The organism is Microbacterium sp. Y355 (assembly GCF_059445345.1).
This window is the reverse complement of the sequence record NZ_JCAIUD010000001.1, coordinates 1,191,557-1,419,531: the sequence shown is the minus strand read 5'-3', so window position 1 is coordinate 1,419,531 and position 227,975 is coordinate 1,191,557. Positions and strand designations below refer to the sequence as shown.

The window sequence follows — 227,975 nt, the reverse complement described above, 5'->3', positions numbered from 1 at the left end:
TGGGCTCGATCGCGAAGCGGATGTCGTAACCCTTGTCGGTGACATAGTCGCCGAGCAGGTCGACGGCCTCGCGGTAGCGCTCGAGTGCCTGACGGACGTCCTTGGCGGAGTCGTACTCTGCGCCCTCGCGGCCACCCCACATCACGAACGTCTTTGCACCCAGCTCGGCGCCGAGGTCGAGCTGACGGAACACCTTGCGCAGTGCAAAGCGGCGGACATCGCGGTCATTCGAGGTGAAGCCGCCGTCTTTGAAGACCGGTGCGCTGAAGAGGTTGGTAGTAACCATCGGGACGATGAGGCCGGTGTCGGCCAGGGCGCCCTTGAGACGGTCGATCTGGGTCTGACGCTCAGCATCGGTCGAACCGAATGCGAACAGATCGTCATCGTGGAACGTGAGACCGTAGGCGCCGAGTTCAGCGAGCTTCTCGACCGCGTGCACGACATCGAGTGCCGGGCGCGTCGGTCCGCCGAACGGGTCGGTGCCGTTGTAACCGACGGTCCAGAGACCGAAGGAGAACTTGTCTTCGCGGGTGGGGGTGACCATGACGGCTCCTTCTTGCGACGCGGCGTCGCGTAGGTAAATTGTTGTTGTTCACAACCTATAGCAAATCAGGCCCCTAAGTCCAGCGCTCCCGGCGCTCGGATGCTGCTCTATGGCGTCCGTCGAGGTTTCGAAACTTTCGCTAGAGTGCTTCGGAGTGAGACAATCGGTCCTGTCGCTGGGCGAGTGTCATGTGCCTCGTGCGGTGGCCGAACGGGATGGGATCGAACGCAATGACCGACACTCCTCGCATCACCCTGGCTGAGATTGCGGCCGAGGCGGGTGTCTCGCTCGCCACGATGTCCAAGGTGCTCAATGGGCGCACCGATGTCGCGCCGGCCACCCGTGTGCGTCTTGAGGGGCTTCTAAAGCGCCACGGCTACACGCGGCGTGCCTCGCCCCACCGTGCCGAGACGATCGAGTTGGTCTTCCACGAGCTCGAGTCGAGTTGGTCGATTGAAGTGATCAAGGGCGTCGAGGAAGTCGCCCACGCCGCCGGGCTGACTGTGATGCTCACGGTGAGCGGTGACAGGCATGCTCCCTCAGCTGACTGGATCGACGGCGTCCTTCGTCGCAGGCCAGCCGGAGTCGTGCTCGTCTTCTCTGATCTGGCGCGTCAGCACCGCGAGAAGCTCCGCTCGCGCGGCGTGCCGTTTGCGATCGTCGACCCCGCAGGGGATCCGGCGCCTGACGTGCCTTCGGTAGGTTCAGCGAACTGGTCGGGGGGCCTGATGGCCACGCGCCATCTGATCGAGCTCGGGCACACTCGGATCGCGGCGATCACTGGGCCGGGGGACATGATGTGCTCCCTTGCCAGAGTGGACGGCTACCGGTCGGCGATGAATGCGGCAAATCTGCCGATCGAGCCAGACTGGATCCGCTTCGGTGACTTCCATCCCACCGGCGGCGAACGTGAAGCGCGTGAACTGCTGGCGGGGCCGAAACGCCCGACGGCAATTTTCGCCGGCAGTGACTTGCAGGCGCTCGGTGTGATCGCCGCGGCGACAGAGGCAGGGCTGGCAGTACCCACTGACCTGTCAGTGGTCGGCTACGACGACATCGCTCTCGCGCGCTGGGTGAGTCCGCAACTGACCACGATTCATCAGCCGCTGCGTCGGATGGGGGAGGAAGCGACTCGGATCGTCCTGCGGTTGGCGGAGGGGGAGACCGTGGAGACGCTGCGGATGGACCTCGCCACGCACCTCGTTGTGCGTGGAAGTACGGCGCCGCTGGCATCCTAAATCGCCTTCGAAACTTCCGACAGACCTTTCGTAACGTTTCGGTCACGGGTTTACGCGCATGACTGTTTTGCTCCATATGTTTGGGGCAACGACAAATCATCTGCGCAAAGGAGCGCCCCGTGCGACGTCGATCTACCCTGCTGGCATTGTCAGCCGCCGCTACTCTCATCGCGGCCCCACTCATCCCCATATCCGCTGCTGCGGCCGATCCCGAGCTCATCTCGAGCGTCAATTTCGAGGACGGCACGACCGGCGATTGGTTCGCCAGCGGCGCCCCAACCCTCACCGTCACCGCCGACCCGACCGGAGGCTCAGGTCAGGTGCTGAGCGTGGCCGACCGCACCGAGACCTGGCACACCCTGCAGAGCCCTGAGGGCCTGTTCACCGAGGGCGTGACATACACGCTTTCAGCGCGAGTGCTGGTACCGGATGCCGCCGCGCAGGCTCGCTTCCTTGTCAAAGACGGCTATCACTGGGTCGGCGACACGGCGATCCCCGCGGGGGAATGGACCACGATCTCCGGCACGTTGACGGCAGACGCGGATGACACGCAGGTCTACATCGAGGTGGACCCGGCCACGTCATCGTTCTATCTTGACGATGTGCTCATCACCAGTGCCCCCGCCGCAGGTGGGGGAGATTCCGCGCTGATCGACGCGAACTTCGACGACGGTGAGCTGAACGGCTGGTTCGCGCGCTCCGGATCGGGCGAATCAGCACCGACCGTCTCAGTCGTGCCAGGCGGCGCCGACGATTCTGCCTTCGCCGCGCAGGTCTCGGGGCGCACGCACGAGGGTGACGGCATCCAGTTCGACGTCGTCGACGTGCTGCTGCCTGGGAGCACCTACCGGATCGAGGCCGCTGTGCGTTTCGCAAAGGGCGCAGACGTCGGACAGGGACTGAGCATTTCGATGCGTACCGTCACTGGCGACTCCACGGCGTACGCGAATCTGCTCCAGATCGAGGATGCCAGCGCCGAGGGGTGGACCAACGTGTCTGCTGAGTTCACGGTGCCCGCATACGACACGGCTGCCGAACTCTATGTCGAGGCTCGCTACAACAGCGGCAACACCTCGGCCTTCCTGGTCGATCAGTTGCGCGTGAGCGTGCCGGAGCCGAACCCGGTCGACACCAGCCTGGTGCCGATCAAGGACACCGTGGACTTCCCGGTCGGCGTCGCGATCGATTCTCGCGAGACGAGCGGAGCCGCAGCCGACCTGCTGCTGCACCACTTCGACCAGATCTCGCCTGAGAATCATATGAAGGTGGAGGCCTGGTACGACGAGAACGGTGACTTCCAGCGCAACGCCGAGGCGACGGCTCTGCTCGACTTCTCGCAGCAGAACGACCTGCGGATGTATGGACACGTGTTGCTGTGGCACTCGCAGACGCCGGACTGGTTCTTCCAGGACGACGCCGGGCGCGAGTTGACCGACTCTGCTGCGGACAAGCAGATCCTCCGAGACCGACTTGCGATCCACATCGACAACGTGGCCCGATCGATCTCTGATGACTACGGTCTGTATGGCTCATCGACCAATCCGATCGTCGCTTGGGACGTCGTCAACGAGGTGGTAGCGGATCAGAGTACTGACGATGGGCTGCGCACGAGCCGCTGGTATCAAGTGCTCGGCGAGGAGTACATCCATCTCGCTTTCGAACTCGCAGACGAGGCCTTCAACAACACCTACGCGGCATCAGACACCGCCCGCCCGGTGAAGCTCTTCATCAACGACTACAACACCGAGCAAGACCGTAAAGGCGCGCAATACGAGGCTCTCGTGAAGAGGCTGCTGGCCGCCGGAGTGCCGGTGGACGGCGTCGGCCACCAGTTCCACGTCTCGATCAACACCACGATCGCGTCACTGAAGGGCGCGCTCGACCGATTCGCCGGCCTCGGCCTGCTGCAGGAAGTCACCGAGCTCGACGTCACGATCAACCCGGCCACCGAGGCCAACCGGATCAGACAGGGGTACTTCTACCGCGATGTGTTCCGGCTGCTGCGCTCATATGACGCGGCGGCACCGGATGCGGAGAAGATGTTCGCCGCCACCATCTGGGGCCTTACAGACAACCGCTCATGGCGATCTGAGCAGGAGCCTCTGGCGTTCGGTGCCGATCTGCAGGCCAAGCCCGCCTACTACGGAATCGTCGATGATCCGGATGGCCTGCCGGCGCTGATCACCACCGCTAATGTGTTCGCCGGTGACATCGCGCTGACCGATGGATTCGCGGACGCGATCGAATGGCAGAACCTGCCAGAGAACGTGCTGACCGGAGACGTGGGCGGGTTCCAATCGCGCTGGAGCGATGACCATCTGACGGTTCTGATTCGCAGCGCGGTTGCCCCTGATCGCGTCGAGTTCACCTATGGCGACCGAGAGTTCGTCTACCAGAAGGACGCCTCGGACTCCGTCCCCGGTATCGAGACAGTCGTCGCGGGTGAGCATCTCATTGCGGTGCAGCTGCCGCACAGCGACGTCGTCGAGGGTTTCTCGACGAAATTCGACGTGCGTATCGTCGTCGGCGACTCGGTCGTCGGCGCATGGAACACGCCCGGTGAGACGGGGCGGCTCACATTCCTTGAGCCGCTGTCCTACCTGGAGATCCCGGAGCTACCAGCCCCGGCGGTCGACGGCATCGTCGACGAGGTGTGGGCGGAGGCCGCCGTGGCGCAGACGGCGAGGACGGTCGAGGGCGATGCGAGCGGCGCCAAGGCGCAGGTGCGCACACTCTGGCAGGGGAATCAGCTCTACGTGCTGTACGAGGTGACGGATCCGGTCGTCGACAACACCAACAGCGACGCGTGGAACCGTGACTCCATCGAGGTGTTCCTCGATCTGGGTAACACGAAGGCCGGGACGTTCGGCCCGAACGACACGCAGATCCGGGTCACGACCGACGGGGACCTGTCGTTCGGCACGGGCGATGCCGCGCTGCAGCAGGCACGCGTGGCCAGTAGCGCGACGGCGCTGACAGAGACCGGCTATGTCGTGGAGGTCGCGATCGACCTCGTCGGCGAGTCCGGCGGTCAGAGCGACGTTCCGCTCGGCGGCCTCGACACCTTCCATGGCGTCGACTTCCAGATCAATGACGGACGAGACGGGGCCCGCTTCGCCGTGCACACCTGGGCGGACCCGACAGGCACCGGATACCAGAACACGGCCCGCTGGGGTGTCGCGCGCCTGGTGGCGGCGGAAGATCCGTCGGAGCCAACTGAACCGGGGACGCCGACGGAGCCAGAGGAGCCGGGGACGCCGACCGAGCCGACGGAGCCGGGGACGCCGACCGAGCCGACGGAGCCGGGGACGCCAACCGAGCCGACCGAGCCAGGGGATCCGGGTGAGGACGGAGTGGTCGTATGGGCGACGGTTGACGTCGGCGACGCTCGCGTGGAGCAGGGCGGCGCCCTGCCAGTGACCGTGTCGGGTCTGGCACCCGGTCAGCAGGTCACGGCGACGCTGTTCAGCGACCCGATCGAGGTCACCGGCATCCCCGCGGCTGATGCCTCAGGCCGGGTGAGCTTCGAAGTGTCGATCCCCACGGATCTGTCGCTCGGTGCACACACCCTGGTCATCGCGTCCGGAGAACTCGACCCGATCAGTGTGGAGATCACGGTCGTTGCGTCCGGGCAGCTGGCCGTCACCGGTGCGAAGCTGCCGTGGGGCATCGCATTGGCGGCCGCCCTGCTGCTCGTCATCGGTGGGATGCTGCTGGTCATGCGCCCGGCTCGGCTGGGGCGTTAATGACGCCCCCACCTCCGCCTGAGGCGTCGATGACGCCCCAGGCGGAGGTGGGGAATCAGTAGTACACGCTCGGGGGTGCGGCGACGCTCTCTCTCACGGTGAGCGTCGCCGGCAAGCGAAGGTGCTGCTCTTCGACAGGTTCGTCCGCGAGCAGCGAGATCAAGATGCGCAGCGCTTCGGCGCCCATCTGCTGCAGCGGCTGCGTCACAGTCGTCAGTGGGGGAGAGCTGATGGATGACTCGGGAATATCGTCGAAGCCGACGATGGACAGGTCCTGAGGCACCCGTAGCCCCAGTTCGCGTGCGACTTCCATGACGTGCAAGGCAGAAAGGTCGTTCGCCGCGAAGATTGCGGTGGGGCGTTCATCCGCGGGCAGTCGGAGCAGCTCGTGGGCAGGGGCATCGGTGAGGTCTGCACGGTAACCGCCGATGCGGTCAAGGGCGGGGTCGACCTCGATGCCGGCACACTTGAGCGCCTCTGTATAGCCTTCTCGTCGCAGCCGAGATGACTCGAGCCCCGGCCGCCCCCCGAGGTGCGCGATGCGGCGGTGGCCCAATCCGATCAGGAGATCGGTAGCGGCACGTGCGCCCGCGACATTGTCACCGTCCACAGTGGGCACGCTTTCGATGCCGGTGTGCGGATCGATTGCCACGACGGGGATGCTGGTGCCCTCGGTCATCGACATCGTCGGTGCGACCACAACCGCGCCATCGATGAGCGTTCCGCCGAGTCGAGAAAGCGAGCGTCGCTCCCAGTTCGAACGTTTCCCATCGTCGTTGCCTCCGGCATAGGCGAGGAGCTCGTAGCTGGTTCCCTCGGCTGCGCGCGAGATCCCTTTGAGGAGCTCAGTCGAATACGGCTCGAAGTCGGCGACCAGCACTCCGATCACGCCCGTGTGGCTGCGGCGCAGACTGCTCGCAACGATGGATGATTCGTAGCCAAGATCCTCAACGACGGAGAGCACGCGCTCGGCCGTTGCGGCTGCAATGCCGTCGCGTCCGTTGACCACTTTCGACACGGTCGATACGGAGACGCCGGCGATTCGCGCTACGTCGGTGATGGTCGCGCGGCTGGGTCGTGTGGTGAGGGTCACACGGTGATCGTAGCCTTCATCGAGGCAAAGACGCGTCATTTCGAAGTTGTTTGGAAAACGTTATCGATATCGTTTGACTAAACGCTCTGCGATCTGCCATTCTCAGTAATCGAACCGCTGGGAGCGGTCGCATGATCTGTCAAGGACGACGAAAGGGTTGATGATGACACGCAAGATGCGAGGCGCGACATGGGTCGCACTGGGGGCCGGCATGGCATTGCTGCTGTCCGGCTGTACAGGCAGTAGCGGTGGCGGCGGGGAAGACGCGAATGGCGCGTCCACACTCACGATGTGGCACAACTCGACGACCGGTGACGGCAAGCAGTACTGGGAAGACGCCGCGGCTGCCTTCAACGAAGAGAACCCTGATGTCACGGTCAAGGTCACCTCGATCCAGAACGAAGACATGGACGGCAAGCTGCAGACCGCCGTGAACTCGGGCGATATGCCCGACATCTTCATGGCGCGCGGTGGCGGCAAGCTTGCCGACATCGTCGAGGCAGGCAAGGTCAAGGACCTCACCGGCCTGATCTCCGACGACGTGAAGACGGCGTTCGGCGACGCTCCGTTCAGCGCATTCACGGTCGACGGCAAGATTTACGGTGTGCCGAGCGCTGTGCTGCCTGGTGGCATTTTCTACAGCAAGGACCTCTTCGAGCAGGCCGGCATCACAGCAGAGCCGACGTCGGTCGCAGAGCTCGAGGACGCCGTGGACAAGCTCAAGGATGCGGGAATCGCTCCGATCGCGCTCGGCGCGAAGGATGCGTGGCCCGCTGCGCACTGGTACTACTTCTTCGCGGTGCGCGCCTGTGGACAGGACGTCATCGAGAACCTGGCCACGAGCCCCGACTTCACCGATCAGTGCTGGCTGGATGCTGCCGCGAACCTCAGCGAGTTCGCAGCGACCGAGCCCTTTAACGATGGCTTCCTGACGACGTCGGCCCAGCAGGGCGCGAACTCGTCTGCCGGACTCGTCGCCAACCACAAGGCGGCCATGGAGCTCATGGGCGCGTGGAACGTCGGCGTCATCGCCGGACTCACCCCCGACGAGCAGCCGCTGCCCGACCTCGGCTGGTTCCCGTTCCCCGAGGTCGACGGCGGTGACGGTACGCCAGGCGCCATGATGGGCGGTGTCGACGGGTACTCGTGCTCGATCGACTCTCCGGCATCGTGCGAGGACTTCCTGAACTTCGTCGCGTCGAAGGAATGGCAGGAGAAGTACGCCGTCGCGTTCCAGACAATCCCGGCCAACCAGGACGCCACAGGAGCCGTGACTGACCCGTCCCTGCTTCCGCTGATGGAGGCGTACAGCAAGGCGCCGTACGTGTCGCTCTGGCTGGACACCGCGCTCGGACAGAGCGTCGGAAACGCACTGAACACCGGTGTTGTCGAGATGCTCGCAGGTCAGGGTGACCCGCAGAAGCTCGTCGACGGCATCGCGAACGCCGCAGCAAGGGGCTGAGAGCAGCGATATGACTGAATCACAGGCGCCGCTGGCATCAACTGCGCCTGCGAGGAGCAACCGTGTCGGGACCGATCATGCATCGGTCCCGACACGGGCGCCGCGGCGGCCGGACTGGCGCAAGCGCGGCGAGATCTTGTTCCTTGCAGGTCCGGCTCTGCTGGTCTTTATTTTCTTCGTCATCTTTCCGGTGATGATGGCCGCGTACTACGGCTTCTTCAAATGGAACGGCTACGGCTGGCCCACCGAGTTCGTCGGACTCGACAACTACGTCCTCATGCTGCAGGACGACACATTCCGTGAGGCAGTAGGACACAACTTCGCGATCGTGGTGCTCTCGCTGCTGATGCAGGGTCCCATCGCGATCCTGTTCGCACTGCTGCTGAATCAAAAGATCCGCGGTCGCTCGGTGATCCGCGTGCTGATCTTCGCACCGTACGTCATCGCTGAAGTGGTCGTCGGCACAGGCTGGAGCCTGATGCTGCAGGATGCCGGTGCGCTGAACTCCCTGCTTGAGAAGATGGGCCTTGGCGCTCTGCAGAACTCGTGGCTCGCTGATCCGGCGATCGCATTGTGGTCGCTGATGGTCATCATCACGTGGAAGTACATCGGCTTCGCAGTGATTCTCATGCTCGCCGGGATGCAGTCGATTCCTGAAGAACTCTACGAGGCGGCGGCTATCGATGGCGCCGGCTTCTGGAAATCGCAGTGGAGCATCACCCTCCCGCTGCTCGGACCGACAATCCGCATCTGGGCGTTCCTGTCGATCATCGGCTCGCTGCAGCTGTTCGACCTGGTCAACATCATCTGGGGACAGTACATTGCGGCCACCGCAGGTACCTCGACGATGGCCACCTACATGTATCAGAACGGGCATCTGGCCGGGAACTACGGCTTCGGCAACGCGGTTGCCGTGATGCTCTTCCTCATCTCCCTCGTCGTCGCACTCGTGTACCAGCGGTTCGTTCTTCGCCGCGACACAGAGGGTGCGTTGACAGGCGACAGTCGAAAGGGGCGCCGGCGATGACCGACACTCTGAAGACCTCGGTAGCCATCCAGGCGATCGGGCCACGCGGACGTCGACGCGCGCCATCCGGCGTGCGCTGGGGGAGCCCGGGCGTCTATCTGCTCGCGGTGATCCTGATCACAATCTGCATCACGCCGCTGCTCTACATCATTGTCGGTGGGTTCCGCACGAACTCGCAGATCACCAACGATCCGTCTGGGTGGCCTGCGCCCTGGAAAGTCGGCAACTACATCGATGTCCTCGGCAGCAGCGAGTTCTGGACGGCGATGGTCAACTCGACGATCTCCGCGGCCGGAACGACGCTGGGCGCCGTCGCCCTCGGTGTGATGGCCAGTTACGTGATTGCCCGCTACGACTTCGGCGGCAAGGCCATCATGTACTCGTTCTTCGCCGCGGGACTGATGTTCCCGATCACCGTCGCGATCACGCCGCTGTATCTACTGATCCGCAACCTCGGCCTGGTGAACAGCCTCGGCGGCATCATCCTGCCGCAGATCGCGTTCGCCCTGCCGACGACGATTATCATCCTGGTGCCGTTCCTACGGGCGATCCCGAAAGAACTCGAGGAGGCAGCATCGATCGACGGTGCATCACGTCTCGGCTTCTTCTGGCGCATGGTGGTCCCGCTCAGCCTGCCCGGTGTGATCACCGTCGGCATCCTCGCCTTCATCGGATCGTGGAACGGCTACATGCTGCCGCTGTTCATCCTTAACGACCCCAGCCTGTTCACGCTTCCGCTCGGGGTGCAGAACTTCTCATCGCAGTATTCGGTCGACACCGCGAGAGTGCTCGCGTACACCTCGCTGTCGATGCTGCCCGCGTTGATCTTCTTCTCCATGTTTGAGCGCCGCATCGTCGGTGGCCTCACCGGAGCGGTCAAGGGCTGAGCACAATGAAAGAGAGATCCGTGTCGAAATCGACCGCGGGAGTTCCCGCCATGCCCGCAGTGTCCGATCGAGTGCGAGCGCTGCACGCGCAGATGACTCTGGACGAGAAGCTCGCCCAGATCGTCGGGTACTGGCTTGACCAGAACGGCGTCGTCGCTCCCATGCAGTCGGAGATGGCCTCCGGACAGCAGGATGCCGGACACCTGGTTGATGTGACCAAGAACGGCCTGGGTCAGTACACCCGCGTATATGGCACCAGGCCCGTCGACCCTGTGGAGCGTGCCGCCTGGCTGTGGGATGAGCAGCGCCGCCTGAAGCGTGAGACCCGATTGGGGATTCCCGCGCTCGTGCACGAGGAGTGCCTGACGGGACTTGCGGCCTGGAAGGCCGCAACGTTCCCGACGCCGCTCGCGTGGGGAGCATCCTTCAACCCCGAGCTCGTGCACGACATGGCCGCGGTGATCGGTGAATCGATGCGGGAGCTCGGCATCCATCAGGGACTCGCGCCGGTGCTCGATGTGATCCGAGACCCGCGCTGGGGACGCGTGGACGAGTGCATCGCCGAGGATCCCTACGTCGTCGGAGTGCTGGCCACCTCGTATGTCACCGGTTTGCAGTCGACCGGCGTGCACGCCACGCTCAAGCACTTCGTCGGATACTCGGCATCACGTGCCGGGCGCAACCATGCTCCGGTCTCTGCCGGGCCGCGTGAGATCGCCGATGTCTTCCTGCCGCCGTTCGAGATGGCGTTGCTCGATGGTGGCGCGCGTTCTGTCATGAACTCCTACGCCGAGATCGACGGTGTGCCACTCGGCTCCAGCGAGGAGTATCTGACCGAGCTTCTTCGTGAGCGCTGGGGATTCGACGGTGTAGTCGTCGCGGACTACTTCGCTGTGGCATTCCTCCAGGTGATGCATTCGATCGCTGCAGACAGAGGCGAGGCGGCCGCGGCCGCTCTCACCGCGGGTATCGACATCGAACTGCCAACGGGCGATGCCTATCTGGCTCCGCTGGCGGCGCGGATTCGTGCCGGTGAGTTCGATGAGGCCTTCGTAGACCGGGCGGTTCTGCGCGCGCTCGCGCAGAAGGAAGAGCTCGGCCTGCTCGAGCCTGATGTGTTCGAGGACGAGGCGCCAACGAACATCGATCTGGATTCTCCGCGGCATCGTGAGCTTGCGCGACGTCTCGCGGAGGAGTCGGTGGTGCTGCTCTCCAACGACGGCATCCTTCCGCTGTCGATCTCGGATGACCGGCCCTCGCGGATCGCGGTCATCGGCCCGAACGCGCATAGGGCGGAAGCACTCATGGGGTGCTACTCGTTCGCCAACCACGTGCTCGCGCATCACCCCGAGTTCCCGATCGGCATCGAGATCCCGACGTTCCTGGAGGGGCTGACCACTGAACTCGGCACCGCAGCGGAACTGGTCTATGCCCAGGGCGCTGAGGTGGAGGGCGAGGACCGCTCTGGTTTCGACGAGGCTGTCAAAGCAGCGAGCGCCGCGGACGTTGCGGTGGTCGTGGTCGGTGACCAGGCCGGTCTGTTCGGACGCGGCACCGTCGGCGAGGGCAACGATTCTGAGAGCCTGGAGCTGCCGGGAGTTCAGCGCGAGCTTGTGGATGCTGTCATTGCGACGGGGACCCCAGTGGTGATGATCATGCTGACCGGCCGCCCCTACGCGATCAGCTGGGCGCTGGACGGCGAGACGCGACCTGCGGCAGTGCTCCAGGCGTTCTTCCCTGGTGAGGAAGGTGCATCCGCGCTCGCCGGAGTGGTCTCGGGTCGGGTCAATCCCTCCGGCCGGCTGCCGGTCTCGCTGCCCCGATCAGCGGGGGCACAGCCCTTCACCTACTTGCATCCGCCCCTGGGCGGAGCCTCGGAAGTCACCGCCACTGACCCGACGCCGGTGCGTCCGTTCGGCTTCGGGCTTTCCTACTCGCAGGTCGAGTACAGCGGGTTGGCCGTCGACAGCGAGGTGGCGGCGGGCGATGCGTTCGCCGCTTCGGTGACCGTCACGAACACGGGCTCACGTGCAACGGATGATGTGGTGCAGTTGTATGGCCACGACCTCGCCGCGTCAGTGACGCGTCCTGTCGTGCAACTGCTCGGCTTCCAGCGGGTGACCGTGGAGCCGGGGCAGTCCGTGACGGTGTCGTTCTCGGTGCCGACACAGCGATTCGCATTCAGCGACCGTTCGATGTCGCGCGTTGTTGAGCCTGGAGCCGTGCAGATCTGGGTCGGTGCACATTCATCGGCGACAGCAGAATCGGCATCCGCGACTGAACGAGAGTCGATGATGATCACCGGGGAAGCGCACGTGGTCGTGCCGAGCGATCGACGCCTGGTCACCGCCGAGGCTCATCACCTGGCCACTGCAGCGGTATCGAGCTGATGACGGCGGTCGCCAACCCGATCCTGCCCGGATGCTTTCCCGATCCGACCATCTGCCGTGTGGGCGATGATTACTTCCTGGTCACCTCGACGTTTGAATATCAGCCAGGGTTGCCGGTGCAGCGCAGCCGCGACCTGATCAACTGGGAGCCGATCGGGCACGTGTTCGATCGGCCATGGATGCTCGACCTGGAGGGTGTCGCATCCTCGGGTGGGCTCTACGCGCCCACGATCCGCCACCACGACGGCATGTTCTGGGTGACGTGCACGATGGTCCCTCGAGACGGCAGCGCACGCGGTGGCAATTTCATCGTGACAGCGAAGGAAGCGGCTGGGCCATGGTCTGACCCGATCTGGCTGGATGTGGACGGCATCGACCCGTCGATCTTCTTCGATGACGATGACGATGGCAGAGCATGGCTGCACGGTACGCGCCTGGCGGCAGATCCCGAATGGCACCATCAGACCGAGGTGTGGCTGCGTGAGTTCGACCTCCAGACGATGCGTCTGATCGGCGAGGAGCACATTCTCTGGCACGGAGCGGTCAAAGGCGCCGTTTGGGCAGAGGGCGCCCACCTCTACAAGGTTGACGGTGCGTATTATCTGCTTGCCGCTGAGGGAGGCACCGATCTTCACCACGCAATTTCGGTGGCTAAGGCGGATGCTGTCACCGGTCCCTATGTAGGCAACAAGGGCAACCCGGTTCTCACCCACCGCCATTTCGGCCAGGGTATGGACGTCGTCGCCGCCGGTCACGCCGACATGGTGCAGGCGGCCGATGGAAGCTGGTGGGCAGTGTTGCTTGCGATGCGTCCGTACGGCGGCAACTTCTGCAATCTCGGGCGCGAGACGTTCCTCGTCCCCATCAGCTGGGAAGACGGATGGCCGGTCTTCGCACCTGGCGAAGGACGCGTTCCGCGCGAAGTCGAGGTGCCTTTTGCGCACGCATCCGCGCCTGGAATCATGCAGGGAACGGTCTCGGGCGTTGTGCGCGCGGACGATCCGCGCTGGACATCAACGCGGGCTCTCCCCACAGAAATCGGGATGCCTGTCGGCGACGGGTGGACGTTGCCATTGCGCGCTGCGTCACCATCGGCGTCGACGCGCTCTGCGTTCATCGGCGTGCGTCAGCAGCACATGGATGTCGACGTGGTGGCCCGCATCGCCGTTGATCTGCGTGTGGGAGAAGAAGCGGGTCTCATCATCCGCCAGTCCGAGCAGGATCATGTGCGGCTCGCGCTGCGCTGTGGTGTCGACGGTGCTTCCCGATTTATCGCCGTCCACATACAGGACGGCGTAGAGAAAGTGCTGGGCGAGGCCGCGCGAAACGGAGCGGACGAGATCGAACTCACGCTTCGTGCGCGGGGGCAGAACTATGAACTACTTGCTGGCGGCCCTGGGGCTGAGCCGATGCTCATCGGCGTCGCTGACGGCCGATTGCTCGACGCCAGAGCGGTCGGTGGCTTCCTCGGGCTCTGGATCGGCGTGTACGGCACGAGCAATGGCATGCCCACTGACACCGAGCTACACCTGCGGACGTTCGAGTATTCGCCGCGCTGACCGACCGGCATCCGACTTTCGCGTCTCGGGATATCGTGATCGGAACAACAAATATCGCGTGACGAGGGAGCAGCATGGCGGATCGGTCATCCGGAGTGGAAGGCGTACGCAGAACCAACCTCGGTGAGGTGTTGCGTCTCGTCCACCAGGAAGGCTCCCGCTCCCGCGCCCGCATTACGGCGGAGACCGGCCTCAACCGTTCGACAGTTGCCGATCTCGTCACCGGTCTGGTCACTGCAGGTCTCGTGCTTGAGCAGAGCCCCGATCCCACGAGGCGGGTCGGGCGCCCCAGCCCTGTGGTTTCCGCGAATCCGGATGTCGTCGCCATCGGTGTCAACCCGGAGGTCGACGCGATCGAGATCGGCGCGGTCAGTTTCGGGGGAGGACTGCGCGAGCGCACCAGGGTTGCTCTGGACAGTGTCCCGAGCGCTGCGGATGCCGTGGCCACGGTGGTACGCGTCGTGCAGCAGTGGCATCAGGATGCATTGAAAGATTGTCGTATCGTCGGCATTGGCGTCGCCGTGCCTGGCCTCGTGCGCGCAGCAGACGGCGTCGTTCGGCTCGCCCCGCACCTCGGCTGGCGTGATGAAGACATCGCCACGCCGCTCGCTGACGCACTGGGTGTGCCCGTCGCTGTCGACAACGACGCGTCGCTCGGTGCGCGCGCCGAGAGACTGTTCGGTGCGGCACGGGAGCACCGCGATGTGGTCTATCTCAACGGTGGTGCCAGCGGTATCGGTGGCGGGCTCATCCTCGACGGAAATCTGATCGGAGGAGCGGGAGGATACGCCGGTGAATGGGGCCAGACTCGTCCTGGCATCGCGGCGAACTCGGACCGGGTAAGCATCGACGGCGTGCTCGAGGACGAGGTCAACCGTGCTCGACTGTTGCGGGCCGCAGGCCTCGGTGCGGCTGACGACGCGGTTCTCGCCGCCGCGCTGGTCGGCTCCGAAGACATCGATGTGCGTGCCGAGGTTGGCCGGCAACGCCGCATCCTCACTGCGTCGCTCGGCAATGCTGTGAACGTGCTCAACCCATCGGCCGTCGTGCTCGGAGGGTTCCTCTCCATTCTGCGTGAGTACGACGCTCAGTCCTTCGACGCCGAGGTGCGTGAGCGTTCTCTGGCCGCTGCTGCCGAGCAGGTCGAGATCCAGTCGGCCGCACTAGCTCGTGACCGACTGTTGATCGGCGCGGCGGAAATGGCATTTTCCGCGCTGCTTGCTGATCCGCTCAACTGACGCGTCGTATCAACCGAGTACCAGCTGCCCGTCGACGCGGCGGGGGATGCCCAGTGGGTTCTCTTCGCGCAGCGCGAGCGGCAGCAGATCGGCCGGTGCATTCTGGAATGCGATCGGTCGTTGAAAACGTCGAACTGCGGTCGCACCCACCGACGTGAACTGCGTGTTCGTCGACGGCCATGGCCCGCCGTGGTGTTGAGCCCAGCTCACTGCGACACCGGTGGGCCAGCCGCCGAAGAGCACGCGGCCAGCGAAGCCAGACATCGTGGCGACGAGATTCTTGACGTTCTCACCGGGCTCGTGGTGCAGCGTGGCAGTGAGCGCGCCCGGCAGTGAGCGCAGGGCGGTCGTGAGTGTCTCTGGGGCATCGACGCGCACCAGCAGAGTGAAGGGGCCGAACACCTCCTCGAGCAGCACGTCGGCGTGCGCGAGCAGCGTCGCGACATCGACCACGGCGACCGTTGGACCGGTGGCCTCGGACGCCAAGACCTCTACGCCAGGCACGGCCGTGACGCGCTGCACGCCACGGGCGAAGCCATCGGCGATCGTGGGGGTGAGCATCCGTGGCTGCGCGCGAAGCAACGCAGGCAGCTGCCTCTCGACCGTGGAATCGAACGGTATGAAGACCAGCCCAGGCTTCGTGCAGAACTGTCCCACACCCAACTGGAACGAGGCGGCAAGACCCACGGCGTGCTCATCACCCCGGGCCGCGTCTGAGGCTGGCGTGATGACGACAGGGTTGACCGCGCCCAGCTCGCCGTAAAACGGGATCGGATCCGGACGCGCGGTGACGCGGTCGAGCAGTGCCCGCCCTCCGTTCACCGAGCCGGTGAAGGCAACAGCCTGGACTTCGGGATGATCCGCTAGAGCGAGCCCGGCATCGAACCCGGAGACGAGCGCGAATACGCCCTCAGGAGCGTCCGCGTCGATGAGCGCGTTGATCACGACGCGGGCGGTGGCGGTCGAGGTCAGCGGATGCCCCGGATGCGCCTTCACGATCACGGGGCAGCCCACGGCGAGCGCGGAGGCGGTGTCTCCTCCGGCGACCGAGAAGGCGAAGGGAAAGTTGGATGCCGCGAACACCGCCACAGGGCCGATCGGACGCAGAATGCGGCGGAGATCGGGGATGGGCGGTGTCGCATCCGGATTGGGATGGTCGATCGTCGCCTCGAGGTACGAGCCGTCCTCGACCACGGAAGCGAACAGCCGCAGTTGCGCGGTGGTGCGTGCGAACTCGCCAGTCAACCGGGGGAGCCCGAGCGCAGTCTCGGCGTCGGCGATCGCGATGAGTTCTCCTGCTCGTGCGTCGAGGTGATCAGCGACTGCCCTGAGCCATGCGGCCCGAGTCGGTTCGTCGGTGCGCGAAGTGGTTTCGAAAGCCTCAGCAGCCGTCCTGACGGCACGATCAACCTGTTCGGTGGTGCTGTCAGCAGCAGGGGCCAGCGTGGTCATCATCATGTTTGTCTCAATTCTTGAAGAGTATTCCGAGGCCGATGGATGGGCCGCCGGTGGCCCATCCATCGGCCACCTGTAAACCGGTCGGTTCTGTCAGCGCGCCGAGAGTGGCGAATCCGGCATCCTCGACGTCCTCCAGCCAGCACGTCTGGGGCAGCGAGAATGCGAGTTGGGCTGACAGTTCCGGCAGCAGGTGTGGGGCGAGTTGCGCACCGCGTTCGTGCACCAGTTCGGCGATGCGCAGGAACGGAGTCACGCCTCCCACCCGAATGATGTTCGGCTGCGCGATGTCAATGACCCCGGCGTCCAAGAAGTCGCGAAACCTGTACACGGTGTGCAGATTCTCGCCCACGGCGATGGGTATATCGATCCGCTGGCGCAGCTCGATGTACCCGGCCAGATCGTCGGCGCGAAGTGGCTCTTCGATCCAGCCGATGTTGTATGCGCTCAGGGCAGTGATCGCCCGGCTGGCGGTATCGAGGTCCCAGCGTTGATTGGCGTCGATGAACAGCCGGCGCTCGGGCCCGAGCGTGTCACGTACGGCAGCGACGCGGTCGAGATCCTCGGCCAGATCGGGCCCCCCGACCTTGATCTTCACCGCCGGATACCCGGCATCCACCCATCGCTGCACCTGTGCCACCAGGTCGTCGATGCAGTAGTGCAGGTTGACCCCGCTGGCATAGACGGCCAGCCGACTATGCCGGCGCCCGAGCACATCGGTGAGTGACGCGCCGAGGCGACGGGCATGCAGGTCCCACAGCGCCAGATCGATCCCGGCCAGGGCGATCGTCGTGATGCCGCCGCCACCGGCTTCGTGCAGATGTGTCCACGCCTCGTCCCACACCGATGGCGTGGCGGGCTTGCCCAGAAGGAACGGCACCAGGTCATCATCGATCAATGCCTGGACGGCGGTGCTGCCGATGGACGGGGTCCAGGAGAACCCGCGGCCCACGAGTCCGTCGCTGGCCTGCACAGTGACGACGACCACGCAGATCTCGGTGACATCTGCGCCCCACGGCCGCCGCAGTGGAATCCTCAGCAGGCGCGTGTCGACTCGTTGGATCGACGCCTGATCTGTCACGCGATCAGCTCACGTCCGGCCTCGAGGAGACGCTCCAAACGGCCAGTCTGCTCTGCGGTCGGGTCCATCAACGGTGCGCGCACGCCGCCCACTGGCAGCCCGCCTAGGCGGACGCCGGCCTTGACGAGAGCGACAGCGAAGCCGGGAGTTTCATCGCGAAGCTCGATCAGCGGCGCGAAGAAAATGTCGAGCAGGAGGTGCTGCTTCGCGGTGTCGCCGCTGCGCAACGCCTGGAAGAAAGCGACCGAGATGTCCGGTGCCATCGCGAACACGGCTGATGAATACAGGGGCACGCCGATAGCGCTGTACGCGGCCTGCGTCATCTCGGCGGTGAGTAGACCATTGAAGAAGAGCGATTCGCCGGGAAGCGCGGCAGCATCACGGACGAAACGCTGCGCTAGAGCGAGGTCGCCGACACCGTCCTTGACACCGATGACCCGGTCGTGACGCAGCAACGCCTGGATTGATGCCGGCGTGAACTGCGAGGCGCCGCGGTGATACACGATCAGTGGCAGCTCCGTGGATGCAGCAATCCGCTCCACATAGGCGACGAGCCCGGCCTGTGGGCCCTGCACCAGATACGGAGGCATGACCAGCAGTCCATCGGCCCCGGCCTCCTGCGCACTGCGCGCACAGTCGATCGCGTGACCCAGCGGGCCGCCGGTGCCGGCGAGCACGGGAACACGCCCAGCCGCGCCTCGAACGCCCGCGGCGACGGTGACCGCGTACTCGGCGGCAGAAAGCGCGTGGAATTCGCCGGTGCCGCACGCCGAGAACACCGCCCCTGGCCGATGCTCGACCCGCTCGGAGACGTGTTGTTCGATCAGGTCGACATCGACACGGTCTGCGGCATCGAACGCGGTGACAGGGAAGAACAATACGCGGTCGGGAATTGTCAGCTCAGGCACGAGAGGCCTCCTGGTTATCAATGGCGGAAGCGGTGGTTAGAACAGGGGAAGCGGTATTGAGTTCTGTACGCCAGCTGCGCGTCGCGGTCCAGCCCAATAGCTGTTCGGCGCGGCGACCAGAGAACACCCCGTTGTTGTCGGGGATTGATGCCGCCGCATCCGCTGTGGAGGGCACCAGTCGCGCCAGCGACGGGGCCGTCGCCTCCCGCGCGAGGGCATCGGAAGCGGTCACGAAGAACACTTCACCGTTCGGGATCTCTGCGGAGCGGTGCAGCCAGGCCCGCACGAAGTCGCCGGCATCTCGCGCGTCGACGTAGTTGAAGAGGGCGACTGCGGACAACCGAGGATCGGCGAGCCGTTCGGCGACGGTATGCCCCTGTTGGGTGCGCGCGCCGTGCCATTCCTCTGGTGCGATGACGAAGCAGGGTCGGAAGATCCCGAAACGCACGCGGTCGCCGTATTGTCGTACCGCCATCTGCACGATCTCCTCGACCGCGACCTTCGATACGGCATACCCGTTCCACGGCGCGATCGGGTGGTCCTCATCGAGCGGAAGATACGTCGGCCGCCACCCGGCTGGGGCACCATATCCGATCACTGTCGGACTCGAGGCGACCAGTAGGGCGCTGGCCTCGGCCGCAATGGTGGCTTCGAGCACGTTCCACGCCAGCCGCGTGTTGATCTGGAATACCTCAGGGTCAGGGAGAGCGCCGGGCACGGCGATCGCGGCGAGATGCACGACAGCATCCGGGGCGATATCGATGAACGCCGCGCGTGTGGCATCTGCGTCGAGAAGATCGAGGTCGACGCTGTGTGAATCACGCACGGTGGGGTGGGCGCGGTCGATGGACATGACCTCGTATCCCGCGTTCCTCAGCTCACCGACGACGCTGCGCCCAAGTCGCCCCGCGCCACCGGTGACCAGCACCCTGGAACCGGGGAGCACGCCGATGTTATTGACCGCACTCATACCTTCACACCTGCGGCGATCGCACCAGCGCGGCCGAGCTCGAGATCGGAGATGCGCACGGCGCGGTCCTCCGCGAGTGAGCGATTTCCAGCCAGGCCCACCACCATGCTGCGCACTCCGTCGGTCCAATCCGCGGTGCGGCCGAGCGGGTCAGACTGAGCGCCGATGAATACATCGCGCAGCAGCATTGCATCGCCACCGCCGTGACCGCCTGCTGCTTCGGGAATAGTGATCTCGCGCGCTGACTCGAAGTGACGCTGCACGAGCAGGCGCTCCGAGGCCGGACGTGCGGGCTCTGAGCCCACCAGATCAGGACGTGCGCTGGGGTCGACTACTGTGCGACCCTGCTCGTCGATGAGGACGGCGCCTCGTTCGACCACGTTCAACTCAGCCCGCCCGAGCGTGCCGTTGATCGCAACCGTGTACCCCTCCCACGGTGCATGGGCGTTCAGAGAGTACGACATCGTGCTGCCTGCGGCGTAGTCAACGATGAGAGCCAGGTTGTCCTCGATGGTGATGCCGGCATCGAAGACATCTCGGTCGCGCAGATAGCCGTCGTGCTGTTCCTGATCGAGGTAAAGCCCGGTCCATGTCGGGTCCGTCCGCAGATCGAGGCTGAAGCGATCCCGCAGTGGTGAGTCGGTCGTGCCTCGTTCCGGCCGCGGGCCCAGACCGCGCCGCGCGGCGTTGTCGGCACCGTAGAAGCGCAGGCCACCCGAAGCGAAGACGCGGGTCGGGACGTCGCTGATCCACCAGTTCACGAGGTCGAAGTGATGGCTCGCCTTGTGAATGAGCAGCCCGCCCGAGCGGTCCTTATCGCGGTGCCAGCGGCGGAAGTAGTCAGCGCCGTGAGCGGTGTCGAGCACCCATTCGAAGTGCACACTGGTGACCTCTCCGATTTCACCGGAGTCGATCAGCTGTTTCAACGCGCTGTTGCGCGGCGAGTACCGGTAGTTGAACGTGATCGTCACGTTGTGTCCGGTGCGCTCGGTAGCCTCCGAAATGCGACGGACTCCCTCTTCGCTGATCGTGAGCGGCTTCTCGACCACGACATCGGCACCGGCATCCAGTGCGGTGACGATGTGATCGGCGTGCGTGAAATCGGGCGAGGTGATGATCACGCGATCGACGTGATGCTCGCGCACGGCTTCTGCCAGAGAGTCCGGTACGAACGACGCGGGGGTGCCAAGGCCTGGGTGCTGTGTGAGAGACCATTCCTGACGGCCGGGGTTTGTATCGGTCCAGGCGACGAGCTCGGCGACGTCGGCATGTGTCGTCGCGATTGCGTCGAGATACATCTGGGCGCGGGCGCCGGTGCCCACGAGGGCGTAGCGAAGGCGGGTCATCTGATGATCCTTCCGATCACTTGATGCCTGAGGTTGCGGCGCCCTTGATGAGGAACCGCTGACCGAACAGGAAGACGAGGAATAGGGGAATGAGGGAGACGACGCTCATGGCGAACATGGAGCCGTAGTCCGAACTGGATTGCGCGTCCAAGAAGCCCTTCAACGCCAGGGAAGCAGGGAACAGCTCGGGGAGTCGCACGTAAATGAGCGGGCCGAAGAAGTCGCCCCACGTCCAGATGAACGTGAAGATCGCTGTCGTGGCAAGGGAGGGGACGATCATCGGCAACGTGATCTGAAAATAGCTGCGGAAGTGTCCGGCGCCATCCATACGCGCGGCCTCGAAGAGCTCCTTTGGCAACCCGCGGATGAACTGCACCATCAGGAACACGAAGAACGCCTCGGTGGCGAGGAACTTCGGTGCGATCAGCGGCAGGAAGGTGTTCAGCCAGCCGAGCTCCTTGAAGATCAGGAACTGCGGCACCATGAGCACCTGGAACGGCAGCATGATCGACCCGAGCATGACCGTGAATGCCAGCGTGCGCCCACGGAACTTCAGACGGGCGAACGCATAGGCCGCCATTGAGCACGACACCAAGTTTCCGACGATCGCGCCGAGGGCGATGATCGAGGAGTTGATCAGGAACACGCCGAACGGCGCCTGGAGGTCGTTCCAGCCGTTGGAGTAGTTCTCCAGCGTCAGATCGGTGGTGAAGACGCTGAGGTCGCGGAAGATCTGATCATTCGGCTTCAGGCTCGACACGACAAGCCAGATCAGGGGATAGATCATCAGCACGGAGAAGCCGATGAGCATCACGTGCTTGCCGACCGAGCGAAGGCTGCGCAGCGTGGGTGCGCGTCTGGTGACGACGCGGTGCCGCTGGACGGCGCGCTTCGGACGGAGGAGGGTCTCAGTTTCAGTCGTCATAGAACACCCAATACTTCGAGAACCAGAAGTTGAACGCGGTGAAGGCCGCGATCACGAGGAGCAGGAACCAGGACATCGCCGAGGCGTACCCCATGTCGAGCTCGTTGAAGGCCTCCTTGTAGAGCAGGAGGGTGAAGAACATCGTCGAATCGCTGGGCCCACCTGTTCCCCCGGAGACTACATAGGCCTGAGTGAAGGATTGGAAGGCGAAGATGATTTGCAAGACGAGATTGAAGAAGATCACCGGAGTGAGCAATGGGAACGTGACGGAGAAGAACTGGCGGAGCTTGCCGGCGCCATCCATCGACGCCGCTTCGTAGTACATCTCCGGGATCTGGCGGAGCCCGGCGAGGAAGATGACCATCGGGGAGCCGAAGGTCCACACATGAAGGATGATGAGCGTGCCCAGCGCGAAGTCCGGGTGTCCGATCCACCCTGGCCCGTCGATGCCGAACCAGGCGAGGAAGCCGTTGACGATGCCCTCTTTGCCGAAGACCTGACGCCACAGGATCGCGATCGCGACCGAACCGCCCAGTAGCGAGGGCAGGTAGAAGATCGACCGATAGAACGAGAGCCCGCGCATGCCCTTGTCGAGCAGAACGGCCAACGCCAGCGCGAGAGCGAGTTGCAGGGGAACTCCGACGAAGACATAGATCATCGTGACGCGCATCGAGTTCCAGAACCGGGCATCGCCGAACATCGTGACGATGTTGTCGAGGCCGGACCAGACGGCGGGCTGTAGAAGGTTGTAGTCGGTGAATGAGAGATACAGCGAGGCGATGATCGGCCCGACTGTCAGACCGAGCAAGCCGATGAGCCAGGGAAGCAGGAACACCACCGCGGCCTTGTTATCGGGGTATTTCACCTTGACGCGTGTTCCTGGGGCGCGTCGAGAACGCGTTATGGTGCGAAGTTCGCCGAGACTGCTCACGTGACCTCCTTGTCATCTCTGGGCTATCGAAGTTCCGTATCGCGGACACTTCGAGAAAGCGGTTTCACGAGTGATCCGATTATTTACGTGTCAGAGGCGATTCGTCAAGCCGGCGCCGGTACAGTGGCACTGTTCGGGCGTCTGCCTGACGTGAGGGGATCAGCATGACCGCACATCGCGCGAGCGTCACGATCGCTGATGTGGCGCGGCATGCCGGCGTCTCGCCTGCGACAGTCTCCCGCGTGATGAATGGCCGATTCGGCGGCGAACCCGAGGTTGCCGAACGGGTGCAGGATGCGGCACGAGAGCTGGCCTACGCGCCGAGTCCGCTGGCGCGAAGCCTCGCACTCGGTCGGACGCATGCGATCGCCTTCGTCGTCCCCGATCTCGCCAACCCGGCGTTCCAATCGGTGCTGGCCGGGCTCAGTAAGACCGCCGCGCTCGACGGCTACCGCGTCCTCATCGCAGATTCGGGGGAGTCGCCAGGTGAAGAAGGGCCGCTCGCGTCAGAGATTCGCCGGCGAACGGATGCGATCGTGCTGTGCGCTCCTCGGATGCCGGAGGCCGAGCTGACGGCGCTTGCCGCCCAGCTGCATCCGCTGGTTCTCATCAACCGCAGCGTGCCGGAGATCGCCGCGCCGTCGTTGTCTATCGACTACCGCTCTGGCATCGCGGCCCTCGCGCAGCATCTGCATACGTTGGGTCACCGCTCGCTCGCCTACGTGTTCGGGCCGGAGCGCAGCGCATCCAACGCGCACCGTGAGCGCGGCCTCGACGACTTCCTCCGCGATCATTCTGATGTGCACCTGGCGCGTATCCCCGCCGGCGCGGGATCCGAGGACGGGCGGGCCGCCGCTGCAGCCGTGCGGGACAGCGGCGCCACGGCCGCTCTGGCCTTCAACGACCTCGTTGCGATCGGATTGATCGGCGGGCTGCGGGAGCTCGGTCTCGACGTGCCGGCGAACATCTCCGTCACCGGATTCGACGACATCCCGCTCGCGCAGTACGTCGCGCCGGCGCTCACCACAGCATCCGTATCGCACTCCGATCTGGGTGTGCTCGCGTGGCAGCGCATGCGCGCGCTCATTGACGGCGAGCAACCGGGGCACAACGTGGTCTTCCAGCCGCGCCTTGAAATACGCGATTCCACTGGTGCCGCGCGGCGAGCCCTGGGCGCCTGAGCCACTGCTCGATATCGATTTGTTGTCGACGCCGCACAACTCGTTGACACGTTCTCCGCGGAGTGCTAGCTTCACGTGAAAGCGGTTTCTCCGCCCCTTGCATCCAATGGTCGTCACCCGGGCGACCCCAACTCGAAAGAGGCGCAATGACGCGTACCACACGCTCGCGCATGGCCGTCGGCTCCGTGGCCATCACCGCAGCACTTCTACTGACCAGCTGCTCCGCCAGCGCCGGCACCGGCGCCGCCGGTGGTGGCGAAGTCGATCCCGACGAGGAGATCGAACTCGAGATCTCCTGGTGGGGTGACGACGCTCGCGCCACGCTCTTTGGCGAGGTCATCGACCTCTTCGAGGACGAGCACCCGCACATCAACGTCGTCCAGACGCCAGTTGGCTCACCGGACGACCTGTTCAACCGGTTGGCGACCGACTTCGCCGGTGGCGGCGACACCGCGCCCGACGTGTTCGCACTGGGCGGTGCCAAGCCGCAGGAATACGGTGAGCTCGGGGCGCTGTTGGATCTGTCCACTGTGAGCGATCAGCTCGACTACAGCAACTATCCGGACTTCTCTCTGACGAATGCCCTCGTCGACGACACGCTGTACGGCTTGCCCACCGGCGGAAACGCGACTGCAGCCTTCATCAACGCGGACATCTTCAAGCAGGCCGGTGTCGACGTTCCTGAAGCGGGCTGGACATGGGATGACCTGATCGATGCGGCCAACGAGATCGGCAGTGCAGGTCTCACCAACGCCGGCGGTCAGCCGATCTACGGTCTCGATCTACGCATCGGCGACGTCATCGGCACCTACGCCGGTCAGGTCAGCGAGGTCGGAATGTATGACTGGGATGGCGCGCTCGGCGTCGACGCCGACGACATCGCCGGATGGTACGAGATCGAAGAGCAGCTGCTCGCCGGCGGCGGACTCCCCGACCCGTCGGTGGTCACCGCGAACTGGCAGCTTCCGCCGGACCAGCAGCCCTTCACGCTCGGGCAGGCCGCCGTCACGTTCGGGTACAGCAACCTCATTGGCGCCTACTCGACCGGAGGAGGCGACGTACAGATGATGCTGCCGCCCACTTCGACGAAGATCTCCGGTGTCGCACTCCTGCCGTCGGCCTTCTGGTCGATCAGCGCAGGATCTAAGAACCCCGCGGCCGCAGCGATGCTCGTCGACTGGTTCCTCAATGAGCCTGCCGCCGCCGAGCTCATCCTCGACACTCGTGGTGTGCCGTTCAACCCAGACACCCTCGAGGTCGTCGCTCCACTGTTGAGCCCTGAGAGCCAGGTTGCTGCCGACTACGTCGATGTGGTCCTCGATGAGGGCGTCGTCGCACCGCCGCAGCCGGCGGGCGGCTCGATCATGAACGAGCTCTCCCAGCGGATGGAATCAGAGGTCCTCTTCGGACGCATCACGCCGAAGGAAGCCGGTCAGGGCTGGGTCGATGAGCTCGGAGCTGCGCTGCAGTAGTCTCCAACGAATCGGGAGGGTGCGGATGGAGCAGTGCTCCGTCCGCACCCTTCACCGCTGTCACAGCGGGGAAGGAACCAGAAGCCATGACCGAGACTCTGAGAAACGACGCGCTTCGGCGTCTGCGCACAGCGAATCCCGTCGAACGAGCTGGTGTCGCCGGCTCGCCGCTTGCCGCTGAGCTTGTCACCGCAGGTGTGCGCTTCGTCGCCGTTGGAGGCCCGCTGGAGAAGCGATGGCACACCGCGATCGCTGAGCTCGACCGTTGCATCCGCTCGCTCGACGGTGGTGCACCCGTGCTCAACGAGGGCGGCGTCTATCACGGATGCTGGTTGGAGAGCACCGGAACGATCAACGTCGAAGTGCTCGCGCGCTTCGCGCCGCAGATCGTCGCCGACACCCTGCGGCTCTTCGCCGCACACCAGCGCGACGACGGGATGATCCCGTACAAGGTCACCGCTGACGGCCCCGGTTACAGTCAGATCCAGATCGTCACGCCGCTGGCGCGAGTCGTATGGCGGCACTTTCAGCGCACCGGCGACCGTGCGCTACTGCGGAACATGTACGACGCTATGGTCCGCTACGACGCCTGGCTGGAGCGTTATCGAGACACGCGGGGCACCGGCGGTGTTGAGGCATTCTGCGCCTTCGACACCGGACACGACCTTTCGCCGCGCTTCTGGTTTGCGCCAGATCGTGCCTACCGCGGTGATGCCAGGTTGAGTGACCCTGGGGCGAGCGGGATTCCTTATGTGGCGCCGGATCTCACTGCGAACATCGCATGTCAGCGGTCGTATCTCGCGCTCATCGCGGAAGCGCTGGGCGAGGATGCTCAACCATGGCACGATGCGTCGCGTCGGTCTCTGGCCGCTCTGTATGAGCAGTGTTTCGATGAGGAGGACGGGTTCTTCTACGATCGCGATCGCTCAGGAGATCGGGTGCGGATCCAGTCCGACGTGCTGGCGCGGGTACTCGCCTGCGAGGTCGGGGACGAGGAATTCTTCGTTCAGAGCCTTCGCCGCTACCTGATGAACACTAGGAAGTTCCTCGCGCACTACGGCTTCACCTCGATCGCCATGGATGATCCTCGGTTCGACCACGATGCTTCCCGCAACTCGTGGGGTGGGCCGGTGAACTTCCTCGCCCTACTGCGTGCGCCCGAGGCGTTCGAACTGCACGGACATGTGGCCGAGCTGGGACTGACGGCAGCCCCCGTGCTGTCAGCGCTCGCCATCGCGGACCGATTCCCGCAGTGCCTGGACCCCTGGTCTGGCCAGGCGGGATTCACCGAGGTGTACTCGCCGTCGATCCTCTGGTTCCTGGACGCGCTGGAGCGGCACTGCGGGATTCTTGCCCGGCCCGACGGCGAACTCTGGTTCTCCGGCCTCGCGCCCACGCGGCTCGAGCATGGTGCTGCGGCCGAGGCCGTCGGGTACTTCCGAACGGTTGACGGTGTGGACTGGGAACTCGTCGCCGACGACGACCTCGTCCAGGTCTACCGGGGCGGAGAGTTTGCGTTCTCCTTCCCCCGTGGCTGGCGCATCATCACGGATCGCGCGGGGGTCATCCGGGAGGTCGTGGGCCTCGCCGTGCAACCGGTATCGGGTGATTTGACAACAGCGAGCACGGTCATCGCTCTCGAGCTGGTACCCAACGAGCGCATCCTTCTCAAGGACGGCCGGAGCGTCCGCAGCGACAGAGTCGAGTTCGTCGCGCCCGTGTTCGGCTGAGAGCGGACCAGCTCGCAGCTCGGGAGTCGATCAACGACGGACGCGCAACCCGTCCGGTGTCTCCTCCAACGGGAAGAAGCGCGCGCGCTCGTCCGGCGTGCGGTTCGGGGTGTGCAGGGTGAGGAACAGTGCGCCTGAGGCATCCCTGAAGATCATCCCGTGCCCGCCGTCGGCGGGCCAGAGTGCACTCTCGGACTGGGTCCACGGGCCGCGCACCGTGCCGGACGTCGAAGTTGCGACCCCCATCGCGTACCCGGAGTCTCCGAAACTGGACCACAGCATCAGCAGACTGCCATCTGCGGTGCGGTGCATCGAGGGGCCGTCGGTGACGAAGACCTGCGGGAACTCCGGGCGCGGGATGCTGCGCGCCCACGGCGCCTCGGAGGCGCGGAACAACAGCCGAGGCTCGCCGATCGTGGTGCGGAGATCTTCGGTGAGGCGCACAGATAGGATCTCCCCGTCACCGACGTCCTTCCACTCGTGGCAGAAGACCAGATAGGGGATGCCATCTTCCACGTGCAGGGTGCCGTCAAGGCATTCCCACTCGTGCGGGGTCACCGGACCGTCCGACCAAGGTTCATACGGACCCTCTGGGTGATCGGCACGCAGAATCTGGGTGCCGCGGCGGTGCTCTTCCGCAGTGAAGGTCGCGAACAGGTAGAACCCGCCTTCGTACGGGTGCACCTCGGGGGCCCAGTACTGAGTGTGCGACCAGAAGTCTTCGGCGGGACGGAACGCCGGGATCGGTCCGTGCCAGGTTTCCAGGTCGCTGCTGCGATAGGTGTCAAAACCCGTCGCCGGCCCGCTCCAGATGTTCGTGTCGGTGCTGCCGAACAGCCAGTAGTCGCCGAACGCCTGATCGTGCAAGACGAACGGATCTCGGATCTGGATGTCTTCGAGGCGCATGGTGATCTCCGGCGGTCTGGGCGGTCTGGGTGGTTCAGGTGAGGTCGAGTGCGACCGGGCGGGGGACACCGCGCACATCGACGGTCGGCCACGCAGGGTCGGCGGTCAGCACGGTAGGACCGGCATCGTCGATGATCACGGTGTCCTCGAGCTTGGCATGCGGCACCCAGGGGTTCCAGGCGAAGGCCGCGCCTGAGACCACGCACCCGGCGCCCGTCGGGGAGACTTTCGGGTCGCGGCCCAGGTAGCCGGTCGGTCCACCCTGGTGGTGAGCGCGCCATGCCGGATTCTGCGCGCTCCCGAAGCCATGGGCTTGGTATGCGGATGCGATGCCGGTCAGCACATCGGCGAACTCGCGGCCGGGCCTGGTCGCGGCGAAGATGTCTGCTTCGACTAGGCGGAGGGTGCGCTCGTCGTCGCTCTCTTCACCGCGAAACCGCACCCAGCGACTGAAGCTGGCATGCAGCCCATGGCGAACGGCAGTGACGACAGCGAGGGCGTGATCTCCGAGCGGCGCGTGGGTGGGAAGCGGATGCTGCACACCACCGCGCGCGGAACCAGCGACGAGGATGACGGCTGGTGTCGCTCCGATCGAAAGGACGGCGCGGCCGAGTTCTGCGGCGAGTTCGTGCTCCGTGATGTCAGCTGTGCTCGCTCGAAGCACCGTTGTGACAGCTACCGCGGCATCCTGCCCTAACCGTGCGTAGCGCTCGCGTTCAGCGGGAAGCAGCGTTGCACGCGCCTGACGCAGCTCTTCGGCAACGTCGCTGTCTGTCACAGTTCCCTGCGGGGCCTCTGCAAGCGATCCGAACCAGGGGATGCTTCGAAACTCGGCCCCGGCGATCTCCTCGGCTTGCAGCCGCTCGGCCTCGTTCTCGAGCGCGGTGACGACTGCGGTGCCGTCGCGATGGATGATCGCCGAGCACACTGCTGCCCCTCCGAACGGCACCTGCACGCGTGCACCGTCGAAATACCAGGCGAGGTTCTCCGGTCTCGTGAGAAGCATCCGATCGACGCCTCGTGCATCGAGAAGCGAGGCGATCCGGGCATGCTTGTGCGGGCGATCGGCGGTGACGGAAGGCATGTTGGCATGCTAGCGGAGAAAGCGCTTTCACGGAGACGTAGCGCCGCCGGAAGTCGCGCGCTGCGAGGTCAGAGCGTCAGCGTCCAGGCGATGCTCGCGCCCAACTCCTCAGCGCGCGCCACGTGCTCATCATCGACATGGCCGGTGAACACCACCGGCTCGGCGGCAATCCGGAGGCCGTACCCGGTCGTGATCGACTGCATCGCTCTCTCAGCACCCGTGGTGTCATGGCTGCCATGGATCCAGTATGAGAAGGGCCGGCCCTTCGTATGCTCGTGCGTTGCGTTGAACGTTGTATCGAAGAAGTGTTTGAGGGCTCCGGAGATGTACCCGAAGTTCGCCGTCGTGCCGAAAACGACGGCATCCGCGTCGAGCAGATCCTGTGCACTTGCGTCGAGGGCGGCGCGTTCGACGATCTCCACACCTTCGCTCTCGGCAGTGCGCGCGCCGCGCAGCACGGCCTCGGCGATCGCGGCGAGCCGCGGCGTCGGCGAGTGATGGACAACCAGCAGACGAGGCATGCAACCACCCTAGTTCGCTCCCGTCCGGGGCAGGATGTCGTTGCTAGGGTGAAGGCGCATTCAGCAATTGAACGAAGGAGTTCAACGTGTCTCACACGAAGGAAGAACGCCGCACTCGGGGCGTCATGCGGCCGATCAACCGTTTTCTGGAGCGGTGGATCCCCTCCGCCCTGACATTCGCGATCGTGCTGACGCTGATCGTGGCGATCTTGGCGATGACGCTCACACAGACCAGTCCCGTCGACGTTGTGAAGGGCTGGGGCGATGGGCTTGCCGGACTGCTGGCCTTCATGACCCAGATGTGTCTGATTCTGTTGCTGGGGTACATGCTCGCCAATACGCGGCCGGTGCAGAAGTTGCTGCGCTGGCTCGCACGGGTGCCGAGCAATGCCGGCTTCGCATACGTCTTCGTGTTCGTCATCGCTGCGATCGCGAGTCTCATCACCTGGGGTCTTGGGCTCATTGTCGGGACTTTGCTCGCCCGTGAAATTGCGGTCGAGGCGCGCAGGCGTGGAATGAAGGTGCATTTCCCGCTGCTGGTTGCCGCCGGTTACTCGGGCTTCGTCGTCTGGCACATGGGGTACTCCGGTTCTGGTCCACTGACGGCCGCGACGCCGGACTCCTTCCTCGCGCCGAGTCTTGGCGGTGAGGTGCTGCCGATCACCGAGACGACCTTCTCGACATGGAACATGCTCGCGGCCCTGGGCGTCATCGTCGTCGTCGGCTTCTTGATGTTCCTCATCCGACCCAAGAAGAACGATCCGATCTTCGAGCTGCCCGATAATGTCGGATCAGAAGAGACGGATGAGTCTGACGACGAAGTCGTGACTCCGGCCGACCGCATCGATGCGTCGCGCATTCTGACGACGATCGTCGGTGTCGCGCTGGTGATCTACCTCATCGTGCACTTCGTCGGGGGAGGAACACTCACCCTCGACATCGTGAACTGGTCGTTCCTGGCACTGATCCTGCTACTGGTGCGCAACCCGTTCGAGCTCATCCACCTCACCAAGAAGGCCGCATCGAACGTCGGTGAGATCCTCGTGCAGTTCCCGCTATACGCGGGCATTCTCGGCATCATGTCGTCGTCTGGCCTCATCGCGTTGTTCTCCGACGCGTTCGTGTCGATCGCCACGCCGACCACGTTCGGTGTGCTGGCGCTACTTTCGGCCGGCATCGTGAACTTCTTCGTGCCGTCGGGTGGTGGACAGTTCGCGGTGCAGGGGCCGATCATGCTGGATGCCGCCAACCAACTCGGTGTCGATCCGTCGATCGCTGTGATGGCGGTGGCGTACGGCGATCAGTGGACGAACATGATCCAGCCGTTCTGGGCGCTGCCGGTGCTGGCGATTGCCGGGCTGAAGATGCGCGACATCCTCGGATACACGTTCATCACGATGCTCGGCTCCGGAGTTGTGATGGCACTCGCGCTGTTCCTCGTCAGCCTGTGAGGCGACTCGCCGACGGCCCTCGGGTCGTCGGCGAGTGTTGCAGTGGGTCAGTAGCTGGCCCGCGGGCTACTGTCGGCGTCGGGGATCCAGTCGGCCGCGAGCTTTTCGGTCGCACGCGCAAGGATCGACACGTCGGCGGCCACGAGCACGAAGGATGCTCCGGCATCGAGGTAGCGGCGGGCCGTCGCAGGAGAGAAGGCGTTCACGCCGACCGGTTTGCCTGCATCCTGCACCGTCGCGATCGTGCGCTCCACGGCCGCGATGACATCGGGGTGCTCTTGTTGCCCGAGCAGACCCATGGATGCGGCCAGATCGCTCGGTCCGATGAACACCGCATCGATGCCGTCAACCTCGGCGATCGCGCGGGCGTTCTGCACCGCGGCATCCGTTTCGATCTGCACCGTGAGTGACGTGAACTCATGCGCACGCTGCAGATAATTCTCGATGCGGTTGAACTGCCCGGCACGCGCCAGCGCGCTGCCGACGCCGCGGATGCCACGGGGTGGGTAGCGGGTGGCGGCGACCGCAGCCGACGCCTCATCGGCCGTGTTGATCATCGGCACCAGCAGGTTTTGAGCGCCGAGGTCGAGGAACTGCTTGATCAGTACGGGGTCGCCGGTCGGTACTCGCACCACCGGCGTGATCGGGTATGGCGCGACGGCCTGCAGCAGGGCGAGCGTCGATTCCAGGCCGATCGGGCTGTGCTCGCCGTCGATCAGTGTCCAGTCGAGGCCCGATCCGGCGACGATCTCCGCAGCGATCGGGCTGCCGGAGCAGATCCATGCGCCCACCAGCGGGCGTGTGCCCGCCGCGAGTCGATCGCGAAACGACGGCGCAGGTTCTAGATGAATCGACATGTGATCTTTCCCATCGGTCCGTAGTCGCACAGCACCTCATCGCCCTTGGACACCCACATGGGCCGGGTGAACGAACCGGCAAGGATGATCTCGCCGGCCTCGAGACGTGCGCCGTGTTGGTGGAACTTGTTCGCCAGCCACGCGACGCCGGTGGCGGGGTGCCCGAGAACGCCGGCCGCCACTCCGGTCTCTTCGATCTCGCCGTTGCGAGACAGCACGCCTGGCACCCAGCGAAGATCGATCTCGTCTGGCCGCTTGTGCACATCGCCGAGCACCATCGCGCCGTACGCGGCGTTGTCGCTGATCGTGTCGACGATCGTGCGCCCCTCAAGTTCGATGTGCGAGTTCAGCACCTCGAGCGCAGGGACGGCATAGTCGATCGAGGCGAGGGCGTCATCGAGCGTGCAGTCCGGGCCTTCGAGCGGATGCTTGAGCACGAAGGCAAGTTCGACCTCGATGCGCACATTCGAGAAGTCGTCGAAGCGGATCTCTGCACCCGAGGGATACACGGTGTCGTCGAACATGACGCCGTAGTCGGGTTCGGTGATTCCGGTCGCTTGTTGCATCGCTTTGGATGTGAGCCCGATCTTGCGACCGACGAGCGTGCGCCCGGCCGCGACGTTCTTGTCACGCCATATGCCCTGAATGGCATAGGAGTCCTCGATCGTGGCATCCGGGAACCTGGCGGTGATCCGAGGGATCACCGCCTTGTTGTGCTCCGCGTCAGCAAGCTCATCTGCGATCTGCTCGATCACGTCAGGTGACAGCATCCTCTTCGCCTCTCGGTTAGAGCTGGTGGCCCAGTTTGTACTCGCCCTGTTTGTACTCTGGCATCTCTTCGCCCTTGCGCGTGTACGAGAATCCGTCGGCGCCGATCGTCACCGCCATCTCGCTCGTATCGGTGCGCGCCACGACGGGCTGCGGTTTGCCGTCGAGGTCGAGCACGAGGGAGGCCTCGGTGTACCAGCTCGGAACGACGGGGTTGCCCCACCAGTCGCGGCGCTGGTTGTCGTGTACGTCCCAGGTGACGACAGGGTTATCCGGATCGCCCGTGTAATAGTCCTGAGTGTAGACCTCGACGCGGTGACCGTCCGGGTCACGCAGGTAGAGATAGAAAGCGTTGCTCACACCGTGGCGGCCGGGCCCACGCTCGATCGCATCCGAGCGGCGCAGGGCGCCGAGCTTGTCGCAGATCGCAAGGATGTTGTGCTTCTCGTGCGTGGCGAAGCACACGTGATGCATGCGGGGGCCATCGCCGCCCGTCATCGCCGTGTCGTGGACAGTGGGCTTGCGGCGCATCCACGCGGCGTACACCGTGCCCTCCTCATCCTGAATGTCTTCAGTCACTCGGAAGCCGAGGTTCTGCATGAACGCCACGGCACGGGGAACGTCGGGTGTGACCTGGTTGAAGTGGTCTAGGCGCACCAGCTCGCCGGGGATGTGCAGGTCATAGCGCCATGACATCCGCTCGACGTGGTCGGCCTGGTGGAAGAACTCGTAGGGGAAACCGAGTGGGTCCTCCACGCGCACCGAATCGCCGATGCCCTTGACGAATCCATCCGGGCGTCGCTCGACGCGGCATCCGAGTTCGGTGTAGAACTCGACGGCACGGTCGAGATCTTCGGCCGCGCGAACCCGGTACGAGAATGCGGCGACGGCGGCGATCGGACCCCTGCGCAGCACGAGGTTGTGGTGGATGAACTCCTCAGTCGATCGGAGGTAGATCGCCTCTTCGTCCTCGGCCGTCACATACAGGCCGAGGATATCGACATAGAACTGGCGGGATGCCGCGAGGTCGGTGACCACGAGCTCCATGTATGCGCAGCGCAGGATGTCGGGGGGAGTGCTCGTCGGGGTGGCGACGGGGTTGTCGGAGTGGATCGGTGCCTCCTGCGATACGTAGTATCCGGAGGAGGTGAGAGTCATATCGTCACGGTTGGTCATGTCAGCGTCCTTGCTCATGATTCGCGAGACTTCGCGAGTGTCATCCAAACCGTCCGATTCGGTGACACAGGCGAAGTTTCGCGGCTTGGGGGAAGGGTCAGTTTTTGCCGAAAGTTGGGTTGTGGGACTCGCCCAGCGTTATGTGCACGGCCTGCTGGTCGGTGTAGAAGTCGATCGAGCGATAGCCGCCCTCGTGGCCGAGACCGGAGGCCTTCACTCCGCCGAACGGGGTGCGGAGATCGCGCACGTTGTTGCTGTTCAGCCACACCATGCCGGCCTCGACGTTGCCTGCGAAGTTGTGTGCGCGCTTGAGATCATTCGTCCAGATGTAGGCGGCGAGACCGTACCTGGTGTTGTTCGCCAGCGCCAGCGCCTCCGCATCGGACGAGAACGGTGTGATCGCGACCACCGGGCCGAAGATCTCCTCCTGGAAGATCCGTGCGTCGGGGGACACATCGGCGAACACGGTAGGGGAGACGTAGTTGCCCGTTTCGAAGCCGTCAGGGCGCCCGCCGCCGGCGACGAGGCGCGCTTCGGTCTTACCGATCTCGACGTAGCTCATGACTTTGTCGTAGTGCTCAGGGTGTACGAGTGCGCCGACTTCGGTGGTGGGGTCGTTCGGTAGACCGACCTTGACGCGCTTCGCCTGAGCCGCGTACTTCTCGACGAACTCGTCGTAGATCGACTGCTCGACGAGGATGCGGGATCCAGCGGTGCAGCGCTCGCCGTTGAGCGAGAATACCCCGAAGATAGTCGCATCGATCGCGGCATCCAGGTCGGCATCGGCGAAGACGATGGCGGGTGACTTGCCGCCGAGTTCCATCGAGAGGCCCTTCAGGAACGGCGCCGCGTTGGCAAAGATCAACTGCCCAGTGCTGCTCTCGCCGGTGAACGAGATCAGCGGCACATCCGGATGCTTCACCAGGGCGTCGCCGGCATCCTCGCCGAGTCCGTTGACGAGGTTGAAGACGCCCTTGGGGAGACCTGCCTCCTCGAAGATCCCGGCCCACAGGGATGCCGACAGCGGAGTGAACTCGGCGGGCTTGAGCACCACGGTGTTTCCCGTCGCGAGTGCGGGGCCGAGCTTCCAGGACTCGAGCATGAACGGCGTGTTCCACGGGGTGATGAGACCTGCGACACCGATCGGTTTGCGGTTGACGTAGTTGATCTGGCGACCAGGAACCTTGAACGTGTCATCCGCCTGCGCGACGATCAGGTCGGCGAAGAAGCGGAAGTTCTCGGCGGCGCGGCGGGCCTGACCGAGCGCCTGCGTGATCGGCAGCCCGGAGTCGAAGCTCTCCAGTTCGGCGAGGCGCTGATCACGCGATTCGACGATGTCGGCGACGCGGTGCAGCACGCGTGAGCGCTCGCGTGGCAGCATCCGGGGCCATGGCCCGTCAGCGAACGCGCGAGAGGCGGCGGCGACGGCGAGGTCGATATCGGCCTTCTTGCCAGCGGCGGCCGTGGTGTAGTTCTCGTTCGTCACTGGGTCGAGCACATCAAAGGTGTCGCCATCGACCGAGTCGACGAACGCACCATCGATGTAGTGCTGGATGTGATCGGGGAGATCAGCGGGGATGCGTGAATCAGTCATGTTTCCTCCGGTGTCAATGGACGTGCATGCCGACGGCTTCGTCGGGGTGCTCTTGGGTGAGATAGGCGTCGAGCGTGGCGGAGTGGTGTTCGCGGGCCGCCCGCTCGATCTCGATGATGGGGGCGCTCGCCTCGATCAGGGCGACGATGTGCTCGTGCTCGCGCACCGACTCGTGTGCACGCCCAGGTACGAAGCTGAACGTCGAATCACGCAGCCGATTCAGGCGCGCCATCTCGAGTGTGACGAGCTCCTGCAGGCGCGGGTTCGGACACGGGGCGATGAGTGCCGCATGGAACTGCTGGTTGAGCTGTGTGAACGCCGACGGATTGAAGTCGCTGAGGGTCTCGATCAACTTCGCGTTGATCGCACGCGCGAGCCGCAAATCGGAGGCGGTGAGGTGGCGTGCGGAAAGGGCGGTCGCACTGCCCTCCAGGATGCTGAGGGCCTCCATGCTGTGCCGGTATTGGGTGTCATCGACCATGGCCACTCGGGCGCCGACGTTATGCTCGAAGTGCACGAGTCCCTCGGCCTCGAGCTGCCGGATCGCCTCGCGTACCGGCACCACGCTCATGTCGAGCTCGCCGGCGATCGACCCCAATACCAGCCGGTAGCCCGGAGTGTAGGTCTGTCCCGCGATGCGCTCCTTTATCCAGTGATAGGCGCGCTGCGATTTACTGAGGATCTTCGTCATGCGCGGTCCGCCTCATACTTGGCTCGCCACTCGGCGTTCATCGGGAAGAGACCGTCCAGGCCGTGGCCTTCGGCGACGCGCTCGGCGATCCAGGCATCTTCGTCCTCCTGGGCGAGTGCGGCGTCGGCGATCTGATCCGCCAGTGCGGGCGGGATGACGATCACGCCATCACCATCCCCGACGATGATGTCGCCCGGCTCGACAGTTGTTCCTCCGCAGGCGACTGCCACGTCGTACTCCCACGGCACGTGCTTGCGTCCGAGGACAGCAGGATGCGCACCGCGCGAGAACACGGGGAGCCCGATCTCGACCACAGTGTCGTAGTCGCGTACGCCGCCGTCAGTGACGACGCCGGCCGCGCCTCTGGCCTGCGCACGCAGCGCCATGATGTCGCCCAGTGTGCCGGAGCCAGACTCACCGCGGGCCTCGATCACGATGACTTCACCCTCGCGAACGGTGTCGAACGCGCGCTTCTGCGCGTTGTATCCGCCGCCGTGGGTCTTGAAAAGATCTTCACGGCCGGGCACGAAGCGCAGCGTCTTCGCGGTGCCGACGAGTTTGACGCCGGGCTGGGCAGCGTGCACGCCGTCGATGACACAGGCGTTGATGCCGAGCTTGCGCAGCTGGGCGGACAAGCCTGCGGTGGGCGCTGCTTCTAGCTTGGCGCGGAGCTCGGGGGAGAGACTGCCGGTGGCTGCAATGGCTGGCTCCAGCCCTGCTTCCTCAGCGGAACCCCACGCCTCAGTGCGCTGCACATTGTCGACGGTGGGAAGTGAACCGAGCGCCTCATCGAACGACATATCGCCCTGCGTGACGGTGGTGATCAGCCGACCGGATGTCAGGGCACCCGGTGCATTCGGAGCATCGACCTCGACCTCCACGACGTCGCCGGGCACGATCACGGACGATCCTGCCGGGGTACCGGTGAGGATGACATCTCCGGTCTCTAGCGTGAAGTGCTGGGAGAGGTCAGCCACGAACTGTGCCAGGGGGAAGATGAGCCCGGACGAGTTGTCGTCCTGTCGAAGTTCGCCGTTGACCCAGGTGCGGACGCGGATGTCGGTAGGGTCGATGGCTCGCGCGTCGATGAGGTTCGGGCCGAGAGGCGTATAGCCGTCGCCGCCCTTCGATCGCACATTCGAGCCCTTGTCGTTCGCGCGCAGGTCGTAGAGCCCGAGGTCGTTGGCTGCGGTGACGGATGCGACGTGCGACCAGGCATCCTCGATGCGTACATGGCGGGCAGGAGTGCCGATCACCAGCGCGATCTCGCCCTCGAATGCGAGCAACTCGGTGCCGGCCGGGCGTTCGACGGTGTCGCCGGAAGCCGCGACCGAGCTTGCGACCTTGAAGAAATAGGAAGGATGCGCGGGGCGCCGACCGCGCTGATCAGCACGAGAGGCGTAGCTGAGGTGGATCGCGATGATCTTGCCGGGGCGGGCGATAAGGTCCGTCACGTTGGGCGCCTCCTTGCGTCTGGTGCATCGCTCTTGTGCGATGTATTCGAAATCGTATATCATCCTGGCATCGGGTTGCAAGCATCCATCTGCACCCGAGACAACGACGTCACCCAAGGAGCATCAATGACTGATCAGCCCGGCTTCACGCCGACAGGCACCATCGCCAGCGCGGCGGATCGCCGCCGCGTCGTCTTCGCCACAGTCGTCGGAACCACCGTCGAGTGGTACGACTTCTTCATCTACGCCACCGCCGTCGGCCTCGTTTTCGGCCAGCTATTCTTCTCTGTGCTCGATGCGAACTCGGTGATCTTCGGGTTCGCCACAGTGGGAATCAGCTTCCTGTTCCGCCCGCTCGGCGCCTTCCTCGCCGGGCACTTCGGCGACAAGGTCGGGCGCAAGCGCGTGCTGATGTGGACACTCATCCTGATGGGCGCCGCCACGGCATTGATCGGTGTGCTGCCCACCGCCGACGTCATCGGCGTCGGAGCCCCCATCCTGCTCGTGCTGCTGCGCATCCTGCAGGGCATATCTGCCGGCGGGGAATGGGGCGGCGCGGTCCTGATGGCCGTCGAGCATGCCCCAAAGAAGCGCCGCGGGATTTTCGGAGCATCGCCGCAGGTCGGAGTCCCTCTCGGCCTGCTTCTCGCATCCGGCGTGATGGCGATCATGACGGCCATCGCACCGGGCGAGCAGTTCCTCATCTGGGGCTGGCGCGTACCGTTCCTGCTCAGCGTCGTGCTGATCCTGGTGGGCTACTACGTGCGACGCAACGTCGAGGAAAGCCCGGTGTTCACCGAGCTCGCCGCACGCAAGGAGAAGGCGAACATGCCGATCGTGCAGCTGTTCCGCAAGCACGCGCTGCTCGTCCTCATCGCCGCCCTCGTCTTCGCCGGCAACAACGCCATCGGCTACATGACCACTGGCGGGTACATCCAGGGGTATGCGACCGATCCGGAGGGGCCGATCGGACTCGAGCGCGGCCCGGTGCTGTGGGCAGTGACCGGTTCTGCAGTGACCTGGTTGCTCGCCACGTTGCTTGCCGGGTGGATCTGTGACCGGATCGGTCGTCGCAACACGTACATCATCGGCTGGATCCTTCAGCTGGGTGGTGTGTTCCTGCTGTTCCCGCTCGTCAACGCGGGGGATATCTGGCTGCTGTTCGCCGGGCTCGCGATCCTCACGCTGGGTCTCGGCTTCACCTACGGACCGCAAGCGGCGCTGTACACCGAGCTGTTCCCGGCATCCATTCGCTTCTCCGGGGTATCGATCTCGTACGCGATCGGCGCGATCCTCGGCGGTGCGTTCGCCCCGGCGATCGCCGCGGCCATCGTGCAGGCGACTGGTTCGACCGAGGGCGTTACCTGGTATCTGGCGGGCATGACGATGATCGGGCTCATTGCGACGCTGCTGCTGCGCGACCGCAGCGGTATCCCGCTCGGCCCTGACCATGAGGCAGAGCAGTCCGTGAGTCCGATTTACGGCCTCGCCAAGGCCTGATTCCATTCCAGGGGTGGACGCCAACGCATCCGCCCCTGCCCCGATTATCTGAAGGAGTTTCGATGCAGTTCCACCATCACGGCTACGTCTCACAAAACCCGCGCATCGTCTCGGCCTCCGGCACCGGGGTCGATCGGCCCGCCGAGCTGCCGGATGAGACGGACGTGCTCATCGTCGGCTCCGGACCGGCCGGAATGCTGCTGGCAGCCCAGATGTCGCAGTTCCCCGACATCACCACGCGGGTCATCGAGAAGCGCGAAGGGCGCCTGGTGCTCGGTCAGGCTGACGGCATCCAACCGCGCAGCGTCGAGACGTTTCAAGCCTTCGGCTTCGCCGAGCGGATCACCGCCGAGGCGTACAACATCGCGTACATGAACTTCTGGGGACCTGACCCAGAGAACCCGGGCGACATCATCCGCACCACGCGTACCGAGGACTATGGGCTCAAGATCAGCGAGTTCCCGCACCTCATCGTCAATCAGGCGCGTGTTCTCGACTACTTCGCAGAGGCTGCGGCAGGCGGTCCAGGACGCATTGTGCCCGACTACGGCGTGGAGTTTCTCGGGCTGACGGTGCATGACGAAGGTGAGTATCCCGTCGAAGTTCGGGTGCGGGAGGCCACGCGTTCAGATAAACGGGGCGAGCGCACCATTCGAGCCAAGTATGTCGTCGGCAGCGATGGTGCCCGCAGCGGCGTGCGCGAGGCGATCGGTCGCACCCACGTCGGCGAGTTCTCTGCGCACGCATGGGGCGTGATGGACGTGCTGGTGAACACCGACTTCCCTGATTGGCGCACCAAGTGCGCGATCAACGCCCAGGCCGGAAATATCTTGCATATCCCGCGCGAGGGCGGCTATCTCAGCCGGGTCTACGTCGACCTGGGTGAGGTCGCCGAGGGCGATAACCACCAGGTGCGTCAGACACCGATCGAGGCGGTCATCGCCAAGGCGAACGAGATCCTGCATCCGTACTCGTTGGATGTGAAAGAAGTCGCCTGGTCGAGCGTGTACGAGGTCGGGCACCGCGTTACCGATGGCTTCGACGATGTCGCGGGCGCTGCCGATCGTCACCCGCGTGTGTTCCTCACCGGCGACGCCTGCCACACGCACAGCGCGAAGGCAGGGCAGGGGATGAACGTGTCGATGCAGGACGGATTCAACCTGGGCTGGAAACTCGGATCGGTGCTCGCCGGACGCAGCCCCGAGTCGCTGCTGTCGACATATTCTGCCGAACGGCAGCCGGTTGCGCAGCAGTTGATCGACTTCGACCGGGAATGGTCGTCGCTGATGGCGCGCAAGCCTGAGGAGATCTCCGACCCGCAGGAGCTGTCGAACTACTATCTGGCCACGGCCGAGTTCCCGTCCGGATTCATGACGCACTACACGCAGTCGGCGATCACCGGCTCCGACGAACACCAGGCGCTCGCCGCCGGGTTCCCGCTTGGCCGTCGATTCAAGTCCGTGGAGGTGGTTCGGGTCTGCGACGGCAATGTCGTGCATCTCGGGCATCATGCGAAGGCAGACGGTCGTTGGCGGATCTATGCATTCGCGGATGCCGCTGGCGCTCGCCTCGGCGCGTGGGCCTCGGCTGTCGCGCCTGTTGTCGCGCAGTTCACGCCGGCGGATGCTGACGTGGATGCCGTGCTCGATGTGAAAGCGGTCTACCAGCAGGCTTTCGAGGACATCGACATTATGTCGGTGCCGCCACTGTTCCTGCCGAAGAGCGGCCCGCTGGAGCTGACTGATTGGGAGAAGGTCTACACCGCGGCCCCTAACGCCTGGACGGCGGCCGACATCTTCGCGGAGCGTGAGCTTTCCCGCGATGGTGTGGTTGTCGTGGTGCGTCCTGACCAGTACGTCGCGGCGGTGCTGCCACTGGCTGCCACGGATGAACTCGAGGAGTTCCTCCAGGGCGTCTTCCTCCCGGCCTGAGTTCGAGAGCGAACCGGATGGTGATCGTCGCCGGCACGGTCTTGCTGATTGTCGGCGTCGCAGAGTCTCATCGTGGCTCAGCTGAGGAGCTGTTCTGAGCGCTCCCAGAGTCGGCGGGCCAGGTCGGTGTCGACGGCCAGTGGGTTTAGGCCCTTCCCTGCGATCTTCTTCGCGTAGAACTCCCCGGAAGCCCAGTCGCTCCCGGGCTTTCCCTCGGCGAGCCACACCAGCTGCTCCGCCCCCTTGTCTGGGGTTGTGAGGAGCACGGCCCGGGAGACCCGGCTGGTCGTGAGGAACCGCATCAGGGCGCTGGTGGTGTCAGAACCGAAACTCGTGGCGATGTTGCCGGGGTAGAACACTGCCGCGGAGATGCCCAGCGAGTGATATCGGCGGTGGAGTTCCTTGGTGAACAACACGTTCTCCAGCTTCGCAGCGTTGTAGGCGCGCACCACGCCATAGTCCTTGTCCAAATCAAGGTCGTCGATATCGAGTTCACGGACCATGCCGCCGTGCAGAGTTGAAGTCTGGATCACTGACGAGCCAGACGCGACGAGCTTGTCCATCAGTAGCATCGTGAGCAGGAACGGCGCGAGGTGATTGATCTGAAAGGTCTTCTCGAACCCGTCGACCGTCTTGACCCGATCGCCGAAGACGCCGCCGGCGTTGTTGGCGAGGACATCGATCTGCGGGTATGCGGCGTCCAGCTCTGCGGCAAGTCGCCGCACATCGTCCAGGCGGGTGTAGTCCGCAACGAAATGGTCGGCGCCGATGTCGGCGGCCACCGCCGCAGTTTTCTGAGCAGATCTGCCCACCACCGCCACAGTATGCCCACTCTTCGCGAGACGCCGTGCGGCCGCCGCGCCGATCCCATCGCTCGCCCCTGTCACCACGATGACTTTCTTCTCGACCACAGTTCATCCACCTTCCTAGATTTCTGGGACATGTTCCCGAAGATGAGACACTGTATCACTTTCAGAATGAGATACCATGTGTCGATGATGATGCGAGACCAGCGCTCGGGAGGATCGCGCGCGGTGGCCCGGCAAGCGGTGAAGGAGCATGTCTCGACGACCGCACGCAGGCTCGTCCTCGAACACGGTTACGAGACGATCACTGTCGAGGCCATATGCTCGGCCGCTGAGATATCTCGGAGCACGTTCTTCCGCTACTTCACGTCGAAAGACGACGCCGTCCTCACTGATGTGGACGAGGCGTCCGGCCTTCTGCGCGACGCATTGCGTGTGCGCCCGGACGAGGAACCCGTTTGGACTGCCCTGCGACATGCCCTCGAGTCGCTGATCGACCGTTACGACGCCGACCAGGGGCCCGGTAGACAGTTGGCCGCGCTGATCGCTGCGACCCCTGGACTCGCTGCTTTTCAGCATGAGAAGCATGCCCAGTGGGCTGCGGCGCTGCACCCGGAGGTCTCCCGCCGTATCGGGGCCGACCCCGCGGACAGCACCGACCCACGCGCGACTGCAGCCATCGCCGCAGCTCTCGGCTGCTTCGATGCGGCCGTCAAAATATGGTCGACCACGAAGCCGACGCCTCCGATCGTCTCGATCCTGCGCAGAGCCATGGACGCCACACGTCTCTGAGCACGCGCGTGCGACGCCCACTGGTTCTGAGACCTTCGCCGGTCTGCGCAATGTCATACCCCGCGCGTAGCGTTGCCACTGGTCGGGCGCCGATGCCCGCCAGGAAGAGTGCGACATGACTTGGAAGATCGAACTCATCTTCGTACCGGTGACTGACGTCGATCGTGCGAAGGACTTCTACGTGAAGATCGGCTTCAACGCCGACCACGACCACACCCCGTCTGAAGGTCTGCGATTCGTGCAGATGACCCCGCCTGGTTCGGCCTGCTCCATCGCTTTCGGAACCAACCTCGGCAGCGACCTCGCACCGGGATCGCAGGACACGATCCAGGTTGTGGTGCCCGATGCTGACGAAGCACTCGCGCAACTGCAGGGGGTCGGAGTGGAGGCGCGGGGCGTCGACGAGCAAGCATGGGGACGCTTCGTCACATTCGACGACCCGGACGGAAACACCTGGACGCTTCAGGAGCTGCCCGACTACAGCGCATCTAGCTGACCTTCATCGCACCGGCAACAGATGCCCTTCCGTCGACGGCGAGTCGGGAATACCGTGGGCATGACGGGCGCTATGTCGTGAGCACGTTCGCGCCCAGACTCGCGACGGTGGATGGGAAGATCGCATGGAAGGTCTCGAGGTTACGGTCCTACTCGGTCTGACAATCTTGGTAGGAACGATGCTCGCGCCACGCGTCAGGCTTGCGTTGCCCCTGGTGCTGGTCGTGTTCGGTTTGCTGCTCGGATTCGTGCCAGCGCTGCGTGAGGTGCAGTTGCCGCCGGAGACCGTGCTGCTGTTGTTCCTGCCGGTGATGCTGTTCTGGGAGAGTCTCACGACGTCGCTGCGCTCCATCCGGCGGGACTTCCGATACATCCTGCCGATGAGTACGCTTCTCGTCGTCGCTTCGGCCTTTGCCGTGGCCGCCGTGGCCGTGCTGTTTGGCCTGCCATGGGAAATCGCACTCATCCTCGGTGCCGCCGTCGCTCCGCCCGACGCCACCGCAGTGGCCGCTCTCGGGCGTCTGCTGCCGCGACGCGCATTCATGAAACTGAAGGCGGAGAGCCTCACGAACGACGGCACTGCGCTCGTGCTGTACGCGATTGCGGTATCACTGGCGGTCGGCGGCACGATCACGCCTCTCTCCGTCACGTGGAGCGTCATCGTTTCGTATCTCGGCGGGATCGCCGTCGGGACTCTCGTGGCGGCGGCGGCCTGGGCGCTGCTGCGCCGGGTGCGCACGACGATCACGATCAACGTCGCCATGCTGTTGACCCCGTTCACGGCGTTCCTGCTCGCCGAGCTGATCCACGCCTCCGGCGTGCTCGCGGTCGTGGTCGCCGGGCTCATCGCGGCCTACCTCGGGCCACGGATCAGTACGGCGGCCTCTCGACGGCAGGCAGATGCGGTCTGGCCGTTCGGCGTCTTCATGCTCAACGGCGCACTCTTCGTGTTGATCGGGCTCGAGCTGCAGTGGGTTGCACACCAGACGTCCCTGCGGATGATCGGATGGCTCGTGCTCGTCACGCTCGCGGTCTGGGTGACACTGCTCGTGGTGCGCTTCGGATTCCAACTGCTTTCGGTGCCGTTCCAGCGGATCGGAGGCGGTGTCGCGCGTCCTCGACGGCTTCGCACTAGAGCACAAATCGTAAGCACCGTCGCCGGCATGCGCGGTGCGATCTCGCTGGCGATCGCGCTGTCTGTGCCGCTGACCACGTCTGATGGCTCTCCGCTGGCAGGGCGCGATGAGATCGTGTTCGTCACTGCCGGTGTGATCCTGCTCAGCCTGCTGGTGCAGGGGCCGGTATTGCCCGCCGTGGTGCGCTGGGCAGGATTCCCTGTCGATCACGATGCCGACGAGGAGCACGAACTCGCCGAGCGCGCGATCTCAGGTGCGGCGATGGCCGCGCTGGATACGCTCGCATCCGAGCATGACATCAGTGAGGAGGTTCGTGATCGCGTCCGCCGTGACGGCTACGAGATGCTCGAACTGGCGAACGCGCGCGCACTGGCGAGGGAGCGCGCGCTCATAGACGATGAGGTGGGTGCGATGGAGAATCTGCTGGATGCACCGGATCCTCTCGCCACAGAGGCCGAGACGACTGCGGACCTTGATTCGTTTGGCGCAGTTAGTACCACCGCCGATCTCTCCGACGGCACGACTCTGCAGATGGTCGCGACATCGGCAGACGTCGACCTGATGCAGCGCTCACCCATCGTGCGCCACGAGGAATACTCCAGGCTCAAGCTTGCAGTGCTCGAGCATAAGCGTGAGGTGCTGTTGGATCTTCGCCGTGCAGGCACGGTGGACGATCTTGTGGTGCGCAGGATCTCGGCGCGGCTCGACCTTGAGCAGGTGCGGGTGCAGGGGATCGAAGACCTCGATTGACGACGCACGCCTGCAACCACGTTGCACCTGGGCTGTGCAGGCGTGTCAAGAGTTCACGCGGATGATCTCCTGCTGGTACGGAGCGATGACATCTCCGGAGATGCGCAGATCGAGCAGCAGGAATGGGCGGGTTGGCGCGTCCTCTGCAGCCCAGGTGCTGAGCCGATCGAGGTCGGCGAGAGTGCGTACGACAACTCCCTCGCCTCCCGCCGCCGTCGCGAACGCGGCGAAGTCGACTTCGGGGATGCGCATCGGCGCTTCGGAGAGCCCCTTGAGTCCGTAGAGGTGGATCTCCGCGCCGTAGGCGGCGTCGTTCCAGATAACGGCGCAGCCGTGACCGCCGGCGGCGCGGACGGCGGACTCCAGATCGGCGATGGCCATCAGCCCGCCGCCGTCGCCGGAGGTGAGGACGACAGTGGACTCCGGGCGAGCACGGATGGCGCCGACAACACTCGGCCAGCCCTGCCCAATCGCCTGGAATGCGGTGCCGATCATCATCATTCGATCGGGGGATGCGACCGGCCAGTACATGTTCGCCCAGCCGATGAAGTGCCCGCCGTCAGACACTACGACGCGGTCTTCCGGCAGCAGCTCGGCGATCCTCCGCGCGGCCGACCGAGGGTCGAGGCGACCGTCGGGGGCGAGGTCATCCCCGGTTTCATAGGCCTTTGCCGCCTCGACCTCGGCGGTGCTGCGCCAGCGGTCTCGCACAACTCCGGAAGAACCATCGCCATTCCCGGGGGCGCTCAGCCGAGACACCAGTGCCTCTGCCACGACCCGGGCGTCACCGCGGACGAAGCCTCCGACGTGCGCGTGTGTCGCCGCGGGCGCAACGTCGACCTGGAACACCCGCGTCCCCGGTGCGAACAGTTCGCCGAAGCGCATCGTGAACTGGTTCAGCGAGGCACCGAAGATGACCGCGACGTCAGCCTCGCGGACCAGCGCCATCGCACCCTCGGCGCCGAAACCACCGGTCACACCCAGGTCATACTCGCCCGCGGGAAAGATGCCACGACCGAGAGCGGTGGAGGCCGTCAGTGCTCCGGTCGCCGCAGCCAAGTTGCCCAGAGCTTCGTCGGCACCGGCTAGCCACGCGCCGCGACCAGCCAGGAGGAAGGGCCGCTCGGCGTTATGAAGCGCAGCGACGATCTCATCCAGCATCCCCTCGACGAACTCCCCTTTAGGTGCGAGGGGTGCGGGGACGCGCGGCTCGGGGGCGGCAGGCGCCGGCCCGGCTTCGAGCGCAGCCACGTCGTACGGGATCGCCAACACGACGGGAACGCGATAGGTGAGGGCGTGTTCGATGGCGATGATCGTGGTCGCTGCGGCATCCGCGCGTCCGACGGTATAGGTGCGGGCGCCGACGGCGGAGGCCAGCGCGATCTGGTCGACATCCCAGGGTCGAGGGCCAGAGGTGGGCTCATCTCCGACGACGAGCACGAGCGGGATGTGCGCCTGCACCGACTCGGCCAGAGCAGTGAGCGTGTTCGTGAACCCGGCGCCGTAGGTGGTGGTCGCAGCGGCGATTCTGCCGGAAGCGCGGTGGTGCGCGTCTGCGGCGACCACGGCACCTTGTTCATGGCGCACCGCGGTGAATGCGGCATCCGTCTGGCGTTCGAGCGCATCGAGGAAATAAGCATTCCCGTTGCCCATCACACCGAAGACGGCGTCGATGTGCTGGGCGAGAGTGAGTGCCACATGGGCGGAGACAGTGGGCATGGGAGTGCCTTTCGAGACGGTATCTGTGGGATTCCGTATGTGTCTCGCGCGGCGCATCCATGCGTCGACGGCTTCGTGCCCTTTTTTCGAGCACCGGCAGCAAACCGGACGCGTCGATCGTACCGCGTGAAAGGGGAGAGAATGGAGGCATGACAGCTATCGAGCGGGAGACGCTCACCTGGGACGGATTCGGATCGGCAACGCGAGACCTCGCTCGGAGGATCCTCGACAGTGGCTTCGAGACAGAGGTGGTCGTCGCGATCGCTCGTGGCGGGCTGCTGCCTGCGGGAGCGATCGCCTACGGGCTGGGCGCCAAGAACTGCGGCGCGATCAACGTCGAGTTCTACACCGGCATCGGAACAGTGCTGGATGCTCCTGAGGTGCTTCCTCCCGAGCTCGACATGGCGTATCTCGACGGTCGACGGGTGCTGCTCGTCGACGACGTCGCCGACTCTGGCCGGACGCTCGCGCTCGCCGTTCAGCTGCTCCAAGACAAGGGCGCCGATGTGCGCTCAGTGACGATCTACACCAAGCCGTCGACGATCATCCAGCCAGATTTCGCCTGGAAAGACACCGATCTTTGGATCGACTTCCCCTGGTCGTTCCAGGGCACCGTTCGTGAAGAGGACCTCGGGCTGTCACCCAGCGCATGATCTGCAACGCGATCGTCGCACTCAGCTGATCTGAATCTCGAACCCGTCGGTTGTCGGCGTGATTGCAACCTGCGTGAGGTCATCGACGTGATGTGTCGGCGCGAATCGTGGCGCATGCGCTCCGACGCCGATCACCGTCATGCCTGCCGCCAGGCCGGCCTGGATTCCGGCTCCTGAATCCTCGAAGACCACGCAGTCGACGGGGGCGATTCCTAGAACGGATGCCGCCAGCAGGAAGCCCTCCGGATCCGGCTTGCTCTTCGAGACGCTTTCTGCGGTTATCCGCTGCTCGGGAATGTTCAGCCCGGCAGCGGTCATCCGCGCGGTCATGAGCGCGAGGTCGGCAGAGGTGACGATCGCGTGCGGGAGCCCCTCGAGTGAACGCAGCAGCGGGGCGGCACCGGGAATTGCAAGGACGCCGTCAACCTCGACGCTCTCACGCGCGAGCATCTGCGCGTTCTCCTCGAGATTGACCGCGTGATCGCGTTCGGGCAGCAGGATCGCCATGCTCTGATGTCCCTGCCGGCCGTGGACCGTCTCCAACACTGTGTCGCGGTCGAGCCTGTGCGGGGCCGCCCACTCCCACCACAGTCGCTCGACGACCGCCGTGGAATCGACGAGCGTTCCGTCCATGTCGAGAAGCGCGGCGCGCGCGGTGATCGAAGTCATGGCACCAGGCTATCCCGGCGGGAGTCGAGCCTTCAGCCGACCATGGACGCTCGGCGGTCGCTGGCGAACCCGGTCGTCAAGGAGGAGATCAACATCGCCGGAATGTCGGTGGCACCGGGCAGGATGGGGTGATGGATCCGCATACCCTGCGCGCCGAACGCCTGCGCGCGCATCGCCTGACGGCGCCGGCCCGTTCGGTGGCGGATGCTGGGCACCACATGCTCGCGGTGCAGGCTCAGGATTTCTGGGCCGGGCGCTGGGCACTGGGTGCGCGCACGACGGGTGCGCCGACTATTCGCACGGTCGACCGACTCTTCAACCTCGGTGCTCTTGTGCGCGCGTGGACACAGCGGGGCACGCTGCACATCATCCCCGCCGAAGATCTGGCCTGGGTGCTGAGCGTCACGGGGGAGCGGCAGTTGCGCATGGCCGCGCCTCGCTATCGCGAACTCGGTCTCGGAGTCGAAGAACTCTCGAAGGTCGAGCGGGTGATCCGCGCGGCGTTGAGTGGAGATAATGAGCTGCTTCGTAGTGAGCTGTTCACCGTGCTGGAGCGAGCGGAGATCGACACGGCGAACCAGCGCGGTGCGCATGCCGTGCAGAATCTTGCTCTGCGGGGCATCATCTGCCAGGGCCCGGTCGTCGCCAGACAGGGCGCAGTTTCTCGTGAGCAACGATTCGTCCTCACCGAGGAGCACATCACGCACTCGGACATCCCCGACGACCCGGCAACCGAGTTCTTCGTTCGCTACGTCATCGGCCATGGTCCCGCTACTGCCGAAGACTTCGCGTGGTGGGCAGGGCTTACGCTCGGCGCCGCGCGGGCGGCATCCGCAGCATCCGCCGATGATGATCGAATCCACGAGATTGACGATGGGCTGTTCACAGCGACCGCGCGTCCGCGGCGCAGCGCTGCTGCGGCATCCGTTCTCGCGCTCGGCTCATTCGAGGAGTTCTACATCTCTTATATCGACCGCACGATCGCCTGCCCGCCGGAGCGCCTCGCGGCCATCGGGCCGGGCAAGAACGGCATGGTGCGCCCGATTATCCTCGCCGACGGCGTCGTGGTCGGCACCTGGCGGCACTCCACGGCGGTAGGTCGTCACACCGACGACCCGGTGCCGGAAATGCTCGCCGACGGCGTCGCGGCCGAGCACGAGATCGCTGCGTCGCTCGACCGCTACGCTGCGTTCATCACTGGTTGATCAGCATCGATCAGCCACGTGTGGCTGTGTTTCCGACGCCGAACGAGCCACAGTTGGCCGTTCGCCAGGGGGGTGGGCTACTCCGCGGCGTGCTTGGCCAAGAACGTGTAGACCTCGTTCTCGTCGACGCCGGGGAAGGCGCCTCGGGGGAGCGGCGAGAACATGTGCGTGTGCACGCGTGCGCTCGGCCATGCCTTGCTCGACCACTTGTCGGAGAGATCCGGCGCTGGCCTGCGGCAGCATGCCTCGTCTGGGCAGGTCGAGACCGCGCGGTCTGAGGTCTCCCGACCTCGCCACCAGCGAGCGTCATCGAACGGCACACCCACGGTGATGGAGTACTCTCCGTCGCTCGCGGTTCCGGTTTGCGTCGCGCACCAGAACGTCCCCGAGGGCGTATCGGTGTACTGGTATCGCTCGGTGGTGCGGTTCTGCTGGGTGAACGCAGCCCGCGCTTGAAACTTCCTGCACACCGGCTGGCCTTCGACCGCTCCGGTGACATCCATCGGCAGGTGCAGGCCGTCGTTCTCGTAGACGCGTGTGATGGCGCCGGAGTCGTCGACGCGTAGGAAGTGCAGCGACATGCCGAGGTGCTCGGTCATCAGGTTCGTCATTCGCATTCCGGCGGCCTCGTGGGTGACGCCGAATGCATCGCGGAAGTCCTCGACGGCGAGGTTGCGATCCTTCTTCGCCTGCTGCAGGAAGGCGACACCGGCCGTCTCAGGGATCAGGCAGCAGGCCGCGAAGTAGTTGATCTCCAGGCGCTGCTGCAGGAAGTCGGCGTAATCGGTCGGTGGTGTGTGACCGAGCAGGCGGTGCGCCATTGCCTGCAACGCCATAGATCGCAGACCGTGGCCACCCGGAATGGATGCCGGCGGAAGATAGATCCGACTGTTCTCCAGGTCGGTCACCGAGCGCGTCGAGTGCGGCAGGTCGTTGGCATAGATGAGCTCGAAGCCGAGCTTCTCGGCCATGATGATCACGGTGCGGTGAGTGAGTGCGCCGCTGACGTGTCCAGCCGACTTCAGCTGCTTCTCGGCAAGCTTCTCGATGTCGCCGATGTAGTTGTTCTGCGCGCGCATGCGCAGTCGCAGCTCAGTGTTCGCTCGGCGCGCCTCTTCGGGCGTCGCGATGGCCTCGCGCTCGCGGCGCTGCAGTTCGCGGTGCAGGCCGAGCACCGATTCGATCGTCTCGTCTGGCATGCCCTTCGACACTCGCACCGGCGTGATTCCCAGCTGACGGAACACCGGGCTCGCCTGTGCGCGCTCCAACTCGATCTCAAGCGCAGCACGACGATTCGGCGGTTCGCCGGAAATGAGGTCGGAGACATCGGTGTTCGTGGCCTGTGCGATCGCCTGCAACAGCGAGAGCTTGGGCTCGCGCTTGCCGTTCTCGACGAGGCTGAGCTGGGAACCAGCGACCCCGACCATCGCGCCGAGTTCGTCGAGCGTGAAGCCCTGTGCAACACGGTGGTGACGGATGCGATGGCCAAGAGTCGTGAGATGAATATCAGAGCCGCTCATTCCTTGAGCATAGCGAAAGAATTGCGTTTCTTTAGACCCAGTTTCACCGAAAGTATGCGTGTTGCCCCCTCAGACTGGACATAGTCATCAACTCTTCAAGGGAGCAGACATGGTTATGGTCGAGACTTTCACCCCCCGCGTTCCAGCCGTCATGCCGGCGCGCACTCTGGGCACGGCTCCCGCGTATGACACACTCGCGATGGCAGAGCTGTCCGCCTGGGTCGAGGAAGTGCGCGCGCTCACTCAGCCTGACTCGGTGCACTGGGTCGACGGCTCACCAGCCGAGAACGACGCGCTCCTGCGAGGACTCGTCTCCGAGGGCAAGCTCATCAAGCTGAACCCCGAGTGGCGGCCAGGGTCGTACCTGGCACGTTCGCACCCCAGCGACGTCGCCCGCACTGAGGCGCGCACCTTCATCTCTTCGGAGCGCGAATCCGATGCCGGACCCACAAACAACTGGGCGCCTCCGGCCGAGATGCACGAGAAAATGACCGAGATCTTCGAAGGATCGATGCGCGGTCGCACCATGTACGTCGTGCCGTTCTCAATGGGCGCCATCGGTGGCCCGCTCTCGCACATCGGCGTGCAGATCACTGACAGCGCCTACGCCGTGACATCCATGAGCATCATGACCCGAGTCGGCGACGCCGTCACCCGTCAGATCGCCGAGGGTGCGCCGTGGGTCAAGACTGTCCACTCCGTCGGTGCGCCGCTCGCTCCTGGCGAGCAGGATGTCGAGTGGCCCTGCAACGACGAGAAGTACATTGTGCACTTCCCCGACACGCTTGAGGTCTACTCCTACGGCTCTGGATACGGCGGCAACGCCATCCTCGCCAAGAAGTGCTTCGCGTTGCGTATCGCATCGGTGATCGCACGTGACGAGGGTTGGCTCGCCGAGCACATGCTGCTCATTCGCGTCATCGACCCGAAGGGTAAGGCCTACCACGTGGCTGCGGCTTTCCCCTCGGCGTGCGGAAAGACGAACCTCGCCATGCTGCGTCCGACAATTCCCGGCTGGAAGGTCGAGACCCTTGGCGATGACATTGCATGGATTCGTCCTGGCGAAGACGGTCGCATGTGGGCCATCAACCCTGAGGCTGGGTTCTTCGGGGTCGCACCCGGCACCGGCGAGTCGACCAATGTCACGGCCGTTGAAACGCTGTGGGGCAACACGATCTTCACCAACGTCGCACTTCGCCCGGACGGCGATGTGTGGTGGGAAGGTCTGACCGACACTCCGCCGGCGCACCTGACCGACTGGGAGGGTAACGACTGGACACCCGACTCCGGGCGCCCGGCCGCGCACCCCAACTCCCGCTTCACGGTTTCTGCAGCGCAGTGTCCGCAGATCTCGGACGACTGGGAAGAGGCAGTCCCGCTCGACGTCATCCTGTTCGGTGGCCGTCGCGCAACGAACGTCCCCCTCGTCGTCGAAGCGACCGACTGGACGCACGGGGTCTTCCTCGGATCGACGATCTCCTCCGAGCGCACGGCCGCGGCGGAAGGCACGCTCGGCGAACTGCGCCGCGATCCCTTCGCGATGCTCCCGTTCTGCGGTTACAACATGGGCGACTACTTCGCTCACTGGCTCAAGGTCGGCCGCAAGTTGCGCTTCGATCGCGCACCGCGCATCTTCCAGGTCAACTGGTTCCGCCGCGGTGATGACGGCCGCTTCCTGTGGCCGGGGTTCGGTGACAATTCGCGTGTCGTCGACTGGATCATCCGCCGCATCAGCGGTGAGGTGGGAGCAGTCGACAGCCCAATTGGTCGCCTGCCGATCATCGAGGACCTCAACCTCGATGGCCTCGACGTCTCGCAGCAGGATCTCGACGAGCTGTTCGCCATCGACCCCGATGCATGGCTACGTGAGGCGGATTCCACGGAGGAGTTCTTTAACACCTTCGGAGACACCCTGCCCGTTGCGCTGCGCACAGAGCTCGCGTCGCTGCGGTACCGGCTCGCGCACGCGCAGTAGCGCGCACATAGACCCGCGACGGCGGGATGGCAGGGACATACCCATGGCTGAGTGGTCCCGTCATCCTTCCGTCGCGTATATCCGGGCACTCACGTGTCCCAATAGCCGGGCCTGTCCCGTTCTGTTGACGTTTCGGGGGAATCAGTCAGCAGATCGGGACAGAGTCCGCATTTCATAACGGCCGATGCCGGATGCTACGCGAGCAACTGGTGCCGGGCGAGGTCGCGATACAGCGGTGTGGACTCAATGAGCTCGGAGTGCGTGCCCTGCCCGACCACTTCACCGTCTTGCAGCACGATGATCAGATCGCTGTCGACGACTGTGGACAGTCGGTGCGCGATCACGATGAGCGTGCGGTCGGTGGCGACCGCGTCAATGGCCTCGCGCATGCGCTGTTCGTTCACTCCGTCGAGCGAGGACGTCGACTCATCCAGCAGCAGGATCGGTGCCTCGGTGAGCAGGGTCCGAGCGATCGCCAGGCGCTGACGCTCACCGCCGGAGAGCATCACGCCGTCTTCGCCGACGGGAGTCTGCAGACCCAAGGTGCCGCGCTCCAGCACATCGCCGAGGTTCACCGCGCGTAGCACGCGCTCGCAGTCCTCATCTGTGGCATCGGGGGAGGCAAGCCGCAGATTGTCGGCGAGCGTGCCGGCGAGAGTCGGGGCATCCTGTTCCACATAGCCGAAGCGGGCGCGCAGTTCGGCGCGCGGGTAGGTGCGGATGTCGTGACCGTCCAGGCGAATGGAACCGCCGATCGGGTCGTAGAACCGCTCGATCAGTGACAGGATCGTGCTCTTGCCAGCACCGCTAGGACCGACCAGCGCAATACGTGAGCCGCGGGGTACCTCGAAGGAGACGCCTCGGAGAACATCCCGATCGGCGGGCTTGTCGGTGTCCGGCCCGCTCGTCTTGCGCTCGAGATGCGCATCGACGAGAACGGTGTGCGCCTCTGTCTCGGCCGCTTCACGTGCGGCGACAACGACGTCGGGATAGCGGAAGCGGACGTCATGGAAGACGAGGGCGGGCCCTTCGACGGGCTCAGGGGCCGGCTCAGAGGCCGACAGGGACGCGGCGATCGAGGCATCCTCCTGGTCTTCGGTGGGAAGATCCAGCACCTCTTGAATGCGACCGAGCGCGCCCAGAGCCTGGTTCACCGAGGTGATGGCGCCGAAGGTAGTAGCCAAAGGCATGAGCATCATGAAGAGGAACATGACGAAGGTGATCAGTGAGGGTACCGAGATGGCGCCTGCGGCCACTCGGAATCCACCCACGCCCAGCACCGCCAGCAGCGACAGTTGGAGGGCGACACCAGAGATCGGCACCACGAGAGCGGAGACCTTCGCGATCTGCACGCCGAGTCCGTAGGCCTCACCTGCAAGCTTCGAGACTGACGCCGTCTCTCGTTCGGTGGCGCCAGAAGCACGCACGGTACGGATCGATCCGATTGCGCGTTCTACAGCAGACGCCAGCTCTCCGACCTTGACCTGTTGTGCACTGGAGGCCGAGCGGATGCGTCCACTCAGCAGCACCACGACGCCCAAGGACACCCCGACCACCACAACGATGATGAGCAGCAGGATCGGGTCGATGATGAGCATCGCGATCAGTGCGCCGAGGAACAGGACGACGCTGCCGACGGCATCCGCAAGCCCCTGTGTGAGTACGGCGTAGAGCAGCGTCGTGTCTGTGCCCACACGCGAGACGAGATCGCCCGTACGGCGGGCGTCGAATTCACGGATCGGCAGGTGCAAGATGCGGGCGATGAGCTGGCGGCGGCTGGAGTACACCACCGCGGTGCCGGTGCGCTGCAGCAGATAGTGCTGATAGCCCGAGATCACGGATGACACGATCACGAAACCGGCCAACAGCCACACCAGCATCCCCAGAGCATCGCCTGCCTGAACGGAGAGGATGACCTGTCCGACCAGCAGCGGCTGCACGAGTGAAGTCGCGGCTCCGATGAGGCTGAGAATCGCGACGATGATTAGCGTGCGCTTGTGCTCGAAGAGGAACGGAAGAAGCTGGCGGAACGTGGCGCGCGGACCATCTTGTGGTGCGCCGCGCCCGCGCCGGCGGCTGGTCGCCGTGCGAGACATACGAGACCTCGATCTGAGAAGGGGAGTACTACGACCGTACTTCCTGATCGGCACAGCTCTTGTCAGGTTCCGCGATGAGCGAAGTCTGTGATCGGGAGCACAGGTAACGGCCTCATGATCGGGGCATGGCTGTTTCTGGATAGGCACAGTCAGAGGGCGCCGCTAATGTGTGGAGGACTGTCTAAATGGCACAGCCCGAGCCGGTGTGAGGGGGAAGAAGAGATGACGTCAGCTGCACGTGCGGTGACGCAGCGACCGGCGGTGACACGCGCCGGCCGCGCTAGCGCCGTGCCGCTCATCGTTGGACTCTCCGCCGCGGCACTCAGCCTCGTCCTCGCAGCGCTGGTCATCGCGCTCGAGAGTGCGCCAGTGAAGGTGATCTTCGAGATCCCGCTGCCTTTGGTCGTGGCAGAGTCATGGTGGCTCAGCCTGCTCGGTTATCTGTTGACGCCTGTGGTCGTGATCGCCTGCTACGGATGGGATGCCATCGCACAACGGACAGGTATGCGCCGTAACGTGAACTTCTCGCAGCGCACCGGCTACGGCACGGTACTTCGCTGGACCGTCGCGGTATCCATCCTCATCGGCATCTGGCACATCCTGAACCTCAGCGTTCCGCTCGCGGAAGCGTGGGGGCTGTCATGAGGCGCTCCTTCCGCACTGCAGCGATCACACTGGCGACGCTGCTGCTGACCTCGATGGGGTTGACGTCGTTGAGTTCCGCAGCGATGGCGGCCGACGTACCCGCAACACCAGGCGTGGTCGCCGCCGTCTCCGGCAGCGGTCTCTCCGACAACGGTCAGGCGGCGATCGCCGACCTGCGCGTGTGCCTCGCATCGCAGAACACGCTAAACGTCTACTACCTCGTCGACTCCTCTTACTCGCTCGAGGTCGCCGACAGCGGCGGCCCTGGTTCTGACCCTGACATCGTCCGGGCCTCGATCCTCGGCAACAGCCTCGAGCAGCTCGGCGCGATCCGTGATGACATCTCGGTGAACTGGGCCGCCGGTTTCTTCTCCAGCGACTATTCCGCAGCGGTCGGCTGGCAGCCGTGGAATGATGCGAGCCCGGGCCAACTAGCCGACACCATCAGGGCCAAGACGCCGGGCGGATACACGAACTGGCCCGCCGCGCTGTCCGGTGCCCAGCGCTCACTTGCGTCGCAGCAGGACACAGCTCCCGGCTGTCAGCTACTCATCTGGCTCACCGACGGGCAACTCGACATCCAAGCCCCAGATGGTCAGCAGCAGGAAGACTTCGACGCCCTCGCGCAGATGTGCAGCGCAAGCGGGGTGTTCAACTCGTTTCGCCAGTCCGGTGTCGTTGTGATCGGGGCCCTACTCGCGGTGGACTCCGCGTCGCAGAGCGCCGCCGCTGACATGCAGTCGCTGGTCGAGGGGACCGCGACCGGCTCGGAGGCGCAGTGCGGGCAGCAGCCGCTGCCGGCATCTCACGTGCACGGAGCGTTCGTCGAGGCATCGGCGCCAGACTCCCTCGCGCAGGTCTTCCTGCAGCTGAGCGCTCAGGTCGAAGGCGGAAACCCACAGCCGCTCGACGCAGACGGCTCGTTCTGGATCGATGAGGGCGTGGCACGTTTCCGCATCATCCTCGCGGGGGACTGGACGCTCACCCCGCCCGAGGGATCGCCCTTGAATTCGGCATCCTCCGGCGCGGAACAGGACTGGGCGACGGTCACGGTGACCGACGGGGCGAGCGTCATCGACGTGCGCACGGACGCCGATTCTCCCGGCAAATGGCAGCTCAAGGCAAGCGATGCTCGTTCGCTCTTCCTGTTCAGCGATCTGCGGATCGTGTTCGAAGACAGCAACAGCATCGAGCTGTCGGCCGACGGATCGGCGTCGTCATCTCTGGATGCGACGGTTGTGGATGCCGAAGGCGACGCGACCGATCTGAGTGTGTTCGGCGACAACACCTTCTCTGCGTGGTACCTCGATGCGAACGGTGCCCGCGCCGAACTCAGCGGCGCGCGTATCGACGCTGCGACGGGGAAAATATCCATACCGCTGCCTGCTGATCTCACCCTCGCGCAGCTCGTCGTCACCGCATCGATTGACCCGCTCGTGACGCGGACGCACCAGTTGGCGCTCGCACCGGTGACGGTGGAGCAGACGATCACGACGGCGCTGCCCAAGCAGTTCCCACGGGTAGCGACGGTGCCAGTGGCGCTCTCCGATCTCGAGTGGGCAAACGGCGAAGCGACAGGCATCATCACGCTGACCGGTCCGACCGAGGGCGGCGACGGCGTCGTGTGCCTGCCGAACGACCCGACCGTGGTCAGCGATGCGGGCAACCGTGATGGCTGGCGGTGGAACATCGGTGGTCTTGACGGCGAGCAATGCATCACGGTGCCGATGAACGGTGAGGTCACCGTGGCCATCTCCGCAGCCAACGACACCCCAGCCGACAGCTTCGTTCAGGCGACGGTCCCGGTCGAATTCCGCTCGGCATCCGGTGACGTCCTCACACAGGACATCCCGCTGCAGTTCCGCTCCACGTACCCGGTGAATACCGCAGCTGTGCTGCTGCTGACGCTGGGATTGCTGCTGCTGGGGCTTCTGATCCCCCTCATCATCCTGTGGCTCGTGAACCGGGCAACCACACGCATCGACGTGCCTAAGGACACCCAGCGTGCTGCATTCCCGGTGCGCATCACGGCCGGAGGCGCGCAGGTCACGGCACCTCGGGAGGGTAGCGCGCTCTCGGATGCGTTCCGATTCGGGAAGCCATCGGAGGGTATGCGCACGATTGCGGATGCCGATCTTGGTGTCCTGCGCTCGCGGGTGCCATGGTTCCCGCTGCGCGCGCCATGGTACGAAGTAGTTGCTCCTGCGGGAAGCGCTCTGATCACGGCAAGGGCGGGGCGGACGGCATCCGCGGCCAAGGACTCGAAGGGGCGGCTGCGATTCGCGAAGCTTCCGCTTGATCGATTCTGGGCAGTCGTCGTCAGCGACGCAGAACTGCGCCGGACCGAGCGCGGCGACGACGTGAATGGCACGCTCGTGATCTATCACCGCGCGTCTTCGAGCGACCAGGGCCAGCACGCTCAGCGCATCGGAGAGGTCGAGGCTGACATCAAACTGGCCGAGGCAGTGAACAGGGCACGCGCCGAGCTGCAGGAGCGCACAGCGTCTGCCGGCGCGGCATCCTCTCGTCCAGACCGCCCAGACCATCCAGACCGTCCAGACCGTCCAGACCGCCCAGATCGTCCTGGTCGGGCTGACGGCGAGGCATCCACTCCGCCACGTCGGAACAACACGGGCAGCGCTCCACCCTCGCGCGGCGATACTGCGCCGCCGGTGGGTACGGGCGTTCCACCACCTCCGCGACCGAGCACTCCTCCGCCACCGCGACCCTGACTGCACACCCGACCGCACGGAACATTGAAAAACAGGAGTCACCATGCTTCGTCCCTTCCTCATCATCGGCGTCGGCGGTTCCGGCGGCAAGACGCTGCGCGGGCTCAAGTACCAGCTCGAACTGAAGCTTCAGCAAGCTGGATGGAGTGGTGGGATCCCGGCTGCGTGGCAGTTCCTGCACTTCGACACGCCCACCGTGCAGGACGGCGTCGACTACCCCGCACCGTTCCTGCCCCCGCAGGAGTACAAGGGCCTAGTGAGCGCCGGCGCAAACTACGACACGGTCTACAAGACGATCGAAGGTGCGCACGCGACGAACCAGGCGGTGCACGCCGACGTTGAGCGTCAACTGCCCGACCCGCGTCGGGTGCGGGTGGATGTCACCAAGGGTGCGGGGCAATTCCGTGCGGTCGGCCGTGCTGTGGCGCTATCGGCAACGAAGGACATCGCGGTCGCGGCCCGCAACGCCATCGCGCGCCTCGGAGATGCGTCTGCGCTCGCGGAGCTGCAGACGCTCGGTCGGGCGCTTCGGGCACGTGATGAGTCGACGAACAACAGTCCGACCGTCATCGTGATCTCCTCTGTCGCAGGTGGTTCGGGGGCGGGGCAGTTCCTTGACATCGTCGAGATCGTGAAGTCGACCGCGCGGCAGTACCCGTGGTCGAACGAGGTGTTCAGCATCCTCTACGCGCCAGACGTCTTTGACCAGCTCGGGGTCACCGCAGGAACTCCGGGGAACGCGCTGGCCGCGATCGCCGAGACCATGAACGGATTCTGGACCGACACCCCGTCGAACTCGACGATCGAGTTGCTGCAGACGCAGGGCGTCACGCCGTCGTACGGTGGCGCGCGGGATCGGGTCGGCGCCGCATATCCGTTCATCGTGGGGCGCAGCAACTCCAAAGTCACCTTCGCCGATCAGAGCGAGGTTTACAGCGCCGTCGCGACGAGCCTGTCCGCCTGGATCACCGATGACCGTGTGCAAGACAGCATCACGGCCTATGCTTCCGGCAACTGGCAGGCGCGGGTCTCGGCGAACGTGCTACCGGACAACACGGGACTCATCAACCCCGGCCAGCACTCACCGGCATTCTCATCGATGGGGTTCGGTCGGGTCACCCTCGGCCGTGACAAGTTCTTCGAGTATTCCGCCGAGCGCCTCGCCCGCTCGGTGATCGACCGGATGCTTTACGCACACACCGAGTCCGACCCGCTGTTCGCGCAGCGCACTGAGGCAGAGTGGATCTCCGTTCGCGCCGATCAGGACTATCAGCTGTTCGTGCGCGAACTGCGTCTGAACGAAGACACCGAAGAGCACAACGACGTCGTCGACAGGCTGCGCGACACGGCACAGCTCGAGTCGCTGAAGAACCGGCTCGCGCACAACATCCTCAACAAGCTCGGCGATCCATCGCAACTCGACAAGAATGGTGGTCTCGACCTCACCACCTGGAGCCAGCGACTTCTGGCCGAGTGGACGGCGCGCGCGCCTGAGCTTCTGCGCGAAGATCACGGTCACCGCCAGGCGCTTATGGAGGATTGGGCCCGCGAGGTGCCGGATGAACTGCTGCACGTGATCGCGCAGCATGTTGCGACGAACGGCCTCCCCGTCGTGACCGAGCTGCTCACGCGTCTCGATCGCACGCTCAAGAGTGCGGCAGACGGCCTCGAGGCCGAAGCACAGCAGCGCGATGAGTGGGTGCAGTCCCTGCCGTCGCTCGTCAGCGAACAGTTGCAGAGCGCGCCGAACCAGCAGTCGATCAGGCCGGATCAGGATGCCGTGATCGGCGCAGTCGAGCGCATCCAACAGGGCTTGGAGTGGGCCTCGGAGTCGCCATTGCGGCGCAGTGCGGCCCAGCTGCTGAACGAGTTGCGTCGAGATTTTCTCGCACCGCTCAGGGTGCATCTGGAGGGTTCGTACGAAGAGCTCTCTCTGCGCGTTAGGGCACGTAAGACCAGCGATGATCGCGACAACGACTACGATTTCTGGCCGAAGCGCGAAGACTCCACTGTGCCGCGGAAGTACACTCCTGCGCCGAACGAACGTCTGCTCATCGAGCAGGATGAGTACCCTAGCGAGTTCGAGCGTCTGGTGCGTGCGACCGTCAGTGAGGGTGCTGGGCGCTTCTCAGATGCGGTGCTCGATGTCATGCGTGAGCTCATCGTGGGCGTAGAGGCGCGCTCGCGCAAGGAAGACGATGCCACGAAGTGGTCACTCGTCGATCAGGCGCGCACCTGGAAGCCGTCTGTCACTGCTGACCCAGAAGCCGCGCGCTCGCCGCAGAGCCCTCGGTTCACGATGGCCACGAGTCCGGAGCGCTATGTCGCCCGTGCTCGACTCTGGATGCGCCGCGAAGGTACGGCATTCAACTCCTATGTCACCGAGGATTTGCGCAGCTTCTTCGATGAGGCCGAGCTTGCCCCTGATGTGTTCGGCCAGCGTCGTGAGAAGTTCCGTGAGCAGCTGCAGGCCGCGCTCGGAGCAAGTGAACCGTTGGTCAAGCTCAACCCGACGCTGCTGCGACTTGTGCACGACAAATCGATCAACGAGGCGACCAGCCTGGTGTTCAGCTCGATCCCGTTCAAGACGGGCACCGAGATGTACGCCGTGACGAAGCAGGTGCTGGGGGCCATGGGCTTCTGGAACGATGCGATCTCCGACTCGTGGTTCCAGGATGCTCGGGTGGAGGGCATCGAAGTCTTCGCGATGAGCGGGTTCCCCTACCAGCCGATCGTCATGGACTCGGTCATGGAGCCGATCGCGCGCGACTGGCTGCGGCAGTCGAACACGCAGGAGAGCCGTGAGGCATTCTGGCGGTTCAAGCGGTCTCGCCTGCTCGGTGAGGCGATCCCCGCCGACCCGACCGTGATCTCGGCGATGATCCGCGGTTGGTACGTCGCCAAGGCGCTGGGTTGGCTCAAAGTCGATCCTGACGGCGGCGAGCGTGGCCCGGGGCTGTCACTGTGGGACCCGGCAGCTCGCCGGTACACCGACTTCCCTCGTCCGCTGCTCGACACGCGTCGCACGCAGCCGTATGACTATCCGGGTGTGGTGATGCAGTCTCTGACGATCGCACTCGCACTGTGCAGCTCGCAGGAGTCACTGGAGCCGCTGCGCCCATATCAAGTCTTGGCGCTGCTCGGCGGAGACGATCTGGAGATGTCGAACACCCTGATGCGCTGGGTGCAGGAGGGCAAGCTCGATCCGGACGCTCCGGTGCCAGATGCCGCACGCGCCGGTGACGTCGCAGCTGGGCTCAACGGTCGCCAGCAGGCGCTGCGGGACTACTTCGCGAGCGAGTACTCCGCTTTCCGCTCGCAGGTAGCCGAGCACGATTTCTCGGTGTCGGTGTACGACTACCCGGTCAGCTGGGAGATCCGTCACCAGGTGACGGCCGCACTGCAGAGCCTGTCGTCTTCTGTGATGGCGACGCGGGCCGCGGACAGCGGGGTCTGATCATGCTGCGTTCGTCCTGGCCGGCCGGGAAGGCCAGTGTCATCCTGCTTCCCAGCGGCCGGCAGGGAGAGTCAGTGCTGGAAGTCGCTCGCGAATGGACGCGGATGGGACTTCTTGGCCCTGCACTGTGGGTGCGTCCAGAACAAGTGCGCCGCGCGCGCACCGGGCCGCCGCGGATTGGCGCGACCATCCTCGTGCTCGACCGTGAGCACCGATTGCAGGATGTCGAGGTCGACCTGTTCGAAACGCTGGCGCGCGAGAGTCTCGCGCTCGTGCGATTGGTCAAGTTGCGTTCGGCGGTGCCCTCGCGTGAGATCGATGAGGAACAGGATGAGATCGCAGGCCTACTCGAGGCCTACCTCACCAAGGCGATGCCGATGGCGGTACCGACGGCGAACATCGCGGATCAGTCCACCGATCTCTCGCGTATCACGCTGATCTGCGCACCGACGGAGTTCCAGCTGCAGCAGCGGGTGGATTGGGTTGCGTCCGAGTACGGCACAGTCGTTGTGGCAGCTCCGGAGGATCGCTCATCTCCGTGGTCGGGAGATGCCTTCGTTCGCGACAACGATCGCTTCGTCGGCTTTGCGCTGATGCATCTGGCGAGTGTCGCCGGCCTGTGGAGTGGAGCTGGCGTCGGCACATTCGAGCTCATCTCTCGGGAGGCGTCGAGCCAGCAGAGTGTGTGGGTGTCACGTGTATTCCTCAACGCGATCATCACCGAGGCGCTCGGCCGGCGGACCGCGGCTCACGTGCTCGAGCTCGCCAGCCAGGCGGACTCGCTGATCATCGACCCGAGCGTCGGGTCACCGCCATCCGGCACCGCGTTCATCGACGACGAGGCGGTTCCGGCATATGTCGAGCAGATGGTCGAGGCATCCATGGCTCTCGATCAGGGTGCGTTGAGTTTTCACCCGACTGCCCCCGAGGAATCACCCGATCGCGAACGAATCGGCATCGGTGCGCAGATGAAGAGTTTCGGCGCGTTCTGCGTCGACAAGATCAGCGCGATGCCGAAATGGGCGTGGCGCTGGTTGACGTCGCGCACGGCGCGGGCGCTCACCAAACAGCTGCAGTCCGATGATGGTACGCACATCGTCGGGGAGGACTACGACGCGATTCTCGACGCGCGTGACGCGCAACTGATTGCTCGACGCGACGAGATCTTCGAGTCCGAGCGCGTTGCGCGCGCCGCGATGGCTGCACCAGTCGGCATCAGCAGGCTCCGTACGACGCCTCGGCTGTGGGCGCGACTGCGTGAGCTAGTGTTCGGTTCTCTCGACGGCAGCTCCGATCTCTCCGACCTTGGGTTCGCTTCCGTGGAGGAGAAGGTGCCGGTGTTCGGACGCGTGTCTGACGTGTTCCCCTCGCCGGATGAGACGTGGACTGTCGAGGACGGGCCATCGAACCTGTCGCTGCCGATCGATTGGTACGTGCTCGCCCAGGGAGACCCGCGCGGTCACCTGATCAGATGGATGCAGAACGGGCAAGAGTTGGCGGCGCGTGCCGCGGTGGACGCCGCCGGTGCTGATCACGCGTTCCGGCTACTGCCCGATCCCGTTGACGAACAGGACGGTGATCAGGAAGTCGACAGTGCTGTCGCCGTGCAATCGGATGCCATCGATGCTCCGGGTGGTCATGCATTCATCACGACCGGCACGGGCGAGACGGTGTCGATCACCGTGGAGCTGCCCGGTGATACCCCTGAAGATGAGTCTGAAGACGACGAAGCTGATGTCGCATCCGCATCCGCCGCCGTGTCTCCGGTCGAGGCTGTGGCGCAGCGCGAGTACCGGGAGCGGATGCAGCGCGAGATGCGCGGGCACTGGGAAGACAGGCGTCGTCGGCGCGACGAGGCTGCGGCCGAAGCGGAAGCCGCGGCAGCTGAGCAGCAGCGACGAGAGTCGGGCGTTGGTGACTACGACACCTGGGCCGTCAGCCGTGATCGCTCGTTCGCGTGGCGTCTCTTGGCCCGGCTTGCGGCCGACCGTGCGTCGGCGGGCGAGGCCGTCGCACGGTTCGCACGAGAGATCGAGCAGTTGCGCGTCCCGGTTCCGGGCGAGCTGGTTCGACTGCGCAAGGCGTTCCACCGACGCATGCTCATCGGGTGGTTGGTGACCGCCGTCGTCGCGGCGCTGTTGATTCTGGTGCCGATCTGGATACCTCAGCTGCGCCCGCGCCTGCTCCTCGTCGGTCTCTGGTATCCAGAGGACTGGCTTACGATCGTGGTCGCTGCCGCCGTGGTTGTGCTGCTGACCAGCATTTCCTTGGCGGCTTACCACCGTGGCTGGTCGTCGTTCCAACGTCGGGTGAATCTCACCCATGCGCACCTGCGGCATATCTCGGATGCCTCGCGCAGCGCGCGCCGCGAGCTGGCGCGCCTGTCCTCGCTGCACCGCCAGACAGTCGACTGGCTTGATCTGCTGGCGCGTGCGATCCATCACCCGTGGCAGATCCGTCCTGAGTGGCAGGCGAAGCCCGACTACGAGCTAGCGCGCGTGTCGTTGCCCTTCGCGATGAGCGTTGGCACAGTCGTGGAGAGCGACCATGCGGCATCCACGAGGCTCCGACGCATGACGACTGAGCACCTGGTCAGGCGGGGATGGCGTGCGGATGCGTTCCACGATCTTGTGCGCGAGGTCGGGTCGGAGCTCGGTCAGGATGGCACCGCCTTCGGAGTGGGTGCGCTGGACGATGACCTGCCGCACTCTTCGAACAACACGCGAAAGATGCTTCGCGACACGATGCGCCGAGAGTCGGTGCTCACTCGTGTTGCCGCCCCGCGCCTGCGCGCACTGATGACCGAGATTCAGCGCCATGCACTGCACAGCAGCACTCCGCATGTCACGTCGATCGATGACAACCCGCTCGACGCGCTTGCTGCGACGGCAGACCCCGCCGGCATTGATGAGGGCATCGCCTGGGATGATTTCCTGCTTGGGGCACTCGCAGGGCGGCGTCAGCCGGTCACACCGCTGAGCACGAGTTGGCTTGCACAGCGTCAGGTGCAGGAGGGGCATCACGAGCAGGTGACCAGTTACCTGGTGCTGCCGGACCGTCTGGAGGCGCAGCTCGGCTTCCAGGACGATGCCGCAGTCATCACTTCCACGTTCGAGGGCATCGGCAGATCGAGCATCGATCTCGTATGGCGTGCGGATGTCGTCGGTCCGCTTCCGATCGGTGCGATTGGCCTGTGGGATGCGGGGCAGAACCCCGTCATCGTCGAGGCGGATCCAGAGAACTACGGAAGTGGGATCTGATCCGCTGTCGCGACTAGGTGGCTCCGATTCGGCGGGTGACTACGGTGTCTCCATGGGTGGACTGTCATGATGCCGGTGTGGCGACCCCGATACGGACGATATGGTCATCGCCTGGTCGCGGATCGGCTCCTCCCCATGTGGCGCGGTCGGTGTTGGACGTCATGATCCACAGCGCACCGTCGGGAGCGACCTCGACCGTGCGAATGCGGCCGAATTCGCCGACGAGGTGCTCAATCGGCTCGGCCGTTGCAGACGCGCCGTCAACGGGGAGTTGCCAGAGCCTCTGGCCACCCAGGGCACCGATCCACAGCGACCCGGCCGCGTAGGCCACGCCGGAAGGGCTGGCATCATCGGGATGGATGACAGCGATCGGCTGCTCTCCGGAAGACCCTGAGGTGCCTTCGGAGTCGGGCCATCCGTAGTCCGCGCCCGCGCGAAGGACGTTGATTTCATCCCAGGTGCGGTGGCCGAGCTCAGTCGCGTAAGCCGTGCCATCCGGACCGAATGCAATGCCCTGTACGTTGCGATGGCCGCTGGAATAGACGGGTGAGTCATCGGGGTTTTCGTCGGGGATGGAGCCGTCCAGGGCGATACGGAGGATCTTCCCGTTGAGCGAATCGGCAGTGGCCGCGTTCTCCGGTTCGAACGCGTCGCCCGTGCCGATCCAAAGATGCCCATCGGGACCGATGGCGAGGCGCCCGCCGTGATGTCGATCCGCGGTCTGGATGCCGTCGAGCAGTACGCGATCGACAGCGAGCGAGCCAAAGTCTTCGGCGATCGTGAGCGACACGATGCGGTTCTGATCTGCCCCGGAGACCGAGGCGAAGACCGTGCGGTCATCAGCGAAGTCGGGCGAGGCGACGATCCCGAGCAGTCCACCCTCTGATGACACGCTCACGTCGGGCACGACGCCAACCGTCTGCGGGTCGCCGCCGTCGGCGGAAATGCGCACGATCTCTCCGGTAATGCGTTCTGACACGAGCGCCGACCCGTCCGGGAGGAACGTCAGCCCCCACGGAGCGTTCAGCCCTGTGGTCAACACCTCGGGCTGCCCGAGAACAGCGATCTCTCCCGCCTCGCCCGAGGGCGTTGACGTCGCGGGAGGAATCATCGGGTCCGGGGAGGTCGACTGCTCCGAATCGACGGTGCAGCCAGCGAGAACCATGGTGACGGTCGCGGTCGCGAGCATCGCTCGGAACCGGGTGCCTCGCGTCGACCTCCGGTTGTAGGACGGGGGCGCGCGATGATCTAGCCGACCCATCTCAGGCCGCTCCACCGTTGACGTAAAGCACTTGCCCGTTCACCCAGCGGGCCGGGCCAGCGAGGAATGCCACCATCTCGGTGATGTCCTCAGGTGTTCCGAGTCGCTCCATGGGGTTCATCGAAGCGATCCGATCGATGGCCTCCTGGGTCTTGCCCTCGAAGAACAGCGGCGTCGCGGTGGGGCCGGGCGCGATGGCGTTGACAGTGATGTCGCGGCCGCGCAGCTCACGCGCCAGAATCAGCGTCAATGCTTCGACTGCTCCTTTAGACGCGGCATAGGCACCATACGTCGGGATCTGCAGGCGTGTCACCGAAGTGGAGAGGTTAATGATCGCGCCGCCAGTACGCACGCGCTGCGCCGCCTGCTGGTCGACCACGAATGTCCCGCGCACGTTGGTGCGCTGGATCTGATCGAAGGTCTGCAGGTCCATTTTGGCGATGGGTGCCAGCGGCATGATGCCCGCTGTGTGCACGACGACGTCGACGCCTCCGAACGCAGATTCTGCGGCGCTGAACACCGCAGCCATCGCGGTTTCGTCAGCCACATCGCCGCCGGCGCTGATTGCGCGTCCACCGGCATCGACGATTTCTTTCACGACGCTCTCGGCGCGGTTCTCGTTGCTCGCGTAGTGCACGAGGACGGCGAATCCGTCGGCTGCCAAACGCAGGGCGGCGGCGCGTCCGATGCCGCCGGAGCCGCCGGTAACGATGGCGACGCGATCAATGTTGCCTGCCATGAGGGAACCTTCCGTTAGGATATGTACGAGTAATCCATTTACTAGGATACGGAATAATGTACACCTTGTCCACAAGGGGATGCTGATGCCTGAAACCACTCTTGCCGCCGAGCGTCGAGGCCGGGGGCGCCGTCCGGCGGCGGAAGTGCGAGCTGGCGTGCTCATTGCGGCCGGGCGGATTCTGTTGCGCGACGGAATCCAGGCCGTGACATTCGAGCGAGTCGCCGCCGAAGCAGGGTCGAGCAAGATGACCCTCTACAAGTGGTGGCCGTCGCCGGGTGCGCTGGCGGCCGAGGCCTATTTTGAGCAGAGCGAGCAGATTCTGGAGTTCACCGACACAGGGGATGTGCGAGCGGACGTCCTTGCGCAGCTCACGTCGTTTATTCGTCTGCTGACCGTTGAGGGAGCGGGAAAACCGGTATCAGAGCTCGTCGGCATGGCCCAGTTGGATTCGGATCTCGCACACGCGTGGTCCGAGCATTATTCTCTTCCTCGACGTGAGCGCGCTCGTGTACGCCTGCGCGCTGCACAAGAAGCAGGCCAGCTACGCGGGGACGCGGACCTCGATATCGTCGTCGATCAGCTGTGGGGGGCGTGCTACCACCGACTCCTCGTACTCAAAGTACCGCTCGACGACGCTCTGGCGGAGCGCCTCGTAGACCACGCGCTCCAAGGATCGGCGCCACGCGTCTAGGCAGGATTGCGGCCCGATGCTTGCGAGGCGCGCTGTGATCAAGGAGGCTCGATGCATGCAGTTCGCCGGCGTATTGCCTCCAGATGCTCCTGACCCGCGCGTCGCGGCCGAAGAGCGGCTGCGCGATCTTGACTACTCAGTGATGGGACTGGTGCCACAACGTGCCGCCGAAGATCACGGGTCAGTGGGCATCAGCGAGGGGTGCGACGCGGCGGGACGGTCGAGTCTTTCGGTGAGTATCAACTACACGCTCTGGCGGAACCCTGGTGATCACGGTGATCCCGTCAACCTCGCCGAACTTGATGGACAGACTCTCGCTGCCCTCGAGAACGAGCCGCCCTGGCCTCGTCCGGTCTGGCTCATCGAGCAAGTCCAGCGAATGCGCTACCCGCTGCTCTGGGAAGCGGTTCGGACGTCCTGGCATCGCGACCCGTCCGAATGCACGACGCTCTCGCGGCAACTCGTCGACCACACGAACTACATTCTCGTGAACCAATTCCGTGAGGAACTCGGACTCCTGCCGGGACCGCAAACCGAAACCTCGTGGAAAGTGTCCGAATCGTCAGTGAACTCCACTGTGACTCTCGAAGTCGACGGTGTCGACGTTCCCGCATCCGAGGTCGATACCGACCCATTTGTCTACGCTATCGGTGCGCAGCTCGCCCCGGCCGTCGTTGTGACCGTGGTCCTCGCTCGAGATCACCTTTCCCATCTGCGGATCGCAATTGCCACGCGCAGCGTCGCGGATGCGGCCGGGCACGAGGGCTGACGCAGCGATGGGGTGTGGTGTACGCCACACCCCATTCGTATGCTCGTGGAGTCAGTACCAGCCGTAGTCGACGGCGTATGGTTCCAGATACTGCACGCCAGAGTGCTCATCCATTCCGTTCGAGCTGGCGCCTGAGGAAGCGGTGGTCAAGAGCGCGATGCTGGTGACAAGTGCCACGATCGCCAGGGCTGTCCCGGCCAAGATGGCGACGGGATGCATGTCCTCGGCGAGTTCCCCGAAAAGTCGCTTCATCCACCCGCTCCGACTCAGTTCTGGTGTATTGGCGGGCCGTGCGGGTTGGGCGGCTTGCGTGACGACGGGGTTCGTTGCGGGACTCGCCGCCGCTGCGCCCTCGTCGATGACCGACGCGGCGAGCACATCCACCTGGCGGGGAGTGAGGCGCTCGAATGCGTCGATAAGACGTATGTTCAGAGCTCCGTCCGAGTCGCGCAGCGTCACCAGGTATCGGGCGATGGCTGCCCGGTCGATATCGGTAAGATCCTGATCGCTGTGGGCAGTGATCGACGGTCCTGTCGGTGCATCGTCATCGCGGCGCATCATGCGACCTGCGTGATCGCGTAGCCGGCGTCAGCGAAGGTATTCGCCATGTGCTCGGCATACCAGTGCGCCCATTCCTCATGGTGCACACCGCCGAGCACTTCTGCTTCATACACTCCGTGCGCTGTCGCGGCCCTCGTCAAGAGGTCCAGAAACAGGAGCTGGCGTGTCTCGTGATCGATGTTCATCGTTATCTCCCTCGGTCTCGAGTGGCGGGCTCAGCGGCCAGGGGCGCGAGCTACGATCTGCTGCAAGATCCACTCATTGCCGTCGGGGTCATCGAACGACGCGAAAGTCGCATAGCTGTCGCCGGCTGTGCTCGCACCAGGCAGGCGGTGCGCGTCATCGGCCCAGTGGAAAATGCCGTCTTCGTCGTGCCAGAGCTCGCTGATTGGTGCTCCCGATGCCAGCAATTCGCGCCGCGCCTCGGCGATATCGGAAGTGATCAGATGAAGTCCACGGGCTGACCCGGGCTGGGCAGTAGTGAGGTTGTCTCCGAAGATGATCGACGCTTCAGAGTCGGGGGGAGTCACCTGTACGACCCGCAGGCCGCGGTCTGTGGCGAAGTCTGCGTCGAGCCTGAATCCGAGTCCTTCGTAGAACGCTTTCGAGCGATCAACGTCAGCGACGGGCAGTACGATGATTTCAAACTTGAGCTCCATGATTTCCTCCGTTGAGTTGGCGTTACCTGTTTGGGTGGTAACGACACTGACAGAGGTTCCGTTACCCGTCAAGGGGGTAACCAGAATTTGGTGGAAAAACTGTCACCGCTTAGAGTGGTGACATGATCCATTCGTTCCCCTGCGGCGACCCGGCCCTCGACTTCGTCGGGACCTGGCAGGCGCGCCGCAATGAGTCGCCGACGGAAATGCTGGGTACGCCCGCCGATCTCGATGCATGGTTCGTTGAATCCACGCTCGTGCCCAACGGTGTGAGTCCCAATTCTGACGATCTGGCCGCCGCGATCGAGCTGCGAGAAGCGATCTATGCGCTCGTTCTGGCACGGATCGAACGCCAGGATCTGCCCGCAGATGGCATCACCACCGTGAACGCGTACGCCTCGCACGCACCCCTGCTGCGGGTTCTTCATCAGGGTGGTCGTTCCCAGGAGGGCACCAGCACAGCCGCGCTGTCTGAGATCGCTCGAGGCGCGATTGACCTGGTCGGCGGATCGGAAGCAGGGCTGCTTCGAGAATGCGCTCGCCCTGAATGCACTCAGGTCTACATTGATCGCTCCAGAGGGCAGCGCCGCGAATGGTGCTCCATGAAGACCTGCGGAAGTCGAGTGAAAGTCGCCGCGTACCGCTCCCGACTGAAGGCTGCCAGCGGGTGAAAGGGCTGGAGGACTGCTAGCTCCGGCCGAACCGGCGATGAGCCGCTTGTTTGCTTACGCCGAGGGCGCTGGCGACGGCCTGCCACGAGTAGCCCGCGTTGCGGGCGCGACGCACCTGGGCTTCCTCGGCGCGAGAGATTTCGCGGCGAAGCTCAGTGAGGCGATGCAACTCGGCGAGTGGTTCGCCCTCCGGGTCGGTGGCGAGTGCGGTGTGTGTGCTCATAAAGTCAATCTACATTGACGCGAACTCGTCGTCAAGCAATGTTGACGCGGGCATAGGACCACCCATCGAACTCGTGATCACTCCGTGAGCGGAGCCCGCGGCCGACCGACGTTATCCGGCAGAATGGTTCGATGCCGTCAAAGCTCGTTCCCGGCGACCGCGTCGCCATCCTGTCGCCCGCATTCGCTGCCCCCGCCGTTGCGCCTGAGTTGCATGAGCAGGCGATGCGCCGGCTCACTGAACTCACCGAATTGATTCCGGTGGAGTATCCGACCACTCGCCAACTCGACGCGAGCCCGGAAGCGCGTGCGGCGGACGTCAATGCCGCCTTCGCTGATCCCACGATTCGGGCGATTCTCGCCACGATCGGCGGCGACGATCAGATCCTCGTCGTGCCACACCTGGATGCTGCCCTCGCACAGGCCGACCCGAAGCCGTTCGTCGGATACAGCGACAACACGAACATCCTGAATTGGCTGTGGCAGCACGACATCTCAGGCTTCTACGGTGGCTCGACGGCCGTACACCTGGGCCCCGGCCCTGCCGTCGACGACATTCACCTGCGCTCGCTGCGCGCTGCGTTGATGGACGGCGGCCAGCTGGAGTTGACGGAACCTGGCGAATCAGAGGACGTCGGAAGGCGCTGGGAAGACCCGAAGGCACTCACCGAGTACGGCGACCGAGTGCAGACCGAGCCATGGACGTGGTCGGGGCCTGCGACACGAGTCGAAGGACGCACCTGGGGTGGGTGTCTGGAAGGGCTGGATGGTCTGGCGTTCGCGGATCGGCTGCCAGCGGCATCCGAACTTGAGGGCGCGATCCTGATCCTCGAGACGAGCGAGGAACGTCCGCCTGCCGGCTGGGTGGCCCGCTGGCTCCGCGGGCTGGGGGAGCGCGGCATCCTTGCTGCTGCCGCCGGCGTGATCGTCGCGCGTCCGCCGGTGAGCGACTTCGAGTTCCACCCTTCGGCGGATGAGGCGCAGGCGCTGCGTGACGCGCAACGTGATGCCGTCATCGAAACGGTCACGCGGTACAACCCGGATGCCATGATCTGCATTGGCGTGCCGTTCGGGCACACTCGTCCGCAGTGGATCATCCCGTACGGCGGACGCATCACGTTGGACGGAGCCGCGCGAACAGTCGTCGCCGACTACAGCTGACCGCTGACGCGCTTACTCCTCCAGGTCGCCGAGCAAGAGCCCCGAGACGGTCGTCACGCGTGGCACGAGCAGCTGCTCGAGCTCCAGGACGACGACACGGTTCGCTCCCGCATGCGTCACCGGCGCGGGGACGTACAGCGTCTTCTGCGGACCGTTTCGCCAGTACCGCCCGAGGAAGAAGCCATTCACGAACGCGTAGCCCTTGCCCCAGTCCGACGTGTCGAGGAAGAGATCGGTGCTGCCGGCGAGGAGAAGGTCGGCGACCCACGCCGATGGGGCGGACCCGGCATCCCTTTCGGTCGTGCGCTCAGACACTTCAGTGGCGATCGCGGCGACGTCCAGCGGTGTGCAGCGCCACCCGATCAGCGGCTCACCGTTCAACGTGGGCGTGCCTACAAGCCCCTTTTCCTCGCCCAATCGGTGATCGTAGTTCACGCGGCCCTGATCCTCGACAAGGATGCTGAGGGCACCGCCGGCCGGGATCGCGATGGCGCGGTCGTGTCGGGTACGGGCGAGAGTACCGACACGCTGGTCGTCCACGCGAACCCAGGCGAGATCCCGGACAGCGTCGACAGCCAGCAGGCTCCCGTCTGAAGGTGAAGGCAGATCGATGTCGTAGCGGACGAGGGCGCTCAGATGTCCGAGAGCATCGAAGGTCACAGGCTGATCGGATGCCACGGCGCTGCCGCCGTCCGTCCACGGGCCAACAGATCGGAGCGGGGCAGTGAGTTCCACGCCGGGTGATGGCACTGTCGGCACCTCAGCCGGTACCGGAGCGTACTTGGCGATCACGTCGCGCAGGGCGAAGTACTTCTCGGTCGGGTTGCCGGCCTCATCCAGCGGGGCGTCGTAGTCGTACGACGTTACCAGCGGCAGATAGCGACCCTTGTGGTTCGCGCCGTTGGTGAGGCCGAAGTTCGTGCCGCCGTGGAACATGTAGATGTTGACGGATGCCCCGGCGGCCAGCAGTGCGTCGAGCTCGGCGGCGGTCGCTGCGACACCGGTGGTGTGGTGGACCCCGCCCCACCAGTCGAACCAGCCGTCCCAGAACTCCGAGCACATCAGCGGGCCGGTCTTCTGGTGCTGCCGGAGTGTTTCGAGGCGCTCTGGCACGCGGGAGCCGAAGGAGCCCGTGCGGTGCAACTCGGGAAGACTGCCGTCGGCCAGCATCTGATCGACTGGTTGATCGACGGTCGTCAGGGGCACGATGATCCCTGACTCCTTCGTGACCCGCACCAGCTCCTCGAGGTATGCCGTATCTGAACCGTAGGCGCCGTATTCGTTCTCGATCTGCACGAGAACGACGGGTCCGCCGTGCTGGATCTGCCGTGGGGCGACGATGTCGTAGATGCGACGAAGGAACCCCGTCACATCGGCGAGGTAGCCCGGGTCTGAGGTACGCAGCGTGTTCTCGTCGGCGTCGAGCCAGGTGGGCAGGCCCCCGTTGTGCCATTCGGCGCAGATGTAGGGGCCGGGGCGCACGATCGCGTCCATGCCTTCTTCGCGAACAAGGTCGAGGAATCGGCCGAGGTCATTCCAGCCGCTGGCATTCCATTCGCCTCGCCGCGGTTCATGCGCGTTCCAGGCGACATACGTCTCCACCGTATTCAAGCCCATGAGGCGTGCCTTGTGGATGCGGTCCCTCCACTGATCCGGGTGAACCCGGAAGTAGTGAATGGCCCCGGAGATCACGCGGTGCGGCCGACCGTCGCGGAGGAAGTCGGTCTCGCCGATGGAAAAGGATGTCACGTGCTGCGCTTTCGATGAAGAGGGGTGAATTGGCGACGGGGAGTCCGGCAGAGCGCCGACCTCCCCGTCATCCGGGTGTTACTTGTTTACGGTGAAGCCCTGCGTGTTGCCGTACTCGACCAGCGCGTCCTGCCAGGCGACGAGGCCCTCGTTCAGGTCTGTGCCGTTCTGGTAAGACTGGCCCACGGTGTCGCCGAAGATGCTGTTCGCGTAGACCTGGTAGGGCAGGTAGCTCCAGCCCTCGACGACCTCATTGGCCGCCGCGGCAAGGACTTCGTTGATCTTCTGGCCGCCGAAGTACTCGGGAGCATCGCTGAGGAACTCTTCGCTGGACAGCTCTGCCGTCGTCGACGGGAACCCGCCGCTCTCAAGGAACGTCGAGATGCTCTCGTCACTGTTGTTCAGCCACTGCAGGAATCCGGCTGCGAGTTCAGGGTTGGCGCTCTGCGTCGTGACGGCCTGTCCGCCACCACCGTTTTCCGCCGTTGCCGGCGTGCCGTCGTACGTCGGCATCGGCGCGACGCGCCAGTCGCCGGAGCCGTCAGGTGCACCGGTGATGAGGTTGCCGGGCATCCAGGCGCCGATCACGAGGGTTGCGAGGCTGCCGTCGCCGAGGCCACGGAACCACTCATCGCTCCAGCTGCCGTAAGGAGCCACGAGGTCTTCCTCGATGAGGCGGTTCCAGTTGTCCGCCCACTTCTTCGACCCGGCATCCTGCAGGTCGAGCGTCACGTTCGTGCCGTCGGTCTGGAAGGGCTGGCCGCCGGCCTGCCAGATCATGCTGGTCGCAAACCCAGCGTCACCGATGTCGTTGGTGATGTACGCGTTCGGGTCGGCGGCGTGGATCGCCTTCGCGGCCTCGTAGTACTCATCCCACGTGGTCGGCACGGCGACACCGGCCGCGTCGAAGACGGTCTTGTTGTAGAACAGGGCCATGGGGCCGGAGTCCTGCGGGAGGCCATAGATCGCGTCGCCGTCGGTAACGGAATTCCAGGTGGATGCCGTGTAGTCATCCTCGAAATCGGCGAAGCCGTACTGCGAGAGATCGACGAACGCGTCCGTGAGTGCGAACTGCGGGAAGGCGTAGTACTCGATCTGGACGACATCCGGTGCGCCCGAGCCCGCCTTGATCGCGTTCTGCAGCTTCGTGTACTCCTCGTTGTTGGTTCCAGCGTTGACGAGGTTCACCTTGACGTTCGGGTACTCCTTCTCGAACGCAGCGACCTGCGCCTCGGCCGAGGGCGTCCATGACCAGTAGGTGAGCTCGCCGCCGGTCTCAAGCGCGGCTTCTACCGAAGCGAGGGAGCCGTCGCCTGCTTCGGTGTCGCCGGCGTCGTTTCCGCCAGCGCTGCATCCGGCGAGGGCCAGTGCGGCCACTGTGCCGGCTGCGAGCACCGAGAGGGTGCGCCGTCCGGCGGGTGAGGGAAGGTGCTTCATTGCTGTGTCCTTTCGGGGTGCGGTCCTTCGGAGGACCGACGTTCTGTGTGGGGGAGCGGTGCTACTGCTTGACGCTTCCCGCGGTGAGTCCTGACTGCCAGAACCGCTGCAGTAGCAGGAAGGCGATGACGATCGGGATGATGGTGAGCAGCGACCCCATGATCACGAGGTTGTAGATCGGTTGGGATCCGGCGCCGATCGCCTGGTTGCTCCACTGATTCAGGCCGACGGTCAGCGGGTACCAGGCCGGGTCGGAGAGCATGATCAGTGGCAGGAAGTAGTTGTTCCAGGTCGCGACGACGGTGAACAATGCGACCGTGACGATGCCTGGTGCGAGCAGCCGCATCGAGATCGTGAAGAACGTGCGGAATTCGCCTGCGCCGTCGATGCGGGCAGCTTCGAGCAACTCTGTCGGTATGGATTCGGAAGCGAAGACCCAGATCAGATAGAGACCGAATGGACTGATCAGCGACGGGATGATGACCGCCCACGGGGTGTTTGTAAGCCCCAGTTCACTGAACAAGAGGAATGTCGGTACAGCGAGTGCCGTTCCAGGAACGGCGACCGCACCGAGGACTATCGCGAAGACCGCGCGGCGACCAGGGAAGCGGTACTTGGCGAGACCGTAGCCGGCCATTGTTGCCAGGAGCGTCGCGCCACCGGCGCCGACAACGACATACAGCAGCGTGTTGCCGAGCCATCGGAGGAAGATGCCGTCACCGTATGCGAACGTCGCCGCGAGGTTGTCGAAGAAGGCGAAGTCATCCGAGAACCAGAGGCCGAAGGACGAGAACAAACCGGCCTGTGTCTTTGTCGAGCTGAAGAGCAGCCAGACGAGAGGCACGAGCGTGTAGAGCGCGTAGACGATCATCACGATCAGGAGCGTCTTGGACGACTTTGGGGTCAGTGAGTTGCCGCGTTTGCGGGGCGTACGAGCGATTGTGAGTGCCATGGTCTATCGCACCTCCGCCTTCGAGCCGCGCAGTTGAACGACGTAGGCGATCGCAGCAGTGATGATGCCCATGATGATCGCGATCGTCGCCGCGTAGTTGAACTGCTGCCCGGTGAAGGAAAGGTTGTAGGCATACATGTTCGGGGTGAAGAACGTCGTGATCACGTTCGGGGCGAGGGGGCGGAGGATGTTCGGTTCGTTGAACAGCTGGAAGCTGCCGATGATCGAGAAGATCGTGGCGATAACGAGGGCTCCGCGGACCGAGGGGATCTTGATCGAGAGGATCGTCCGCCAGGCGCCAGCACCGTCGAGGGAGGCCGCTTCGTACATCTCGGTAGGGATGGTCTTGAGCGAAGAGTAAAAGATGAGCATGTTGTAGCCGACGAACTGCCAGGTGACGATGTTGCCGATCGAGACCAGCATCCATTCCTTCGCGAACGGCGTGAGCAGATCGAATCCGAGGAAGTCGTTGAAGTTCGCGGTGAGACCGAACTGATCGCCGTAGATGTACCCCCACATCAGGACCGCGACAACCGCGGGCACCGCGTAGGGCAGGAAGATCAGGATGCGGAAGAACGATGCTCCACGCAGTCGAGCGCTGTCCAGCGCAAGGGCGGCGCCGAGTGCGAGGGCGAGCATGATCGGCACCTGCACGACGAGGAAGATCAGGACGCGGCCGAATGCCTCCCAGAACTGCGAGTCGCCGAGTGCGCGCACGTAGTTCTCGAAGCCGACGAATGATGTTCCGCCGACCAGTTTCTCCTGGAAGAAGCTGAGGTAGAGCGCGTATGCGAGCGGCGTGAGGAAGACCAGGGCGAAGACGACCATGAAGGGGCCGACGAAGGCCCAGCCCTTCCAATCGCGTTTCTCGCGGCGGGGGATGGTCGCGGTGGCGAGACCCGTGGTGATACCAGTCGTCATTGACGAGACCTTCTTTGGTTCGTGCGCACTATGCGCGATGTGTCAACGTCAACATATGCGATCCGCTGGTAGTGTGTCAACGTCAACATATGAATGGATGGTTGATCGTGTCCTTCGAATCCTCGGCAGAGCTGCCGCCACGTCGTCGTGAGCCATCGATGGAGGACGTAGCCCGTGAAGCCGGTGTCTCAGGGCAGACCGTCTCACGTGTCGTCAACGCCCGCGGCTACGTCGGCGAGGCGACCAGGGTCAAGGTGAACGCAGCCATGGCGCAGCTCGGCTATCGACCGAACAGCGCGGCCCGCGCCCTCCGTTCGGGGCGTTTCCGTGCAATTGGCGTGATCATGTTCTCGTTCAGCTCATATGGGAACCAGCGCACGCTCGATGCGATCGCCGTCCGCGCGGCGCAGATGGGGTACGCGCTGACGCTGATCCCGGTGGAGTCGAGCGCGCAGGAGACGGTGGTGGGGGCGTTCCATCGGATCGACGAACACGCGGTCGACGGCATCATCATCGTGATCGAAGCACATCAGCTCGACGAGGCCGAGGTAGAGATCCCGGAAGGATTGCCGGTCGTAATCGTCGACTCAGATCGTCGCTCCACCCACCCTTTCGTCGACACCGACCAGGCAGAGGGCGCGCGTCTGGCCACCGAACATTTGCTGGATCTCGGTCACGAGACCGTCTGGCACGTAGCCGGTCCGTTGAAGTCGTACTCTGCTGAGCGCCGTCGTGAGTCCTGGCAGATGACCCTCGAAGAACGCGGACGCCCGGTGCCCGAGGTGATGCAGGGGGACTGGAGTGCGCGATCTGGCCACGAGGCCGGTGTGCGTCTGCGGGACATCGACGGTGTAACGGCTGTGTTCGCTGCAAACGATCAGATGGCGATCGGCCTGGTGCGCGCATTCCACGAATCGGGCAGGCGGGTGCCGGTCGATGTGAGCGTGGTGGGCTTCGACGGCCTCCCGGATGCCGCGGAACTCTGGCCGCCGTTGACAACCGTGCAACAGCATCCGGAGAAGGTCGGGGCGCTCGCCGTGGACGCACTACTTGCGGAGCTGGACGGCGGGCAGCGGATTCAGACCCCGCTGGTGGGCACCGAACTCATCATCCGCGAAAGCACAGCCGCGCCGCGCGTGCGCTGAATCCGTCCGGTTATGGCCGGCCTAGACTCACTCGACCGCGAAGCTCCGACACGGTTGAGACGCCGGTCAGCTGCATCGTTCGCACGGCTTCTGCGCGCATGATCTCCAGCATTCGGTCGACGCCGCGCTCGCCGCCGGCCATCAGGCCGTACAGGTAGGCGCGCCCGACCATGCAGGCGTCTGCGCCGAGACCGAGTGCTGCGAGCACGTCTGCGCCCGAGAGGATGCCGGTGTCGAGGAAGACCTGCGCCTTGCCGTCCACGGCGTTAGCGACCTCTGGCAGCAATCGCAGGGGAGTGGGTGCGCGATCGAGCTGTCGTCCACCGTGGTTGGAGACGACGAGTGCATCAGCGCCGGCATCCACCACCTGGCGGGCATCGTCGACGGACTGGATGCCCTTCACGACGAGCTTGCCTTCCCACTGCTCACGGAGCCAGGCGAGATCGGTGAAGTTCAGCGTAGGGTCGAACATCTTCGCGACAAGTTCTGCGACCGTGCCGTCGAAAGAGCGCAGGCTCGCGAACTCGATCGGGTCGGTGGTGAGCACGTTGATCCACCAGTTCGGATGCAACGCGAAATCCCACATCGTCTTCAGATTCAGCGACGGTGGAATGGTCAGTCCGTTGCGAGAATCTCGCAACCGGTTTCCGGCGACAGGCGTGTCAACTGTGAGCACGAGGGTGTCGAAGCCGGACGCCCGCGCCTCGTCGATCAACTTCAGCGTGCCCTCGCGGTCCTTCCACAGGTACAGCTGGAACCAGTTGTCGCCAGGGGCTTCCTGCTGCAGCATCCGCGGGGAAGTGGTTCCCATCGTGGACAGGCTGTACGGAATGCCTGCGCGCGCAGCCGCACGTGCGACCGCGATTTCGCCCTCATGGTGCATCATCCGGGTGAAGCCGGTCGGCGCCAGGATGAGTGGGAACGATGCCGGACGACCGAGGATCGTCGTCGAGGTATCGACGACGCCCACATCACGCAGCACCCGTGGCGAGAACTCGACGGACGCGAACGCCGACCGTGCCCGGCGCAAGCTCAGCTCGTCCTCTGCCGCGCCGTGCACATAGTCGAACACCGACCTTGGAGTTCTCCGCCGGGCGACGCGGGCGAGATCCTTGACCGTCAGGGCCGCGCGCAGCCGTCGTTCGACGGGGTCGAGCACCGGACGGCGGAACCCGAGCAGCGGGGCGACCGCACTCCACGTGGGAACGCGGCGACGGATCTGCCGCCGTGTCGTGCTCACTTCGTGGTGCCGCCGGTGCCGAGGTATGCCTGGATGATGTCATCATCGGCCAGCAGATCGGACGCCGCGCCGGAGCGCACCACAGACCCGTTTTGCAGAATGTGCCCCTCGTCTGCGGCCTGAAGCGCCCGCCGGGCGTTCTGTTCGACCAGAAGCACAGTGGCGCCAGTGGCGCGGATCTCGGAAATCACCTTGAACACCTCATCCACGATCTTGGGCGCCAGCCCCATGGATGGTTCGTCCATCAGCACCAGGCGTGGCTGCGCGAGCATCGCTCTGGCGATCGCAAGCATCTGCTGCTCGCCACCTGAGAGGGACCCGGCCGCCAGAGCGCGGCGTTCGCCGAGCACCGGGAATCGCTGGTACATCTCATCGATCGCCGCTCCAGCGCCGCGGCCGACGGATCGGGCGCCCATCTGCATGTTCTCCGCGATGGTCATCGTCGCCAAGATCTGGCGACCCTCGGGCACCTGTACCAGCCCGCGAGGAACCAGTTTGTGCGAGCGTGTGCGGGTGATGTCATCGCCGTCGTAGGTGATGGTTCCCGATGTCGGACGAACCAGACCGGAGATGGCGTTGATAATCGACGACTTTCCGGCGCCGTTGGCGCCGACGAGTGTCACGAGCGAGCCGGGTGCGACGTCGAAGGAGACGCCGCGCACGGCCTCGACGCGCCCGTACGAGACGACAAGGTCTTTCACGCTGAGGAGTGAATCAGCCATGATCATCGGCCTCCGTCTGTGTTCGGGGCTTCGCGCGTGGCATCCGCCTCATCAGAGGCATCCGTCTCGGAGCCTTCGGAACCGTCAGCGCTCTCTGCGGAGCCGAGGTACGCGTCGATCACCCGCTCGTCCGCCGCGATCTGCTCTGGCGTGCCGTGTGCGAGCACCTCACCGAAGTTCAACACGATGATGTAATCGCAGGTGCCGAGCACCATGCCGACGTTGTGCTCGATGAAGATGATGGTCAGACCGTCTTCGGCGAGCGAGCGGATGAGGGTCGAAAGGCCCTCCGCCTCGACATGGTTCATGCCGGCGGCGGGCTCATCAAGGATCAGCAGCGACGGGTCAGCGGCGAGAGCACGTGCGATCTCCAGACGTCGCTGGTCGCCGTAGGACAGCGCCTTGGCCGTGACATCCGCCTTCTCGAGCAGTCCCACGCGCCGAAGGCACCGTGCGGCGTGCTCAAGTGCCAGACGCTCATCGCGGCGTGCAGATCGCAGCCAGAGCAAGCGGCGCAGGAACGTCGGCTTGGCGACCAGGTGTGCGCCGATGAGAACGTTCTCGAGCGCAGTGAGGCGATTGAACAGCTTGGAATGCTGGAAGGTGCGCGTCACACCGGCCGCGGCGAATTTGTGCACCGGCGTCTTGCCGATCTGCACGCCGAGCACGGTCGCCGTCCCCGCAGACGGCGGAATCAGGCCGCTGATCATGTTGACCAGCGTGGTCTTGCCTGCGCCGTTGGGGCCGATCAGACCGACGACCTGGCCACTGCGCACGGTGAGGTCGACGCCGCGCACAGCGTGCACGCCGCCGTACTCCTTCGATAGGCCCTTCAGCTCGGCGATGACCTCGCCCGCGGCGGGGTGGCTGCGGCCGGTGGCAGGTGCATCAACGTCGAGCGCGCTCACATCGATGCGCTGCTTGCGGCGCGGGATCAGGCTGGCGATGCCACCCGGCAGATACAGGATGACGATGAGCAGCAGCAGGCCAGAAAGGAATGGACGGATCCAGCCTGCCTCGATTCCGATCATGCGCTGGATCTCGGGAAGAAGTGTCTGGAACCCGCTGCCGAGGATCGGGCCGAAGAAGTTCGCCGTTCCACCGACCACTGCGGTGACCAGTCCGTCGATCGCGGTCTCGAAGGCGAAATCCTCCGGTGCGATGAGGCGCATGTAATACGCCCACATGACGCCGTAGAGACCTGCCAGCACGCCAGCGGAGACGAATGCGGTCAGGCGGTGGCCGCCGACGTTGATGCCGATCGAGCGGGCGGCGAGCTCGTCTTCACGGATCGCCTCCAGGGCGCGACCGTAGCGGGAGCGGGTCTGACGCCAGAACCAGTAGGCGACGATGATGAGCACGATCCAGGCGATCAATGGCGTCATGATCTTGGGCACCGACATGCCCTGGGCGCCGCCAGTCCACTCGGCGTTCAGGATGAAGATGCGCATTGCCTCGGCGAATCCGAGCGTTGCAATTGCGAGGAACACGCCGCGCAGCTTCATCGTCGGCAGGCCGAGGATGAGCGCGGCCAGAGCGCCGACGACCATGCCGACGAACATCGAGAACAGCAGCGTCGGGATCGGACCCCACTCGGTCGGTGCAGGCGCGATGCTGGCGGCGACGAATGCCGACAGACCTGCGAACCCGGCCTGGGCGAGGCTGAGCTGGCCGGCGATGAGAACCGCGTAGAACGAGAACGCGAAAACGCCGTTCATCGCGATGAAGACGAGAGTCGACTCGGTGAAGAACATCAGACTTCTCGGACTTTCCGCTTGCCGAACAGCCCCTGTGGCCTGACCAGAAGGATCAGGAACAGCAGGGCGAAAGCGATGAGGTCACGCCAGCTCGATCCGATGTACTGGATCGTGAACACCTCCGCGATTCCGAGTATCAATCCGCCGACCAGCGCCCCGGGTAGGGATCCCATGCCGCCGACGATGATGACGGCGAGACCCTTCAGCTCGATCGCCGTTCCCATGCCGAGCTGCGCGCTGTTGACGTTCAGGGCAAACAGCACGCCCGCCACCGCGCCGAGCGCGGTGGAGATCGCGAACGTCATCGAGGTCACCCGGTCGACATTCACACCGAGCACTCGGGCGGCAGCGGGGTTCTCCGCGACCGCCCGCATCGAACGGCCAAGAGACGATCGCTTCACCAGAATCGTGAGCGCGATCATCAGACCGAGCGAGACGGCGAGGATCGCGAGCTGAAGGTAGCTCGCGGTAACCCCGCCGATCTCAACGGAGTCGTCCGACACAGTGCCCGCGGGGAAGCGTCGCGTGTTCGGGCCGAAGAAGGCCTGCAGCAGCGCAATCACCATCCCACCCAGCGCGATCGACGAGATCAGCCCGGCGAAGTGCGCGTCCGGCCGATCCCTGAGCGGCCGGAAGGCGATGCGCTCGATGAGTAGACCCAGGATCCCGCCGAACAGGAACACCAGGATCAGCACGACGCCGATCGGTAGGTCATAGGCATCGGTGAGCCAGATTCCCACGAACGCTGAAGCGGCGAACGCCGAAGGGTGGGCCAGGTTCAGTCGATCCAGGATGCCGAACACCAGGGTGAACCCGATGGCGAACAGCGCATAGATCGAACCGAGGAACAGGCCGTTGAGCAGTTGCTGCATGGTGCTTCCTCAGGGAGGGGGAGTCGGTCAGTTCATGACCGTGAAAGAGCCATCCTTGACGATCTGCACGACCGCGGGGTGCTCGGCGTCACGGTCGGCGTTGATGGTCAGCGAGCCCAGCGGGGTCGCGAGATCCTTCACCTGGGTGAGGCCGTCCTGCACGTCAGTGCGCTCGCCGGAGCAGTTCATGCGGACCGCGTGGTCGATGACCTTCAGGCCGGTGTATGCCTGGGCCGCGAACTGGTCGGGCGCCGAGTCGTACTTCTCCTCGAATGCCGCCATGAAGTCGGTGTTCTCGGGACTGTCGGATGCCGAGTTCCAGGCAGCACCGACGATGACGCCTTCGGCAGCGTCGCCGGCGTCTGCCATCAGCTGGGGGTTGTTGAAGCCGTTGCCGCCGATGATGGGCTGGTCGATGCCGAGTTCGCGGGCCTGGGTGACAAGCGGGATGGCTGCCTCGATGAGAGCCGAGACGACGATCGCGTCGGGCTTGAGCTCCTTCGCGGCCGTCAGCAGGCTGCGGAAGTCGGTGTCGCTGACCGAGAAGGTCAGGGTGTCGAGGATCTCGACGCCCTGCTCTTCGAGAGAGGACGACATGACGTCGTAGCCGGACTCGGTGAATGCGTCGTCGTTGCTGTACATCACGACGACCTTCTCGAGGCCGAGCTTTTCGGTGGCAGCCTCGATCGTCTGCGGGATGACCTGGCCCTCCGTGAGCGAGTCGCGGAAGACGAAGTCACCCTGGGCGGTAATGCCCTCGGCAGTGTTCGAGATCGCGAGCACCGGGAGGCCGGCTTCCTGTGCGACGGGCTGTGCCTGGAAAGCGGTGTTGGAGAGGGTCGGGCCGATGACGACGCTGGTGCCGTTGCCGGCGAACCCCTCGAAGACGCTGATGGCCTGACGCGGGTCGGTGCCATCATCTTCGATCGTGAGGTCGTAGGCGACTCCCTCGCCGGCGTTGAGCTCTTCCAGCGCGAGTTCGAGACCCTTCTGCTGTGACTCGCCGTAGCTGGCGGCACCGCCGGTCAGGCTCAGCGCCGCACCCACGGGGACGGTCCCGTCGATCACGCAGCTGTCGCCGCTACCGGAGCCCTTCAGCGCACCGGCGTCACCACCGGACTCACCGCCGTCACCGGCGGCGCAGCCGGTGAGTACGAGTGCGGTAGCAGAAAGGACGACGGCGGTACGAAGCAGATAGCGCATGAGATTCTCCGAACGTGAGGCATGGATGAATTAGCCGCAGATCGGTTCCAGCCCAATATTGGTGGAGCGTCTCGTGTGGGTGCGCGCCTCAGCCTCGGTGATGGGCGCGCGTTACGGCAACGGGTCGATTATAGGGAAGATGCAGTGGTTGCTGTCGGCGGCTGCGGCCTGTCGTCACGAGCGATGCGCGACTGTTATCCGCGAGGCGCCATCAGCGCTATCAGTTCCAGAGAACAGCAATACCCGCGTTGACGAGGGTGAGGATGCCGACGAGCCAGAACAGCGCGGGCGCGACGCTGCCGGTCTTGCGCTGCTTGGATGTGCCGATGCCGAGCAGGGCACCGATGACGAGCAGCACGACGAGCTTCACACCGATCTTGGCGTAGTTCATCTCACCCTCGATGCCCCACGGGGCGGCGAGGATCAGGCCGGCGACGGCCGCGATGCTCAGGCCGATGCTCATCAAGCGGGTGAATTCACGCTTGCCGCCGAAGGCCTGCACAGCCCAGGCTCCGAAGAGCGTGGCGAAGCCGATGAGGTGGATGAAAACGACGACGTGGCGCAGGATTTCCATGCCCTCAGAGTAGGCCTGACCCCGGATTTCCGCCAGCAAGGGGAGACTCACCTGTGCGCTACCCACGGCACACCTGCAGGTCCGATGCACGGATGCAGGGCGAAACGCCGAGGAATCGCCCTGCAGGTGTGATTTGGCCCTGCAAGTGTGCCGGCCCAGTCAGCGGGCGTGCGGCTCAGCCGCGAAGTGTCTTGAGGACCAGGGCCGTCCGCAGTGCGGCATCCGCAGCCTCGGCGCCCTTGTCTTCCTTCGATCCCTCGATGCCGGCACGGTCCAGTCCCTGCTTCTCGTCATCCAGGGTCAGCAGACCGAAGCCGACCGGCTTGCCGGCATCCAACGACACTCGGGTGAGGCCGTCGGTCGCCGCCGCCGACACGTACTCGAAGTGCGGGGTGCCACCGCGGATGATGACGCCGAGGGCGACGACGGCATCCGCTCCACCGGCGAATGCGGCTTGGGCCGCGACCGCCAGTTCGAATGACCCAGGCACGCGCACGAGCCGGTGCGTTGCGCGCGCCGCGTTGAGTACCCGCTCGGCCCCCGCGATCAACCCATCGGTGATCACGTCGTGCCAGGTGCCGGCGATGATGACGACGTTCAGTCCCGTCGCGTCAATCTGACCCGCTGCTGTGGGGGCTCCTGCGCCGCTCATGCGTTGTCCTTTCCGAGGGCGAGCGCAGCAGCCAGATCGGCGTCGCCGATGATGTGGCCCATGCGGTCACGCTTGGTCTCGAGATACTGGTGGTTGTTTGGTCCGACGCCGACGATCAGCGGCACCTGCTCGATGACGTCGAGGCCGAGTTCGCGCAGCTGGTTCACCTTGTCGGTGTTGTTGGTCAGCAGACGGATCTTCGAGATGCCCAGATCACCAAGGATGCCGGCCGCCGCCGCATATTCGCGAGCATCTGCGGGCAAGCCGAGGGCGAGGTTCGCATCGACGGTGTCGAGTCCCTCTTCCTGAAGACTGTAGGCCCGCAGCTTGTTGATGAGACCGATGCCTCGACCCTCGTGGCCGCGCATGTAGATCACGACGCCACCGTCCTTCTCGATCGCGTTGAGCGCGGCGTCCAGCTGTGGACCGCACTCGCACTTCAGCGATCCGAATGCCTCACCGGTCAAACACTCCGAGTGCACGCGCACGAGAGCCGTGTCACCCAGTTCTCCCGATACGACTGCGATGTGATCGGTTCCGGTCACGCGGTCCTTGTAGGCGAGGAACCGGAAGGTGCCATGTGAGGTCGGCACCGTGGCATCCGCTCGCAGACTCACGCGACGGCGGCCCTCTCGTGACGAGGTCACGGGGGCATCCAGTGGGTCGATCTCGTTGAGATGCGCGATCAGCTGTTCGATCGTGATGACCGGCACGCTGTCACGCTCACCCAGTTCGATGAGGCCAGGCATGCGCATCATGCTGCCGTCCTCGGCAACGACCTCGGCGATCGCGCCGACCGGCTGCAGGCCAGCAAGTCGCATGAGATCCACGGCGGCCTCGGTGTGCCCGCTGCGTTCGCGCACGCCGCCGTCGACGGCGCGCAGCGGCAGCACGTGACCAGGCCGGATGACACTGGTCGACGTCGAGGCCGGATTCGCGAGCACATTCAGCGTGTGTGCGCGGTCGTGGGCGCTGATGCCGGTTGTGACTCCCTCAGCGGCATCCACACTGACGGTGTAGGCGGTCGAGCGAGCGTCCTCATTGGTCTCCACCATCGGCGGAAGGTTCAGCGTGTCGGCCAGATCGGCCGGCATCGGTGCGCAGATGAAACCGGATGACCAGCGCACAGTCCACGCGACCCATTCCGGGGTGGCGAGTTCGGCCGAGAGGATGACGTCGCCCTCGTTCTCACGGTTCTCATCATCAGCGACAAGGACCGGACGGCCCGCACGCAGCGACTCAAGGGCTTCTTCGATAGTGGAAAGGCTCATCGCGAGCCTCCTTCCGAGATAGCCCGAAACGCGAGCAGGCGCTCGACGTGACGGGCGAGGATGTCGGTTTCAAGGTTCACGCGGTCGCCGACGATGCGGGATCCGAGAGTAGTGGCGGTGAGCGTCTCCGGGATAAGGGAGATTTCGAACCACGCGTCATCCGCTGAGGCTGCGCTCACTGCGCTCACGGTGAGCGAGGTGCCGTCGACGGAGATGGATCCCTTGTCGACGACCAGAGGGGCCAGATCTGTGGGCAGCGAGATGCGCAGCACGCTCCACTCGGCGCCAGGACGCACGTCGACCACAACGCCGGTGCCGTCGACGTGGCCCTGGACGATGTGACCGCCGAGCCGTGCGCCGACCGGCATCGCCTTCTCGATGTTGACCTTCGTGCCCACGGACGCCGTGGCAAGTGCCGATACATCGAGCGTTTGCTTCATGACGTCGGTGTCGAAGGTGTCTGCGCTCGAGCCGACGACCGTCAGGCAGACTCCGGACACTGCTATGGACTCGCCGTGCACGGGGTCGTGCGTCGCCTTCGGCGCGCGAACTGTGAGGCGCCAGCCGTCACCCGACGGTGCGATGGCGGTGATCTCACCGATCTCCTCGATGATTCCGGTGAACATCAGCGGACTCCTTCGTTCTGCGGTTCTGTGAAATGGGCGACGGCAAGCATGTCGGGCCCGAGCGGAATCCACTCGTCGATCGTGAGCCGGCGCGCGTCGTCGATGGTGGGCACACCAATGTCGGCGAGTGCGAGACGATCGCCGCCCAGCAAGACCGGTGCGATGTATGCGAGCACGCTATCGGCGAGTCCGGCCGCGATGAATGCGCTGGCGAGCGTCGGGCCGCCCTCGATGAAGACGCGGTGGATGCCGCGGCCATGAAGGTCAGTGACCACTGCGTGCAGGTCGTGGGTGTCGTAGAAGAGGGACTCATGGGGGTGACGGCGTACGGCTGCATCCGCCGGGGTTGCACGCGAGCCGATGATCACCGGGATTGGCTGATGCGCGTACAGGGCGTCGCCGTCGCGTGCAGTCAGCGCGGGGTCATCGGCGAGTACGGTTCCGGTACCCACGACGATCGCGTCTGCTTCTGCGCGTCGGCGATGCACATCGGCGCGGGCGACGGGTCCGGTGATCCACTGGCTCGTACCGTCATTCGCGGCTGCGCGCCCGTCGAGACTCTGCGCCCATTTCACTGTGACGTGCGGGCGGCCCAGCCTGTGTGCGGTCAACCAATCGGCGATCATGGCGTGGGCAGCGTCAGACTGCTCACCGGATTCGACCTCGACCCCGGCGTTCCGAAGTCGCTCGGCTCCGCCGCCGGAGACAGCACCCGGATCATCGAGCGAGTAGATGACGCGCGAAATCCCCGCATTGATGAGGGCGAGAGCACACGGGCCGGTGCGGCCAGTGTGATTGCAGGGCTCGAGGGTGACGACCGCTGTCGCGCCGCGCGCAGCTCCTTCAGGAAGCTTCGACAGCGCGTCGACTTCAGCGTGCGGCGTGCCAGCGCCGTGGTGCCAACCCTCGGCGAGGATCTCGCCGCTGGGGGAGAGGATGACTGCGCCGACCTGAGGGTTGACGCCCCGGGGGCCGCGCATTGCGAGTGCGAGCGCGCGCATCATCGCGTGGCGTTCTGTCTCGTGCACTGTCATCCGTCGTCCCTTGGTTTCTCACTCCGGGGGTGACAGACGGCGCGCTCGCGCGCATCGTGCTGCCTCCCTTCCGGACTAGCGAGATTTCTCTCGCATCACCGTCGGTACCGGAATTTCACCGGATCGGCACTTCGGAAAACCGAAGCGCTCGCGGACTGTCACCGCCGGTTCGGATTCTCACCGACCCCGGAGCACGTTGATGCTCAGTGTACTCAACACGCTCGCGCGCATTTCATTCCGTGTCCGGTCCATCGATTCCTGAACCCGCCGAGGGATCACTTCAACAGTCGCGAAAGCCGTCGATCGGCGAGTGGTTTCCCACCGGTCTGACAGGTGGGGCAGTACTCCAACGACCTGTCGGCAAAGAACACGCTGCGCACAGTGTCGCCGCAGACCGGGCAGGCCTCACCCCGTCGAGCGTGCACCTGCATCCCTCGTCGTTTGGCATCCTTCAGATCGGCCGGCGGCTTCCCGGATGCTGCGGCCACAGCATCCTTAAGCGTCGCCTTCATCGCGATGAACAGGCGCTCGGTCTCGTCATCGCCGAGCGTCGCGGCGATCGCATACGGGGACATGCGTGCGGCGTGCAGAATCTCATCCGAGTAGGCGTTGCCGATACCTGCGATCACGGACTGGTCGCGCAGGAGGCCCTTGATCTGCGTGCGACGACCTTCCAACAGAGCTGCGAATGTGGATCGGTCGAACGACTCGTCCAGCGGATCCGGACCGAGCCGGACGATGCCCGGCACATCCTGCGGATCACGCACCACATAAACGGCGAGTGACTTTTTCGTCCCCGCCTCTGTGAGATCGAACCCGCTGTCGTCATTGAGGGCGACGCGGAGCGCTATCGGTGACTTCCCCGGCTTGATCAGCGTCGTCGGCAGCAGTTCATACCAGCGCAGCCAGCCCGCCTTGGCGAGATGGAACACGAGATGAAGGTCTTCGCCGCAAGAGAGCACGATGAACTTGCCGAGACGAGCGGATGCCGTGATCGTCGCCCCGTGCAGGGCAGTGTTCGGCGGGTCGTAGGTCTTCAGCGCAGCAATGGCGCCGATGCTCGTGCGTGTAATCGTGCGTCCGACGGCGCGCTCGCCGAGGAACGTGACGAGCCCCTGAACCTCCGGCATCTCCGGCATGTCTTCATCATGTCACCGGCATCCGACAGGAGGGAAGACTGTCCAGTGGCGTTGCTGTGCACAGCGAGCGAGGCCCGACGTGCGTCAGACCGCGCCGTGTAACAGTCGGATGCTGGCGATCTCGACCCGCTTGATGGCGTCGAGATCGCCGCGCAGGAGCGCGATCAGAGAGTTGAGGAAGATGCCGTCGAACAGGGCGTACGCGGAGACAGCGTCGACAGTGGGCGTTGCGTTCTCGAGTTCGCAGTAGCGTTCGATCACGGCCCACACCATATCGCTGAGGAGTTTGTCGATCGCGATGATCGTGTCGCGGAAACCGATGTCGAAGAGCGACTGGTTGCGCAGGTCGTACCAGAGACGGTGCATGTCGGCTTCATCGCGGAGAGTCGCTGACATTTCTGCCCCGAATCGCTCGGCGAGTTCGGTCCCGGTGCGGGACGTCTCGACGATCTCGTCATAGCGTCTGGCGCACTCCGACTTGTACTGCCAGATCGCCTGGCCGATCAGATCGTCCTTGTCCTGAAAGTAGTAGTGCAGGATGCCGAGGGAGAGACTCGTGTGGGCGGCGACGTCTCGCAGTCCGGTTTGCGCGAAGCCACGGGCAGCAACTGCAGCGAGCGCGGCGTCCGCGAGCTCGTGTCGTCGTCGCGCGAACTTGTCGAGACCCGACTTGTCTGCGCGCACACTGACGCCGCTCATCTCTCCTCCTCCAACAGCGATGTGGAAGCGATCATACCCCCGATCACGTCGGGAATCGAGTGGTCTGAACGGGTGTCCAGGTTCTCCTTGTCACGTGTCCAGAAATCTGCTCGCCGCCGTCGCCCTTGCCGATTCGCTGGCTCTGCGGCCCCCCTTGGCTCGGCAGCGAGCGCGTAGTGATGCTTTATGACCGGATCGGCTCGTGATCAGGGCTGAAGGATCGCCCACTCGACCGGAGCGCGGTCATCATCGCGCAGAAGCCCCGCGACCCAGCCATCGTCACGACCACGCGGGCTGGTGAGCGCCTTCCGCATCAGCCCTTCGTAGTGGAAGCCGAGGGCGCGCGCCGTGCGTGCGGAAGGGATGTTGCCGGCAACGGCGCGCCAGGCGATGCGGGCGAGTTTCAGCTCGGTAAAGGCCCAGTCGATCACGGCGAGTGACGCCTCGACCATGAATCCCCGGCCTCGCGACTCGGCTGTCGCCCAGAACCCGATCTCAGTCGATCCGCCGCTGGCGTGCGGGGTGATGTGATGCAGGCCGATCATTCCGACGAGCACCTCGTGATGGAAGACGCCCCAGACGCTCTCTTCTCCGGATTCCCACGACTCGGTGACCAGCTTCACGAAGCCTTCGCCGTGTTCACGCGTGTACGGGCTCGGAACGGTGGTCCACCGGGGGATCTCCGGATCCTGACACGCTGCCGTGATCGCATCGACGTCAGCGGTGGCGGGGGCGCGGAGGGTGAGGCGTTCCGTGTGCAGCGTGACCTGTTCCATCACGGCATCATATGAGAGCCGCTGTCTGAGGCGCGCATTAGACTCTTCAGGTGACTGTTCCGGGGATTCTCCGCGCCTTGGAAAGGGCGACTCTGTACCACGACGCCCTCGCCTGGGCGCAGACCGACGCTGACCTCGGCCTCGTCGACGGCCTCGACGCGCCGACGATCGCGGGGCTGTTGGAGAAACGCACTAGCGCGGGGCATCCCGCATCCATGCTCGTCATTGCACCCACCGGGCGACGAGCGGAATCTCTCGCGGCGGCGCTCGGCTCCTATGTGCCGGATGCCGAGATCCTGAGCTTTCCTGCATGGGAGACGCTGCCGCATGAGCGATTGAGTCCGAGTCCTGACACGGTTGGCCGACGCCTCGAGACGCTCCGCCGCATCACGACCTGGGAGGGCCCACGTCCGCTCATCGTCGTCGCCTCGGTGCGCGCAGCGTTGCAGCCGATCGCCAGCAACCTCGGCGACACCGCGCCGCTGGCGCTCGTTCTCGGCGGTCGTGACCTCGAACTGGACGACGCCGTCGAGCAGCTTGTCGAGCGCGCATACTCGCGCGTCGACATGGTGTCGCGTCGCGGTGAATTCGCCGTGCGCGGCGGCATCCTCGATGTGTTCCCTCCGACGAGCGAGCATCCGTATCGCGTCGAGTTCTTCGGCGACGAGATCGACCAAATACGTGCATTCTCGATTGCGGATCAACGATCGCTGCCCGGTGATGTCGACCGAGTGGATCTGCCTGCGACCCGTGAGTTGCTGCTCACGGCGGAGGTGCGCGATCGTGCGCGCGCGCTCATCGCCGGTTTCCCCGCGATCGCCGGGATGCTGGAGAAGATGGCAGAGGGCATCCCCGTCGAAGGTATGGAATCGCTGCTGCCCGCGGTCTCCGGCCCGCTGAAGTCGCTCGCCGAATACTTCCCGCCTGGCACAGCGACAGCCCTCGTTGACCCCGAGCGCTCGAGCGCCAGGGCGCAGAGCCTCGGCGACACGAACCGTGAGTTCCTCGATGCCGCGTGGAGTGCAGCGACATCTGGAGCATCCGCGCCGATCGATCTTGGTGCCGGTGACTTCCTCACCGTCGCGCGCCTGCGCGAGATCGTCCGTGAGCGCGACGGCGTCTGGTGGCGGTTCAGTCCATTCGCGACCGACGACGCGGATGCCGCGAACATCGACTCATCGATCATCCCGTCTTTCCATGGCAACGTCGACGGCGCGATCGATTTCGTCGCGTCCCGCCTCAGCGACGGCTGGCGAGTGGTCGTCGTCGCCTCCGGCACGGGACTTGTCGACCGCGCCAGGGATGTGCTCTCCGACCGCGGCCTCGCCGCTCGTATCGTTGACACGCTCATTGACGCCCCGGACCCTGGCGTCGCGACTCTTGTGCTCGGCGCGCTCGAATCCGGATTCCAAGTGCCGGAGGCGAAGCTCGCAGTCCTGACCGACAACGAGTTTTACGGCCGTACGATCAGCGGAGACCAGCGGGTCGTCAAGAAGCTCGCCTCGCGTCGCAAGAACGTCGTCGACCCGCTGCAGCTCAAAAACGGCGACCACGTCGTGCATGCCACACACGGCATCGCACGCTTCGTCGAGATGACAAAGCGCGAAGTCTCCTCCGGTGGGCGAAACCCCACGAAGACGACCCGCGACTACTTGGTGCTGGAATACGCGCCGTCCAAGCGCGGGTTCCCCGGCGACAAGCTTTACGTGCCCACGGATCAGCTCGATCTGCTCTCGAAATACGTCGGCGGGGAGGCGCCCACGCTCTCGAAGATGGGCGGTAGCGACTGGTCCGCGGCGAAGGGCAAAGCACGCCGCGCTGTACGCGACATTGCCGTCGAGCTCGTGAAGCTGTACTCGGCGCGCATGTCGGCGAAGGGCCACGCATTCGGCCCCGATACCCCCTGGCAGCGGGAGTTGGAAGAGGCATTTCCGTTCGCGGAGACCCCAGATCAGCTGCAGACGATCGACGAGATCAAAGCCGACATGGAAAAGCCGATCCCGATGGATCGGCTGCTTTCCGGAGACGTCGGCTTCGGCAAGACTGAGGTCGCAGTGCGGGCTGCGTTCAAGGCAATTCAGGACGGCAAGCAGGTCGCCATGCTCGTGCCGACCACGCTGCTGGTCAAGCAGCACATCGAGACGTTCACCGAGCGCTTCGCCGGGTTCCCGGTGAAGGTTCGGGCGCTGTCGCGCTTCCAGACTGACAAGGACGCCCGCCTCACGCTCGAGGGGCTGCTCGCCGGCTCGGTCGACATGGTCATCGGCACGCACCGGATCCTCACTGATCAGGTCATGTTCAAGGATCTGGGCCTGCTCATCATCGACGAGGAGCAGCGCTTCGGTGTCGAACACAAGGACAAGCTGAAGAAGCTGAAGACGAACGTCGACATCCTTGCGATGAGTGCCACGCCGATCCCGCGCACACTCGAGATGGCAGTCACCGGCATCCGCGAGATGTCAACGCTGGCGACGCCGCCGGAGGACAGGCATCCGATTCTTTCCTTCGTGGGCCCCCGCAGCGACAAACAGATGGCCGCGGCGATCAGGCGCGAGATTCTGCGTGAGGGGCAGATCTTCTTCGTTCACAACCGGGTGCAGTCGATTCAGCGAGTGGCGAGCGAGCTCGCCGAACTCGTGCCGGAGGCGAGAATCGGCGTCGCTCATGGACAGATGGGCGAGCACCAGCTCGAGCAGGTCGTCGACGACTTCTGGGAGCGCAAATTCGACGTGCTCGTCTCGACCACGATCGTCGAGACTGGCCTCGACATCTCGAACGCGAACACGATCATCATCGACAAGGCGGATAAATACGGCCTCAGCCAGCTGCACCAGCTGCGTGGGCGCGTCGGTCGCGGTCGTGAGCGGGCATACGCATACTTCCTTTACGACGATTCGAAGCCGCTTTCGGAGACGGCCGCTGACCGTCTGCAGACGATCGCCGTGAACAACGAGCTCGGCTCAGGAATGCAGGTGGCGCTGAAGGACCTCGAGCTGCGCGGTGCGGGCAACATGCTCGGCGGCGAGCAGGCGGGTCACATCGCCGGTGTCGGGTTCGACCTCTATCTGCGGATGGTCGGCGAAGCCGTTGCGACGTTCCGCGGCGAGGATGTTGAGACCGGTAACGAGCTGCGAATGGAGTTGCCGGTGGATGCCCGCATCCCCGAGACCTACATCGACAGCGAGCGCCTGCGCCTTGAGGCATATCAGAAGCTGTCTGCGGCGGCTGCGGCGACTGCGAAGGATGACGCCATCGACCTCGTGATTGAGGAGCTCACCGATCGCTACGGCACCGCTCCTGAAGAGGTCGAGGGGCTCATCAAGATCGCGCGCCTGCGCCGACGTGCGGCCAAGGCCGGGCTCAGCGATGTCGTGGTGATGGGCTCGAATCTGCGGGTCGCACCGGCGCACTTCGAAGATTCGATGAAGGTGCGGTTGCAGCGTCTGTATCCCACAGCGAAGCTCGTTGCCGGGGGAGAAGCGCTCGTCGTGCCGTTGCCTCGGCCCAGCGGTGAAGCGCCGACCGATGCGCAGCTGCTGGAGTGGGTGGGCATGCTGTTCACTGCGATGTTCCCCGAGCCGGTCGCCGTGAAATGACAGGCAGCGCTTTCGTTCGAGAGACCCTGGTCTTCGACGTGCTCGGTACGCTCGTGGATCAACGGGGGAGTCTGCTCGAACAGATGACGTCGGTTATTGCGGCAGGTGAGGACGCGATGGGCCCTGCGCTGTCCTCGTGGCTCGCGCACGTCGAAGCGCAGCAGGAGGAGATCGTCGCCGATCGGCGTGCCTTCGTGAGCAGTGACATCCTGGATCGCGAAGCGCTCGACGAATTGGCCAGGACCTGGGCCTTCAAACCGGGGCGAAGCGTGTCAGATCTCTACGCCGCGGGTGAGCGCCTCACCCCATGGCACGACACGATCGAAGGCGTCAACCGACTGGCGAAGGTCATGACGGTCATGGGCCTGTCCAACGCGAGCAGAAAGTCGCTCGCCGGTCTCAGCTCTCACGCTGGATTGAGGTGGCATCAGATCATCTCCGGCGAGGATGTGCAGAGCTACAAGCCTGCTCCGCGGATCTATGAGGCCGCCATCGCGAGCGTTCCGTCCGACTCGCGGCCCCCGATCATGGTCGCGGCGCACGCCTGGGACCTCCGCGCTGCGGCAGCGGTGGGAATGCGCACTGCGTATGTTCCTCGTCCGAACGGCGACGCGCCGACGGTCCGGGACGACTTCACGTACTACGCCGAGAACCTCCACGATCTGCACCGGCAACTCTTGAGTGGGAATGCGGCAGCCATCGCATAGCGAGGACTACGCTGACCTCATGTTGTATGAGCACCTGGGGGCCCGGCCCCGGATCCATGAGACCGCCGTCGTCGCGCCCACCGCCGTGATCTCCGGAGACGTGGAGATCGGCGCGGACTGTCAGGTGTTGCACGGCGCCGTGATCACGGCAGAAGGCGGACCTATCACGCTGGGCGAGCACGTGATTGTGATGGAGAACGCGATCGTGCGTGCCAGCTCCGCGAATCCGGTGCACATCGGCGATCACGTGCTGATCGGACCAGGTGCATCCATATCTGGCGCGGTGATCGGAAACGAAGTGTTCCTCGCCACCGGGACGCGCGTCTTCAACGGTGCCCAGATCGGTGACCGCGCGGAGGTGCGGATCAATGCCGTCGTGCATCTGCGGACGGTGCTGCCGGAGGATGCTGTAGTTCCGATCGGCTGGGTCGCTGTCGGCGATCCGCTGCTGGTGCTGCCCCCAGACCGGCATGAGGAGATCGCCGCCGCGCAGCGGGAACTCGACTTCCCCGGCTACGTCTTCGGCGTCGACCGGGACACCCCGGACGTCATGGTTCAGCTCACCGAGCGGTACGCCCGCTCTCTCGCCCGGCATGCAGACGACCACCCGGCGTGAGTGCCCAGTCCGCGCCCGACAGTTGTCCGATAAAATGACAGATGCACGAGGAATCCTGAAGATTTCTCGTGCATCCGTCACATGATCGTGCAGGTGTCATCCCGCGAAGGTGTCAGATGACGCCCTGAGCGAGCATCGCCGTGGCGACCCGCTGGAAACCGGCGATGTTGGCGCCGGCGACGTAGTCACCGGGAACGCCGTACTTCTCGGCAGCCGTGAACGCGGCGTCGTGGATGTCGGACATGATCTCGCGCAGCTTGTTCTCGCTGTCGCCGAAGGTCCAGCGCTGACGCGAGGCGTTCTGGCTCATCTCGAGGGCAGAGGTGGCCACACCGCCGGCGTTCGCGGCCTTGCCCGGTGCGAACAGGACACCGGCCTGCTGGAATGCCTCGACGGCCTCCGGCAGACACGGCATGTTTGCGCCCTCAGAAACGGCACGCACGCCGTTCGCGATCAGTGCTTCGGCATCTGCGAGGCTGACCTCGTTCTGCGTTGCGGACGGCACCGCGATGTCGACGGGCACGTCCCAGACGCTGCCACCTTCGACGAAGCGTGCACTAGGACGACGGTTCGCGTACTCGACGATGCGGCCGCGTTCGACCTCTTTGATCTGGCGAAGCAGCTCGAGGTCGATACCCGCGTCATCGACGACATAGCCGGAGGAATCGGATGCCGTGACGGCAGTCGCGCCCAGCTGAGTGGCCTTCTGAATGGCGTAGATCGCGACGTTTCCTGAGCCAGAGATGCCAACGCGCTTGCCCGCGAGCGACTCGTTGTGCACCGCGAGCATCTCCTGCGCGAAGAACACTGCGCCGTAGCCGGTGGCCTCGGTGCGTACCTCGGCACCGCCCCAGCCGGTGCCCTTGCCGGTGAACATACCCGACTCGTGGCGGTTGGTGACCTTGCGGTACTGGCCGAAGAGGTAGCCGATCTCGCGTCCACCAACACCGATGTCTCCGGCGGGGACGTCAGTGTGCTCGCCGAGGTGGCGGTACAGCTCGTTCATGAACGACTGGCAGAAGCGCATGACCTCTGCATCGGAGCGCCCGTGCGGGTCGAAGTCCGATCCACCCTTGCCGCCGCCGATGCCCTGACCGGTGAGCGCATTCTTGAAGATCTGCTCGAAGCCGAGGAACTTGATGATCGACAGGTTCACCGAAGGGTGGAAACGCAGCCCGCCCTTGTACGGGCCGAGCACGGAGGAGAACTGGATGCGATAGCCGCGGTTCACGTGCAGCTTGCCTGAGTCATCCACCCACGGCACACGGAACATGATCTGCCGCTCCGGCTCGACCAGTCGCTCCAGGATGCCGCCGTCGACGTACTCCGGGTGCTGTTCGAGCACGGGAGCGATCGAGTGCAGCACCTCGTGCACGGCCTGGTGGAACTCCGGCTCGTGAGGGCTGCGGGCGAGCACGGTGTCGAAGACGGGCTGCACGGCAGCGGCGAGCGGGTGAAATTCGGTGTGGGTTGCGGTCACGCGGGACGGCTTTCTGAAGAGTGTGGCTGAGGGGCGATCGTGTCGCGCGAAAAGGTGTACCGGGTCGGGCACGAGTTCTCACTTTACCCCGCAAGTTTCCGGCACGTTACACGGGGCGTTGTGCCCGAAGATCAGGCGGTGTTCACCCGGTGTTCTGTAGGCCTGCGGCAACGCCGCTGACCGAGAGTAGGAGCAACCGTTGCTGCTCTTCCGCAGAACCGGAACCGGTTGTGCTCGACCCGGCTGCGCGCAGTTCGCGCAGCGCGCGAAGCTGCAGAAGCGACAGCGCATCCACGTAGGGGCTGCGCAGCGTCACCGCGCGCTGGAGGATCGGCTTGTTCTCGAGCAGTGCGCCTCCGCCAGTGAGACGGATGACCCATTCCTTCGTCAGAGTCAGCTCGTGGAGCACCAACTGTGCGAGGTCATCGCGATCACCGAGCGCGAGATAGCGACGCGCGATGCGCTCATCCGTCTTCGCGAGACTCATCGCCACGTTGTCGATCATGGTGCGCAGCAGCGGCCACTCGCGGTATGCGTCCTTGAGAAGAGCTTCGTCCCCGACAGCCTCGAGCGCCGTACCCAGACCGAACCAGCCGGCCAGGTTGATGCGTGCCTGCGTCCACGCGAACACCCAGGGGATCGCCCGAAGATCTTCGAGAGATTCCACCGAGAGCCCGCGACGGGCAGGGCGCGAGCCCAGAGCCAACAGGCCGATTTCCTCCAGCGGGGTCACCGTGGCAAACCAGGGTGCGAAGCCCTCTGCCTTCACGAGTGAGAAGAAGCGCTCGCGTGATGTGGCATCCATCACCTTCGCGACATCCGCGAAACGAGCCGCGGCACTGCTTGTGCGCTCTTCGACACCAGGGGATGATGCCAACAGTGTGGCCGCGGCGACCTGATCGATGTGCCGCATGGCGATGGCGGGCTCGCCGTAGCGGGCGAAGATGGTCTCGCCCTGCTCGGTGAGCTTGAAGCGTCCGTCGACGGAGTGCGGCGGCTGCGCGAGGATCGCGGAGTTCGCCGGCCCACCGCCACGGCCGAGAGCACCGCCGCGACCATGGAACTGGGTCAGCTCGATGCCGGCATCCTTCGCCCACAGGGCGATCTTCTCTTGCGCCTCGTAGAGCGCGAGAGTGGCGGCGACGGGGCCGACGTCCTTCGATGAGTCGGAGTAGCCGAGCATGACCTCGAAGCGGTTTCCCGTCTCGACAAGGCGCGCCTGGAACTCCGGGAAAGTGACGACCTCGGCGAGGATCCCGGGGGCTGCCTGCAGGTCAGCGAAGGTCTCGAACAGCGGCACGACGTCGAGAGCGGGAACATCATCGCCGAGCGCATAGCGGGCGAGGCGGTGGACGTTGGCGAGGTCGGCTGCCGATGTCGTGAACGATACGACGTAGCGGCCCGCAGCACGAAGACCATAGGTGTGCTGGATATCGGAGACCGCGCGGAAGACCTCGAGGACCTCCTCGGTCCGCTCGCTGAGCGCGCCGCCAGCATCGAGCTCGGCCAGAGCCTCACGATGCACCTGCGAGTGCTGGCGGACCTCGAGCTCGGTGAGGTGGAAGCCGTAGGTCTCGACCTGCCAGATCAGATGCTGGATGCCACCGAATGCGTGGCGCTTCGCACCGGATGCCGCCAGCGAATCCTGCACTGCGCGCAGATCGGCGAGTAGCTCTTCTGGTGCGCTGTATCCGCCGTCCAGTTTGAGGCGAGTCTCAGCGACGCGTCGCGCAAGGGCCAGCAGCACACGACGATGCGGTTCCTCTGGGGAGCGTGCGGCGATCTCCGCGGCGGTGGTCTCGTCGGACGCAGAGAACGCCTCCCAGAGCGCGACAACCGCGTTGCTCGGCGGAGTGCCTTCCGCGTCGAGCGTCAGTCCGCGGCCGATGCGCTCGATCGCGCGTTCCAGACCGCGAAGCACGTGGTCAGAGGCGATCTGTGCTGCTTCGCGAGTGACGGATGCTGTCACGAACGGGTTGCCGTCGCGGTCACCGCCGACCCAAGAGCCGATCCGTACGAAAGCCGGGACAACCGGGGCGCTCGCGCCGGACTCCTCGCCGCGGAGGGCATCGTCAATACGGCGGTAGACGTGCGGGACGGTGGTGAAGAGCGTCTCATCGAACACCGACATCACCGTGCGCACCTCGTCGGTGGGCGAAGGCTTGCTCGAGCGCAGGGGCGCGGTGCGCCACAGCGTGTCGACTTCTTCCAGCATCCGGCGATGTGCGCGGTGCTGTTCGGCTCCGCCATCGCTTGTGTTGTCGTGCTGGGTCAACAGTTCAGACAGACGACGGATGCTGGCAGACACCGCCCGGCGGCGGGCTTCGGTGGGGTGCGCCGTGAAGACCGGCTGAAAGCGCAGGCTCTCGAGTCGACGCTGTGCTTCGTCATCGCCGACTTCGCGCCGCAGCTGCGCGTACGCGGTGGCGACCGTGTCTGCGGCTCCCTCGCGGCCGGGGCGGCCTGCGCGCTCGCGGAGGATGCGCACGCGCTGGTGCTCCTCAGCGAGGTTCACCAGGTGGAAGTAGCAGGTGAACGCGCGAGCAACTTCATCAGCGCGCGCGACCGTGAATGAGTCAGCGATTTCGGTGGCGCGCTCGAACGCGTGGGTGCTCTCTTCGTCGTATGCCTGGATTGTCGCCAGGCGTAGGCGTTCGACGTCTTCGAACAGGCCGGGGCTGCCGCATTCGCGCAGCACCTGGCCGAGAAGGGCGCCGAGCATGCGGACATCCGCACGCATCTCGTCGGGAATCCCGCGTCCGGCTTCGAAACGGCCGATGACGCGGATGGCCTCTGTGTTGGTGGGCTCGGGGGTCACCATTCGAGGTTATCCCCGGGCGAGGTGCGTTCCTGACCACGTGACTGCCCGAAAAGGCGCGAGCGGCGGGCATAGCATGGGGGAGATGTCTGAATCGAGAAACCTTCTGCGCACCCAGCAGTTTCCCGCGGTGCTTCTGCTCGTTGCCGCTGCGCTCGGGCTGCTTCTTGCGAACCTGCCGACTTTCGGCCCGATCGATGCTGTGCTCGGGTTTCACATCGCGATCCCCGGGGTCGGGATTGATCTGTCTGTGGCGCACTGGATCTCAGACGGCCTGCTCGCGATCTTCTTCTTCGTCGTCGCCATGGAGCTGCAGTACGAACTGACCCGCGGTGAGCTGAACTCCTTCCAGAAGGCCCTGCAGCCGGCGATCGCTGCCGCCGGCGGCGTGCTCGTCCCAATCGGCATCTACCTGATGATCGCTGGCGGCGAGCAGACGGCGTCGGGCTGGCCGATTCCGACGGCGACCGATATCGCCTTCGCCCTCGGAGTGCTCGCGGTGTTCGGCAAGGGGCTGCCGCCGGCCGTGCGTGTCTTCCTTCTCGCGCTTGCCATCCTCGACGACATCATTGGCATCATTTTCATCGCGGTGCTCTTCGCACACGACCTGAACTGGCTGTACCTCCTGCTCGCGGTGATCGGTGTGGCACTCTTCGCGGTGCTATCGAGGATGCTTCCGACCGAGCGATCTTGGATCGTCGTGGTGGCGATGGTCATCGTGGGTGTGTTGGTGTGGGGGCTCGTTCTTCTCTCCGGCATCCACGCCACCATCGCCGGGGTGATGCTGGGGCTCGCTATGGCGCAGTCGCCGGCGATGCCCACTCGTTACGTTCTTGACCCCTGGGTGAATGGTGCGATCCTGCCGATTTTCGCTTTCGCTGCGGCGTTCGTCGTGATTCCAGCCCTCGCGCCGTCGGAGCTTTCACCGGCGTTCTTCGGGATCGCAGTGGCACTTCCGGTCGGCAAGATCATCGGTATCACCCTGTTCGGCTGGATCGCGATCCGGATCGGCTCCCGGGGCCGCAAATCTGAGCTGCAGGTCTTGGATCTGGTCGCGGCAGGAACTCTGGGCGGTATCGGATTCACCGTCTCGCTGCTGCTGGCTAACCTCGCGTTTGCGAACGATGCGAGTACCAAGGACCAGGCGATTCTCGGTGTGCTCGTCGGCTCGCTGATCGCGCTGCTGCTGTCGGCGGTCATCGTGTCCTCGCGCGCCGCGTGGCATCGCCGAGTGACGGCCGCGAGTTCCTGAGAGTTCTGAGGGGGAACGATGGCCGAGAATCCTGACGCGCTGCGTGAAGCGGCCGAAACCATGCGGGCAGTACGGGAGCGGTGCGTGTGGTCGCAGCAGATCACACACCGTGACCTTGTGCCGTACCTGATCGAAGAATCGCACGAGGTCATCGATGCTGTGGAGAACGGCACTCGCGCAGACCTGCGTGAAGAACTCGGTGATCTGCTCTGGCAGGTGCTGTTCCATGCGGCGATCGCCGCTCAAGATCCGGACGATCCGTTCGACATCGACGACGTCGCAGATACTCTCACCGAGAAGATGGTGCGCAGGCACCCTCACGTGTTCGCCGACGCGGTCGCGAACACGCCGGAAGAGGTTTTGGTGCACTGGAATGCGGCCAAGGCCGCCGAGAAGCGCTCGCGGCAGAGTGTGTTGGACGGCGTGCCGCGTGGAATGCCGGCACTCGCGCTCGCCCAGAAGCTCGTGGGCCGTGCCGCCCCTGTGCTTCCGACGACGGAGCCTGTCGAAGGGGCCGTGCCCGCATCCGAAGCCGAACTCGGCGATGCGCTGCTCGCACTGGTCACGCACGCCCGAGCCAACGGCTGGGATGCCGAGCGTGCTCTTCGCGAGCGACTGCGGTTGCTGGAGACAGAGGTCCGCGCGGTCGAGGTCGGCTGAAGACCTGGAAAGATAGACACGTGGCTACTGTGAACCCGCCGCGCGGCATGCGCGACATCCTCCCCGCCGACAAGGCCCGCCGTGAGCGTGTGCTCTCCGTCATCCGTACGCGCTACCGCGCTCATGGCTTTGATGAGATCGAGACGCCGGCGCTGGAGGAATACTCGCGTCTACACGCGGGCATTGGTGGCGACAACGAGAAGCTGGCATACAACGTCCTCCGCCGAGGGCTGGATGCCGAGGCGATCAGCGCTGCAGCCGATGATCCTGCGGCGCTCGCTGATCTCGGACTCCGGTATGACCTGACGGTTCCGCTCGCTCGCTTCTATGCGAGCAACCGCGCCCAGCTGCCCGGGGTCTTCCGGGCGATTCAGATCGGCCCGGTCTGGCGTGCAGAGCGCCCCCAGAAGGGTCGCTATCGCCAGTTCATGCAGTGCGACATCGACATCATTGGCGATGACTCCTCACGAGCTGAGGCTGAGTTGATGGTTGCCTCGCTCGACGCCGTCGACGCGCTGGGCCTGGAGGGCGCGACGGTGCGGATCAATGATCGCCGCGTGCTCGATTGGATGCTTGACACCTTCGGCTTCACCGCGCCAGAGCGCCCGGGTGTGCTGATCACGATCGACAAGCTCGACAAGATCGGCCCGGCTGGCGTTGCGAAAGAGTTGCGGGAACGGGGATCGGATGCCGCCGCTGTTGACGCCTTCGAAGCGTTCTTGAATCGCCCGCAGACCATGGAGTACAACCCGTACGGTGAACGGCAGATCCGCAAGGCGCTACCGGAGCACGCGCCGGACGAGATCGTCGCGCACCTGGTCGGTATTGGTGAGGCTGCTGCGGCAGGTCGGGCGATCGAAGGCGACATCCCGTTGACGTTCGATCCTTTCCTTGTCCGAGGCATGGGCTACTACACGGGTACGATCTTCGAGCTTGCGCACCCGTCCGTCGACTACTCGCTTGGCGGCGGCGGGCGCTATGACGGCATGATCGGTCGATTCCTTGGACAGCAGGTCTCTGCGGTCGGCTTCTCCCTCGGGTTCGAGCGACTCGTCGATCTCGTCGCCGAAGAGGCCGGCGACGCTGCGCGTGCGGTTGTGCTCGTGCACGATGCTGACGTTCCGGTCTCCGAACTCATCGCGCACAAGGCCGAGTTCATCGGGCAGGGTGTCCGCGTGCGCCTGGAGCGCCGGGTGAAGAACTTCAAGGCTTTGCTCGAACGCTCTGCGGCAGACGGCTACACGGCGTTCGTTGCAGTTTCCGCAGGCGCCGAGCCGGGCACGCTGGAGATCAAGCCGCTGAGCTGAGCAATTCTGTCGACCGAGTACACCTGTCGGCCGACAATCGCACCTGTCTGTCGAAATCCGGGTGTTCTGACCGGCATCCGTGGAAATCCACCGACAGGTGTGCCGACGTTCACGCTGTGTTCACGGGCGCGCGATCCAATGGGGTCATGACTCGGGTCCGCGCTGCCCTCGTCGCGGGAGCAGCCTTCGCTGCCGTCGCGCTCGGGGGCGGCGCACTGCTCACCCGCCAAGCCGCGATTGCGCGTCGGCGCATCGGCAAGCCGCTCGGCGAGGACTCCCTGGATGCGGATCGGTTATGGACGCGCGCGCTGAGCGGGCGGCCGGTGGAGCTATTGCTGCTTGGTGACTCGCTGGCGGCAGGGCTCGGCGCCAAGCACCGAAAAGAGACCCTCGGTGGCCGGATCGCAAAGGCCACAGCCAAGCGGATGCAGCGCCCAGTGCGGCTGCGCACCGCCGCTGTGGTCGGCTCGGAATCATCGGCGCTCGCCAGCCAGCTTGACTCCCTCCCTGACGACTACCGCGCTGACGTGGCGGTGATCGTCGTCGGCGGCAACGACGTCACGCACCTGATTCCGCCCGGCGCTGCCGGCGAGTGCCTGGAGCAGGCGATCCTGCGACTTCAGGCATCGGGTACCTCGGTCGTGATCGGCACCTGCCCTGACCTCGGCACCCTGCAGCCCGTGCCGCAGCCGTTGCGCGCGCTGCTGTCACGGATGTCGCGACGCCTCGCTCTCGAACAGACGAAAGTCGCGTGGCGTACGGGTGCGGTGCCGGTCGACCTGCGTGAGGCGGTGGGACCCGCCTTTCGCGAGCAGTCCGAGGAGATGTTCAGCCTTGACCGCTTCCACCCCAGTGCCGCCGGCTATCGCCGTACGGCCGAGGCACTGCTGCCGGCGGTGGTCATGGCGCTGGAGTCTCAGCCGCGGCATCTTCAGAAGGTGCTTCTCCCGAGCTGAACGACGCTGCCCATTCCTCGACGCGTCTTGCGCTCTCGGCCGGAGACAAGTCCTCGACGCGACTCATCAGTGACCAGCGCACGCCGAACGGATCGCGGATGCTCGCGAAGCGATCGCCGGAGACGAAGTCAGATACCGGTTCACGCACCTGAGCGCCAGCGGCCACAGCGCGCTCGAGGACGGCGTCGACATCGGTGACGTAGAGGCCGAGCGAATAGCAGTCGTCGTCACCGGCAGGAGGCGGCACGAGCTTGTAGTCCGCGTTGGGCTCGCCGATCTGGAGCAGCCCGAGCCCGAAGTCGATATCCGCGTGGACGACGACTCCGCCCATCTCTGTGATGTCGATGACCGTTGCGCCGAAGACATTGCGATAGAACTCGACCGCTTCGGCGGCTCCTTGGATCGCGAGAAAGGGAGTCAGAGAAGTCGCGTTGTTCGGGCGTCCGTGCGTGGTGTGAGTGCCGGTGAGGCCTGATGTCGTGTTCATGACTTCACGCTACGGAGCATGGCCTGTGCTGCGCTTGGAGAATCGCGACACGATGTCGGGTGCAATGACTATCGTCAGAGAGTGATCGATGCTTGGCGGGGAATTCTGTATCCGGCGCGGATGCCGGAGTTTCACCGGTTGCTGCCGCCGGCGGAGGCTGCTGAGCTTGTCGAATGGTTCTGGATTCCGGAGTGGAACATCGAACCGGGGCGCACATCGCGCCAGCACGTCGTTGCCTATCCCGCACTCAACCTCGTCGTGGATCCTGACGGTGTCGAGCTCACTGGAGCATCGACCCGCGCATCGCATCGCGATCTGACCGGTCGCGGGTGGGCCGTCGGAGCACTGCTGAAGCCGGCATCCGTCGCTGCACTCATCGATGACCCATCCGCACTCCGTGACAACTCGACAGGCTTCGATGCACCTGATCTGCACGGTGCTGTATCGCAGGCAATGGACGAGGGCGGGAGCGCGAGCCGAGCTCACGCGGCGGCGGCATACGCGGCCTGGCTCGTCGAGCGCGTCGGAGAAATTGGTACGGTCGCTCGCCAGGCCAATGAGATGTCCATCCTGCTGATGGCCGAGTCCACGATCACCCGGGCCGAGGAAGCCGCGGTGCGGCTATCGATATCTGTGCGCACCCTGCAACGCCTCGCCCATCGGCATGTCGGCCTGCCGCCGGCAGCGATGATCAGGCGACGGCGGCTGCAAGAGGCGGCCGAGCGCGTGCGGGAGCAGCCGGAAACCGACCTGTCGAGGATCGCGGCTGAGCTCGGTTACGCCGACCACGCTCACCTGACGAACGACTTTCGAACGGTGCTGGGAATCGCGCCGCATGCGTACCGCAGTGCGGAGGAGCACGAGCATGGCGGCGAATCCTGAGGAGGTTCGAACCGGGCGGCCTCATTGGCGTGAAAGCACACCGAAATCATCACCGTGCGTCCTGGTTTAATCTGGAGATCCGCCGGGCCGCAGGCGGACGGACAGGGGATGGCCCAGTGAACATCGCGCACCCGATTGACCTCGCGACGTGGCCGCGACGCGAGCACTTCGAGCACTATCGCGATCGAGTGCCGTGCACCTACGCGGTGACGGTCGAAGTCGACGTGACAGAAATGGTGGCCGCGCTGCGCGACAGTGAGCGGAAGACTTACATTGCGCAGGTCTGGGCGCTCGCTGCGATTGTCAACAGGCACGCCGAGTTCCGGATGACGCTCACCGATGATGGGAAGCCCGCGATTTGGGAGGTGCTGCATCCGGCGTTCACCGTGTTCAATGCGGAGCGGGAGACGTTCGCGTGTGTGTGGTCGGCGTTCGACACCGACTTCGGGCGGTTCCACGACGTGGCCGCGCCGCTGCTGGAGACGCACAGAAGCGCGACGAGTTTCTTTCCGCAGGGAGATGCGCCGGCGAACACTTTCGACGTGTCGAGCCTCCCGTGGACGCAGTTCACCGGCTTCTCGTTGCAGATCGACGGCGGGTCGAACCACCTCCTGCCGATATTCACGCTCGGCCGCTATTTCGAGCACGACGGCCGCACGTTCCTGCCACTGGCGATTCAAATGAATCACGCCGCCGCCGATGGGTTTCACACCGCGCGTCTGCTCGAAGAGTTCACGGCGCTTGTCGGTGACCCGAGCTGGCTCGGCTCCGCAGTGCCCTGATACGAAGCATCCGGTACAGCACCCCGATGATCACCACTGCCGTGCCGACGAGCGACGCCACAACAGGCAGAGTGTTCACCAGCACGAGGCAGCCAAGCGCGCCGATGACCGGAATGAATCGCGGATAGCGGCGCGCCGCGCGCTGCTGCCGGAACGCCGAGGCATTGGCAATCAGGTAGTACAGCAGCACACCGAACGAAGAGAATCCGATCGCACCCCGAAGGTCCGCGACGAGCACGATCCCGATGACGATCAGGGCGATGACGATCTCTGCGCGATACGGCACCTGCCAGCGGGGGTGGACGATGGCGAGGAAGCGGGGCAGATCAGACTCTCTGGCCATCGCCAGCGTCGTCCGCCCAATTCCGGTGAGCAAAGCCAGTAGTGCGCCGAGGGATGCCGCAGCCGCTGCCACGCGCACGACAGGCGCCATGGCAGACCAGCCGGCGGAATCCACGACAGCCGCTAGCGGTGCGGCGCTCGTCGTCGCATCCGCACCGAGCGTGAGGACCACGACGATCGCGATCAGGACATAGACGATCAGAGCTCCGGAGAGGGCAATCGCGATAGCTCGCGGAATGTTCCGGGCGGGATTGGTCACTTCTTCGCCCATTGTCGCTATGCGGGCGTAGCCGGCGAACGCGAAGAACAACAGGCCCGCGCCCTGCAGCACGCCGTAGAGGGTGACATCTGGCAGAGGCGCAGGTACGGCGGAGGGCACGGCCGTGAATCCCGCTGCCGCGACGATGGTCAGACCCAATAGCGAGGCGACGACCAGGATGCGGGTGAGAAGAGCCGTGCGTGTGACGCCGAAGCAATTCACGGTGGCGAGCGCCGCGACGGCGATGATCGCGACCGGGATCTGCCATCCTTCGGGGGCGGCGTAGGCGGCGAACGTCATCGCCATTGCGGCGCAGCTTGCGACCTTGCCGATGATGAAACACCAGCCAGCAATAAAGCCCCACCAGGGGCCGATCTCCGCGCGGGCGTACGCGTAGGTGCCTCCCGCGACCGGATGCACCGCGGCCAGCTGGGCCGAGGAGGCGGCGTTGCAGTATGCGACGACCGCGGCGATCGCGAGTGCTGCGAGCAGTCCGGAACCGGCGACCTCGATCGCCGGGCCCCACACTGAGAAGACACCCGCACCGATCATCGAGCCGAGGCCAATGGCGACGGCATCGGTGAGTGTCAGGCGACGAGCGAGTTCCATCCGGTCATCGTGACATGCAGCGGTGAACGGCTGGTGCTCAACTCTGGCGAGCCGCGGTGACGCGCTTCTTCTCGCGGATGTATACCTCACGGCGTACCTTGGCCACGACATCGCCGTCGCGGTCGGTGATCACGGTCTCGAACCACTCCAGAACCTTCGCGCCGCCCTTGGCGCGCTCGCGGAGCTCGGCAGCTTTCTCTTGCGAAACGTGAAAATGCGCGGTCAACACTCCGCGTCCCGGCTTGATGAACTCGATTTCGCCGCGGGTATCCCACACGACGTAATTACGGCCGAGCTGGTGCATCACGAGCATGAAGAAGTACGGGTCGGTCATTGCCGACATCGACCCGCCGAACGCGGTCTTCACGAAGTTGCGGGTGATGAGGTTCACGTGCAGTTCGACGGTGGCGTGTGTCCAGTCGTGACTGAAGCGGCGGATGCGGATGCCGCTGAAGAAGTTCGGAGCCCACAGGCTCATTCCGGTCGCAAGGCGTCGGGGAGTGATCTTCATCTCGCCAGTGTGGCGGAGAGCGCACGGCGCGACAAAGTAGATGGAGGGTTGTGACAGTTGTTCTAGTTGAACTAGAATTAGTATAAGTTCGGATGGAAGGGAGAACGATGCTGATCAAGATCGACGTTGAGAGCTCCCGACCACTTTTTGACCAGGTCGCCGCATCCGTGCGCACGGATATCGTCGCCGGGCGCCTCGCCCCAGGAGATCGACTACCTGCAGCCCGTGAGGTTGCTGAGGCGCTCGAGATCAACCTGCACACCGTGTTGCGCGCGTACCAGCAGTTACGCGATGAGGGGCTCGTGGATCTTCGTCGGGGGAGGGGCGCTGTCATCTCGGCATCCGCCGGTCCGCTCGCCGAACTGTCGCACGACATCACGGCCCTCGTATCCCGCGCCGCAGCCCTCGGGGTTTCACCGACCACTCTTGCCGCTCTCATCAAGGAGACTCCCGCATGATTGACGACGTCCGCAAAGCCCGCGCCGCCTTCCTTTGGGTCGGAGTGATCGTGCCGCTGGCGCTCATCCTCCTGGCCACGGTAGTGATCGCCACATGGCTTCCGCAGATCCCCGAGCCGGCGGCTACGCATTGGGGCACCGATGGTGTCGATGGGTTCGGCCCAGGGTGGACCTACCTCGTGATGCCCATCGGTATCGGCGGCGGCATGATCGTACTTTTCGCGGCAATGGCACTGTTCTCCCATCGCCTTCCGTCGAGCGGACCTCCGCGCACGCAACCTTGGTCGCCCACGGCGAGATTTCTCGGTGGGGTGAACCTCGGCACCGCAGGCATGATCTCGCTGCTTTCGGTGGTGAGCGTCGGAGTGCAGCGCGGACTGTCGGATGCTGCAGACGCTCCCGGCATCGGCTTGTGGATCGTGCTCGGATTCGTCGTGCTCGTCGGCTTCACAGCGCTGGGTTGGTTCTTTCAGCCGAAGGCGCCCCACCCAGCCGCGCAGAACGGAACCGCTGCGGAGCGGATTCCTCTCGCTGGCGGGGAGAAGATCGCCTGGGTCGGCACAGCGAACATGAGCCGGATCGGCGTCGTGGTGCTCCTCGCCGCCGTCGCGTTCCTGGCCATCAGGGCCGCGATGTTGATCGCCGAGGGTGACGCTGGTTGGTGGATCTATGGTGTCGCCACGGTCGTGATCGCGCTACTCGTCAGCAGCACCCTGACCTTCCGCGTGCGCGTGAACGGCCACGGTCTGTCTGCACGCTCACTGCTGGGCTGGCCGCGCACTCAGATCCCACTCTCTGACATCGAGAGGGTCGAGACAGTCGAGGTCGATCCGTTCCGCGAGTTCGGCGGCTGGGGATGGCGGCTGGGGTTAGACGGGCGTCGCGGCATCGTGCTGCGCGTTGGCGAAGCCCTGCAGATCACACAAACCAGCGGACGCGTGTTCGTCGTCACCCTCGACGGGGCATCACGGGCCGCTGCCGTACTCGAAACTCTCCGCGCCGAACCGACATCTTCGATGAACAAGGGAAGCTCATGACTCGCATCCGCCCGATCGCCACAATCGCCTTCGTTGTCCTTGCACTGGGGCTCGCCTGGCTCGTCGCCTTGCCGCTGTGGCTCGATGGTGGGCTCGCGAGCCCACTGGCCGGTGGCCTCATCCAGGTGATGATGTTCACCCCGGCGATCGCGGTGCTGATCGTCATGCTCGTGCTGCGCCCGATCCCGAAGGGGGAGCGGCTGCGCTTTCTGGGCATCTGGCCGCTACGCCCCGCGAAGCGAGTGGTCTGGATGATGGTGCTCGGACTATTCGGACCCGTCGTGGTGATCGTCGCGAGCATCGCCGTCGCGGCTCTGTGCGGCTGGGTCACGCTGGACCTCATTCACTTCTCCGGCTTTGCTGAGCAACTAGCAGCGAGCCTTCCTGCCGGCGTCGAGGCGCCGCCGGCGATCGTCATCATCCTTTCCCAGCTCGTCGCGATTCCGTTCGCCGCCGCGACGATCAATGCCTTCTTCGCTTTCGGTGAAGAACTCGGCTGGCGTGGATTCCTCGTTCCGGCGCTGCGCCCACTCGGCACCTGGCCCTCGCTGCTCATCAGCGGCGCGGTGTGGGGACTGTGGCACTCGCCGGTCATCCTGCTCGGCTACAACTTCGGCCGTTTTGACATCACCGGTGTGCTGCTGATGATGGCTGGATGCGTCGCCTGGGGTGTACTGCTCGGCTGGCTGCGCCTGCGCTCGGCATCACTGTGGCCGGCGGTCTTCGCGCACGGGGCAATGAATGCTGCTGCGGCGATGATCGGGCTGTTCTTCGCCGCCGGTACGACCTTCGATATGGCACTGGCGGGTCCGCTTGGCGTCGCCGGATGGATCACCTGCGCGATCGTCGTGGTCGTGCTGGTTCTCGCGGGGCAGTTCCGTCGTCAGCCGGAACTGGACGGTGCCGTCGGTCGCATGCTCTCGGCGCCACGCGACTGAGGGGCATTCCGCAGAGCCCTCTGGATGACTAGTTTTGGTCACACCGGGTTCAGGGAGGTCGCCATGGCACGCCCCGCATCATGCAGGTGGTTCGTCGCCTGCGCTATGACGCCGTTGTTGCTTCTCAGCGCGTGCGCATTGCCTGCCGAGGTCGACGCGCCGGATGAAGTGAGCGTTTCACTTGTCCAGGGCCGGACCGATATCGCCAGCGGGCTTGTGGCGATGCGGGTGCAGAACGATGGCGGCGCGACCATTCATGTGCTGTCAGCGTCCTATATCGACCCGCGGCTTGCAGCGAGCCCCGAATGGAACCGGGCGACCGACATTCCGCCAGGAGCCGCACGGGCTCTTCGCGTCGAGGTGCCTCCGCCCGACTGCGACGCAGACGTCGAGTCGATGCGTGGCACGGCGCGGCTGAGGTTCTCGACATCCGATGGTGACGCGGTCGCCGTCTACGACGTCACCGATCCGTTCGGCTTCGTCTCCGCATATGTCGAGGCCGCGTGTTTTTCGGAGCAACTCAGCGAGACGGCCACTATTGCGCTTGAGGGAGTGATGGTCGAGGCAAATGACGAGGGTGCCGTGCTCGAAGTGCGCGTCACTGCGAATTCTGAGGATGCCGTGGTGATCGAGTCCGTCGAGGGCACGGTGCTGCTTGCGCCGGATGGAGGCGAGGCGGCCTGGAATCCGCAGGTCACGATCGCTCCGGGAACGTCGGAGACGGTCGAACTTCGGGTGGTCCCCGCTCGCTGCGACCCGCATGCGGTCGCCGAAGACAAGGTCGGCACGCGCTTCCCGGCGATAGTCACGATTCTCACCGGCACCCCGCGGACCGGTGTGTTCGTGATCGTCGCCGACGATTCCCAACGCGCGGCGTTGTACGGCTACGTCACCAGACACTGTGCGATCGGGCCCTGAGCGAGATTTCACATCAGCCGTGTGAGCCCTTGACGGCGACAGGATGCCGGGGTTGGGTGGGACACATGACTGAACCAACCGCGGAGAACTGGCGCCTGACTGATGAGTTCCTCTCTGACGTGCTGGTCGGGCACGACCCAGCGCTGGAAGCGGCGCTCGCCGCGCAGCGCGCCGCCGGTCTTCCCGACATCGAAGTCGCACCGGTCAGCGGCAAGCTGCTGAACCTCATCGCCCGGATCAGCGGTGCGCGCCGTGTGCTCGAAATCGGCACACTCGGCGGATACTCCACGATCTGGCTCGCACGCGCCGTCGGTGAAGGTGGAACTGTCACGAGCATCGAGGCGGAGTCTGGCAACGCAGCGATCGCCCGTGCCAGCATCGATGCGGCCGGCGTCGGCGATCGCGTCGCGATCCGAATCGGGCGTGCGGCAGACGTGCTGCCCACGCTCGAAGGATCCGAGCCGTTCGATCTTGTGTTCATCGACGCAGACAAAGAATCAAACACCATCTACCTCGACTGGGCAGCGCGTCTCGGTCGCACCGGCACAGTGGTCGTGCTCGACAACATCGGCCGCGAGGGTGAGATCGTGCGTGCAGACAGCGCCGATCCGCGCGTCATCGGAACGCGCGAGGCGCTGCAGATGCTGGGCGAGGATCCGCGCTTCGACGCCACAGCGCTTCAGACGGTCGGAATCAAGGGCTGGGATGGCGTGGCACTCGCAATCGTCATGTGACGGACGGATGCCTCGGACTAGACTGAACAAGGATCGACGACGCTCCACAACCACCTTTTCTCTGAGCAAGGAGCACATACGTGGCACTCATTGAGGCTGTAGGCGCACGCGAGATTCTGGATTCACGCGGCAACCCAACCGTCGAGGTGGAGGTGCTCCTTGACGATGGCATCGTCCAGCGCGCGGCCGTCCCATCTGGCGCATCCACCGGCGCATTCGAAGCGTACGAACTCCGCGACGGCGACAAGAGCCGTTACGGCGGCAAGGGCGTCCTGAAGGCCGTCGAGGCCGTCATTGACGAGCTGGGGCCCGCCATCGAGGGCGTTGAGGCAAGCGAACAGCGCATCATCGACGGAATCCTCAACGAGGTCGACGGCACCGAGAACAAGCAGCGCACCGGCGCAAACTCCATCCTCGGTGTCAGCCTCGCTGTTGCCAAGGCCGCCGCTGACAGCGCCGACCTTCCGCTGTACCGCTACCTCGGTGGCCCGAACGCGCACGTTCTTCCTGTGCCGCTGTTCAACGTCATCAACGGTGGCGAGCACGCTGACAATGGCATCGACATGCAGGAGTTCTTCCTCGCACCGATCGGCGCGGAGAGCTACTCCGAGTCGCTGCGCTGGGGCGTGGAGACCTACCACGTGCTGCGCGGCGAGCTGAAGGCTGCTGGCTACGCCACTGGCCTCGGCGACGAGGGCGGCTTCGCCCCCGACCTGCCCAGCAACCGCGAGGGTCTGGACTTCCTGATCAAGGCGATCGAAAAGGCCGGCTTCACCCCGGGCAAGGACATCGCCCTCGGTCTTGACGTCGCAGCAACCGAGTTCTACAAGGACGGCGTCTACCGCCTCGACAACAAGGACTGGACCGGCCCCGAGCTGATCGAGTACTACGTCGGCCTGGTCAACGACTTCCCGATCGTCACGATTGAAGACGCACTCGCGGAGGACGACTGGGACAACTGGAAACTCCTCACCGATGCCCTCGGCTCGAAGGTGCAGCTCGTTGGCGACGACCTGTTCGTCACCAACCCGGCACGTCTGGCCGACGGCATCAAGCGTGGCGTTGCCAACTCGCTGCTGGTCAAGGTCAACCAGATCGGCACGCTCACCGAGACGTTCGACGCGGTCAGCCTCGCTCAGCGCTCCGGCTACACGGCGATGCTCTCGCACCGCTCCGGCGAGACCGAAGACACCACCATTGCTGACCTCGCCGTCGCGACCAACGCCGGTCAGATCAAGACCGGTGCGCCCGCGCGCAGCGAGCGCGTCGCGAAGTACAATCAGCTTCTGCGCATCGAGGAAGACCTCGCTGAGGCCGCGGTGTTCGCCGGCCGTTCGGCGTTCCCCCGTTTCAAGGGCTGAACACTGACAGCACAGAGCGACTGAAGAACTGAGACGAGAAGGGGGAGCCATGACGAGACGTCCGGCTTCCTCTTCTCGATCACAGGTCCCTCGTTCACAGGGCCCTCGTTCACAGGCATCTCGACCTCAGGTCGACGTGCGGGATTGGGCTTCTGGCATCCGCTTGTCGGGATTCATGGTCATCATGCTCTCGCTCGTTGTGCTGGGCGCATGGGTGCTCGTACCGACACTCGGCACCTACATCGATCAGCGACAGAAGATCGCTGCCCTCGAAGCATCCGTCCAGGTGAGCGCCGACGAGATCGATGCGCTCGAGCAGGAGCGCGACCGCTGGGAAGATCCGGCATACATCACCACTCAGGCGCGCGAGCGCCTCTATTACGTCAAGCCTGGGGAAGTGGTCTACCTCGTCGACAATGACCTCGACCCGGCGGCCCTGCCGCAGGAACAGGCAGCGGTGAGCGAAGAGCTCACGCAGACGCCCGCCGACTGGATGCCGCAGCTTCTGCGCACGATCGCAGGGGCCGGTCTTGCCCAGACCGCCAGCGAGGCTCCGTAGGGTTTCCACAGGATCACCTCCCGTAGGCTTGGACCGTGACGACACCACCTTTTGCCCCTCCCACATCTGCCGAGATCGACGTCGTATCAGCGCAGCTCGGCAGGCAGGCACGTGGCGTCATCGGCATCGCTGCGCGCTGCGTCTGCGGCAACCCCACCGTCGTCGCCACCAGCCCGCGTCTGCCAGACGGCTCGCCGTTTCCGACGTTCTATTACCTGACTCATCCGGCAGCGACCGCCGCGATGTCGACGCTTGAGGCCACACTGGTGATGCCTGAACTCGCAAGTCTCCTCGCCGAGGATGAGTCTGTCGCGGCCGCGTACCACGCCGCGCACGAGGCGTATCAGGCAGATCGTGCGCAGTTCGGTGAGGTGCCCGAGATCGATGGCATCTCCGCCGGTGGCATGCCCACTCGCGTGAAGTGCCTGCATGCACTGGCCGGACACGCGCTCGCCGCGGGTCGTGGAGTGAACCCGATCGGTGATGCCGCGCTCGAGCGTTCCTCGTGGTCTCCCGAGCGCTGCCAGTGTGATGAGCCAGGGGCTGCGATCACATGACGCTGATGCGGATGCTGCGTGGCACCGTCGCGATTGCGGCGGTGGCGGCATCCGTCATGCTCACCGGAGCCACGGCCGCCCCGACTCCAGGCCCGACGCCGACGACGACCGCGACTCCGACACCGACACCAACAGCAACGCCACCTCCTGTCGCTGACGATCCGTCCGACCCGGTGCGCGCCAAGGAGTACTGGCTCGACGGGGCCGGCATCCGTGAGGCCTGGCATACGACGCGCGGCAAGGGTGTGACGATCGCGATCATCGACACCGGCGTCGGCAAGGTGCCGCTCACGTTCGGTGAAGCTGTCGTCGGCGGTACGGACGTGTCCGGAAGCGGTACGCCAGATGGACGCTCGCCCGTCGGCGCCGTAGACCCCGACCACGGATCCTGGGTCGCGTCGCTCGCGGCTGGCCGAGGCAAAGGCGACGGCACCGGAATGATCGGCGTCGCACCCGAGGCGAATCTGCTCTCGGTCTCGGTGGGATTCGGCGACGCAGCTGCCGTGCCGTTCGTCGAACAGGTTGCGAACGGCATCCGCTGGGCGGTCGACCACGGCGCCGACGTCATCAACATGTCTTTCACGACGAACACGTTGGACTGGGACAAGAGTTGGGACGAGGCGTTCATGTATGCCTACGACCACGACGTCGTCGTCGTGGTCGCGGCAGGCAACCGCGGTAGCGGCACCTCGGTCGTCGGCGCCCCCGCCACCATTCCGGGTGTGCTCACCGTCGGCGGTGTCGATCAGACCGGCACCGCAAGTCGTGAGGCATCCACTCAGGGCATCACGATCGGCATCTCCGCGCCGAGCGAGGGACTGCTCGGCATCTCCGCAGACGGCACTCTGAAGCCGTGGTGGGACGGCACGAGTGGCGCCGCACCGATCGTGGCTGGTGCGGTCGCGCTGGTCCGGGCTGCGCACCCCGAATTGGATGCCGCCAACGTGATCAACCGCATCATCAAGACGGCGATCCAGGTGGAAGAGATCACGGAAGTTCCGGACCCGAACTATGGCTACGGGCTGCTGGACGCATCTGCCGCGGTCTCAGCATCCGTGCCGCTCGTGGACGCCAACCCGATGGGGGACCTGGCGGAGTGGATCCGGCTGTTCCGCCGCGCGGATGCAGAACCACTGCCAGATCCGGAGATTACACCGGTCCAGATCGAGGCGTTGCCAGCGGCTGAGCCGCCCACAGAGCCGGGTTCTCCACTACTCCCGAGTGCTGAATCACTGCGATACGGTACCCTGCCGCTGATTGCACTCACTGTGCCTGGTATTCTACTAGGGCTAGGCGTCACCGCAGCTGCCCGGCTCATCCGATCGGCGCGCGATAAGCGCACGCCAGCAGCCTGACTAGGAGTTATCCCTCTGTGCCTGAGAACAGCACTGTGCCCAAGATTCTGATCGTCGGTGGCGGCTACGCGGGTTTCTATACAGCGTGGAAGCTCGAGAAGCAGCTCCGCAAGCGTGAAGCCGAAGTGACCATGGTCGATCCGCTTCCGTACATGACTTACCTGCCCTTCCTTCCAGAGGTCGCAGCGGGATCGATCGAACCGCGGCACGCGGTGGTTGCCACGCGCCGCCACCTCAAGCGCACGAATGTGATCGCTGCGAAGGTCACCAAGATCGATCACGCGAACAAGGTCGCCACCATCACGCCCGCCGTGGGCGAGGCGTACGAGTTCGAGTACGACCAGATCGTGGTCACCGCAGGGTCCGTCTCTCGCACCTTCCCGATCCCTGGTATCGCCGACAACGCGATCGGCATGAAGTCGATCGAAGAGGCCGTCTGGGTTCGAGACAAGGTGCTGTCGAACTTCGACAAGGCCGCTGCCCTTCCGGCCGGTCCCGAGCGTGAGCGCCTGCTGACCGTCGTCGTCGTCGGTGGTGGATTTGCCGGTATCGAGACATTCGCCGAGCTGCGTTCCTTCTCATCTGCTCTTCTCAAGCGCTACCCGCAGCTCTCCTTCGAGGAGACGCACTTCCACCTCGTCGAGGCCATGGGTCGCATCATGCCCGAGGTTTCGCAGCAGACCAGCGAATGGGTGCTCAAGGACCTGGCCAAGCGCGGAGCCAACGTGCATCTGGACACCCAGGTGACCGGCGCCGTCGGCGGCGACGTTCAGCTCTCCACCGGCGAGGTCATCCCGAGCGACATCATCGTGTGGACGGCCGGTGTCATGGCCAACCCGCAGGTGGTGCGCGCTGGCGATCTGCCCACCGAAGAGCGCGGTCGCATCCGTGCCGAGGCCACGCTGCGCGTCATCGACGCTGACGGCAACGTCGTCGAAGGCGCGTGGACCGCTGGTGACGTCTCGGCTGTTCCCGATCTGACCGGCGGCGGCGTCGGTGGCTTCTGCGTCCCGAATGCACAGCACGCCGTGCGCCAGGCCAAGCGCCTCGCGAAGAATCTCATCGCTGTTCTTCGCGGCGAAGAGCCGGTGAACTACGTACACAAGAACCTCGGCGCTGTCGCAGGCCTCGGCCTCGGCACCGGCGTCTTCCAGTCCGGGAAGTTCGCGCTCAAGGGTTTCCTTGCCTGGGTCGCACACCGTGGCTACCACGGCCTGGCAATGCCTACGTGGGAGCGCAAGTTCCGCGTGCTCTGGGGCTGGTGGAACAACCTGTGGCTCGATCGCGACATCGTGAACCTTGAGAAGGTTCAGGAGCCGCGTGCCTTCTTCGAAGAGTTTGCCTCGCGTCCTCGTCCTGCAGCGGATGCTGCGCCCGCAGCTGTTGCGAAGCCTGCAGAGGTCAAGCCCGCAGAGGTCAAGGCTGCAGAGGTCAAGGCTGCAGAGGTCAAGGCTGCAGAGGTCAAGGCTGCAGAGGTCAAGGCTGCAGAGGTCAAGCCTGTCGTAGCCGAGGCGCCTGTCGCCAAGAAGCCTGCTGTGAAGAAGGCCCCGGCCAAGAAGGTCGTCGCTGACAACGCCGCCGCCTCGACAGCTGAGAAGGCTGCGCCGGCGAAGAAGGCTCCCGCCGCGAAGTAACTTCGAAACACCGTAGCTTCGAAAACACAGAATCCGCCCTTCCCTGCACGTGGGAAGGGCGGATTCTGTGTTCTCGTTTGAAAAGAGCTACCGGTGCCCCCACTGGGACTCGAACCCAGACTGTAGCGATTTTAAGTCGCCTTCCTCTGCCATTGGGATATGGGGGCGTGCATTGACCAGCCTATCTGCGCATGAGATCCCGTGACGTCGTAGGGTGGGGGAGTGCTCGACCTCACCGCGACATCGACGTCCGCAGACACCCGTTCCTGGGAGCATCCTGGCCGCTGGTGGCCGAGACTGACGGATGCCACCGCTCACCTCGCTGCGCCCGTTGCCGTCATCGATGTCGATGCGCTGCGTCACAACGCGATGGATCTGCTGGTGCGCTCGGGAGGCATCCCGATTCGTGTCGCATCGAAGTCGGTGCGTGTTCGCGGTGTGCTCGACGCGGTTCTGAGGATCCCGGGATACCGAGGCATTCTCTCCTTCTCTCTCGCCGAGGCGCTCTGGCTCTCCGAGACCCACGATGACATCGTGCTCGGGTATCCGACGGTCGATCGTGCGGGGCTCGAGCGCCTTGTGCATGACGAGGTCGCGGCATCCCGTATCGCGCTGATGGTCGACGATGTCGCCCATCTCGACCTGATCGACAACATCGCTGCCGCGGGGCAGCGCGAAACCATTCGCGTTGTCATCGATGCTGATGCTTCATGGCGATCGGCGGCGCTCGGGCACATCGGTGTGCGTCGATCGCCGCTTTTCACCGCCGCTGACGTCGCCCGCTTCGCCCGGCTGATTACGCGGCGTCCCGGCTTTCAGCTGGTCGGCCTGCAGATGTACGAGGCGCAGATCGCAGGTCAGGGGGATAACGGTCCGGATGCACCGCTCATCCGGGTGGTGCAGGCACGCTCTCGCAACGAGCTGCGCAGGCGCCGCGCCGAGATTGCGGATGCACTCACTGAGATCGCACCGCTGGAGTTCCTCAACGGCGGGGGTACCGGCTCGCTGGAGTTTACCGGCAGCGATGAGTCGGTCACCGAGGCCTCCGCAGGCAGCGGTCTGCTCGGAGGGCATCTGTTCGACGGCTACCGGTCGTTCCATCCGGCACCGGCGACCGCGTTCGCCTTCGACGTTGTGCGCCGACCCTCGGAGAACATCGCCACGGTGCTTGGCGGAGGATGGATTGCCTCCGGCCCCGCCGTCGCCTCACGACAGCCGATGGCGGTCTGGCCAGAAGGGCTGCGCACGCTGCCCAGGGAGGCTGCGGGTGAGGTGCAGACACCGTTGCAGGGCAGCGCAGCACGTGATCTGAAGATCGGCGATCGAGTCTGGTTCCGGCACGCCAAGAGCGGCGAACCAGCCGAGCGCATCAATGCGTACCATCTCGTATCCGGCACCGACGTGATCGACGAACTGCCCACCTATCGTGGTGAAGGGAAGGCCTTTCTGTGACCCGACCAGGCGGGACCTGGCAGAACTGGGCCCGCTCGGCCCGCGTCCGACCAGGTCGCATCGAACGCCCTCGCTCACCGGAAGGTGTGCAGCGCGCCGTGCAGGCGGCGATCGCGCACAATCTGCCGATCAAGGCAGTCGGCGCAGGGCACAGCTTCACCGGCATCGCCGTGGCACCCGGCGTGCTGCTGGAACTCGATGACTTGCAGGGGTTGGTCTCGGTCGACACGCATCGCTCGCGAGTTACCCTGCTCGCTGGCACCCGGCTGCACCGGATCCCACGCCTGCTCGCGCCGTACGGGCTGGCCATGCAGAACCTCGGAGACGTCGATCGCCAGTCGATCTCAGGCGCGATCTCTACTGGAACGCACGGCACGGGTGCCGAGTTCGGGGGACTCGCGACCCAGGTGGTCGCTGCGACCCTGATCACTGCAGACGGTGACTTCCTGCGCGTCAGCGAGGATGAGAACGCCGGACTCCTTCCGGCGGTGGCACTGGGGCTCGGCGCGCTCGGCATCCTCGTTGACGTGACGCTGCAGTGTGGGCCGGCCTTCGTGATGCATGCGATCGATGAGCCGGCACCGCTCGACGATGTGCTGGCGACGTTGGATGAGCGTGTCGCGTCGGCGGATCATTTCGAGTTCTACTGGTTTCCCCACACCGATGTCGCGCTGACGAAGCGTCAGACGCGTCTGCCGGAATCGACTCCGCGGCACCCGCTGCCGCGCGTCGGCAGATGGATCGATGAGACTCTGCTGTCCAACGGCGTGTACCGGATGGTGTGCGCGGCGGGACAGATGGTTCCGGCGGTCACTCCGCCGTTCAGCCGACTGGCAGTGAAGCTCACCGGAAACCGGGAGTACACCGACCGCTCCCACACCGTCCTGACGCAGAGCCGCACGGTACGGTTCCGAGAGATGGAGTACGCACTGCCTGCGGAGAACGTCGTTCCGGCTTTTCGTGCAGTGCAGGAGTTGATCGCCCAGCGCGGATGGAAGATCGAGTTCCCGGTCGAAGTGCGTTTCGCCGCAGCGGATGATCGATGGCTTTCCACCGCACACGATCGAGCCAGCGGCTACATCGCAGTGCACAGATACTGGCGGGCTGACCCGACGGAGTATTTCGAAGCCGTCGAGCTGATCTGTCTCGAGTACGGCGGGCGTCCACACTGGGGAAAGCTGCACACACTGAACGCTGAACAGTTGCGTGAACGCTATCCCCGCTTCGACGACTTCGTGCAGTTGCGCGATCGGATGGATCCCGAACGCCGGTTTGCGAACCGATATCTCGACCGAATTCTGGGCGCGTGACGCGTCACCCAGTCCACACGCAGACTGCGTGGATAGTATGAAAAGAAATTCGGCTCAAGGGGGTTACTCGCCATGGAATGGCTCATTCCGGTTCTGATTGTCGTTGCAGTACTGGTGCTCATCGGCGTCTACTTCTGGGCGACGTACAACTCCCTCGTACAACTGAATGTCCGTGTCGACGAGGCATGGAGCGGTATCACGGTGCAGCTCAAACGACGCGCCGATCTCATCCCGAACCTCATCGAGACGGTCAAGGGATACGCCTCACACGAGAAGGCCGTGTTCGAGAATGTCACGCGCGCCCGTGCCGAGACGTTGTCCGCAGGCAGCCCTGGTGAGGCAGGCATTGCCGAAGGCCACCTGCAGCAGGCGCTCAAGAGCCTGTTCGCGGTTGCCGAGGCATACCCTCAGCTGCAGGCAAGCCAGAACTTCCTTCAGGTGCAGCATGCTCTTGTCGACACCGAAGACAAGATCCAGGCCGCCCGCCGCTTCTACAACGGTGGCGTGCGCGAGCTGAACACGAAGATCAAGGTCTTCCCGAACAACCTGTTCGCACGCGGCCTCGGCTTCAACGAGCGGGAGTTCTTCGAGGTTGCAGACAGTGCTGCGATCGCCGAGCCGCCGCGCGTGCAGTTCTAGTTTCGCCCCTTCACCACACCGACAGCACGATGTCATCAGCGGTGAACGTCACGTCACCGCGCAGCGACCAGTTCAAGGTTTGGTAGGTCAGCGACTTCGCTGAACCATCGAGCGCGGTACCGGTGACGGTGGCGACGAGCTCACCGCCGCCTGCGTAGAACGACGTCAACGTGAGAGAGATGGCTGGCGCCTTTTCAATGCGGTAGCTGATCTCGCTCACCGAACTGAAGTCGGCAGCCCACGGGACGACGAAGCCGCAGGATGTCGGAACCTCCGCTGCGGGCTCAGTGCAGGCCGTCAGATGCTCGTCGAGCTGAGCCTGCGCGATCTCGGTGGCTTCCGGACGAAGAGCCACCTCCAGTTCGATCTTCTGTGTGCTCCCGGGCAGTACCTGCACGGTGGCGCCTGCGTCCAAGAACCTGGTCGGAATCGCGGCGAACTCATACTCCGCCGGCAATAGCGAAACTGCGGCCCCCGATGTCAGTGTGGCCTCCGATGGCGCTGTGGCACCCGATGATGCTGCGGCGTCGTCGATGCCTACCGGCACGTTGAATTGCACGGCACCCAGCGCGGACATGGCATCCGGCGTCCACCTGCCGGCCTCGTTGATCATCGCGACCTGGCTCTCGAACCGCTCGTCGCCAAGCACATGCGAGACCGTGACGAGTGTCGATGACTCCTGCTCAGTCGAAGATTCGAGGGCTACCTCACTGATCCGCGCGCTCGCAGCGAGAAAGGCGGATGCCGCTTCTTCTGACACCTCGACGCCGGTGGCCTGCACTGCCTCCAGGTCGCCGTCTGCGAGCGCGCGGAAGTATGCGATGGCTTGGTCTTCAGCGCTGTTTCCGCGAGGTGCGAGAAACCAGACCAGTGCTGTCACGGCCACGACAACTGCCGCCGCACCTGCGACGATCCAGATAGTGCGCCGCCTCACGCTGACTCCCGCGCGTGCACGTGGCGCCGCACGCCGCCGCGTTCGACGTGCAGCGCCCCGGCCACGGCATCCGCAGCGTCGCCCCACCCCGATACCGACACGTTCTCCAATCCCTGCCATGTCGCTGCCAGCGTGAGCTCGCGCGCGATCGGCTCGGCGTCACTGGGTCTTGCCTGTGGCTCCCACCAGGCGGACTGCACCTGCAGCGTGGACGATGCACGATCGGCCTTGAGATCGACGCGTGCAACGATGCGATCACCGACGAGCACAGGCAATGAGTAATAGCCGTAGCGCCTCTTGTGCGCCGGCACGTAGATCTCGATGCGGTAGTCAAGATCGAAGGCGCGCAGCGCCCGCTCCCGGAACCAGACCACAGGGTCGAACGGAGTCAGAATCGCCGCGGCATCCACTCGACGGGGAAGCACAGCGTCCTGATGCAACCACGCTGGCACCGGACGTCCGCCTCGCTCCCAGCCCCGCACCCGCACAGGCTGAAGGTCGCCGGTATCGACGAGTTCGTCGACCGCCTGCCGCACGGCTTTTCGATCGCGAATGCGGTAATAGTCGGCGAGATCGGCTTCGCTGGCGACGCCGTTGGATCGTGCGGCACGGCGGACGAGTTCGCGGATCGCGTCGTCACGAGGAACCACGCGCTCGCGGACCTCAGCGGGAATGACCTGCTCTTCAAGGGCGTAGTGCCGCTCGAACCCGCGGCGACCGCTGATGGCGACGTCTCCCGTGCGCCAGAGGTGCTCGAGGGCGAGCTTCACATCATCCCAGTCCCACCAGGTGCCGCGCTCGCGAGGTGCATCGGCTCGCAGCTGCGCCGGACGCAGCGGCCCACGGTCGCGCAGCTCATCCTTCACCCAGGCGATGGTGCGGAGGTTCTGGCTCATCCACGACTCAGGGTCGGCTTCCCAGCGCTTGCGGAACGCCTCCATCCTGAAGCGCCAGAGCGACCAGTCTTCGACAGGCACAAACGTCGCCTCATGGGCGAGGTACTCCACGTAATGGGTGGTGCGGGAGAGAAAGACACGGTCAAGAAGCGCCGGGTCGTAGGAACCAAGGCGCGAGAACAACGGGAGGTAGTGGCTGCGCGCGAAGACGTTCACTGAGTCGATCTGCAGCACGCCGAGCCGCTGCATCGTGCGGTGCACATGACTCGCTGTGACTTCGGTCGTTGGGCGGCGCCGGGTGAAGCCCTGGGCTGCCAGAGCGACACGACGAGCCTGCGCGGCGCTGAGAGTATCGGACACGTGGTCAGCGTATCGCCCGGCTCGGACACCGCGGCCGCCAGCCGTGGCAGCGAGCACAGCACCGCAACTAGACTGACGACATGACAGATGAGCAGCGCCCTCGCAAGCGCGATCTTCTGTGGGGTCGTATGCCGACCGATCGTACGGTCTCAACAGAAGCAGACAACGCCGTGCCTCTCGCCTTGCGGATCACCGCCGGCTACGCCTGGCGTCTTCTGCTCATCGCCGCGGCATCCGGCGTCATTATCTGGTTGGTCATTCAGCTGAAGCTCCTCGTGATCCCGATGCTGATCGGCATCCTCATCACGGCGCTGCTTTGGCCGGCCTTCGACCTGATGCTGCGCAGTCGCTTCCCTCGCTGGCTCGCGATCGTCATCTCCCTTCTCGGAACATTCGCAATCGTTGCCGGACTGCTCTGGCTGGTCGGATGGCAGGTCGCTCGCGAGTGGCCCTCGGTGCAGGAGAGCACCCTGCGGGCCGTCGACGAGTTTCGGCAGTACCTGATGAACGGTCCGTTGAACCTGTCGGAAGATCAGATTCAGGGATACATAGACCAGGGTTTCGCACTCATTCAGGAGCAGGCTGAGCTGCTGTGGTCCGGCGCACTCGCCATCGGCTCCACAGCCGGGCACGTGGTCGTCGGCACACTGCTGACCGCCTTCGTTCTGGTCTGCCTGCTCGCAGACGGCGGTGGCATCTGGCGGTGGACGACGAAGCTGTTCCCCCGAGACGCGCGGCCGGCGGTCGATGCCGCGGCACGCAATGGCTGGGGGACAGTCGTCAACTACGCGAAGACACAGCTGCTGGTCGCGACGATCGACTCCATCGGAATCGGCCTAGGCGCGTTCCTGCTGAGCGTTCCGCTGGCGATTCCGGTGGCTGTGCTGGTCTTCCTCGGTGCATTCATTCCCATCGTCGGTGCGGTGGCCACCGGTGCGGTGGCGGTGTTCCTGGCACTCGTCTACAACGACCCGTGGAACGCCTTCTGGATGCTCGTCGTCGTCATCGGCGTGCAGCAGTTCGAAGGACACGTGCTGCAGCCGATCCTGATGGGCACTGCCGTCAAGGTCCATCCCCTTGCCGTGGTGCTCGTGGTGGCCGGTGGATCGATGATCGCCGGCATCCCCGGCGCACTGTTTGCGGTGCCGCTGGCCGCGTTCGTGAATGTGGTCGCTGTGACCCTGAGTAGCGGTTCGTGGAAGACCGGCAGGCAACCTGCCGGTGATCTGATCTGGAGTACAGTGCCGCGGGAGCGGCGACGGAGGAATAAATGAGTGCAGTCCCCAGCCTGGCCGAGTTCGAAGAAGCCGCACGGGGGCTGACGGGAGTGATTTCCCACACGCCGACGCTGCCGTCCAGAGCGCTGTCCGACATTCTCGGCGAAACCGTTGTGCTGAAGATGGAGAATCTTCAGCGCACCGGCTCGTTCAAGATTCGAGGGGCTGCGTACCGACTGTCGCAGCTCACCGAGGAAGAACGCTCGCGGGGTGTGGTCGCGGCATCCGCCGGTAACCATGCCCAGGGCGTCGCGCTCGCGGCGCAGGCGCTCGGGATTGCGGCGACGATCTTCATGCCGCTAGGCGTACCGGTGCCGAAACTGCTCGCGACTCGTGGTTACGGTGCAGAGGTAGTGCTGGAGGGCGAAACCGTCGCGACATCTCTGCGGCTTGCCGCGGAGTTCGCCGAACGCACTGGCGCGGTGATGATCCATCCCTTCGACCATCGCGACATCGTGATCGGGCAGGGTACGCTCGGCCTCGAGTTGATCGAGGATGCTCCTGATGTCGACACGATCCTCGTCGGCATCGGCGGGGGCGGCCTCATTGCCGGGGTCGCTGCCGCGGCGAAGGCTGCGGCAGCGAAGATCGGCCGCACGGTGCGGATCATCGGTGTGCAGGCAGAGAACGCGGCCGCGATGCCGTTGTCGCTCGCCGAGGGGCATCCGGTCGAGATCGTGACACAGCCGACCATCGCAGACGGCATCCTGGTCGCGCGCCCAGGAGACGTGCCCTTCGAAATCATCAAGGAACTCGTCGACGAGGTCGTCACTGTGACCGACGATGACATCGCACGGGCGATCCTCATCCTGCTCGAGCAGGCCAAGGTCGTCGCCGAGCCTGCAGGAGCCGTCGGCGTCGCCGCAATCCTTGCCGGGAAGGTCTCCGGCACCGGAAAGACACTGGCAGTGCTCTCCGGAGGCAACATCGACCCGCTGCTGCTGCAGCGCGTCGTGTCACACGGGCTGGCAGCATCCGGACGTTACCTGACCATCCGGATCCCGCTGCCCGACCGCCCCGGTCAGCTGGCGCGTGTCTCTGAGCTCGTCTCGCAGGCAGGTGCCAACGTGATGGAGGTCATGCACACGAGGCACGGACAGGGTCTGCAGATCAGCCAGGTGAGCCTGCAGCTGAGCATTGAGACAAGAGGGGCGGAGCACACCGAGCTGACGCTCGACACGCTCCGCCACGCCGGTTACGACCCTGAGGTCATCCCGGACTGATCCCCACGCCCACTCCAGACATCGCTACGCGCTGCCCGGAGCCTCTGGGCGCGTGGCCCCTGTCCGGGCTGATGTGTCGCGTTCGATCCCGGCGTCGGGCTCAGCCGGAGAAGGTGTCGACCTTCGTGACCTCAACCGCGATCGGCTTTCCGTTGGGAGCCTCGTAGCTGGTCTTTGCGCCGACCTTCAGACCGAGAATGGCCTGGCCCAGGGGGCTGGCTTCGCTGTAGACATCCAGGTCAGTGCCGCCTGCGATCTCGCGGCTGCCGAGCAGGAAGGTCTCTTCTCCTCCTGCGACGATTGCCGTGACGACGGTTCCCGGCTCGACGATGCCGCGGCTCGCGGGCGCGACGCCGACCTTGGCGGTCTTGAGGAGCTGCTCCAGAGTGCGGATGCGGGCTTCCTGCTTGCCCTGCTCGTCCTTTGCAGCGTGGTAGCCGCCGTTCTCCTTGAGATCGCCTTCTTCGCGAGCCGCTTCAATGCGTTTCGCGATCTCGTCGCGACCGAGCGTGGAGCGTTGCTCGAGCTCGGCGACGAGTCGATCGTAGGCTTCCTGCGTGAGGAACGGTACCTGAGCGTCTGTGGACACAGCGTGCTCCTTTTGTGCGAACGCCCTTCAGGGCGGTGGGGGATATGCCAAGACGCCCCGGCAATGGGCCAGGGCGTCGGTCTTCTCAGGGGATTCTATGCGATCCAGCAGTTGTTCACCAAACCTGTGGTCGCCTCGGCCACCGTCGGGACGGTGGTGCTGAGCCGCTGCAGGTGACTGTCACCGGCCGGAATCTCCATGATCTTCCAGCCCACGACGCCGAACTCCTCATCCAGTGCCTGGACCGCGCAGACGACGTCTTTGCCTTGCGTCGCCGTGATCTGGAAGTGAACCGTCACGCTGTGTGCGTCGACCACTTCATAGCCAAGATCGTTGGCGCCAACGGAGTTCATGGACTGGCTGACTGTCGCCCACCCGGCGACGAGGATCACGGCCACTGCGAGCGCTGCGCCGATGACCCATGGCAACCGCCGTTTGCGCGTTCGGCCGTATCGCTCGTCGAGCTCGAGTGCGGTCGTCACGTGGTGGGTCTTTCGGTCGTTAGGCTAGTAGTTCCAGGGTACGCGACCTGCGAACGAGAGGCGGACACTTCATGGTGCTCTTCGGAACAGAGACCCCGATTCCGACGCCGACGATGACCGTCGACCCGAACTCCGTCACGCCTGGCCCTGCCGGGTTCCTGGTGATCGTTATCGTGGTGATCGCGCTCGTACTGCTCATCTGGGACATGAATCGCCGCATCCGCCGGGTGCGCTACCGCGAGGAAGTCCGCGAAGAGCTGGATGCTGAAGAGGCAGCCAACGCCGCTGCACAGGGGCCGAATGATGCGGCATCCGACGCTAGTGCCAATGATGATGCGGCATCCGATGAAGGAAAGCCGACCGCCTGAGTCAGGTTCAGTGCATGGTCATGCCGCCGGTGACATTGAGTCCCTGGCCGGTCATGTAGCTGGCCAGATCACTGGCGAGGAAGAGCGCGACACCCGCGACATCCGCTGTCGTACCGGTGCGTCCTAAGGGCACCTGAGAACGATCTTCGGCGGCGATCTCCTCGGCCGTCATGTCGCGAAGCGCACCGCCTTCGATGCGTTCGCGATGCTTCATCGGAGTCTCGATAATGCCGGGGCAGATCGCGTTCACCGTGATGCCACGGGATGCGAGTTCGGTGGCCATCGTCTTCGTCACGCCCATCACGGCATGCTTGGATGCGACATAGGCGGTCATTCCGCGGTAGCCGTTCTTTCCTGCCTGCGATGAGATGAAGATGATGCGTCCGGCGCGGTCTTCGGCGACGAGCCGGCTGGCCACGCCCCTCGCGACCAGGAACGAACCCTTCGCATTGACATCGAGGTTGCGATCCCAGTCAGCCCCTGTGGTCTCCGTGGCGTAACCCATCGTCGAGGTGCCCGCCGCGGTCACCGCCACATCAATTGTGCCGACGATCTTCGAGACGGCATCCAGAACGGCTTCCACGGCGGTCTCATCGCTGACGTCGAGCCGCACGGACCAGCGATGCTCGCCCGACCGCTGCAAACCCTCAGGCAGGCTCAGGTCGGCGCTGATGACGGTCGCACCCTCGGAGAGGAAAGCATCGACGATGCCCGCACCGATGCCGCTGTTGCCGCCGGTGACGAAGACGATGCGCCCGCGGAGTTCGTCGAACATCACACTCCCACGCGGGAGAATGCATCGAGGCTGATGCCCTGCTCGAGGATGCGCTTGGACCACTCGCGGGCACTGTGCAGGCTGTGGTCGCGGTAGTTGCCGCAGCTGATCGCGTCGACGCCTGGTACATCTTCCCAGGTGATGTCTTCGGCGATGGCGGTGAGGCCGACGCGCACGGCGGCCACGACCTCGGCGACGCTCGGCTCGCCCCAGGTGATGAGGTGAAAGCCGGTGCGGCAGCCGAACGGGGAGATGTCGATTACACCCTCAAGGTGATCACGCAACAAGCTGGCGAGCACGTGTTCGATCGTGTGGAGCCCTGCGGTCGGGATCTCGCCCTCGTTGGGCTGCACGAAGCGCAGGTCGAAGTTCGAGATCGCGTCACCCTTGGGGCCGTTCTCAACTGCGATGCGGCGGACATAGGGCGCGTGGACAGCGGTGTGATCGAGCGCGAAGCTTTCGACGTCAGCCATGGGGTTCTCCTTCGTCGTTCTGGGCGCACCGTTGTGACTGCGGGTGCAGAGAAAATTTATCAGCCAGGGAGGCCGAGCTTTATCAACCAGGAAGGCCGAGCGAAGGCGAGTACGGCGCAATGGAGATCAGCAGACACGCGGTCCAATGGCACAGGAACGCGAGCACGGTGCAGAGATGAAAGATCTCGTGAAAGCCGAAGTGACCTGGCCACGGGTTCGGCTTCTTCATCGCGTAGACGATCGCGCCGCCGGTGTAGAGCAGACCGCCCACGCACACGAGCACCATCATCGCCACGTTTGCCTGCAGAAGGTCAACCATGTACATCACAGCGGCCCAGCCGAGCAGGAGGTAGAGGGCGACGTACAGCCAGCGTGGCGCGTTGATCCAGAAGACGTGGAACAGGATGCCGAGGAGCGTGCCGCTCCAGACCAGGATGAGCAGCAGCGCACCCTTCTCCGGAATCAACGCATTGACGGCGAGAGGGGTGTAAGTGCCGGCGATCAGCAGGAAGATGTTCGCGTGGTCGATGCGCTTGAAGATCAGTTTCGTCTTCGGGCTCCAGTCGATGCGGTGATACAGCGCAGAGATTCCGAACAGCAGCAGTGAGCTCGCCATGAATACAGCAGCGGCCCACTTCGCTGGCGCACCTTCGGCGAGCAAGATGAGCACGATCCCGGCGACGATTGCGATGGGGAAGGTGCCAGCGTGCAGCCAGCCTCGCCAGGTCGGCTTGACCTCGACGTCAGCATCCGCCTGTGCCGCTTCCAGCAGCGGAAGCTCGGGCACCGGGATGGAGTTCTCGTCGGGTGTGCTCACGTCCTCACTCTAGATCCCGACCCATGCCGTCACATGTACATACCGGAGAGTGAGCACGGGAGAAAGATGAAGGCGCGGTAGCGTAGGCACGTGATTGCACGCACGAGCGAGGGCCGAGGGCCGCTGTACCGGCTGTACAGTAGTCGGCTCCGGCGACAGCTCGATCCGGCATCCGTTCCGCACCATGTCGCGATGATGATCGACGGCAACCGGCGCTGGGCGCGCCAACTGGGCTTTGATTCTCCGGCCGACGGCCACCGTGCGGGCGCTGCCAAGATGCGCGAGTTCCTCGGCTGGTGTGACGAGATCGGGGTACGCGTGGTGTCGTTGTATCTGCTCTCCAGCGACAACCTGATCAAGCGCGACTCGAAAGAGATCGACGACCTGATCGAGATCATCGCCGAACTTGCGGAGGCACTGTCGCAGGAGGGCGGCTGGCGCGTCAAGCACGTTGGTCGCACCGACATCATCCCTGATGAGCTCGCCCGGGTGCTGCACGACGCTGAAGTGCGCACCAAGGATCACACCGGACTGCACGTGAATCTCGCGGTCGGCTACGGCGGGCGCCATGAGATCGTGGATGCGGTGCGCTCGATCATCGCCGAGCACGACGCATCCGGCGGCACGATGGAGGATCTCGCAGCCCAGCTCACCCCGGAGATGATCGGCGAGCACCTCTACACCGGCGGTCAGCCCGACCCCGATCTGGTGATCCGCACCAGCGGGGAGCAGCGACTCAGTGACTTCCTGCTTTGGCAGAGTGCACACAGCGAGTTCTACTTCGTGGAGGCGCTGGGGCCAGACCTACGTGAGGTCGACTTTTTACGGGCGATCCGCGACTACGCCGACCGGGATCGCCGCTTCGGTCGCTGAGGTCTCCGGGGGCTCTCGCTGAACATCGGACGGTGTTCGATGCGGTTGCATGGGACACTCATAGGGTGAGTAATTTCGATGAATACCTCGCCACCTTTGACGGTGACCCCGGCTATCTCGACTGGGCAGCCTTCGGGCCGATATCGCCCACCGTCCGCACCGAGGTTTTTGCCGACGCGGACCTGTTGGGTAGCGGACGTCCGTCTTCACGGGCGCTGATTGCCGAGCGCGTAGATCAGGCGCAGGACATCGTGGCAGAGCTCCTCGACATCGACCTCGACACGGTCACGCTGCAGCCGTCGGCAACGCAAGGTCTAATGCATGCCCTATACGGGCTGAAGGGCACGGTGATCGCCTCCTCGGCCGAATTTCCGAGTGTCAGCATCACGCTGGAGCGCGCTTCGCAGGCATCCCATGGCCAACTCGCAGCGCGGTGGATCACGCCGGAGCACACATTCGTCACGCCGGAGGCCGTCGCTGAGGCACTGGACGGAGACGTGACCGCGCTCGCCGTCAGCCACGTTGACTTCCGCACCGGCTACCGCGTCGACCTGGCGGCCCTTCGCGATGTGCTCGGGCCCGACCGACTGCTGATCGTGGATGCGGTGCAGTCATTCGGCATCGTCGATGACGACTTCGCTGTGGCGGATGTCGTCGTCGGACATGGCTACAAATGGCTGCGGGCAGCACGAGGGACAGGGTTCGCGTCATTTTCGGCGAAGGCCAGAGAACGCATCGCCCCGGTCCTGTCGGGTTTCGGCGGGGTCGAGGGTGGGCTTCCACTGGACGATTTGCCGGCACCAGCGGCATCCGCTCGCGCCTATCAGATCAACGGCCCGGATCATCTCGCGGTCGCGCGTCTCGCCATCGGCCTGCGTGATGTGCGCGACGCAGGGGTGCCCACGATCGAAGCTGCGATCCGTGACCATGTCGACAGCATTCTCGAGATCGCGGACCGCCACGGCATCCCGGTGCTCACACCACGAGACCCGGAGCGCCGTGCCGGCATCGTCGCATTGGCGCCGGACGCGCCTGCCGCGCTTGCGGCGGCACTGACCAACGCCGGCGTCGTCGCCACCACGCGCGGATCAACCGTGCGGGTCGCGCCGCACGCGGGAACCAGTGATGAGACGTTGCGGATGCTGGATGAAGCAATCGGCACAGCCATCGTTCCCGGTATGTAGGCGCGTTCAGCGCACGTTCACCAACACGTAACACGCTCTTTTGGCGTGTCGTCGTGGGCGAGTCGTCCGCGCGGTCGTACGTTCTAGGCATCGGGCACGGTGTCCGGTCGGGTCGGCCCTCAGGTACGCGACTCGTGGCCCCAAGGTCGACTCGTGGCATAGCCGGGAATCATCCCGGGTCGGGAGTGGGTCGTGACCACACGTACAGCACAGCAGTCCACCCGTCAGGTCTCGCGTCGGGCATCCTCAGGGAAATCCGATCAAGACCTCCGCACATATGTGCTCGATACCTCGGTGCTGCTGAGTGATCCGCAGGCGTTCTTCCGTTTCGCCGAACACTCGATCGTTCTTCCGGTCGTCGTGATCACGGAGCTGGAGGGTAAGCGCCACGATCCAGAGATCGGGTATTTCGCCCGGCAGGCGCTTCGGCACCTCGATGAGTTGCGAATCGAACACGGCCGGCTCGACTTTCCGGTGCCGATCGGCGAGGGAGGAACACTTCGAGTCGAGCTGGGCAACACTGACGGATCGACGCTGCCCAGTGGCATCCGCCTCGGGGACAACGACAGTCGCATTCTCTCGGTCGCCATGCATCTTGCTGACGATGGTCAAGATGTCACGATCGTGTCCAAGGACCTCCCGATGAGAGTGAAAGCCGCGTCGCTTGGTATCTCCGCGGAAGAGTACCTCGCAGAGCAGGCCGTGGACTCCGGCTGGACCGGCATCTCCAACCTCAACCTGTCCGGCGATGACATCAGCGACCTCTACGAGAGCGAAGTCGGCATCAGCGAGGACGCCAGGGGGCTTCCCGTCAACACCGGCCTCATCATCCACTCGGAGCGCGGTTCGGCGCTCGGCCGAGTGACCGGTGATGGCGAGTACCGGCTGGTGCGCGGGGACCGCGAGGTGTTCGGGATGCACGGCCGCTCGGCCGAGCAGCGCATCGCGATCGACCTACTCATGGACGCGGACGTGGGAATCGTGTCGCTGGGTGGACGGGCAGGAACCGGAAAGTCGGCTCTCGCTCTGTGCGCCGGGCTGGAAGCCGTGCTGGAGCGCCAGCAGCAGCGGAAGATCATCGTTTTCCGGCCGCTGTTCGCCGTCGGCGGGCAGGAACTCGGGTACCTCCCCGGCGACCAGGGCGAGAAGATGGGGCCCTGGGGTCAGGCGGTTTTCGACACGCTCGGCTCGGTCGTCTCCGGCAACGTAGTCGAGGAGGTCCTCGAACGAGGTCTTCTCGAGGTGCTTCCGCTAACGCACATCCGCGGTCGTTCGCTGCACGATGCGTTCGTGATCGTTGACGAGGCACAGTCGTTGGAGCGCAATGTGCTGCTGACAGTGCTCAGCCGCATGGGACAGAACTCCCGCGTCGTGCTCACCCACGATGTAGGTCAGCGCGACAACCTGCGGGTGGGGCGCCACGACGGCATCGCTTCGGTGATCGAGACGTTGAAGGGGCACGACCTGTTCGGACACGTGACTCTGATGCGCTCGGAGCGCTCGGCGATCGCGGCCCTGGTGACTGAGTTGTTGGAGGGCGCGGAGCGCAGCTGAGGTCAATTTCTGAGTGTTGCACCCGTCGGAGGGTGTTGCGAATGTCGGAGATTTCGGGGGGATCACACCGACAGACGTAACACCCTCCCGCCGAGGCGATGGATGGTCTGTGCGGGGCTGAGCATGTTCCACACAGTGCCGCATCGCCATGCCCTCAAACCGGATTCCACAGGTGTTCAGCGGGCGGTCCGATTGTGCAGGAAGAGTGAGCCGCCCGACGTTCCAGTTTGGCTGCGACACCCGCAACACCCGTGCGCGGGATCCTCGGTCGATAGGCTGAGCGGATGCCAGACGCAACCGACCTGCCTGTATCTGAGTATGCGTTCCCAGGGCCGCTTCGCGACCAACTCGTCGGCGCGATCCTCAGCGGCGAGAAGACGTCAACGACCTCACTCGTCGCGGGGTACGAGATCGAGGCCGAACCGCTGCCTGCCGTCGGAGACCGCGCGGTCGTGATCGACTCCGACGGCCAGCCGGTGTGCGTCGAAGAGATCACCGAGGTTCGCGTCGTACGCCTGGCAGATGTCGACCTCGACCATGCGGTGGCAGAGGGCGAAGGCTTCACGACAGTCGCTGGCTGGCGCACCGGACACGAAAAGTTCTGGCACAGCCCGGAGTTCCGTAAAGAGATGGGCGACGCCAACTTCACTGTCGACGACGACACTCAGACCGTGCTCGTGCGCTTCCGGACCGAGCCGCTGACCTCCTGAGACGGATGCCGCGGCGTCACAGATGTCGGAGCCTGTTGCAGTTGTCGGAGGAATTCACAAGAAACCTCCGACGGGCGCAACAGGCTCCGACAGGTGAAACAGGACTCAGCCCGGGTGGGTCATGCTCAGCAGGTCGAGCTTCTCGTCCAGCTGCTCAAGAGTGAGCGCGCCACTTTCGACGTACCCGAGGGCGATGACGGCGTCGCGCACCGTGATTCCCTCAGCGACGGCGTACTTGGCGATCTTGGCAGCGGCTTCGTAGCCGATGAGCTTGTTCAGCGGCGTCACGATCGACGGGCTCATGCCCGCGAACGCGGCGGCACGCTCGGTATTAGCGACGAGGCCGTCGATGGTCTTGTCGGCGAGCACCCGCGAGGCGTTTGCGAGCAGGCGGATCGACTCGAGCAGCGCGGTGCCCATGACGGGGATCGCGACGTTGAGCTCGAACGAACCGGATGCTCCGGCCCACGCCACGGTCGCATCGTTGCCGATGACCCGCGCGCACACCATGAGCACGGCCTCCGGGACGACCGGGTTGACCTTGCCTGGCATGATCGACGACCCAGGCTGCAGGTCGGGGATGTGCAGTTCGCCGAGACCCGTGTTGGGGCCAGACCCCATCCAGCGCAGGTCGTTGTTGATCTTGGTCAGCGAGACGGCGATGGTACGAAGCGCGCCGGACGCCTCGACCAGGCCGTCACGGTTGGCCTGTGCCTCGAAGTGATCCTTCGCCTCGGTGATCGGCAGCTCGGTCTCCTCCGCCAACAGCGCGATGACCTTCTGCGGGAAGCCGAGCGGGGTGTTGATGCCGGTGCCGACGGCCGTGCCGCCGAGTGGCACCTCAGCCACGCGGGGGAGCGCCGACTGCACGCGCTCGATACCAAGGCGCATCTGGCGGGCGTACCCGCCGAACTCCTGGCCGAGGGTGACGGGGGTCGCATCCATGAGGTGCGTGCGGCCTGCCTTGACGGCATCCTTCCACAGCACAGCCTTCGCCTCTAGTGCCACGGCGAGGTGGTCAAGTGAGGGGATAAGGGTGTCGATCAGTGCCTGCGTCACGGCGATGTGCACGGAGGTCGGGAACACGTCGTTCGACGACTGCGATGCGTTGACGTGATCGTTCGGATGAACGGCAGAGCCGAGGATGCCGGATGCCAGAGTGGCGAGCACCTCGTTCATGTTCATGTTCGAAGACGTACCAGAGCCGGTCTGGTACGTGTCGACGGGGAACTCGCCGTCGTGCGCGCCCGAAGCCACCTCATCGGCAGCCTGTGCGATGGCGTCTGCGATGGCACCGTCGAGTGTGCCGAGCGCTTTGTTCGCGAGCGCCGCAGCCTTCTTGATGCGTGCGAGGGCGGCGATCTGCGTTGACTCGAGCCCCTTGCCTGAAATCGGGAAGTTCTCCACGGCGCGCTGCGTCTGCGCTCCGTAAAGCGCGTTGATGGGCACGCGAACCTCGCCCATGGTGTCGTGTTCGATGCGGTATGCGGTATCGGTCACTTCGATCCCTCCTGGCTTGTGGGGACGCCTTCGATCCCCGTGTCGATTCCCACAGCGATGGCGGGCACGGCAGTGCCCTCTGCAAGTCGGTAGTTGGCGCCCACGATGCCCAAACGGCCCTCGGCGACAGCGTCGCTGATCAGCTCGGAGGACTGCAGCAAGTTGGAGACGGTATTGCGCAGGTGCTCACGGCCGACCTGCTCTGCGTCGATGTCGGCCGGGGACGTCCCGCCGTTGGTGGCAAGCACCTTGCGGGCAGCGGGGATGATCGGGGCGATCAGCTTCCAGATGTGCGGCGGCAGCGGGGCCGCGTCGATCGCGGTGCCGTCGATCGCTGCACGCACTGCACCACATTCATCATGCGCGAGCACGACGATCAGCGGGACTTTAAGGATCTCGACGGCGTATTCCAGGCTTCCGACGATCGATTCACCGATGACCTGGCCGGCGTTGCGCACGACGAAGAGGTCTCCGAGGCCGAGGTCGAAGATGATCTCGGCGGCCAGGCGCGAGTCGGAACAGCCGAACAGCGTGGCCACCGGATCCTGCGCATGGGCGAGGTCGTGACGGCGCTCGACATCCTGATTCGGATGCCGCGGCTCACCCGCGACGAAGCGACGATTGCCGTCCAGCATCTGCTGCCAGGCTGCTGTCGGGGTGAGAGCGGTCATGAGGTCTCTGCAATCTCTTTGATCTGCGGGATGAGCGACTTGGCGAGCTTGGCCGTCGAATCAGCGGAACGCGAGCCATACAGCAGCACGTAGTCGTCACCTGCCTGCGTGCCGATCGCATACGAGACGTTGTCCGCAGCGTCGCTGCTGAGCTTGTAGACGTCCCATTCCAGCCCACCGATCTCGGTGGTGTCTGTCGCTGCGGTGCCATTCAGCACCTGCGGTGCCCACGAAGCGTCGGCGTTGAAGGCCTGCGCGATGCGAATGAAACCGCGCTCGTCTTGAGCGGACGGTGCGAGCGTCATGTTCCAGACGACCGTCGCTCCACCCTGGAGCTCTGCCGCGTTGACGCGCCAGAAATCACCCAGCTCGGGGACGATAGCTGGGCTCTGCATCGTGGATTCGACATCGGCGGCAATGCTGGCCACATCGATCTTCGGCGCGGACTCCGGTGTGCCACGCGGCACGGCGAAAATGATGACGGCAACGACCGCGACGGTAACGATAAGCGCCGCGATGAGGTTGCGGAATGTCTGACTTGCCCGGTAGTTCTTCGAGAACTCCGCCTTGCGGGCTGCGGTCTCCTCAGGAGTCTCCGGGCGTCCGATCTCGGCGACGATGGGAGGGGGCTTGTTCATGAGTCATCCTCAGAGGATGCCGTGGTGCGTGCCTCATCGAGACGGCGCTTCGCGCCAAGCAGCCACTCTTCGCAGCGAGCGGCGAGGGCCTCGCCGCGCTCCCAGAGAGCGAGCGAGTGTTCGAGAGTCGGTGCGCCCTGCTCAAGCTCGGCAACGACGCGTACGAGTTCGTCGCGAGCGGCCTCGAATGACAGTGTTTCCACGGGGGCGTCGGTCGAAGCAGTCACGCCTTCCATCCTACGACGCTCTGCATCTTCATCCTGCCTCCGGTATCTCGCCCTCAGAACGGGCAGCCAGGGATCCGCGGTTAACGGTGATGGTCAGTGCGCTGCCGGCCGGAGCATCCGCGGCATCCCGCACAATCACGCCACCCTCGAGGTGAGCGATGGCGTAACCGCGGGCGAGGGTGGACGCAGGGGAGAGGGCGCGCAGCGACGCACGCAACTCACTGGTCTTACGCCCGTTCAGATCGAGCTGTCGCGTGATCGTGTCGCGGCCGCGGGAGAGCAACAGCCAGAGCTCCTGCGCGCGGTCGGCGATGATCGGATCAGGCGAGCGCAGCACCGGTCGTGTGCGCAGCTGTTCGAGCTGCGCGATGTCATGCGAGATGCGCTGAGTGAGACGTGAAGTGGCACGGGAACGCAGTTGCCCGATGAGCGCGCGCTGTTCGCCGACGTCGGGAACGACGCGCTTCGCAGCATCGGTCGGAGTCGAAGCGCGCAGGTCGGCCACGTCGTCCAGCAGTGGATGGTCGTTCTCATGCCCGATCGCCGAGACGATGGGAGTCGATGCCGCGGCCACCGCGCGCACGAGCCGCTCATCACTGAAGCCCATCAGTGTCTGCGGGTCACCGCCTCCTCGGGCGATGATGATGACATCAACTTCAGGATCGGCATCCAGCTGCGCGAGCGCGGCGAGTGTCTCCGGAACGCAGCGCTCACCCTGTACGGCGGCGTACTGAGTGCGAAAGCGCACCTGCGGCCAGCGCAGCTCGGCGTTGCGGTGCACATCCTTCTCAGCATCCGAGCGCTCGCCGGTGATGAGGCCGATGACGTGGGGGAGGAACGGCAGCGGCTTCTTACGTGACGCGTCGAACAGCCCCTCCTGGCGCAGCTGCGCGCGCAGTTTCTCGAGTTTCTCGAGCTGGTCACCAAGGCCGACGTGCTTCATCGATGAGACCGTGAAGCTGAAGTCGCCAGCTTTGACGAAGTAATCGGCCTTGACCGCGGCGACCACGTGATCGCCGATACCGAGGTCTGCGGGGATGCGTCCACGAACGCTTGACCAGATGCGGATGGAGATCTGGGCGTCTGACTGGGTGTCTTTGAGTCGGCCGAACACGTTGCCGCCGCGGACATTCCAGGATGTGATCTCGCCCTCGACCCAGACGACGTTCCAGCGCGCGATGAAGTCCCGAATCGTTCCATTCAGCCGCGCGACGGAGGTAGGAGCATCCGCGGTCGAGTCACGCGGAGCGACAGCATCCGCCGGCGGAATCTCGCCTTGCGCGGATGATGCTTCGAAGACCGTCATCGGGGTCCCTCCATACTTGTGCACCTGAGCGCTCACACAGGCCTGTCATCGGCGTCCGAAGGTAGGATCAAAGGGTGAGCCAGGTCACCGTACATCTTCCCGTTCCCCGCATTCCTCGATCGCGGGCGACGCGGCTTCAGGATATCCCGGTCGAAGGACACAAGCGGGTTCTGCTTGCTGCTCCTCGCGGCTATTGCGCCGGTGTCGATCGTGCTGTCGTCGCCGTAGAGAAGGCTCTGCAGCGCTACGGAGCACCGGTTTACGTGCGCAAGCAGATCGTGCACAACATCCATGTTGTCACCGAGCTCGAGGCGATGGGTGCGATCTTCGTCGAAGAGGTTGATGAAGTGCCGGAGGGCGCCCACATCGTGTTCAGCGCACACGGCGTTTCGCCGGCGGTCGTGAATGCGGCATCCGACCGAGGGCTGCACGCGATCGATGCGACCTGCCCGCTCGTGACCAAGGTTCACCGCGAAGCCGTGCGCTTCGCCCGCGATGATTTCGAGATTCTGCTCATCGGTCACGAAGGACACGAAGAGGTCGAGGGTACCGCCGGCCACGCACCGGAGCGGGTCACCATCGTCAACTCGCCCGATGAGGCTGACACTGTGCAGGTCAAGGACCCATCCAAGGTCGTATGGCTCTCGCAGACCACGCTCTCGGTCGACGAGACCATGGAAACAGTGAACCGGCTGCGCCTGCGCTTCCCTGAGTTGCAGAATCCGCCGTCGGATGACATTTGCTATGCCACGCAGAACCGTCAGGTGGCGATCAAGAAGGTCGCAGTCAACGCGGATCTCGTGATCGTCGTCGGCTCATCGAACTCGTCGAACAGTGTGCGCCTGGTGGAGGTTGCTCTGGAATACGGGGCAAAGGCGGCGTACCGTGTGGATTACGCCGAAGAAGTCAAGCAAGAGTGGCTCGACGGCGTCGCCACCGTGGGAGTGACGAGCGGGGCCTCCGTGCCGGAGATCCTCGTGGAGGAAGTCCTCGAAGCGCTGAGTAGCGCAGGGTACGGCGACGTCGAAGAAGTCCGTACTGCCGAGGAAGATCTGATGTTCTCACTCCCCAAGGAGCTGCGCCAGGATGCTTCCGGCGAGAAAGATGGGCGCGCGCTCGGAGGACGCATCGCGCACTGATCCGATCGGCCGGGAGTTTGGCGGCTGACGAACGTGGTCGAGTAATATCCTGGCCAGGAGGTGAGCGATGCCGACACCAGCAGAACGAGAGCAGACCCTGATCGGGTCGGTGCAGCGCGCACTTTCTCTCGTGGACATCGTCGCCAACTCGGCGCGACCGGTGCAGGCGAAGTCGCTCGCCCAATCCGCGGCACTCACCACCGGGACCACCTACAACCTGGTGCGTACCTTGATTCACGAGGGTTACCTCGTGAACGAGCCGGACGGACTCGTCCTCGGGCCGCGGTTTCCCGGATTCTCCTCAGGGCAGGACAGTCGGGGTGTTTTCCTCGCACATGTGAGAAACGCTCTGAATGATGTCACCGACCAGACCGGAGTCACCGCCTATCTCTCGCGCTTCTCCGATGGGGAGGTGCATCTGATTGACATCGTCGATGCACGCCGCAGTCCGCGGGTCGAGCTCTGGGTCGGACTGCACGACAGCGCGCACGCCACGGCCCTCGGCAAGCAGATCCTCGCAGAACTGCCGTTGGAACAGCGTCTGGACTATGTCTCACGGCATCCGCTCGGCGAGCTGACTCCGCACACGATCAGCAATCGGCGGGCGCTGCTCACAGTGCTGGAACGCCCACGTGAGTGGATGATCGATCGCGAGGAGTACGCGATCGGACACACCTGCATCGCGGTGCCCGTCAGCGCCCCCGGAATGAATGCCTCGCTCGCGGTCTCCGTGCCGACAGAGAATCGTGACGCGAACATCGAGGAGATCGCTCGATCCCTGAGGTCTGCAGCTGGCCGACTCTCGCTGCAGCTCGGTGCGGAGAAATTCGGCCGGGGCGGCAATATCGGGTGAAACGCGTAGCAGTTCACTATCTGAAGAACAACCCCTCGCGTTAACCTGGACAGTTGTCTAGTCTGGTTCCTGTAGTCCCTGTATCACGGGGCTACAGATGGAGAAAGCGCCCCCAGCGCTTATTCATCTTGACCTGAGCGTCCCCAGCGTTCAGTGTCAGCGGCCCCCGAGGAATCCCCATTCCTCTGGGGCCGCCGCTTGTTTCGGGCTACGACTGGCAACGGAGCCAGCCTGGGGCCTACTCAAAGGCGTGAGGTTTAGCATGGCCTGATGACCGATCAGCGGCCCCAATACGGCGAATACGCGACTCCGGAGGAGCAGCGACGACTCGCAGGGCTGCCGCCGTTGGATGCTGTAACTGAGGTGCCGCCTTCAGTCGGAGCAGCACAACCCGCCCCTGTGGTCATTGCCGGGTCGCCCGCTCAGGCGGCGCCGGCGGCGACCAAGCCTCGTTCGTGGGATCGTGTCATCACGATCGCGCTGCTCGCTTATGGCATGGTCAGCGTCTTCATGACAGGGATGGCGTACCTCGATCTGCCGAGGGTTATGAACGACAGCATGAAGATCCTCGGCATCGACGGAGAGTTCACGAACTTCGCGCAGGGCAAGCTGTGGGGCACGATCGCTGCCGTGATCCTGGTCGTCGGATGGGTGGCGACCGCTTTGATCTCACTCCGACGGTTGCGGACCGGGAAGCTCACCTGGTGGGTGCCGCTGGTCGGCGCAGCGGCGACGATGATCATTGTTTCGATCTGCATCGCCGTGCCGATGATGAACGACCCCGCTTTCATCGCTTACCTGAACTAGTCCGGCGTCTCCCGACATCGTCGGAAGGTACTGTCGATGAATGCTTCAGAACAGTTTCGGCGTCCAGCTCTCTTACGCATCCGTTGACAGCAATGGGGGCGCAGACCCTCGTCCGCAGACGCGTGACCTGCTGTCTAGGCTGCGCATTCCGGCCGGACTACGTGGTGCTGTCGCGCCGTGGAGCGATCAGCAGGAGGCCGTGATCCTGCTTCCGATGACCGACGACGGGCACATCCTCACGCTCACACCCGAAGACACCATCGAGTCAACGATGACGGCAGCGCAGTTGCGTGAGACGTTCGCGGATGCAGGTCTGACGCTGTGGCTTGACGTCGAGGATGCCTCGGACGCTGGGCTTGATGCTGGGCTCGATGCGGCCGATGCGGCCGATGCGGCCGATGCGGCAGATAGTGATGAGATCGCGGACGAAGACGACGAACTCGATCCGACGCTGTTCGAGCCGACACTGGTGCGGGTGGCGATGTTCTCTCATCGTGGACCGGCGGCTGCCCGCTTCGTCGCGGAGGCGAACCGCACGACCGTGGAACATATCGAATCGGGTGTGTGGTCGCTGCAGCGATTGCGTTCGGCCGAGTTGACGAACGGTTGGATCTCGTCGAAGGCTGAGCTTCCGGTCATCGAGCTGAATCGCACCGAAACTGGTGGCGACTGGATTGAAGTGACGACCAACGGTGGGGTCGTCCCGTTCTGGCTCGATGCCGAACGTGAGACGGAGTCGGTGCTGGATCTGGACGCGATCACGGTTCCGGAGACAGCGGAGATTTGCCGACGGCTGCTCAGCGAAGGCGACGGAAGCATCGACGAACTGGCCGAGGTGGCCGCGGCGACGCGGCTGGATGTGGAGGCTGCGCACCGTGCGCTCGTCGCCGAGGCGTTCGGCGGCGTTGTCGGCCCGCGTGAGCGCGAGCGGGCGTTCTTGGCCGCGTTTGGCATCCCGAATGATCTGATCGACGCTGCATTGGAAGAAGAGACGGCGCTCGAAGTGCAGCGATTCGAGCCGATCGGATGGCCGGCGGCACTGCGCGAGACGATGATCGACGGGATGAGTGGCATGACACCACTGACTCGTCGAGATCGTCCGTTCGCCCGCTTGGCGGCTGGCATTCGTCGTCGCCCAATGCTCGGTGCTGCTCTCAGCGTCTCGGAGCTCACTGCGGGGCTTGCGGTGTCTCGATTCCGTGGATTTGGCCGCGTTCTCGGCATCTTGATGATCGTGGATGCCGTGGTGGATCTGATCATCCTGGGCGTTCGGATGCGTCGACGCTGAGTCAGGACCGCTCTGCCGCGTAGCGCGGTGCCATCTCGCGGGGCACTGTCAGCATTGCCCCGCTCACCCACCCCACACCGCGCGGGCTCCGGAATCACCGATCAGCACGATGATGACGGTCGTCCCGATGCTCACTCCGATCGCGAGGACGCTGAACATGACCCCGACGACCCGGGCCAGAGCGGGTCGCTTTTCGACGATTCCCGGGCGCCCGTAGCGGTACCAGGACCACTGGGCAGCGGCGACGACGAAGAGCGCGATCGCCCAGGGAAGCAGCATCCGCCCCCACAATTCATGACGCTCGACGGCGGGCAGGGGACCGACCACCTCCTTCAGGCTTTCACCGGCGGCGACGGTGATCGGCACGAGGATCAGCACGACGAGTGCTGCGAGCGGCGTGACGATGCCGAGTCGTCGGCGCGCAGCCGGCCAGAGCGCGCCCAGCACCAGCGCGAGCGCAGTGAGGGGTGTCAAGACCACGACCAGGTGGACGATGAGTGGGTGCAGGGGGAGCCCGCCGATCTCAAGGGTGCCAGCGGTCGATATCAGGTTCATACTGGGGAAACGACAGACGTCGGAATTCGGTTCAGATGAACGTTCCGATGCTCCATATCGTGTCGTCAGCGGGAGGTGCATCGATGGCACTCGACGATTCGGACCGGTTGACCGCGCTGTACGACGCCCACGCCGGCCCTGTGTGGCGCTACGTCGTGCATCTCACCAGTGATCGCTCGGGCGCCGACGACATCGTTCAGGAGACGTTGCTGCGAGCCTGGCGAAGCCCGCGAATCCTCGAGCAGGATCCCGCGACGACCCGCTCGTGGATGTTCACAGTGGCACGGCATCTCGTCATCGACGAGGTGCGCAGCGCCCGCCGACGACACGAGATCCCGATGGCAGAGACCCCTGAGAGCATCGCCGGCGACGCCACCGATGCCCTGTTCGAGGCGATCCTCATCGAGGAGGCGCTGGCGACGTTGTCTGCTGAACATCGCGCAGTCATCGTTCGCGCGTATTACCGCGGTTCCACCGTCGCGGAGATCGCCGCAGAGGTCGGTATCCCGGAGGGGACCGTGAAATCCCGACTGCACTACGGCATCCGATCATTGCGGCTCGCGCTACAGGAGAAAGGGGTGATGCGATGAGTCTGGAACATGCACATGTCGCCGACTGGGACGCGGCGTATGTGCTCGGCGCGCTGAGCTCGGCGGACCGTCACGCATTCGAAGCCCATCTCGAGGACTGCGGGCAATGTCGTCGTGCGGTTGCGGAGCTCGCACCCATCGCAGGGTTCCTCGGACGCATCGATAAGGAACACGCCGAATCGCTTCTGGTCGACACCCCGGCGGGGCCCGATCCAGCGGCACGAGCGGAGTTGGCTCGCGTCGGGACGCACGAGAGGATGCGGCGGCGTCGGCGCCGCTGGTCTCGTGCTCTGGCGGCCGCGGCAGCGATTGTCGTCGCGGTGGCTCTGGTGACGGCGATCGGTACGTCGCTGAACGAAGGCACCGTGGTGGCGTTGGAGAGCTCCGCAGACGTGCCGCTGGAGGCGACTGTGAAACTCGAACAGACCGAATGGGGAACGCGTATCGAACTGGACTGCCACTACGGGGGATCCGACGACGGATACAGCGTCGAACGGCCGTATGCGCTGTACGTCATCGGGAAGGACAGCACCGAAGTTCAGGCATCGAGTTGGCGTGCTCGTCCGGGCACCAGCGCGCACCTGACGACGGCGACGGCTCTCGATCCTGATGAGATCGTCGCACTTGAGCTTCGTGCGGTCGACTCGGGACAGGTGCTGATGCACGCGGATCTGGCCGGCTGACGTCACTACCGCGTGTGACAGCATCCCGCGAGCGATGAACCCGTCAGCGCCCGATCTCGTTTCCCCAGTGATCGCCTCCGCGGTCGCTGAGGAAGGGATTTCCCATGTTCACACACATCGGTAGGGTCGCCGCGGTGGCCGCCCTGCTTACACTCGCGCTTTCGGGCTGCACCGGTGGCACCAGCGAGACAGGAGAAGCACCACCGCCCGATGAAGCGCCCGGCGACGGCTACTCGATGCCCGCAGATGGTGCAGCGGTGATGATCGCCGACTCCGAACTCGGAGAGATCGTCGTCGATGGCGAGGGCATGACTCTGTACATGTTCGACAGCGATACTCAGGGCGCGGATGCGAGCACCTGCGAAGGACAGTGCGCCGAGAACTGGCCGGCGTTCACCAGTGACGCAGACCCCGTCGCCGGCGACGGCGTGACCGGCGAGCTCGGCACGATCATTGGAGTCGACGGTGCTACCCAGGTGACGCTCAATGGATGGCCGCTGTATTACTTCGCGGGCGATGCGGTCGCCGGAGATGTCGCCGGCCAGGGTGTCAACGACGTGTGGTGGGTGCTGTCGCCGGCGGGGGAACGCATGGCTGAATGAGCTGCGCGCTTGTGATCGTGCGCGTAGCTCGGGGTCATCGTTGTCGACGAATCGGCACGCCGTAGGCGAACCGCCTCAGCCCTCCGAGACGTGGGCATCGGGTCCGGGAAACACCGTGCCCTCGTGCCCGTCGTCCCATCGAACGATATAGGGCGGGGATCCGTCTTCGCCGTGGACTTCGAGGATCTCGCCTTCGCGTCTGGGCGCCGTATCGGTGCGCCCTTCGACGATCAACCGGTCACCGGGTTTTGCCTGCATCGCCATCACATCCTTCCCTCGTGGATCGGATGCTTCAACGATGCTCCTTGCGGCGACCTGTGGCAAGGACGTACTGCAGGTCGGGCGTCCAAGCAAATGAGAATGCCTCGACCCGAAACTGGGTCGAGGCATCCTCATGGTGTCTGCGTTGGTCAGCTCTTGGACTGGCCGTGCGAGCCGAGCTGGCGGGTCGACTCGATGACGCGAGCGGCCATGGCGGTCTCAGCCACCTTGCCCCAGGCGCGCGGGTCGTAGACCTTCTTGTTGCCGACCTCGCCGTCGACCTTCAGGACGCCGTCGTAGTTCTTGAACATGTAGTCGGCGATCGCACGCGTGTACGCGTACTGCGTGTCGGTGTCGATGTTCATCTTGATGACGCCGTTGGCGACCGCGAGCGCGATCTCTTCATCGGTCGAGCCAGAGCCGCCGTGGAAGACGAGGTCGAGAGGCTTCGCACCGGTGTTGTACTTGGCGGCAACCTGCTGCTGGATCTCGCCCAGCAGTTCGGGGCGCAGCTTTACGCCACCCGGCTTGTACACGCCGTGCACGTTGCCGAAGGTGAGAGCGGCGATGTAGCGGCCCTGCTCGCCGAGGCCCAGAGCCTGGACGGCCTGGTCAACGTCGGCGAAGGTCGTGTAGAGGGCGTCGTTCGAGCCCTCGTGCGAGACGCCATCTTCTTCGCCGCCGACGACACCGATCTCGACCTCAAGGATCGCGTTGATGTTCTTCATGCGGGGGAGAAGCTGCTGGGCGATCTCGATGTTCTCCGCAAGGGGAACAGCCGAACCGTCCCACATGTGGGACTGGAAGATCGGGTTACGACCGGCCTTGACCTCTTCTTCAGAGGCAGAGATCAGCGGCTCGACGAAGCCGGCGAGGGCGTCCTTCGGGCAGTGGTCGGTGTGCAGTGCCACAGTGATCGGGTAGTTCTTGGCAACCTCGGTGGCGAAGCGCGCGAAGGCGAGTGCGCCGGTTGCGCGAGCCTTCACGGTCTGACCGGCGAAGTAGTCGGCGCCCCCAGTGGTCACCTGGATGATGCCGTCAGAGCCGGCCTCAGTCAGGCCCTGGAGGACGGAGTTGATGGTCTGCGAGCTGGAGACGTTGAATGCGGGATACGCGAATCCACCGGCCTTCGCGCGGTCGAGCATTTCTGCGTACTGGTCCGGAGTGGCGACGGGCATGAAAACTCCTGCGATAGATGAGCCGGGACAGCCTCAACTCTATCGCTGGCGGGGAGCGGATAACGTGAGGCCCTGTCGTCGTCAAGAGGGGCGGCCCTGCGCTCTTGTTAAGAAACGTGATTCCTTCGCTGTTTTTCGTGCGAAACACCGACTGTTTCGAACGGTCTGCTGGCTAGGCTGACCACATGGTGAGTCTGACGGCTGATATGAGCCCCCTGCGTCCTGATCGAAACCTCGCACTCGAACTGGTGCGTGCGACTGAGGCGGCGTCGATTCGGGCTGTGCCATTCATCGGCCGAGGCGACAAGGAAGCCGCAGACGGCGCCGCCGTCGATGCCATGCGCGCCTTCCTCGGCACCGTGAACTTCCAGGGCCGCGTCGTGATCGGTGAGGGCGAGAAAGACAACGCCCCCATGCTGTTCAATGGTGAGGTCGTCGGCTCTGGTAGGGGTCCGGAGTGCGACATTGCTGTCGACCCGATCGACGGCACGTCGCTGACCGCGGCCGGGCGCCAGAACGCGCTCTCGGTGATCGCGGTGTCTGATCGCGGAACGATGCTCGATGCATCCAGCGTCTTCTACATGGACAAGCTCGTCACCGGTCCTGCCGGTGTCGGCATCGTTGACATCCGGCTCCCCATCGGTGAGAACATCCGCCTGCTGTCGAAGGCCCTCGGCAAGCCGGTAGACGAGATTGTCGTCTCGGTGCTCAACCGTCCGCGCCACGAGAAGCTCATCGAAGACATTCGTGCGGCCGGCGCTGGAACGCGTCTGATGAGCGACGGCGACGTTGCAGGAGGCATCAACGCGGCTCGTCACGGCGCACGCACGGACATGTGTGTGGGTGTGGGCGGCAGCCCGGAGGGCATCGTCACGGCCTGTGCGATCAAATCGCTCGGCGGCCACATCCAGGGACGTCTCTGGCCACGTGATGATGATGAGCGCCAGCGTGGAATCGATGCGGGTCTGCAGATGGATTACGTCTACGAGGCAGATGAACTCGTGAGGGGCGACAATACGATTTTCGTTGCAACCGGCGTGACCGATGGGCAACTTGTCGATGGCGTTCGCCGCGACGGAAACTACGTCTACACCGAATCTGTCGTGCTGCGCGGGGCCTCTGGAACGCTGCGCCGCATCGCGTCAGAACACCTCGTTTCCAAGTGGCTGTGAGTCGATTGTTACCGGTCCGGTACTGCTGCTAAGACGCGCCTGCCGTCGTTCTCAGTCTTTGCTGGCACAATGGAGCTTGGATTCGTCGCCTTCGCAGGCCCCATCAAGGCGGCATCCGGGGAGGGCGAGATGACCACGCAACAGTCGCGGAGCGACAAGAAGTCCGTGCAGTCGAACATGGTCACCACCAACACCGGACGCATCCTGCGGATCACGCCAGAGGATGCGGCCGCTCGTGCAGCCGATGCCGCGGCCGCAACCGTAGCCCCCGCTCACGTCGATCCTGCTCGTCGCGCTGATGTGCTCTTCCGAGTGCGTCGCGCTGAGGGCCACGAGCTCAGCTCCTGGTGGATGATCGGCGCATTCATCGTCACGTCGGGCCTCGTTATCGCGCTACTCAGCTGGGTGCCGTACAGCGCCTGACGTTCGAGCTCTGACGTTCGAGCTCAGCGCTCTTCCATCCGCTCGCGCACCGCGCCCAGATCGGCTTCGATCTCTGCTGCCTGTGCGCTTTCGACCAGCTCTGGCGCTGTGAACCGTCGAGCCGGCGTCGTGATCGTCGAAGGCGTCGTCTCGAGTGCTGACGCATCGATGCCAGGGAACTGGCGTGCAGTGACCAGCACTCGATTCTCCAGCGAACCGGCGAACTTGTTGTAACTGTCGACGGTGCGCTCCAATGCGCGACGCAGATCGTCAGCGTGGCCGGCCAGTGTACCGATCCGGTCGAGCAATTGCGTGCCGAGGTTCAGCAGCGTGCGTGCCTCGGTAGAGACCTCATGCTGCGTCCACGTAAAGGCGACGGTCTTCAACACCGCCCACAGATTCACGGGGGAGGCGAGGGCGACCTGCTTGCTGAACGCATAGTCGAGCAGCGAAGGGTCTTCATCGATTGCGGCTGCGAGCAGGGACTCACTGGGCAAGAAGCAGATGACGAACTCCGGGCTCGCGTCCAGGCCCGCCCAGTACGCCTTCTTCGCCAGTGCGTCGACGTGCGCACGGACGGCCTTGACATGCTTCTGCATGTACTGCCGACGCTGAGCCTCATCAGAGTCGCGTCCGGCGAGGGCGCTCGCTTCGAGATAGGCGTCGAGTGGCACCTTCGCGTCGACGGCGATGGAAGTGCCGCCAGCCAGCCGGATCACCATGTCGGGGCGCCCCTGCCCGCGATCGGAGGAGATCGTTGACTGCAGGTCGAAGTCGACGTGTCGCATGAGACCGGCCGCTTCGACGACCCGCCGCAGCTGCGTCTCGCCCCACACGCCGCGCGCCGAGGTCGAGCGCAGCGCACCCGCGAGTGACTCGGTGGTCGCGCGCAGCGCCTCGTCGGACTCCTGCGCGCGGCGCAGCTGCTCGGCGAGCGAGCCGAACTGGGCGTGGCGATCTTGCTCAAGCGTCGTCACCTTGTTCTGCATCTGCTGCAGAGACTCGCGCACGGGAGCAAGTGCCGTGAGCACAGCATTCTGCTGCTGCACACGCTGTGCCTCGGCGCGCTGCTCTGTGCGGGCGTGCTCGACGGCATCCCGATATAGGTCGTACTGCCGATCGCGGTCATCACGCGCTGCCTTCAACTCTGCCTCTGCGCGAGCAAGATCAGTGCTGATCCGGGAGAGTTCGGCAGCGCCGCGCGCTGCGCGTGCGACCCAGCCCACCGCAACTCCCAGCACGAGCGCTACAGCGGCGAGAAGAACGATCAGTGGAGCATCCATACCCTCATGATGTCGAGGGCCTCGGACATTGCGGGAGTGCCGCTCCGATCAGCGGCTCGCGTACTCGTCGAGAATCGTGCGCATCTCGGTCAGCTTGAACTGGTCAGCGATCGCCGCTGCAGACAGGCCACCGGCATCCGGGTCTGCACCGGCATCCAGCAGCATGCGCAGCAGCGTCTCGTTCTTACGGAACACCGCGCACGAGACAGCGGTCTGACCGTTGGCGTTCGAGGCATCCAGATTGGCGCCGCGTCGCACCAGATCAGCGACCGTGTGCTCCTGCTCGGCGTAGGTCGCGACCGTCAAGAACGTGTCACCGCGAGGGTTGCGCACATCGATCGGCACACCGGCATCGATCATCTCGCCAAGCGGGCCGGTGCGGCCCTGGCGTGCGAGATCGAAGGTGCCCTCGATGACCTCAAGGCTGACGGGGGAGTCACCGGCTGGGTTCGTCATGATCCCATTGTCTCGTGCTCGGTGGTCGAATGCGCTCAGGCGGCGCGTTCACGTTCCGCGACGACGGGCGGCTCAGTCAGGCGAAGGCCGAGCGTCTTCGCCAGAGCGTCGAGATTGTCAGCGCCAGCGAGGCGTGCGGCATCGATGACGATCTGGGCGCAGGCGCGGGCATCCGCCAACGCATCGTGGTGCGAGAACTCGGCGAATCCGGCCGCGGCTGCGGCCTTCGGGAGGCGATATGACTCAAGGTCGTAGGTCTTGCGGGCAACCTGCAGACTGCACAGGGAGCGGTAGGGAGGGCAGTCGAGTTCGGTGACCTCAGACGCCGTGCGCAGCACCTTCAGGTCGAATCCGGCGTTGTGCGCGACAAGCACGTCGGCGCCTGCGAAATCGCACAGTCGGTCGAACTGCTCAGGCCACGTGGCTGCAGTGGCGACATCCTGCGGATAGATGCCGTGGATCTTGATGTTCCACTCCTGGAAATCGTCGTGCCCTGCGGGCGGACGGATCAGCCAGCCGGTCGTGGCGACGACCTCGCCGTCGCGGACGCGGACGAGTCCGACTGAGCAGGCAGAGGCGGGAGAGGAATTCGCCGTCTCGAAGTCGATTGCGGTGAAATCCAAAGGCACGTGTTCACTGTCTCCCGGCTCGCCCACGCTGTGTCGGAGACTCGCCGTAGGCTGGCGACATGGTGGATGAACGAGCGACGTCCTTCGGTGCGCAGGCCAGCAGTTATGAGACGGGGCGTCCGGAGTACCCGTTCGAGGCTGTCGCATGGATGCTTGAGTTGCTCCCGCACGGATCACGCCGGATCGCCGACGTCGGCGCGGGAACGGGGAAACTCACGCGCGCACTTGCTGCTGCGCCGGATGCCGAGGTCGTCGCGATCGATCCCGACCCAGCGATGCTCGCGGCCCTTCGCGCGAATGTGCTCGGCGTGCCGACGTTCATTGGGACTGCCGAGCGGATGCCATTGCCTGACGCGAGCGTCGATGCTGTCGTGCTGGGTCAGGCGTGGCACTGGGTGGAGGTCGATCCCGCATCTGCGGAGATCGGTCGGGTGGTGCGGCCCGACGGGACCTTGGGGCTGATCTGGAACATCCGTGACGAGCGCACGGACTGGGTGCGCACGCTGACGGGCATCATGCACGGCAGCGCCGCGGAGGAGATGCTTGCGGCCAGCGGGCCACGGGTGGCCGCGCCATTCGCCGAGCTTGAGGGTCGGGAATGGGGTTGGTCCAGGGCGATGACACGGTCGCAGCTGCACGACATGGCCTCCTCCCGCAGCTACGTCATCACGGCATCTGACGTGGAGAAGGCCCGCATTAGACGAGAGATGGATGCGCTGTTCGATGACCTCGACTTCGACGACTCTGGCGCGCTCGAACTGCCGTATGTGACGAAGGCCTTCCGGGCGGTGCGGCGTGCGTAACGAGTTGCAGGCGGTGTTCTTCGACCTCGACGGAACGCTGATCCGCGACGGTGCGGGAGCCGCGGTGCGTCAGACCGCCGCGGCACTGGCCGAGCGCCACGCACTGGCGATCGCCGATATCCTCGCTGCGAATGACGCGGCGTGGGCGAAGGGGTGGGGCGATCAGGGGGAGCAGTGGATGCGCGGCGAGCTGCCTGATGACGCGCTGCCCCGAGAGATCTGGCGTCTCACGCTGCTGGCGATGGGGCGCGATGACGATGACCTGGTCGATGAAGCGGTACGACTTCATGTCGAGGCCGAGCACGGCACGTTCACCCTCTTTGACGAGACACTGTCCGTGCTTGAGTCGTTGCGGGCGGGCGGCGTGCCGATCGGGTTGATCACGAACGGGCCCGCCGCGTTCCAGCGGGCCAAGCTTGTGACGGTCGGGATCGATGGTTTCTTCGACGTCGTCGTGGCGTCCGGAGACATCGGAGTGCTCAAGCCGGATGCCGCGATTTTCCGCCGAGCGCTGGACGGTCTGGACGTCCGTGCAGAGACGACGCTGCATGTTGGGGACAACTTCGCCGCGGATGTCGCCGGTGCGGTGGGTGCAGGGATGACGGCTATGTGGATCAATCGCGAAGCATCCGCGGCGCCGCGGGCAGACATGCCGCATCACGACAGCCGCACGCTGCGCGATGTGCTGACGTGCGTCGCGGTCTCGACCGGGTGACAGCGGGCGTATCCCCTCTGCGGGTTCGCCCATCCGCCCCCCGGTAGACTCTTACCTCGTGGCTCTCACTATCGGAATCGTCGGCCTGCCCAATGTTGGCAAGTCCACTCTCTTCAACGCACTCACCAAGAACGACGTGCTCGCGGCGAACTATCCGTTCGCGACGATCGAGCCGAACGTGGGTGTCGTCAACCTGCCTGACTCGCGGCTCGACGTGCTCGCCGGCATCTTCGGCAGCGAGCGCATCCTGCCGGCGGCTGTGTCGTTCGTCGACATCGCAGGCATCGTGCGCGGCGCGAGCGAGGGAGAGGGACTGGGCAACCAGTTCCTTGCGAACATTCGTGAAGCGGATGCTATCGCGCAGGTCGTGCGCGGCTTCGCCGATGGCGACGTGGTCCATGTCGAGGGCACGGTGAACCCGGCATCCGACATGGAGACCATCAACGCAGAGCTCATGCTCGCCGATTTGCAGACCGTCGAGAAGGCCATCGTGCGCATCGAGAAGGAAGTCCGCGGCAAGAAGGCGGATCCTGTCGTTCTCGAGACTGCGAATGCCGCGAAGGATGCGCTTGAGCGCGGCATCCTGCTGTCGGTGAGTGGTATTGATATGGATCCCATCAAGGAACTCGGCTTGCTGACCGCCAAGCCCGTCATCTTCGTCTTCAACGTCGATGAGGCAGTGCTGACGGATGCTGCGCGCAAGGAAGAGCTCGCCGCTCTCGTCGCGCCGGCCAAGGCCATCTTCCTCGACGCGAAGATCGAGTCTGAGCTCATCGATCTTGACCCTGAGGATGCCGCAGAACTGCTGGCGTCGACTGGCCAGGACGAGTCAGGCCTCGACCAGCTCGCCCGAATTGGCTTTGACACGCTGGGACTGCAGACCTACTTGACCGCCGGTCCGAAAGAAGCACGTGCGTGGACGATCCCCAAGGGTTCTAAGGCTCCGCAGGCTGCGGGAGTCATTCACACTGACTTCGAAAAGGGCTTCATCAAGGCTGAGGTCATCTCCTTCGAAGACCTCGTCGCGACGGGTTCTATCGCGGAGGCCCGTTCCAAGGGCAAAGCGCGCCTTGAGGGCAAGGACTACGTCATGAAGGACGGCGATGTGGTGGAGTTCCGCTTCAACGTCTAGCGTTTCGGGTCGACGTCGGGGCGCAAGCCTCTCACAGGGCCGACGCTAGGAATTCCTGGTCCTGCTCGAAGCAGATGCTGATTCCGTGTGCGTGGCACAACTCAAACAAATCCCCGTCGGGCTGTGCGGGAAGCAGTATCATCTTCAGCTTGTGCGAAGGAACCAGACGGCCGTAGTCCAACAGCTGACCGACCGCATGCAACACTTGCGTCCGGTGTGCTGAGCTTTTCGCTTCGATGAGGGTCTTCTCCGCATCGTCGTAGGCGTCGATCCGGAGATTGACGGGGCTATCGCCGTGGCGCACCGTCCAGGTGGTCAATGTGCGACCTAGCCACGTTTGAAATCGCAACAGAAGTTCGTTCTCTGGCTGATTCACAGTCGCGGATTCACGGGGTCCACCAGGGATCACGCCTGGGCGGATCTGAGAGATCGGCCGCGGTTCGCTCGCGGGTAAATCTTCGGGTGCGTAGAAATCGGGGTTCCTGCTGCTGAATTCCTCGAGAACCGCCTCGCGTTGTGTCTCTGTTGACTGCTCGCCGACTTCTTCGACGAGTCCGCCTGTCTCGGAGGAGATGAATGTGAGGCCAGTGATGTCGTTGTCACCGAGGAGGTAGCGTTCGGCTTCCGTGCGGTTTCGGATTCCGTATGGTGAGTCGACGCGTAGCGCAATGCCCAACTGTTTAAGAGCGGGGATCGTGAACGACCCATCGCTACGCGTGATTCCTACTACAGCATGAACCATTCCGGGCCTCCAGGGCAGTTGAAACTGAGCGACTCGTCTCACGAGCCACTCTATTGGCCACTGCGGTGGCGGCGACCTAGATGGACGAGTCCGTAGGCCTGGCTCTGTCCAGATGACGGCAGTGTTAGCGTTCTGAGGCCGGTGCAGGCTAAGAGAATGTGATCGTCCGTTGGTCGTCGGATGGAATAATGCGTCTGGCGTTAGGGTGAGGTCGTGGCGAGAGTTGTCTTCATGTGCGGCCCCGCAGGCGCGGGGAAATCGACAATGGCGCGCCGTCTCGAGGCAGACGGGATGGTCAGGCTTTCGTTTGACCAAGAGGCGTGGGATCGCGGTATCCGACACATGCCGCTGCCTGAGGATACACATCGCGATGTGGAGGACCACCTCCGTCGTCGATTGCTTGATCTCATAGGTGAAAAACGTGATGTCGTGCTCGACTTCTCCTTTTGGTCGCGGGTGATGCGCGACGATTGGCGTCGGCTCCTAGAGCCGCACGGAGTTGTCCCGGAGACGATGTATATCTGGGCGGATCGGGCTACGTGCCTGGAACGAGTGGCCGCCCGCGCCCACGCGCACGGCGACGATTTCGTGTTGAGCGCGGCGACTGCTGCGGCCTACTTTGACCACTTTGAACCGCCGACTTCTGATGAGGGGCCCGTGAAGTTGGTTGTGACATGACGAATCGGCCAGGCGACTGGTCTGAAGGCGACGAAAGGTGTGAGATTGGCGAGATGTGCGAGAGCGAAACGCAATTCTTCATCGATCTCGAGTCCAAGGTGTGGGCCGCACAGACGAACGGTGATGCTGACGCTGATCGCGAGCTGCTGTCCCCAGACTTCGTCGGGCTCTACCCGACCGGGTTCGCCACAAGAGAAGCCCATGTGGAGCAGCTTTCTGAGGGGCCGGTCATCGCGTCGTATGCCATCACGGACGCTCATCTGATCGTCGTCTCCGCGGGTGCGATGATGCTCTCTTATCGAGCGGATTACCAGAGGCCTGGATGCGATGGAATCGAGGCGATGTTCGTCAGTTCGTTGTGGATCCAACGTGACGGACGCTGGTGGAATACGTTTAGTCAGGACACGCCCGTCGAGACTTGACGCTTCGTGCCAGCCCGAAAGACCGGGTGTCGAACTCTTCGACTACCACTGAGGCCGACCTGATCGAGCAGATACTGGGACTCTCCGCCGTGGGTAGACAGGACGTCAGTCGCGCGCTTCATGGCCGGTGTCAGAAGATGGCGGAGGAAGGCAACGGTGTGGAACCCTGACTTTCGAAGTGCGTCCTAGGGGGGTACTGCCTCACCGAGGCGGCGTGGGAACGACATTCTTCACGAAGTCCGGTGGCGATCCCCGTGTCGATGACAAACAGCGCACACATCGCGGCCGCGTTGAGTCGGCGACCGTTTCGCATGTACTCCCGTGCGAACACGAGGTGGAGCAGACTCCGTGCCGCTACTGCGCTCCACCGCCAACGTGACGATCGACCGGCGATGATCGTGATGCCGAGGCCGAGGTCTGCTGTTCCGAGCACATGCCTGTAGTTCACGCTGGTGTCGGCGAGGCCGAGCCATCGTCCGCCCGTGTGTGGTGCGACGGCCAGGAGACCACCGAGGACCGTAGAGACGGTCCCGACACCATCAGCGGCGATGGTGAGGATGGTGTTCTTGGACACTCGCATGCAGGAACTCTATAGCCGCTGGGCCGAGGTCGGAGATTCGCACCATAGCGACGTGGTGAAGCTTCAGTGCACGGCCCGAAGGTGGGGTTCGACAATGGCGATCATCGAGTCAACCCGGCTGAGGCTTCCGAGGGCGTGCGCTTCAACAGGCAATAGGCTCGAATCGTGAACTGGCGATATCGACTTGCAGCCTGGCTGATGATCGCGCAGGGAGTTCTCATGGAACTTACCGCCGGGCTCGGCCTTCCCGTTCTTCTCATGTTGGGTGTGCAGCAGTCCGACGTCGGTGAGCACTTCAGCTTCGCGCTGCCGTACTTCCAGGACAACCTCTATCTGATGATGGTGATGAGCGGCATCTTCGGTGTGTTGCGAATCGTCGGCGCGGTGGCACTGTTGCGCGACCGCATGTGGGGTCTTGCCCTCTCGGTGATCATGTGCGGCGTCACTCTGGTGCTGATGATCTTCCTGCTTCCCGCCGGAATCGCCGACGGCATCCTTTCGGGTGCAGCCCTCGTGCTCATTCTTCTTGCCTATTTCGGCGCCGCCACAGTGTCAGGGTCGAAGATGCATCTGGCACAGAACGCCTAGTCCTCTGGCCAGCGCCCGTTTTCGGCGTCGGCGTACCCGGCGCGGTAACGTTGTGGCGTTCCCTTTCGGCCATAGAGCGCAAGGGGGACACATCGACAACACAGGAGGACAGACGACCGTGGCACAGAAGAGCATCTTCGAACAGGAAGGCCGTGCCGTGCCTTTTATCGTCGAGGGCGAAGGCCCCGTCTCGCTGGTGCTGATCACCGGATCGGGACGCAATGAAGCTGCCCTGGGCGTCATCTCGCACTATCTCTCCGAAGAAGCCGGCTTTCACGTCATCCAGATCGGATCGCGCGCTGATTCAGCCCCCGACCGCACCGCAAGCATCCGGGAGCGCGTGGAAGACATCATCTCTGTCATCGACCAGCTCGGTCTCGAGAGCACCTGGATCGGTGGACACGAAATCGGCGGCACCGTGGCACGCGTGTTCGCCGCAGAGCACACCGATCGAGTGAACGGACTGCTGCTGCTCGGGGTCGAAGAGGAAGAGATTCCGCTCGCCCCAGCGATTCCCGTGCTGATCGTCCAGGCGACGAACGATGAGATCAACCTGCCTGCCGTCGCTGAGAAGCTGCAGGCGACCGCGCCGGAGCGTGCGAGCATCAAGACCATCGACGGCGCAGATCACCTGTTCCCGGCAACTCACCCCATCGAGACTGCGGTGATCATTGAGGAATATCTGGATTGGGACTGAGCGCCGCTAGCGCGCTCGATATCACCGCTCGTGCGGCGCGAGTTGTCCACAGATACGGATACTGGCGTCCCCACGAGGCGATTCGCGAACAGTATCGATCTATGGGGATCAGATACTACGCATACGCATTTGACGCTGATGACACGGAACGCGCACTCGCCGATCCGGCGAGCGTGATCAGTTCCGACCCGCTCGCTGATGCTTGGGGCATGCCTCCGGGGTTCAGCGCGGGAGTTACGAATTTTGAGCAGACGCCTCCGAAAATTGACATGCTGTATCTCGATAAAGCCTGGCGATACCTGCAGGAGCTCGCGGCACCAGCGCAAGCTCAAGAGACGCCCCGGCCCGCTTATCGAATGTTCGAGGGACGCGTAACCCACACCGATTATGGATGGGAGCCGTGGGTGAGAGCGCTGCCGCCCGAAGAAGTGGCGATCATTGCCGACGATCTGGTGAGCTTCGCAGCTGAAGTGACGGAGTCCCTCGACGCAGTCGGGAAGGACACACCGTACGTGCTCGACTTCCTGAAGCGTGCCGTGGAGTTCGTGGCACAGCTCGTGGCGTCGAATCGTGGATTCGCCTACCAAATTGGGTAGCCAGAGTGCGCACTCGGCGATATTATGTAGGTACGTACCGACAAATTCTGGAGGTGAAGTCATGGCAACCGTGATGAGTTCACGTGAGTTGAATCGCGACGTAAGTGCAGCAAAGCGAGAAGCGGCAGCGGGACCTGTGACGATCACCGACCGGGGTGAACCGGCCTTCGTCCTGCTGACATTCGATGATTTCCGTCGTTTGCAAGACCGCCGGAGTATCGTCGATATCCTTCGAATGGACGAAGACGTCGAGTTCGAGCCCGTGCGGTTGCAGAGCTTTCCGCAGCCGGCAGAGCTGTGAGTTATCTGCTTGACACGAACGTCCTCAGCGAACTTCGTAAACGCTCCGGCATCGCCGATCAGAATGTCGTGAACTGGGCTCTTCATCAAGGGACAGAGGAACTCTCCATCAGCGTGATCTCTGTCTTGGAGATTGAAATGGGCATTGCGCAGATCGAGCGCAAGGATGCTGTGCAAGGTGAAGTGCTTCGCCGATGGTGCGATCGGGCAGTTCTGGGAGGGTTTGCCGGTCGCATCCTCCCAGTGGATCTCGCTGTCGCGCGGCGTGCAGCGATATTGCACGTTCCGGATCCACGACCGGAGCGGGATGCGTACATCGCTGCGACCGCGCAAGTACATGGGCTGACTGTGGTGACTCGGAATGTCGCGGATTTCGCACCGATGGGCGTGGCAGTTATCGATCCTTGGCAGGCCACTACCGGGTGAGTCGCGCGTTCTCGCTGGGAGCTCGCCTCAGCACCGAGAACTATGGTTGAGCTGTGCCTCGTAAATCAGCAGCATCATCCTCACCAGACTCGGTTCCCGTCGATCTTCCGCCCGAGCGTCGATTGGCGGTAGCTGTCGAGCGGTACGGGGAAGCGGACGTCGTGTCTCGTTCACTGTCGCTACTCGCCGGCAATAACGAAGGCGGGGACTTTCTGCTCTTCGTGGGCGGCGAACATGCCCGCGGCATCCTGGACGGCGCGCCAGTCCTTTACTGGCCAGAGCTGTGGGGCCTACGTGCACTGCTTTACGTCTGGGACGAGTCGGCGGCATCGACCGTGATCGGCACGCTGGATAATCCGGCGTGGCGCGTGCGTGAAATGGGAGCCAGAGTCGTTGCGGCGCGCGAGCTCCACGCGGCATCCGAACTTGCAGAATTGCTCAGCGACGATGTGCCGCGTGTGCGCGTGGCCGCGGCCAAGGCGTTGGGCGCGGTGGGGTCATCGGACGATATGGACCGCATACGCGTGCTCCTCAAAGACCCGGAGGTCGAGGTTCGCCGAGGAGCCCAGCAGAGCCTCGACGCGCTGCGCGCACGGTTCCCAAAAAACTGACACCATCTGCGGATGGCAGGATTGAAGGATGACCGCAACACTCGTGGCCCAGGGCCTGGCCGGCGGGTACGGCCACCGCACCCTCTTCGATTCCCTTGACCTGACGGTCGCACCCGGTGATGTCGTCGGAGTCGTCGGAGCGAATGGGGCTGGAAAGTCCACGCTGCTCAGGCTGCTCGCCGGCGTCGACCAGCCACAGGCCGGTACGGTTGCGCTGGCACCGGCCGATGCCTTCGTCGGCTGGCTTCCGCAGGAACACGAACGTCTCACCGGTGAAACCGTCACCGAGTACATCGCCCGCCGCACAGGATGCGCCGATGCGACGCATGAGATGGATGCCGCGGCCGCAGCTCTCGGCGACCCATCGTTGGCCGTAGAGGGCAACGACCCCGCTGATGTCTACTCTGCAGCCCTTGACCGGTGGCTTGCCAGCGGAGCGGCAGACCTCGAAGAACGTGTGCCGGCAGTGCTTGCTGACCTCGGACTCGAACTCGGTGACGGATCGGCCGAACAGATTCTGATGACCTCGCTCTCCGGCGGCCAGGCTGCGCGTGTCGGTCTGGCCGCGCTGCTGCTCTCACGATTCGACATCGTGCTGCTGGACGAGCCGACCAACGACCTCGACCTCGATGGGCTTGAACGCCTGGAATCGTTCGTGCAGGGGCTCCGTGGCGGCGTCGTGCTGGTCAGCCACGACCGCGAGTTCCTCGCGCGCTGTGTCACACGAGTGCTGGAACTCGATCTGGCGCAGGGCACCAACCAAGTTTTCGGCGGCGGCTACGATTCCTATCTGGAAGAGCGAGCGACGAACCGCCGTCACCAGCGCGAGAAGTACGACGAGTTCGCAGGGAAGAAGGCCGACCTCGTCGCGCGGGCCAGAACGCAGCGTGAGTGGTCGAGCCAGGGCGTGCGAAATGCGATGAAGAAGGCGCCAGACAACGACAAGAACAGGCGCAAGGCTGCGACGGAATCCAGTGAGAAACAGGCGCAGAAGGTTCGCCAGATGGAGAGCCGGATCGCACGGCTTGACGAAGTAGAAGAGCCGCGCAAAGAGTGGCAGCTGGAGTTCACCATCGGCTCCGCGCCGCGGTCCAGTTCGGTGGTCTCGACGTTGAGTTCCGCAGTCTTCCGGCAGGGTGACTTCACACTCGGGCCGGTGTCATTGCAGGTGAACGCGGGCGAACGAATCGGAATCACCGGCCCCAACGGCGCCGGAAAATCGACGTTGCTGAGGGCTCTGCTCGGCAGGAAGCTGCCTGACGACGGAACAGCGAGCCTCGGCGCGAGCGTGCAGATCGGCGAGATCGATCAGGCCCGGTCGTTACTGGCTGGCTCCACACCCCTCGCCGATGCCTTCGAGGAGCTCGTTCCTGACATGGCGTCGGGGGAGGTGCGCACGCTCCTCGCCAAGTTCGCGCTCAAGGCCGACCATGTGAACCGCCCCGTCGACGAGCTGTCGCCAGGAGAGCGCACCCGCGCAGGTCTCGCCCTGCTGCAAGCGCGCGGCGTCAACCTTCTCGTGCTCGATGAGCCGACGAACCACCTCGACCTTCCTGCCATCGAGCAGCTTGAGCAGGCTCTGGAATCATACGAAGGCACGCTTCTTCTCGTCACGCACGACCGGCGGATGCTCGCGACCGTACATACGGATCGGCATTGGCGAGTCGAGGCGGGGCAGGTCACCGAACTCTGAGGGCCTCTCGAGACAACTACCAGAGCGGAACCCGATCAAGCGTGCATGCGGGCGCCCTTGGTGATGCGATCGACGACGTTCTTCGGGCCTCGAAGTGCGACGCCGACGAGATCGAGTTCATCCGCGGCGACACCAGCCACAGCGGCGCGGTTCTGGGCGTCATGATCCGTGCTGAAAAGTTCGCGGGTGTAGATCGCCACTGCGAGGCCCCGGCTGTGGGCCTTGGTGCGAGCAGAGGAGAGCTTGTCTGCCTCGGCGCTGAACACGAGCACAGGCTGGCGAAGCATCGGCAGATACTCGTTTCCGTCGCCGTCACGATACGGCTCCCCGGTGAGATCCGTCTCGCTGGTGGCAATACCGCTCATGAGGAATGCGGTGACATTGAGTTCTTGCCACGGCAGTAGGTCATCGCGCAGCAGCAGCGCGACCTTGGTATCGAAACGGGGTACGGCATCGAGGGTCGCGGGGGAGTTCTCTTCAACGGCAGTAGTGTTCACGGTTCCACGATCCCGCACCCGACGGGCCGGTGTCTTGTACGTTTGATCCGTGGTGGAAACCGTTCGTGCGTGGCATCCAGAGGTGCCCCAACTGCAGGAGGTGCTGCACGCGACGTTCGCGCAGCACGCATATCCTGCGCATACGCACGACTCATGGACGGTGATGATCCTCGACCGCGGTGCCGTCACATATGACCTCCGCAGGTCTGAACATCATGCCGTACCCGCTGCGGTGACGCTGCTGCCCCCGCACATCCCGCACGACGGTCGCTCGGCTGTTGAGGGCAAGCCATTTCACAAACGAGTGCTCTACCTCGAACCGAACTGGCTCCCGCCTCAGATGGTGGATGCTGCCGTGTCCTCTCCCACGCTCCCCGGTGCAGACCTGGTCATCGAGGTGTCGAGCATCCATGAGGACCTGGCCGCGGGGGATGCGCTCGCCGCAGAAGGTGCGCTTCTGGAACTGCGTGGCGTCGTGCAGGCACGACTCGGAGAGCCGCCTCCGGCGTTGGTGGATGCACCGCTGGCTCGTCGACTGCGGCGGATGTTGGATGACCGGCTGGAGGAGACCTTCACCCTTGCCGAAGCAGCCCAAACTCTCGGCGTCAACTCGAACCACCTGGTGCGTGCCTTCTCGCAGGCCTATGGGATCGCACCTCACCGGTACGTCACCGGACGTCGAATCGATCGCGCTCGACGGCTGCTATTGGACGGACACGCGCCAGCCCAGGTCGCCGTGGACGCAGGTTTTCACGATCAATCGCACCTCACCCGCCACTTCCGCCGCATCCTCGGAACGACGCCTGGAGCCTTCCGGGCACAGGCGAACATGCGCTGACCTCTAGTTCACAGGGCTACGCTGCCCTCAGCGGGCTCGGTGCCCACTCGGCCACTGCGTCAAGCGAGCGCCGAACGAAGTACGCGTCACCGCCCTCATGATGATTATGGGGATACACCGCGATGTCCTTCGCTGGCGCGCCTTGGGCGAGTGAACCGTAGTGGTTGAAACCGGCGAAAACGGTCGACGGCGGGCAGATCGAATCGCGCAGGCCAACCGCGAAGAGTGCAGGAGCATCGGCGCGGCGACCCAGCGACGCGGCATCAACGTACGACAGCGTGCGCATCACTGCCTCCTCTGCGTCGCGGCGCACGGAAAGGAACTGCAGCACCTCGCCCCACGGATGCTGTTCGCTGATCTCCAGCGCCCGCGCCGGGTGGCACAGGAACGGCACACTCGCGATCAGGCCGGCGAGGGACTCCGAGAGACCGGCAGCTGCCAGCGCGAGTCCGCCGCCCTGACTGTTGCCCACCAGCGTCACCTTCGACGCATCGACGCCGGGCAACACCCGCACGGCATCCACTGCGCGCACGGCATCGGTGATCAGGCGGCGATAGTAGTGCTGTTGCGTATCGAGGATTCCGCGTGTGAGGAAGCCGGGGGCAGACGATGGCGTGCCATGTGGATCGGCGGTGTCGCCACCCGAGCCGTACTGGCCGCCTTGCCCGCGCGAGTCCATCAGCAGATGCGCGTAGCCGGCAGCTGCCCACGTGATGCGTTCGTGGGGAAGACCGCGTCCGCGTCCGTAGCCCAGATACTCCACAACCGCCGGAAGAGGATCGGAAACTCCGGTCGGGCGCGAGTACCAGGCCCGAATCGGATCACCCCCGAATCCAGCGAAGGTCACGTCCCACGTTTCGATGATCGCAAGGGGGCTGTCGACGGGCTCGATCGAGATGAGCACAGGAGATCGTCGTGCATCCGCGAGCGTCTCAGCCCACGAGGCGTCGAGATCAGCGGGTTCAGCCAGTTCCGGAAGATACTCGCGCAGTGCGGCGATCGGCAGATCGAAGAAGGCCATCAGTTGCTCCCTGGTGCCGGCGGCGCGGTGCTTTCGCGTACGACGAGGTCGGTCGCAAGGTCGATTCGCTGCAGGGGCGGAGTCTCACCTCGCGCGAGGTTGACGAGTAGGTTGGTCGCGGCTGTCGCCATTGCCTGCAGTGGCTGGTTCACCGTGGTCAGTGCGGGACTGAACCACTGCGTCAATGGCAGGTTGTCGTAGCCGACGATAGACAGATCCCGCGGGACGGCAAGGCCGAGTTCGCCCGCCGCCCGCAGCACGCCGATCGCCTGCAGGTCCGATCCCGCGAAGATTGCAGTCGGGCGGTCAGGACGGCTGAGCAGGTCGCGAGCGTGTCGGTAGCCGGCCTCGATCTCGAACGTCCCGTAAATCACCATGTCTTCCTGGACTTCTTGCCCGGCCTCGGCGTGTGCGCTGCGGAAGCCGTCGATGCGGGCGCGCGAGCACAGCAGTTCTTCCGGCCCGGAGATCACCGCGATGCGGCGGTGTCCGAGTTCCACGAGATGACGGGTGGCGACGAGTCCGCCGTTCCAGTTGTTTGAACCAACCGTGGGAACGCCTGTGGGCTGCTCTCCCGCGGTGTCGAGCACCACGAACGGGATGGAACGGCTCTCCAACTGATGGCGCTGTTGCACGCCGAGTGTGGCCAGCACGAGGATCACGCCGAGCGGGCGGCGAGCGAGAACGGCGTCCATCCAGTTCTGTTGTGGTTTGCGGCGTCCGCCGAACTCCGAAACAACGACGCTGGCACCTGCCGCTGCTGCAGCCGATTCCACGCCGAGAATGATCTCCATCGACCACGCGGAAGCCAGTCCATGAAACGCGAGGTCCAGGAGCGGGCTGCCCGCGCCGCTCGGACCTCGATTGCTCCGGCGGAACTCATGGCGTGCCAGCACGGCCTCGACTCTGGCGCGCGTCGCCTCCGCAACTCCGGGGCGGCCGTTTAGCACCTTGGAAACAGTCGGCACAGAGACCTCTGCCTCAACTGCGATGGAAGAAATGGTCGGCTGGCCGGAGGCGCGCTGGGGACTCGGGGTCATCGATGACAGTCCTCTCGGCGTTCGTTCTATCGGGCTCTGCAGGAAACCTATCAGGGTTTTCGGCACCGTGGCACGCACGTCGTTTATGACAAGTGTGCAACGAATGCAATCGTTTTCCATTGAAAAACCGGGAGTTTTCGAGCGTCGTCTGAAAATCGGCTTGACGTGAGAGGAAGGATCGCATTACCGTCGGCTCAGTACTATCGGGGAAAGCAACGATAGTTTCGGTGCTCAACGTAAGAGCAGCCACCACCTGCTCATGCGGGGGTGGTAACCGGAAGACGAAGGAGTCATCTGTGCAGATAGAGAATCTCGCCATCACGGGGGCGGTTTAGCGTTGGCCGTGGATGAGCTGAGCACCCAGGCGACCGTCTTGCCGTCGCCCCGTGCCAGACGCGGCGCAATACGCAAAACCTCGACCACAAACCGCTCGTGGAAGCGCGCACTCCGCAAGGACTGGCAACTGTATTCGCTGCTGGTGCTGCCCTTGGTGTTCCTGCTGATCTTCCGCTACGCGCCCATGCTCGGCAACATCATCGCGTTTCGTCGATTCCGCCCTGGCGGATCGATGTTCGGCGACGAATGGGTCGGCTTCTACTACTTCGAGATGTTCATCAACAACAGCCAGTTCTGGCAGGTGTTCTGGAACACAGTGATCATCGGCGGACTGACGCTGCTCATCTGCTTCCCGTTGCCGATTGTGCTCGCTCTGATGCTCAACGAGTTGCGCTCGCGCAGGTTCAAGAAGATCGTCCAGACGATTTCGTATCTGCCGCACTTCATGTCGATCGTCATCGTGGCCGGACTCGTGCTGCAACTGACCTCTCTCAACGGCACGATCAACCAGATCGTCGAGGCGTTCGGCGGTGACGCGATCCCCTTCATGCAGCAACCAGGCTGGTTCCGGTCGATCTACGTCTCCTCCGAGGTGTGGCAGACGGTCGGATGGGGAACGATCCTCTACCTTGCGGCGCTTTCGACGCTTGATGACCAGCTCTACGAGGCCGCAAGGATTGACGGCGCAAACCGCTGGCAGCAGACGTGGCACATCACGTTGCCCGGCATCCGTCCGACGATGATGGTGCTGCTCATCCTCAACATCGGATCCTTTATGGCCGTTGGATTCGAGAAGGTGCTGCTTCTGCAGAACCCGCTGATCTACTCGACAGCCGACGTCATCTCGACCTATCTGTACCGCGTCGGAATCCAATCTGCGCAGTTCTCCTACGGCACGGCGATCGGCCTCTTCGAAGCGTTGATCGGCCTTATCCTCGTCCTCTCCGCGAACTACATATCGCGCCGAACGGTTGGAGCGTCACTGTGGTGACCGAAGCCATCGCCACCCCCGACATCACCTCGGTGCGCAGGGTCGGCGGCATGATCAAAGAGTCCGTCGGTTATCGCGTTTTCCGCGTGGTGAATGTGGTGCTGCTACTGACGGTCACCGGCGTCGTCCTCTACCCGTTCATCAACCTGTTCGCGAAGGCGTTCTCGTCTGAGGGTTACATCTCGGCCGGCGAGGTCAATCTTCTGCCGCGCGGATTCAATGTCGAGACGTTCTTCGTCGTGATGAGCGATCCGATGTTCTGGACGAACTACCGCAACACGGTCGTCTATACCGTGGTGGGCACTCTGATCGCGATGGTGCTCACGACGACGTATGCCTACGCCATCAGTCGTCCGCAGCTGAAGGGGCGTTCGTTCTTCGTCGGCGTCGCGGTGTTCACGATGTTCTTCTCCGGCGGCCTGATCCCGAACTACATCCTCGTAGGAAACGTACTCGGGATGCGCAACACGATCTGGGCGATCGTATTGCCTGGAGCGATCTCCGTCTTCAATCTCCTCGTGATGAAGTCCTTCTTCGAGAACTTCCCTGCGGAGCTCGAGGAAGCGGCCGCGATCGACGGCCTGTCCACCTACGGCATCCTCGGTCGCGTCGTGCTTCCGCTGTCGAAGGCGGTGCTCGCAACGATGACGCTGTTCTACGCAGTGAGCATGTGGAACTCGTGGTTCGGCGCCTTCCTGTATCTCGACGACAAAGAGATGTTCCCGGTCACGGTGTATCTGCGAAACCTCATTGCCGCCGCCACCGGCACGGAAGCTGTCACCGGCGGGGCTGGCGGTGACGCCGTGCAGATCGGCGCAAATATCCAGTCGGTCACGATGCTTCTGACCATCCTGCCAATCGTTTGTCTTTATCCCTTCATTCAGCGGTACTTCGTCTCAGGCGTGATGCTCGGCTCCGTCAAGGGCTGAGCGATGAGACGTATTCAACGGCGTCGAAAGACGACCACCCTAAGGAGAATCATGAGAACCACACATAAAGGCGCGGCAATCGGCGCCGTTGCCGTGCTCGCACTCTCGCTCGCGGCATGCTCAAGCGAACCCGCGACCGGCGAGAGCGACAGCAGTGCAGGCATCGACGCCGAGCACTCCGTCGGAGCCATGGAGGACTTCGAAGCCGGAACCACATTCTCGGCGACGGAGCCGATCGAGATCTCGCTGATGTACCGCGACCACCCGAACTATCCCGTCCTGGATGATTGGTCGATCTTCGAGCACCTCAAGACCAACCAGAACGTCACGTTCGATCGCACCGAGATCCCGCTCGCTGACTGGGACAGCAAGAAGTCCCTCCTGATCGGCGCCGGCGACGCATCCACGCTCATCCCGGTCACCTACCCGGGCCAGGAGTCGGCGTTCGTGTCTGGCGGCGCGATCCTCCCGATGTCCGACTACGTCGAGTACATGCCGAACTTCCAACAGAAGGTCGAAGACTGGGGGCTCGAGGGCGAGCTCGACGCACGACGTCAGGCTGACGGCAAGTACTACCTCCTTCCTGGCCTCCGCGAGATTCCCGACGTGCAGTACTCCGTGGTCATCCGTGAGGATCTCTTCGACAACGCCGGCATCACCGAAGACCCTAAGACCTGGGACGAATTCGCCGAGCAGCTCGAAGCGGTCAAAGAAGCGAACCCGGCGCTCTCGTTCGCCATGTCGGACCGCTGGACCGACAGCACGCCCCTCGGTGCGATGCTGCAGTACATCGCTCCCAACTACGGCACATCTGCCGGGTGGGGTTATGGAAACACCTGGTATGACACGGACTCTGAGGAGTTCCAGTTCACCGGCACAACTGATGGCTACAAAGACCTTTTGACGTACGGCGCAGGCCTCGTCGAGTCGGGCGTGCTCGACCCCGAGATCACCCAGACCGACGATCAGGCCATCCAGAAGTTCGTATCCGGCGAGACTGCGGCGATCTCCGGCAACACGCAGGAGATCAACAGCTACCGCACGAAGTTCGCTGACTCGGGTCAGGCTGACGTTCCGCTGAAGATGATCACGCTTCCGGGCGGACCTGCCGGAGACTACCTCGCTGGCAGCCGGCTGTCTTCCGGTCTGATGATGTCTAGCAAGGCGGCAGAGAACGAGAACTTCCTCGCCACGCTGCAGCTCATCGACTGGCTGTACTACTCGGACGAGGGCATCGAGTTCGCCCAGTGGGGTGTGGAAGATGAGACCTTCACGAAGGCCGCCGATGGCACGCGCGAACTGCTCCCGGACGTTGGCTGGAATGCGCTCAACCCCGATGCACCCAAGAAGCTGAACGCTGACTTCGGGTTCTCGAACGGTGTGTTCCTGCTGGCCAACGGCTCGTCGACCGACCTGCTGCAGTCAGTCATGTCGGAGGAGACGCGCGAGTGGACTGACAAGGTGCTCGACGCGAAGGAAATTCTTGCAGTAGCCCCCGCCGCACCTCTCGATGAGCTCGAACTCGAGCAGAACTCTCTGCTGGACTCGCAGCTGAAGGACTCGGTGATGGCGGCGACCGCAGCATTCATCACCGGTCAGCGCTCACTTGACGAATGGGATGCCTTCGTCGCAGAGCTGGAAGGCCAGGGCGCCACGCAGCTGGTCGATACCGTCAACGGCGCGCTGGAGCGCGCGAAGTCCGGCGAATGATCGCCTGACGAACTCCACGGTGCCGCCGCCCGCAGCCCGGGCGGCGGCACTCACATTCCGATTCCGGAGTCCCATGAACATCGTGCACATGCCCCATCAGCCGATGCTGTTCGAGCCCGCGCCGACGCACGCGCCGTCGAAGACAGACAGGCAGTTCATCGACGGGCCGCTTGGTCGTGCGGCGACGATCATCTACTGGTTCATCATCGTGGACCTGCTGATGATCCTGTTGCTGCTGCCGACCATCGCGCTGTTCCTGCTTCTCGATCGGGCCGCAGGCAACGTCCCGATCTTCGCCGCGGCACTGGTGCCGGTCGGCCCCGCACTGACTGCCGGCATTTCGGCGCTCGCTCGGCGCGCGCACGACGATGACATCACACCCGCGCGCGCGTTCTGGCGGGGCATCCGCTCGACAGCGCTCGACGCACTCCAGTTGTGGGTACCGCTGCTCGTCGTCGTCGCCATCGTCGCGACGGTGCTCATCAATCGGCAGGCGGCGGGCGTCTCGGATGCATACGCCCTCGTGCTGGTCGCGATCCTCGCGGTCGTGACGGTGATCGTCACGCATGCCATGGTCATCCGCACCTTCTTCTCCTTTCGCTTCGTCGACGCACTGCGGCTCGGCGTGATTTTTCTCGTACGCCGACTGCCGTCCTCGTTGGGTGTGCTCTCACTGATCGTTCTCGCGGGCGGCGTCACCTACTTCGCGTCAGAGTTCGTGTTGATCCTGATTGCGGTCGTGTGGGCGACGCTGCTGCTGCGCAACGAGCGCCCGGTGCTGCGCGCCGTCGCCGAGCAGTTCATCACCGCGACGCCCCTAGATCCGCACTCGGAAACCGGAGACACCCCCGCATGAAAATCCTGTATGGCGGCGACTACAACCCGGAGCAGTGGCCACGGGATGTGTGGGAGGCAGACTACGAGGCGTTCGAGCTTGCGTCGATCGATACCGTCACACTGGGCGTCTTCGCTTGGTCATACCTGCAGACAGATGAAGACACCTTCGACTTCTCGCGACTCGACGAGATTGTGGAGCGCGCCGTGGCGGGCGGTCGCTCGATCGTGTTGGCCACCGCCACCGCAGCGCTCCCGCCCTGGCTCGCCACCGCGTATCCAGAGGTGAATCGCACCGACTTCGAAGGACGTCGACACGCCTACGGCCAACGACACAACGCGTGCCCCAACTCGCCGGTGTATCGACGCCTCTCGGCAGAACTCGCAGGCAGGATCGCTGCGCGCTACGCGGGCACACCCGGACTCGTCGCGTGGCATGTCGGCAACGAATACGGCGGCTATGACGGTGGATGCTGGTGTGACAACTGCGCGGTCGCGTTCCGCGTCTGGCTTCGCCAGCACTACGGCACCCTCGAGAAGCTCAATGACGCGTGGAACGCCACGTTCTGGTCGCACCTGTTCAGCGACTGGAATCAGATCGTTCCGCCAAACCAGCTCAGCGAACACTGGCGGGGACCTGATCACACGGCGTTCCAGGGGATCACGCTGGACTACCGACGCTTCATGTCTGACTCGATGCGGCAGAATTTCCGCGATGAGAAGGCGCGCATTCGCGAGCACGATGCGGTGGTTCCCGTGACGACGAACTTCATGGGTGCGTTCCGACCGATCGACTATCACTCGTGGGCAGAGGATCTGGACTTCGCCTCGTGGGACAACTACCCGCCTGGGGCACGTGAGCAGGTGCGCATGGCGCTTGCGCATGACATCATGCGTGGCATCAAGGGCGGCGATCCGTTCTGGGTGATGGAGCAGACGCCCACCATCACTGCGAGCCGAGATGTGAATCCGGTCAAGCGACCCGGCGTGTTGCGACTGTGGTCGTGGCAGGCCGTCGCGCATGGTGCGGATGCGGTGCTGTACTTCCAGATGCGCCAGTCCAAGGGAGCCTGCGAGAAGTACCACGGTGCGGTGCTGGATCACTCCGGTCGCACAGACACCCGCGCCTTTACCGAGATCGCAGCGCTGGGTGCAGAATTCTCAGTGCTAGGCGGGGCCGTCGTCGGTGCCCGCACGCCGGCGAGGGTCGCGCTGCTGTTCGACTGGAACTCGTGGTGGGCCGCGGAGATGACCGACGGATTCAACCGTCATGCCAAGTACCTTCAGACCGTCCTCGGCTACTACCGAGCGCTGTGGAACGCGAACATCGACATCGATGTCATCTCCGCCGGCGCAGAGCTGTCCGCGTACGACGTGGTCATCGCTCCGATGCTCCATTTACTGACCGGCGACATCGTCGACCGGCTCCGGGGCGTCACGGCGCGCGGCGGCAGTGTGGTCGCCTCGTTCTGGACGGGCCGCGTCGACGAGCACGACAACGCCTTCCTGATGGATCCTCCTGGACCACTCGGCGACATCTTCGGAGTTCGAGTGGACGAGACCGACTCCGCGGAACCCGGCGTGACGATCCGAGTGGATTTCAGAGGACCGGACGACAGCGTGGTCGCGGTGTCGAACGCCGAGCTGGTCTTCGAACTGCTCACGCCGCTCGGCGCGGAGACGGTGGCCACCTACGGATCCGAGTTCTATGCCGGAACGGCCGCGGTGACCCGCAACGATCTCCCCGGAGGCGGGCAGGCCTGGTACGTCGGCACGGGGCTTGATGACACGGGCCTCGGATGGCTGATCCGCAGGATTGCGGACAGGCATGACCTGCGGGGGCCCTATGCGGATACCCCCGATGTCGAGTTCACCGTGCGTCAACGCGGCGACGAACGCACTGCCTTCGTGCTCAATCATGCGCTCGCCGCGGTGGACGTCACCGCGCACGCCTCGGGAGTCGAACTACTGAGCGGCCGAAGGATCACACGCGGCGAGTCACTGCACCTCGAACCCACCGATGTGCTTGTGATTCGTGAGGATGCCTGAGTAACTAGCGAAATCGGCAGCCGCCGGATCGGTGGTCGCCGGACCGGCGGTTCAGAAGATCTGGCGGCCGGCCGCGTCGGGGAACCCTGACTTGCGCAGGAAATAGCTGTTCACCTGATCGCGCCAGTCGCGAGCAGAACGGCCCTGCTCGATGAGCCGCTCGCGCACGCGCGCGAAAGTGGCCTGCTCCACGTGACCTGCGAGAGTGTCCCATCGTGCTGCTGCAACATCGACGCGTTCGACCCCGGAGAAGTGCGTGTCGTAGATGTGCTGGATCACGGTACTTCCGGAATGCAGTTTGTGGGAGTAGGGCACATGGTGGAAGAACAGCAGGAGCTCATCCGGGCAGGATTCGGTGCGCTCATACGTCTCGCGCCACGGTGACGGATACTGCGCGGCGAATCCGGTGCCGGTCGACGCCGACCGGTCGACGCCGAGGCCATCGCGGTCGGCGAAATGGTAGGTGCCCCACGGTGAGTACTCGTAGCCGTCAACGGATGGGCCATAGTGCGTTCCTGGCGTCACCATGAATCCGACGCCGAGCGGCGCGGTGTAGCTTTCGTACGTCGCCCACGAGTCGTCCATGATCGCGTGCAGGGCAGATCGCACGGGGGGAGCAACAGTGCCATCCTCCCCGGCGAACGTCAGTGCGATCCATTCGTCGAGCAGCTCGACCGGGTCGAGATCGGGGTTCCAAGCCAGACGACCGAACGCGTAGAGATTTGCTTGCGCGAGCGGATGCCCGGTCCAGAATTCATCATCGCCGACGTTGGATACGGCGACGATCCCGCCGCCGTGGGATTGCTGGACGACTGCTGAGGCGTCGGGCCCGTTGCCTGCCGCGATGGCCGACACAGTGGCGGATGATGTTCCCGGCCTAAACTGCAGGATCTCCCGCCACCAGGGAGCGAGATAACAAACGTGCTTTTGGTGACCGGTGTACTCCTGCGTCACCTGCAACTCAAGGGCGAGACGTGTGTGCGGCATGGCGGCGAGCACGGGGGAGACTGGCTCGCGCGTCTGGAAATCCATCGGACCGTGCTTGACCTGCACGATGACGTTGTCGGCGAAGGTGCCATCCAACGGCGAGAAATGATCGAACGCTGCGCGTGCGCGATCGGTCCGCCGATCACGCCAGTCCTGAGTGTGGTTGTAGACGAACGCACGCCAGTGCACGAGGCCACCGTGCGGCGCGACAGCAGCAGCAAGCATGTTCGCACCATCGGCGTGATCGCGGCCGTATGCGAACGGCCCAGGTTGGCCTTCGGAGTCGGCCTTGACGAGAAACCCGCCGAAGTCGGGGATTGTCGTCCACACGCGCTCGGCCGCGTCGGCCCACCATGCGCGCACCGCGGGATCGAGTGGATCGGCGGTATCGAGCATGCCCAGCCGCATCGGCGACGCGAACGAAACGGAGAGGTGGGTACGGATGCCCCATGCACGGAACTCCGTGGCGATTCTCGCCACGTCGTCGAGTCTGTCCGTGAGTAGCCGAGATTCCACCGCGCCGACGTTGACGTTGTTGATTGCGACTCGATTGATCCCGATCGCGGCCAGCAGTCGGGCGTAGTCCCGCACCCGCGAGAGATCCGCACGCACGACGCCGTCCTTGTAGAAGATCGATCCGCCGGCGTAGCCACGTTCGACCTGACCCATGACGGAATGGACGGAGACGTTGTCCCAGTGGTCGAGCATCCGCAGTTCGTGCTCTGGCCTGTGCACTGTCGCGGGCAGGCTGCCTGCGAAAGCCGCCTCGCCGAGGCGGACGACGTGGAACCACCCGTTCGCGAGGAGCGCAGGCGAGGATGCTGTGATGCGCGTCGCGTCATCGCGCGCGACCGTGAAGCCGGACGCGGCGCTGGGGTCATGGGTGAGGACGAGGTCGGCGTGCCCGTCCTGTGTCACAAGCGCGCCGGCTGCGGATGCATCCGCTTGCAGAGATTCGGCTACGGGGCCCGCCGCATCAATGCGGACGGTCCTGCCGCGTAGCGCGGCGTATGCAGTGGCAGGCAACCAGGCCGCGTGAGGCGACATCGACGCGGGGGTGGTATTGCTGGGGAGGGGGGTCACGAGGGGTCTCCGGGTCGAGGCTGACGTTGAGCCGATATCGACGTGCATCGGCGATGATGCGAACGATTGCATTCTAGGTCACGGCGCTGTCTCTTCTCAATGTCATGCCCGACTACAATCGTTCGTAGGAGGCAGTCATGACAGTGACGGCGAAGGATGTCGCAGAAGAGTGCGGTCTGTCGATCTCGACGGTGTCGCGCGCGCTCGCTGAACCGGAGCGGGTCGCGTCTGCAACGCGGGAGCTCGTTCTCTCAGCGGCCAACAGGTTGGGTTATCGCCCCAATCGTGCGGCGTCTGGATTGCGCGCGGGGCGCACCGGCGCGATCGGCGTCGTTGTGCCGGATCTGGAGAACCCGTACTTCGCGTCAGTCGTGAAGGGTGTGCAGAGTCGCGCGCGTGCGACCGGACTGGCAGCCTTCATCGTCGATTCGGGCGAAGACGCTGATCTGGAGACTGAACTCGTACGCGAGCTGCGGAATCAGACTGACGGCATCGTGCTGTGCTCGCCCCGAGCGGTCGAAGCAGACCTGGAACTCATCGGGTCGCGGCCGGTCGTGCTGCTCAGCCGCGCGGTGGAAGGCGTGATCTCAGTGACAGCCGACTACGTTGCGGGCATCGGGCTCGCCGTCGCGCATCTGCGTGCGCTGGGTCACCGACGGATTGCCTATGCGGGTGGGCCAGCGCACTCGTGGTCAGACCAACGCAGACGTGCCGCTCTGCAAGACGCAGGCGAGGCTTTTCCTGATCTGGAACTCGTGACGGTGGGCTCGTTCCTTCCGCACGTGGAGGGCGGTCGTGCAGCAGCCGATCTCGTGGCCGCGGCGGGCGCGACGGCGGTGATCGCTCACAACGACCTCATGGCTGTTGGGCTGATGGACCGCCTGCGTACCCGCGGGATCCGCATCCCGGAGGACATCAGTGTGATCGGATTCGATGACACCTATGTCGCGCAGCTGACATCGCCCACGCTTACCACCGTGCGTGCCGGACTCAACGACCTCGGTGCGCGGGCGGTCAATGAACTCGTCCTCGACCTCGAGCGTCGCAGGCTCCGCACGGATGCCGGCGAGCCCGCGCACATCGTGATCCCCGTCGAACTGCGGGTAAGAGATAGCACGACTGTTCCGCCCAACGTCGGGCGCTAGGAATCGAGCACGGAGCTTCGCTTCACGCGGAGATCCCTGCGCCGAACAGCTGGTGGCGCAGAGTGCCGTCAAGCCAGGAATCGAAGCGCTCAGGCGTCCACCCCAGGTCAATCACCAGTTCTCCGTAGACCCCCGGCGCCGCGAACGCGCGAAAGATCGACTGTGCCTCCTCGAGCGGGAGCGCCAATTGCTGCTCGACAGAGGCGATCAGCCGGTTCATCACCTGATTGCGGCCGCGCAGCTTCGATCGCAGCAGCGTGCGAGTCTCGGCGTCCTCGTCCATCGCCGCATCGAGTATCCGCACGACGTCGAAGTCTGTTGAGTAGAGAACGGTCAGCCAGTGCGCCGCGCCTCGGAGGCGCTCGTCCGGTGTATCTGCACCGAGCACCGATTTCGCGAGAGCTTGTGCTCCTGCGCGCTCGAGCCAGCTCTCGCAGATGGCGTTGAGGATCTCTCGCTTGGCGCCGAACGCTGCGTAGACGGTGCGGCTGCCGACTCCTGCCTCTGCCGCGATGGCAGCCATGCTGGTGGCCGAGTATCCGTCTCGGGCGAACAACTGCTGAGCGGCCATCGCGATGCGCACCTTCGTCGCGGCTGCCTGCTCCTGCCGGTACGTCGTGGTGGGGGTGTTGACATCGCTCGTCATGAGGATCAGACTAGCCAATGCACTCAGTGCAGTCTAACTGCACTGAGTGCATACAAACTGCAAAGGAGATGGATCATGGACAACACAATCGTCGAATCGTCTCGCGTCGGCGTGCTTGAACGCATGCTGCACGATGGATTCGCCACCGGAAACACTGACCTGGTCGATGAGCTCTGCTCACCAGATCTCATCGAGCATCAGTTCGGCCTCGCCGGGCGCGGTGCAGAAGCGATCACGAAGGTGAAGCGCGCGATTAGTGAGGTGCACGCTGGCCTGCCAGACCTCACGTTCACGATTGCTGACTGGGCGGATACCGGAGACACCGTGTGGGTGCGTGCTGAGGGTGTCGGCACCAACACCGGACCCTTCATGGGCCCGCCGACGGGCATCAGGGTCGCCTTCACCGTGATCGACATCGCCCGAGTTGAGGACGGTCTGATCGTGGAGCATTGGGGAGTGCCTGACCGCTTCGCGCTGGCGATGCGGCTCGGTCGGCTGCAGTTACCGCGGTGATCTGGGGTTCAGCGTAACTCGAGATCGATGAGCGGATGATCCGCAAACACTTCGAGAACCAGCTCGAAGTACGTCTTGCCGACGCCGCCCCTCAGATCATCGAGATCCGACTGAATGCGGCGATCATCGAAAGCACCCGGGCGTGAGAGTTTGTCGAGGAGCCATCGTTGCGTCTCACCGAACCCGAGCGATTCACGGCTGTGCAGGTGGTCACTCCACACGAATACGGCCGCATCTCCATTACGGATGTCGCTGTCGATTCGATAGAGGATGTCGTTTAGCGCATCAAGGCTCTGCCCCATTTGCCAGTCCTCATCGGACATCAGTTCGCGGTTGAGCTGTTCGTAGAGGTCGGAGATGCCGTTCACGTCGGCGCCGTCGATCCGGTATTCCTTCATGGGGCGAGTGTCCTCCACTTGTTAGTCAGCTCTTCCGGATGCGGCAACGCCTGCCCGTGCGACATCGTCCGCGAGTACGCCAGGCCAGCGTGCGACGTCCTCAGGTGTCTCTGCGACCTGAAGTGTGGCGTGCGGCATCAGCTCGACCAGCGCCTCGGCCGTCGAGACGGGGTGGGCCGGGTCATCCACCCAGGCGAGCACAGTCGTTGGAACAGTGATGCGGGCTACTTGATCGGGTGTGGGCAGATCACTCATCCCTGCGCCGCGGTAGATCGACGGGAGCAGCGCCTCACTCACGTGCGGGACCGTGTCGGGTGTTCCGATGGTCGCGGGCGGGCGGGGTTGGATGCTGGCTGCGGCGATGAACCGTGCCATTGAGTGCAATTCGATGAACTCGGCCATCCGTCGGTAGTCGTCAGTGCGTGCCGCGCGGGTCGCCCACGCCGTCGGTGGGAGCAGCAGAGTGAAGCCGCTGAAGCGCTCCGGTGCGCGTACCGCGGCGTGCAGAAGTGTGCCGGTGCCCATCGATGGACCGACACCGTGCACCTGCTCGTCGGGAAACCAATGATCCAGCAGCCGGAGCAGATCGTCGGCCAGCGCCGACCAGCGGTAATCCTCCGGAACTTGTCGACCGCTCGAGTGGCCGTGACCGCGCGCGTCGTAGCGCAGCAGCTGTGTTCCGGACAGTCCGCGACCGAGATCGAGGTCGAGTAGGCGATCGCGGGATCGGCTGGAGGTCAGTCCGTGAAGCTGCACGACGGGATGCCCAGACTCATCACTGAACGCCCAGGCGAGCTCCGCGCCGGGCACCTCGAATCTATGCACATCTGCTCCGCACTGTTCATGCCTCTGTCGGACATAGGCTACTGCCATGCGGCTCACCCACGTCTCGTATCTTCGCTTGCCGTTCGGTCCGCTGCTCAGCTACGGTCTGACGACATCCGCCGCTGGACGCGCGCTGCCGATCTCGTTCGATCAGGGTCGTCACGTCGGCGGCGGGGATCGTCCGGGGTCATGGATGGCTCTGGCGTTCCGGTTGCCGGAGCCGGTCTCGCGAGACGACCTTTCACGCGCGTGGCGCGCAGTTGTTGACGCTCACGGCACGCTGCGCACGGTGTTCACCTCAGGGGGCGACGGTGCACCTGTGCTGCATGAGGTCGAACTCGGGACGGGGGAGTGGACCGAGCACGAGGTCGCCCCAGGAGAGGCGATGAACGACGCCCTCCGCTCGGTGCTCGACACCAGTTGCACGCCGTATTCACGACCGGCGCACCGGCTCTGCGTCATCGAGACAGCAGACGGTCCGACTCTCGTGGTGGCGGCGGACCATTCGCACGTCGACATGTGGTCGATGTTGGTCATCGCGCGTGACTTGCTCGCTGCCCTGGCGGAGAGCCGCGAGGGCAGGGCCCCTCGAATCATCGAGGTTCCGGCTTTCGCTGATCACACTCAGTCGCTGCACGAGCGGCCGAAGGCACCCGCCGAGATCGATCGGCGCTGGAACGAGATCATCGACGCAGGCGGCGGCGTGATGCCCCGCTTCCCGTTGCCGCTCGGTGACCCGTCGATGCAGCCGGAACGCGTCGTAGTCCGCGACGTGCTCGATGTCGATGAGCTCTCCGGCTTCTCCGCCACAGCCAAGCGGGAGAACACTTCAACTCTCGCGTTCACGGTCTCGGCCATGACCGAGACCACTCGGGATCTCGCAGGGACCGCGCTACGCGCGGTGTTCCCCGTGCACAGCCGCTATGAGGAGCGTTGGCACGACTCGGTCGGCTGGTTCATCACGAATTCCGTCCTTGAATCTGCGGATCCGGCCCCGCTCGCGTGCGCTGCGGCCGTGAAGGAAGCCATCCGGTTGGGGTCATGGCCGCTGGCCGAGATCATGGCCCCATGGGGCGGAATGCCTGAGGCGCCGGGCATGTTCGCGGTCTCGTGGCTGGACATGCGCCGACTGCCGGTGAAGATCGATTCCGCAGCGCTGGATGCTCAGTACGTCAGCGCCGCGATCCGCACCGACTCGGTGATGCTGTGGTTCATCATCGACGATGCCGGCGTGCACCTGCGATGCCGCTACCCGGACACACAGGAAGCCAGGCACAATGTCGGCGCCTGGCTGGATGACCTCGTCGCCCGGATGCGCGAGCGCGCGCAAATGGGTATCGAGTGAAGCGGTAGGTCGGCAACGGCAAGGGGCGGGATGCTTTCGCATCCCGCCCCTTGCCACTTCAATGACTGATCGTCAGAGCGGCTGCGGCAGGATCGTGAAGCTCACAGCGCCTTGGTCGTCCACTCCGGCGTCGAGCACTTTGTCAGCGAGCGCGTCGGCGGCATTCTCTTCCAGGAAGACGCGGCTACTGGTTCCCTCGATCACGAGGTCAGCGTCTTCGGGGGAGGGCACGACGTGAACGGCGAAGCGTGCTTCTCCGTTCGCTCCCTGCCCCTCGGCGGTTTGGATGCGAAGCCCCGCGTCTGCGCTGGCATCCTCTTGGCCGACGATCGTGGTCACGACGGCATCTGCGTTTTCGGTCAGGGTGAGCACAGTGCTCTCCTTCCGGTTGCCGGACATGCTCCGGTCAGAACATGTCCGGGCCACGATGCCTCAATGAGCCGTGGCCTACAACCCCCAGCTCGGGATTGTGAGGAACCTCTCAAGTCGGCGGATTCTCTTCGCGCAGGCGCGGTTCGGTGCGCAGTTCAGGTCGAAGACCTGCTTTGTCTGCGTAGAACGCGCGGATGCGATCCATGTCGGATGCGACGTCGCCAGTCAGCTCGAATGTCGGCCCGAGCCCCGTGGTCATCGTGGTCCGATCGACGAACCCGAGCGTCACCGGCATCCCCGCCTCACGAGCGATCCGATAGAAACCTGACTTCCAGTACGCATTCGCACCGCGTGTACCGTCGGGCGTGACGACCAGCCCGAACACTTCGCCGGACGCGATTTGTGCGACGACATCCGTCACCACCGCGCTAGGGTCCGCGCGGTCGACGGGGATTCCACCGAGCCTCCGCATGAGAGGGCCCCGCCAACCTGCGAACAGACTCGCCTTGCCCAACCAGCGCACGTCTATTCCCAGCCTCCACGCAATGGCAAGCATCAGCACGAAGTCCCAGTTCGAGGTGTGCGGTGCACCGATCAGCACGGTAGGGCGATCAGGAGCGGGGTTGCCGGTCAACTTCCAGCGACTGAACGCCCAGAAGGTACGGGCGAGGAGGCGACGCAGCATCCCTCAACCGTAGGCCAACGCGCATGCCCCCTCTGGAATGGATGCCGCCGCCGCTTCTCAACGATCGCGAGCGATTCGCAGGGGCAGCACGAGCCACAATCCGATCACGATGAGGGAACCGACGATGAGTACGACTATCCCCATTGCACGCTGCAAAGTGAAATCCACAATCAGAGTCGTCACGCCGACGCTGAGCGCTCCGATCACGACAAGATCGGCCTTGACGATTCGCGCTGCAATATGAACCAGCTCCGGCTTGCGCCGTCGCCCGAACAGCGACCGGTGCATCCCCACCGGCGCGAGCGACAGGATCGTCGCCAATGCTGCGAGCCCTACGAGCACGAGATACAGCCCGCGTTGCAGGTCATCGAGCTCTGTGAAACGCGGCTGGAAGGCGACAGCAAGCAGAAAACCCGAGAGCACCTGGGTGCCGGTCTGCATCACCCGCAGCTCCTGCATGAGCTCATCCCAGTTGCGATCTGCGCGTTCATTTTCGGACTCGTCGCGGCCGTCGCCGGTCGGCGCCTCGCGGGGAGTATCTCGATTCATGCGTCGAGTCTTCGCGAGGTGGGCGAGCTTGTCCAGACCCTTGCGCGCCCGCAGCGGCGTAGCATGGAGTCATGACCACTTCGCAGAACTCAGAGGGCACGCCGAACGTGCAGCCTCTTATGGCTCCCGCAGGCCTCAACCTGCTGGAGGACGCGAGTGCAGGGTCCTGCTGCGGCGGGTCCTGCGCAATGCCGGCCGAGTAACTCGCCCGGCATTGCACCTACGGGGTCAGTGACCGCCGTGGAAGTCCTCGACATCGTCCGCTGGCTTGCGGACGAAGGCACTCAGTACGACCGCTCCCAGTGAGACGATCGCCGCGATCAGGAACGCCGTGCGTGCACCCGGTGCACCGGCGACTGCGGTCGACAGTCCGTCGTGCTCGCCCGCGTGCAGGATCGACGAGTAGGTCACTGTCAGCAGCGCGACACCTGCCGCGCCGGCAACCTGCTGCACCGTGTTCAGCGCGGCAGAGCCGTGCGAATACAGGTTGCGGCGCAGCGAGCCCAGCGATGCTGAGAACAGTGGCGTGAACGACATCGCCATTCCCACCGACATCATCGTCTGCGCGATCACCAGCATCCACCACTCGGTGTTTTGACTGACGGTCGAGTAGAAGAACAGGGCGGCGGATACCAGGATCGTGCCAGGGATGAGCAACGGACGCGTGCCGACGGCGTCATAGACGCGCCCCATCAACGGGCCGAGCAGTCCCATCAGCACCGAGCCTGGGAGCAGGATCAGACCCGACTGGAACGCGTTGAGCCCGGCGACGTTCTGCAGGTACTGCGGCAGCAGGGTGAGCGTGCCGAACATCGCTAGCGACAGCACCGCCATGATGATCACGGCGATGGTGTAGTTGCTAGAGCGGAACACGCGCAGATCAAGCAGCGCGTCGTCCTTGCGTTGCAGCGAGAGTTGGCGCCAAACGAACAGTCCGAGCGAAGCGGCGCCGATGACGAGCGTGGTCACGCCGATCGTCGCTGCATCGGACTCACCCTCTCCGCCGAACTGGCTGAGTCCGTACACGATTCCGCCGAAGCCGAACGCAGACAGCACGATCGACAGCACATCGATCGGAGCATCCGTCGTCTCACCGAGATTGGTCATCCACTTTGCGCCCATCGCCAAAGCGACAATCGCGATCGGCAGCACGATGGCGAACAGCCAACGCCAGTTCAATGTCTCCAAAACCGCACCGGCGAGGGTGGGGCCGATCGCGGGTGCGAGCGAGATCACGAGACCGACACGGCCCATCATCCGGCCGCGTGAGTGCGAGGGAACAACGTTCATCACGGTGGTCATCAGCAGAGGCATCATGATGCCGGTGCCCGCTGCTTGGATGACACGGCCGGCAAGGAGAACCGCGAAACCGGGCGCGACCAGGCACACCAGCGTTCCGAGGGTGAATGCGCTCATCGCAGCAATGAACATCTGACGCGTCGTGAAGCGCTGCAGCAGGAATCCGGACGTCGGAATCACGACCGCCATAGTGAGCAGGAACGCACTCGTCAGCCACTGACCGAGTTCGGGCGGAATGCCCAGGTCTGTGTTGAGGTGCGGGATCGCGATGCCCATCGTCGTCTCATTGAGAATCGCAACGAAGGCAGCAACCAGCAGTAGCCAGATCACGCGCATGTCTGACGGCGCGATGAACGGCTCCGGCTTTACAGCGGGAATCGAACCGGTAGATGTGGTGGCCAAAAACGTCTCCTCAGTGCATGGGTGTGGCGGAGGGCCAGTGCAGGAGCCGACAGATCCGGCATCCGTTCTTGGACAACGTTCTAGGGTAACGCGAGACTCCCCGCGAGCATTCCCGAGACCGACGAACTTCTCGCAGATAGGCTGACCGAATGAGTATGGGCGGCGGTATGGGTGGCGGCCACGGTGGTGGTGGCGGCGGTTTCCGTGGCGTCGACGCGGCCGCGCAGAAAAAGCTGAACGCGCAGGCACCCAAGATTTCGGGGCTCGGCAGCCGAGTCGTTCGCTTGTTCCGCCCCTATCTCGGTCGCATCATCGTCACTGGCATCCTCGTGATGGTCGGGGCGGCCATCGCTGTCATCCCTCCATTGCTCGTGCAACGGATCTTCGACGACGCGCTCTTTCCGATCGCTGGCGGTAGCCCCGACATCGGTCTACTCATCCGACTCGTGCTCGTCATGGTCGGTCTCTTCCTGGTCTCCGCGGTGCTCGGAGTGGGGCAGACCTGGCTGACCTCGACGGTCGGCAACAGCGTCACCGGTGACCTGCGTGTGCGGCTGTTCCAGCACCTTCAGTCGATGGAACTCGGCTTCTTCACCCGCACCAAGACCGGCGTCATCCAATCACGACTGCAGAACGATGTCGGTGGCGTCTCTGGAGTGCTGACGAACACCGTCACGAGCATCCTGGGCAACGTCGTCACGGTGATCGCATCACTGGTCGCGATGATCATCATCGACTGGCGGCTCACGCTCATCGCCGTTGTGATCATGCCTTTCCTGATCGTCGTCCAGCGTCGCGTCGGCCAAGTGCGGGCGCGCATCGCGGGGGAGACCCAAGAATCGCTGAGTGAGCTGACCAGCATCACTCAGGAGACGCTGAGCGTCTCAGGGATGCTGCTGTCAAAATCATTCAACCGTCAGCGCGCGGAGTCTGCGCGCTATCAGGCGGAGAACAAGAATCAGGTCACGCTGCAGGTGCGCCGGGCGATGAGCGGCCAGGGCTTCTTCGCGGTCGTGCAGGTGCTGATGGCGAGCGTGCCGGCGGTGATCTATCTCGTATCGGGCTATCTGATCACGGGCGGGGTGGATTCGGTCACCGCGGGCACAGTTGTGGCTTTCACCACCGTGCAGGCACGCCTGCTGCAGCCGCTGATGGGGCTCATGAGGGTCTCGCTGGACCTGCAGACGTCGTCGGCGCTGTTCGCCCGTATTTTCGAGTACCTTGACCTCGTCCCTGAGATCGAGGATGCCCCGGATGCCATCACCGTCGACGAGGCGCCAGGTCCGCGTGGGCGCGTTGAGTTCGATCAGGTCGTCTTCCGCTACCCGGATGCTGCCGAAGACAGCCGCCCGACATTGCAGGGCATTTCGTTCGTCGCTGACCCCGGCCAGCACGTCGCCTTCGTCGGTCCATCAGGCGCCGGAAAGACGACGGTGCTGTATCTCGCTCCGCGGCTCTACGAGGCTCACGGCGGAGCCGTGCTGTTCGCAGGCGCCGATGTGCGCGCGCTGACCCAGGAGTCGATCATCGACAACATCGGCATCGTGTCGCAGGAGACCTATCTCTTCCACGCCACGATCCGCGAGAACCTGATGTACGCGAAGCCTGAGGCCAGCGAGGAGGAGATGATCGCAGCCTGCCAGGCCGCGAACATCCATCACATCATCGCCGGATTCGAGCGCGGCTACGACACGATCGTCGGTGAGCGCGGATACCGCCTCTCCGGTGGCGAGAAGCAGCGTATTGCGATCGCTCGTGTCCTGCTGAAGGATCCGCCGGTGCTGTTGCTCGATGAGGCGACCTCTGCGCTGGACACCGTGTCAGAGCGTGTCGTTCAGGAAGCACTCGATGAGGCGTCGAAGGGGCGCACGACGATCTCGATCGCGCACCGACTGTCGACCGTGATGGGAGCCGACGTCATCCACGTGCTCGAGGCGGGGCACATCGTGGAGTCCGGTACACACAGCGAACTGTTGACGCAGGGCGGTCTCTATGCCGAACTCGCGGCACAGCAGGTGGCGGCATCCCGCGTGCTTGAAACGGAGAACGTCATAGAAAGTGCGGTCAGCGGTGGCACCGCCGCGGAGTTCGCCGACCGACGCGCGGATCGTGCGCCGGAGGACTCCGTGGGAGAGGACGCAGTGGCCGTCATCACCGCGACTCTGCCGGTGCCTGACGAGTTCCTCGGTGAGGGCCAGGGTCATCGCGGTACGCGTGACCCTCACGATCTCTGAGCGACTACCCCCACGATCTCTGAGCGACTACTCAGTGAGCCGACAGGCCGCCGTCGACGAACAGCGAATGACCGGTGACGTATGCCGAGCCTGTACCGGCGAGGAAGACCGCGGCGCCAGCGAAATCGCTCGGCAGCCCGTTGCGACCGAGCATGGTGCGCGCCGCGAGGGCGGCGATCTGCTTCGGATCCTCTTGTAGCCGCGCATTGAGCGGTGTGAGCACGAATCCGGGCACAAGCGTGTTGCTGGTGACGCCTCGATCGCCCCATGCTTCGGCCTCGGAACGCATCAGCGATTCGACTGCGCCCTTTGAAACACCGTAGATCCCGCTGCCGACGAAGGCGCGATGCGCCTGCTGTGAGCTGATGTGGATGACGCGCCCGTAGCCGCGTTCGGCCATGCCGACGCCGTAGCGTTGGCCGAGCAGGAACGGCGCGAGCGCGTTCACTGTCATCGTGGCATCCCAGTCGTCCTCGGTGATCGCAGCGTACGGCGGGCGAATGTTGATGCCGGCCGAGTTCACCAGGATGTCGGGTTCCCCGAACGGCCTGGTCGCAGCCTCTGCGAGGGCGTGGATGCCGCCGCGTGTACTCAGATCGCCCGTGACGCCGGCGGTGCGACCTCCGGCATCCGTCAGCTCGCGGACAGTCTCATCGACGCGATCCTGGCCGCGGGCGACGATGACGACGGATGCGCCGGCATGGGCGAGTGCGGTCGCTATGCCGCGGCCGATGCCTGAGCTGCCACCGGTGACGATTGCGGTGCGGCCGTCGAGGCCGAAGAGGTCGGCAAGGTAGTTGTTCATCTGGTCAGGACCTTTGTTGAGCACTCACCAGGCCAGCGCGGCAGTGAGGTGCGGATCGGGGTGGGTGTCAGCGAACTCGGGGAATGACCGCAGTTCGTCGATGAACGCCGTGACCGCCGCGGCGTATGCGGGGTCGGGGTGGGTGCCGGCGATCTCCTGGAGCGGCGGCACGTCCATCGCGAGGATGAGATTGAGTCGAGCGGTCACGGCGTCATGGGCACGGGCATCGTGGAGGACCCTGATGCCGCCGCGGAGCGCCGCGAGATAGTCGTGCAGCACCGGCAGTTGCGACTTGCCCTGGGTGATCGAGGTGCCGTTGGCGCGGATCCGCCAGTGCACGACGACATCAGGGATCACATCGAAGGCGGATGCGCGCGTGTACATCTGCTGCGCGACGATCTGGTCTTCGTATGCGACACCCTCGGGGAAGCGCAGATCGCTCCAGAAATCGGTGCGGCTGATCTTTGACCAGGCGACGATGTTGGCAGACGCGTGCGGATGCTCAGTGATTGTCGTGCGGAGGCGCTGCGGGTCGGTGGCTGCGGATGTCCACGGCTGCACGCGACCGGCGCGGTAGGTGCCATCGTGTAGTCGCGAGCGCACATATGCTCCGGCGGCGAAGTCGCTGCGGGTTTCGGCGAGCGTGCCGGTGAGGCGTTCGAGAGCTGTGGGCGTCAACTCATCATCGCCGTCGAGGAAGCCGAGGAATGGCGTGTCGACCTGATCGAGGCCGACGTTGCGCGCTGCGCCTAATCCCCGCGAGGCTTCGTGGCGGAGGAAGGTGAACCGAGGCTCGGATGCTGCGGCATCCGCGAATATGGCGCCTGTGGCATCTCTCGATCCGTCATCGATGAGGATGGCTCGCCAGCGCGGTTCGGTCTGAGCGTGCAGGGACGCTATTGCGGCGGGTGCGAAGGCGGCGATGTCTCGGCCGGGGACGATGAGCGTGACGATCGGTGCGGGCACCAGCCGAGTCTATGGCCCTGCGACGGCGCGTACGGCATCAGCAACCAGCGCCGCCAGTTGCTCCGGTGCGCTCTCGGTCAGCGGCGCGCGGGCGAAGGTGAAGCGCACCGAAGTCTGTGCGACCTCCGACGCGATGCCGCAGGCCAGCAGCACGTGGGAGGGCTCATCGCTGCCGGCGGCGCACGCTGAGCCGCTCGACGAGATGACTCCACGGCGCTCGAGCTCCAGCAGCACGGCCTCTCCGCTCGTGCCGGCGAACGTGAAGCTCGCGGTACCTGGAAGCCGGTCGACGGGGTCTCCGGTCAGCACAGCCTGTGGCACCGTGTTCAGCACCCCAGCGATGAATCGCGCCGACTGCTCACCGACACGATCTGATGCCGATTCCCGTTCAGCTTCCGCCAACTCGAGCGCCGTGGCCAAGGCGACAGCGCCAGCGACGTTCTCAGTGCCGGAGCGGCGCCCGCGCTCCTGGCCACCACCGTGCAGCAGCGGTTCCAGTGGCACTCGCCCGCGGACGGCCAGCGCTCCGATGCCTTTGGGTGCGCCGAGCTTGTGCCCTGCGATCGAGATCGCGTCAGCGCCGAGGCCAGCGAGCGGAAGCCATCCGGCCGACTGCACGGCATCCAGGTGTACGGGCACCGTGCCGGTCACGGCGGCGATGGCTGCAGCATCTTGCACCGTACCGATCTCGTTGTTCGCATGGCCTATCGAGACCAACGCGGTGTCCGCGCGCAGCGCGGTGGCCACGGCATCCGGAGTGACCCGCCCCTCGCGTGTAACTGCCGCGTACGTCACTTCAACGCCATGGAATCGCCGCAGATACTCCGCGGATTCAAGAATAGATTCATGCTCGATCGGCGTCGTCACAAGATGGCGGCGACCACGCTCAAGAGCAGCGAGCACGATGCCCTTGAGCGCGAGGTTGTTTGCCTCTGTGCCGCCGGCCGTGAAGATCACATCACCCGCGCGCATGCCCAGCACGCGAGCGACCCGTGCCCTGGCATCTTCCAGAGCGTTCGCTGCAGCCTCGCCCGCCGTGTGATGGCTGGACGGATTGCCGAAGACGCCCGTCAGACACGGGTGCATGGCTTCGAGTACTTCCGGACGCACCGGAGACGTGGCCGCGTGATCGAGGTAGAGCATCAGGCGATCCGCACGTCCAGTCCCAGATCCAGTGCACGTGCGGAGTGGGTCAATGCGCCGACCGAGATGACGTCGACGCCGGTCTCGGCGATGGCGCGCACCGTGTCGAGATTTACACCGCCGGATGCCTCGACCGTCGCCCGATTGCCGATCAGGGCGACCCCCGTGCGCAGGTCATCGAGCGAGAAGTTGTCCAGCAGCACGGTGTGCGCACCGCCGGCAAGTACGGCTTCGATCTGGTCAAGCCGATCGACCTCGACTACCACGTGCGCGGTGTGCGGCAGCCTAGACAGTGCCTCGCGTAGGGCCGTGGCGAGGTCTGCTCCTGAGCGTTGCAGTACAGCCAGATGGTTGTCTTTGGCCATCACAGCATCCGACAGCGAGTAGCGATGATTGTTGCCGCCGCCGGAGACGACCGCCTGCCGCTCGAATGCGCGCAGCCCGGGGGTCGTCTTGCGGGTGTCGGCGATTCGTGCGCCGGTGCCTTCGACCGCTTGGACATACTGGGCGGTGAGCGTCGCGATGCCGCTCATTCGTTGCGTGAAGTTCAGCGCCACGCGCTCGGCGGTGAGGATGCTGCGCGCAGATCCCGACACGGAGGCGAGTACATCGCCGGGCGCGAACTCATCGCCTTCGCCGACGTGCAGATCGACCGTGAGAGTCGGATCTGTGAGCGTGAACGCGGCCGCGAACACGTCCCCACCGCTGAAGACGCCGTGCTCACGGGCCGCGAGGTCGGCAGTCGCTGTGGCATCGGCCGGCAGCAGCGTCGTACTGGTGAGGTCGCCCCACGGGGCATCCTCTTCAAGGGCTGCGCCGACGACGCGGGTGAGTGTGGCAACGGTGAGCATCAGGCTCCGATCAAGGCTGGGGAGGGGGTCAGATGGTGGGCGCCGACGGAATCGGTGCGTGCGAGGGCAGCTGATGCTGTGGCCTCGGCCAGCAACAGCAGATTGGCATCCTCGTGCTCGGAGATGGTGGCCGGGGTCGTCGCCGCGTCGCGCCACGCGCGGATGGTGCCGCGCGCGTTGGAGAGCCCGTCCTCGGTGCGCAGCAGCCCGACGTCGTCCCACATGAGCTGTTGCAGATCCGCTCTCGAAAAGCTGCTTTCGCTGTTCCCGTCGCACTTTCTGTCGCCCAGCGTGCCGTGCAGCGACAGTTTTTGCGGCGGGAGCGACGTGCCGACCGCCGCGGCGGCGCGTGCGGCGAACACGGCGGCCTCAAGCAGGGAGTTCGAGGCCAGACGGTTCGCGCCGTGCACGCCGGTGCGCGCGACCTCGCCAGCGGCGAACAGTCCGGGAATCGACGTCCGTCCTTCGAGATCGGTCACGATGCCGCCCATCAGGTAGTGCGCGGCCGGAGTCACGGGGATCGGTTCACGCGACCAGTCGAGGCCGCGTGCGCGCGTGACGCGGTCGATGGTCGGAAAACGGTGGGCCAGACGCTCGGCACCGAGCATCGTGGCATCCAGCAGCACCGGTCGGCCCTGGGCAGAGGCCTGACGTGCGATCGCGCGTGACACCACATCGCGTGGGGCGAGCTCGCCATCAGGATGACTGTCGAACACGAACCGTCTGCCCTCGTCATCAATGAGCGTTGCGCCCTCACCGCGCACAGCCTCGGAGATGAGGAATGGGTTCGTCGAACCCCGCACATTCGTCGAAGCAAGCAACGTCTTCGATGCAAGCACGGTGGGATGGAACTGCATGAATTCGAGATCGGCGACGTCGGCGCCAGCGCTAATCGCCGCCGCGATCCCATCGCCGGTCGCTCCGTTCGGGTTCGTCGTGTGCGCGTAGAGCTGGCCTGCACCACCGGTTGCCAGGATCACGGCATCCGCCGCTTTCTCGACAGTCGCGCTGCTGCGGAGGAGTCGGACGCCGTGCACCCGACCGTCTGCAACGAGAAGGTCGAGCAGGAAGGCGTGTTCGACGACATCGATCGGGCGCGATCGCACCTGTTCGATGAGGGCGGTGGAGATCGCGAGCCCCGTGGCATCCCCGCCGGCGTGCACGATGCGCGCATGGGTGTGTGCGGCCTCACGACCGAGCATGAGAGTGCCTTCGGGGTTCCGGTCGAACGCGACGCCGCGGGCAATCAGCTCGGCGATGCGCGCGGCACCGTCGCGCACGAGCACGTCGACGGCCGCGGGATCGGAGAGCCCGGCGCCAGCAGCGAGGGTGTCTGTCGTGTGCAGCGCGGGGGAGTCGCCGAGGCCGTAGACACCGGCCACGCCACCTTGGGCGAGGGGAGTGCAGCCGTCACCGAGCGCGCCCTTTGTGACGAGGGCGACCGCATGGCCGGCCTCGGAGGCGTGCAGGGCCGCGGTGAGTCCTGCGATGCCCGAGCCGACGACGACGACGTTCATACGCGGGGCTTCGCGGCCAGCATCCGCTCCAGAGCAATGCGCGCGGGGGCTGCGACATCGGCGGCGACCTGGATGCGGTTGACGACGCGCCCTGCGACAAGCTCCTCCAACACCCAGGCGAGGTAGCCGGGGTGTATCCGATACATCGTCGAGCAGGGGCAGACAACAGGATCGAGGCAGAAGATCTCATGCTGCGGATACTGCGCGGCGAGGCGCCGGACGAGGTTAATCTCGGTGCCGATCGCGAAGGCGGTGGGCTCGGTGGCGCCGTCAATCGCCCGTCGGATGTAATCGGTGGAACCTGCCTCGTCCGCAGCATCCACGACCTCCATCGGGCACTCAGGGTGCACGATCACGCGTACGCCGGGGTGTTCGATGCGCGCCTGATCGATCTGTCCGACCGTGAAACGGCGATGCACCGAGCAGAAACCGTGCCAGAGGATGACCTTCGAATCGACCAACTGCGAAGCGGATGAACCCCCGAGCGGCCGGCGCGGGTTCCACATCGGCATCTGTTCGAGCGGCACCCCCATCGCCTTGGCGGTATTGCGTCCCAGGTGCTGATCGGGGAAGAACAGCACGCGCTGTCCGCGCTCGAACGCCCACTCCAGCACTGTCTCAGCGTTCGAGGAGGTGCATACGATCCCGCCGTGGCGTCCGACGAAGCCCTTGATCGCGGCGGAGGAATTCATATAGGTCACCGGGATCACCGGCACGCGACCGGTGGCATCCACCGCATCCAGATCGCCGAGCACATCGGCGAGCTGCTCCCAGCAGTCCTCGACCTGGTCGATATCGGCCATGTCGGCCATCGAGCATCCGGCGGCGAGATTCGGCAGGATCACCGCCTGATCGGGGGTGGAGAGCAGATCCGCCGTTTCGGCCATGAAGTGCACGCCGCAGAACACGATCGCCTCGACCTCAGGGCGTTCGAGGGCGGCATTCGCCAGCTGGAACGAGTCGCCGACGTAGTCGGCGTGCTGCACGACCTCTTCGCGTTGGTAGAAGTGACCGAGCACGACGACGCGCTCGCCGAGTGTGGTCTTCGCCGCGCGGATGCGCGCGTCGAGCTCATCTTCGCTCGCCTCGCGATACGCCACGGGCAGTTCGCCCTGGCGTGGTGCCCCGGTGGGGATCACATCGCCCATCGAAGAACCGGGACCGTAGCCAGGGGTGCTATCGAATGTCCACGGGCCGTCGGCGAGGTCGGTGCTGCAGGTGGCATCCGTGAGTGTGGCATCTGTCGTGTCGACGATCGACTGGATCAGGTGATCCACGGATGCGTCGGTGATCTGCGGGAACGGCAGAAGGGTCATCGGGTCCTCTTCTCTTCTACGGCGAGCGGGCCACGATCGGCGAGCTCGACGGCGTCGTTGTAGCGGTACAGGCGGGCAGGTCTGTGGTTGCCGGTGCGGAATTCTTCCGTCGGCAACAAGGTTCCGGATGTCTCGACCTGACGGCGGAAGTTCGCCGGATCGAGTCGCTTGCCGAGGATCGCCTCGTAGGCCTCACGCAGATCGGCGAGGGTGAACGTGGGCGGCAGGAAGCCGTGAGCGACCCGGCTGTAGCCGACCTTGTTGCGCAGGCGCCACAGGGCGTAGTCGATGATCTGGGTGTGATCGAACGCAAGTGGGGGGAGGTCTGCGGCATCGAATGACTGCACGTTTTCTGGTGCGAGACCGGATGCCACGTGCGCGGCGCTCTGCGCGTCGACCTCGTCGGATCGCAGCAGTGCCCAATAGACGATCGAGACGACGCGGCTCGGCGAACGGTCGACGGCACCGAACGCGTAGAGCTGCTCGAGGTAGCTGGGCGAGAGTCCTGTTGTCTCGTGCAGGGTGCGGGACGCGGCATCCTCCGGGCTCTCGTCCGGTTCGAGCCAGCCACCCGGCAGTGCCCAGTCACCCTGATGTGGATCGCGCGTGCGCAGCACGAGCGGCAAGGCGAGCGTAGGGAACTCGTCGCCTGGCGCGCGGCGCAACGTCAGGATCACCGTCGACACCGCGACGCGGATGCCTGCTTCCCTGGTTTTGGTCATCATGACTTTAACCTCCGTCATTGATCTTAGTGTCTTTCGGACCTGAAGGGGAAGTTGAAGACGTTCGATGACGGAGGTGCCCGATGTTCAGCGCGGCGCAGGTGCGGTCAGTGACTTGATGATCCCGAAATGTTATGTCGTCGTGACGGATGCCCTTGTTACCCCAGAAGGGGTTTGTTAGGTTACTGTCCTAACAAACCCCTTCCGGGGGTGTGTGACTCAACGACGAGCAGTCCCTCCAAGCAACGCAGCATCGAGAGGAAAATCAAATGATCCGCAATGGAAAGCGCCGTATTGCGCTCACCGCGATCGCGGGGGCATCCGTCCTCGTACTGGGGCTCACAGCCTGCAGTGCCGGTGGGGGAGACGACGGCAGTGACAGCGGCGGTGGCGATGGCGACCGCACGCTCCGGGTCTGGGCCGGCAGCCAGACGCCGATCACCGCGAACTTCAACCCGTTCGCACCCACCGTGCTGCACGGTGCGCTCGGCCCGATCTACGAGCCGCTGTTCTTCTTCAACAAGACGGCGGCCGAAGACCCTACCGGCATGATCGGCGACTCGTACGAGTACAACGATGACGGCACCGTGATCACCATCAAGATCAAGCCTGACCTGAAGTGGAGTGATGGCGAGCCACTCACCGCGGAAGACGTCGCGTTCACCTTCATGTACGAGGGCAACAGCCCGGACACCAATGGCCTCGTCTCTGCTGAGGCGACTGACGACACCACCGTCGTACTCACCTATGACTCGGCGCAGTACACCACCGAGTTCCAGCGCCTCGGTGGCACTTGGATTCTCCCCGAGCATGTGTGGAGCGACGTCGATGACTTCGCGAGCTTCGCCAACGAGGAGCCGGTCGGATCGGGGGCGTACGTTGTCGACAGCGTCACCAGCGAGTCGTACATCCTCGTCGCGAACGAGAACTTCCGCGATGCCGGGGTGCCCGCCGTCAAGACGGTGCAGTACATCGCGGTTGACACCAACCAGACGGCGCAGGATCTCCTCGCCGCCGGCGAGTTGGACTGGACGGGAATGTTCATCCCGAACCCGGATTCGGTCACGGCCAACGGGCAGATCGAGTGGATCAACACTCCTCAAGACCCCACCGTGCTCTACACCTGCGCGAACGCCGAGCTCGGCTGCACTGGCGCGCAGACCGACGTGGCGGTCCGGCAGGCGCTCAACGTCGCCATTGACCGCGCGACCATCAAGGACAAGGCCTTCGTGGGGCTCACTGGTGACATGTCGCCGACTTACGCCCTGCTGCCGCGTGATGAGAAGTGGGTTGCCGACCCCGCCAATGCGGTCAGCCCGCAGGAAGCGAATGTCGCCGAGGCTGGTTCCATCCTCGAGGCAGCCGGCTACGCGAAGGGCTCTGATGGGTTCTACGCCAAGGACGGCGTGCCGATCGAGATGACACTCACCTCTGTCGATGGGTGGACCGACTACAACGATGCTGCCAAGCTCATCGCCGAGCAGGCCGCGGAAGCCGGAATCAAGATCACCGCTTCGACGGTGCAGTGGCAGGAGTTCTCGGACTCGCGCCAGACCGGTGCCTTCGAGCTGATCGTCGGCGGCATGATCGGAACCTCGGTCGCAGACCCGTACCAGATGTACCGTGACTGGGTCGGTGGCGTCGAGGTGGGATCCACCGGCGCCGTCGGCGCCGAGGTTCCCACGGGTCGCTGGAATTTCAGCCGGTACAACAACCCTGTCGTCGATGAGGCGATCATGGCGGCGACCAGCACGAACGATGAGGCAACCAAGCTCGATCTCTACGCCACGATCCAGACGGAGATCGTCCGCGACCTGCCGTACATCCCGCTGGTCATCAACGCGACGCAGACCTTCTACAACACGAAGGACTTCACCGGCTGGCCCACCGAGGAAGACCTGTACGCATTCCCGCCGTCGTGGGGTTCGATCGCGGCCGGATTCATCCTGCAGCACCTGGAGCCGGTCGGGTAACAACCGACCGTCCACATCATTGCAAGGAAGCAGGAAGTTGAGTAAATGAAGTTCTATGCCAGAAGGATCGGGTTCTACGCGATCACGCTGTGGGTCACGATCTCACTCAACTTCCTGCTTCCACGCATGATGCCGGGCGACCCAGCCGACATCATGATCGCGAAGATCCAGCGCGCGGGCGGCGAGGTCTCCGAGACCACTATCCGCAACATCAAACTGCTGCTGGGCTCGGATGATTCACCGATGTGGGAGCAGTACATCGGGTACTGGGGGCGGATGTTCCAAGGCGATCTCGGGGTCTCGGTCACAAAGTATCCGGCCCCTGTTGCCGAACTCATCGGCGCAGCTCTCCCGTGGACGATCATCCTCGTGGGCGTCGCGACCGTCATCTCCTTCGTGCTCGGCATCGGACTCGGCGCCTGGGTCGGCTGGAAGCGCGGTACCTGGGTTGATCACCTGATCCCTGCGACCACGATTCTGCAGTCGATTCCGTACTTCTGGCTTGCGCTGGTGCTCGTCGCGGTGTTCTCTGTCGGCATGGGGATCTTCCCGATCTTCGGCGGATACAACGTCTTCGATTTCCCGAGTGGACCAGAGTGGACGTGGGCGTTCTTCTCGGATGCCGTGGTACATGCCGTCCTGCCTGCGCTCACCATCGTGTTGAGTTCAGTGGGCGGCTGGCTGTTCGGAATGCGCAACATGATGGTCTCCACACTCGCCGAGGACTACGTCACGACCGCTGAGGCTAAGGGCCTGCGGCCCCGTCGCATCCTCACCGCCTACGCCGCCCGCAATGCGGCGATCCCGTCCATCGCTGGATTCGCGATCACGCTCGGGTTCGTCGTTGCAGGTTCCATCGTGATGGAGCAGGTATTCACCTACCCTGGCATCGGCAAGCTCATGTTCCAGGCGGTGCAGAACAGCGATTATGCGCTCATGCAGGGCGTGTTCCTGGTGATTACGATCGCCGTTCTTGCCGCGAATTTCGTCATGGACCTCGTCTACGGCTTCATCGACCCGAGGGCGCGTCACAATGTCTGAAACCCGACTTTCCGAGGTCGTTGGCGGCCCCGTCACCGGCACGGTGGCGTCGTCTGCGCCTGATACCTCCGTGCTCGTCACGCAGCGGCGCACCCGTGGCGGGTTTCGTGCGATGCTGCCGCGGCCATCAATCAAGCTCATCATCGGCATCGTGTTGGTGGCCAGCATCGTCCTCTTTGGCGTCTTGGGCCCGATGCTCACGCAGAATCCGCGTAACTCGAAGAATCCTGCGCTCGAACCGCCGAGTGCGGAGCACCTGCTGGGCACTTCCAAGCTCGGCTACGACGTGCTCGCGCAGCTGGCGCACGGCACGCAGGGCTCGCTGCTGATCGGCCTCGTCGCCGGTGGTATCGCGGTCGTGCTGTCGATCTTCTTCGGCATCCTTGCTGGCTACCTCGGTGGGTGGAAGGACGAGGTGCTCTCGCTCTTCACGAACATCATGCTCGTTATCCCAGGGCTTCCGCTGGTCATGGTGATCGCCACCTATTTCGACACCCGCAGCTGGCTGCTGGTCGCCTCAGTTCTCGGCATCACCTCGTGGGCGGGGTCGGCCGTCGTATTACGCACCCAGGCGCGTTCGCTGCGCAGCCGCGATTATGTCTATGCGTCTAAGGTCGCCGGCGAACGGTCGCTCCGCGTGATTCTCGTGGAGATCATGCCGAACCTGTTGCCGCTGCTTGCTGCGCAGTTCCTCTTCGCGATCATCTTCGCGATCCTCGGAGAAGCCGGGCTCTCTTACCTCGGCCTCGGCGCCACAGACTCGATCACCTGGGGCACGATCCTCAACGACGCGCAGTCGGGTCAGGCGCTGGGCACCGGAGCGTGGTGGTGGTTCATCCCGCCAGGCCTCATGATCGCCCTGCTCGGCTGCGGGCTGTCGCTTATCAACTTCTCCATCGACGAGATCATCAACCCGAAGCTGCGCGGCGCACCAGAAGCTGCCCGCCGCGTGCGTAAAGCAGCCAAGACGAAGGGAGTCACCGCGTGACCGCCCCGGAAGCAGTACTCACCGCACACGACGTGTCCATCGAGTACGAGGTGGATCCGCCCGTGAAGGCGGTGCGAAACGTATCACTCACACTGCACCGCGGGGAGATTCTCGGGCTTGCGGGGGAGTCGGGATGCGGCAAGACCACTCTCGCCTACGGGCTGAACAGACTGTTGAAGGCTCCAGCGCTGTTGACGAGCGGCGAGATCACCTTCCACGATCGATCCGGCACAGACATCAACATTGTGGGGTTGGAGAACGAGCAGCTGCGCGCGTTCCGGTGGGACAAGATCTCGATGGTGTTCCAGGGCGCGATGAACTCGCTCAATCCGGTGATCAGCGTGAAGGCGCAGATCTTCGACATCTTCGACACGCACCGGCCCGGCATGAGCCGGCGCGCGAAGACCGAGCGGGCAGAGGAACTGCTGCGACTCGTCGGCGTTGACCCCGCACGGCTCACAAGTTTTCCGCACGAGCTTTCCGGCGGGATGCGCCAGCGTGTCATGATCGCGATGGCGCTTGCGCTTGACCCGCAGGTCATGATCATGGACGAGCCGACCACCGCGCTTGACGTGGTCGTGCAACGCGGGATCATCCGCGAGATCATGCGCCTGCGTGAGCGGCTCGGGTTCGCGGTGATCTTCATCACCCACGATCTGCCGATGCTCATCGAGATCAGTGACCGGATCGCCGTGATGCTGCAGGGGGAGATCGTCGAACAGGGCACAGCGGAGGAGATCTTCCGCACCCCGCAGCACGAATATACGAAGAAGCTGCTGTCCAGCTTCCCGAGTCTGCGTGGTGAACGCGGCGGGTTTGTGCGGTCGGGGACGGCTGTTGCGGCATCCGCTATCTCGACATCTGCCATCTCGGTATCCAACACCGCGGAGGGGGAACGATGAGCAACGAGACTCTCGAAGCGCGAAACCTGACCAAAGACTTCAAACTTCGCTCCGGTTTCAAGACAACGACGTTACATGCGGTGAAGGACGTCTCCTTCACGCTGGAACCAGGAAAGACCGTCGCTCTCGTCGGCGAATCCGGCAGCGGCAAGTCCACGATCGCGCGGATGCTGATGAAACTGGAGACGCCGACATCCGGGGAGATCCTGATGGATGGCCGCCCCAGCGGCACCCACGGCCGGGAACTTGCCCGCTACCGCTCCGACGTGCAGATGGTGTTCCAGGATCCGTTCGCGTCGCTCAACCCGTTTCACACGATCATCCATCATCTGGAGCGGCCACTGCGGATCCATCATCGTGAACTTTCCAAGGATCAGGTGCGCGAGCGCGCGCTGGATCTGCTCGAGCGGGTGCGGCTGACCCCGGGTGAGAGCTATGCCGATCGTCGACCGCACGAATTGTCCGGCGGGCAGCGCCAGCGCGTCGCGATCGCTCGCGCCCTTGCCCCTGGCGCACGCTTCATCGTCGCGGATGAGCCGGTTTCGATGCTTGACGTGTCCATCCGCCTCGGCGTGCTGAATCTGCTCGCAGACCTTCAGCGCGAGTCGCGCCTCGGCGTGCTCTACATCACGCACGACCTGGCGACCGCACGGCATTTCAGTGATGAGATCCTCGTGATGTATCGCGGTGACATCGTTGAACGGGGTCCTGCGGATGAGGTGATCCTGAACCCGCAGCACGAGTACACCAAGACGCTGCTGGGCGCGGCCCCTGAGCCCGAGAACCTTGGCCGCCTGCGCGACGAAGTGCGGGCGGAGCTGTCCCTCTGACGCGGCGAGCTGACGTTGCGAGTGGGCACGTGCGGGCCCGGTATGCTGGGGGCATAACTGAAGACAGGCCCCACGACCCGTGCGGGAGAGCCCCGGTGAATGCGGCCGGGCACCGAAGGAGCAAGCCTCCCCGCCAATCTCTCAGGTACCGCGTACCGCGCCGGTCAGGCCGCTCTGAAAAGTGATGCTCACGCATCCGCCGACGGTGAAAGCTTCCTGCGTTCTGCAGAAGTGAAACTCTCAGGCCCATGACAGAGGGGGAGTTCTCGGATACCGTGCATCTCGTACGGCATCCTTCCGACCTTTACGGGAGAACTCTATGGCTGAGGCCCGCTTCACCCCGCTTCGCGAGCGACATGAGTCGCTCGGTGCATCCTTCACCGACTTCGGTGGCTGGCAGATGCCGGTGCGCTACACCTCCGACCTTGCCGAGCACCACGCGGTGCGGCAGGCGGCTGGTCTCTTCGATATCTCGCACATGGCCGAGTTTCTCGTCACCGGAGAGTACGCCGGGGAGTTCCTCGACTTCGCTCTCGCGGGCCGCATCTCCTCGATGTCGGTCGGCAAAGCGAAGTACTCACTGTTGCTGGCGGAGGACGGCGGGATCATCGATGATGTCATCGCTTACCGGCTCGCCGACGACCGCTATCTCGTGATCGCGAATGCCGGCAACCGCGGTTTCGTCGACTCGGCGTTCGCGTCGCGCGTCAGAGCCTTCCCTTCGCGTCTGGAGCGAGATCTTCCCGCGCGCTCTGCCGGTGAAGACCGCAGTTTCGCTGGTTTTCTCGGCGACAGGGGAGTGGATGTCGAGGATGTGTCCGACACGTACGCGCTGCTGGCCATCCAGGGCCCGGCCGCGGCCGCCATCGCCGCGGCAACGGAAGGTATCACCGAGCTCGGCACCGACTGGGCTGAGCAGAAGTACTACGCCTGGACGGATGCCTTCTTCCTCGGCCAGCCGCTACTCATCGCGCGCACCGGCTACACCGGTGAGGATGGCTTCGAGCTGCTCGTGCGCCGCGAAGATGCCGCTGCTCTCTGGGACGCAGTGATCGCCGCCGGCGAGCCGCACGGACTCGTTCCCGCCGGACTCGCTGCCCGCGACACGCTGCGCCTCGAAGCGGGAATGCCGCTCTACGGACACGAACTGTCACTGGAGACGAAGCCGGCCCAGGCCGGCCTCGGTCGTGTCGTGGCATCCGATAAGGAGTCATTCGTCGGCAAGTCGGGCGCCGCGCCCGACGACGGTGTACCAGTGCTTGTCGGCCTCGTCGCCGAGGGCAAGCGCGCCGGCCGGGCCGGATACGCCGTTGTTTCCGAAGACGGTACCGTCCTCGGCGAGATCACCAGTGGCGCCCTCAGCCCCACTCTCGGCCACCCGATCGCGATGGCGTATGTGGATCCCTCTTCCGCGGCGGAGGGAACCGCAGTTTTTCTTGATGTGCGCGGGACGAAGATCCCCGCGACCGTGACCCCCCTGCCTTTCTACCGGAGGAAGAAATGACTGATCTCAACGAGTTGAAGTACACCGAAGAGCACGAGTGGCTCGCCATCGCTGACGGTGTCGCCACCATCGGCATCACCGACTACGCCGCAGAGAAGCTCGGCGACGTCGTCTTCGTCGAGCTCCCAGCGGTCGGCACCGAGCTCTCTGCGGGCGCTGTCGTCGGTGAGATCGAGTCGACAAAATCGGTCGGCGAGCTGTACGCGCCGCTTGTCGGCACCGTCACAGCGATCAATGACGCCGTCGTCGATGACCCGTCGCTCGTGAACGCTGAACCGTTCGAAGCCGGCTGGCTCATCAAGATCTCGATCGCCGACGGTGCGGCTGACGCGCTGCTCGATCGTGATGCATACGTCGCGCTGACGGAGGGTTGATTTCGCAGTGACCACTTTCGCCGATCGTCACATCGGAACGACCGCCGAGACCCAGCGCACCATGCTGGAAGCTCTCGGCGTCGACACTTCCGATTCCTCCACCTCGCTGGAGACGCTGATGCGCAGTGCCGTGCCTGCGTCGATCTATACCTCGGCATCAGAGACGTCGGCGATCCCGCCGGCCGCCTCCGAGGCAGAAGCGCTCGCCGAGTTGCGTGGCTTCGCCTCTCGCAACCGTGTGAACCGTTCGATGATCGGTCTCGGCTACTACGGCACGCTTACCCCGAGCGTGATTCAGCGAAACGTCCTTGAGAACCCGTCCTGGTACACGGCTTACACGCCTTACCAGCCGGAGATCTCGCAGGGGCGCTTGGAAGCGCTGATCAACTTCCAGACGATGGTTGCTGATCTCACCGGGCTCTCCACTGCGAACGCGTCGATGCTTGATGAATCCACGGCCGTTGCCGAGGGGATGCTGCTGGCACGGCGTGCATCGAAGGCGAAGTCTGATGTGTTCGTGGTCGACGCAGATGCATTCCCGCAGACCAAGGCGCTGCTCGAGACCCGCGCCGCGGCGCTCGGCATCGAACTCGTCGAGCGTGACCTGTCCGGCGGTGAAGCCCTGCCGGAAGAGCTTTTCGGCGTGTTCGTGCAGTACCCGGCGGCATCCGGGCTCGTGTGGGATCCGTCTGCGGTGATCGATGCTGCGCACGTCGCAGGTGGCATTGCTGTGGTCGCCGCCGACTTGCTCGCGTTGACACTCATCACCTCTCCCGGAACCCTCGGCGCGGACGTCGCTGTCGGCACCACCCAGCGCTTCGGTGTGCCGATGAGCTTCGGCGGACCACACGCCGGCTACATGGCCGTACGCCAGGGATTGGAGCGTCAGCTTCCGGGTCGCCTCGTCGGCGTCTCGGTGGATGCCGAGGGCAAGCCGGCGTACCGCCTCTCACTGCAGACGCGTGAGCAGCACATTCGCCGAGAGAAGGCGACGAGCAACATCTGCACCGCGCAGGTGCTGCTGGCTGTCATGGCCGCGATGTACGCGGTCTATCACGGGCCGGATGGGCTGCGGGCTATCGCCTCAGAGGCGGCTTCGAAGGCGGTATTGCTGCGCGGCTGGCTCGTCGAGGCCGGTGCAGACATCGTCCACGAATCGTTCTTCGACACCCTGCAGGCGAGTGTTCCCGGTAGGGCGACCGAGCTCGTGGCGCGTGCGCACGAGGAGTTCGGCATTTTGCTGCGTCAGGTTGATGCAGACACCGTCGGCATCTCGGTCGACGAGACCACCGACTACACCGAACTGCACCGCACCGCGCTGCTGTTCGGCGGCAAAGAGCAGCGTGCGTTCGGCACTTTCGGTGCCGGATCTGCTGGCGCATTGCCAGAGGCTCTCCACCGCCAAGACGAATATCTCACGCACCCCGTCTTCCACACTCATCACAGCGAGACCGCCATGATGCGGTACCTCAAGAGTCTCGCTGACCGCGACTACGCGCTCGATCGCGGCATGATTCCGCTCGGCTCCTGCACCATGAAGCTCAACGCGGCAACCGAGATGGCGGCGATTACCTGGCCGGAATTTGCTGGCATCCATCCGTTTGCACCAGCATCCGATGTCGAGGGCTACCTCGAGATGATCGATCAGCTCGAGGGCTGGCTCGCTGAGGTCACCGGATATGACGCGGTGTCACTGCAGCCGAACGCCGGCTCGCAGGGCGAGCTCGCTGGCCTGCTCGCGATTCGAGGCTTCCACCTTACCAACGGCGACGAGCACCGCACGGTGTGCCTAATTCCGTCGTCCGCGCACGGCACGAACGCGGCATCCGCCGTGCTCGCAGGCATGAAGGTCGTCGTCGTCGCATGTGACGAGCTCGGCAACGTTGACCTCGACGACCTGCGCGCGAAGATTGCGGCTAACGCGGAGTCGATCGCGGCTCTGATGATCACCTACCCGTCCACTCACGGTGTGTACGAGCACGACGTGGTCGAGATCACCTCTGCCGTGCACGACGCGGGCGGCCAGGTATACGTCGACGGGGCGAACCTCAACGCGCTGCTGGGCTACGCACGATTCGGAGACCTCGGCGGCGATGTCTCGCACCTGAACCTGCACAAGACCTTTGCGATCCCGCACGGCGGCGGCGGACCAGGCATCGGCCCGGTCGCAGCCAAGGCGCACCTCGCGCCGCACCTGCCCTCGCATCCGCTCGCGCAGCGCGCGACCCACGCAGGCGGCTACGAGTTCGCCGGGGGGCCGGTCTCTGCTGCGCCGTATGGGTCGGCGGGGATTCTTCCGATCTCCTGGTCCTACGTGCGCATGATGGGCGCTGCGGGACTGCGTGATGCGACAGCTGCAGCCGTGCTGTCGGCGAACTACATCGCCGCGCGCCTGGGGGAGCACTATCCGGTGCTGTACACGGGTGAGAACGGTCGGGTCGCGCACGAGTGCATCCTGGACCTCCGTCCGCTCAAGGAAGCCACCGGCATCACGGTCGACGACGTCGCCAAGCGACTGATCGACTACGGCTTCCACGCCCCCACCATGTCATTCCCGGTGCCTGGCACGCTCATGGTCGAACCGACCGAGTCGGAGGACCTCGGCGAGATCGATCGGTTCATCGAAGCGATGATCATGATCAAGGCCGAAGCGGATGCCGTGGCAGCAGGCCGTTGGCCCGCGGAAGACAACCCGCTCGTGCACGCTCCGCACACCGCGGTGTCGCTGATCGCGGGGGAGTGGAACCACGCTTACACGCGTGAGGATGCCGCATATCCCGTGCACACGCTCGTCGCTGGGAAATACTGGCCGCCGGTGCGTCGCATCGATCAGGCATACGGTGATCGCAACCTGGTGTGTTCCTGCCCTCCGGTGGAGGCGTTTGCCTAACCCTCATCCCGAGACCGCAAAACCACGCCGAGACGCATCCCTATCCGGGTCGTCTCGGCGTGGTTTTGCAGTCTCGGGAATTTCTGTCCGATCGTTCAGTAACAGTTCATTAACGGAGGTATGCAGGCGCGATCTGCGGGGTTACGCTCAATGCACTGCGACTCGAAGACGAGTGCGCACTTCTACATGTCCACGGGAGGACAACGTGAAGAGAAACAAGATTGCGCTGATGGGCTTGGGCCTGCTGACCGCAGGCGTCATTGCCCTTTCCGGATGCTCGTCGAGTGACGGCGGAGGCGGTGGCAACGGAGGAGGCGACGCCGGTGGCGGTGCCGCATCCGGCGGAATCGTCACAGTCCAAAGCAATGAGCCGCAGAACCCGCTCATCCCTGCCGTGACCAACGAGGTCGGCGGCGGCCTCGTGCTGCAGAACATCTTCGCCGGGCTCGTCTATTACGAAGCCGACGGCGCGATGGCCATGGACGTCGCCGAATCGATCGAGTCCGACGACAATCAGCTCTGGACGATCAAGATCAAGGAGGGCACGAAATTCAGCGATGACACGCCTGTCACCGCCGAGTCGTACGTGAACGCCTGGCAGTACGCGGCATCTGATGCCGAGTTCGAGAACCAGTGGTGGTTTGCGAACTTCGAAGGCTACAGCGCCGAAGGCGGTCAAGACACTCTCAGCCTCGAGGCCGTCGACGATACGACCTTCACGGTACAGCTCGCTGCTCCCCAGGCAGATTTCCCGATCTCGCTCGGTTACACGGTGTTCTCGCCGCTGCCGGAGTCGTTCTTCGACGACCCGGAGGCGTTCGGTGCGGCTCCGATCGGCAACGGCCCGTACACGCTCGACAACTGGGAGCACGACACGGTCATCTCGCTCGTCCCGAGCGAGGGCTACGACGGTCCTCGCGCCGCGCAGAATGGCGGAGTGGACCTCGTCACCTACGGCACAGGAGAGGCCGCATACGCCGACCTGCTCTCCGACAACCTCGATGTGATCAACCCCGGTGTTCCGCCGTCGGCGCTGGCCACATACAAGGAAGACCTCGGCGACCGCGCGGTCGACCAGCCCGCTGCGGTCTGGGATGGCCTGACGATTCCGGCCCGCCTCGATCACTTCGCTGCCGACGAAGAAGGACTCCTGCGCCGTCAGGCGATCTCCTACGCCATCGACCGCGAGGAGATCACCGATGTGATCTTCGAAGGCACCAGGACACCCGCCGTCGACTACACCTCCCCGGTGATCGAGGGATGGAATGACTCGCTCGCCGGTTCCGAGGTCACGCACGCGGATGCTGCGAAGGCCAAGGATCTTTGGGCGCAGGCCGATGCCATCTCGCCATGGAGCGGCACCTTCACGATCGCGTACAACGCCGATGGTGGCCACCAGCCTTGGGTCGATGCCGCGACGAACCAGCTGAAGAACACACTCGGCATCGACGCGGCCGGTCAGTCCTTTCCTGACCTCGCGACGCTGCGTGAAGAGATCAAGAACCGCACGTTGAACGCAGCGACCCGTTCGGGATGGCAGTTCGACTACCCGGGTGCATACAACATCCTGGGTGCGCTGTTCATCACAGGTGCAGGCTCAAATGACGGCGACTACTCGAACCCGAAGTACGACGAACTCGTGCAGCAGGGCGCCACGGCGCCTTCGGTCGAAGAGGGTCAGGCGTTGTTCGATCAGGCGCAGGAGGTGCTGTTCGCAGACCTCCCGGTGCTGCCGCTCTGGTACCGCTCGACGAACGCCGGCTACTCCACGGTGGTTGAGAACGTGGAGTACGGCTGGGACAGTTGGCCGATCGTATACCAGATCACGAAGGCCGAGTAGTTCTCAGGCACTGTCCTGAACGTCCGGTGCGGAGCGATGACGATTCGTCGCTCCGCTCCGCACCGGACGGGTCGGGTGCTCGCTATGACTGGATATATTCTTCGACGCCTGCTTCAGGCGATACCCGTCTTCCTCGGATCGACCTTCCTGATCTTCTCGATGGTCTTCCTGCTTCCCGGTGACCCGATCCTCGCGCTGTTCGGCGACAAAACGCCGACGGATGCGCAGTATGCGGCGCTCATGGCCGAGTACAACCTCGACCAGCCGTTCTTCACGCGCTACCTGATCTACCTCGGTGATCTCTTCCGGGGCGACCTGGGCACCACATTCCGTGGGCAGGAAGTAAACGACATCCTGCTGCGAACCTTTCCGGTGACGCTGCGTCTCGCACTCCTCGCGATCGTGCTGCAACTTGTGTTCGGTGTCGCGGTCGGCCTCGTCGCCGGCCTGCGCAAGAACAGCGTCTTCGATCATGCGTCGATGCTCATCAGCCTGCTGCTCATCTCTCTGCCGGTGTTCGTGCTCGCCTTCATCGCGCAGTTCTTTCTCGGCATCCAACTCGGCATATTCCGGCCGACAGTGAGCAGAGGCGTGCCCTGGGAAGATCTCATACTCCCGGCGATAGTGCTCGCCGCATTGAATTTCGCCTATGTGGTGCGGCTGACGCGGGCTTCGGTCATCGAGACCCGCCAGCAGGACTTCGTACGCATGGCCTTCGGCAAGGGTCTCCCCATGAGACGCGTGATTCCTGTGCACGTGCTTCGCAACTCATTGATCCCTGTCACGACGAACCTCGCTGCCGATTTCGGCATCCTGATCGTCGGCGCCACGGTCACCGAGGGCATCTTCAACGTTCCAGGAGTCGGTAACGAACTCTTCGGCGCGATCCAAAGACACGATGCCCCGGAAATCGTGTCGATCGTCACCGTTCTGGTCGTCATCTACGTCCTGGTCAACCTGGTGATCGACCTTCTGTACGGTGTGCTTGACCCGAGGATTCGCTATGTCAAATGAGATCCCTGTGCGCCGCATGGCGCACTACGTCGCCGAAGCCGACGAGGCAGGACTCGGTGCGGTCGACGCCGTACGGGTGAGCGAGCGCAAGAGCAACCTCTGGCTTGATGCCTGGCGTGATCTGCGTGGTCGCTGGATGTTTTGGGTCTCCGCGGTGTTCGTCGTCCTGCTCATCGTGGTGGCGCTCTTTCCTGGACTTTTCGTGCAGGTCTCACCCCGTGCCTGCGATCTTGAGAACTCGAACGCCGACCCTCGCGCCGGGCACCCGCTCGGTTTCGATTTCCAGGGCTGCGACGTCTACTCGCGAGTCATCCACGGGGCGAGTACCTCGCTCGCCGTCGGAGTGATCGTCACGATCATCATCGCCGTGATGGGCATCGTCATCGGTGCGTTTGCCGGATTCTTCGGTGGATGGATCGACGCGCTGCTCATGCGCATCGGCGACATGTTCTTCGCGATCCCGTACGTCCTTGCCGCAGTGGTTATCATGTCGATGTTCCTGGCCAACCGGAACATCCTGGTGATCTCACTCGCCATCGGCTTCTTCGGCTGGCCATCACTCGCGCGCATTCTGCGCTCGGAGATCCTCAGGGTGAGATCGAGCGACTTCGTGATGGCATCCGAAGCGCTCGGTGTATCTCGGATCCGCACGATGTTCACACACGTGCTGCCCAACTCGATCGCTCCGGTGATCGTGGTGAGCACAATTGGTCTCGCCGCAGCGATCACGGCGGAGGCAACACTGTCCTTCCTTGGCGTGGGGCTGCCGGATTCCGTCGTCTCTTGGGGCAGCGACATATCGAAGGCCCAGATCCGTCTGCGTACCGATCCGATGCCCTTGATCTACCCGTCGATCGCGCTGTCGTTGACCGTGCTGTCGTTCATCATGTTGGGAGAGACCGTGCGCGATGCGCTCGACCCGAAGGCGAGGGCGCTGAGATGACCTCGTTCAACGACCCGAACGCTCCGCTTCTCTCGGTGCAGGATCTCGAGGTCGCGTTTCGCACGCAGGATGGCGTCGTCCCGGCCGTGCGCGGTGTGAGCTTCGACATCTACCCTGGCGAGACGATGGCGATCGTCGGTGAGTCCGGTTCCGGAAAATCGACGACCGCGCACGCGATCATCAATCTGCTGCCAGGCAGCGGAAAGGTCACCGGCGGATCGGTGACTTTCCAGGGGAGGGACCTGACGAAGCTGAGCCGGTCTCAGATCGAGGATGTGCGCGGGAAACTCATCGGCCTCGTGCCGCAGGACCCCATGAACAGCCTCAACCCCGTGCATCGCATCGGGTTCCAGGTGGAGGAGACGATTCTCGCGAACGGTCTGGCAGATTCACGGCGTGCCGCTCGCAAGCGTGCCGTCGAGGTTCTCAAAGAGGCGGGGCTCGCCGACGCCGACACTCGAATGCGACAGTTCCCGCACGAGTTCTCCGGCGGGATGCGGCAGCGTGTGCTGATCGGCATCGGACTGTCTTCGCATCCGGATCTGCTCATCGCCGATGAGCCGACCAGCGCGCTCGACGTCACGGTGCAGAAGAAGATCCTCGATCACCTCGAACAACTCGCCTCCGAGCGCGACACTGCGATGCTGTTCATCACGCACGACCTCGGTCTTGCTGCAGAGCGGGCCGAGAACCTATTGGTGATGCACCGGGGCAGGATCGTGGAGTCTGGGCCGGCGCTGGAGATACTGCAGAATCCGCAGCATCCCTATACGAAGCGCCTCGTGGCGGCGGCGCCCAGCCTCGCCTCGAAGCGGATCCAGGTGGCGGTGGGTCACGACGAGGCGATCGTCCCACTGACGACGACGACGACGGTGCCCGACCTGGCGACCATTCAGAGATCGTCTGGGCAGCCTGTGGAGCACGCGGCTGCACCAGTCATCGAGTTCCGCAATGTGACAAAGGTATTCAAGATTCGTGGCACGGGATTCAGCTCAACGCGGTTCACTGCCGTGGACGACATCTCGTTCCAGGTCCCGAAGGGATCGACGATGGCGATCGTCGGCGAGTCCGGATCGGGCAAGTCGACGGCGGCGAAGCTGCTGCTGCGGCTGGAACACAAGACCGCCGGATCGATCTTCGTCAACGGCAGAGACACCGACACTCTCAATCGTTCGGAACTGCAGGCGATGCGTCGGCAGATGCAGCCGGTGTTCCAAGACCCGTACGGATCTCTTGACCCGTTGCACAACATCGGGAACACGGTGGCTGAGCCACTGCGCGTGCACGGAGTGGGCGATGCTGCTTCGCGTCGGGCGCGCGTGCGCGAAGTCCTCGATCAGGTTGCGCTTCCGTCCAGCGTCATGGAGCGGTACCCGAATGAGCTCTCCGGCGGTCAACGCCAGCGTGTCGCTGTGGCTAGGGCGCTCGCGCTCAAGCCCGAGATCGTGGTGCTCGACGAGGCGGTGTCGGCGCTGGACGTGCTGGTGCAGGCGCAGGTGCTCGCCCTGCTCGCGGATCTGCAGGCCGAGCTGAACCTCACGTACCTCTTCATCACCCACGACCTTGCGGTGGTGCGTGTCATCGCCGACCACGTCTGCGTCATGGAGCAGGGCCGGATCGTGGAGCAGGGCACCGTCGACGACATCTTCGCGAATCCGCAGCAGGAGTACACCGATCGCTTGCTGCGCGCGATTCCCGGGGCAGCGATCACGCTCGGCACCGCGTCCTAACCTCTCCTCGAAGCTACATAACCACGCCGAGAAGCATTCGAATTTGCGTCGTTTCGGCGTGGTTTTGTAGTCTCGCGAGGCGAGCGCGCGGCTAGCGCCCGAACAAAGTGAACGTCGCCAGTTTCATCGTGTCGCGTGGGCGCACGGGGCGCAGTCCGGCAGCGCGAAGAGCCTGGTCGAGCGGCTCGATCTCGTTCAACTCGTCCCAGCCCCAGCGCGCCATGCCGGAGGTGTTGCGGCGCAAGCGATTTTCTCGTCGCTTCTCGGCGACGATTGCCTCGGCAGGATCGCCCAGTTCGGCTGAGTACTTCACATCTCCATCCGCTTCGCCGATTATGTCTTCCTTCTTCCAATAGAAGTCGCAGCGATCGCTCTCTCCCTCAAAGAAGAACTGCTGCTGCAGGATTGGCACTTCGTACCCCAGCCACTCGATCACCGCGAGGCTCGCAGATTCAAGCACGCTCTCCGGAATTCCGCTCGCCCGACTCAGCGCCCACCGTGCTTGGCGGCGTCCCCGCCCAGATGCGAGGCTTTCATTCAGCGCGATGAGTGCCTCTCGGCTTGTCGCCGGGTCGGCGCGGAGCAATACGTCCGCGTACGCCAGCGCCTCCGCGGGTGGGCGAGATCGTGCGATATCGACGGCCGTGGCTGCGGGGGACGTGAGCCGGATGCCATCGACGGTGATGATCTCGCGCTGGTCGACGGAGATGTGGGTTCGGATGCCTCGGTACTCGCGTGACGATCCACCACTCGTGAGTACGTGGACCGGGCGGCTTGGATAGGCGATCAACGCACTCAGCAAAGTTCCGGCAGACTCACTGCAGACGATGCGCCGAGGATCCACGGCAATCGCCGCATGGACACGAACCAGGTTCTTCTCCCATGGCGGAAGCGCATTCCACGCCTCGGTCTTGACATACACGCCACGAAAGAGTCGCCTCAGCGTTCCGTCCCGCCATCCGCGTTCGGTGTGACCGGAGTTCTCGTCGCGCGACAGGATCAGGGGCAGCGGGCTCGGTAGTGTCTGCATTCGACCATGGTGCTCGCCCCAAAGGCAGAAGCAGCGCTACTCACAGTTGCTTACCGAGATCGTTCGGTGTGCAGAACCAGTGGTACCCCGCATCGCTCGCGAAACTACAAAACCACGCCGAGACGCACCTGAATCCTTGTCGTCTCGGCGTGGTCTTGCAGGTTCGCGAGGAAGGAAGGAAGGAAGGGAGCTAGGGGAGCAGTGGCGCGACGAGGGGGTAGCCGACGAACACCGTCGCGTCGATCAGGAAGTGCGCCACCAGGAATGGCAAGAGCCTGCCGGTGCGAGCGAACAGCCAGCCGAATAGCAGCCCCATCGCGAGATTGCCGATGAACGCACCTGGACCCTGGTACAGGTGATAGCTCGCGCGCAGCACGCTTGTGGCGATGATGATCGGCCAGATACCCCAGCCGAGTTGCTTGAGTCGCGCGAACAGGTACCCGAGTACGACGAACTCCTCCATGATCGACGCGCGGGCGGCCGAAAGCAGCAAGATCGGCACAGTCCACCAGTGGGCGTCGAGACCGCCGGGGTTCACGGCGACGAAGAGTCCCAGCATCCGCCCCACGACGTAGAACGCAAGACCGGGGATGCCGATGGCCAGGACCAGCAGAACGCCGCGGCCCGTGTCGCGGCCGACACGCGTGCCGTCCAGACCGAGCCGCCCGAGATGCGGGCGCGAGGCTTGCCAGAGCAGGAAACACACCAGCAGTACCGGCACGATCGAGAAGCTGATCGACAGAATCTGGTAGATCAGATCGAAGATCTCGCGGTCGCTGCGCGAGGGATTCAGCGTCGTGGTCTGATCGGCGAGCGGCGTCGAATCGGTGAGGCGATACGCGAGCTGCACGATCGAATAAACCGCTGATTCGCCGAGCCCCAGCGCCAGCACGATGGCGATCTCCCACCAGATGCGCGCACGCGATGGAGGCGGGGCGAGATCGAGTTTCGACGTGTGCACAGCACGATGTTACGGGAGCGGTCTATCTCTGTTCAGAGAGTGGTCAGCCAGTATGCGATATCCTGTCATGTCGGCATCCCGGCGAATCCCACACTTTTTAGGAACATTTGCATGGCGCACGCCCTTCGCTCTGACCTCCGCAATGTCGCTATCGTCGCGCACGTCGACCATGGCAAGACCACCCTCGTCGACGCGATGCTTCGTCAGACGGGCTCCTTCGGCGAGCACGCCCACGTCGACGAACGCGCCATGGACTCGAACGATCTCGAGCGCGAAAAAGGCATCACGATCCTCGCCAAGAACACGGCGATCACCTACACGGGTAAGCACGCAGGCGGCAAGGAGATCACGATCAACGTGATCGACACCCCCGGCCACGCTGACTTCGGTGGCGAGGTCGAGCGCGGCCTGTCCATGGTTGACGGTGTCGTCCTGCTCGTTGACGCGAGCGAGGGCCCGCTGCCGCAGACTCGTTTCGTGCTGCGCAAGGCGCTGGAGGCCAAGCTTCCGGTCATCCTGCTGGTCAACAAGACCGATCGCCCCGACGCTCGCATCGCCGAGGTCGAAGAAGAAGCCCACGACCTGCTGCTCGGCCTCGCATCCGACATGGTCGATGACGTGCCGGATCTCGATGTCGACGCGCTGCTCGACGTGCCGGTGGTCTACGCCTCCGGTCGTGCAGGCGCTGCCTCGCTCAACCGCCCCGGCAACGGCGAGCTGCCAGACAACGACGACCTCGAGCCGCTCTTCGGCGCAATCCTCGAGCACATTCCTGCTCCGGCGTACGACGACGAAGCTCCGCTGCAGGCGTGGGTCACCAACCTCGACTCCAGCCCGTTCCTCGGCCGTCTCGCACTGCTGCGTGTCTTCAACGGCACGCTGAAGAAGGGCCAGACCGTCGCATGGGTGCGCGCAGACGGCACTCACCAGAACGCTCGGATCACCGAACTGCTGAAGACCCGCGCTCTGGAGCGCTACCCGGCTGACTCTGCCGGCCCCGGCGACATCGTCGCCATTGCCGGTTTCGAGGACATCACCATCGGTGAGACCATCGCCGACCCGGAGGATGTCCGTCCGCTGCCGCAGATCCACGTCGACGACCCCGCCATCTCGATGACCATCGGCACGAACACGTCGCCGCTGATGGGCAAGGTCAGGGGCCACAAGCTCACTGCCCGCATGGTGAAGGATCGCCTCGATCGCGAGCTCATCGGTAACGTCTCGCTCAAGATCGTCGACATCGGGCGTCCGGATGCCTGGGAGGTTCAGGGCCGCGGCGAGCTGGCACTCGCCATCCTCGTCGAGAACATGCGTCGCGAGGGCTTCGAGCTCACCGTCGGCAAGCCGCAGGTTGTCACGAAGCAGGTCAACGGCAAGACGCACGAGCCGTTCGAGCACCTGACAATCGACGCCCCCGAGGAGTACCTCGGTGCGATCACACAGCTGCTCGCGACCCGCAAGGGCCGAATGGACAACATGGTCAACCACGGCACCGGCTGGGTGCGCATGGAGTTCATCGTTCCGTCCCGCGGCCTGATCGGGTTCCGCACCGAGTTCCTGACTACAACGCGCGGCACGGGTATCGCCAACGCGATCTCGCACGGCTATGACGCATGGGCAGGCCACATCAGCACGCGTCAGAACGGCTCGATCGTCGCCGACCGCATGGGTGTCGTCACCCCGTTCGCGATGATTGCTCTCCAGGAGCGGATGTCCTTCTTCGTTCAGCCGACGCAGGAGGTCTACGAGGGCATGGTCATCGGCGAGAACTCGCGCGCCGACGACATGGACGTGAACATCACCAAGGAGAAGAAGCTCACGAACATGCGTGCCGCGAGCTCCGACACCTTCGAGTCGATGACTCCTCCGCGCCAGCTCACCCTTGAGGAGAGCCTCGAGTTTGCCCGCGACGACGAATGTGTCGAGGTCACACCCGAGGTCGTACGCATCCGCAAGGTCAACCTCGACGCGTCGACTCGCGCTCGCGAGACCTCGCGTCTGAAGCGTCAGGATGCCAACGCGTAAGCGTCGCGCACGGCGCATCGCGCACAAGAAGGCTTCCGCACTCCTGAGTCATCAGGATGGTGTGGAAGCCTTCTTGCGTTGTGACGGACGCCGTCCTCGACAGGGTCTAGGTTTGACGTGACCAGTTGGTCATCCCTGAACGTCTGAGGAGCGTGGCGTGATTCCCACCGCCCATAACGACCTGCGGCAAGAGGTGTCCACGGGAACGCTGCCTGGATGGGGCCGCGTCGAGGAGCTTGTCCAAGAAGTACACCGGCGTTTTGCGGATGAAACCTCGGGGACGGTTGCTGACTACATCCCGATCCTCGGCGAGGTCGACCCCGAGCTTTTCGGGGTCTCGGTCATTGAAGTCGGCGGCGGACAGCATGACGCGGGAGATGCCGGCCACCCGTTCTCGATCCAGTCGATATCGAAGATGTTCGTGTACGCCTTGGCCATACAGGAACACGGGCACGAAAAGGTTCGCGACATCGTCGGAGTGAACAACACCGGACTCGCCTTCAATTCGGTCATGGCGCTGGAACTCAATGACGGCCACCCGATGAACCCCATGGTCAACGCCGGGGCGATCGCGACGACCGCTCTCATCCCTGGCGCCACTGGCGCAGAGCAGTGGGAGCGCATCCGCGACGGGCTCTCCGCCTTCGCCGGACGACCGTTGAGTCTCGACGACGAGGTGTACCGTTCCGAGGCTGAGACCAACGAGCGCAATAAGGCTCTTGGGCGGCTACTGAAGAGCTACGGACGCCTCGAAGGGGATCCTGACGAGGTCGTCGACATCTATACCCGTCAGTGTGCCCTCAACGTCACCGCACACGACCTCGCCGTGATGGGTGCGACAATGGCTGACGGTGGCGTAAATCCGATCACGGGCGTGCGTGTCGTCTCTGAGGACGTATGCCGCGACACGCTTGCTGTCGTCGCATCTACTGGCCTCTACGAGCGATCGGGCGAGTGGCTGTTCGAGATCGGCCTGCCGGCGAAGTCCGGCGTTGCCGGCGGGATCGTCGCTATCGCGCCAGGCAAGGGCGCTGCTGGATCTTTCTCTCCACGCCTCGACAGCGCCGGTAACTCGGTGCGCTCCCAGCTCGCCATCGGGTACCTTTCCCGCGCGCTGGGCTTGAATCTCTTCGCCTCGGTTCCTGCCGTGGCGGAGCGCCCGTAATCTCCGTCATCCCCCCATCTTCAGGAGCCGAATTATGAGCCAGAGCCAGAGCACCGGGCAGACGAAAAAGAATCCCTCAGAGCAGAAGAGATCCTGGCTGCCGATGGTCAGCCTGTTCTTCGCGCAGGTACTGATGTCGTTCAATGTGGCTGCGCTGCCGATCTCGCTCGGTGGCATGGTCGAGGAATTCGGTGTTCCGCCGACGGTCGCGAGCTCCACGATCGTCGTCTACGGCGTCGCCGTGGCCGCGCTGGTGATGACGGGTGCGAAGCTCGGCCAGCGCATCGGCTGGGTGCTGATCTTCCGCATCGTGATCGTCCTGTTCGCGGGGTCGTCGCTGCTGATGATCTTCGCACCGACCATTGCCTGGGCGATCACGGGTCAGGCCGCTGCGGGAGCTGCCGCGGCGATCATCGTTCCGGCTCTGGTGGCGCTGATCGCGGAGAACTATCGCGGTTCACAGCAGGCGACGGCGATCGGCGCTCTCGGCTCGGCGCGCGCAATCTCCGGGGTGAGCGCGTTCCTCATCGGCGGAACGCTGGGAACGTTGGTCGGCTGGCGTCCGATCTTCATCATCGTGTTTGCGATCGCGGTGGTCGTCTTCGCGCTGAGCTTCACTCTCCGCGGTGACCGAGGTGACGCCTCCATCAAAATCGACCTCGTGGCTTCGCTCCTCATCGGTGCGGGTGTCGTTCTGCTCACGCTCGGCTTCAACAACCTCAATGCCTGGGGCGCGCTGGGAGCGACGGAGGCCGCGCCATTCAGCGTCCTCGGACTCTCCCCAGCACCGGTGTTCATCGTGATCGGTATCGTGCTCGGTCAGGCCTTCTTCATGTGGACGCGCCGACGGATGGCATCCGGCAAGGTGCCGCTTATCGATCTCAGCGTCTTGAAGTCCTCCAAGGACCGAGCAGCCGTGTACGCGATGTTCATCGTCGTCGCTCTTGAGGCCTGCGTGAACTTCTCCATCCCGCTGTACATCCAGATCGTGCAGGGCCGCACGCCCTTCGACACATCGATGGCAATGCTCCCGTTCAACCTCACGGTCTTCGTCACCGCGACCCTCGTCGTGCGCTTCTACAAGAAGTACCCGCCACGCACGATCGGAGTGTTCGGGTTCTGCCTGACGACGATCGCGCTCATCTGGCTGTCGATCGTCGTCAACAACAACTGGGAGACGTTCCCGACGATCCTGGGACTCATCGTGTTCGGCATCGGGCAGGGCGCACTGGTGACCCTGGTGTTCAACGTGCTCGTCACGTCGGCTCCTGCAGAGCTTGCCGGAGATGTCGGCTCGCTGCGCGGCACAACTCAGAACCTGGCCTCGGCAGTGGGAACCGCCGTTGCCGGAGCCCTGCTCGTATCGCTGCTCGGAATCGGTGTCGGACGCGCCGTCCTCGAGCATCCTGAAGTGCCGCCGACGCTCGTCGCGCAGGTCAACATGGACGACATCAACTTCGTCAGCAACGACGATCTGCGCACGGCGCTGGAAGGGACGGATGCCACGCCCGAGCAGGTTGAGGCTGCCGTGACGATCAATGAGGAGGCCAGGCTCGGTACGCTTCGGCTCGGCCTGCTCATCCTCGCCGGTATCAGTGCGCTGGCCATCCTGCCTGCCTCGCGTCTGCCTCGCTACAAGCCAGACGAGATTCCTGATCCGTCTCCGGCCGCTGCGTCCGACTGAGTCAGCGTAGTTCGGAGATCAGCACGGCGCTTGTCCCGGGGACCGTAGCCTCGAAGACATGGGGTGTGTCCCCGGGATACGACATGTAGTCACCGGGATTCAGCAGCACAGGTTCGCCGACGGGGCCGATCTGCGCCTGCCCTGAGATCAGGATGACGTGCTCGGTCGTGCCGACATGGTGCGGCTCTGAGCGTCGCGGCTCACCAGGTTCGGCGCGGATGAGATAGAGGTCTCGACGCGCCCCTGGTGGGCTCGCAGAGAGCAATGATGCGTTGTAGGCCGCCGCGGCAGAGGGGACGCCGGCGAGATCATCGGCGCGGATCAGCGTCGGCGCGTTCGCCTGCTGGTCGACGAGCACAGCGAAGGGAACACCGAGGGCCACGCCGAGCGCCCAGAGGGTCTCGACGCTCGGATTTCCCGCACCGCCTTCGAGCTGAGACACGGTGGCCTTTGAGACGCCAGCTTGACGCGCGAGTTCTGATACTGACAATCCGACTGCTTCACGCTCGCGCCGAAGAGTGCGGGCTATGCGCGTTCCGAGATCCTCCATGCGTTCATCATGTCAAACGATCGTTCACTTGACTATCCGATGTCGGCTGTTCAGAATGATACGCATGTGTTCATCGAATCGAACGGCCGGCGTCGGAGGCATCCGAAGTGTCTGAACGGCGCGAGGTCTGGCGCGAGGGGATCGGCGTCGTCGTGGCCACGAGCGCCTACGGCATCTCGTTCGGCGCACTCGCCGTCGCATCCGGTCTCGACGTCTGGCAGACCTGCGTGCTGAGCCTGCTGATGTTCACCGGGGGATCGCAGTTCGCCTTCATCGGAGTGTTCAGTGCTGGGGGCCTGGCCGCGCTGCCTTCGGCGGTCGCCTCGGCCGCACTGTTGGGTGTGCGAAACATGGCCTACGGCATGCGGATGTCGCCGATCATCGGCAGTGGCTTCTGGCGGCGGACCGCCGCCGCTCAGATCACGATCGATGAGTCGACCGCGGTGGCGATATCGCAGAGCTCACCACCGCTGCGCCGACTCGGATTCTGGATCACCGGAATCGGCGTGTTCGTCGGCTGGAACATCACAACGCTCGTCGGCGCGTTGATCGGTGATGTGCTGGGGGATCCAAAGACATGGGGGCTGGATGCGGCGGCGGCCGCCGCCTTCCTCGCCCTGCTCTGGCCGCGGCTCAAACAGCGACAGGCGGTCGCAGTGGGAATCGCGGCCGCCGTCGTGGCAGCCGCGCTGACGCCCTTCATCATGCCGGGGTTGCCGGTACTCGTCGCGGCCATCGTGGCGATCGCTGTGGGCTGGTTCAACTGGTTCGCCGCGCCTCAGATCGAGAAGGCGGGGGGCGTCGCATGAGTGTATGGAGCGCAGTGCTGCTCGCTGCATGCATTTGCGTGGCGCTCAAGGCTTTCGGCTATCTGATCCCTTCCCACCTGTTGGAAGCGCCGCGTCCGGCGCGCATCTCAGACCTGCTGACCGTTGCGCTGCTCGCTGCCCTGGTTGCGGTCCAGACACTTGGCGCTGGGCAGGCTGTGGTGGTGGATGCCCGGATCCCGGCCGTACTGGTGGCGGCAGGCCTGCTGCAGCTTCGCCAATCGTTCCTCGTGGTGGTCGTGGCGGCAGCGGCGACGGCCGCGCTGCTGCGCCTGGTCGGCTGGGCTGTGTGAACCTGCCAGCCATAGCCGGGCGGCGTAAGATCGCAGGGTGCCAAATTGGATCTCCCGTGCTCTGTCCTGGATCGCCGCCGCCCTCGTCGGCGCCGTCTACGGCACGGCAGGAACCATCGCGCACAGCCTCGTGTGGGGCATCATCCCGGTCGGACTGATCGTCGGCGGCATCGCGTGCGGTGCGCTCCTCATCGCCGTGCGCGCATTGACGCGTGATCGAGGTGCGGCATTGGCTACGGCGATCGGGATGCTGGTAATGCTGATGGTCATCTCTGGCACCGGCCCCGGAGGCTCGGTGATCGTGCCCAACACTCCAGTCGGGCAGATCTGGATCTATCTCGTCGCGGGTATCGCCCTGTTGGTGGTCGCGTGGCCGAATCTGAAGCGGCTACCTGCACGCGCGGAGGCGCCGGCCGCCGGTAACGAGTCGTAGACTGGGGGAGTGACGTATGTGATCGCTCTCCCGTGCGTCGATGTCAAGGATCGCGCCTGCATCGACGAGTGTCCCGTTGACTGCATCTATGAGGGTGAACGGATGCTCTACATTCACCCGGACGAGTGCGTGGATTGTGGAGCATGCGAGCCAGTCTGCCCTGTTGAGGCGATCTACTACGAAGACGATACGCCCGAGGAATGGGCGGACTACTACAAGGCGAATGTGGAGTTCTTCAACGAGATCGGATCGCCTGGCGGCGCGGCAAAGGTCGGCGTCATCAAGTACGACCACCCGATCGTTGCGGTTCTTCCCCCGCAGGGCGCGTAAGCACAGTGGGAGTCCGCGACCTCGCTGACTATCCCTGGGATGCCGTCGTTCCGTATCGGGAGCGCGCAGCATCACATCCGCAGGGGCTGGTTGATCTGTCAATCGGATCTCCTGTCGATCCCACGCCCGAGATCATCCGCAAGGCTCTTGCTGATGCGACCGATGCGCATGCCTATCCGCAGAACATCGGCACGCCGGCGCTGCGAGAGGCCATCGTCGACTGGTACGCGCGTCGCCGCGGAGTTCCAGGACTAAGCGCCTGCAACGTGCTGCCCACGGTCGGCTCGAAAGAGCTCGTGGCGCTGCTTCCGACCCTGCTGGGCCTCGGCGAAGGCGACATCGTGGTGTTCCCCCGGGTCGCTTATCCGACCTATGAGGTCGGCGCGCGCGTTGCTGGAGCGACGCCAATCGCTGAGGACGACCCGGCTGCGTGGCCGGAGGGCACCAAACTCATCTGGATCAACAGTCCTGGCAACCCAGACGGACGCACCTGGACCGTCGACGAGCTGAGCGCAGCCGTGCGTCGTGCCCGCGAACTTGGCGCCGTTCTGGCCAGCGATGAGTGTTACGCCGAACTCGGCTGGGACGGCCCCTGGGCGAGCGAGCCGATTCCGTCGGTGCTCGATCCGCGTGTGACCGGCGGATCGCGTGCAGGGCTGCTCAGTGTCTACTCGCTCAGCAAGCAGTCGAACCTGGCGGGCTACCGCGCCGCGTTCGTGGCAGGGTGCTCACGCGTGATCGCGGACATTCTTACCGCACGCAAGCACCTGGGCCTCATGATGCCCGCTCCCGTGCAACAGGCGATGGTCACAGCCCTGGGTGACGACGAGCACGTCGCAGCCCAGAAGGAGCTTTATCGCGCTCGTCGTGAGCTCCTGCGCCCGGCGCTGGAAGATGCTGGATTCCGGATCGACGGTTCGGAGGCTGGTCTGTACCTGTGGTCGACCGAGGGTAAGGACGCGTGGGAATCGATGGGGCGGCTCGCCGATCTCGGCATCCTCGCTGGGCCCGGGCCGTTCTATGGAGCGGATGCCGGTCAGCATGTGCGACTGTCGTTGACGGCTCCGCTGGAGCGCGTTGCAGAGGCAGCTCGACGTCTGCAAGGCCGCTCGCTGTAGGTTCTCACGAGGTATCGTCGTGATCTCTTGGCGGTTGTCACAGTAGGCCAATCTGGCGACTAGGCTGTAGAGGCGATTCGGTCGAGACCCGACCAGGCGCTCAGCGCCGTGCATCGCCCTCGACGAATAAGACCAATCAGGTCGCGTGATACTTACAAGGAGGTCCGCGTGAGTGCAGCGGGAGATCAGCAGGCGAAGGCCACCCTCACCATTGGTGGAACCACGGCGCAATTCCCAGTACTGCGTGGATCCGCAGGTGCTGACAGTATCGATTTCTCGACGCTGACGAAGCAGACCGGTTACACGGGGCTTGACTACGGCTTCGTCAACACGGCATCCACCAAGTCGGATATCACCTTCATCGACGGCGACCAGGGCATCCTGCGATACCGCGGCTATCCGATCGATCAGATCGCCGGGAACAGCTCTTACCTCGAGGTCGCCTGGCTGCTCATCTACGGAGAGTTGCCCACCGCTGACGAACTGGCGAACTTCGATGAGCGCATCCGTCGCCACACGCTTCTGCACGAAGACCTCAAGCACTTTTTCTCGGCCCTGCCGCACACCGCACACCCGATGTCGGTGTTGTCCTCGGCCGTTGCAGCACTCTCGACCTACTACGAGGGCCAGACTGACCCGAACAATCCGGAGCACGTCGAGCTCAACATGGTGCGGATGCTCGCGAAGCTTCCTGTAATCGCGGCATATGCGCACAAGAAGAGTGTCGGACAGGCATTCCTCTACCCCGATAACTCGCTGAGCTTCGTCGACAACTTCCTCAAGCTCAACTTCGGTGTGAACTCAGAGCCGTACGAGATCAACCCGGTCATGTCCAAGGCGCTGGAACTGCTGTTGATCCTGCACGAAGACCACGAGCAGAACGCATCGACCTCCACGGTTCGCCTGGTGGGTTCCACCGGCGCAAACCAGTTCGCGTCCATCTCGGCCGGCATTCACGCGCTCTCGGGCCCACTGCATGGCGGTGCCAACGAAGCTGTTCTCACCATGCTCGGTGACATCCGTGATTCCGGTCAGGGCGTGCGGCGCTTCGTTGAGCGCGTCAAGAACAAAGAAGAGGGCGTCAAGCTCATGGGCTTCGGCCACCGGGTCTACAAGAACTACGACCCGCGCGCCAAGCTCGTCAAGGATGCTGCTGACGAGGTTCTTCGGGAGCTCGGCGTCACTGACCCGTTGCTCGACCTTGCCAAGGAGCTCGAGGAGATCGCCCTCGCGGACGATTACTTCAGGGAGCGTCGCCTCTACCCGAACGTCGACTTCTACACGGGTGTGATCTACAAGGCGATGGGCTTCCCGACGCGCATGTTCACGGTGCTGTTCGCCATCGGGCGCCTGCCCGGTTGGCTTGCGCAGTGGCGCGAGCTGAACCTCGACCCGCAGACCAAGATCGGTCGCCCGCAGCAGCTATACACCGGAGCAGCGGAACGCCAGTTCCCGATCCGCTGAGAGAAACGCGGGTGGGCCCAGTAGGGCCGCATGCGCACGCATGATGCGAAAAAGGCGACATCCTCCCGATGGGAAGATGTCGCCTTTTCAGTGAGGCTCAGCGCCCGGCGTAGCCTCCACGGCCGCCCTGGCCACCACGGCCTTGTGCGCTGCCGCTACCCTGGCGCTGTCCGCCGCCCTGACCCTGGCTGCTGCCCTGGCCCTGCGGGCGACGACGGCGCGATGCGGGAGCGCCGGACGGTGCGTTTCCGGACGGACGCTGCTGCCCCTGACGCGGCTTCTTCGTCTGCTGCTGCTGTACCTGCACGGGAGCAGGACGCACGTGCGGAGCGTGCTCGCCGACAAGCTCATCGACGATGTCGGCGTTAGCGGTTTCGAGCTCTGCAGCGATCTGCGCCTTGCGGAGCAGGTCCTTCACATCGCGACGCTGCTCGGGCAGCACGATGGTCACCACGGTGCCGGACGCGCCAGCACGAGCGGTGCGACCGGAGCGGTGCAGGTACGCTTTGTGTTCCATCGGAGGATCGACGTGGACAACCAGGTCGATATCGTCGACGTGCACGCCACGGGCCGCGACATCGGTCGCGACGAGGACACGGACGCCGCCGTCGGCGGGGTCAGCGGAGAATGCGCTGAGGTTGCGCTCACGGGCGTTCTGCGACAGGTTGCCATGCAGATCGACGGCAGGAATACCGCCAGCAGTGAGCTGCTTCGCAAGCTTCTTCGCCTGGTGCTTGGTGCGAGTGAAGAGAAGACGACGGCCCATGCCCGAGGCAAGCTCACGCACAAGAACGGTCTTGTGTTCAGTGGAAGTCGTCACCAACACGCGGTGGATCATCTCACCGGTCGGCACGCTGGACTCGTCGACCTCGTGGCTGACGGGGTTCGAGAGGAAGCGGCGTGCGAGCGAGTCGATCCCGCGGTCCAGCGTCGCGCTGAAGAGCAGGCGCTGACCGCCGGCAGGTGTCGCGGTGAGGATGCGCGTGACGCCGGGGAGGAAGCCGAGGTCGGCCATGTGGTCGGCCTCGTCGAGAACGGCGACCTCGACAGAATCGAGTGAAACGACCTTCTGCTTCATGAGGTCTTCGAGGCGACCTGGGCAGGCCACGACGATATCGACGCCGCTGCGCAGCGCCTGCTCCTGCGGTCGCTGGCTGACGCCACCGAAAACGGTAGTGACGCGCATGCCGACAGCCTCCGCGAGCGGTGCGATGACGGCGGCGATCTGCGTGGCGAGTTCGCGGGTCGGTGCGAGCACGAGACCACGCGGGTGGCCGGCGCGGCTCTTGCGCCCCGATGCGATCAGGCTCGCCACCAGGGGAATCGAGAAGGCGATGGTCTTGCCGCTGCCGGTGCGGCCGCGACCGAGAAGGTCACGTCCGGCGAGCGAATCGGGAAGCGTGTCGCGCTGGATGGCGAACGCCTCGGTCTTGCCCTCAGCAGCAAGGACGGCGGCCAGGGGTGCGGGCACGCCGAGGTCAAGGAAAGTAGGCATAGAGAAAACTCCGTGAGCGCACGTCAGTGCGCGAGACTAGGTGAATGGGCGACCGCGCACAGGAAGTGCGCAGAGGTTCGCCGTTCGAAACGCCAACTGGTGGAGGAGCTGTTCAGCTCGCTTCGGTCTGTGAAGACCCCGTGACGACGACGTAGTTATCAGACATCAGTCTGGACAACTGTTCAACAGTAGCAGGATGTGCATGCCTGAAGCTGTATATGCCCCGCATGCGCGCGTCGCGCCTCAGGCGTGGAGCGCCTCATTCAGTGTGACGCCGACACCCGCACGCTGCTTGGCCTCGATGGCGCCGGTGACGGAGTTGCGCCAGAACAGCAGTCCGTTGTGTCCGGAGAGTTCGGATGCCTTCACGACGCGCTTGCCACCGTTCGCGGTGTTTGGCCCGTCGATCAGGACGACCTTCGAGCCTGCGGTGATGTAAACACCTGCCTCGAGGATGCAATCATTGCCGAGCGCAATGCCGAGGCCGGAGTTCGCGCCGAGTAGCGTGCGCTCACCGATCGAAACACGCACGGTGCCGCCACCGGAGAGAGTGCCCATGATCGATGCGCCGCCGCCGATGTCGCTGTTCGCACCGACCACGACGCCCTGCGAGATTCGCCCCTCGACCATGACGGCGCCAAGCGTGCCAGCATTGAAGTTCACGAAGCCCTCGTGCATCACTGTGGTGCCGGGGGAGAGGTGGGCGCCGAGGCGCACGCGGGATGCGTCTGCGATGCGCACGCCTTCCGGCTGCACGTAGTCGGTCAGGCGTGGGAACTTGTCGAGCCCCTGCACCTGGATGCCGTGACGCTGCAGCAGCGGACGCAGACGTGCGGCATCTGCGGGGAGCATCGGACCCGCATTGGTCCATGCGACGTTCGGTAGATGGCCGAAGATGCCGTCGAGGTTCAGCTCGTTGGGGCGCACGATGAGGTGCGAGAGTGCGTGCAAGCGCAGGTAGGCGTCGGCGGTGGACGCGGGAGCCGCATCTAGATCGATCTGCAGCTGAATCCGCTCGGTGTGCACGTTTCGGCGCTCGTCCGTGTCGGCCAGCGCTTCCCACGTGAGGGCGGCGGCCGCAGCATCCGCAGTGTTCAGCTCTCCCGTGGAGACCTCGGGGAACCAGGCATCAAGAACGGTGCCGTCGGCGGCGATAGTGGTCAGACCGATACCCCATACAGTGCGCGCGTTGCTCATACCTCAACGGTAGCGCCCTTCGTCCCGCTAAAGAATCGGTGCGGGGCCCGGAGAGCGGAGAGCGGGTGAAGGGCTGTGCGCCGTAGGCTGGACGCATGCTGCTCGATCTCACCGCATCATCCGTTGAACTCACCCGCGCGATCTGTGACATTCCGAGCGTCTCCGGCGATGAGGCGAGCCTTGCCGATGCGATCGAGGCTGCGATCACGCCGCTGTCGCACCTTGAGGTCATCCGGCACGGCAACACGATCGTCGCACGCACCAACCTCGGCCGCGCGCAGCGCGTGGTGATCGCCGGTCACATCGACACCGTGCCGATCAACGACAACGTGCCCACGCGCAACATTGACTTCGATGGCGAGCCGCACCTCTGGGGTCGTGGCACGGTCGACATGAAGGGCGGTGTGGCCGTGCAGCTCAAGCTCGCCGCCGAGCTCACCGATACCGTGGTCGACATCACCTGGATGTGGTACGACAACGAAGAGGTCGCAGCATCCCTGAACGGACTGAATCTGCTCTCCGCCGACCGGCCAGATCTGTTCGTCGCAGACTTCGCCATCCTGGGTGAGCCGTCTAACGGACAGGTCGAAGGTGGCTGCAACGGCACACTTCGCGCGATCGTGCGCACGCACGGCGTCAGGGCCCACAGTGCGCGTGCCTGGATCGGCGAGAACGCCATCCACTCTGCGGCGCCGATCCTCGCCCGCCTCGCGCAGTACCGTGCCAAGGAGGTACAGGTCGAGGGCCTCGCCTACCGGGAGAGCCTCAGCGCCGTGCGCATCAGCGGCGGCGTCGCAGGCAACGTCATCCCTGACCTCTGCGAGGTCGAGGTCAACTACCGATTCGCTCCCAGTAAGACCGCAGCGGATGCCGAGGCTCACGTGCGCGGTGTACTCGAGGGCTTCGAAGTCGAGATCACGGACTCCGCAGAAGGCGCCCGCCCCGGTCTGGATGCTCCAATCGCACAGCAGTTCGTCGCTGCCGTGGGCGCCGAACCGCGGCCTAAGTATGGCTGGACCGACGTAGCGCGGTTCTCCGCTCTCGGCATACCGGCAGTCAACTATGGCCCAGGAGACCCGCACCTCGCCCACCATGACGAGGAGCGGGTACCGCTCGCTCAGATCGACGCCGTAGAGCGGGGTCTGCGGGCGTGGCTCACCGCGCGCTGATCGGCGCTGTGCGCCGCTGGGCGCGCATACCGGTCGTCGGTCGCATCGCAGTGATCTATGCCCTCGGACGCCTGATCACCACCGGATTTCTGCAACTCGCCGCGCACCTCTCCGGCCCCGGCACGCGCTTCGGCGCTGATGCGAATATCGGCAGCTTCGTGCTGGGCTGGGATGCGCAGTGGTACTGGCTGGTGGCGTGGGGTGGCTACCCATCGGTTTTGCCGCTCGCTGAGTCAGGACAGGTCGCAGAGAATGCCTGGGCATTCATGCCGGTGTACGCATACGCGGCTCAGCTGCTCGGCATCCCGTTCGGATCCTGGGGTGCCGGCGCACTTCTGATCTCTCTGGTTGCAGGTTTTTTCGCGTGCCTGATGCTGTACCGGCTGCTGCATCAACGCATCGGCAACAGTGCCGCGTTGTGGGCCGTCGCTTTCTTCGCCTGGGGGCCACTGGCCGCACTCTTCCAGATCGGTTACGCAGAAGTGCTGTTCGTACTGCTCCTGCTGATCGCGCTCGATCTTGTGGCACGACGCCGCTTCGCATGGGTGTACCCGGTGATTGTCGCCATGGCATTCACCCGCCCCGGCATCCTGGCCTTCGCGCTGTATCTGGGGCTCTACGGCATCCTGCGCTGGGTGCGTCGTCGCATAGATCCGCTGCCCACGCGCGACGTGCTGCACATTGTCGCTCTCGGCGCTTTGGCCACGGTGACCGGCTTCGCCTGGCAGGTCATCGCCGGCCTCGTGACGGGCGACCCAGGTGCGTACTTGGCGACTGAGCTGTCCTGGCGGCGCAACTGGGGCATCGGGGCGGAGACATTCGTGCCGTTCGACGGATGGGTGCAGGCCGCGCAATTCTGGTTCACGCAGTGGGGGATGCCGGGATGGCTGGGGCTCGTGGCGCTCGTGCTGCTGGTCTTCGGAGTTGCTGCTGTGCTGCTGTGTGCCCCGCAGGTTCGCCTGATCGGTGCAGATCTGCGCCTGTGGAGTGCGAGCTATCTGCTGTACCTGCTGGCCGTGTTCTTCCCGCAGTCGAGCGTATTCCGGTTGCTCCTTCCGCTCACGCCGCTGTGGGGAGCCGTCGCGGTGCCGCGGTCACGCCCATACCGAGTGGGGGTGCTGCTGCTGTGCCTGATCGGCCAGTGGCTCTGGATTTATCACGTGTATGCGCTCGGGAACACCTTCTGGCAGGTGCCCTGAAAGACGTTCATGACGTATTCTTCCGGCGTGCGTGCCGGGGGCGGAAGCATACCGATAAACTTGATGAATACCACCGAGGGAAAAGGAGCCACGATGGCAGCGATGAAGCCGAGGACCGGAGACGGGCCCATGGAGGCCGTGAAGGAAGGACGACTGATCATCGTCCGCGTTCCCCTCGAAGGCGGCGGCCGACTGGTCGTCTCCGTGAACGATGCTGAAGCAAAGGAGCTCCACGACGTGCTGGCCGGCGTCGTGAGCTGATCTCGATAAAAAGACGAAGGGCGGTGGATCTCGCGATCCACCGCCCTTCGTCTTTTTGGTTGTCAGTCTGCGTTGATGCTGACCAACTGAAGCAGACCCTCACCGACTGTCGAGATCGCCGCGAGCACCGCGGGGGACTCCTGAGTCTCTTGCACGAGCGAACGGTAGGCGCTGGTGACGGTGTCACGTTGCACCGGATCTGCGGCTTTGCCTCCCGCAAGAACGCGGGGAACCAGCACGATGCCGCCGGTGCGGACGAGGCGCAGCCCATGTTCGACGTACTCGATCACATTCTCGGGGTCGGCATCGACAAGGACGATGTCGTACGACGCTTCGTTCATGCGCGGCAGTACATCGGATGCGCGACCGGTGATGAAGCGCGCCTTCGTGGACGCAATCTTTGCCTCGCTGAAGCTGCGACGAGCCGCGGCGAGATGCTCAGGTTCGTTGTCGATCGACGTGAGTATTGCTTGAGGGGCCCCGCGCAGCAGCCAGAGGCCGGAGACTCCGGCGCCGGTGCCGATCTCGACGATCGATCGGGCGTTGGTGGCTGCTGCGAGCACTGCGAGCTGTGCGCCGATCGCTGCGCTGACGGGGGAAGCACCGATCTCGATCGCATGCGCACGGGCGCGCGCGATGGCTGCGGGCTCGATAATGGCCTCGCGGATGTACCGTGCGTTCGCGTCGTTCTCGCTCATACCATCTCCTATAGCTGCTTTCACCAGAGTATTCGCATGCCTTGTTCTTGGTCGGCAGGCGCGGCGGGTAGCCTGTGTACATGGATTTCGGTCTCACCTTCGAGAAGCTGCTGCTCATCGGTGTGGTCGCTGCGATCATCATCGGTCCTGAGCGACTTCCGAAGGCCGCTGAGATGTTCGCTGGCTTCGTGCGAAAGGCGGGGGAGTACCTCCGCGACACGAAGTCCAGGATGCGTGAAGAGATCGGTCCGGAGATCGATGACGTCGACTGGCGCAAGCTCGATCCGCGTCAGTACGACCCGCGCCGCATCATCCGTGACGCCCTGATGGAGGACACCCCTACATCTCGCCCGCCTGCGCCTGCCGCCGTCGCAACCGTAGCGCCGGACGCTCCGCGTACCTCCATGGTGCGGCCGGAGTTCACACGTGACTCTCCGCCGCCGTTCGACGTTGAGGCAACCTGAGTCAGATTCGTGACTTGAGCTGGGCGACATCTGCATCACTCAGCAACACGCGTGGTACCGCTGTGATCACGGACTGGCCACGCAACTGCAAAATCACCGCGTGCTTGCCGACGCGAACAGCGCGAAACGTCGAATACGCCATATCGGAGACTCCGCGCTTCGAGATCAGCTTGATCGTCTCGTCGCCGACCTGCACGGCCGCTTTCGTACCTGCAGGCATCGACGTGGCAATGGCACGGTTGACGGAGGCCCGGGTGAAGATGATCGATGCGACGATCAGTGCGGCAATTGCCAGGAGAGTCCAGCTCAGATTCGTCGCCTGTTCATCGTCTACGTTGCCGATCATCGACAGCACGATGGCGTTTACGATGAACGCGGCGATCAGCGCCGCATAGGCGATGATCGCCAGCGGGCGAGTCAGCGTGTAGATCGTCGCATCCCATGTCATGCCGCGCAGAAGCTCTTGGTCGACGAGGAGAGATCGGGGCGCTGATTCGCTGGTCACCTCAGAAGTCTTTCACGCTCCGCGTGACTATCCGGCGGGTTCTACTCTGTTCACTGTCATAGGCAGCGATCTGCCTGCCAGGTGGCGCCCCTGATGTGCGAGCTTCACCGCCAGATCGCGAACCGTGCGAGCGGCGATGTCGCCTGGCTCACCCAGGACGATGGGAATGCCGGTGTCGCCGCCCATACGCAGGGCAGGGCTGAGTGCAATGCTGGCAAGCAGCGGCACCTCGTCGCCGGGCCGAGATAGGGCTTCGGCGACTTCAGCGCCACCGCCCGCGCCGAACAGGTCGAGCACTGTGCCGTCTGCAAGTGTGAGTGCAGCCATGTTCTCGATCACGCCGATGACCTTCTGGCCAGTCTGCCGCGCGACGAGTCCACTGCGGATGGCGACCTCGGATGCCGCGCTCTGCGGCGTCGTGACGACGAGCACCTCGGCGTGGGGGAGGATCTGCCCGATCGAGATCGCGATGTCGCCAGTCCCAGGTGGCATGTCGATCAGCAGCACATCGAGGTCGCCGAAGAAGACGTCGGTGAGGAACTGCTGCACGGTGCGATGCAGCATCGGACCGCGCCAGGCGACCACGGCCTCACCATCGCGCAGGAACATGCCGATCGAGATGGTCTTCACTCCGTGTGCCACTGGTGGCAGCATGAGGTCGTCAATGCGCGTCGGCTGGGTTCCTGGCGGGATGCCGAGCAGTCCGGGGATCGAGAACCCGTGCACATCGGCATCGACAAGGCCCACCGCGAGGCCCTGCTCGGCCAGCGCGACGGCGAGGTTGGCAGTGATTGTCGACTTGCCGACGCCGCCCTTGCCGCTGGAGACGAGGATGACGCGTGTGAGCGATTCTGGCCCGAACGGCATCTGTCGAACGGGGCGGCCACCGCGGAGCTTCTCGGTGAGCGCCTTGCGCTCGGCCGGTGTCATGACCCCGAGATCGACCGTGACATCAGAGATTCCAGGAACGGATGCCGCGGCGCGACGTACATCGCTCTCGATACGGTCTGAGGCGGGGCATCCGACGATCGTGAGCGCGATGCCGACGTGGGCATGCTCTCCGTCGACGGAGATCTCGCGCACCATGTCGAGGTCGCCGATTGGCTGTCGCAGCTCGGGGTCTGATACCGCGCTGACCGCCTGCCGGACGCGTTCTGAGAGTGTCATGCGCGTGGGCGGCGCGGCTTGGTCGAGATCGGGCCGGTCTCGGTGCCTGGTGCCTCTCCGCCGTCGCGTTCGTCGTCGAGGCCGGCCAGCATCGCCTTGAGCTCTGCTCGCAGCACATCCCGCGTCACCGTCTGGGAGTTGCGTTCTTCCAGCGCCATGCGCAGTGCGACGATCTCACGGGCGAGGTACTCGGTGTCGGCGAGGTTGCGCTCGGCGCGCTGACGGTCCTGCTCCATCTGTACGCGGTCGCGGTCGTCCTGACGGTTCTGCGCGAGCAGGATGAGGGGAGCAGCATACGACGCTTGCAGGGAGAGCATCAGGGTGAGCGCGGTGAATCCGAGGGCAGCGTCGTCGAAGCGCACCGAGTAGGGCATCAGTGTGTTCCAGCCGAGCCACGCTACGCAGAACAGCGTGAGGATCAGCAGGAACGCGGGCGTTCCCATTGCTCTGGCGACCCATTCAGTGAACCGGCCGAACCGGTCTCGCGACGAAGGTCGCTGGCGGGAGGCGCCGCGCCCGAGTGGAGCATCCAGTCCGGAACGGTCAGGCCTGGCCATCATTGCGCACCCCCGTCGGTGGCGACAGCAGCCTCGGAATCATGCGTGCGCCAGTCATCCGGCAGTAGATAATCGAGCACGTCATCGATGCTCACCACGCCGACGAGGCGGCTGGCTGCATCGACGACGGGGAGTGAGACGAGGTCGTAGCTGGCGAGCAGGCGGGCGGTCTCGGCGGCGGACGCAGTCACCGAGATGGGCTCCATCGTTTCGTCCACGATGGCACCCAGACGCTCGTGCGGCGGGTAGCGCAGCATCCGCTGGAAGTGCACCACTCCGAGAAGGCGACCCGTCGGCGTTTCGAACGGCGGGAGTGTCACGAACACAGCAGCGGCAAGAGCCGGGTGCAGTTCGTGGCGTCGGATCAATGCGAGCGCCTCGGCAACGGTGGCGTCTGCGGAGAGGATGATCGGCTCGGTGGTCATGAGACCGCCCGCCGTATCGGGCCCATAGTTGAGCAGGGTCCGAACGTCTTCGGCTTCCTCAGGCTCCATGAGCTCGAGGAGCTGTTCGAGACGCTTCTTCGGGAGCTGCGCCAGAAGGTCGGCGGCGTCATCCGGTTCCATGTGGTCGAGGATGTCGGCGGCGCGTTCATCGCCCAATCCGTCGAGGATGTGCACCTGCTCGTCTTCCGGCATCTCCTCGAGGGCGTCGGCGAGGCGATCGTCAGGAAGCTCTTCGGCGACCTCGATCATGCGCTTCTGCGGCAGATCAAGCAGGGTCGTCGCGAGATCGGCGGCGTGCAGCTCCGAGTAGGAAGCGACGAGCTGCTCCGCGGACTGCGATTCTCCTGGTGTGCGCTTCTCCGTGACCTCGTGCCAGGCGGCGAAGGTCGTTGGCCCCTTGGCGAACGGGGAGGCGCTGGTCTTGGGCTTGCGGAGGAACAGCTGGCTGACGTTCCACTCGCCCAGACGGTTCGGTTCGATGGCGACATCTTCAATCACTGCGCTGCCGGTGCCATCGACGAGGTCAACGCGGCGGCCGAGAAGCTCGGCAAGCACGCGCACTTCACCAGGACGGGGCTGGAAGCGGCGCACGTTGATGAGGCCAGTGGTGAGCACCTGTCCTGATCGGATTGAGGTGACGCGTCCGATCGACATGAAAACGTGGCGGCGGCCGGGGATCTCGACGACGAGGCCGATCACACGAGGCGACGCCGTACTTCGGTAGACGATGACGACATCCCGGACCTTGCCGAGCCGGTCGCCCACGGGGTCGAAGACGGCGCAGCCAGCAAGGCGCGCGACGAAAACCCGTTGTGTACTCACGCTCCCAGCGTAGTCCGCGGCCTGCCGAACTCGGGCTCAGCGCTCGCATGCGTGGAACAATGGGTGCATGAGCATGCTGAATCGTCCTGCCGCTGGTGCCGTTGTGGGCGAGACCGTCGCTTCGGTACGTGAGTACGAGGCCGCCCAGAAGACTGTTTCGAAGTTGATCGCAGGTGACGTACCTGCGCGCGACATCGCGATCGTCGGTCAGGGCGTGCGCACGATCGAGCGCATCACCGGGCGACTCGGCTACGCGGCGGCCGCGCGTTCAGGCGCGGTGAACGGAGTGCTCATCGGACTCCTGCTGTCAGCGATCCTGGTGATCGGAAATCCGGATGCTCCGATACAGCTGTTCGTCGGCTTCGTCTTCATCGGCGTCGCGCTCGGCATGATCCTGAGCCTGGTGACGTACGCGATCGTGCGACGTCGTCGCGACTTCGCGAGCGTCACGCAGCTTGCCGCCGATCACTACGAGGTGACAGTGCTGCCGGCGTCGCTGGCGAAAGCTCGCGAAGTCGTCGGCGATCAGCG

The 227,975-nt window shown here is 64.4% G+C and carries 215 protein-coding genes, 1 tRNA gene and 3 riboswitches (2 of these 219 running past the window's edge); of the genes, 116 read left to right on the top strand and 100 right to left on the bottom strand.

What is annotated here, in order from left to right; translation table 11 throughout:
- Window positions 1-544: the beginning of a xylose isomerase gene (gene xylA / locus AC1C2O_RS06930; protein ID WP_495429694.1), read on the bottom strand. Its footprint begins 644 nt before the window's first position; the window shows 544 of its 1,188 coding nt (coding positions 1-544); its start codon is at window positions 542-544; the stop codon falls past the left edge of the window.
- Window positions 545-774: 230 nt separating this feature from the next.
- On the opposite strand from xylA, the gene AC1C2O_RS06925 reads away from it, so the two are divergent.
- Together AC1C2O_RS06925 and AC1C2O_RS06920 are read left to right on the top strand one after the other, a co-directional pair.
- Complete coding sequence (locus tag AC1C2O_RS06925; protein WP_495429693.1) at window positions 775-1,782, top strand: LacI family DNA-binding transcriptional regulator; 1,008 nt, start codon at window positions 775-777, stop codon at window positions 1,780-1,782.
- 119 nt (window positions 1,783-1,901) lie between these two features.
- Window positions 1,902-5,528: an endo-1,4-beta-xylanase gene (locus tag AC1C2O_RS06920; RefSeq protein WP_495429692.1), complete on the top strand. Its 3,627-nt coding sequence runs from the start codon at window positions 1,902-1,904 to the stop codon at window positions 5,526-5,528.
- 55 nt (window positions 5,529-5,583) lie between these two features.
- Here AC1C2O_RS06920 and AC1C2O_RS06915 read toward each other — a convergent pair whose 3' ends face one another.
- On the bottom strand, window positions 5,584-6,621 hold the full coding sequence (locus tag AC1C2O_RS06915; RefSeq protein ID WP_495429691.1) for a LacI family DNA-binding transcriptional regulator: 1,038 nt from the start codon (window positions 6,619-6,621) through the stop codon (window positions 5,584-5,586).
- A gap of 160 nt (window positions 6,622-6,781) precedes the next feature.
- On the opposite strand from AC1C2O_RS06915, the gene AC1C2O_RS06910 reads away from it, so the two are divergent.
- The 6 genes from AC1C2O_RS06910 to AC1C2O_RS06885 all read left to right on the top strand — a co-directional run bounded on the left by AC1C2O_RS06910 (window position 6,782) and on the right by AC1C2O_RS06885 (window position 15,184).
- A complete protein-coding gene (locus AC1C2O_RS06910; RefSeq protein ID WP_495429690.1) occupies window positions 6,782-8,083 on the top strand; it encodes an extracellular solute-binding protein in 1,302 nt (433 codons plus the stop codon).
- Between the two features lie 10 nt (window positions 8,084-8,093).
- Window positions 8,094-9,110 (top strand): carbohydrate ABC transporter permease, encoded by a 1,017-nt coding sequence (locus tag AC1C2O_RS06905; RefSeq protein WP_495429689.1) that lies wholly within the window; start codon window positions 8,094-8,096, stop codon window positions 9,108-9,110.
- Window positions 9,107-9,997, top strand: coding sequence for a carbohydrate ABC transporter permease (locus tag AC1C2O_RS06900; RefSeq protein WP_495429688.1), 891 nt, complete (start codon window positions 9,107-9,109; stop codon window positions 9,995-9,997). Before AC1C2O_RS06905 ends, AC1C2O_RS06900 begins: the two co-directional genes overlap by 4 nt.
- Window positions 9,998-10,002: 5 nt before the next feature.
- Window positions 10,003-12,387, top strand: coding sequence for a beta-xylosidase/alpha-l-arabinosidase (locus AC1C2O_RS06895; RefSeq protein WP_495429687.1), 2,385 nt, complete (start codon window positions 10,003-10,005; stop codon window positions 12,385-12,387).
- Window positions 12,387-13,946: a glycoside hydrolase family 43 protein gene (locus AC1C2O_RS06890; RefSeq protein WP_495429686.1), complete on the top strand. Its 1,560-nt coding sequence runs from the start codon at window positions 12,387-12,389 to the stop codon at window positions 13,944-13,946. Before AC1C2O_RS06895 ends, AC1C2O_RS06890 begins: the two co-directional genes overlap by 1 nt.
- Window positions 13,947-14,020: 74 nt before the next feature.
- Window positions 14,021-15,184: an ROK family protein gene (locus AC1C2O_RS06885; RefSeq protein ID WP_495429685.1), complete on the top strand. Its 1,164-nt coding sequence runs from the start codon at window positions 14,021-14,023 to the stop codon at window positions 15,182-15,184.
- 9 nt (window positions 15,185-15,193) lie between these two features.
- Here AC1C2O_RS06885 and AC1C2O_RS06880 read toward each other — a convergent pair whose 3' ends face one another.
- The 7 genes from AC1C2O_RS06880 to AC1C2O_RS06850 are packed head-to-tail and all read right to left on the bottom strand — an operon-like array spanning window position 15,194 to window position 22,800.
- A complete protein-coding gene (locus tag AC1C2O_RS06880) occupies window positions 15,194-16,636 on the bottom strand; it encodes an aldehyde dehydrogenase (NADP(+)) (RefSeq protein ID WP_495431701.1) in 1,443 nt (480 codons plus the stop codon).
- A gap of 13 nt (window positions 16,637-16,649) precedes the next feature.
- Complete coding sequence (locus AC1C2O_RS06875) at window positions 16,650-17,720, bottom strand: mandelate racemase/muconate lactonizing enzyme family protein (protein WP_495429684.1); 1,071 nt, start codon at window positions 17,718-17,720, stop codon at window positions 16,650-16,652.
- A complete protein-coding gene (locus tag AC1C2O_RS06870; RefSeq protein ID WP_495429683.1) occupies window positions 17,717-18,628 on the bottom strand; it encodes a 5-dehydro-4-deoxyglucarate dehydratase in 912 nt (303 codons plus the stop codon). Before AC1C2O_RS06870 ends, AC1C2O_RS06875 begins: the two co-directional genes overlap by 4 nt.
- The gene (locus tag AC1C2O_RS06865) at window positions 18,621-19,598 is read right to left on the bottom strand and encodes an NAD-dependent epimerase/dehydratase family protein (protein WP_495429682.1); all 978 of its coding nucleotides are present in this window, start codon (window positions 19,596-19,598) and stop codon (window positions 18,621-18,623) included. Before AC1C2O_RS06865 ends, AC1C2O_RS06870 begins: the two co-directional genes overlap by 8 nt.
- A complete protein-coding gene (locus AC1C2O_RS06860) occupies window positions 19,595-20,944 on the bottom strand; it encodes a Gfo/Idh/MocA family protein (RefSeq protein ID WP_495429681.1) in 1,350 nt (449 codons plus the stop codon). The genes AC1C2O_RS06865 and AC1C2O_RS06860 overlap by 4 nt, the downstream gene beginning before the upstream one ends.
- A gap of 16 nt (window positions 20,945-20,960) precedes the next feature.
- Window positions 20,961-21,869, bottom strand: a complete 909-nt coding sequence (locus AC1C2O_RS06855) for a carbohydrate ABC transporter permease (protein ID WP_495429680.1) — start codon at window positions 21,867-21,869, stop codon at window positions 20,961-20,963.
- Window positions 21,859-22,800 (bottom strand): carbohydrate ABC transporter permease, encoded by a 942-nt coding sequence (locus tag AC1C2O_RS06850; RefSeq protein WP_495429679.1) that lies wholly within the window; start codon window positions 22,798-22,800, stop codon window positions 21,859-21,861. Before AC1C2O_RS06850 ends, AC1C2O_RS06855 begins: the two co-directional genes overlap by 11 nt.
- A 164-nt stretch (window positions 22,801-22,964) precedes the next feature.
- On the opposite strand from AC1C2O_RS06850, the gene AC1C2O_RS06845 reads away from it, so the two are divergent.
- The 3 genes from AC1C2O_RS06845 to AC1C2O_RS06835 all read left to right on the top strand — a co-directional run bounded on the left by AC1C2O_RS06845 (window position 22,965) and on the right by AC1C2O_RS06835 (window position 27,183).
- Window positions 22,965-23,981 (top strand): LacI family DNA-binding transcriptional regulator, encoded by a 1,017-nt coding sequence (locus AC1C2O_RS06845; protein WP_495429678.1) that lies wholly within the window; start codon window positions 22,965-22,967, stop codon window positions 23,979-23,981.
- A 146-nt stretch (window positions 23,982-24,127) separates the two neighbouring features.
- Entirely contained in the window at window positions 24,128-25,453 is a 1,326-nt protein-coding gene (locus AC1C2O_RS06840) for an ABC transporter substrate-binding protein (protein WP_495429677.1), read from the top strand.
- An 86-nt stretch (window positions 25,454-25,539) separates the two neighbouring features.
- Complete coding sequence (locus AC1C2O_RS06835) at window positions 25,540-27,183, top strand: MGH1-like glycoside hydrolase domain-containing protein (RefSeq protein ID WP_495429676.1); 1,644 nt, start codon at window positions 25,540-25,542, stop codon at window positions 27,181-27,183.
- A 30-nt stretch (window positions 27,184-27,213) separates the two neighbouring features.
- Here the strand turns inward: AC1C2O_RS06835 and AC1C2O_RS06830 are convergent, their stop codons facing one another.
- From AC1C2O_RS06830 to AC1C2O_RS06820, 3 genes are all read right to left on the bottom strand, one after another.
- Window positions 27,214-28,089, bottom strand: a complete 876-nt coding sequence (locus tag AC1C2O_RS06830) for a glycoside hydrolase family 43 protein (RefSeq protein WP_495429675.1) — start codon at window positions 28,087-28,089, stop codon at window positions 27,214-27,216.
- Window positions 28,090-28,123: 34 nt separating this feature from the next.
- Complete coding sequence (locus AC1C2O_RS06825) at window positions 28,124-29,173, bottom strand: M24 family metallopeptidase (protein ID WP_495429674.1); 1,050 nt, start codon at window positions 29,171-29,173, stop codon at window positions 28,124-28,126.
- 68 nt (window positions 29,174-29,241) lie between these two features.
- A complete protein-coding gene (locus tag AC1C2O_RS06820; RefSeq protein ID WP_495429673.1) occupies window positions 29,242-29,694 on the bottom strand; it encodes a flavodoxin family protein in 453 nt (150 codons plus the stop codon).
- Between the two features lie 125 nt (window positions 29,695-29,819).
- Here AC1C2O_RS06820 and AC1C2O_RS06815 point away from each other — a divergent pair, with 125 nt between their 5' ends.
- Complete coding sequence (locus AC1C2O_RS06815; protein WP_495431700.1) at window positions 29,820-31,145, top strand: short-chain fatty acid transporter; 1,326 nt, start codon at window positions 29,820-29,822, stop codon at window positions 31,143-31,145.
- Window positions 31,146-31,192: 47 nt separating this feature from the next.
- Here AC1C2O_RS06815 and AC1C2O_RS06810 read toward each other — a convergent pair whose 3' ends face one another.
- From AC1C2O_RS06810 to AC1C2O_RS06785, 6 genes are all read right to left on the bottom strand, one after another.
- Window positions 31,193-32,002, bottom strand: coding sequence for an HpcH/HpaI aldolase family protein (locus AC1C2O_RS06810; protein WP_495429672.1), 810 nt, complete (start codon window positions 32,000-32,002; stop codon window positions 31,193-31,195).
- Entirely contained in the window at window positions 31,987-32,772 is a 786-nt protein-coding gene (locus AC1C2O_RS06805) for a 2-keto-4-pentenoate hydratase (RefSeq protein WP_495429671.1), read from the bottom strand. The genes AC1C2O_RS06810 and AC1C2O_RS06805 overlap by 16 nt, the downstream gene beginning before the upstream one ends.
- A gap of 16 nt (window positions 32,773-32,788) precedes the next feature.
- Window positions 32,789-33,946, bottom strand: coding sequence for a 3,4-dihydroxyphenylacetate 2,3-dioxygenase (hpaD, locus tag AC1C2O_RS06800; protein WP_495429670.1), 1,158 nt, complete (start codon window positions 33,944-33,946; stop codon window positions 32,789-32,791).
- 97 nt (window positions 33,947-34,043) lie between these two features.
- Window positions 34,044-35,540, bottom strand: a complete 1,497-nt coding sequence (gene hpaE / locus AC1C2O_RS06795) for a 5-carboxymethyl-2-hydroxymuconate semialdehyde dehydrogenase (protein WP_495429669.1) — start codon at window positions 35,538-35,540, stop codon at window positions 34,044-34,046.
- Window positions 35,541-35,553: 13 nt separating this feature from the next.
- On the bottom strand, window positions 35,554-36,231 hold the full coding sequence (locus AC1C2O_RS06790; RefSeq protein WP_495429668.1) for a GntR family transcriptional regulator: 678 nt from the start codon (window positions 36,229-36,231) through the stop codon (window positions 35,554-35,556).
- A complete protein-coding gene (locus AC1C2O_RS06785; protein ID WP_495429667.1) occupies window positions 36,228-37,685 on the bottom strand; it encodes a fumarylacetoacetate hydrolase family protein in 1,458 nt (485 codons plus the stop codon). Before AC1C2O_RS06785 ends, AC1C2O_RS06790 begins: the two co-directional genes overlap by 4 nt.
- 126 nt (window positions 37,686-37,811) lie before the next feature.
- On the opposite strand from AC1C2O_RS06785, the gene AC1C2O_RS06780 reads away from it, so the two are divergent.
- Both AC1C2O_RS06780 and AC1C2O_RS06775 read left to right on the top strand, forming a co-directional pair.
- Window positions 37,812-39,185, top strand: coding sequence for an MFS transporter (locus tag AC1C2O_RS06780; protein WP_495429666.1), 1,374 nt, complete (start codon window positions 37,812-37,814; stop codon window positions 39,183-39,185).
- 62 nt (window positions 39,186-39,247) lie between these two features.
- Window positions 39,248-41,116 carry an FAD-dependent monooxygenase gene (locus tag AC1C2O_RS06775; protein WP_495429665.1) on the top strand — a complete coding sequence of 623 codons (1,869 nt, stop codon included), beginning with the start codon at window positions 39,248-39,250 and terminating at the stop codon, window positions 41,114-41,116.
- A gap of 77 nt (window positions 41,117-41,193) precedes the next feature.
- On the opposite strand, the gene AC1C2O_RS06770 is transcribed toward AC1C2O_RS06775, so the two are convergent.
- Window positions 41,194-42,027 carry an SDR family NAD(P)-dependent oxidoreductase gene (locus AC1C2O_RS06770; RefSeq protein WP_495429664.1) on the bottom strand — a complete coding sequence of 278 codons (834 nt, stop codon included), beginning with the start codon at window positions 42,025-42,027 and terminating at the stop codon, window positions 41,194-41,196.
- An 84-nt stretch (window positions 42,028-42,111) separates the two neighbouring features.
- Between AC1C2O_RS06770 and AC1C2O_RS06765 the strand changes: the two genes are divergently transcribed.
- From AC1C2O_RS06765 to AC1C2O_RS06755, 3 genes are all read left to right on the top strand, one after another.
- Window positions 42,112-42,714 (top strand): TetR family transcriptional regulator, encoded by a 603-nt coding sequence (locus tag AC1C2O_RS06765; protein WP_495429663.1) that lies wholly within the window; start codon window positions 42,112-42,114, stop codon window positions 42,712-42,714.
- A gap of 115 nt (window positions 42,715-42,829) precedes the next feature.
- Window positions 42,830-43,210 carry a VOC family protein gene (locus AC1C2O_RS06760; protein WP_495429662.1) on the top strand — a complete coding sequence of 127 codons (381 nt, stop codon included), beginning with the start codon at window positions 42,830-42,832 and terminating at the stop codon, window positions 43,208-43,210.
- A 124-nt stretch (window positions 43,211-43,334) separates the two neighbouring features.
- A complete protein-coding gene (locus tag AC1C2O_RS06755) occupies window positions 43,335-45,095 on the top strand; it encodes a Na+/H+ antiporter (protein ID WP_495429661.1) in 1,761 nt (586 codons plus the stop codon).
- 45 nt (window positions 45,096-45,140) lie between these two features.
- Here AC1C2O_RS06755 and AC1C2O_RS06750 read toward each other — a convergent pair whose 3' ends face one another.
- Entirely contained in the window at window positions 45,141-46,814 is a 1,674-nt protein-coding gene (locus AC1C2O_RS06750; RefSeq protein WP_495429660.1) for a thiamine pyrophosphate-binding protein, read from the bottom strand.
- 149 nt (window positions 46,815-46,963) lie between these two features.
- Between AC1C2O_RS06750 and AC1C2O_RS06745 the strand changes: the two genes are divergently transcribed.
- A complete protein-coding gene (locus AC1C2O_RS06745) occupies window positions 46,964-47,467 on the top strand; it encodes a phosphoribosyltransferase (RefSeq protein WP_495429659.1) in 504 nt (167 codons plus the stop codon).
- A gap of 21 nt (window positions 47,468-47,488) precedes the next feature.
- Here the strand turns inward: AC1C2O_RS06745 and AC1C2O_RS06740 are convergent, their stop codons facing one another.
- Complete coding sequence (locus tag AC1C2O_RS06740; protein WP_495429658.1) at window positions 47,489-48,136, bottom strand: HAD-IA family hydrolase; 648 nt, start codon at window positions 48,134-48,136, stop codon at window positions 47,489-47,491.
- A gap of 131 nt (window positions 48,137-48,267) precedes the next feature.
- Here AC1C2O_RS06740 and AC1C2O_RS06735 point away from each other — a divergent pair, with 131 nt between their 5' ends.
- The gene (locus tag AC1C2O_RS06735) at window positions 48,268-49,341 is read left to right on the top strand and encodes a winged helix DNA-binding domain-containing protein (protein WP_495429657.1); all 1,074 of its coding nucleotides are present in this window, start codon (window positions 48,268-48,270) and stop codon (window positions 49,339-49,341) included.
- Between the two features lie 77 nt (window positions 49,342-49,418).
- Here the strand turns inward: AC1C2O_RS06735 and AC1C2O_RS06730 are convergent, their stop codons facing one another.
- Entirely contained in the window at window positions 49,419-50,861 is a 1,443-nt protein-coding gene (locus tag AC1C2O_RS06730; protein ID WP_495429656.1) for a helix-turn-helix domain-containing protein, read from the bottom strand.
- A 151-nt stretch (window positions 50,862-51,012) separates the two neighbouring features.
- On the opposite strand from AC1C2O_RS06730, the gene AC1C2O_RS06725 reads away from it, so the two are divergent.
- Window positions 51,013-52,836, top strand: coding sequence for a phosphoenolpyruvate carboxykinase (GTP) (locus tag AC1C2O_RS06725; protein WP_495431699.1), 1,824 nt, complete (start codon window positions 51,013-51,015; stop codon window positions 52,834-52,836).
- 194 nt (window positions 52,837-53,030) lie between these two features.
- On the opposite strand, the gene AC1C2O_RS06720 is transcribed toward AC1C2O_RS06725, so the two are convergent.
- Window positions 53,031-54,932, bottom strand: a complete 1,902-nt coding sequence (locus AC1C2O_RS06720) for an ABC transporter ATP-binding protein (protein WP_495429655.1) — start codon at window positions 54,930-54,932, stop codon at window positions 53,031-53,033.
- A 222-nt stretch (window positions 54,933-55,154) separates the two neighbouring features.
- Between AC1C2O_RS06720 and AC1C2O_RS06715 the strand changes: the two genes are divergently transcribed.
- Genes AC1C2O_RS06715 through AC1C2O_RS06700 form a run of 4 tightly spaced genes read left to right on the top strand, consistent with a single transcriptional unit; the run spans window position 55,155 to window position 65,026 of the window.
- A complete protein-coding gene (locus AC1C2O_RS06715; RefSeq protein WP_495429654.1) occupies window positions 55,155-55,577 on the top strand; it encodes a hypothetical protein in 423 nt (140 codons plus the stop codon).
- A complete protein-coding gene (locus AC1C2O_RS06710) occupies window positions 55,574-58,309 on the top strand; it encodes a vWA domain-containing protein (protein WP_495429653.1) in 2,736 nt (911 codons plus the stop codon). The genes AC1C2O_RS06715 and AC1C2O_RS06710 overlap by 4 nt, the downstream gene beginning before the upstream one ends.
- A gap of 43 nt (window positions 58,310-58,352) precedes the next feature.
- Entirely contained in the window at window positions 58,353-61,766 is a 3,414-nt protein-coding gene (locus tag AC1C2O_RS06705) for a tubulin-like doman-containing protein (protein ID WP_495429652.1), read from the top strand.
- Between the two features lie 2 nt (window positions 61,767-61,768).
- A complete protein-coding gene (locus AC1C2O_RS06700) occupies window positions 61,769-65,026 on the top strand; it encodes a hypothetical protein (RefSeq protein ID WP_495429651.1) in 3,258 nt (1,085 codons plus the stop codon).
- A gap of 64 nt (window positions 65,027-65,090) precedes the next feature.
- Here AC1C2O_RS06700 and AC1C2O_RS06695 read toward each other — a convergent pair whose 3' ends face one another.
- Both AC1C2O_RS06695 and AC1C2O_RS06690 read right to left on the bottom strand, forming a co-directional pair.
- Window positions 65,091-66,215: a PQQ-dependent sugar dehydrogenase gene (locus AC1C2O_RS06695; RefSeq protein WP_495429650.1), complete on the bottom strand. Its 1,125-nt coding sequence runs from the start codon at window positions 66,213-66,215 to the stop codon at window positions 65,091-65,093.
- Between the two features lie 73 nt (window positions 66,216-66,288).
- Window positions 66,289-67,026, bottom strand: coding sequence for an SDR family oxidoreductase (locus tag AC1C2O_RS06690; protein WP_495429649.1), 738 nt, complete (start codon window positions 67,024-67,026; stop codon window positions 66,289-66,291).
- Window positions 67,027-67,111: 85 nt separating this feature from the next.
- Between AC1C2O_RS06690 and AC1C2O_RS06685 the strand changes: the two genes are divergently transcribed.
- Both AC1C2O_RS06685 and AC1C2O_RS06680 read left to right on the top strand, forming a co-directional pair.
- On the top strand, window positions 67,112-67,720 hold the full coding sequence (locus tag AC1C2O_RS06685; protein WP_495429648.1) for a TetR/AcrR family transcriptional regulator: 609 nt from the start codon (window positions 67,112-67,114) through the stop codon (window positions 67,718-67,720).
- Between the two features lie 55 nt (window positions 67,721-67,775).
- Window positions 67,776-68,489: a hypothetical protein gene (locus AC1C2O_RS06680; protein ID WP_495429647.1), complete on the top strand. Its 714-nt coding sequence runs from the start codon at window positions 67,776-67,778 to the stop codon at window positions 68,487-68,489.
- Between the two features lie 51 nt (window positions 68,490-68,540).
- On the opposite strand, the gene AC1C2O_RS06675 is transcribed toward AC1C2O_RS06680, so the two are convergent.
- From AC1C2O_RS06675 to AC1C2O_RS06665, 3 genes are read right to left on the bottom strand one after another with little or no spacing between them, the layout of a single operon-like run.
- Window positions 68,541-69,050, bottom strand: a complete 510-nt coding sequence (locus AC1C2O_RS06675) for a hypothetical protein (protein ID WP_495429646.1) — start codon at window positions 69,048-69,050, stop codon at window positions 68,541-68,543.
- Window positions 69,047-69,235, bottom strand: coding sequence for a hypothetical protein (locus tag AC1C2O_RS06670; protein WP_495429645.1), 189 nt, complete (start codon window positions 69,233-69,235; stop codon window positions 69,047-69,049). The genes AC1C2O_RS06675 and AC1C2O_RS06670 overlap by 4 nt, the downstream gene beginning before the upstream one ends.
- A gap of 30 nt (window positions 69,236-69,265) precedes the next feature.
- Window positions 69,266-69,709: a VOC family protein gene (locus AC1C2O_RS06665; RefSeq protein ID WP_495429644.1), complete on the bottom strand. Its 444-nt coding sequence runs from the start codon at window positions 69,707-69,709 to the stop codon at window positions 69,266-69,268.
- Between the two features lie 122 nt (window positions 69,710-69,831).
- Between AC1C2O_RS06665 and AC1C2O_RS06660 the strand changes: the two genes are divergently transcribed.
- Window positions 69,832-70,380, top strand: a complete 549-nt coding sequence (locus AC1C2O_RS06660; RefSeq protein ID WP_495429643.1) for a CGNR zinc finger domain-containing protein — start codon at window positions 69,832-69,834, stop codon at window positions 70,378-70,380.
- Between the two features lie 16 nt (window positions 70,381-70,396).
- On the opposite strand, the gene AC1C2O_RS06655 is transcribed toward AC1C2O_RS06660, so the two are convergent.
- Window positions 70,397-70,603: an AsnC family protein gene (locus AC1C2O_RS06655; RefSeq protein ID WP_495429642.1), complete on the bottom strand. Its 207-nt coding sequence runs from the start codon at window positions 70,601-70,603 to the stop codon at window positions 70,397-70,399.
- A gap of 131 nt (window positions 70,604-70,734) precedes the next feature.
- Between AC1C2O_RS06655 and AC1C2O_RS06650 the strand changes: the two genes are divergently transcribed.
- Complete coding sequence (locus tag AC1C2O_RS06650) at window positions 70,735-71,763, top strand: S66 family peptidase (RefSeq protein WP_495429641.1); 1,029 nt, start codon at window positions 70,735-70,737, stop codon at window positions 71,761-71,763.
- 12 nt (window positions 71,764-71,775) lie between these two features.
- Here the strand turns inward: AC1C2O_RS06650 and AC1C2O_RS06645 are convergent, their stop codons facing one another.
- The 4 genes from AC1C2O_RS06645 to AC1C2O_RS06630 form a co-directional block, all read right to left on the bottom strand.
- Window positions 71,776-73,512, bottom strand: coding sequence for a glycoside hydrolase family 35 protein (locus tag AC1C2O_RS06645; protein WP_495429640.1), 1,737 nt, complete (start codon window positions 73,510-73,512; stop codon window positions 71,776-71,778).
- Window positions 73,513-73,590: 78 nt separating this feature from the next.
- Window positions 73,591-74,949, bottom strand: a complete 1,359-nt coding sequence (locus AC1C2O_RS06640) for an ABC transporter substrate-binding protein (RefSeq protein WP_495429639.1) — start codon at window positions 74,947-74,949, stop codon at window positions 73,591-73,593.
- Window positions 74,950-75,010: 61 nt separating this feature from the next.
- Window positions 75,011-75,901, bottom strand: a complete 891-nt coding sequence (locus AC1C2O_RS06635; protein WP_495429638.1) for a carbohydrate ABC transporter permease — start codon at window positions 75,899-75,901, stop codon at window positions 75,011-75,013.
- 3 nt (window positions 75,902-75,904) lie between these two features.
- Entirely contained in the window at window positions 75,905-76,822 is a 918-nt protein-coding gene (locus AC1C2O_RS06630) for a carbohydrate ABC transporter permease (RefSeq protein WP_495429637.1), read from the bottom strand.
- A 158-nt stretch (window positions 76,823-76,980) separates the two neighbouring features.
- On the opposite strand from AC1C2O_RS06630, the gene AC1C2O_RS06625 reads away from it, so the two are divergent.
- Window positions 76,981-77,967 carry a LacI family DNA-binding transcriptional regulator gene (locus AC1C2O_RS06625; protein WP_495431698.1) on the top strand — a complete coding sequence of 329 codons (987 nt, stop codon included), beginning with the start codon at window positions 76,981-76,983 and terminating at the stop codon, window positions 77,965-77,967.
- Between the two features lie 10 nt (window positions 77,968-77,977).
- Here the strand turns inward: AC1C2O_RS06625 and AC1C2O_RS06620 are convergent, their stop codons facing one another.
- From AC1C2O_RS06620 to AC1C2O_RS06560, 13 genes are all read right to left on the bottom strand, one after another.
- Window positions 77,978-79,207 carry an alpha-hydroxy acid oxidase gene (locus AC1C2O_RS06620; protein ID WP_495429636.1) on the bottom strand — a complete coding sequence of 410 codons (1,230 nt, stop codon included), beginning with the start codon at window positions 79,205-79,207 and terminating at the stop codon, window positions 77,978-77,980.
- Window positions 79,204-79,929, bottom strand: a complete 726-nt coding sequence (locus tag AC1C2O_RS06615) for an ABC transporter ATP-binding protein (RefSeq protein ID WP_495429635.1) — start codon at window positions 79,927-79,929, stop codon at window positions 79,204-79,206. The genes AC1C2O_RS06620 and AC1C2O_RS06615 overlap by 4 nt, the downstream gene beginning before the upstream one ends.
- Window positions 79,930-79,931: 2 nt before the next feature.
- On the bottom strand, window positions 79,932-81,683 hold the full coding sequence (locus tag AC1C2O_RS06610) for a branched-chain amino acid ABC transporter ATP-binding protein/permease (RefSeq protein ID WP_495429634.1): 1,752 nt from the start codon (window positions 81,681-81,683) through the stop codon (window positions 79,932-79,934).
- Window positions 81,683-82,558 (bottom strand): branched-chain amino acid ABC transporter permease, encoded by an 876-nt coding sequence (locus tag AC1C2O_RS06605; RefSeq protein ID WP_495429633.1) that lies wholly within the window; start codon window positions 82,556-82,558, stop codon window positions 81,683-81,685. Before AC1C2O_RS06605 ends, AC1C2O_RS06610 begins: the two co-directional genes overlap by 1 nt.
- Window positions 82,559-82,585: 27 nt before the next feature.
- A complete protein-coding gene (locus AC1C2O_RS06600; RefSeq protein ID WP_495429632.1) occupies window positions 82,586-83,761 on the bottom strand; it encodes an ABC transporter substrate-binding protein in 1,176 nt (391 codons plus the stop codon).
- Window positions 83,762-83,981: 220 nt separating this feature from the next.
- Window positions 83,982-84,335: a Fe-S protein gene (locus AC1C2O_RS06595; protein WP_495429631.1), complete on the bottom strand. Its 354-nt coding sequence runs from the start codon at window positions 84,333-84,335 to the stop codon at window positions 83,982-83,984.
- A gap of 175 nt (window positions 84,336-84,510) precedes the next feature.
- Window positions 84,511-84,987 (bottom strand): 6,7-dimethyl-8-ribityllumazine synthase, encoded by a 477-nt coding sequence (gene ribH, locus AC1C2O_RS06590; RefSeq protein WP_495429630.1) that lies wholly within the window; start codon window positions 84,985-84,987, stop codon window positions 84,511-84,513.
- A complete protein-coding gene (gene ribA / locus AC1C2O_RS06585; protein WP_495429629.1) occupies window positions 84,984-86,258 on the bottom strand; it encodes a GTP cyclohydrolase II in 1,275 nt (424 codons plus the stop codon). Before ribA ends, ribH begins: the two co-directional genes overlap by 4 nt.
- Window positions 86,255-86,884 carry a riboflavin synthase gene (locus AC1C2O_RS06580; protein ID WP_495429628.1) on the bottom strand — a complete coding sequence of 210 codons (630 nt, stop codon included), beginning with the start codon at window positions 86,882-86,884 and terminating at the stop codon, window positions 86,255-86,257. Before AC1C2O_RS06580 ends, ribA begins: the two co-directional genes overlap by 4 nt.
- Window positions 86,884-87,918, bottom strand: a complete 1,035-nt coding sequence (gene ribD / locus AC1C2O_RS06575; protein ID WP_495429627.1) for a bifunctional diaminohydroxyphosphoribosylaminopyrimidine deaminase/5-amino-6-(5-phosphoribosylamino)uracil reductase RibD — start codon at window positions 87,916-87,918, stop codon at window positions 86,884-86,886. Before ribD ends, AC1C2O_RS06580 begins: the two co-directional genes overlap by 1 nt.
- 53 nt (window positions 87,919-87,971) lie before the next feature.
- A riboswitch (FMN riboswitch) is annotated at window positions 87,972-88,116 on the bottom strand.
- A 77-nt stretch (window positions 88,117-88,193) separates the two neighbouring features.
- Window positions 88,194-89,057, bottom strand: a complete 864-nt coding sequence (locus AC1C2O_RS06570; RefSeq protein ID WP_495429626.1) for an Fpg/Nei family DNA glycosylase — start codon at window positions 89,055-89,057, stop codon at window positions 88,194-88,196.
- An 84-nt stretch (window positions 89,058-89,141) separates the two neighbouring features.
- The gene (locus AC1C2O_RS06565) at window positions 89,142-89,756 is read right to left on the bottom strand and encodes a TetR family transcriptional regulator (protein ID WP_495429625.1); all 615 of its coding nucleotides are present in this window, start codon (window positions 89,754-89,756) and stop codon (window positions 89,142-89,144) included.
- Window positions 89,757-89,962: 206 nt separating this feature from the next.
- Window positions 89,963-90,532 carry a GNAT family N-acetyltransferase gene (locus tag AC1C2O_RS06560; RefSeq protein WP_495429624.1) on the bottom strand — a complete coding sequence of 190 codons (570 nt, stop codon included), beginning with the start codon at window positions 90,530-90,532 and terminating at the stop codon, window positions 89,963-89,965.
- A gap of 50 nt (window positions 90,533-90,582) precedes the next feature.
- Here AC1C2O_RS06560 and mfd point away from each other — a divergent pair, with 50 nt between their 5' ends.
- The 3 genes from mfd to AC1C2O_RS06545 are packed head-to-tail and all read left to right on the top strand — an operon-like array spanning window position 90,583 to window position 95,451.
- Window positions 90,583-94,128 (top strand): transcription-repair coupling factor, encoded by a 3,546-nt coding sequence (gene mfd / locus AC1C2O_RS06555; RefSeq protein ID WP_495429623.1) that lies wholly within the window; start codon window positions 90,583-90,585, stop codon window positions 94,126-94,128.
- Window positions 94,125-94,835, top strand: coding sequence for a haloacid dehalogenase type II (locus AC1C2O_RS06550; RefSeq protein ID WP_495429622.1), 711 nt, complete (start codon window positions 94,125-94,127; stop codon window positions 94,833-94,835). The genes mfd and AC1C2O_RS06550 overlap by 4 nt, the downstream gene beginning before the upstream one ends.
- A gap of 19 nt (window positions 94,836-94,854) precedes the next feature.
- Window positions 94,855-95,451 carry a gamma carbonic anhydrase family protein gene (locus AC1C2O_RS06545; protein WP_495429621.1) on the top strand — a complete coding sequence of 199 codons (597 nt, stop codon included), beginning with the start codon at window positions 94,855-94,857 and terminating at the stop codon, window positions 95,449-95,451.
- 112 nt (window positions 95,452-95,563) lie between these two features.
- On the opposite strand, the gene gdhA is transcribed toward AC1C2O_RS06545, so the two are convergent.
- On the bottom strand, window positions 95,564-96,931 hold the full coding sequence (gene gdhA, locus AC1C2O_RS06540) for an NADP-specific glutamate dehydrogenase (RefSeq protein ID WP_495429620.1): 1,368 nt from the start codon (window positions 96,929-96,931) through the stop codon (window positions 95,564-95,566).
- 142 nt (window positions 96,932-97,073) lie between these two features.
- On the bottom strand, window positions 97,074-99,752 hold the full coding sequence (locus tag AC1C2O_RS06535; RefSeq protein WP_495429619.1) for a phosphoenolpyruvate carboxylase: 2,679 nt from the start codon (window positions 99,750-99,752) through the stop codon (window positions 97,074-97,076).
- Window positions 99,753-99,834: 82 nt separating this feature from the next.
- Between AC1C2O_RS06535 and nhaA the strand changes: the two genes are divergently transcribed.
- From nhaA to AC1C2O_RS06515, 4 genes are all read left to right on the top strand, one after another.
- On the top strand, window positions 99,835-101,001 hold the full coding sequence (gene nhaA, locus AC1C2O_RS06530) for a Na+/H+ antiporter NhaA (protein WP_495429618.1): 1,167 nt from the start codon (window positions 99,835-99,837) through the stop codon (window positions 100,999-101,001).
- A gap of 18 nt (window positions 101,002-101,019) precedes the next feature.
- A complete protein-coding gene (locus AC1C2O_RS06525) occupies window positions 101,020-101,661 on the top strand; it encodes a MazG nucleotide pyrophosphohydrolase domain-containing protein (RefSeq protein WP_495429617.1) in 642 nt (213 codons plus the stop codon).
- A 47-nt stretch (window positions 101,662-101,708) separates the two neighbouring features.
- A complete protein-coding gene (gene hisS / locus AC1C2O_RS06520; RefSeq protein WP_495431697.1) occupies window positions 101,709-102,968 on the top strand; it encodes a histidine--tRNA ligase in 1,260 nt (419 codons plus the stop codon).
- A gap of 146 nt (window positions 102,969-103,114) precedes the next feature.
- Entirely contained in the window at window positions 103,115-103,924 is an 810-nt protein-coding gene (locus AC1C2O_RS06515; protein ID WP_495429616.1) for an SGNH/GDSL hydrolase family protein, read from the top strand.
- On the opposite strand, the gene AC1C2O_RS06510 is transcribed toward AC1C2O_RS06515, so the two are convergent.
- Entirely contained in the window at window positions 103,869-104,411 is a 543-nt protein-coding gene (locus AC1C2O_RS06510) for a VOC family protein (protein ID WP_495429615.1), read from the bottom strand. The genes AC1C2O_RS06515 and AC1C2O_RS06510 overlap by 56 nt on opposite strands.
- Before the next feature lie 81 nt (window positions 104,412-104,492).
- On the opposite strand from AC1C2O_RS06510, the gene AC1C2O_RS06505 reads away from it, so the two are divergent.
- Window positions 104,493-105,293 carry an AraC family transcriptional regulator gene (locus AC1C2O_RS06505; protein ID WP_495429614.1) on the top strand — a complete coding sequence of 267 codons (801 nt, stop codon included), beginning with the start codon at window positions 104,493-104,495 and terminating at the stop codon, window positions 105,291-105,293.
- Window positions 105,294-105,409: 116 nt separating this feature from the next.
- Complete coding sequence (locus tag AC1C2O_RS06500) at window positions 105,410-106,075, top strand: CatA-like O-acetyltransferase (RefSeq protein ID WP_495429613.1); 666 nt, start codon at window positions 105,410-105,412, stop codon at window positions 106,073-106,075.
- Here the strand turns inward: AC1C2O_RS06500 and AC1C2O_RS06495 are convergent.
- Both AC1C2O_RS06495 and AC1C2O_RS06490 read right to left on the bottom strand, forming a co-directional pair.
- Window positions 106,026-107,285, bottom strand: a complete 1,260-nt coding sequence (locus AC1C2O_RS06495) for an APC family permease (protein ID WP_495429612.1) — start codon at window positions 107,283-107,285, stop codon at window positions 106,026-106,028. The two genes, AC1C2O_RS06500 and AC1C2O_RS06495, sit on opposite strands and share 50 nt — an antisense overlap.
- 37 nt (window positions 107,286-107,322) lie before the next feature.
- On the bottom strand, window positions 107,323-107,796 hold the full coding sequence (locus AC1C2O_RS06490) for a DUF4442 domain-containing protein (protein WP_495429611.1): 474 nt from the start codon (window positions 107,794-107,796) through the stop codon (window positions 107,323-107,325).
- 107 nt (window positions 107,797-107,903) lie between these two features.
- On the opposite strand from AC1C2O_RS06490, the gene AC1C2O_RS06485 reads away from it, so the two are divergent.
- The 10 genes from AC1C2O_RS06485 (at window position 107,904) to AC1C2O_RS06440 (ending at window position 117,347) form a co-directional block, all read left to right on the top strand.
- On the top strand, window positions 107,904-108,254 hold the full coding sequence (locus AC1C2O_RS06485; RefSeq protein WP_495429610.1) for a GntR family transcriptional regulator: 351 nt from the start codon (window positions 107,904-107,906) through the stop codon (window positions 108,252-108,254).
- Window positions 108,251-109,291 (top strand): DUF1648 domain-containing protein, encoded by a 1,041-nt coding sequence (locus tag AC1C2O_RS06480; protein ID WP_495429609.1) that lies wholly within the window; start codon window positions 108,251-108,253, stop codon window positions 109,289-109,291. The genes AC1C2O_RS06485 and AC1C2O_RS06480 overlap by 4 nt, the downstream gene beginning before the upstream one ends.
- The gene (locus AC1C2O_RS06475; protein WP_495429608.1) at window positions 109,288-110,229 is read left to right on the top strand and encodes a CPBP family intramembrane glutamic endopeptidase; all 942 of its coding nucleotides are present in this window, start codon (window positions 109,288-109,290) and stop codon (window positions 110,227-110,229) included. The genes AC1C2O_RS06480 and AC1C2O_RS06475 overlap by 4 nt, the downstream gene beginning before the upstream one ends.
- A 63-nt stretch (window positions 110,230-110,292) precedes the next feature.
- The gene (locus tag AC1C2O_RS06470) at window positions 110,293-111,147 is read left to right on the top strand and encodes a hypothetical protein (protein WP_495429607.1); all 855 of its coding nucleotides are present in this window, start codon (window positions 110,293-110,295) and stop codon (window positions 111,145-111,147) included.
- Window positions 111,148-111,212: 65 nt separating this feature from the next.
- The gene (locus tag AC1C2O_RS06465) at window positions 111,213-111,881 is read left to right on the top strand and encodes an O-methyltransferase (RefSeq protein ID WP_495429606.1); all 669 of its coding nucleotides are present in this window, start codon (window positions 111,213-111,215) and stop codon (window positions 111,879-111,881) included.
- Window positions 111,882-111,961: 80 nt separating this feature from the next.
- Window positions 111,962-113,242: a phosphopyruvate hydratase gene (gene eno, locus AC1C2O_RS06460; RefSeq protein WP_495429605.1), complete on the top strand. Its 1,281-nt coding sequence runs from the start codon at window positions 111,962-111,964 to the stop codon at window positions 113,240-113,242.
- Window positions 113,243-113,417: 175 nt separating this feature from the next.
- The gene (locus AC1C2O_RS06455; RefSeq protein WP_495429604.1) at window positions 113,418-113,801 is read left to right on the top strand and encodes an FtsB family cell division protein; all 384 of its coding nucleotides are present in this window, start codon (window positions 113,418-113,420) and stop codon (window positions 113,799-113,801) included.
- Window positions 113,802-113,836: 35 nt separating this feature from the next.
- Window positions 113,837-114,358 carry a DUF501 domain-containing protein gene (locus AC1C2O_RS06450; RefSeq protein ID WP_495429603.1) on the top strand — a complete coding sequence of 174 codons (522 nt, stop codon included), beginning with the start codon at window positions 113,837-113,839 and terminating at the stop codon, window positions 114,356-114,358.
- A gap of 5 nt (window positions 114,359-114,363) precedes the next feature.
- Window positions 114,364-115,713 (top strand): S8 family serine peptidase, encoded by a 1,350-nt coding sequence (locus AC1C2O_RS06445; protein WP_495431696.1) that lies wholly within the window; start codon window positions 114,364-114,366, stop codon window positions 115,711-115,713.
- Window positions 115,714-115,748: 35 nt separating this feature from the next.
- Complete coding sequence (locus AC1C2O_RS06440) at window positions 115,749-117,347, top strand: FAD-dependent oxidoreductase (RefSeq protein ID WP_495431695.1); 1,599 nt, start codon at window positions 115,749-115,751, stop codon at window positions 117,345-117,347.
- Between the two features lie 94 nt (window positions 117,348-117,441).
- Here the strand turns inward: AC1C2O_RS06440 and AC1C2O_RS06435 are convergent.
- Window positions 117,442-117,514: transfer RNA gene (locus tag AC1C2O_RS06435), tRNA-Leu, on the bottom strand.
- Between the two features lie 55 nt (window positions 117,515-117,569).
- Between AC1C2O_RS06435 and AC1C2O_RS06430 the strand changes: the two genes are divergently transcribed.
- From AC1C2O_RS06430 to AC1C2O_RS06420, 3 genes are all read left to right on the top strand, one after another.
- Entirely contained in the window at window positions 117,570-118,799 is a 1,230-nt protein-coding gene (locus tag AC1C2O_RS06430; RefSeq protein WP_495429602.1) for an alanine racemase, read from the top strand.
- On the top strand, window positions 118,796-120,109 hold the full coding sequence (locus AC1C2O_RS06425; protein WP_495429601.1) for a D-arabinono-1,4-lactone oxidase: 1,314 nt from the start codon (window positions 118,796-118,798) through the stop codon (window positions 120,107-120,109). Before AC1C2O_RS06430 ends, AC1C2O_RS06425 begins: the two co-directional genes overlap by 4 nt.
- Window positions 120,110-120,181: 72 nt before the next feature.
- Window positions 120,182-120,748, top strand: coding sequence for a LemA family protein (locus AC1C2O_RS06420; protein WP_495429600.1), 567 nt, complete (start codon window positions 120,182-120,184; stop codon window positions 120,746-120,748).
- A 10-nt stretch (window positions 120,749-120,758) separates the two neighbouring features.
- On the opposite strand, the gene AC1C2O_RS06415 is transcribed toward AC1C2O_RS06420, so the two are convergent.
- Complete coding sequence (locus AC1C2O_RS06415; RefSeq protein WP_495429599.1) at window positions 120,759-121,682, bottom strand: hypothetical protein; 924 nt, start codon at window positions 121,680-121,682, stop codon at window positions 120,759-120,761.
- Window positions 121,679-122,938 carry a winged helix-turn-helix domain-containing protein gene (locus AC1C2O_RS06410; RefSeq protein ID WP_495429598.1) on the bottom strand — a complete coding sequence of 420 codons (1,260 nt, stop codon included), beginning with the start codon at window positions 122,936-122,938 and terminating at the stop codon, window positions 121,679-121,681. Before AC1C2O_RS06410 ends, AC1C2O_RS06415 begins: the two co-directional genes overlap by 4 nt.
- 80 nt (window positions 122,939-123,018) lie before the next feature.
- Here AC1C2O_RS06410 and AC1C2O_RS06405 point away from each other — a divergent pair, with 80 nt between their 5' ends.
- Window positions 123,019-124,212 carry an AI-2E family transporter gene (locus AC1C2O_RS06405; RefSeq protein WP_495429597.1) on the top strand — a complete coding sequence of 398 codons (1,194 nt, stop codon included), beginning with the start codon at window positions 123,019-123,021 and terminating at the stop codon, window positions 124,210-124,212.
- Window positions 124,209-125,438 (top strand): threonine ammonia-lyase, encoded by a 1,230-nt coding sequence (gene ilvA / locus AC1C2O_RS06400; RefSeq protein WP_495429596.1) that lies wholly within the window; start codon window positions 124,209-124,211, stop codon window positions 125,436-125,438. The genes AC1C2O_RS06405 and ilvA overlap by 4 nt, the downstream gene beginning before the upstream one ends.
- Before the next feature lie 100 nt (window positions 125,439-125,538).
- Here the strand turns inward: ilvA and greA are convergent, their stop codons facing one another.
- Window positions 125,539-126,027: a transcription elongation factor GreA gene (greA, locus tag AC1C2O_RS06395; protein ID WP_495429595.1), complete on the bottom strand. Its 489-nt coding sequence runs from the start codon at window positions 126,025-126,027 to the stop codon at window positions 125,539-125,541.
- A 95-nt stretch (window positions 126,028-126,122) separates the two neighbouring features.
- Window positions 126,123-126,509, bottom strand: coding sequence for a DUF4307 domain-containing protein (locus AC1C2O_RS06390; RefSeq protein ID WP_495429594.1), 387 nt, complete (start codon window positions 126,507-126,509; stop codon window positions 126,123-126,125).
- Window positions 126,510-126,580: 71 nt separating this feature from the next.
- On the opposite strand from AC1C2O_RS06390, the gene AC1C2O_RS06385 reads away from it, so the two are divergent.
- Window positions 126,581-126,877, top strand: a complete 297-nt coding sequence (locus AC1C2O_RS06385; protein WP_495429593.1) for a hypothetical protein — start codon at window positions 126,581-126,583, stop codon at window positions 126,875-126,877.
- A gap of 7 nt (window positions 126,878-126,884) precedes the next feature.
- Here the strand turns inward: AC1C2O_RS06385 and AC1C2O_RS06380 are convergent, their stop codons facing one another.
- From AC1C2O_RS06380 to trhA, 3 genes are all read right to left on the bottom strand, one after another.
- Window positions 126,885-127,652 (bottom strand): SDR family NAD(P)-dependent oxidoreductase, encoded by a 768-nt coding sequence (locus tag AC1C2O_RS06380; RefSeq protein ID WP_495429592.1) that lies wholly within the window; start codon window positions 127,650-127,652, stop codon window positions 126,885-126,887.
- Window positions 127,652-128,125, bottom strand: coding sequence for an S-ribosylhomocysteine lyase (locus AC1C2O_RS06375; RefSeq protein WP_495429591.1), 474 nt, complete (start codon window positions 128,123-128,125; stop codon window positions 127,652-127,654). Before AC1C2O_RS06375 ends, AC1C2O_RS06380 begins: the two co-directional genes overlap by 1 nt.
- A gap of 82 nt (window positions 128,126-128,207) precedes the next feature.
- Window positions 128,208-128,912 carry a PAQR family membrane homeostasis protein TrhA gene (trhA, locus tag AC1C2O_RS06370; RefSeq protein WP_495431694.1) on the bottom strand — a complete coding sequence of 235 codons (705 nt, stop codon included), beginning with the start codon at window positions 128,910-128,912 and terminating at the stop codon, window positions 128,208-128,210.
- Window positions 128,913-129,035: 123 nt separating this feature from the next.
- Here trhA and AC1C2O_RS06365 point away from each other — a divergent pair, with 123 nt between their 5' ends.
- From AC1C2O_RS06365 to AC1C2O_RS06350, 4 genes are all read left to right on the top strand, one after another.
- The gene (locus tag AC1C2O_RS06365; protein WP_495431693.1) at window positions 129,036-129,815 is read left to right on the top strand and encodes an isoprenyl transferase; all 780 of its coding nucleotides are present in this window, start codon (window positions 129,036-129,038) and stop codon (window positions 129,813-129,815) included.
- A 65-nt stretch (window positions 129,816-129,880) separates the two neighbouring features.
- Window positions 129,881-130,999 (top strand): aminotransferase class V-fold PLP-dependent enzyme, encoded by a 1,119-nt coding sequence (locus AC1C2O_RS06360; protein WP_495429590.1) that lies wholly within the window; start codon window positions 129,881-129,883, stop codon window positions 130,997-130,999.
- Window positions 131,000-131,278: 279 nt separating this feature from the next.
- Window positions 131,279-132,553, top strand: coding sequence for an RNA 5'-3' helicase PhoH2 (phoH2, locus tag AC1C2O_RS06355; RefSeq protein ID WP_495431692.1), 1,275 nt, complete (start codon window positions 131,279-131,281; stop codon window positions 132,551-132,553).
- Between the two features lie 284 nt (window positions 132,554-132,837).
- Complete coding sequence (locus AC1C2O_RS06350; protein WP_495429589.1) at window positions 132,838-133,263, top strand: ASCH domain-containing protein; 426 nt, start codon at window positions 132,838-132,840, stop codon at window positions 133,261-133,263.
- 105 nt (window positions 133,264-133,368) lie between these two features.
- On the opposite strand, the gene AC1C2O_RS06345 is transcribed toward AC1C2O_RS06350, so the two are convergent.
- Genes AC1C2O_RS06345 through xseA form a run of 5 tightly spaced genes read right to left on the bottom strand, consistent with a single transcriptional unit; the run spans window position 133,369 to window position 137,605 of the window.
- Window positions 133,369-134,763, bottom strand: coding sequence for a class II fumarate hydratase (locus AC1C2O_RS06345; protein ID WP_495429588.1), 1,395 nt, complete (start codon window positions 134,761-134,763; stop codon window positions 133,369-133,371).
- A complete protein-coding gene (locus AC1C2O_RS06340; RefSeq protein ID WP_495429587.1) occupies window positions 134,760-135,434 on the bottom strand; it encodes a carbonic anhydrase in 675 nt (224 codons plus the stop codon). The genes AC1C2O_RS06345 and AC1C2O_RS06340 overlap by 4 nt, the downstream gene beginning before the upstream one ends.
- On the bottom strand, window positions 135,431-136,072 hold the full coding sequence (locus AC1C2O_RS06335) for a DUF4245 family protein (RefSeq protein ID WP_495429586.1): 642 nt from the start codon (window positions 136,070-136,072) through the stop codon (window positions 135,431-135,433). The genes AC1C2O_RS06340 and AC1C2O_RS06335 overlap by 4 nt, the downstream gene beginning before the upstream one ends.
- Window positions 136,069-136,308: an exodeoxyribonuclease VII small subunit gene (locus tag AC1C2O_RS06330; RefSeq protein ID WP_495429585.1), complete on the bottom strand. Its 240-nt coding sequence runs from the start codon at window positions 136,306-136,308 to the stop codon at window positions 136,069-136,071. The genes AC1C2O_RS06335 and AC1C2O_RS06330 overlap by 4 nt, the downstream gene beginning before the upstream one ends.
- 19 nt (window positions 136,309-136,327) lie before the next feature.
- Entirely contained in the window at window positions 136,328-137,605 is a 1,278-nt protein-coding gene (gene xseA / locus AC1C2O_RS06325) for an exodeoxyribonuclease VII large subunit (protein ID WP_495429584.1), read from the bottom strand.
- A 74-nt stretch (window positions 137,606-137,679) separates the two neighbouring features.
- Here xseA and AC1C2O_RS06320 point away from each other — a divergent pair, with 74 nt between their 5' ends.
- The 4 genes from AC1C2O_RS06320 to AC1C2O_RS06305 all read left to right on the top strand — a co-directional run bounded on the left by AC1C2O_RS06320 (window position 137,680) and on the right by AC1C2O_RS06305 (window position 141,692).
- Complete coding sequence (locus AC1C2O_RS06320; RefSeq protein ID WP_495429583.1) at window positions 137,680-138,744, top strand: 4-hydroxy-3-methylbut-2-enyl diphosphate reductase; 1,065 nt, start codon at window positions 137,680-137,682, stop codon at window positions 138,742-138,744.
- A gap of 67 nt (window positions 138,745-138,811) precedes the next feature.
- Complete coding sequence (locus AC1C2O_RS06315; protein WP_495429582.1) at window positions 138,812-139,597, top strand: IclR family transcriptional regulator; 786 nt, start codon at window positions 138,812-138,814, stop codon at window positions 139,595-139,597.
- A 270-nt stretch (window positions 139,598-139,867) separates the two neighbouring features.
- On the top strand, window positions 139,868-140,404 hold the full coding sequence (locus tag AC1C2O_RS06310) for a DUF6264 family protein (RefSeq protein ID WP_495429581.1): 537 nt from the start codon (window positions 139,868-139,870) through the stop codon (window positions 140,402-140,404).
- Window positions 140,405-140,444: 40 nt separating this feature from the next.
- Window positions 140,445-141,692, top strand: a complete 1,248-nt coding sequence (locus tag AC1C2O_RS06305) for a hypothetical protein (protein ID WP_495429580.1) — start codon at window positions 140,445-140,447, stop codon at window positions 141,690-141,692.
- A 63-nt stretch (window positions 141,693-141,755) separates the two neighbouring features.
- On the opposite strand, the gene AC1C2O_RS06300 is transcribed toward AC1C2O_RS06305, so the two are convergent.
- Complete coding sequence (locus AC1C2O_RS06300; protein ID WP_495429579.1) at window positions 141,756-142,247, bottom strand: DUF2231 domain-containing protein; 492 nt, start codon at window positions 142,245-142,247, stop codon at window positions 141,756-141,758.
- Between the two features lie 83 nt (window positions 142,248-142,330).
- Here AC1C2O_RS06300 and AC1C2O_RS06295 point away from each other — a divergent pair, with 83 nt between their 5' ends.
- From AC1C2O_RS06295 to AC1C2O_RS06285, 3 genes are all read left to right on the top strand, one after another.
- Entirely contained in the window at window positions 142,331-142,837 is a 507-nt protein-coding gene (locus AC1C2O_RS06295) for a sigma-70 family RNA polymerase sigma factor (protein ID WP_495429578.1), read from the top strand.
- Window positions 142,834-143,520, top strand: a complete 687-nt coding sequence (locus AC1C2O_RS06290; protein WP_495429577.1) for an anti-sigma factor family protein — start codon at window positions 142,834-142,836, stop codon at window positions 143,518-143,520. Before AC1C2O_RS06295 ends, AC1C2O_RS06290 begins: the two co-directional genes overlap by 4 nt.
- A gap of 104 nt (window positions 143,521-143,624) precedes the next feature.
- Entirely contained in the window at window positions 143,625-144,122 is a 498-nt protein-coding gene (locus AC1C2O_RS06285) for a COG4315 family predicted lipoprotein (RefSeq protein WP_495429576.1), read from the top strand.
- Between the two features lie 75 nt (window positions 144,123-144,197).
- On the opposite strand, the gene AC1C2O_RS06280 is transcribed toward AC1C2O_RS06285, so the two are convergent.
- Together AC1C2O_RS06280 and fbaA are read right to left on the bottom strand one after the other, a co-directional pair.
- Entirely contained in the window at window positions 144,198-144,380 is a 183-nt protein-coding gene (locus tag AC1C2O_RS06280; RefSeq protein ID WP_495429575.1) for a DUF1918 domain-containing protein, read from the bottom strand.
- A gap of 152 nt (window positions 144,381-144,532) precedes the next feature.
- Complete coding sequence (gene fbaA / locus AC1C2O_RS06275) at window positions 144,533-145,561, bottom strand: class II fructose-bisphosphate aldolase (RefSeq protein WP_495429574.1); 1,029 nt, start codon at window positions 145,559-145,561, stop codon at window positions 144,533-144,535.
- Window positions 145,562-145,746: 185 nt separating this feature from the next.
- On the opposite strand from fbaA, the gene glpX reads away from it, so the two are divergent.
- On the top strand, window positions 145,747-146,733 hold the full coding sequence (gene glpX, locus AC1C2O_RS06270; RefSeq protein WP_495429573.1) for a class II fructose-bisphosphatase: 987 nt from the start codon (window positions 145,747-145,749) through the stop codon (window positions 146,731-146,733).
- 69 nt (window positions 146,734-146,802) lie between these two features.
- On the top strand, window positions 146,803-147,156 hold the full coding sequence (locus AC1C2O_RS06265; protein WP_495429572.1) for a hypothetical protein: 354 nt from the start codon (window positions 146,803-146,805) through the stop codon (window positions 147,154-147,156).
- Between the two features lie 23 nt (window positions 147,157-147,179).
- Here the strand turns inward: AC1C2O_RS06265 and AC1C2O_RS06260 are convergent, their stop codons facing one another.
- The 3 genes from AC1C2O_RS06260 to AC1C2O_RS06250 are packed head-to-tail and all read right to left on the bottom strand — an operon-like array spanning window position 147,180 to window position 149,524.
- Window positions 147,180-148,439 (bottom strand): DNA recombination protein RmuC, encoded by a 1,260-nt coding sequence (locus tag AC1C2O_RS06260; protein ID WP_495429571.1) that lies wholly within the window; start codon window positions 148,437-148,439, stop codon window positions 147,180-147,182.
- Between the two features lie 48 nt (window positions 148,440-148,487).
- Entirely contained in the window at window positions 148,488-148,895 is a 408-nt protein-coding gene (locus AC1C2O_RS06255; protein WP_495429570.1) for an ankyrin repeat domain-containing protein, read from the bottom strand.
- A 35-nt stretch (window positions 148,896-148,930) separates the two neighbouring features.
- Entirely contained in the window at window positions 148,931-149,524 is a 594-nt protein-coding gene (locus AC1C2O_RS06250) for a 3'-5' exonuclease (protein WP_495429569.1), read from the bottom strand.
- A 59-nt stretch (window positions 149,525-149,583) separates the two neighbouring features.
- Between AC1C2O_RS06250 and AC1C2O_RS06245 the strand changes: the two genes are divergently transcribed.
- From AC1C2O_RS06245 to ychF, 3 genes are read left to right on the top strand one after another with little or no spacing between them, the layout of a single operon-like run.
- On the top strand, window positions 149,584-150,327 hold the full coding sequence (locus AC1C2O_RS06245) for a class I SAM-dependent methyltransferase (RefSeq protein ID WP_495429568.1): 744 nt from the start codon (window positions 149,584-149,586) through the stop codon (window positions 150,325-150,327).
- A complete protein-coding gene (locus tag AC1C2O_RS06240) occupies window positions 150,320-151,042 on the top strand; it encodes an HAD family hydrolase (RefSeq protein WP_495429567.1) in 723 nt (240 codons plus the stop codon). Before AC1C2O_RS06245 ends, AC1C2O_RS06240 begins: the two co-directional genes overlap by 8 nt.
- Before the next feature lie 58 nt (window positions 151,043-151,100).
- Window positions 151,101-152,174: a redox-regulated ATPase YchF gene (gene ychF, locus AC1C2O_RS06235; RefSeq protein WP_495429566.1), complete on the top strand. Its 1,074-nt coding sequence runs from the start codon at window positions 151,101-151,103 to the stop codon at window positions 152,172-152,174.
- A gap of 31 nt (window positions 152,175-152,205) precedes the next feature.
- Here ychF and AC1C2O_RS06230 read toward each other — a convergent pair whose 3' ends face one another.
- Window positions 152,206-152,493: a hypothetical protein gene (locus tag AC1C2O_RS06230; protein WP_495429565.1), complete on the bottom strand. Its 288-nt coding sequence runs from the start codon at window positions 152,491-152,493 to the stop codon at window positions 152,206-152,208.
- A 654-nt stretch (window positions 152,494-153,147) separates the two neighbouring features.
- Between AC1C2O_RS06230 and AC1C2O_RS06225 the strand changes: the two genes are divergently transcribed.
- Window positions 153,148-153,594: a P-loop nucleotide/nucleoside kinase family protein gene (locus AC1C2O_RS06225; protein WP_495431691.1), complete on the top strand. Its 447-nt coding sequence runs from the start codon at window positions 153,148-153,150 to the stop codon at window positions 153,592-153,594.
- A gap of 53 nt (window positions 153,595-153,647) precedes the next feature.
- On the top strand, window positions 153,648-154,016 hold the full coding sequence (locus AC1C2O_RS06220) for a DUF4440 domain-containing protein (RefSeq protein ID WP_495429564.1): 369 nt from the start codon (window positions 153,648-153,650) through the stop codon (window positions 154,014-154,016).
- A gap of 130 nt (window positions 154,017-154,146) precedes the next feature.
- Here the strand turns inward: AC1C2O_RS06220 and AC1C2O_RS06215 are convergent, their stop codons facing one another.
- Complete coding sequence (locus AC1C2O_RS06215; RefSeq protein ID WP_495429563.1) at window positions 154,147-154,596, bottom strand: hypothetical protein; 450 nt, start codon at window positions 154,594-154,596, stop codon at window positions 154,147-154,149.
- Between the two features lie 165 nt (window positions 154,597-154,761).
- On the opposite strand from AC1C2O_RS06215, the gene AC1C2O_RS06210 reads away from it, so the two are divergent.
- The 7 genes from AC1C2O_RS06210 (at window position 154,762) to AC1C2O_RS06180 (ending at window position 159,507) form a co-directional block, all read left to right on the top strand.
- Window positions 154,762-155,184 (top strand): hypothetical protein, encoded by a 423-nt coding sequence (locus AC1C2O_RS06210; protein WP_495429562.1) that lies wholly within the window; start codon window positions 154,762-154,764, stop codon window positions 155,182-155,184.
- Between the two features lie 118 nt (window positions 155,185-155,302).
- On the top strand, window positions 155,303-155,881 hold the full coding sequence (locus AC1C2O_RS06205) for an alpha/beta fold hydrolase (protein WP_495429561.1): 579 nt from the start codon (window positions 155,303-155,305) through the stop codon (window positions 155,879-155,881).
- Between the two features lie 101 nt (window positions 155,882-155,982).
- The gene (locus AC1C2O_RS06200) at window positions 155,983-156,477 is read left to right on the top strand and encodes a hypothetical protein (RefSeq protein ID WP_495429560.1); all 495 of its coding nucleotides are present in this window, start codon (window positions 155,983-155,985) and stop codon (window positions 156,475-156,477) included.
- Between the two features lie 61 nt (window positions 156,478-156,538).
- Entirely contained in the window at window positions 156,539-156,778 is a 240-nt protein-coding gene (locus tag AC1C2O_RS06195) for a type II toxin-antitoxin system prevent-host-death family antitoxin (RefSeq protein ID WP_495429559.1), read from the top strand.
- Window positions 156,775-157,203, top strand: coding sequence for a type II toxin-antitoxin system VapC family toxin (locus AC1C2O_RS06190; RefSeq protein ID WP_495429558.1), 429 nt, complete (start codon window positions 156,775-156,777; stop codon window positions 157,201-157,203). The genes AC1C2O_RS06195 and AC1C2O_RS06190 overlap by 4 nt, the downstream gene beginning before the upstream one ends.
- 53 nt (window positions 157,204-157,256) lie before the next feature.
- Window positions 157,257-157,814, top strand: a complete 558-nt coding sequence (locus tag AC1C2O_RS06185; protein ID WP_495429557.1) for a HEAT repeat domain-containing protein — start codon at window positions 157,257-157,259, stop codon at window positions 157,812-157,814.
- 28 nt (window positions 157,815-157,842) lie between these two features.
- A complete protein-coding gene (locus tag AC1C2O_RS06180) occupies window positions 157,843-159,507 on the top strand; it encodes an ABC-F family ATP-binding cassette domain-containing protein (protein WP_495429556.1) in 1,665 nt (554 codons plus the stop codon).
- A 35-nt stretch (window positions 159,508-159,542) separates the two neighbouring features.
- Here AC1C2O_RS06180 and AC1C2O_RS06175 read toward each other — a convergent pair whose 3' ends face one another.
- On the bottom strand, window positions 159,543-160,004 hold the full coding sequence (locus AC1C2O_RS06175; protein WP_495429555.1) for a DUF2000 family protein: 462 nt from the start codon (window positions 160,002-160,004) through the stop codon (window positions 159,543-159,545).
- Between the two features lie 49 nt (window positions 160,005-160,053).
- Between AC1C2O_RS06175 and AC1C2O_RS06170 the strand changes: the two genes are divergently transcribed.
- Window positions 160,054-160,842: a helix-turn-helix transcriptional regulator gene (locus AC1C2O_RS06170; protein ID WP_495429554.1), complete on the top strand. Its 789-nt coding sequence runs from the start codon at window positions 160,054-160,056 to the stop codon at window positions 160,840-160,842.
- Window positions 160,843-160,858: 16 nt separating this feature from the next.
- Here the strand turns inward: AC1C2O_RS06170 and AC1C2O_RS06165 are convergent, their stop codons facing one another.
- Window positions 160,859-161,863 carry an acetylxylan esterase gene (locus tag AC1C2O_RS06165; protein WP_495429553.1) on the bottom strand — a complete coding sequence of 335 codons (1,005 nt, stop codon included), beginning with the start codon at window positions 161,861-161,863 and terminating at the stop codon, window positions 160,859-160,861.
- Window positions 161,863-162,903, bottom strand: a complete 1,041-nt coding sequence (locus AC1C2O_RS06160) for a LacI family DNA-binding transcriptional regulator (RefSeq protein WP_495429552.1) — start codon at window positions 162,901-162,903, stop codon at window positions 161,863-161,865. The genes AC1C2O_RS06165 and AC1C2O_RS06160 overlap by 1 nt, the downstream gene beginning before the upstream one ends.
- A 403-nt stretch (window positions 162,904-163,306) precedes the next feature.
- Between AC1C2O_RS06160 and AC1C2O_RS06155 the strand changes: the two genes are divergently transcribed.
- From AC1C2O_RS06155 to AC1C2O_RS06135, 5 genes are all read left to right on the top strand, one after another.
- Window positions 163,307-164,230 carry an ABC transporter permease gene (locus tag AC1C2O_RS06155; RefSeq protein ID WP_495431690.1) on the top strand — a complete coding sequence of 308 codons (924 nt, stop codon included), beginning with the start codon at window positions 163,307-163,309 and terminating at the stop codon, window positions 164,228-164,230.
- Between the two features lie 50 nt (window positions 164,231-164,280).
- The gene (locus AC1C2O_RS06150) at window positions 164,281-165,159 is read left to right on the top strand and encodes a carbohydrate ABC transporter permease (RefSeq protein WP_495431689.1); all 879 of its coding nucleotides are present in this window, start codon (window positions 164,281-164,283) and stop codon (window positions 165,157-165,159) included.
- A gap of 51 nt (window positions 165,160-165,210) precedes the next feature.
- Window positions 165,211-166,869, top strand: coding sequence for an ABC transporter substrate-binding protein (locus AC1C2O_RS06145; RefSeq protein ID WP_495429551.1), 1,659 nt, complete (start codon window positions 165,211-165,213; stop codon window positions 166,867-166,869).
- A 73-nt stretch (window positions 166,870-166,942) separates the two neighbouring features.
- On the top strand, window positions 166,943-167,725 hold the full coding sequence (locus AC1C2O_RS06140) for a DUF624 domain-containing protein (RefSeq protein WP_495429550.1): 783 nt from the start codon (window positions 166,943-166,945) through the stop codon (window positions 167,723-167,725).
- Window positions 167,722-169,752 (top strand): beta-galactosidase, encoded by a 2,031-nt coding sequence (locus AC1C2O_RS06135; RefSeq protein WP_495429549.1) that lies wholly within the window; start codon window positions 167,722-167,724, stop codon window positions 169,750-169,752. The genes AC1C2O_RS06140 and AC1C2O_RS06135 overlap by 4 nt, the downstream gene beginning before the upstream one ends.
- Before the next feature lie 51 nt (window positions 169,753-169,803).
- Here AC1C2O_RS06135 and AC1C2O_RS06130 read toward each other — a convergent pair whose 3' ends face one another.
- A complete protein-coding gene (locus AC1C2O_RS06130) occupies window positions 169,804-171,786 on the bottom strand; it encodes an alpha-glucuronidase (RefSeq protein ID WP_495431688.1) in 1,983 nt (660 codons plus the stop codon).
- Between the two features lie 173 nt (window positions 171,787-171,959).
- Here AC1C2O_RS06130 and AC1C2O_RS06125 point away from each other — a divergent pair, with 173 nt between their 5' ends.
- Window positions 171,960-172,967, top strand: a complete 1,008-nt coding sequence (locus AC1C2O_RS06125) for a LacI family DNA-binding transcriptional regulator (RefSeq protein ID WP_495429548.1) — start codon at window positions 171,960-171,962, stop codon at window positions 172,965-172,967.
- A 22-nt stretch (window positions 172,968-172,989) separates the two neighbouring features.
- Here the strand turns inward: AC1C2O_RS06125 and AC1C2O_RS06120 are convergent, their stop codons facing one another.
- Entirely contained in the window at window positions 172,990-173,613 is a 624-nt protein-coding gene (locus tag AC1C2O_RS06120; RefSeq protein WP_495429547.1) for a TetR/AcrR family transcriptional regulator, read from the bottom strand.
- Between the two features lie 75 nt (window positions 173,614-173,688).
- Between AC1C2O_RS06120 and AC1C2O_RS06115 the strand changes: the two genes are divergently transcribed.
- Window positions 173,689-174,126 carry an ester cyclase gene (locus AC1C2O_RS06115; protein ID WP_495429546.1) on the top strand — a complete coding sequence of 146 codons (438 nt, stop codon included), beginning with the start codon at window positions 173,689-173,691 and terminating at the stop codon, window positions 174,124-174,126.
- 8 nt (window positions 174,127-174,134) lie between these two features.
- On the opposite strand, the gene AC1C2O_RS06110 is transcribed toward AC1C2O_RS06115, so the two are convergent.
- A complete protein-coding gene (locus AC1C2O_RS06110) occupies window positions 174,135-174,524 on the bottom strand; it encodes a barstar family protein (RefSeq protein ID WP_495429545.1) in 390 nt (129 codons plus the stop codon).
- 21 nt (window positions 174,525-174,545) lie between these two features.
- The gene (locus AC1C2O_RS06105) at window positions 174,546-175,349 is read right to left on the bottom strand and encodes an alpha/beta fold hydrolase (RefSeq protein WP_495429544.1); all 804 of its coding nucleotides are present in this window, start codon (window positions 175,347-175,349) and stop codon (window positions 174,546-174,548) included.
- Window positions 175,350-175,395: 46 nt separating this feature from the next.
- Here AC1C2O_RS06105 and AC1C2O_RS06100 point away from each other — a divergent pair, with 46 nt between their 5' ends.
- Window positions 175,396-176,694 carry a condensation domain-containing protein gene (locus AC1C2O_RS06100; protein ID WP_495429543.1) on the top strand — a complete coding sequence of 433 codons (1,299 nt, stop codon included), beginning with the start codon at window positions 175,396-175,398 and terminating at the stop codon, window positions 176,692-176,694.
- A gap of 72 nt (window positions 176,695-176,766) precedes the next feature.
- Here AC1C2O_RS06100 and AC1C2O_RS06095 read toward each other — a convergent pair whose 3' ends face one another.
- The 3 genes from AC1C2O_RS06095 to AC1C2O_RS06085 form a co-directional block, all read right to left on the bottom strand.
- The gene (locus AC1C2O_RS06095; protein ID WP_495429542.1) at window positions 176,767-177,066 is read right to left on the bottom strand and encodes a Fe-S cluster assembly protein HesB; all 300 of its coding nucleotides are present in this window, start codon (window positions 177,064-177,066) and stop codon (window positions 176,767-176,769) included.
- A gap of 109 nt (window positions 177,067-177,175) precedes the next feature.
- Window positions 177,176-177,751, bottom strand: coding sequence for a 1-acyl-sn-glycerol-3-phosphate acyltransferase (locus AC1C2O_RS06090; protein ID WP_495429541.1), 576 nt, complete (start codon window positions 177,749-177,751; stop codon window positions 177,176-177,178).
- A gap of 57 nt (window positions 177,752-177,808) precedes the next feature.
- Entirely contained in the window at window positions 177,809-178,300 is a 492-nt protein-coding gene (locus AC1C2O_RS06085) for a DUF6328 family protein (RefSeq protein ID WP_495429540.1), read from the bottom strand.
- Window positions 178,301-178,371: 71 nt separating this feature from the next.
- Between AC1C2O_RS06085 and AC1C2O_RS06080 the strand changes: the two genes are divergently transcribed.
- A complete protein-coding gene (locus tag AC1C2O_RS06080; RefSeq protein ID WP_495429539.1) occupies window positions 178,372-178,503 on the top strand; it encodes a hypothetical protein in 132 nt (43 codons plus the stop codon).
- Window positions 178,504-178,528: 25 nt separating this feature from the next.
- Here the strand turns inward: AC1C2O_RS06080 and AC1C2O_RS06075 are convergent, their stop codons facing one another.
- Entirely contained in the window at window positions 178,529-179,935 is a 1,407-nt protein-coding gene (locus AC1C2O_RS06075) for an MDR family MFS transporter (protein WP_495431687.1), read from the bottom strand.
- A 215-nt stretch (window positions 179,936-180,150) separates the two neighbouring features.
- Between AC1C2O_RS06075 and AC1C2O_RS06070 the strand changes: the two genes are divergently transcribed.
- Complete coding sequence (locus AC1C2O_RS06070) at window positions 180,151-182,235, top strand: ABC transporter ATP-binding protein (RefSeq protein WP_495429538.1); 2,085 nt, start codon at window positions 180,151-180,153, stop codon at window positions 182,233-182,235.
- A 31-nt stretch (window positions 182,236-182,266) separates the two neighbouring features.
- Here the strand turns inward: AC1C2O_RS06070 and AC1C2O_RS06065 are convergent, their stop codons facing one another.
- Genes AC1C2O_RS06065 through AC1C2O_RS06035 form a run of 7 tightly spaced genes read right to left on the bottom strand, consistent with a single transcriptional unit; the run spans window position 182,267 to window position 189,558 of the window.
- Complete coding sequence (locus AC1C2O_RS06065) at window positions 182,267-183,040, bottom strand: SDR family NAD(P)-dependent oxidoreductase (RefSeq protein ID WP_495429537.1); 774 nt, start codon at window positions 183,038-183,040, stop codon at window positions 182,267-182,269.
- 24 nt (window positions 183,041-183,064) lie between these two features.
- Window positions 183,065-184,006, bottom strand: coding sequence for a glycosyltransferase family 2 protein (locus AC1C2O_RS06060; protein ID WP_495429536.1), 942 nt, complete (start codon window positions 184,004-184,006; stop codon window positions 183,065-183,067).
- Between the two features lie 9 nt (window positions 184,007-184,015).
- A complete protein-coding gene (locus tag AC1C2O_RS06055; protein WP_495429535.1) occupies window positions 184,016-185,149 on the bottom strand; it encodes a cysteine desulfurase family protein in 1,134 nt (377 codons plus the stop codon).
- The gene (gene nadC / locus AC1C2O_RS06050; RefSeq protein ID WP_495429534.1) at window positions 185,149-186,000 is read right to left on the bottom strand and encodes a carboxylating nicotinate-nucleotide diphosphorylase; all 852 of its coding nucleotides are present in this window, start codon (window positions 185,998-186,000) and stop codon (window positions 185,149-185,151) included. Before nadC ends, AC1C2O_RS06055 begins: the two co-directional genes overlap by 1 nt.
- Entirely contained in the window at window positions 186,000-187,517 is a 1,518-nt protein-coding gene (gene nadB, locus AC1C2O_RS06045) for an L-aspartate oxidase (RefSeq protein WP_495429533.1), read from the bottom strand. Before nadB ends, nadC begins: the two co-directional genes overlap by 1 nt.
- Window positions 187,514-188,833 (bottom strand): quinolinate synthase NadA, encoded by a 1,320-nt coding sequence (nadA, locus tag AC1C2O_RS06040; RefSeq protein ID WP_495429532.1) that lies wholly within the window; start codon window positions 188,831-188,833, stop codon window positions 187,514-187,516. Before nadA ends, nadB begins: the two co-directional genes overlap by 4 nt.
- Window positions 188,830-189,558 carry an NUDIX hydrolase gene (locus AC1C2O_RS06035; protein ID WP_495429531.1) on the bottom strand — a complete coding sequence of 243 codons (729 nt, stop codon included), beginning with the start codon at window positions 189,556-189,558 and terminating at the stop codon, window positions 188,830-188,832. The genes nadA and AC1C2O_RS06035 overlap by 4 nt, the downstream gene beginning before the upstream one ends.
- 266 nt (window positions 189,559-189,824) lie before the next feature.
- Here AC1C2O_RS06035 and AC1C2O_RS06030 point away from each other — a divergent pair, with 266 nt between their 5' ends.
- From AC1C2O_RS06030 to AC1C2O_RS05975, 12 genes are all read left to right on the top strand, one after another.
- Entirely contained in the window at window positions 189,825-191,528 is a 1,704-nt protein-coding gene (locus tag AC1C2O_RS06030) for an ABC transporter substrate-binding protein (protein ID WP_495429530.1), read from the top strand.
- A 45-nt stretch (window positions 191,529-191,573) separates the two neighbouring features.
- Window positions 191,574-192,569 carry an ABC transporter permease gene (locus tag AC1C2O_RS06025; protein ID WP_495429529.1) on the top strand — a complete coding sequence of 332 codons (996 nt, stop codon included), beginning with the start codon at window positions 191,574-191,576 and terminating at the stop codon, window positions 192,567-192,569.
- The gene (locus tag AC1C2O_RS06020; protein ID WP_495429528.1) at window positions 192,562-193,557 is read left to right on the top strand and encodes an ABC transporter permease; all 996 of its coding nucleotides are present in this window, start codon (window positions 192,562-192,564) and stop codon (window positions 193,555-193,557) included. The genes AC1C2O_RS06025 and AC1C2O_RS06020 overlap by 8 nt, the downstream gene beginning before the upstream one ends.
- Window positions 193,554-194,459: an ABC transporter ATP-binding protein gene (locus tag AC1C2O_RS06015; RefSeq protein WP_495429527.1), complete on the top strand. Its 906-nt coding sequence runs from the start codon at window positions 193,554-193,556 to the stop codon at window positions 194,457-194,459. Before AC1C2O_RS06020 ends, AC1C2O_RS06015 begins: the two co-directional genes overlap by 4 nt.
- A complete protein-coding gene (locus AC1C2O_RS06010; protein WP_495429526.1) occupies window positions 194,456-195,289 on the top strand; it encodes an ABC transporter ATP-binding protein in 834 nt (277 codons plus the stop codon). The genes AC1C2O_RS06015 and AC1C2O_RS06010 overlap by 4 nt, the downstream gene beginning before the upstream one ends.
- Before the next feature lie 72 nt (window positions 195,290-195,361).
- A riboswitch (glycine riboswitch) is annotated at window positions 195,362-195,457 on the top strand.
- A riboswitch (glycine riboswitch) is annotated at window positions 195,458-195,554 on the top strand.
- 54 nt (window positions 195,555-195,608) lie between these two features.
- On the top strand, window positions 195,609-196,793 hold the full coding sequence (locus tag AC1C2O_RS06005; RefSeq protein ID WP_495429525.1) for a glycine cleavage system aminomethyltransferase GcvT: 1,185 nt from the start codon (window positions 195,609-195,611) through the stop codon (window positions 196,791-196,793).
- Window positions 196,790-197,167 carry a glycine cleavage system protein GcvH gene (gene gcvH / locus AC1C2O_RS06000; protein ID WP_495429524.1) on the top strand — a complete coding sequence of 126 codons (378 nt, stop codon included), beginning with the start codon at window positions 196,790-196,792 and terminating at the stop codon, window positions 197,165-197,167. The genes AC1C2O_RS06005 and gcvH overlap by 4 nt, the downstream gene beginning before the upstream one ends.
- Window positions 197,168-197,228: 61 nt before the next feature.
- Window positions 197,229-200,057, top strand: a complete 2,829-nt coding sequence (gcvP, locus tag AC1C2O_RS05995) for an aminomethyl-transferring glycine dehydrogenase (RefSeq protein WP_495431686.1) — start codon at window positions 197,229-197,231, stop codon at window positions 200,055-200,057.
- A 205-nt stretch (window positions 200,058-200,262) separates the two neighbouring features.
- Window positions 200,263-201,897, top strand: a complete 1,635-nt coding sequence (locus AC1C2O_RS05990; RefSeq protein WP_495429523.1) for a peptide ABC transporter substrate-binding protein — start codon at window positions 200,263-200,265, stop codon at window positions 201,895-201,897.
- Window positions 201,898-201,981: 84 nt separating this feature from the next.
- Window positions 201,982-202,911, top strand: a complete 930-nt coding sequence (locus AC1C2O_RS05985) for an ABC transporter permease (protein WP_495429522.1) — start codon at window positions 201,982-201,984, stop codon at window positions 202,909-202,911.
- The gene (locus AC1C2O_RS05980; protein WP_495429521.1) at window positions 202,901-203,854 is read left to right on the top strand and encodes an ABC transporter permease; all 954 of its coding nucleotides are present in this window, start codon (window positions 202,901-202,903) and stop codon (window positions 203,852-203,854) included. Before AC1C2O_RS05985 ends, AC1C2O_RS05980 begins: the two co-directional genes overlap by 11 nt.
- Window positions 203,851-205,584: an ABC transporter ATP-binding protein gene (locus tag AC1C2O_RS05975; RefSeq protein ID WP_495429520.1), complete on the top strand. Its 1,734-nt coding sequence runs from the start codon at window positions 203,851-203,853 to the stop codon at window positions 205,582-205,584. Before AC1C2O_RS05980 ends, AC1C2O_RS05975 begins: the two co-directional genes overlap by 4 nt.
- A gap of 91 nt (window positions 205,585-205,675) precedes the next feature.
- On the opposite strand, the gene AC1C2O_RS05970 is transcribed toward AC1C2O_RS05975, so the two are convergent.
- A complete protein-coding gene (locus tag AC1C2O_RS05970) occupies window positions 205,676-206,614 on the bottom strand; it encodes a type IV toxin-antitoxin system AbiEi family antitoxin (protein WP_495429519.1) in 939 nt (312 codons plus the stop codon).
- Between the two features lie 190 nt (window positions 206,615-206,804).
- Complete coding sequence (locus tag AC1C2O_RS05965) at window positions 206,805-207,575, bottom strand: CPBP family intramembrane glutamic endopeptidase (RefSeq protein ID WP_495429518.1); 771 nt, start codon at window positions 207,573-207,575, stop codon at window positions 206,805-206,807.
- Window positions 207,576-207,686: 111 nt separating this feature from the next.
- Here AC1C2O_RS05965 and typA point away from each other — a divergent pair, with 111 nt between their 5' ends.
- The 3 genes from typA (at window position 207,687) to AC1C2O_RS05950 (ending at window position 212,449) form a co-directional block, all read left to right on the top strand.
- Complete coding sequence (gene typA, locus AC1C2O_RS05960) at window positions 207,687-209,600, top strand: translational GTPase TypA (RefSeq protein WP_495429517.1); 1,914 nt, start codon at window positions 207,687-207,689, stop codon at window positions 209,598-209,600.
- A 157-nt stretch (window positions 209,601-209,757) separates the two neighbouring features.
- On the top strand, window positions 209,758-210,765 hold the full coding sequence (glsA, locus tag AC1C2O_RS05955; protein WP_495429516.1) for a glutaminase A: 1,008 nt from the start codon (window positions 209,758-209,760) through the stop codon (window positions 210,763-210,765).
- Window positions 210,766-210,799: 34 nt separating this feature from the next.
- The gene (locus AC1C2O_RS05950; protein ID WP_495429515.1) at window positions 210,800-212,449 is read left to right on the top strand and encodes an MFS transporter; all 1,650 of its coding nucleotides are present in this window, start codon (window positions 210,800-210,802) and stop codon (window positions 212,447-212,449) included.
- A gap of 1 nt (window position 212,450) precedes the next feature.
- Here AC1C2O_RS05950 and AC1C2O_RS05945 read toward each other — a convergent pair whose 3' ends face one another.
- Window positions 212,451-212,999: a helix-turn-helix domain-containing protein gene (locus tag AC1C2O_RS05945; protein WP_495429514.1), complete on the bottom strand. Its 549-nt coding sequence runs from the start codon at window positions 212,997-212,999 to the stop codon at window positions 212,451-212,453.
- A 107-nt stretch (window positions 213,000-213,106) separates the two neighbouring features.
- Between AC1C2O_RS05945 and AC1C2O_RS05940 the strand changes: the two genes are divergently transcribed.
- The 6 genes from AC1C2O_RS05940 to AC1C2O_RS05915 all read left to right on the top strand — a co-directional run bounded on the left by AC1C2O_RS05940 (window position 213,107) and on the right by AC1C2O_RS05915 (window position 217,464).
- Window positions 213,107-213,808: an AzlC family ABC transporter permease gene (locus AC1C2O_RS05940; RefSeq protein ID WP_495429513.1), complete on the top strand. Its 702-nt coding sequence runs from the start codon at window positions 213,107-213,109 to the stop codon at window positions 213,806-213,808.
- On the top strand, window positions 213,805-214,119 hold the full coding sequence (locus AC1C2O_RS05935; protein WP_495429512.1) for an AzlD domain-containing protein: 315 nt from the start codon (window positions 213,805-213,807) through the stop codon (window positions 214,117-214,119). Before AC1C2O_RS05940 ends, AC1C2O_RS05935 begins: the two co-directional genes overlap by 4 nt.
- Before the next feature lie 37 nt (window positions 214,120-214,156).
- Complete coding sequence (locus AC1C2O_RS05930) at window positions 214,157-214,552, top strand: histidinol dehydrogenase (RefSeq protein WP_495429511.1); 396 nt, start codon at window positions 214,157-214,159, stop codon at window positions 214,550-214,552.
- Window positions 214,553-214,561: 9 nt separating this feature from the next.
- A complete protein-coding gene (fdxA, locus tag AC1C2O_RS05925) occupies window positions 214,562-214,882 on the top strand; it encodes a ferredoxin (RefSeq protein WP_495429510.1) in 321 nt (106 codons plus the stop codon).
- A gap of 5 nt (window positions 214,883-214,887) precedes the next feature.
- Entirely contained in the window at window positions 214,888-216,000 is a 1,113-nt protein-coding gene (dapC, locus tag AC1C2O_RS05920) for a succinyldiaminopimelate transaminase (protein WP_495429509.1), read from the top strand.
- A 168-nt stretch (window positions 216,001-216,168) separates the two neighbouring features.
- Complete coding sequence (locus AC1C2O_RS05915) at window positions 216,169-217,464, top strand: citrate synthase (protein WP_495429508.1); 1,296 nt, start codon at window positions 216,169-216,171, stop codon at window positions 217,462-217,464.
- A gap of 97 nt (window positions 217,465-217,561) precedes the next feature.
- On the opposite strand, the gene AC1C2O_RS05910 is transcribed toward AC1C2O_RS05915, so the two are convergent.
- Window positions 217,562-218,959 carry a DEAD/DEAH box helicase gene (locus AC1C2O_RS05910; RefSeq protein WP_495429507.1) on the bottom strand — a complete coding sequence of 466 codons (1,398 nt, stop codon included), beginning with the start codon at window positions 218,957-218,959 and terminating at the stop codon, window positions 217,562-217,564.
- Window positions 218,960-219,202: 243 nt separating this feature from the next.
- Window positions 219,203-220,156: a 2,3,4,5-tetrahydropyridine-2,6-dicarboxylate N-succinyltransferase gene (gene dapD, locus AC1C2O_RS05905; RefSeq protein WP_495429506.1), complete on the bottom strand. Its 954-nt coding sequence runs from the start codon at window positions 220,154-220,156 to the stop codon at window positions 219,203-219,205.
- Window positions 220,157-220,251: 95 nt separating this feature from the next.
- On the opposite strand from dapD, the gene dapE reads away from it, so the two are divergent.
- The 3 genes from dapE to AC1C2O_RS05890 all read left to right on the top strand — a co-directional run bounded on the left by dapE (window position 220,252) and on the right by AC1C2O_RS05890 (window position 222,785).
- The gene (dapE, locus tag AC1C2O_RS05900; RefSeq protein WP_495429505.1) at window positions 220,252-221,325 is read left to right on the top strand and encodes a succinyl-diaminopimelate desuccinylase; all 1,074 of its coding nucleotides are present in this window, start codon (window positions 220,252-220,254) and stop codon (window positions 221,323-221,325) included.
- On the top strand, window positions 221,307-222,524 hold the full coding sequence (locus AC1C2O_RS05895; RefSeq protein ID WP_495429504.1) for a putative hexosyltransferase: 1,218 nt from the start codon (window positions 221,307-221,309) through the stop codon (window positions 222,522-222,524). Before dapE ends, AC1C2O_RS05895 begins: the two co-directional genes overlap by 19 nt.
- A gap of 93 nt (window positions 222,525-222,617) precedes the next feature.
- Window positions 222,618-222,785, top strand: coding sequence for a DUF3117 domain-containing protein (locus AC1C2O_RS05890; RefSeq protein WP_084595462.1), 168 nt, complete (start codon window positions 222,618-222,620; stop codon window positions 222,783-222,785).
- 62 nt (window positions 222,786-222,847) lie between these two features.
- Here the strand turns inward: AC1C2O_RS05890 and AC1C2O_RS05885 are convergent, their stop codons facing one another.
- The gene (locus AC1C2O_RS05885; protein WP_495429503.1) at window positions 222,848-223,483 is read right to left on the bottom strand and encodes an O-methyltransferase; all 636 of its coding nucleotides are present in this window, start codon (window positions 223,481-223,483) and stop codon (window positions 222,848-222,850) included.
- An 80-nt stretch (window positions 223,484-223,563) separates the two neighbouring features.
- Between AC1C2O_RS05885 and AC1C2O_RS05880 the strand changes: the two genes are divergently transcribed.
- The gene (locus tag AC1C2O_RS05880) at window positions 223,564-223,947 is read left to right on the top strand and encodes a twin-arginine translocase TatA/TatE family subunit (RefSeq protein WP_495429502.1); all 384 of its coding nucleotides are present in this window, start codon (window positions 223,564-223,566) and stop codon (window positions 223,945-223,947) included.
- 1 nt (window position 223,948) lies between these two features.
- On the opposite strand, the gene AC1C2O_RS05875 is transcribed toward AC1C2O_RS05880, so the two are convergent.
- From AC1C2O_RS05875 to AC1C2O_RS05860, 4 genes are read right to left on the bottom strand one after another with little or no spacing between them, the layout of a single operon-like run.
- Window positions 223,949-224,452, bottom strand: coding sequence for a YcxB family protein (locus AC1C2O_RS05875; protein ID WP_495429501.1), 504 nt, complete (start codon window positions 224,450-224,452; stop codon window positions 223,949-223,951).
- A gap of 27 nt (window positions 224,453-224,479) precedes the next feature.
- Window positions 224,480-225,619 (bottom strand): Mrp/NBP35 family ATP-binding protein, encoded by a 1,140-nt coding sequence (locus AC1C2O_RS05870; RefSeq protein WP_495429500.1) that lies wholly within the window; start codon window positions 225,617-225,619, stop codon window positions 224,480-224,482.
- Entirely contained in the window at window positions 225,616-226,176 is a 561-nt protein-coding gene (locus tag AC1C2O_RS05865) for a DUF1003 domain-containing protein (RefSeq protein ID WP_495431685.1), read from the bottom strand. The genes AC1C2O_RS05870 and AC1C2O_RS05865 overlap by 4 nt, the downstream gene beginning before the upstream one ends.
- Entirely contained in the window at window positions 226,176-227,444 is a 1,269-nt protein-coding gene (locus tag AC1C2O_RS05860) for a magnesium transporter MgtE N-terminal domain-containing protein (protein ID WP_495429499.1), read from the bottom strand. Before AC1C2O_RS05860 ends, AC1C2O_RS05865 begins: the two co-directional genes overlap by 1 nt.
- Before the next feature lie 67 nt (window positions 227,445-227,511).
- Here AC1C2O_RS05860 and AC1C2O_RS05855 point away from each other — a divergent pair, with 67 nt between their 5' ends.
- A protein-coding gene (locus AC1C2O_RS05855; protein WP_495429498.1) for a YflT domain-containing protein crosses the window boundary here: on the top strand, window positions 227,512-227,975 show its 5' portion. Its footprint extends 313 nt past the window's final position; the window shows 464 of its 777 coding nt (coding positions 1-464); it begins with the start codon at window positions 227,512-227,514; the stop codon falls past the right edge of the window.

Bases quoted from the DNA above. Each gene is read 5' to 3' on its own strand.
- AC1C2O_RS06925 (WP_495429693.1), top strand. From the start codon at position 775: ATGACCGACACTCCTCGCATCACCCTGGCTGAGATTGCGGCCGAGGCG.
- AC1C2O_RS06910 (WP_495429690.1), top strand. From the start codon at position 6,782: ATGATGACACGCAAGATGCGAGGCGCGACATGGGTCGCACTGGGGGCC.
- AC1C2O_RS06905 (WP_495429689.1), top strand. From the start codon at position 8,094: ATGACTGAATCACAGGCGCCGCTGGCATCAACTGCGCCTGCGAGGAGC.
- AC1C2O_RS06900 (WP_495429688.1), top strand. From the start codon at position 9,107: ATGACCGACACTCTGAAGACCTCGGTAGCCATCCAGGCGATCGGGCCA.
- AC1C2O_RS06895 (WP_495429687.1), top strand. From the start codon at position 10,003: ATGAAAGAGAGATCCGTGTCGAAATCGACCGCGGGAGTTCCCGCCATG.
- AC1C2O_RS06890 (WP_495429686.1), top strand. From the start codon at position 12,387: ATGACGGCGGTCGCCAACCCGATCCTGCCCGGATGCTTTCCCGATCCG.
- AC1C2O_RS06885 (WP_495429685.1), top strand. From the start codon at position 14,021: ATGGCGGATCGGTCATCCGGAGTGGAAGGCGTACGCAGAACCAACCTC.
- AC1C2O_RS06880 (WP_495431701.1), bottom strand. From the start codon at position 16,636: ATGACCACGCTGGCCCCTGCTGCTGACAGCACCACCGAACAGGTTGAT.
- AC1C2O_RS06865 (WP_495429682.1), bottom strand. From the start codon at position 19,598: ATGAGTGCGGTCAATAACATCGGCGTGCTCCCCGGTTCCAGGGTGCTG.
- AC1C2O_RS06860 (WP_495429681.1), bottom strand. From the start codon at position 20,944: ATGACCCGCCTTCGCTACGCCCTCGTGGGCACCGGCGCCCGCGCCCAG.
- AC1C2O_RS06855 (WP_495429680.1), bottom strand. From the start codon at position 21,869: ATGACGACTGAAACTGAGACCCTCCTCCGTCCGAAGCGCGCCGTCCAG.
- AC1C2O_RS06845 (WP_495429678.1), top strand. From the start codon at position 22,965: ATGACCGCACATCGCGCGAGCGTCACGATCGCTGATGTGGCGCGGCAT.
- AC1C2O_RS06840 (WP_495429677.1), top strand. From the start codon at position 24,128: ATGACGCGTACCACACGCTCGCGCATGGCCGTCGGCTCCGTGGCCATC.
- AC1C2O_RS06835 (WP_495429676.1), top strand. From the start codon at position 25,540: ATGACCGAGACTCTGAGAAACGACGCGCTTCGGCGTCTGCGCACAGCG.
- AC1C2O_RS06830 (WP_495429675.1), bottom strand. From the start codon at position 28,089: ATGCGCCTCGAAGACATCCAGATCCGAGATCCGTTCGTCTTGCACGAT.
- AC1C2O_RS06825 (WP_495429674.1), bottom strand. From the start codon at position 29,173: ATGCCTTCCGTCACCGCCGATCGCCCGCACAAGCATGCCCGGATCGCC.
- AC1C2O_RS06820 (WP_495429673.1), bottom strand. From the start codon at position 29,694: ATGCCTCGTCTGCTGGTTGTCCATCACTCGCCGACGCCGCGGCTCGCC.
- AC1C2O_RS06815 (WP_495431700.1), top strand. From the start codon at position 29,820: ATGCGGCCGATCAACCGTTTTCTGGAGCGGTGGATCCCCTCCGCCCTG.
- AC1C2O_RS06810 (WP_495429672.1), bottom strand. From the start codon at position 32,002: ATGTCGATTCATCTAGAACCTGCGCCGTCGTTTCGCGATCGACTCGCG.
- AC1C2O_RS06805 (WP_495429671.1), bottom strand. From the start codon at position 32,772: ATGCTGTCACCTGACGTGATCGAGCAGATCGCAGATGAGCTTGCTGAC.
- hpaD (WP_495429670.1), bottom strand. From the start codon at position 33,946: ATGACCAACCGTGACGATATGACTCTCACCTCCTCCGGATACTACGTA.
- hpaE (WP_495429669.1), bottom strand. From the start codon at position 35,540: ATGACTGATTCACGCATCCCCGCTGATCTCCCCGATCACATCCAGCAC.
- AC1C2O_RS06790 (WP_495429668.1), bottom strand. From the start codon at position 36,231: ATGACGAAGATCCTCAGTAAATCGCAGCGCGCCTATCACTGGATAAAG.
- AC1C2O_RS06780 (WP_495429666.1), top strand. From the start codon at position 37,812: ATGACTGATCAGCCCGGCTTCACGCCGACAGGCACCATCGCCAGCGCG.
- AC1C2O_RS06775 (WP_495429665.1), top strand. From the start codon at position 39,248: ATGCAGTTCCACCATCACGGCTACGTCTCACAAAACCCGCGCATCGTC.
- AC1C2O_RS06765 (WP_495429663.1), top strand. From the start codon at position 42,112: ATGATGATGCGAGACCAGCGCTCGGGAGGATCGCGCGCGGTGGCCCGG.
- AC1C2O_RS06760 (WP_495429662.1), top strand. From the start codon at position 42,830: ATGACTTGGAAGATCGAACTCATCTTCGTACCGGTGACTGACGTCGAT.
- AC1C2O_RS06755 (WP_495429661.1), top strand. From the start codon at position 43,335: ATGGAAGGTCTCGAGGTTACGGTCCTACTCGGTCTGACAATCTTGGTA.
- AC1C2O_RS06750 (WP_495429660.1), bottom strand. From the start codon at position 46,814: ATGCCCACTGTCTCCGCCCATGTGGCACTCACTCTCGCCCAGCACATC.
- AC1C2O_RS06745 (WP_495429659.1), top strand. From the start codon at position 46,964: ATGACAGCTATCGAGCGGGAGACGCTCACCTGGGACGGATTCGGATCG.
- AC1C2O_RS06740 (WP_495429658.1), bottom strand. From the start codon at position 48,136: ATGACTTCGATCACCGCGCGCGCCGCGCTTCTCGACATGGACGGAACG.
- AC1C2O_RS06735 (WP_495429657.1), top strand. From the start codon at position 48,268: ATGGATCCGCATACCCTGCGCGCCGAACGCCTGCGCGCGCATCGCCTG.
- AC1C2O_RS06730 (WP_495429656.1), bottom strand. From the start codon at position 50,861: ATGAGCGGCTCTGATATTCATCTCACGACTCTTGGCCATCGCATCCGT.
- AC1C2O_RS06725 (WP_495431699.1), top strand. From the start codon at position 51,013: ATGCCGGCGCGCACTCTGGGCACGGCTCCCGCGTATGACACACTCGCG.
- AC1C2O_RS06720 (WP_495429655.1), bottom strand. From the start codon at position 54,932: ATGTCTCGCACGGCGACCAGCCGCCGGCGCGGGCGCGGCGCACCACAA.
- AC1C2O_RS06715 (WP_495429654.1), top strand. From the start codon at position 55,155: ATGACGTCAGCTGCACGTGCGGTGACGCAGCGACCGGCGGTGACACGC.
- AC1C2O_RS06710 (WP_495429653.1), top strand. From the start codon at position 55,574: ATGAGGCGCTCCTTCCGCACTGCAGCGATCACACTGGCGACGCTGCTG.
- AC1C2O_RS06705 (WP_495429652.1), top strand. From the start codon at position 58,353: ATGCTTCGTCCCTTCCTCATCATCGGCGTCGGCGGTTCCGGCGGCAAG.
- AC1C2O_RS06700 (WP_495429651.1), top strand. From the start codon at position 61,769: ATGCTGCGTTCGTCCTGGCCGGCCGGGAAGGCCAGTGTCATCCTGCTT.
- AC1C2O_RS06695 (WP_495429650.1), bottom strand. From the start codon at position 66,215: ATGCTCGCGACCGCGACCGTCACCATGGTTCTCGCTGGCTGCACCGTC.
- AC1C2O_RS06690 (WP_495429649.1), bottom strand. From the start codon at position 67,026: ATGGCAGGCAACATTGATCGCGTCGCCATCGTTACCGGCGGCTCCGGC.
- AC1C2O_RS06685 (WP_495429648.1), top strand. From the start codon at position 67,112: ATGCCTGAAACCACTCTTGCCGCCGAGCGTCGAGGCCGGGGGCGCCGT.
- AC1C2O_RS06680 (WP_495429647.1), top strand. From the start codon at position 67,776: ATGCAGTTCGCCGGCGTATTGCCTCCAGATGCTCCTGACCCGCGCGTC.
- AC1C2O_RS06675 (WP_495429646.1), bottom strand. From the start codon at position 69,050: ATGATGCGCCGCGATGACGATGCACCGACAGGACCGTCGATCACTGCC.
- AC1C2O_RS06670 (WP_495429645.1), bottom strand. From the start codon at position 69,235: ATGAACATCGATCACGAGACACGCCAGCTCCTGTTTCTGGACCTCTTG.
- AC1C2O_RS06665 (WP_495429644.1), bottom strand. From the start codon at position 69,709: ATGGAGCTCAAGTTTGAAATCATCGTACTGCCCGTCGCTGACGTTGAT.
- AC1C2O_RS06660 (WP_495429643.1), top strand. From the start codon at position 69,832: ATGATCCATTCGTTCCCCTGCGGCGACCCGGCCCTCGACTTCGTCGGG.
- AC1C2O_RS06655 (WP_495429642.1), bottom strand. From the start codon at position 70,603: ATGAGCACACACACCGCACTCGCCACCGACCCGGAGGGCGAACCACTC.
- AC1C2O_RS06650 (WP_495429641.1), top strand. From the start codon at position 70,735: ATGCCGTCAAAGCTCGTTCCCGGCGACCGCGTCGCCATCCTGTCGCCC.
- AC1C2O_RS06640 (WP_495429639.1), bottom strand. From the start codon at position 74,949: ATGAAGCACCTTCCCTCACCCGCCGGACGGCGCACCCTCTCGGTGCTC.
- AC1C2O_RS06635 (WP_495429638.1), bottom strand. From the start codon at position 75,901: ATGGCACTCACAATCGCTCGTACGCCCCGCAAACGCGGCAACTCACTG.
- AC1C2O_RS06630 (WP_495429637.1), bottom strand. From the start codon at position 76,822: ATGACGACTGGTATCACCACGGGTCTCGCCACCGCGACCATCCCCCGC.
- AC1C2O_RS06625 (WP_495431698.1), top strand. From the start codon at position 76,981: ATGGAGGACGTAGCCCGTGAAGCCGGTGTCTCAGGGCAGACCGTCTCA.
- AC1C2O_RS06615 (WP_495429635.1), bottom strand. From the start codon at position 79,929: ATGGCTGATTCACTCCTCAGCGTGAAAGACCTTGTCGTCTCGTACGGG.
- AC1C2O_RS06610 (WP_495429634.1), bottom strand. From the start codon at position 81,683: ATGTTCTTCACCGAGTCGACTCTCGTCTTCATCGCGATGAACGGCGTT.
- AC1C2O_RS06605 (WP_495429633.1), bottom strand. From the start codon at position 82,558: ATGCAGCAACTGCTCAACGGCCTGTTCCTCGGTTCGATCTATGCGCTG.
- AC1C2O_RS06600 (WP_495429632.1), bottom strand. From the start codon at position 83,761: ATGCGCTATCTGCTTCGTACCGCCGTCGTCCTTTCTGCTACCGCACTC.
- AC1C2O_RS06595 (WP_495429631.1), bottom strand. From the start codon at position 84,335: ATGGAAATCCTGCGCCACGTCGTCGTTTTCATCCACCTCATCGGCTTC.
- ribH (WP_495429630.1), bottom strand. From the start codon at position 84,987: ATGAGCGGCGCAGGAGCCCCCACAGCAGCGGGTCAGATTGACGCGACG.
- ribA (WP_495429629.1), bottom strand. From the start codon at position 86,258: ATGAGCCTTTCCACTATCGAAGAAGCCCTTGAGTCGCTGCGTGCGGGC.
- AC1C2O_RS06580 (WP_495429628.1), bottom strand. From the start codon at position 86,884: ATGTTCACCGGAATCATCGAGGAGATCGGTGAGATCACCGCCATCGCA.
- ribD (WP_495429627.1), bottom strand. From the start codon at position 87,918: ATGACAGTGCACGAGACAGAACGCCACGCGATGATGCGCGCGCTCGCA.
- AC1C2O_RS06570 (WP_495429626.1), bottom strand. From the start codon at position 89,057: ATGCCGGAGATGCCGGAGGTTCAGGGGCTCGTCACGTTCCTCGGCGAG.
- AC1C2O_RS06565 (WP_495429625.1), bottom strand. From the start codon at position 89,756: ATGAGCGGCGTCAGTGTGCGCGCAGACAAGTCGGGTCTCGACAAGTTC.
- AC1C2O_RS06560 (WP_495429624.1), bottom strand. From the start codon at position 90,532: ATGGAACAGGTCACGCTGCACACGGAACGCCTCACCCTCCGCGCCCCC.
- AC1C2O_RS06550 (WP_495429622.1), top strand. From the start codon at position 94,125: ATGACAGGCAGCGCTTTCGTTCGAGAGACCCTGGTCTTCGACGTGCTC.
- AC1C2O_RS06545 (WP_495429621.1), top strand. From the start codon at position 94,855: ATGTTGTATGAGCACCTGGGGGCCCGGCCCCGGATCCATGAGACCGCC.
- AC1C2O_RS06535 (WP_495429619.1), bottom strand. From the start codon at position 99,752: ATGGTGACCCCCGAGCCCACCAACACAGAGGCCATCCGCGTCATCGGC.
- nhaA (WP_495429618.1), top strand. From the start codon at position 99,835: ATGTCTGAATCGAGAAACCTTCTGCGCACCCAGCAGTTTCCCGCGGTG.
- AC1C2O_RS06525 (WP_495429617.1), top strand. From the start codon at position 101,020: ATGGCCGAGAATCCTGACGCGCTGCGTGAAGCGGCCGAAACCATGCGG.
- hisS (WP_495431697.1), top strand. From the start codon at position 101,709: ATGCGCGACATCCTCCCCGCCGACAAGGCCCGCCGTGAGCGTGTGCTC.
- AC1C2O_RS06515 (WP_495429616.1), top strand. From the start codon at position 103,115: ATGACTCGGGTCCGCGCTGCCCTCGTCGCGGGAGCAGCCTTCGCTGCC.
- AC1C2O_RS06510 (WP_495429615.1), bottom strand. From the start codon at position 104,411: ATGAACACGACATCAGGCCTCACCGGCACTCACACCACGCACGGACGC.
- AC1C2O_RS06495 (WP_495429612.1), bottom strand. From the start codon at position 107,285: ATGGAACTCGCTCGTCGCCTGACACTCACCGATGCCGTCGCCATTGGC.
- AC1C2O_RS06490 (WP_495429611.1), bottom strand. From the start codon at position 107,796: ATGAAGATCACTCCCCGACGCCTTGCGACCGGAATGAGCCTGTGGGCT.
- AC1C2O_RS06485 (WP_495429610.1), top strand. From the start codon at position 107,904: ATGCTGATCAAGATCGACGTTGAGAGCTCCCGACCACTTTTTGACCAG.
- AC1C2O_RS06480 (WP_495429609.1), top strand. From the start codon at position 108,251: ATGATTGACGACGTCCGCAAAGCCCGCGCCGCCTTCCTTTGGGTCGGA.
- AC1C2O_RS06475 (WP_495429608.1), top strand. From the start codon at position 109,288: ATGACTCGCATCCGCCCGATCGCCACAATCGCCTTCGTTGTCCTTGCA.
- AC1C2O_RS06470 (WP_495429607.1), top strand. From the start codon at position 110,293: ATGGCACGCCCCGCATCATGCAGGTGGTTCGTCGCCTGCGCTATGACG.
- AC1C2O_RS06465 (WP_495429606.1), top strand. From the start codon at position 111,213: ATGACTGAACCAACCGCGGAGAACTGGCGCCTGACTGATGAGTTCCTC.
- AC1C2O_RS06455 (WP_495429604.1), top strand. From the start codon at position 113,418: ATGGTCATCATGCTCTCGCTCGTTGTGCTGGGCGCATGGGTGCTCGTA.
- AC1C2O_RS06445 (WP_495431696.1), top strand. From the start codon at position 114,364: ATGCGGATGCTGCGTGGCACCGTCGCGATTGCGGCGGTGGCGGCATCC.
- AC1C2O_RS06420 (WP_495429600.1), top strand. From the start codon at position 120,182: ATGGAATGGCTCATTCCGGTTCTGATTGTCGTTGCAGTACTGGTGCTC.
- AC1C2O_RS06405 (WP_495429597.1), top strand. From the start codon at position 123,019: ATGACAGATGAGCAGCGCCCTCGCAAGCGCGATCTTCTGTGGGGTCGT.
- ilvA (WP_495429596.1), top strand. From the start codon at position 124,209: ATGAGTGCAGTCCCCAGCCTGGCCGAGTTCGAAGAAGCCGCACGGGGG.
- AC1C2O_RS06385 (WP_495429593.1), top strand. From the start codon at position 126,581: ATGGTGCTCTTCGGAACAGAGACCCCGATTCCGACGCCGACGATGACC.
- AC1C2O_RS06380 (WP_495429592.1), bottom strand. From the start codon at position 127,652: ATGTTCGACGAACTCCGCGGGCGCATCGTCTTCGTCACCGGCGGCAAC.
- AC1C2O_RS06375 (WP_495429591.1), bottom strand. From the start codon at position 128,125: ATGGCTGACGTCGAAAGCTTCGCGCTCGATCACACCGCTGTCCACGCG.
- AC1C2O_RS06350 (WP_495429589.1), top strand. From the start codon at position 132,838: ATGCCAGACGCAACCGACCTGCCTGTATCTGAGTATGCGTTCCCAGGG.
- AC1C2O_RS06340 (WP_495429587.1), bottom strand. From the start codon at position 135,434: ATGACCGCTCTCACCCCGACAGCAGCCTGGCAGCAGATGCTGGACGGC.
- AC1C2O_RS06335 (WP_495429586.1), bottom strand. From the start codon at position 136,072: ATGAACAAGCCCCCTCCCATCGTCGCCGAGATCGGACGCCCGGAGACT.
- AC1C2O_RS06330 (WP_495429585.1), bottom strand. From the start codon at position 136,308: ATGGAAGGCGTGACTGCTTCGACCGACGCCCCCGTGGAAACACTGTCA.
- xseA (WP_495429584.1), bottom strand. From the start codon at position 137,605: ATGACGGTCTTCGAAGCATCATCCGCGCAAGGCGAGATTCCGCCGGCG.
- AC1C2O_RS06315 (WP_495429582.1), top strand. From the start codon at position 138,812: ATGCCGACACCAGCAGAACGAGAGCAGACCCTGATCGGGTCGGTGCAG.
- AC1C2O_RS06310 (WP_495429581.1), top strand. From the start codon at position 139,868: ATGACCGATCAGCGGCCCCAATACGGCGAATACGCGACTCCGGAGGAG.
- AC1C2O_RS06305 (WP_495429580.1), top strand. From the start codon at position 140,445: ATGCTTCAGAACAGTTTCGGCGTCCAGCTCTCTTACGCATCCGTTGAC.
- AC1C2O_RS06300 (WP_495429579.1), bottom strand. From the start codon at position 142,247: ATGAACCTGATATCGACCGCTGGCACCCTTGAGATCGGCGGGCTCCCC.
- AC1C2O_RS06295 (WP_495429578.1), top strand. From the start codon at position 142,331: ATGGCACTCGACGATTCGGACCGGTTGACCGCGCTGTACGACGCCCAC.
- AC1C2O_RS06290 (WP_495429577.1), top strand. From the start codon at position 142,834: ATGAGTCTGGAACATGCACATGTCGCCGACTGGGACGCGGCGTATGTG.
- AC1C2O_RS06285 (WP_495429576.1), top strand. From the start codon at position 143,625: ATGTTCACACACATCGGTAGGGTCGCCGCGGTGGCCGCCCTGCTTACA.
- AC1C2O_RS06280 (WP_495429575.1), bottom strand. From the start codon at position 144,380: ATGCAGGCAAAACCCGGTGACCGGTTGATCGTCGAAGGGCGCACCGAT.
- fbaA (WP_495429574.1), bottom strand. From the start codon at position 145,561: ATGCCCGTCGCCACTCCGGACCAGTACGCAGAAATGCTCGACCGCGCG.
- glpX (WP_495429573.1), top strand. From the start codon at position 145,747: ATGGTGAGTCTGACGGCTGATATGAGCCCCCTGCGTCCTGATCGAAAC.
- AC1C2O_RS06265 (WP_495429572.1), top strand. From the start codon at position 146,803: ATGGAGCTTGGATTCGTCGCCTTCGCAGGCCCCATCAAGGCGGCATCC.
- AC1C2O_RS06260 (WP_495429571.1), bottom strand. From the start codon at position 148,439: ATGGATGCTCCACTGATCGTTCTTCTCGCCGCTGTAGCGCTCGTGCTG.
- AC1C2O_RS06255 (WP_495429570.1), bottom strand. From the start codon at position 148,895: ATGACGAACCCAGCCGGTGACTCCCCCGTCAGCCTTGAGGTCATCGAG.
- AC1C2O_RS06245 (WP_495429568.1), top strand. From the start codon at position 149,584: ATGGTGGATGAACGAGCGACGTCCTTCGGTGCGCAGGCCAGCAGTTAT.
- AC1C2O_RS06225 (WP_495431691.1), top strand. From the start codon at position 153,148: ATGTGCGGCCCCGCAGGCGCGGGGAAATCGACAATGGCGCGCCGTCTC.
- AC1C2O_RS06220 (WP_495429564.1), top strand. From the start codon at position 153,648: ATGTGCGAGAGCGAAACGCAATTCTTCATCGATCTCGAGTCCAAGGTG.
- AC1C2O_RS06215 (WP_495429563.1), bottom strand. From the start codon at position 154,596: ATGCGAGTGTCCAAGAACACCATCCTCACCATCGCCGCTGATGGTGTC.
- AC1C2O_RS06200 (WP_495429560.1), top strand. From the start codon at position 155,983: ATGGGGATCAGATACTACGCATACGCATTTGACGCTGATGACACGGAA.
- AC1C2O_RS06195 (WP_495429559.1), top strand. From the start codon at position 156,539: ATGGCAACCGTGATGAGTTCACGTGAGTTGAATCGCGACGTAAGTGCA.
- AC1C2O_RS06180 (WP_495429556.1), top strand. From the start codon at position 157,843: ATGACCGCAACACTCGTGGCCCAGGGCCTGGCCGGCGGGTACGGCCAC.
- AC1C2O_RS06165 (WP_495429553.1), bottom strand. From the start codon at position 161,863: ATGGCCTTCTTCGATCTGCCGATCGCCGCACTGCGCGAGTATCTTCCG.
- AC1C2O_RS06160 (WP_495429552.1), bottom strand. From the start codon at position 162,903: ATGACCCCGAGTCCCCAGCGCGCCTCCGGCCAGCCGACCATTTCTTCC.
- AC1C2O_RS06150 (WP_495431689.1), top strand. From the start codon at position 164,281: ATGATCAAAGAGTCCGTCGGTTATCGCGTTTTCCGCGTGGTGAATGTG.
- AC1C2O_RS06145 (WP_495429551.1), top strand. From the start codon at position 165,211: ATGAGAACCACACATAAAGGCGCGGCAATCGGCGCCGTTGCCGTGCTC.
- AC1C2O_RS06140 (WP_495429550.1), top strand. From the start codon at position 166,943: ATGAACATCGTGCACATGCCCCATCAGCCGATGCTGTTCGAGCCCGCG.
- AC1C2O_RS06135 (WP_495429549.1), top strand. From the start codon at position 167,722: ATGAAAATCCTGTATGGCGGCGACTACAACCCGGAGCAGTGGCCACGG.
- AC1C2O_RS06130 (WP_495431688.1), bottom strand. From the start codon at position 171,786: ATGTCGCCTCACGCGGCCTGGTTGCCTGCCACTGCATACGCCGCGCTA.
- AC1C2O_RS06125 (WP_495429548.1), top strand. From the start codon at position 171,960: ATGACAGTGACGGCGAAGGATGTCGCAGAAGAGTGCGGTCTGTCGATC.
- AC1C2O_RS06120 (WP_495429547.1), bottom strand. From the start codon at position 173,613: ATGACGAGCGATGTCAACACCCCCACCACGACGTACCGGCAGGAGCAG.
- AC1C2O_RS06115 (WP_495429546.1), top strand. From the start codon at position 173,689: ATGGACAACACAATCGTCGAATCGTCTCGCGTCGGCGTGCTTGAACGC.
- AC1C2O_RS06110 (WP_495429545.1), bottom strand. From the start codon at position 174,524: ATGAAGGAATACCGGATCGACGGCGCCGACGTGAACGGCATCTCCGAC.
- AC1C2O_RS06100 (WP_495429543.1), top strand. From the start codon at position 175,396: ATGCGGCTCACCCACGTCTCGTATCTTCGCTTGCCGTTCGGTCCGCTG.
- AC1C2O_RS06090 (WP_495429541.1), bottom strand. From the start codon at position 177,751: ATGCTGCGTCGCCTCCTCGCCCGTACCTTCTGGGCGTTCAGTCGCTGG.
- AC1C2O_RS06085 (WP_495429540.1), bottom strand. From the start codon at position 178,300: ATGAATCGAGATACTCCCCGCGAGGCGCCGACCGGCGACGGCCGCGAC.
- AC1C2O_RS06080 (WP_495429539.1), top strand. From the start codon at position 178,372: ATGACCACTTCGCAGAACTCAGAGGGCACGCCGAACGTGCAGCCTCTT.
- AC1C2O_RS06075 (WP_495431687.1), bottom strand. From the start codon at position 179,935: ATGCGCGTGATCTGGCTACTGCTGGTTGCTGCCTTCGTTGCGATTCTC.
- AC1C2O_RS06070 (WP_495429538.1), top strand. From the start codon at position 180,151: ATGAGTATGGGCGGCGGTATGGGTGGCGGCCACGGTGGTGGTGGCGGC.
- AC1C2O_RS06065 (WP_495429537.1), bottom strand. From the start codon at position 183,040: ATGAACAACTACCTTGCCGACCTCTTCGGCCTCGACGGCCGCACCGCA.
- AC1C2O_RS06055 (WP_495429535.1), bottom strand. From the start codon at position 185,149: ATGCTCTACCTCGATCACGCGGCCACGTCTCCGGTGCGTCCGGAAGTA.
- nadC (WP_495429534.1), bottom strand. From the start codon at position 186,000: ATGCTCACCGTTGCCACACTCACCCGCGTCGTCGGCGCAGCCCTTGAA.
- nadB (WP_495429533.1), bottom strand. From the start codon at position 187,517: ATGAACGTCGTCGTCGTCGGCTCGGGCATCGCAGGACTCACCGCGGCC.
- nadA (WP_495429532.1), bottom strand. From the start codon at position 188,833: ATGACCCTTCTGCCGTTCCCGCAGATCACCGACGCATCCGTGGATCAC.
- AC1C2O_RS06035 (WP_495429531.1), bottom strand. From the start codon at position 189,558: ATGATGACCAAAACCAGGGAAGCAGGCATCCGCGTCGCGGTGTCGACG.
- AC1C2O_RS06030 (WP_495429530.1), top strand. From the start codon at position 189,825: ATGATCCGCAATGGAAAGCGCCGTATTGCGCTCACCGCGATCGCGGGG.
- AC1C2O_RS06025 (WP_495429529.1), top strand. From the start codon at position 191,574: ATGAAGTTCTATGCCAGAAGGATCGGGTTCTACGCGATCACGCTGTGG.
- AC1C2O_RS06020 (WP_495429528.1), top strand. From the start codon at position 192,562: ATGTCTGAAACCCGACTTTCCGAGGTCGTTGGCGGCCCCGTCACCGGC.
- AC1C2O_RS06010 (WP_495429526.1), top strand. From the start codon at position 194,456: ATGAGCAACGAGACTCTCGAAGCGCGAAACCTGACCAAAGACTTCAAA.
- AC1C2O_RS06005 (WP_495429525.1), top strand. From the start codon at position 195,609: ATGGCTGAGGCCCGCTTCACCCCGCTTCGCGAGCGACATGAGTCGCTC.
- gcvH (WP_495429524.1), top strand. From the start codon at position 196,790: ATGACTGATCTCAACGAGTTGAAGTACACCGAAGAGCACGAGTGGCTC.
- gcvP (WP_495431686.1), top strand. From the start codon at position 197,229: ATGCTGGAAGCTCTCGGCGTCGACACTTCCGATTCCTCCACCTCGCTG.
- AC1C2O_RS05985 (WP_495429522.1), top strand. From the start codon at position 201,982: ATGACTGGATATATTCTTCGACGCCTGCTTCAGGCGATACCCGTCTTC.
- AC1C2O_RS05980 (WP_495429521.1), top strand. From the start codon at position 202,901: ATGTCAAATGAGATCCCTGTGCGCCGCATGGCGCACTACGTCGCCGAA.
- AC1C2O_RS05975 (WP_495429520.1), top strand. From the start codon at position 203,851: ATGACCTCGTTCAACGACCCGAACGCTCCGCTTCTCTCGGTGCAGGAT.
- AC1C2O_RS05970 (WP_495429519.1), bottom strand. From the start codon at position 206,614: ATGCAGACACTACCGAGCCCGCTGCCCCTGATCCTGTCGCGCGACGAG.
- typA (WP_495429517.1), top strand. From the start codon at position 207,687: ATGGCGCACGCCCTTCGCTCTGACCTCCGCAATGTCGCTATCGTCGCG.
- AC1C2O_RS05950 (WP_495429515.1), top strand. From the start codon at position 210,800: ATGAGCCAGAGCCAGAGCACCGGGCAGACGAAAAAGAATCCCTCAGAG.
- AC1C2O_RS05945 (WP_495429514.1), bottom strand. From the start codon at position 212,999: ATGGAGGATCTCGGAACGCGCATAGCCCGCACTCTTCGGCGCGAGCGT.
- AC1C2O_RS05935 (WP_495429512.1), top strand. From the start codon at position 213,805: ATGAGTGTATGGAGCGCAGTGCTGCTCGCTGCATGCATTTGCGTGGCG.
- AC1C2O_RS05910 (WP_495429507.1), bottom strand. From the start codon at position 218,959: ATGCCTACTTTCCTTGACCTCGGCGTGCCCGCACCCCTGGCCGCCGTC.
- dapD (WP_495429506.1), bottom strand. From the start codon at position 220,156: ATGAGCAACGCGCGCACTGTATGGGGTATCGGTCTGACCACTATCGCC.
- dapE (WP_495429505.1), top strand. From the start codon at position 220,252: ATGCTGCTCGATCTCACCGCATCATCCGTTGAACTCACCCGCGCGATC.
- AC1C2O_RS05890 (WP_084595462.1), top strand. From the start codon at position 222,618: ATGGCAGCGATGAAGCCGAGGACCGGAGACGGGCCCATGGAGGCCGTG.
- AC1C2O_RS05885 (WP_495429503.1), bottom strand. From the start codon at position 223,483: ATGAGCGAGAACGACGCGAACGCACGGTACATCCGCGAGGCCATTATC.
- AC1C2O_RS05880 (WP_495429502.1), top strand. From the start codon at position 223,564: ATGGATTTCGGTCTCACCTTCGAGAAGCTGCTGCTCATCGGTGTGGTC.
- AC1C2O_RS05870 (WP_495429500.1), bottom strand. From the start codon at position 225,619: ATGACACTCTCAGAACGCGTCCGGCAGGCGGTCAGCGCGGTATCAGAC.
- AC1C2O_RS05865 (WP_495431685.1), bottom strand. From the start codon at position 226,176: ATGGCCAGGCCTGACCGTTCCGGACTGGATGCTCCACTCGGGCGCGGC.